This window comes from Sporosarcina saromensis, assembly GCF_033253735.1.
In the GTDB taxonomy this organism is placed as follows: domain Bacteria; phylum Bacillota; class Bacilli; order Bacillales_A; family Planococcaceae; genus Sporosarcina; species Sporosarcina saromensis.
Genome location: NZ_JAUBDI010000001.1, coordinates 173,014 through 403,699 on the forward strand (window position 1 = coordinate 173,014; position 230,686 = coordinate 403,699).

The window sequence follows — 230,686 nt, forward strand, 5'->3', positions numbered from 1 at the left end:
TTTCTCCGTTTTAAATGTCACTTGTCGACCGACCATTAACGTTGCCAGTTCTTCTGGATTTGTTTCAGCAGTAATGACGGTTCCGATGCCTTGGCCTTTTCGAATGACAGTCACACGATCCGTTACATCCATAATTTCTTGTAACTTATGTGTGATTAGAATAATGGATTTACCTTCTGTAATCAGTTTTTTCATAATCGCGATCAATTCCTGGATTTCCTGAGGTGTCAATGATGCTGTCGGTTCATCAAAAATGAGGATGTCTGCCCCACGGTAAAGCGTTTTTAAAATCTCTACTCGTTGTTGCATACCAACAGAAATATCTTCGATTTTGGCATATGGATCGACATTTAACCCATATAGCTTTGAAATCTCTTCAATATCTTTAGCAGCTTTTTTAATGTTGACAACACCCATTTTTTTCGGTTCATTGCCTAAGATAATATTTTCAGTTACAGTCAAATTCTCGACAAGCATAAAATGCTGGTGCACCATACCGATTCCCAGGTCATTTGCAACATTTGGATTCGTCACGTTTACCTTTTTTCCATTGACACGTATTTCACCTTCTTCAGGCTGATATAGCCCAAACAGGACATTCATCAATGTTGACTTACCTGCGCCATTCTCACCTAATAACGCATGTATTTCCCCTTTTTCTAATTGAAGGGTAATATTGTCATTCGCACGAAAATTCCCGAATTTCTTCGTAATGTTCAACATCTCAATGACATATTCCAATGGATTCACTTCCTTGCCCAATAATATTATTTAGGTTGCATAGCATTAAAATTAACACAATAAAAGGTTTGTCTTTAATAAACCTTTTACTCTATTAATTTGTCGTGGATTTCAACTCGTAAACAACAAAAGCCGGCATCAACCGGCCTTCGTTGTTCAGTTCATTATTTCGTTGTTTCAGGGACTTCAATTTCCCCGTCAGCAATTTTCTTTTTATACTCTTCGATTTGATCCAATACATCTTGTGGGATCGCACCACGAGAGTCTGCTAGCGCAACACCATCATCATGTAGCCCATAAACTTTTGTCTCTCCACCTGGGAATTTTCCTTCTTGAGCAAGTTTAGAGATATCTTGTACAGCAACGTCTACACGCTTCAACATTGAAGTCAATGTAATATTTTCATCGCCCACTTGACCTTCATCGTATTGGTCGGAGTCAACACCGATTACCCAAACGTTTGCATTCTTATCAGCTTCTTTACGTTCTTTCGCCTCTGCGAATACACCATTACCTGTTCCACCAGCTGCATGGAAAATGATATCGATGCCTGAAGAGTACATACGACCAGCAGCCGCTTTACCTAATTCCGCTTTGTCGAATGAACCTGTATACTTCACGTCTACCTTAATATCAGGTTTAACTGCTGCTACACCAGCAACAAATCCTGCTTCGAAACGCTCAATTACCGGAATCTCCATTCCGCCGATAAAACCGATTTTGTCTTCTTTTGTCATCAATGCTGCTGCTACTCCAGCAAGGAATGCTCCTTCTTGCTCTTTGAACAAAATGCTAGCAACGTTATCTTGTTCAACGACACCGTCAATGATTGCATAATGAGTGTCTGGTTGTTGACTTGCAATTGTCCCGATTGCATCTTCCATCAAGAAACCTACACCGAAAATCAGATTGAAGTCACGACGCGTAAGCGCATTCAAATTTGGTGTGTAATCAGAATCGTCTTTAGATTGAAGGTATGCGTAACCGCCATCTCCTTCAGCTAAACCGTTATCTTCACCAAACTTCTTAATACCTTCCCATGCTGATTGGTTAAACGATTTGTCGTCAATACCACCGACGTCCGTTACCATGGCGATTGAGAAATCAGATTCGTTACCGCCAGTTGAAGATGAAGTATTTTTGTCTTTGTCTTTGTCCGTACCGCATGCACCAAGTAACGTACCTGCCGCTAAAACCAATGATAATGCAAGACCGTATTTACGTTTGCTCACTGATTGGACCCTCCCTGTTTTTTATATTTTGGTATATAAATATGACGTTTGCACGTCGTTAAAGAACAGACTGGAAGCAGGAAATGCCTGGCTCCTTCTTGACGGAACTCACCACTTAGGAAGACTCCCATTAAGTTGGATGACGTTTCCTAGCATTCCATTCTGTTTCTTATACCCTTTTCCGGACTACATGGAAGCTGAATTTATCAGCTCTAAAGTAATTTTTTGAGTACAGGACCATTTCGCCTTCCTCACTGTAATGATACTGGATGAGCGCTAGAAGTGGAATATCTACACCACATCTTAAAATGTTCGATGCCTCATCATCATACCCAATTGGTTCGATATTGGCGATGGCTTGGACAATTCGTATGCGTCCTGATTTTTCTATTGAATCGAATATGGATTCGTTCTGTAACACTTCTGTACCTAATTCAAGATTTTTTGACAGTACGTGATCCACACAATACACAACAGGATCATCGTCAGCTGTTCGTACTCTTCTAATTGTAACAAGCTTATCCTCTTTTTCGCAATCAAATTTCCGAATCAATTCCTCTGCCGGAATGCTTTCTTGAACTTCCAACAAAATCGTACCTGGTTTCATTCCAGCGTCCCGTATCATAGAGGATATACTGGATAATTGTTCGATACCTGAAGAAAAAATTGGACGAGGGTTTACAAATGTACCGACCCCATGTTTACGAATAATAATTTTCTCTTCTTCCAAGACGCGCAATGCCTCTCGAAGCGTCGCCCTACTAACACCAAGATTACGTGCAAGTTCAAATTCGGAGGGGAATTTTTCATTTTCTCGAAAAACGCCAGAAGCAATGTCTTCTTTCAACCGTTCAATTACTTGTACATATAAATGTCTTTGATCTGTCTTCACCAGCATGTAAATCCCCCCTGAAGAGGTCAGACCTCTGATGTATAACGACTATACCAATCTTTCATACTATATCATTTCCATGCTACAAAATAAACAGCTGATTTCATATATTTTCATCTTCAGCTAAAATTTCTTGAAAAAGTACTTCTTTTGTCATGATTTCCATACCTTCTTTTTACTGAAGAATGCAACGCAATAATCCTTCTATAGCCTGACGTATGCAAGACGTTCATAGAGGGGTCCCTACCTGAAGGCAATAAATTCAATTTCGTGTATCCGACATGGGAATGTATGAAGATTTTATACATGACTGTCTGTTTCATTTCTTGTCGCAAGAACTTGTCTCGGTTTACTCCCCTCAGGTGGACCGACAATTCCTCTCATCTCCATTTGATCGACAATTCTTGCAGCGCGTGAATAACCGATTCTGAATCGTCTCTGCAACATGGAAACGGAAGCAGTTTGCATTTCGATAACAAGTTGCACAGCGTCATCGTACAATTCGTCAGTTTCCTCAAATGCTTGAACCTCTTCCACTTCCCCTGGAATCATTTCTTCTTGATATTGTGCTTTTTGCTGTTCAATGACAAAGTCGACAACCGCTTCGACTTCCTGATCGGACACAAAAGCACCTTGCACCCTCACAGGTTTCGAAGCACCAGCAGGTAAAAAGAGCATATCTCCTCTTCCTAGGAGTTTTTCTGCACCGGCTCCATCTAATATCGTTCTCGAATCGACTGCTGATGATACCGCAAAAGCGATTCGTGAAGGAATATTCGCTTTAATGATTCCCGTAATGACGTCCACACTAGGTCGCTGTGTCGCAATAATCAAATGGATTCCTGCGGCACGTGCCATTTGAGCCAATCTTGTAATGGAATCTTCCACATCACTCGATGCCACCATCATGAGATCCGCCAATTCATCGACGATAACAACAATATAGGGCATGCGTGGATGTTTTTCTTCGTTTTCAAGATTCCATTGTTCAATATGTTCATTATACCCCTCAATGTTCCGTGTTCCCGTATGTGAAAACAACTCGTACCTTCGTTCCATTTCGGACACGACTTTCTTTAACGCAACGGACGCTTTTCGAGGGTCTGTCACAACCGGTGCTAACAAATGCGGAACACCGTTGTAGACATTCAATTCCACCATCTTCGGATCAATCATCATCAATTTTACTTCATGTGGTTTAGCCCTAAGCAAAATACTAATGATAATACCGTTTATGCAAACACTTTTTCCGCTTCCCGTGGAGCCTGCTACGAGCACGTGAGGCATTTTATTCAACTCTGTCATCATTGCTTGACCAGTGACATCACGACCGAGAGCAATCATCAATTTAGCATCCGGTCGGTTGTTTTCTTTTGCTTCAATAACTTCACGTAAGCTGACGATGGCTACTGCATGATTGGGCACTTCAATTCCAACTGCAGACTTCCCAGGGATTGGCGCCTCAATACGAATGTCGCTTGCAGCTAATGCTAATGCAATATCATCAGCCAAACTTACAATTCTACTCACTTTTACACCTGTATCAGGCAGCACTTCATATTTTGTGACTGCTGGCCCTAAATGAACCTGTGTAACAGTAGCTTTAACACCAAAACTTAAAAACGTTCTTTCAAGTTTTTGTGCATTTGCATGAATGGAATCGTATTCAGCAGATTGATCATTCGATGGTGTTTGTCGCAACAATGAAGGTGGTGGTAAGATGTACGATTCATTTTCTTCCTCCCCTTCAACACCTGAATAAGTTGAAATGTCAGCAGGTTCTTTTTGTTCAACTTTCGTGTCTTTCGAATCGCTGCTGTTATGACGAGTAGTTTGAGCTTGCTCGACTGACGGCTCCGCGTGAACTCTCTCGTTAAATGCTGAAATAATGGGCTTTGAGACCACTTCTACCGTCTCAACGCTTGCAGAAACTTGTTCTACGTGTTCGTCATCATCTTGTTGCTTCTTCTTTTTATGTTGAATTCTACTCATTTGATCTGCATTCGTTTTGTTTGCTGTTTTAGTCGGTGTAGGCTTTCTCTTCATTTTCTTTTGAACGACTTCTTTTACCTTCGGATAGTTTTCAGCAATATAAGGAACCAATGCTTTACCTGTCAGTAAAATCAGGCCGATAATGAGTAAGAGCACACCTGCTACCGTCGCACCTGCGGAATCAAATAGCGCATGAAAAAGCGCAAACAACATCGCTCCGGCAAGTCCTCCACCTAATGCACCACTACGAGAACTGATTCCATCATTGGTAATGAGCACTTTCCATGTTTCTTTAATCGCAGAATTCGACATCAACACTTTGCTTTCATATAACTCTTTAAATAAATGGATGTGACTGAAAAGCAACAGACTAGCAAGCACAAAAAGACTGCCACCTACAATTCGATTCTTCCACCCAACTGACTTCCTTTTCACCATGAACAATAATGCTTGAACAATTAATAAGAATGGAACTGCGCTATGCCAATTCCCAAATAGCAGTCTAGAAAAAGACGATAGACCCCTACCTACAATTCCGAATTCAAATATGATAATAATAGCGAGTCCAATCATCGTCAGTCCCGCCACTTCAAATACTAATGGATGTGGTCCATCTTTTTTCTTTTTAGCAGCGGCGGCCTTTTTTTTCTTCTTCGATTTTTTAGACATGTTCCTCCTCCTTTCAGAAAAAGGATTTCCCGCCGTACGGTCGGCTTGGAAATCCTTTTGTTGTATATCATGTGGTTAGGTTATCATTTGCTCATGCAAGTTAATTAATACTCCATAATAATTGGTATGATCATCGGTCTTCTCTTCGTCTGTTGGAACAAATAAGAACTTAATGTATCACGGATTTCTTGTTTTATGTTTGTCCATTCGAACGTATCTTTATTCACATATTTCTCAACTATTTTGCGAACTAAGTTTCTAGACTCTTCAAGAAGCTCCTCAGATTCACGCACATAAACAAAACCTCTCGAAACAATTTCCGGTCCTGCAGCAATTTTTTTCTGTCTACGGCTTAACGTAACGACAACCGTGAAGATACCGTCTTGCGATAGAAGTTTGCGATCCCTTAATACGATATTGCCAACATCTCCGACTCCAATGCCATCAATAAGGATGTTTCCAGCTTGAACTCGTCCGCTCATTCGCATCTTTTCATTTTTATACTCAACAATATCCCCTTTATCAGCTATGAAGATTTGTGATTTTTGCAATCCAAGTTGTTGTGCCAGCTTTGAGTGGGCTATGAGCATTTTATATTCCCCTTGAATCGGGATGAAATATTTAGGCTTCATAAGGTTCAACATTAACTTTAAGTCTTCTTGACTGCCATGACCCGACACATGAACTTTTTTCGACGCTGTTAACACGTTCGCGCCAGCCTTAGACAACTCGTTCGCCATTTGGTACATGGCAACTTCCATACCTGGGGATGGAGTGAACGTAATAAGGATTGTATCTGTATCTTTGATTTTTATGTCTTTGTGATGTTTCCGAACAATCTTCTCCAACGCATCGAGTGGTTCACCTTTGTTCCCTGTTACAATGATGACGACTTCGTTATCTGGATATTTACCAATGTCCTTAACTGAAATAACCATCTCTTCATCGATTTGTAAGTACCCAAGTCGCATACCCACTTCAAAATAGCTTTCTAAGCTCTTTCCGACAACAGCTACTTTTTTCCCTGTTTCCAAAGCTTTGTCAAACACTTGTTGAATGCGAATGAAATTGGATGCATACAAAGCAACAAGCAAACGTCCTTCTGCTCCATAAAATGTTGTCGATAATTGCTCTTCAATGACCGATTCTGAAGTCGTATAACCTGGTCTTTCAGCTTCATTTGAATCGGACATTAGGATGAATACACCTTCATCGCCTAGAGCAGCCATTTTTGAAATATCCGGTCTATATTTTCCTTTCGCAGACTGGTCAAATTTGAATTCACCAGTATGGACAATAGCTCCTTCACTCGTATGGAAGACAATACCTAGTGAATCAGGAATGCTATGTGTCGTATGGAAAAATGTTACATGCGTCTTTTTGAAATTCATGCGGCTTTTATTGGAAACCTCAAAAAATTTCACGCCTGCTGGTGCTGGCATTGATTTTAAATGCTCTTTTGCCAGCGCTAGTGTTAGTTTTGATCCGTAAACAGGAGCTTGCACTTTTTGGAGAAGATAAGCGATGGATCCGATCGCATCCTCGTGTCCGTGTGTTAAAAAGATTCCTTTAACCCGCTCTTTATTCTCCTCGATATACGTTAAATCGGGAATGACGATATCGATGCCAAGCATTTCTCCCTCTGGGAACATGAGACCAGCATCTACAATGAAAAGCTCGTCATCAATTTCTACTACATACATCGCTTTGCCAATTTCCCCTACTCCTCCAAGGGGTATTACTTTAATAACTTCATTTTTCGTTTTTGTCACATTGTTTCCTCCTATACATTGTTTAAAAAGACTGGTGATGGATAATAAACCGTCTATGTATGCTATCAATTGAACAACTTGCATAATTGTACAAGCTGTCAACCTGCGAACATGTATCGCGTGTGCAAATATGTTGAATACCCGTCCAGAACGACTAATTTCCATTATACGTGACAATACCCTCAGTACACAAACAAAAAAAGCCGGACACTGCTTCCGGCTTCACTTTATGGTAATAACATATCGTGTTTTTTAAATGCATTCCAAACCGCATCAAATGTTTCGGATTCCTTCCCGAAATCCGTTAAAGGCATGCGTACACCACCCGTTTCAATACCTAGTTTGTTCAAAGCATACTTGACTGGAACAGGATTTGGAGCCGAAAAAATTGCATTAAATACCGGTAAGAGAATTCTGTGCATTTTTGCAGCTTCCGTAATATCACCGGCTTGGAACGCTTTGATCATTTGTTGCATTTCCAAACCGACCACATGGGAAGCAACAGAAATCACTCCATCTCCCCCTACGGCCATTAACGGCAATGTGAGTGCATCATCCCCACTGTAAACTTTAAATCCTGCATCTGTTCCGTTAATGATAGCAGCCATTTGATCCAGACTGCCACTCGCTTCTTTGACAGCACGGATGTTATGAATCTTTGAAAGTTCAATGACTGTTTCGGCCTGCATATTTACTGCCGATCTACCAGGTATATTGTAAAGAAGGATTGGTAGCTTTGTTTCACTCGCAATATGTGCAAAGTGAGCGACCATCCCTCTTTGGTCTGGCTTGTTATAGTATGGCGTGACGAGCATGACACCGTCTGCCCCTAACTGTTCAGCTTGTTTCGTTAATTTCACTGACTCAGCTGTGTTGAACGTGCCTGTACCCGCTATAACCGGGATTCTTTTGCGGACAATTTCAACTGCATATTTTACAATCGCCGACTTTTCAACATGATTCAAAGTCGGCGATTCCCCCGTTGTCCCACAAACAATTAACGAGTCTGTACCGGTAGCAATTAAATGTTCAATGAGCTTTTCTGTCAAATCAAAATCAATGGCACCGTTCTTCGCAAATGGCGTTACCATCGCTGTGCCTATTTGTCCTAGTTCCATACTTACCCTTCCTTTACGTCGCTTTTTCTGGATGCATCCGCTAAGGAATCACTTGAAAGCTCTAGTGTGAAATGTGGTCGAGTATAAAAGTATGGAGGTTGTGTCAAATTATGATTTTATTAATTCCTCGGCAATTTGGACTGAATTTAACGCAGCACCTTTTAACAGATTATCTGCTACAATCCATAAATGGAACCCTCTTGGATGTGAAGGGTCTTTACGAATCCGGCCTACAAACACTGCATCTTTCCCTTCAGCATATAACGGCATCGGATATGTCTGTGAAGCCGGATCATCTTGTAATACAACACCAGGTGCCTCATTAATAACTGATCGGAGCACATCAACCGTCACATCATCTTGATCAATTTCAATATATACTGATTCAGAATGGCCTGTAACAACAGGTAGTCTTACACATGTTGCAGAAACAGCAATTGTCGAATCGCCAAAGATTTTCTTCGTTTCGTTCATCATCTTCCATTCTTCAAGTGTGTATCCTGCATCACCAAACAAATCGATCTGCGGAATTACGTTAAAAGCAATGGGATAATGTTTTTCTGCAGAAGCCGATGGGAGAAGTTGCGCTTCGATTTCCACACGGTCTTCAAATTGCTTGCTCTGCTCGTTTAACTCATCAATTGCTTCTGCACCAGCTCCTGAAACTGCTTGATACGTCGAAACGATAATTTTACTAATCCCGAATTTCTCTTTGACGGGTTGTAAAGCCGCTACCATTTGAATGGTGGAACAGTTCGGATTCGCAATTATTCCTGCATGTTGATTGAGTGCATGTGCATTTACTTCCGGAACGACTAAAGGTATCCCTTCATCCATTCTGAAAGCACTTGTATTATCAATCACAACCGCCCCACGCTTAACAGCTTCAGGGGCAAACTTTTGGGAAATCGATCCACCTGCACTAAAAAAGGCAATATCAATTCCATCAAAGGATTCAGGAACTGTTTCTTCCACGATATACGAACGACCACCTGCGACGATTTCCTGACCTGCAGAGCGTTTGGAAGCTAGCATTTTTATAGAGGAGGCAGGGAAATCCCGCTCCAATAATTTTTCTAAAATTTTTGTTCCTACTGCACCTGTTGCTCCTACAACCGCTACATTCAACTTATCTTTTTTCATCATCGTCTTCCTTTCCCCATCTGTTAATGCTGTGGATATACATGCAATTGAAAGAGTAATAATACATTCAAATAATTTAATGTAACGATCTCTTTCCTTATAACCACAAAGTTCATTGGAGGAATTATATCATACTCCTACTGAATGCGCTTCGTATTTTTTTAATATTGATGAATAATTAATAACGGTTGAAGTTGTCTATTTTCAAGGGCAGCAGCTGCAGCTGGTACCATTAACGTAAAATCAGCAATGAGTGAGTTCGGTTTCTTGTGCGGATCATCTTGACCAAACGGAATAAAATAGACATTTTTCATGTTCAGTAGTTTCATGATGTTTGGACCGTTTAGACCTAATGCATCGTTTGTTGAAATTCCGAGCAATACTGGACTTCCATTTCTTAACGTTGCTTTTGCAGCCATCAGAACAGGTGAGTCTGTCGCTGCATTCGCAAATTTACTAATGGAATTACCGGTCATTGGAGCAATAATCATACAATCCACAGGTGAACTCGGCCCAAACGGTTCAGCGCCTACAATGGTTGAGATTACTTTCTCTCCTGTTGCGGCTTCAATCTTTTGAATCCACTCTTCACCTGTTCCGAATCGTGTTGCGGCCGTTAAAACGGAATGTGTGATTACAGGCACAACAGTAGCACCATGATCTTGTAACTCTTGAATGACAGGCAAGATCTGATCATATGTGCAATGTGAGGCTGTAATACCCAGACCGATTCTCTTTCCTTGTAGCATCTTTTTCCCCTTTCAGCGACTATTCATCCTTAGTAGCGCCGCTGCCAACGCTTTTGCAGCATCGACTGGAAAATGTTTCCCCGGCAAACCAAGGTGTATTGTATAGTATTCATCAGGGGAATTGGCCTTTAGGCAACCTGGTGCCGAAGCGAGATCGAATATACGAAACTGATCGTTTTCTTTCACACGCAACCATTGAGCCGGTATGGTGTTTATAAGGGTTCCGTCCATTGTAAGTGTGTCAGTTTCTAATCGTTCTGTTTGATAGCCTAATGCCGAAGCTTCACCGATTTGGTCAGCAGACCTCGCCAATATTGTGACAGATGCCCCAAGTTTCGATAGTACATCCGCCGTCGCCTTCGCTACTTTACCAAAACCGGCGATTGTAAACTCTTCACCAAAGACCAACCGTTTGGTCGATGCATAATATTCTAGTAAGAAGCCTTCAGCTGTCAGCCGTGCATTCTCCCACACATACTCCACTTCATGAAGATACGAATGTACAGGATTGCCCGCAACTTCATACGGAAGCAACCAATCTTTTGAGGCAACGCCTGTAAATAACTTCGTGTGAGGTTTTAATTTCTCAACAGGTATTGAATGAGACATTTGTAGAATGGGAAAAACAACATGCGTGGGTGAATAGTGATCGACAATTGACGCCAACTCTTCCGAATACTCGTTTCCATCGTAATGGAAAGTGTTGTTGCCCCACTCCTCCATAAGACGACTACATGCTAGCATTCTTTGATCCGTTCCAATGAATAACCATTTTTCATCAGTCTTCTTCAATGTCAAAGTCCCCCATACTATGTGTTTTTCCAAAAAGAATCCGATGTTCCCCAACTAATACAATTTCACTCCATGGAATGAATTCCACCGTATCATGCTCTTTATTACGGAAAGGAAAACGGCTAAATTTCTTTCGAATTTCAAATCCGATAATTGCACCTGTTTTCCGATTGAAAATTAAATCCGTATCAGCTAAAAAACCATACCGAACGCCATCCTCCACTTGTATCAACTCTTTTTGAGCCATTTCGGATAAAAGCATTCCTACTTCCCCCTTTCATATCCCCTTATCAGCATATGTCGAAGGAGCAGTAAAACTGACTATTTTTTATGGAACACTATCTATTAGGACTGATAACGGAAGTGGCACGGTCCTGTACGAAAATTTCGCGGGCTAGGCGATTTACATGCGTCACTTGTACTTGTTCAATCAATGCAACGACCTCATCTATCGATCGATGCTCACCCAAAATGAGCTCGTTGTTAGCATTCCGGTGCATTCTTGCTTCCGCACTATCCAGTCCTATAAGAAAACTGCCTTTTAATTGTTCTTTAGCATTATGCAATTCTTCATCAGTTACGCCGTTTTGCGCAACGTCCAGAATGATTTCATCCATACATCTCACCATCGTGTCCACTTGTTCCGGAGCTGTTCCCCCATAAATGACAAAGGCACCCGTGGAGGTAAATGATGAATAGTAGGAAAAGACGGAATAGGCAATCCCCAGTTCTTCACGAATTTGCTGAAATAAACGTGAAGACATTGTTCCTCCGATAATACTATCTAGTAAAATTAGATCGTGTAATCGCTCATCTTTTAACGGTAAGCCTGGATAACCTAAACAGACATGAGCCTGTTCAATCGCTTTTTCCTTCATTGTTTGTCCACTTGAAAAGCGTGGTGGCTGTATGACTGGATGATCAATCGTATCCTTCCTTGCTTTGAATGCAGAAAAATGCTGTTCAATCGCATGAATAAGCGCTTCATCATAATTGCCAGCTACCGATATAACGGTATTTTCAGGTGTATAATACGTCGCCATATACTGTTCAATCATTTCTAGGTTAAAGGATTGAATCGTTTCCTTACTGCCGCCAATCGATCGGCCAATCGCATCATTCGGGTACATGACTCCCCAAAGCCTTTCATCCACATCATCATCTGGTGTGTCTTCGACAGAAGCGATTTCATCCAAAATGACGGCTTTCTCCTTCTCCATTTCTTTCGGATCGAACGTGGAGTTGAAAAACATGTCAGCAAGAATATCGATCGCTTGGTGTGCATAACGGTCTAAAACGATTGCCGAATAACAAGTCACTTCTTTTGATGTATACGCATTTACATCTCCACCAATCCGATCGAATTGTTCCGCAATCTGTTTCGCACTTCGAGTAGGTGTCCCTTTAAACAACATATGTTCTATGAAGTGTGACAGTCCCCATTGGGAAGCCGTTTCATTCGAAGATCCCACTTTCACACAAATTCCAATAACAACTGAGCGAACATGTGGCATTTTTTCATGGACGATTGTTACACCATTAAGACATCTTCTTTTTTGCAGCATTGCGAATCCCCTCTTCCTGTTTGAAAGAATAAAAAGCCACCAACTTCACACGATGCAAAGTGGGGCTTTTTCTTTTATTTTATTCAGCTCATATTATGCGTTATTCTCTTTTTCAGCAGCTTCTTTTTGTTCTTTCAACACAATTTTACGAGACAAGTTCACGCGTCCTTGGTTGTCGATTTCAATGACTTTGACGAGCAGTTCATCACCCATCTTCAATACATCTTCCACTGCTTTTGTACGTTCTTCTTGAATTTCAGAAATGTGAAGGAGGCCGTCTTTGCCTGAGAAGATTTCAAGGAATGCACCGAATTTTTCAATTCGTTTCACTTTCCCTAAATAATATTCGCCTACTTTTGCTTCACGGACAATGTTTTCAATCATCGTCTTCGCTTTTTCGTTCATCTCTGAGTTCGGTGAAGAAATATAAATTGTTCCATCTTGTTCTGTGTCAATCTTCACGTTTGTCTCTTCAATAATTTTGTTGATCACTTTTCCGCCAGGTCCAATGACATCACGGATTTTATCCGGATTGATTTTTATCATAATAATTTTTGGAGCGTACGCAGACAGCTGCTCTCTCGGTGCGGAAATACTTGTTAACATATGGTCAAGGATTTTCATGCGACCGATTTTCGCTTGTGCTAATGACTCTTCAAGAATTTGACGCGACAATCCTTCAATTTTAATATCCATTTGTAATGCAGTTATGCCTTTAGCTGTCCCTGCCACTTTAAAGTCCATATCACCCAAGTGATCTTCCATCCCTTGGATATCGGAAAGTACGGAATAGTTGTCCCCTTTTTTCACGAGACCCATTGCAATACCAGCTACAGGTGCTTTAATTGGAATACCTGCATCCATCATCGCCATTGTGGACGCACAGATCGATGCTTGTGATGAAGAACCATTCGACTCTAGAACTTCAGCAACAAGACGGATTGTGTACGGGAAGTCTTTTTCATCAGGGATGATTGCTTCAAGTGCACGTTCACCTAGCGCACCGTGTCCAATTTCACGACGGCCTGGTCCACGGATTGGACCTGTTTCCCCAACACTAAAGTTCGGGAAGTTATAATGATGCATGAAACGCTTGGACTCTTCAAGTCCTAAGCCATCTATAATTTGTACTTCTCCAAGTGCCCCTAATGTACAAACACTCAATGCTTGTGTCTGTCCACGTGTGAACAAACCGGAACCATGCGTACGTTGTAAAATGCCCACTTCGGAAGATAATGGACGGATTTCATCTAATCCTCGACCATCCGGACGAACTTTCTCATCGGTAATTAATCGACGGACTTCTTCTTTCACGAGGTGGTCTAAAATGTTTTTCACTTGTTTTAATGTCTCTTCATCAACTTCTGCTTCCGTATAACTTTCCATTACGGCATTTTTCACAGCAGAGATTGCTTCCTCACGTGCATGCTTCTCTTCTGTTTGAATGGCACTGATCAATTCAGCTTCACATTTTTCTTTCACTTCAGCCAGCAATGTTTCGTCCAACTCGAATAGCGTAATTTCCATCTTTTCTTTTCCGACTTCAGCAACGATCATTTCTTGGAATTCAATCAGTTTAATGATTTGCTCATGGCCAAACATAATCGCTTCCAAAATGACATCTTCCGCCACTTCTTTCGCGCCAGCTTCAACCATGTTGATAGCATCTTTTGTTCCTGCTACCACTAAGTCCAGTTCACTTTTCTCCAATTGCTCTGGTGTAGGGTTAATGATGAATTCGCCATCGATACGGCCAATTTGCACACCCGCAATCGGTCCTTCAAACGGAATGTCCGAAATGGATAGAGCGAGTGAAGAACCAAGCATTGCAGCCATTTCAGATGTGCAATTTTGGTCGACTGACATGACAAGTGAAATTACTTGGACGTCATTACGAAATCCATCCGCAAATAACGGTCGAATCGGGCGGTCAATTAACCGGCTCGTCAATACCGCTTTTTCGGAAGGACGACCCTCACGTTTAATGAAGCCTCCTGGAATTTTCCCTGCAGCATAAAGGCGCTCTTCATAGTTCACAGTCAAAGGGAAGAAATCGAGAGCTTTTGGATTTTTTGAAGCAGTCGCTGTTGACAATACGGATGTATCGCCATAACGGACAAGTACTGCACCGTTTGCCTGTTTCGCGAGTTGACCTGTCTCAATCGTCAATGGTCTCCCGGCCCACTCATATGTGTACACTTTTTTCTGTTCTGTCATTATGGTACTCCTCTCTTTTTTCAAACGTAAGCAACCATACGTAGTATGTATTTAGTCATAGTGTATCAAAAATGATTCGCTTATGCGAAATATAACATAAATATTTGTTATTGACAGTTCGTTCGCATCAATTCAATAAAAAAAAGCGGGCAAGGCCCGCTTTCCATATCCATCTTATTAACGGCGAAGGCCGAGTTTTGCAATAAGATCACGGTAACGTTGAACATCAGTTTCACGCAAGTACTTAAGAAGTCTTTTACGTGTACCAACCATCTTAAGAAGACCTCTACGTGAGTGGTGGTCTTTGTTGTGTACTTGAAGATGCGTGTTCAAGTTGTTGATCTCTTCTGTAAGGATAGCGATCTGTACTTCTGCAGATCCAGTATCGTTTTCATGAATTTTGAATTCAGTGATCAATTCATTTTTACGCTCTTGTGTAATTGCCATCCTTTTCACCTCCTAATCGATAAAATATCCCCGAATCCCGAGCAATCGTTGGTGATTCGACTTGCCAAGGAAAGGTTCATGCGATTGCACTGATTTATCATATCATGCATGGCTGTTGTATGCAATAAAGATGCACAAAGAATTCAGTTCCTACGCAATTACCTATGTAATAATTGTTTGGCAGTATGCTTGTCTTTTCCTATTTGTTCGATTAACTCTTCGATTGACTGAAACTTTTTCTCAGAACGGATATGGGCGATCCACTCGAGAGAGAGTTCTTGATCATACAAACTTCCTTCAAAATCCATAATGTGCACTTCAACCGTCGGAGTTTTTCTGTTCGGATTATGGAAAGTCGGTTTAACGCCAACATTACATACGCCATCATACCAAGTAGTTCCTACTAAAACACGGACAGCATATACACCGTTTGAAGGAATAAGGGATTCAGGTTCAGATGCGATATTAGCAGTCGGAAACCCGAGTTGACGCCCTCTTTTATCACCATGAATCACTGTTCCTACAGTTCTAAACGGTCTACCAAGCAATCTTGCTGTATGTTCAACATCACCTTGAGCAAGCAATTCACGGATTCTAGTCGAGGAGATTTTATGTGCATCTGCTTCCACTTTTGGAATGATCGTCGTCTCATAAACTCCGTCCGCTAATGCAGCCATCTGTTCCATCGTGCCTGAACCTTTGGAACCAAATGTAAAGTCGAAACCAGCTGTGACATGTTTGACGCCTAATCCTTTCATGAACAATTCAACAAACGCTTCTGGTGATAAAGATGCGAGCTCCCAATTGAATGTGACGATGAATAATGTATCAATTCCCATGTCTTGAAGAAGTCTAATCTTCTCTCGATAAGGGGTTATATACCCTACTTTATCCGTTCCACTTTTGAATAGATGGGACGGGTGAGGATCGAACGTCATGACCGCTGATTGGATCCCCAATTCTTCCGCTTTCCTTTTCGCCGCCTCAATGACTGTCTGATGACCTCTATGCAAACCGTCAAAAAAACCGATTGCTAAGGAGAACGGTCCAGCGGTAGGTGTTTGAAAATTGTCTGGATAGTGTAAACGATGAATTTCCATGAATTTCTCCCTTACCGATTGACCGGAAACATTTTTTCCGGTTTCATCAATCCTTCTTTAGTCGGATGGTTGCGATAAATCGCAACCGCTTTGTCCTTGTGAGTAAATACAATCACATCATTTTGCAAAAGCAACTTATGTTGAGGCAATACTTGCCCATTCATTATTTTATCATACAAATCTTCTTCGAGTGGCACAAAAGTAAAGTCGATGAGCGCATCTTCCAATGGTCGAATGAAATTGTTCAATTGGCCATTTTCTTTTCGTTCCACCACTTCCGCTAACGTCATACAATCCTGTTGAACAAAGTTGCCAGATGCGGTCCGCACTAAGTTCTTCATGTGAGCAGGATAACCGAGTTGTTCGCCAATTTGGACCGATAACGTTCGAATATATGTCCCTTTACCACACGCAATGCGAATGGAAAATTGCAACTCTTCGCCTTCAAAAAAATCAGCATCATCTAAAAGCTCAATTTCATAAATGTGCACTTTTCTTGAGGGTCGCTCCACTTCAATTCCTTTTCTCGCATACTCATATAATCTTTTACCATTCACTTTTACTGCAGAGTACATAGGAGGAATTTGTGTGATTTCTCCAGTTAAACGCTGTAGAACTGTAAGCAACTCTTCGCGTGTGACTCGTTTAAACGTTTCGTCCGACTCGACGACTGCTCCATCCGCGTCTTCCGTCTCTGTAGACGCGCCTATTGAAACAGTAGCAATATACTCTTTACCTGCGTCTGTAACGTATTCAGCGACCTTTGTCGCTTGTCCTAGACAGATGGGGAGTACACCTTCTACACTCGGATCTAACGTGCCCGTATGCCCAATCCTTTTCATGCCGAGTATTTTTCGTAATTTGAAGACACAATCATGTGATGTCATTCCTTTTTCTTTCCACAACGGCAGAATCCCTTCCATTCCATCCCTCCTATCTTCTTAAGGCAAAAGGAGGAAATCGGATAAGTCCTTTTGGACACCGACTCCCTCCAATTTTCATTCTTCAGTGTTTACTTGACGAAGTAATGATTCGATGCGATTACCGTATTCAACGGAATCATCAAATGCGAACTCGATTTCAGGTGTTTTACGAAGTCTGATTCGTTGTCCAATTTCAGAACGAATGAATCCTTTTGCTTTCATTAGACCTGCCAAAGTAGCTTCTTTTTGCGCATCATTTCCAAGTACAGAAATAAAAATCGTCGCTTGTTGTAAATCTCCAGTCACTTCAACATCAGTGACTGTGACAAAGCCAATCCGAGGATCTTTTAACTTTTGGCCAATGATGCCTCCAAGTTCTTTCTTCATCTGTTCAGCGACCCGATTTGCACGCATAGACATGAATGGTCACCCCTATTTCTTATCAATAATAATCTAGCACTAAATCAGTCATTTCCCACTCAGGATTCGATTCCAGGAAGCGGATAGCCCTTCTCGTCTCTCCTTCCGCTGCCTCTTTTGAAGAAGCGACGGATACGAGAGCGATTGTTGTACGCTGCCACAAATCCTGGTAATCGATTTCCGCAACGGAAACATTAAAATCATTTTTTACGCGATCGGTCATCTTTTTTAGGACCGACCGTTTTTCTTTCAGCGAATGGACATCTGGAATGAAGAATATGCATTCGGCATACACAATCATGACCGTTTGACTTCCTCCATGACAAAGGCTTCAAAGATGTCGCCTTCCTTGATGTCATTGAAGTTCTTCACAGTAATACCACATTCGTAGCCTTTAGATACTTCTTTTACATCATCTTTAAAGCGTTTCAACGTATCAAGCTCACCTTCAAAAATGACGATGTTATCACGAAGTACTCTGACGCCGGCATCTCTCGTCAATTTACCTTCAGTGACGTAACTTCCAGCAATTGTACCGATTTTAGAAACCTTGAATGTCTCACGAACTTCAGCTTGCCCGATTACTTTCTCCTCAAATTCAGGATCCAGTAACCCTTTCATCGCAAATTCGATTTCCTCGATTACTTTATAAATGACGCGGTGTAAACGAATGTCGACACCTTCTTCTTCAGCAGCACGTTTCGCATTGACATCAGGTCGAACGTTGAAACCAATTACAATTGCATTAGATGCAGCCGCAAGGGAAATATCAGATTCATTGATAGCACCTGCACCGGTATGAATGATTTTGACGTTAACACCTTCCACTTCAATTTTCATAAGGGAAGCCGCCATAGCCTCAACTGTACCTTGAACGTCAGCTTTAACTATCAAATTCAGTTCTTTCATTTCACCTTGTTTCATTTGATCGAACAAGTTATCAAGCGTAACACGTGTTTTCTCTACACGTTGTTCTTGCAATGCATCGCCTGCTCTTGACTCACCGATTTGACGAGCGGTCTTTTCATCTTCAAACACAACAAAGCGATCGCCAGCTTGAGGTACTTCATTCAATCCTGTTATTTCAACAGGTGTCGATGGACCCGCTTCTTTCACACGACGGCCTAAGTCATTGATCATCGCACGCACTTTACCAAATGTCGTACCAACAACAATCGGGTCACCTACACGTAATGTTCCATCTTGCACGAGTAACGTTGCGACAGATCCACGTCCGCGATCGAGCTGTGCTTCGATCACAGTTCCTTTCGCACGGATGTTTTTGCTTGCTTTCAATTCTGCAACTTCTGAAACGAGTAACACCATTTCAAGAAGATGGTCAATTCCTTCACCTTTCAATGCAGAAATTGGTACAAAAATCGTATCTCCGCCCCATGCTTCAGAAAGAAGTCCATGCTCTGTCAGCTCTTGCATGACACGGTCAGGATTTGCGGAAGGTTTATCCATTTTGTTCACCGCAACAATAATTGGTACTTCAGCCGCTTTTGCATGGTTAATCGCTTCGATTGTTTGCGGCATGACGCCATCATCGGCAGCTACTACTAAAATTGTAATGTCAGTAACTTTGGCACCTCGTGCACGCATTGTCGTAAAGGCAGCATGCCCAGGCGTATCAAGGAAAGTAATTTTCTTTCCTTCCACTTCGATTTGATAGGCACCAATATGTTGAGTGATTCCGCCAGCTTCACCTTGTGTCACTTTTGTATCACGAATAGAGTCAAGTAGTGTCGTTTTACCATGGTCAACATGCCCCATAATTGTTACGACTGGAGGACGTTCAGTTAGTTCCGCTTCAACTTCTTCTGAATCTTCAAAGTAAATTTCAAGATCGGTGACATCAATGCGGATTTCCTCTTCCACTTCCACTTCATAATCTGCGCAAATTAGTTCAATTGCATCCTTATCCAGTTCTTGGTTAATTGTTGCCATAACACCAAGCATAAAGAGCTTTTTGATGATTTCAGACGGTTCGCGTCCTAATTTGTTTGCAAGCTCTCCGACAGATAAGGACTCATAAAATGTAATTTTTTCCGGCAATGGTTTTTCCACTTTCGGCATTGGTGCTGGACGATGTCTTCTGCGCCCTTGGTTAATGCCGCGAGCAGGAGGTCTGCCTCCGCGCCCAGCAGGACGATTACCACCTTGTGCTCCTTGTCCTTGACGTGGTTGGCCTTGTGCAGAACGGTTGCCTTGCGTGCCGCCTTGCCCTTGGCGCTGTTGGCCTTGCGTAGAACGGTTGCCTTGCGCGCCGCCTTGCCCTTGACGTTGTTGACCTTGTGTAGAACGGTTGCCTTGCGCGCCGCCTTGCCCTTGACGTGGTTGGCCTTGTGCAGAACGGTTGCCTTGCGATCCTTGCCCTTGACGTGGTTGGCCTTGTGCAGAACGGTTGCCTTGCGATCCTTGCCCTTGACGTTGTTGACCTTGTGCAGAACGGTTACCTTGCGCGCCGCCTTGCCCTTGGCGCTGTTGGCCTTGTCTTGGTCGATCGTCTTGCTTATTTCTCTCTTGTGATGGACGTGCGCCATTTGAAGATGGCTTTTGCCCTTGCTTTGCTGTATTCGGAGGAGTTGAACCACCTTTGCTGAAATGCTTATCCAATTTATCTTTCGCATCCTTATCTAGCATTGACATATGATTCGACACCTTTACATTCATCTTTCCAAGCTCATCTATGACTTCCTTACTCGTCCGATTCACTTGTTTCGCGTATTCGTGTACACGTATCTTCGTCATTAGCCCACCCCCGGTTATATTCGTTGAGGAGCCCGGATATTTTACCGGCAAAACCGGCATCCGTTAACGCGAGTACGACCCGCGACTCTTTTCCGATTGCATGGCCAAGAGCTTCCCGGCTCCCAAACACATGCTTCTCAACGTTGTAAAAACTGCATTTATCATGAACTTTTTTGTGTGTATTTTTTGAAGCATCTTTAGAAATGATGACAAGTCGAGCATTTCCAGCACGAATGTCTTTTACGACCAATTCTTCACCGGTAATCAATTTCCGAGCTCTGGCTGCCATTCCTAGCAACTGAAAAATTTTCTGTGGATGATTCATTTCAATGCCTCTCGACGGATTGCATGAAGAAGGTCCTCGTACACTTCCTCGGGCACAGAAGTTCCCAATTGACTTTCAATGGCCCGATTGCGTTTTGCAGTTTCGACAGCTGCTTCAGTTTTTGATACATATGTACCTCGTCCTGACTTCTTCCCAGTCAAGTCGACTGAAACTTCGCCTTCTTTCGTGCGCACAATCCGGATCATTTCTTTTTTAGGGTACATGTCACCTGTAGCAGCGCATTTCCGCAAAGGGACTTTTTTCTTACTAGTCATGGGCACTCATCCTTTCATTTCATTTGTCATCAGTTTCCGAATAAAGATCAATCGTTTCTAAGTCAGTTTCATCATCCGATTCCACATCAAAATACGGATCATCTTTAAACGTATCGTCTCCATTATTCGCACCTGTATATACATCATTTTCATGCTCATCTACAGTATTGTATGGAGTATTCGCAGAAGGATAAATTCCTAATTCACGAGCATCCGTTTCGCTTTTTATATCAATTTTCCATCCTGTCAACTTCGCTGCAAGTCTTGCGTTCTGTCCTCGTTTCCCAATTGCCAAGGAAAGTTGGTAATCAGGTACAACGACTGTTGTCGACCGTTCTTCTTCGTTCACTTGTACGTCAAGCACTTTTGAAGGGCTTAAAGCATTTGCTACAAAGACGATTGGATCTTCTGACCATTCGACAATGTCGACTTTCTCCCCGTTCAACTCATTTGAGATGGACTGGACACGCGCTCCACGTGCTCCAACACAAGAACCGACTGGATCGACTTCTTCATTGTTTGTATGCACAGAAATCTTTGAGCGATCGCCGGCTTCACGGGCAATGGACTTGATTTCAACAATACCATCGTAAATCTCAGGCACTTCCATTTCAAACAACCTGCGCAAAAGTCCAGGATGCGTACGGGACACAAAAACTTGAGGTCCACGGGAAGTTCTTTCGACTTTAGTAATGTACACTTTAATGCGATCGTGTGGTTTATATGATTCAGTCGGGATTTGTTCTCCAGCAGGCAAAACAGCTTCAACTTTTCCAAGACCGACATACAAATTACGTGCATCGAGACGTTCTACGATTCCATTGACAATATCATCTTCGCGGTCAACGTATTCGTCATAAATTAACCCACGCTCCGCTTCACGCACCCGTTGTGTAACGACTTGTTTAGCTGTTTGAGCTGCGATACGGCCAAAATCTCGTGGTGTGACTTCCTCTTCCACGACATCTCCTATTTCGTAAGCGGGATTGACAAGCAGTGCATCTTCCAACGCCATTTGTAACCGCTCATCATCAACTTCATCGACAACGTCTTTTCGCGAATAGACTTTCATCGTACCTTTTTCAAGGTTTAAATCAACGCGGACATTTTGCGCCTGATTGAAATTTCGTTTGTAGGCGGTCACGAGTGCCGCTTCAATCGCTTCAACAATAACATCCCTAGAAATTCCTTTTTGTTTTTCAAGGGCTGTCAATGCATCGAGTAGATCACTACTCATAATTAATCACTCCTCTATTCAATTATGCCGAAAAGTCAATCGCCAACCGTGCAAAAGCAATTTTCGCCTTTTCAATTTCTACTTGCAATTTGCGTGTCTTAATTCGAATCTCAACTTCTGCAATTTCAGGACCGTATGAAAGCAAATAGCCTTCAAATTCTTTCATGCCATTGATCGGTTCATATGTTTTAATGAATACATATTGACCGATTGCTTTTAAGAAGTCTTCTTCTTTTTTCAATGGCCGCTCTGCACCTGGTGAAGAGACTTCGAGGAAGTAATTTTGCGAAATCGGATCAACTCGATCCAATTCCTCACTCAGCCTTTCACTAACTTGTGCACATTGCTCAATATCGATATTGCCTTCTGGCGTATCAACATATATGCGCAAAAACCAGTCTTTACCTTCTTTTAGAAATTCGATGTCAACCAATTCCAACTCGAGGTCTTTCACAATCGGACTGACGAGTTTTTCAACTTGTTCTGTAATTTTACTCATCATAACCCTCCCGAAAATTCATTTAACTTATCCAATCCGCAAAGAACAACAGAAAAGAGCGGGAAACCCCACTCTTTTCGCGTAAGACTTATAGCAAAAGTTGCTACAATTATACCATCTACTGGGCATCTATGCAAACAATGTGCCAATGCTTTCCGAAGTTGACAGCATTTTTATCAAAACAACGAGAGCTGGTTCGAGTCTGGCATACCTTCCAAACACCCTAATGTATCCATGAATTCAATGACTGTCTTCGATACTCGACCGCGTTGTTGCAAGTCTTCTTTAGAGAGGAAGATCCCATCTTTACGCGCTTCAACAATCGTTTTGGCAACGTTCGTTCCGAGCGAAGGAATCGAGTCGAATGGCGGAATGAGTTTGTTTCCATCTATTAAGAAGACCGATGCATCCGATTTATACAGGTCAGGTTTCGCAAACGTGAATCCGCGTTCTCCCATTTCTAAAGCAATTTCAAGTACAGTTAACAAGTTCTTTTCCTTCGGGGAAGCTTCCAAACCTTTATCGTTTATTTCTTTGATTTTGGCACGCATTGAAGCAGTCCCTTTTGTCATCGTAAGCAAATCATAATCGGTCGCCCGCACTGTAAAGTACGCTGCATAGTACATAATCGGATGATGTACTTTAAAATATGCAATTCGCAGTGCCATCATAACGTATGCAGCAGCATGGGCTTTAGGGAACATGTATTTTATTTTCTTACAAGAATCGATATACCATGCAGGTACATTATTTGCTTTCATTTCCGCTTCGAATTCTGGAGTCAGCCCTTTCCCTTTCCGAACAGATTCCATAATCTTAAATGCCATGGATGGTTCTAGACCTTGATAAATCAAGTACACCATAATATCATCACGACATCCAATCACGTCGGATAATTGACAAATTTTATTTTGAATCAATTCTTGCGCATTCCCTAACCACACGTCAGTCCCATGAGAAAGTCCGGAAATTTGAATGAGTTCGGAGAAGGTAGACGGCTTCGTTTCTTCCAACATCTGCCGTACGAAGCGTGTACCGAATTCCGGCACCCCTAACGTTCCTGTCTTGCAATCAATTTGCTCCTCAGTTACCCCCAATGAAGTCGTCCCGCTGAACAATGCCATGACCCCTTCATCGTCGGGTGGTATCGTTTTCGGATCTATACCCGATAAATCTTCCAACATTTTAATCATTGTCGGATCATCGTGGCCAAGAATATCCAATTTCAGCAAGTTATTATCAATGGAATGGAAGTCAAAATGCGTCGTCCGCCAACTTGAACCTGTATCATCTGCAGGATATTGGATTGGCGTAAAGTCAAATATATCCATGGTATCAGGTACAACAATGATGCCGCCTGGATGTTGTCCGGTATTCCGTTTAACACCCGTACAGCCTTGTACGAGCCTGTCGATTTCCGCTCCACGCAAATTAATATTATTGTCGTTCATATACCCTCGGACATAACCGTATGCTGTCTTTTCAGCAACCGTTCCAATTGTTCCAGCACGGTACACATAATCTTCCCCAAAAAGGACTTTCGTATAATTGTGTGCATGCGCTTGGTATTCACCGCTGAAATTCAAATCGATATCCGGAACTTTATCCCCATTAAAACCTAGGAATGTTTCGAACGGAATGTCGTGTCCATCTTTTTTAAACATCGTTCCACAAGAAGGACAAGCCTTATCGGGCAAATCGAACCCAGAACCAACGGAACCGTCGTTAAAGAACTCGGACAGTTTACATGAAGGGCAGACGTAATGTGGCGGCATCGGGTTTACTTCCGTAATCTCCATCATCGTCGCAACAAGTGAGGAACCAACAGAACCACGGGACCCGACCAAATAGCCATCATCCAATGATTTTTTAACCAGCTTATGGGAAATTAAATAAATGACGGCAAATCCGTTATCAATAATGGATTTTAACTCTTTCTCGATACGCGCTTCCAAGATGTCAGGTAAGTTCTCTCCATAAATGCTATGAGCCATCGTATAGGTCAAATTCCGAACTTCCTCATCGGCACCTTCGATTGTCGGCGTATACAAATCGTCTTTAATGACTTTAACATTGCCAATCCTTTCGGCAATTGCATTTGGATTATCAATGACAATTTGTTCTGCTGTCTCTTTGCCTAGAAACGAAAAGTGTTCCAACATTTCGTCAGTCGTTCGGAAATGCACTTCAGGGAGCGCGTGTCTATTCATTGGATTTGCCCCACCTTGCGAACGGACAAGTACTTGGCGATACATCGCATCTGTTTCATGAATGTAGTGGACATTCCCAGTGGCACAAACAGGCAATCCCGTCTTCTTTCCAAGTTTGATCATTTTACGCATAATATCTTCAAGATTCCATTCGTCCCGTATCAATTCTAATTCCAATAAATGCGAGTAGACCGGCTTAGGATGCAGTTCCAAATAGTCGTAAAACCTTGCAATCTCTTCAACTTCCTCCATAGACTTTTGCATGAGACCTTCAAAAACTTCACCTTTATCACAACCTGAACCAACCAATAGTCCTTTTCGGTATTTCGTTAGTAACGACCTTGGAATACGAGGTACGCGATAAAAATAGTTCATATGGGAAATTGAAACGAGTTGGAACAGATTTTTCAGTCCTTCATCATCTACCGCTAACAGTGTACAATGCGATGGACGCGAGCGTTTATAAGCATCTCCTTCACCGATGTTCTTATTAAAATCATCTAAGAATGCAATGCCCTTCTCTGCAGCATCTTTCATCAATCGGATGAACAAATACGCTGTCGCTTCTGTATCGTAAATTGCACGGTGATGTTGCGTCAGTTCAATATCAAACTTTTTTGCTAATGTATTTAAGCGGTGATTCCTTAGTTCAGGATATAAAAACCTCGCGAGCTCGAGTGTGTCGATAACCGGATAGGATTTGTCATGCAATTCGGCTCGTTTGCTCGCTTCATAAAAGAATCCCATATCAAATGATGCATTGTGTGCAACAAGAATAGAGTCGCCTATAAATTCTTTGAAATCTCTAATGACTTCAGATACTTCTGGAGCATCCTTCACCATGTCATCTGTAATGCCTGTCAATTCCGTCGTCGTTGAAGACAATGGATGATGCGGGTTCGCAAATCGTTCAAAACGTTCTTTTATTTCTCCATTTACGACTTTCACTGCCGCTAACTCAATAATTGTATCGTAAACAGCAGAGAGTCCCGTTGTTTCGACGTCAAAGACAACATATGTATCATCTTCCAGCTTACGGTGTTGCTCATCATAAACAATCGGAACGCCGTCGTCGACTAAGTTTGCTTCAAGTCCGAACAATACTTTGATGCCGTGTTTTTTTCCAGCAGAAAATGCTTCGGGAAATGATTGGACATTCGCATGATCCGTTATTGCTACAGCAGGATGACCCCATTTAGCAGCTTGCTCAACAAGTGCAGATGCAGTCGTAACAGCATCCATCTGACTCATTGTCGTGTGTGCATGTAATTCCACTCGCTTACGGTCGTCAGGTGCTAAATCTTTGCGAATGACAGGAGCAACTTCCATAATATCTTGTGCCATCATAATTAGATCACGGACAAATGTATCGTTTTGAATACTACCACGCGCACGTACCCAGGAACCTTTCTTTAACGTTTTCATCAATTCCGCATCTTCATTGTCCCGCGAAAACATTTTCACTAATATCGAGTCCGTATAGTCAGTCACTTTCATCGTTAATAAAGATCGACCACTACGCAGTTCTCGTACTTCCGTATCAAAAACGAAGCCTTCAATCGTCACTCTACGTTCTTCGTCTTGAATCGATTGAATGCTCATTAACGGTTCGTCAGGCTTAATCGGTGTCCCTAATATGAACGGTCGATTGCCCTGATCACCGTTTTCCTTCTTCAACGCTTCTACTTTTTGAAGATTTGCTAACGCGGTTTTTGCATACGCTTCTTCTTCAGCTTCTTTTTGTGCAATGAAGGCAAGCCTCTCCGCTTCTAGTTGAGCTTCATCCTCCACGACGGTGAATTCGATTGCCATGGAAGAAAAACCGAATGAAGCATAAACATCAGCTAGTAGTGGTCCGTATTTCGTTTTCAACGTTTGTTGTTCAAACTCGCTTGTACAAACTAACGTCATCTTCTCACCTACTAGAACAGGCGTCTGTCCTAACAACCTTTCTCTAATGGGTGGAGACATATCTCTTAATTCTTCAATAACGATTGGCCAATAACCAACCACTTGCTCAGCGTTCTTTTCGGTTGTACGACAATTCACCTGTAAACGTACTGTTGCAATTGAATTGAATGCATCGAGCAAACGCTGTTGAAACAATTGAAATACGTGTACTGGCAATGTCCGCTCCAATTGCACGTTGAATTGCCACACTCTTGACTTCCGATGAATATCGACACGTTCCAATGTTCCACCTTCAAAACACGCAATTACTTGGTCATCTGTCATACCAATTTGCTGAAGCAATGTCAGTAGTTTCATTCTCGCATCCATGCTGCTAACCCCTCCACTTCAAACGTCAAAAGAAGGGAAGAACCGATTGAACGCACGGCCTTCCCCCTTTTTTAACGAGTTGTTAAGAGAAAAACGACTGAAGTTTTTCCGTCACTTCTTCTCTCTGCCACTCGACTGTTTCACCAGTCTCTCTAAATTTGACCTCTACAATTCCTTCTTGTGCCCTTTTTCCGATTGTTATACGGATAGGCAAACCAATCAAGTCGGCATCAGCAAACTTCACACCTGCCCGTTCATGGCGATCATCATGCAAAATTTCATACCGATAAGATTTCAATAAATGATACAGTTCCTCGGATAATTGCCTCTGCACTTCGTCCTCCATATTAATCGTCACAAGATGGACATCATAAGGAGCAAGGTGTTTTGGCCATTTCAACCCACTTGCGTCATTGTATTGATCCGCAATGGCTGCAAGAATCCTAGAGACACCGATTCCATAGCAACCCATAATATATGGATTGTTTTTTCCATTCTCATCTACATACGTTGCGCGCATCGGTTCACTATAAGCAGTGCCTAACTTGAAGACATGCCCTAATTCAATTCCTTTTGCAAATCGGATTGTTCCTGAGCCGTCAGGAGAAGGATCTCCTTCTTGGATAAAGCGCAAGTCAATAAATTGATCGATCGCGAAATCCCTTTCAGGGTTGACGTTGATTAAATGATAACCTTCTTCATTTGCACCACAGACAACATTCACTAAATTCGCTACCGAATAGTCAGCGTACACTTTCATATCTATCGGTAGTTTGACAGGACCAATAAACCCTACTTTGCACCCAATTAAAGACTCTATTTCCTGTTCCGTAGCAAATGAAAGATCCCCTGCATGTAATACTTTCTTTAACTTCAGTTCATTGACATCGTGATCACCACGTGCAACGACCGCAAGGAATTTACCATCCGCCTTATAAATGAGTGTTTTAAGAACTTTATCGACTCCAACTTGTAAATACTTCGCAACATCGCTGACTGTCTTTTGAGTAGGCGTTTCAACCTTTTCAATCGCTTTTTGCGTCTGATTCGGCTTTTCTTTATTTACACTCACTTCAGCCGTCTCAATGTTTGCCGCGTATGCAGATGCATCGCTATAAGCAATTGTATCTTCACCAATATCGGATAATGCCATGAATTCATGTGTATCCGTTCCACCTATCGAACCGCCATCAGCAAGTACTGCGCGAAAGTTTAAACCAATCTTTGTAAAGATGTTTGAATAAGCTTGCATCATAGCTGTATACGTTTCATCCAAACTATCTGCTGTCGCATGGAATGAATAGGCGTCTTTCATAATAAACTCACGTGCACGAAGTAAACCAAACCGAGGGCGCTTTTCATCACGGAACTTCGTTTGGATTTGATAGAACGTTAACGGCAATTTTTTGTAAGATTTCACTTCATCGCGTACAAGCGAAGTAATGACTTCTTCATGTGTAGGTCCTAATGCCATTTCTCGGTCGTGACGATCACTAATCCGGAATAATTCAGATCCATAAGCATCCCATCGCCCTGTTTCCTGCCATAGTTCAGCTTGTTGCAACGTCGGCATAAATAGTTCGGCTGCATTCAGTGCATCCATTTCTTCACGGATAATTTTTTCGATTTTCGACAACACTTTTTTAGCAAGCGGCATATATGTATAAACGCCGCTCATATGTTGTCGGACGAATCCTGCTCTTACTAATAACTGATGGGATACTGTGTCAGCATCTGTAGGGACTTCACGCATCGTTGGGATGAATGTACGTGATTGTTTCATTTGCTTTCACCTCGAATTCCAGTAGTTAGATTGTCATGCTCCCTTAGAAGAAGAAGCGTTGAATGTCATTCCAGGTGACAACAACCATGAGAACCATGAGTAACATGATCCCAACAAAGTGAACCATGCCTTCTTTTTGTTTGTCTACAGGTTTGCCTCTTACAGCTTCGTATAGGAAAAAGAGTAACCTTCCTCCGTCTAGTGCTGGCAATGGCAATAAGTTCATGATTCCTAAATTGATACTCAGTATAGCCGCCCAATTCATTAATGTAAAGATGCCGAACCGAGCCATTTCTTCTGTCGCCTTATAAATACCGACTGGTCCGCTCAGCGCATCAATTGAAAATTTACCTGTAACGAGCATCCCTAACAATTCAAAGATCCGTGTAATCCAGTTCACTGTTTCAGTAGCACCATATTGCAATGCTTTTAGCGGACTCTTCTCGTACTCAGGTGCATACTTAACACCAATTTGTCCGAATTCTTGGCCGGAATCCACGATAGTCGATGGCGTCATCGTCATCGTTAACAGTTCTCCTGCTCTTTCCACTTTCACCTGAATCTTTTCACCAGGTTTTTCTTGAATGATTCCAGTAAATTGAGACCATTTGTCCACTACGGTCCCGTCCACTTCTTTAATACGGTCACCAGCTTCCATCCCAGCAGCATATGCAGGCGTATCCTTTACGACTTCCGCGATGATCGGTTCGTCTTTAGGTATACCATTTAATAACCCGATGGCTAAGAAAATAAAGAACGAAAGAATGAAGTTAAAGAGTGGCCCTGCAAAAATTGCCATTGCTCGACTACCTAATGGCTTTGAATCAAATTGACGATCATAGGGTGCAATCAGTGTTTCTTGCCCTTTTTCATAGATGATCGCTTCTCTCGAAACATTGTATCGGACGAGTTGGCCATCTTCATCATATCCTTCGATATATAATTCTTTACTAAGATCGGCAGACTCGGTCTCTAAAAAAAGTACATTCGGATTTGCAATTTCACGATTCAAATAGATTTTTTCTACTTCGTCCGAATCATTGAGCACAACTCCAACTCGATAGCCAGGTAATAGTTCGACAGAGTCAAAGTCCTCTCCCGCCATTCGCACATAGCCACCAAACGGTAGGATTCGGATTGTGTACAACGTTTCTTTCTTCCGGATTGCAAGAATCTTCGGACCAAAACCGATTGCAAATTCCCGCACCATGATCCCTGCTTTTTTCGCAAATAAGAAATGCCCTAATTCATGAAAAAAAACAAGTGAACCAAATATGATAATAAACGCAATAACGGTTTCCATTTAAAACCACCTTAACTGGCCAAACCGGCCTTTTTTCAATTCAGTCATCATACCAATGCATGGACCAATTTACGCGTATTGGAGTCAATTTCTAAAATCTCATCCAAACTAGGATGTGAAATGGTTACATGCTCGTTCATCATCTGCTCCACAATTTCTTCAATCTGTAGAAATGGGATTTTATTCATCATGAACAACTGAACTGCAATTTCGTTAGCTGCATTCATTACGGTCGGCATGGAACCGCCAGTACGACCTGCTTCGTAAGCGAGTGCTAATGCTTTGAATCGCTCAAAATCCATTCTCTCAAAGTGTAGCGCTCCAATTTCCTCCAGCCGCAATGGCTTCGCATTCTGCATCGGCATACGGTCTGGGTAAGTCATGGCATATTGGATTGGCACGCGCATATCTGGTGAACCAAGTTGAGCGATGACGCTCGTATCTTCAAATTCGACCATAGAATGGATAATACTCTCTTTATGAAGCAAACAATCAATCTGGTCGTACGGTAAATTGAATAAATGATGGGCTTCAATAACTTCTAATCCTTTATTCATCATTGTTGCAGAGTCAATTGTCAGCTTATTCCCCATCGACCAGTTCGGATGAGCTAACGCTTGTTCAACTGTAACCTGTTTTAACTGATCACGTGACAAGTCCCGGAAACTTCCGCCTGAAGCCGTTAAAATAAGACGGGTGACTCTCTTTGGATTTTCACCATTGAGTGCTTGAAACAGTGCGGAATGCTCGCTATCGACGGGGAGAAGTGCTACGTTTCGCTTTTGAGCTTCAGCAATGACAATATCCCCTGCAGCAACTAATGTTTCCTTATTGGAAATCGCAATCGTTATCCCTTCTCTTATCGCATGCAATGTCGGTTCAAGTCCGACACTCCCGATGACAGCGTTGACGAGCATATCTGCCCCTGAATGTGCAGCGACGAGGATGAGTCCTTCTTTCCCATATACAAAACGAGTCGAAGGAAAATCAGTAGCTAGCGTTTCGGCATCTTCCTTACGCATAACGGATACAAGAGATGGCTGGAACTTTAAAGTGATTTCTCTTACTTTTTCAATATTCTTGCCTGCTGAAAAAGATACAAGTTGAAAATGTTCAGGGTTCGACTGCACAATATCAAGTGTTTGTGTACCAATCGATCCAGTAGCACCTAAAAGACTGATCTTTTTTTTCATTGATTGAACAACTTCCTTTCCATTAACCGACGAATTGTAAAAAGTGAATAAGCGGTAGCACGAAAAGGAGACTATCAAAACGATCAAGAATACCTCCGTGACCAGGTAACAAATTTCCAGAGTCTTTCACATTAAAATGCCTTTTCAATGCTGATTCGACCAAGTCCCCTAATTGTCCAACAATAGAAGCGACGATTGTCACAATGATTAAAATTCCGAATGTCGATGCAATTGGGTAGAAGTACTGGATAATACATGCAAACAATACAGCAAAAATAATTCCTCCGACAAAACCTTCCACTGTCTTGTTTGGTGAAATATCTGGCCACAACTTTCGTTTACCCAGCTTCCTTCCGATAAAATAAGCACCAGAATCTGTCATCCATATAATTAAGAGCGCATAAAACACATATTCAAATCCAAAAAATCTCGTTTCAATTAAATAATAAAATCCAATACCGACATAAAGTGCACTAAAAGCTGAAAAGGCGGCATTTTCAAATGTAAAGCGATTTTTAGAAGTCACTGTATAAATGAGCATAATAAGTATAATTGCTGAGAGGATTTCCAATTTGCTCGTGTGGATGGCTTCTTGTACGTTGGCTGTCCATTCAGAAGGCATGAGCAACGTTGCAAGCAAAAGCCATGTGAGTAAGCCATGAATTGAAAAAATAGACATCTGATTCATTCGTAGTAATTCAAAAAGTCCGATTGAAGCGATTAGATAAATTGCAATTGTAAATGGCAATCCACCAATTAGTACGAGTGGAAAAAATATCGCTAGCGCAATCAATGCTGTAAGTATTCTCTGTTTCAACTGCCTTTGTCCCCTTCCACATTGCCAAAACGACGATTACGCATTTGGTATTCTTCAATTGCATTAAGCATACAAGCTTCATCAAAATCAGGCCATAGAACTTCTGTAAACGAAAATTCGGAGTAAGCGAGTTGCCAAAGCATAAAATTCGATAGTCGTACTTCTCCGCTTGTACGGATCAGTAGATCGGGTTCTGGTAAATGTGCCGTCATTAAGTGTGCATCAATGAGGGCATCGTCAATATCCTCAATTGCTATCTCATTTGCAATTGCAAGCCGAGCAATTTCTTTTACCGTCTCGACAATTTCAAGTCGACTCCCATAATTCATGGCGAAGTTTAAGATAAGTCCATCGTTTTGCGCTGTTTCATGCATAGCTCTACTAATGGCTTCCTTTGTGTGAACAGGCAATCCATCTGTATTGCCAATCATTTCGACTTTGACATTTTGTTCAATTAACTCGGGTAAATATGTAGTTAAGAATTCTCCAGGTAATTTCATCAAAAAGTCAATTTCCATTTTAGGGCGCTTCCAATTTTCAGTTGAAAATGCATAAAGTGTCAAGACGCTAATACCGATATCGTTTGCAATTCTCGTGATTTTACGGACAGTCTTCATCCCTTCATGATGACCTGCAAAACGAGGTAAGCTCCGCTGCTTCGCCCAGCGGCCATTTCCATCCATGATGATGGCGACGTGTGAAGGGATATCTCCATTTTTGACTTTAGTAAGCCGATCAGAAATCGAGCTATCCATTTCCAATGTTTTTTTTCTCAACAGTTTTTCTAACATTTAATTTCCTCCACTCGCCTGCTATTTGAGCAAGTATCTAGTCTATCGTATCAAATAAGCAAACAAATTTCATTTAAAAAATCCATCTATCGCATGGAAATTATTTAAGGCGTCCCTTCAACGTATGCCGCGTAGAAGCTGTTCATCAATAAAACTCTTCATAATCGTCAATTCATTCAAAAAAGACGCCCTTCTAGTAGGACGTCTTTGTGTATGGAAAGTTCACAATCAGATTTCTAAGATTTCTTTTTCTTTATCTTTAGCGACCTCATCAATTTTAACAATGTACGAATCCGTAAGTTTCTGAATATCCTCACCGCTACGACGTAATTCGTCCTCAGTGATTTCGCCGTTCTTCTCTAATTTTTTCAACTCGTCATTTGCATCCCGACGGATGTTACGAACTGCAATTTTGGAATCTTCGGCTTCTTTTTTCACTTCTTTTACAAGCTCTTTACGTCTTTCTTCTGTTAGTGCAGGGACTGCCAAACGGATGACTGAGCCGTCATTAGATGGAGTAATACCGATATCCGACTTCAGGATTGCCTTTTCAATATCACCTAATGTCGTTTTATCGTATGGTTGAATGACCATCAACCGCGCTTCAGGCACTGAGATACCAGCCATTTGGTTTAATGGTGTTGGTGCTCCATAATACAAAACTGAAATTCGATCTAGCAAAGATGCATTCGCACGACCTGCACGGATGGAAGCAAGTTGTCTCGTCAATGCAGATATCGCTTTTTCCATTTTTTCTTTTGTTTGATCTAATACTACTTTTGACATTTACCCATTCCTCCTCACAACCGTACCGATTGGTTCACCCAGTACAGCTTTTTTAATGTTACCGTTCTCCATAACCGAGAATACTACGAGCGGGATATCGTTGTCCATACATAGGGTCGATGCAGTAGAGTCCATCACTTCAAGCCCTTGACTAATGACTTCCAAATACGTAAGGTCTGTATACTTCACGGCATTCGTATCTTTTAATGGGTCCGCAGAATAGACACCATCTACATTGTTCTTAGCCATCAGGATGACGTCTGCTTCAATTTCTGCCGCTCGTAAAGCAGCTGTCGTATCTGTTGAGAAATACGGATTACCCGTTCCTGCTGCAAAAATGACGACGCGTTTTTTCTCTAAATGACGGATTGCTTTGCGGCGAATATATGGTTCTGCGACTTGTCGCATGTCGATTGATGACGATACACGTGTTTCAACGCCTAATTTTTCAAGAGCATCTTGAAGTGCCAGTGAATTCATTACGGTAGCGAGCATACCCATATAATCAGCAGTTGTGCGGTCCATGCCCATTTCACTTCCGATTTTCCCTCGCCAAATATTTCCTCCACCAACTACGACTGCCACTTCAACATCAAGATCCACCACATCTTTTACTTGTGCTGCGACCGACTTGATGATTGCAGGTGATAATCCAAAGCCTTTGTCACCCGCTAGTGCTTCACCGCTAAGTTTCAAGACAATTCTTTTATATTTTGGGACGCTCATATGTACCCTCCGTCTACTAAGTTTTCTCGAAAAATAGGGAACACAGTGGTGTGTCCCCTAATTTTTTCATACTATCTACAACTGCAATCAGTTGCCCTTTACTTGACTCATTACTTCATCAGCAAAGTTATCTTCACGTTTTTCGATTCCTTCACCAACTGCATAACGAACGAAGCCTTTTAACGTTCCGCCTGTTGATTTTACGAAGTCACGCACTTTTTGATCAGAATTCTTAACGAAAGCTTGGTCTAATAAGCAGATTTCTTCGAAGTATTTACCAAGGCGACCTTCAACCATTTTCGCAACGATATTTTCAGGCTTGCCTTCATTCAAAGCTTGCTCTGTAAGAATTTTGCGCTCATGCTCGACTTCTTCTTGAGAAACTTCGTCACGAGAGATGTATTTTGGATTCAAAGCAGCGATGTGCATCGCAACATCTTTCGCAGCCTCAGCATCTGTAGAACCTTCTAGAATTGTTAGCACCGCAATACGTCCACCCATGTGTAAGTATGGTCCAAATGCGTCATTATCAGTCTTTGTTTTCACTTCGAAACGACGAAGTGTGATTTTTTCACCGATTTTAGCAACTGCATTTGAGATGTGGTCAGCAACTGAAAGACCGTTGGACATTTTTGTCTCCATCGCTTCTTCTACGGAAGCCGGTTTTGTTGCAAGTAAATGCTCACCAAGTTCTTTAACAAGGATTTGGAATGCTTCGTTTTTCGCTACGAAATCTGTTTCAGCATTCACTTCAAGAATGATTGCTTCGTTTCCGCTTACTAGGATATCAGTTGTCCCTTCTGCAGCAATACGATCAGCTTTTTTCGCCGCACTTGACAAGCCTTTTTCACGAAGGAAGTCGATTGCCGCTTCCATATCACCATTCACTTCAGTAAGTGCTTTTTTGCAGTCCATCATACCCGCACCTGTTTTTTCACGCAATTCTTTAACCATTTGTGCTGTAATAGCCATTCGTAGTTCCTCCCATATTGTGTAATCAACTTTCATACTCTTTAAAAAAGACGATAAGGGGGTTGGCCACTTATCGTCTTTTCATTTATACTCGCTACTTACTCTGCAGTTACTGTTTCTGCTTGCTCTTCAGCAACTTCTTCGTCAGCACCTTGTCTTGATTCGATCAAAGCGTCAGCCATTTTGCTCGTCAAAAGACGTACTGCACGGATTGCATCGTCATTCGCAGGAATGACATAATCGATTTCATCCGGATCACAGTTTGTATCAACAATACCAACAAGTGGAATGTTCAATTTAATCGCTTCAGCAACCGCGATGCGCTCTTTACGTGGGTCTACCACGAAAATAACATCTGGTAGTGATTTCATATCACGGATACCGCCAAGGAATTTCACAAGACGTTCGTGTTCTTTTCTAAGTTCAGATACTTCTTTTTTAGGTAGTACAGCAAATGTACCGTCCTCTTCCATCGTTTCGATCTTCTTCATGCGTGCAACACGCTTTTGGATCGTTCCGAAGTTTGTAAGTGTACCACCAAGCCAACGTTGGTTGATGTAATACATGCCAGCACGTTCAGCTTCTTCTTTAATAGCATCTTGTGCTTGCTTTTTAGTACCTACGAATAGCACTTTACCACCATCAGCACCCACTTGGCGCATGAAGTCGTAAGCTTCTTCTAATTTTTTCACCGTCTTTTGAAGATCGATGATGTAGATTCCGTTACGCTCTACAAAAATATACTTTTTCATTTTCGGGTTCCAACGACGTGTTTGGTGACCGAAATGTACACCTGCTTCAAGCAGTTGTTTCATTGAGATTACTGACATTTACTATTCCTCCTGTTTGGTTAAATTCCTCCGCATCCTTCATTCATCGAAATGACCTTTCGGCACCCTTTCCGACATCCACATGCGTGTGTAGTAACACCATTTGATAATATACCACATGGATAATCCTATTGCAACAATCTTTATCTGAATTTCAGTAGTAGCTCCACTTCAGTTTTACCTTTACCGAGCGTCTTAGCGATTTCTTCAATACTTTTCCCCTCATCATGCAGTGCAATTGCTTTCGTCCGCTCGTCCATTTCGCCAGGCTTTTTTTGAGTGGCCGCCTGTTCCTCTTGTATGTTTTTAGAATATGATTGATAAGATTGAACTGCAAGTTTCAATGGAATTTTCGGTTGAGGAAAATGTAAATCTGCGTTTTCATTTTTATTCACTTCTTTTTTACTTGACGTCATCGAATTTGATGGCTCTGGACCGCTTGCGTGCTGTCGTTTTTCAATAATTGCTATCAAGCGTTCGTTCTCTTCCTTCAATTCAGCTAAATAAGCTGCGATTGAGTCATCCATCTCCGCCATAAGCTTTTGCTGTTTCTTTTCCAAATCATTGAACCTGGAAACTTTTGTATACAACAGTAATATTACATAAAAGCCAACCATCTGCATGATAAATAATAGTATTAGGAATATCGTTTGCATGTCCATTAACCTATAAAGTCTACGAATGATCCTTTATAAGGATGCTTCGTTTTCTTTTCCTCTTCTTTATGTCCTTGCTCTTGTTCATTTTGACCATTAGGATGCTGCTCTTTGTTCGCATCTTTGTTTACTTTGGCGTAGTTAGTTGCTTCAACGACCGTCTCACGCTGTTTGGCCAATTCCTTTTCGTTCGCCGCTTGTGCATGGGTTTGACTTACATAGGTTTGATTTTGTTTTTGCTCCTGAAGCTTCCCTGCTTCTACGGTTTTAGGAATGGCAATTTGAAGTTCGATACCTTTTAAACTCACAGTATCCCTCCATCTACAATTTCCGGTAGAAGTAGTTTCCGTAATTTAAATAAAGCTTTTGAGTGAATTTGAGAAATTCTAGACGTTGACAAACCGAGAATTTCCCCGATTTCGGTTAACGTCATTTCATCTGTATAGAAAAGATTTAAAACGAGTTGCTCGTTGTCATTCAATTCCTGGATCTTCCCGGATAATTCTTCAATTAATTCGCCCATCATGACATGATGTTCAGGTGAACGCTCCGATTCATTTTTTAAGATGAAAGATTTTTGACCTTCTTCGTCGTCATCACTCATCCGCTCATCCATTGACAAGATATTGGAAAAGTATTGTTCATGGACAGTCTGATAAACGTCTTCTACAGAAATACCGAGGTGACGGGCAATTTCTTCAGGTGTAGCATGCCGTAACAAGCTTTGTTCTAATTTATGGATTTCTTCTTCAAGTTTTTTCGTTCTCTCCCTTGAAGATCGTGGTAACCAGTCCTCTTTACGAAGTCCATCGATTATCGATCCTCTTATCCTAAAAGAGGCGTATGTATCAAATTTCAAGTCCCTGCTCGGTTCAAATTTTGTTAAAGCATCGAATAGACCTTGTAAACCTAAACTCATAATATCATCTCTCGCTACATTGCGAGGAAGTCCTGAACTAATTCGTTGTACGTGATAGTTGACGAGCGGCATATATGTACGGACGAGCCAGTCACCCGCATCTGTATCCCGATTTTCCATCCAAAGTTTCCAACATGCTTCTTCTGTCAAATCCTGTTTGGACATTGATGCTTTCACCTCCATACCGTTTCAGTTTAACAAACTTACTGTCGTTCATCTATTTATGATTATAGCAAATGGTTATTTAAAAAAGCGACTGAATCGATCAGCCGCTTTTCTAACAGTATCAAAGTCTTATAGACTTTTTCAGAGCGTGCAGACGGCAATTATTCGCATTACACTTCGCTCATTCGTTATCAACTTCATGATAAATTCTATAACTTTTTCAATATGTGTACGAGGATGATTAAATGTCCTTGGTCCCTGCATTGACGGTTCGAATACTTAATGTACTTGTAGATGGATCAAATTCAATCGTTCTCCCACTCGATCCCCCGGTATCTTCTGCTACAATCGGGATGGACAGACGATTGAGCTCACTTTTTACAGCTTCAATATTTCTTGGACCTATCCGAATTGTATCACTTGTCCCAAATTGAAACATTTGCGCTCCACCAGCAATTTTAGCCTTTAAAGATAACGGCCTAACTCCTTCAGCTTTTAAACGCTCCATTAGCGCATAAATTCCTGTATCTGCAAATTTCGCCACATTCAGATTTTCTGCTTTTCCGAGAGTAGAGTCCGGTAGCATGACGTGTAATAAACCAGCAATTTTTTTTGTTTCGTCGTAAAGGACAACACCGACGCAAGAGCCTAAACCGGATGTTCTAATCGTATGTGGTGTTTTGGCTATATTCATGTCGGCAATGCCTACTCTTATAACGTTTTTTAACATGTTCATGTTATAGCACACCTAACGAGCGGAAAATGGTTACATACGATTCAGGATCAGGCAATAGGAAGAAATGACCATCTACTGTTGAAGTTTTTTCATCTGCGTCATCATTTATGCGTGTATCGATAACGATAACATCATCACTGTAATGCGATACTTCTATGAGCCCAAAACTGACAATTGCGCCGACCATATCAACACTTAAGGACGGTACCGTCGGGTGTATATGTAAACCCGTAAAATCTGATAGAGCAGATAAATAGGAACCTGACAAAATATTTCCCAATTCCTGCATAGCTGAAATCCCCATAGCCGCTATCGGATTCGCATGAAAATCAAACGTATCATCATGAATTAATTTGCGAATGAAATGATTAGCGGAGTCCACTGGCAAGACGAAAAACATGCTACCTGATAGATCCCCTTGTATACGGAGAAAAATGCCCGCAACAATCTTTTCTGCACCACCCGCCAATTCAAACATCTCGTCAAAAGACACAAGTTTGACATCCGGGACGAGCATGTCAATTTTTCTACCTAACAATTGAGATAGAGCAGTTGCTGCATGCGCTGCACCAATGTTGCCAATTTCTTTTAGTACATCTAAATGCATATCCGAAATATGCTGATCAGAACTCATCTGTCGTCACTCGTTTCAACGGCTCTAACACTTTTTCAAGATTCAACATGACTAACAATCGTTTTTCTAGTTTCGCGACGCCTGCAATGAATTCTGATTCAATCGCACCTACAACTTCTGGTTGAGGCTCGATTGCTGTAATCGGAATGTCAATCACATCATTTGCGTTGTCCACGATAATTCCCACTTCATAATCGTCCAACGAAACGATGATAATACTGCTCGTCTCATCAAAAGGTTTTAGTGCTAAACCGAAACGCTCACGAAGATCCACAATCGGCGTCACGACTCCTCGCAAATTTATAACACCGTACACATATGAAGGAGTTCTTGGTACTTTTGTAATTGACAATACTTTTTCAATCGATTCAACACAGTTAATATCGATTGCATATTCTTTGTCCATCAGTTGAAAGGCAATCACTTTCGTTGCTTCTTCGGAATTTAAACTATTTACACTAGCCATCTGTATTCCTCCTCAATTACTTAATCAATGAATTGCAGTCGACAATTAACGCAACTTGTCCATTACCAAGTATAGTAGCTCCCGAAATGGCAAATACGCTCTGTAAATAGTTCCCTAATGATTTCAAGACAATTTCTTGTTGACCAATGAAAGAATCAACTAGAAGTCCCGCCAGTTTGTCACCTTTTCTAACAATGACGACTGATTGAAATTCGTCGATCGTCTGTGCATTTTCCATTTCAAAAATAGTTTTCAAATTGACAATTGGGACAATGTTCCCTCTAAAATCAATCACTTGCTGATTATGAGCTTGCAATATGTCGGATTTCTTAATAATCGCTGTTTCAATAATCGATGAAAGTGGGATTGCATAAATATCTTTTTCAAGATTCACAAGCATAACCGAAATAATGGACAACGTAAGTGGCAATTGTACTTGGAATAAAGAACCTTTGCCTTCTTTTGAATCAATTGAAATGTAACCACCAAGAGATTCAATCGTACTCTTTACGACATCCAATCCGACTCCTCGGCCGGATACATCCGTAATCTTCTCAGCGGTCGAGAAGCCTGAAGCCAAAATAAGTTCTGCGACTTGCTTATCAGTCATCGTCGGAACCATGTCTTCAGTAATGATGCCCCTATCCAACGCTTTTTTGAGCACGCGCTCTTTATTAACCCCTGCTCCATCATCTTCAAGTTCAATGAATACATGGTTTCCTGAATGATACGCTCTTAACGTAACCGTACCTGTTTCTGGCTTTCCTTTTGCAACCCGTTCAGCTGGAGTTTCAATTCCGTGATCCAAGGCATTTCGGATTAGATGAACAAGTGGATCTCCGATTTCATCAATAACCGTTCGATCCAATTCAGTTTCTGCACCAATGATTTCAAGGTTAATTATCTTGTCCAAATCTCTTGCAAGTTGGCGAACCATCTTAGGGAAACGATTAAACACTGTTTCAACAGGGATCATTCGCATATTTAGAATAATGTTCTGTAAGTCGCCGGATACCCGCGTCATCCGTTCAACCGTTTCGTTCAAATCTGGATTATGTAATTCTGTCGCAATCGATTGTAAACGTCCACGATCGATAACAAGTTCTTCAAACAGATTCATCAAAACGTCTAATCGATCAATATTGACACGAATCGTCTTATTGGCATGTTGTCCATTACCCGTCCGTTTGTTCTTATCAGCGGCTTTGTCGTTTTTATCATTTACTGCTTTTTCGGATGGAGAAGCTACTTTCGTTTCAACAACTTCTTCAGCGCGTTTATTTGCTAAGAGCGACTCATCTGTTAGCGATGATACTTGAACTCTGTCCACTTCAGATACTTTTAGCACTTTCGCTTCAATCGTCTTCGCTTCTTCATTCGTTAAAAGAACGACCGTAAATTGTGAATCAAATTCTTCATTTTCAAGTAATTCGACACTTGGTTTTGTCTTAATGATTTCGCCTGACTTCTCTAGGATTTCAAAGACCATAAAGACACGAGCCGCTTTTAACAGACAATCTTCTCTCAAGCTTACCGACACTTCAAACGCATTAAATCCTTGCTCTTTCGATTGGCTAATAACTGTCATCTCATAATCATCATACGTCAGCATTACTTCAGAATGAGTAGGAGCAAGGGAAGCATGTTCTACAGTTGCAGCGGATTCCACTGATTGTAATGGAACGATTCCGTGTCCTGCTTCAATTTGATTTAATAATGAAACCAGTTGTTGGACGTCTTTTTTCCCTGATCCACCTGCTTCAATATCCATCACCATTTCTTCCAGTTCATCCACTGCTTTGAATACTACATCTAAAAGTTCAGTCGTAACCCGGATCTTAGCATTTCGAATTGCATCAAGCACGTTCTCCATCTTATGTGTCAAGTCGGCAATATCTTCATATCCCATCGTCGCAGACATGCCTTTTAACGTATGAGCGGAACGAAAAACTTCATTCACAATTGCCAAGTCTTCCGGATTCTTTTCGAGTTTCAGTAAAAACTCGTTACAAGATTGGAGGTGCTCTTTACTTTCGTCTAAAAACATTTCAAGGTATTGATTTGTATCCATACTTATGACGCCTCCTTAGGAATGTAAACTATTCATGATTACGGTTGGAATTTCTTCCAAATCAACGACTTGGTCAGCGAGACCAGCATCTCGGATCGCTTTCGGCATACCATATACAATTGAAGTGCGTTCTGATTCCGCGATGGCAATTGTGTTGCATGAGGCTTTTAATGTTTGTAAGCCTTCTTTACCATCGTGCCCCATTCCTGTCATGATGACCGAAAGAAATTGTATAGCTGGGAAATTTGAAGCTGACTCCAACAATACGTCTACAGCTGGACGATGACCTTTGCGAGGGGGTTCTATTTCATCTAGCCGCACATTATACCCATTCGAACTAGCATCGATTGTCAAATGTTTTCCCCCAGGTGCGATATAGGCAGTACCATTAACAAATGGTTCCCCGTCTTCTGCTTCCTTTACATGAATCTCACTTAGGCCATCTAGTCTTTGTGCAAGAGATTTAGTAAAGCCTGGAGGCATATGTTGGACGACGAGAATAGGCGCAGGGATCGATTTAGGTAGTTCTGTTAGCACAGCTTGTAGCGCTCGTGGTCCCCCTGTCGATGTACCTATTATAACAAATGAAGTGAGTTGTTTGGACATTTTTTTTCCGCTATCGTAAAAGGGTTGAAAGTCTTGTTTCATCGATTGCTTTCGTTGCTGACGCACATTCATATTGAATTGAGGTGAAGAATTTTTTTGGACCTCTCGTTTCTTTGTTAACGTGGCAACTTTAATGGTTGAAGCTTGTACAACCTTTTTGACGATTTCCGCTTCTACATCAGAAAGATTCAACGAAATTGGACCACCTGGTTTTGCAACAAAATCGACGGCACCATACTCCATCGCAAGCATCGTGTTTTTGGCTCCGATTTCGGTCGTACTTGATAACATGACAATCGGTGTAGGGGTTGTTTTCATGATTTGTTGCAATGCTTCTAATCCATCCATTACTGGCATTTCTATATCCATCGTAATAACGTCTGGACAGAGCTGTTCAACTTTTGCAAGGGCATCTTGACCATTTCGAGCAGTCGCAACGACAGTAAGAGATGGATGGTTGGAAAGCATATCCGAAATAAGCTTTCGCATAAATGCAGAATCATCGACGACTAGCACTTTTTTACGTTGTATGTCTGGCGACAAGTCAATCACGCCCTTTCAAAAATATCCCCTTAAGTTTTTGTATGAATTTCGTCTTTTCGATTGGTTCCAATTGATTATCCGTAACATACATATCTGCGATTGCCAACAGTCGTTTGGATATTAACGCATTTGGATATTCGAGTATGAACGGCTTTTGGGCAATGACCGATTTATGAACAACAGCGTCTTCAGGTAGAAAACCTAGCAGTGTTGTTTCTTTTGCTAGAAACTTTTTCATGGCATACTGTAATCTTGTAGCGGATTCATTGCCATCCTGACCTTTTGAAACACGATTTGTCACAATGCTAAATTTCTTGTCAGCGTCTTGTAAACAGATGAATTTCATCATCGAATAAGCATCTGTAATAGATGTAGGTTCCGTCGTGGAGATGACAATGACCTCATCGACCGCAACAATCAAATCGATAGAGCGCTGTGTGGCGCCTGCACCCATATCAAACAAAATCACATCATAATCTTGTTGAAGACGTTCAAACGCTAAAAGCAAGCGCTCAAACATTGGCTCAGTCCAATCAAGAATTGTATCAAGTCCAGACCCACCAGATATGAATGCCAATCCATGCGTGTCACGATTCAATACGGCATCCAACGATTGCTCCCCTAACAAATAATCTTTTAAACTATATCGAGGCGTCACTCCTAATAAAATATGGATATTGCCCATCCCTAAATCCATATCCACTACAATGACTTTCTTCCCTCTCAATTGTAAGGAATAGGCGAAGTTTGTGGAGAAGTTGGACTTACCGACTCCTCCTTTTCCACTGACGATAGCAATGGACTTTGCAAGTCGACCTTGACCTCTCAACATTTTCAGCCTAAGTTCTTCTGCTTGGTCACGCATCGTCAACACCTGCCAGTAGTCGGTCAATTAACACTTTTACAGTTGCTTCTGTTAGATCTTCCGGTACTTCTTGTCCATCTGTGAAATAGGCGGCTCCAATTTGGAATTGTTTCATCAAGTTAAACATGGGCCCGATGGAACTTGTTTCATCCACTTTTGTAAAGATGAATTTTTCAATTGGGAAGGAAGTAAATTTCTCAACGACGGCTTTCATATCATCTTCTTTCGCAGTCACAGATAATACAAGAAACGTTTCCATATCGAGCGAGAAGTCAATTAACTGTTTAACATCATCTACATACTTTGTTTCTTTATAGTTCCTGCCCGCTGTATCGATGAAAACAAGATCTACGTCTTTCAACTTATCAATTGCCGCCTTGAAATCTTCACGATTATACGCGATTTCGACTGGGGCTTGAAGTAGATTTGCATAGGTACGTAGTTGTTCGATTGCCGCAATTCTGTATGTATCTGTTGTAATGAATCCGACCTTCTTTTTGTTTTCCAACAATGCTCTTGCTGCAATTTTTGCGATTGTTGTCGTTTTGCCGACACCGGTTGGACCTAATACGTTAATATATTTTTTGGTCGTATCAATTCCACCAAACGGTAAGTCGGCAAACAACTCTGCTAGCACTGCTGCTGCTTGTTGTTTTTGTTCAACCGTCGTTAAATCCTTTTTGTCTTCTTTCATCGTTGTAAATAGTAGATTTCCAATGTGATAGATTGTTTCTTTTGATAATCCTTGGGCCTCCAATGTCGTTAACAATGGGGAAAGACTATCCGGAAAGTTCGCAAAAGAAGTAGCCTGTTTCATTTCTTGCAACAATACTTTCATGTCATGCATTTCTTTTTTAAGATCGGATTCGATAGGACTAATTTGTGCTGCTTCCTTTTCAAACAAAGTCGGTTTTTGAATTTTCGCTTGTGGAGGTTCATCAAAACCTGCTACAACTTCGACCATTTTTCGCTTGAACAATCCAAGGAAACCCGTAGTTTTCACTACATTTGAACTTAGAATGACAGCATCATCTCCGAAGTCAGAGCGAACTTTCTTCATCGCTTCTACCATCGTATCAGCTGTATATTTTTTCATCTTCATCAACTATCCACCACCCCGACACTTTGTACTTCAATTGAAGCTTCAAGTTCATTGTAAGATAACACAGGGATTTGAGGGAAATACCGTTCTGTTATTTGCCGTAAGTACATACGTATTGCTGGAGAACATAAGAGTATTGGAGATTGATCCAACAAAGCGACTCTCTCGACTTCTTTTGCAATCGATTCTAAAATTGCTTGTGAATCATTAGGATCAATGGATAAATAGCTCCCTTGTTCCGTTTGTTGGATATGATCAGCAATCAGTTTTTCCACTCTTCCTGAAACCGTTAGTACTTTTAAAGAATCTACACTTGAAGAATACTGTGCCGTGATTTGTCTTGCTAGCGATTGACGTACATATTCCGTGAGCAAATCGATATCAGACGAGTATTTTGAGTAGTCTGCGAGTGTTTCAAAAATGACAGGCAAGTTTCTGATCGATACATTTTCACTAAGCAACTTCGCAAGAACTTTCTGAATCTCACCAATCGATAATGGTGTCGGAGTTAATTCGTCGACTAATATTGGATACGTTTCTCGAACATGATCGACGAGTTGTTTTGTTTCCTGACGACCAATTAAGTCAGATGCATTGGCACGAATTACTTCTGTTAAATGAGTAGAGACGACACTCGGCGGGTCTACAACTGTGTACCCCATAATTTCCGCATCTTGTTTCACGTCTTCTGTAATCCATTTTGCCGGAAGACCAAATGACGGTTCTACCGTATCAATGCCTATAATTGAATCTTCTCCTCCAGGACTCATGGCAAGGTAATGATCAAGCAACAGCTCACCACGTGCGAGTTCACTTCCTTTAATTTTGATTCGGTACTCGTTTGGCTGAAGTTGGATATTATCGCGTATACGAACGACTGGAATGACAAGACCTAATTCTAACGCCAGTTGTCTACGAATCATGACGACTCGATCGAGCAGATCCCCTCCTTGCTGTGCATCTACAAGTGGAATAAGGCCATAGCCAAATTCAAATTCAATAGGGTCTACATTGAGCAAGTTCACGACATTTTCGGGACTCTTCATCCCTTCTGTTTCAACCTCTTCCTCCATTTCCATTAGTTCATGAGGATCTTCTTCCGATTTACGACTCATGACGTATGCACCTGTAGCAAGAGCAATCGCTACAGGTACTGTTAGGATGTCATTAATCGGTGTGAATAAGCCTAATAGAAATACAGTAGCTGCAGCGACATATAACAGTTTCGGTTGACCTAATAGTTGCTTTGTAATATCTGTCCCAAGATTTCCTTCAGATGCTGCACGTGTGACAACGATTCCAGTGGCTGTCGAAATGAGCAGTGCAGGGATTTGAGAAACAATTCCATCACCGACTGTCAACATTGAGAACTTTGTTGCAGCTTCAGCAAAAGGTAAATCCATTTGAACAACACCGATGATCATTCCTACAAGTAGATTAATCATTACAATGATTATACCGGCAATTGCATCCCCTTTGACAAATTTTGTCGCCCCATCCATTGCACCATAAAAATCCGCTTCATTACTCACTTTTTCTCGTCGAACTCGTGCTTCCGTTTCAGAAATCATACCAGCGTTCAAATCTGCGTCAATACTCATTTGCTTTCCGGGCATTGCGTCAAGTGTAAAGCGGGCTGCTACTTCGGAAACACGTTCAGACCCTTTTGTGATGACGATGAACTGGATAATGATAAGGATGACGAATACAACAAGACCGACGACAATGTTCCCACCTGTTACAAACGTACCAAACGTCTCAACAACTCCCCCAGCATCCCCTTTGGAAAGAATTGCACGCGTCGTGGAAACATTCAATCCAAGTCTGAACAACGTCAGAAGCAGTAGCAATGATGGAAAAATCGAAAATTGCAGTGCTTCTTGCATATTCATGGACGTTAACAATACCATCAAAGCCAGTGTAATGTTAATAATGATCAAAAAGCTTAACAACCATGGCGGTAATGGGATGACGAGCATCGCGACAATCATGATGACAGATGCTAGTACACCTATATCCCTAAATTGCATGTCATCCCTTCTTTCTCATTTATTCTTAAATCTTTTTTTGAATTCGATAAACATACGCTAAAATTTCAGCGACGGTTTTAAAGAATTGGTCAGGAATCCTGTCCCCGATTTCAACATCATCATATAACGCACGAGCTAGTGGTCTATTCTCCACCATGACAATGTCGTGTTCTTTGGCAATCAACTTAATCTTTTGAGCAACAAAGTCTGCACCTTTTGCCAGAACAATCGGCGCATCCATTTTTTCATCGTCATATTTCAAGGCGATCGCAAAATGGGTTGGATTTGTAATGACTACATCCGCTTGGGGCACTTCTTGCATCATCCGCCTCATTGCCATTTCCCGTTGACGTTGTTTAATACGGGATTTAATGATTGGATCCCCTTCAGTGTTTTTATATTCATCCTTAATATCCTGTTTGGACATCCGCAGGTTTTTTTCATAATCATATTTCTGATAAAAATAATCCAAAATTGATATACATAAAAGTACAAGAGATGCGATGATCCCCATGATAGCGACCAATTGTCCAACGATTACGAGCGTATCATGTGGTGTTTTAAAAGCTAACCCGAGTACTTTTTCGATATTCATAACAAGAATAATGGTTGTCACGGAACCGATGAAAGAGATTTTTAATAAAGATTTCATCAATTCCACTAAAGCACGAACTGAAAAGATTCTTTTTAATCCTTTAATCGGATCGATTTTCTTCAAGTCAAATTTCAATGGTTCAGTCGTAAAGAGCAGACCGAATTGAAATAGATTGCCGGCTATTCCGGCAATAACCGCTATCACCATGATTGGAAGCAAGATGAAAGCCATTTCAGCTACCATCGTTCGATACATCTCCATTGTTGAATGTATATCCAATACATCTTTTGAGAAGTATTCGGTGAACGAGTGGGTAAAGAAAACAAAAAAGCGATCTTTCATAAAGCCAGAAGCAAAATAAAGAAATAGAAACACCGCAAGCATGACAATGGCACTTGTAACATCTTGACTTTTTAACACTTGTCCTTTTTTCCGTGAATCAAGTCTTTTTTTCGGGGTGGCTTTTTCAGTTTTTTCGCCTGCGAAAAACTGTAAGTCCAACGTTAACCTCATATTTAGCCACCCCCTAAGATGATCATCAAATCTCTCATTGCTGCTAGCATGATCTCAAAAAGTTTCTGCATCATCGCAATCATGACTGTAAACGTCGTCACGAGGACGAGGAAGCTAACGCCGATTTTTATCGGAAAACCAACAACAAATATATTTAATTGTGGTACAGTCCTAGCTGTAATACCGAGTGCTAAATCGACAAGAAATAATGTCGCAACAATTGGAATCGACATTTGAAAAGCGATTGCAAAAGTTGTCATAAATGTTTTTGCTATGAATTCGACCAATCGCTCTTCTCCAAAAGATGGCCATAGTACATCGATTGGTACAAAACGATAGCTATAGAAAATACCATCTAACAACATGTGATGAGCATTTAAGGTTAATAACAACAATAAAGCGAGAACATTAAAAAATTGACCTAATAGTGGTGATTGTGCACCTGTTTGTGGATCAATCACATTGGCAATGGCAAAACCCATTTGAAAATCGATAAAGCCACCTGCAATCTGAATTGCTGACATGACAATATAAGCAATAAGACCAATAAACAAACCGACAGTTGCTTCTTTTAACACCAAAAGTATGTATGTACCATCTATCTCAAGGGTTGGTGCTTCAATCGTGTAGACCATCACCCATGCTAGTAATGCAGCAAAAATGACTCTTTGAGTAGTCGGGATTGTGCGATATGAAAAGAACGGAACAGTGACAATAAATGCCGTCACTCTCGTCAACACAAGTAAATAGACGGCCATTGATGGGATTAATGCTTCCATTCATTCACCCTATATACCGGACAAGATTATCAAAAATATCGGATGCATAGGCAGTGACTTTTGAAAGCATCCAAGGTCCAAAGAATACAATCGCAACTAGTACTGCAACAATCTTTGGTACGAATGCTAAAGTCTGTTCTTGGATTTGTGTTGTTGCTTGAAAAATACTAACAAGCAAACCTGACACTAATGCGACAATCAACAACGGTCCGGATGCTAATAAAATGACCCATACTGCCCGTTCAGCAATCGAGATGACTACTTCACCTGTCATGTTTTACCACTCCTAAATTGGAAAATACCACTTTGCTCATAAAGAATACCTATATACTTTCGCTAAAAACTTTGTAACAATGATTTCATGATGAGGTACCAACCATCCACCAAAACGAATAGTAGGATTTTAAATGGCAATGAAATCATGACCGGCGGCAACATCATCATCCCCATTGACATCAATACACTTGCGACAATCATATCAATGACGAGAAATGGGATGAAAATCATAAAACCCATTTGAAAAGCTGTTTTAATCTCACTTAACGCGAACGCAGGTACAAGCATCGTCAAAGGAATATCCTCTAACGATTCTGGTCGTTCTGCTTCGTTGTACCGAAGAAACAACTCCAAGTCCTTTTGTCTCGTATGTTTGCTCATGAACTCCTTAAAGGGCATACTTGCTTCCTCATATGCTTGTTCAAGTGAAATTTCTTCAGCGAACAACGGTGTCAGCGCTTTTTCATTTACCTCTTGAAAAGTTGGGGCCATAATGAAAAATGTTAAAAACAGAGCAAGACCGACAATTACTTGATTCGGAGGCATTTGTTGTGTTGCGAGCGCTGTTCGAACAAACGACAGCACAATGACAATACGAGCAAACGAAGTCATCAGAATTAGAATTGCAGGAGCAAGTGATAAAACTGTTAGGAGCAGCAGTAATTTGATAGATGTTGAGACATTCGTTGCGTCGCTGTCCGAAAAAAACTGGACGAAATCATTCATCTTGTCTGCGCTCCTTTTCTTCCAATCTTCTTAAATGTTTCTTTCGTTCCTCTTTAAGCTCGTTAATTTTGTCTTTAAAGAGATGGCCGAATTCTACCTGCTCTTCTGTTTTCTCAAGTGAGCGATTCGGATTGACATATTTCGAAACCACTTTAGCGACAAGGCCAGCCGGTGGTTGAATGTCACCTTCTCGAATATAGTCTTCTAGTTTCGCAATTTCATTTGCATCGGTTATTTCTTTTAATAGTTGTACTTCATTGCCAACACCAACCAAGTAATAGGAGTTTCCTATATGGACGAGTTGAATGGACTTTTGTTGACCGAGTGATAGTCCGCCGATATTTTTCATCAATCGATGCTGGTCAAACATTCGGTTTCTGCGGTTCAAGAATTTTAATAGCGCAAGCAGAAGACCGATGACAAACAAAAAAGAAAAAATCATACGAATATAATCACCAAATGAAGAACTAGCAGCTGTTGAGTCCGTTGCAGGGCCAACAGCCGGTTCTTTCTGTTCTTCTTTAGGTGGTTCCTCTTTTAAATTTTTATCAGATTTCATCCATTCGTCGACATACTTGTTTGAATCGGTTTCAGCTAAAGCCACATGCTCAAATACTGTAAAGCCTAGCAAAATAACAACTATAAGTAGCATCCATTTTTTCAAACTTGTAAATACGATCATCCGCTTACCCTAGTGCTTTTTGAATTGCTTCAACAACTCGATCTGCTTGGAACGGCTTTACGATGAAATCTTTTGCACCTGCTTGAATGGCATCGATCACCATTGCCTGTTGGCCCATTGCCGAGCACATAATAATCGTCGCAGATGGATCTTTTGCTTTAATTGACTTCAGTGCTGCAATACCATCCATTTCCGGCATTGTAATGTCCATTGTTACTAAATCCGGTTTCAGCTCGAAATACTTTTCGACTGCTTGTGCACCATCCGCAGCTTCTCCTACTACTTCAAAATTGTTTTTAGTTAAAATGTCCTTGATCATCATGCGCATAAATGCTGCGTCGTCTACAATTAAAATTCTTTTTCCCATTTCCTTTTTACCTCCTGGATACTAGCGTAAATTGTTTAGTCGTTCTTTTTGACTTAAAATGTCTGTAATTCGCACACCGAAATTCTCATCGATGACGACAACTTCTCCTCTGGCAATATGTCGATTATTTACTAGAATATCGACAGGTTCACCTGCCAGCTTATCCAATTCTATAATTGAACCACTCGACATTTCAAGAATTTCTTTTACGGAACGTTTTGTCCGACCGAGTTCCACCGTCACTTGCAAAGGGATGTCCAGCAACATATTCAAATTGTTGGACTCTGCTTTGTTCAAAGATGGACTATCAAAACTCGCAAACTTCGCTTCTTGAACGTGCACAGTTGGTCGCTGTTGTCTAGGTGGCAATTGCTGTGTTATAGGTTGGTCCCAAGCCGTTTGTTGTTGGTCGTTCATGGATGCATATGGATCTTGATGAACGGACTCATTATGGCTCTGATCATAAGCAAATGTTGAAGTAGATTCACTCTTTGTTGGAGCTTCCATCGTGACAGCCGCTTCCTCTTCTGCCCCCATGCCCATTAATGAAGTGACGAGATTCTTTCCGAACTGCAACGGAAACAATTGCATAATATTCGAGTCGATGAGTTCGCCGACTTTCAGTTCAAATGATACTTTAATCATTAATTCGTCGTTAGGTATCTGTTCTGTATGGCCTTCGTTTTGTAAATCCATTAGATCGATAGAAGGTGGAGAGATATCCACTTTCTTATTGAAGACGGTTGACATGGACGTCGCTGCAGACCCCATCATTTGGTTCATTGCTTCTTGGACAGCACTTAAATGGATTTCATTCAATGCTTCACTTGGCGCAAGGCCATCCCCGCCTAGCATTAAATCCGCAATAATCGCTGCATCACTTTGTTTAATGACAAGTAAGTTCGTACCATTCAGCCCTTCTGTATACTCCACTTGGACCGCTACATAAGGATGTATGAATTCCGTTTCCAACAAGCTACGGTCAACAACAGTTATTGCAGGAGTAGTGATTTCAACCTTCTGTCCAAGCAAGGACGAAAGAGCTGTCGCAGAACTTCCAAATGAAATATTTCCTACTTCACCAAGTGCGTCTTTTTCCATTTCACTTAAGTGATTATCTAAATCTTCTTTCTCAGAAGAGGATGTAGCGGGTTCATCAACAGACAGCGGTTCCCCACGCAATAAAGCTTCAATTTCTTCCTGAGACAACACATTATCACTCATCATCTTCATCCTCTCCGTTCATGATATCGAGTATTTGAACAGCCATTCGATTTCTAAGATGCCCTGGCTGAGCTGTGAATTTTGGGACATCCCCTACTTTAACTATGAGTGGATCTTCAATTTTCCGGTCAATAGGGATCACATCTCCAACTTGCAAATATAAGAAGTCTTCCACGGACATGAAACCTTGTCCTAATTCGGCCGTGATTGGCAAAGTTGCTTTCTTCAAGCGTTTCTCTAACACGACACTCTGTTCAGGAGAAGGCTCTTTTTTATTCGTTTGCATCCAATAACGAACAGATAAGTTCGGCACAATCGGTTCAAGAACGACATGCGGAATACAAATATTGATCATTCCGCTCGACTCACCGATAACAATATTAAATGAGATAACGACTACTGTTTCATTCGGTGAAATCATTTGCAAAAACTGCGGATTCACTTCCATTTCAGATAAAAATGGATCGATCTCGATAATGCCTGACCATGCTTCCCGTAAATTATCAAATGATCGTTCAAAAAGATTTGTCAATATTTTCGTTTCAATCTCAGTCATATTGTCCACTTTTCCGGGGCCATCTCCACCGCCACCCATTAGACGATCAAGCATGGAATAGGCGACATTTGGATTTACTTCCATAATTATGTTACCTTCGAGTGGTGGAACTTCAAAAATATTAAGCAATGTCATATTCGGAATCGAACGTAAAAACTCCTCAAACGGAATCTGGTCGACCGATGCGACGTTAATTTGTACATAAGTCCGTAACTGAGCAGAGAAATAAGTCGTTAACAATCTAGCAAAGTTTTCATGAATTCGTGTCAAACTTCGAATCTGGTCTTTTGAAAAACGGAGAGCCCGTTTGAAATCATATACTTTTACTTTCCGGGTCTCTTCTTCTTTTTTCATATCATCTGCAGACATCTCACCTGTTGACAAGGCGGATAACAATGCATCTATTTCATTTTGGGATAAAATATCTCCCGACATAAGGTCACCTCCCGAACGGTTTAGTACTTCGCGCCGTCATTATTGAATGATATAAGAAACGATATACACTTTCTCAATTTCACCCTCTTGCATGAGCGGATTCAATTGTGCTTTAATCGATTCTTCAAATGCCTGCTTACCGGCTTTTCCTTCAAAATCTTCTGCAGTCATTTCAGATAGCTCCTGAATGACGATGTTATTAATTTGAAAATCTCTTTTTGCTAATTCTTCTGCTGCTTTTTTATCATCTGTTTGGATTTTTAAAGACAGTTTAATATATTGGCGGCCCGATAAGTTTGTCATAATTTCAGGAACATCTACCGACGCTTCAAGAATTTCGTCAATTGTTGGTTCGGTATCTCCTACATTCCCTTTGAACTGCAAAGATAGAATGAGTACGACAATTCCTACTAACGTTAATGAAACAACTGTTATTAATGCAATCGTCAAAGCTTTATTCTTCATTTTCTTCACCTCGAATATGCGGATTCGATAATAATTGGATGGAGCGATAAAAATCGATCATTTGTTTTTGTACGTCTTCAACATCCTCTAAAACGACGTATTTTGTCCCAGTTGTCAACGTAATCGTCGTATCAGGGAACGATTCAACTTTCTCTATGTAAAGTGCATTCAGTATGAATACCGTACCATTGAGACGTTTAACTTTAATCATATGTAAGGGGCCGGGCACAGAGCCGGCCCGACCCTCCTTTGCGATTACAATTCTTACTATAAGATGTTTACCAAGTTAGCGATCTGGGTAACTATGATTGTGTGCGTGAAAAAGTATGCGAGTAACCTTATCGTTTTAAGTTAACAAGTTCCTGCAAGATTTCATCTGATGTCGTAATAATACGCGTGTTCGCTTGGAATCCACGTTGTGCAACGATCATATCCGTAAACTCTTCGGATAAATCGACGTTGGACATTTCAAGGAAGCCTGATTCGACGGAAGCTAATCCCTCTTTTGTTGCAACTTGGATCAATGGATCACCGGAGTTCGCAGTTGATTGGAAGTAGTTCCCTCCAACTTTCCCTAAACCACCCGGATTCGAGAATTTCGCTAACACCAGTTGACCTGCCCACTTCAATGTTCCTTCACCATCAACAAACGTAACGGTACCGTCTTGTCCGATACTCATAGATTGTGCGTTTTTAGGGATTCGGATTGGTGTATAACTTGCTTGTTCTCCACCCTCAATTATGACTGGTTCTGCATCTGCGACCCCATTATTATCAGTATCTAAATTTCCTTCTACAGTTGAATCACCCTTAACCGTATTCGCATTTGGGTATGCATCCTTGACGCTACTTGGATCGCCATCCCATCCATCTACCGCGTATCCAACAAGAAACTTCCCATCTGAATTTACTAAGTAGCCATTGTTATCCATATAGAAATTACCAGCTCTTGTGTAAAGTGTATTCGTAAATGTTTTTGCTCCTGTCGCTGGATCTGCCACACCGTCCGCAACTTGGAAAAAGCCGTCACCAGACAATGCAAGGTCCAACGTATTACCTGTAAACTGGGATGCTCCACCACTTTGAATGACGTCGATTGCTGCTAATTGAGAGCCTAAACCGACTTGCTTCGGGTTCACACCGCCTCGCGCATCGCTTGAACCGGATGCACCCGCAACGGTCTGGGATACTAAGTCTTTAAAAATCGTTCGGCTCTTTTTGAAACCGTACGTATTCACATTTGAAATATTATTCCCAATGACATCTAACTTTGTTTGGAAGTTTTTCAACCCTGAAATTCCTGCGTACATAGAACGTAACATATTTATTTTCCCCTCTCGGATAATGAGTGTATCTGCCTCTGTCGGTCAGCAGTACGTTGGCATCCTCTTTTAGAGGTCCTGCCTATTCAACTTAAAATGATTGTTCCGTCGATATTTGTAAATAACTGATCTTTCATTTCTTTGCGATCCATCGCTGTAATGACTGTCGAGTTCTTAACGCTGACAATCAAGGCAGCTTGATCCAAAAGTACAAGCGACTCTTTGATCCCTTTCACTTTAGCCTCATTCACCTTATCAAATATACGCGTCCATTCAAGTTCGGTAATTTGAATATTTCGCTCTCTCAACCGATCGGATGCATGTTTACTGATTTTCAATTGCGTCGGCATCATTGCCTGATTCAGTTGCTCCGAAAATGATTGCGGAATACTTGGCGACGTTTTAGGCTGTTGTCCGTGACGTATGAATGGTTGCGATGGAACGCGATGTATGTTCAATTGCTCCATACACTTCGCCCCTTTTCTTCGTTACTGACTAATCGATGTAAATGATTTGCCGTCGATTCTTGTGCCATCCTCTAACACATATTCCAGCTTCCCATCTTTATTTGAAACAGAAACAACTTTACCGCTTTTCTCTTCCTCTCCGTCCATATAGCCAACAGTTTTACCGATGAGCATACTTGCTTCTAGCAAACTGTTCGTGTTGCCTGTGCCAGCTAATACTTCAGAAATGTTGCCTGGTGTCAGTTCTTTGCCGTCTTCCATAATAAAAATTACAGATCCATCGACAAACTTCGCAGCTTTAATGACGCCTGTTCCTTCATGAATGACCGGTTTGCCGTCTTCACCTTTTTCATCCGTCACTTCATGCCAACGGACATTTTTTCCAACAAATTGATTATATTGGATTAACTGCGTCTGGTTTTGAGCGATAGCGAATTTTTCAAATGCGTTCGCTAGATTCATTGTCTGTTCCAAAGAAGAAAACTGCGCCATTTGTGCAATGAATTCGTTGTCTTTCATCGGATTTGTCGGATCTTGGTTTTGCAGTTGTGCAATGAGAATTTTCATGAAAGCGTCTTTTCCCATCGTATCGGGCCCAGTTTTACGTTGTTCCCGTTGCTTATTAAGCAAAAACATCGATTCCGTTATCGGTTTTTGGCCTTCTACCAATTGCCTACACCTCTAATTCAATTAAATATTCTTCAAAAGAAGTTTCATCTTCTGGAGTATTGTTCTGTTGTTGTTCACTAGGCTGTTGCCTTTGTCTAAATTGCTCATTGAACGATTGTTCCCGATCACTACGTGAAGGATCTTGAATGGACTGTGAAATATCAATACGGTCCACTTGCAAATTCTGTTGGGCGAACGCGTGTCTGAGCTGATGCAATTGGCTATCTAACATCCCTTTTGCAAGTGAAGTGGAGGCCAGTATTCTTGCGGACAATACGCCATTTGCTTCATGTAACTCAATACGTATTTGCCCTAAATGTTCAGGGTACAACTTGATCAGCATCCTCGTTGACCCACCTACTTGTCCGAAGTTCGAGCGTTTCAACAGTAGCTGCATTTCTCGCATTAACGTTTCACTTCTATTTGAAGTGTTTGGTTCTTGAGACAACGAAAATTCCGTTTTTATTGATGCATGCGTCGTCGACGAAACATTTCCTTGAGATGTCGTATCCGGTTGTTTACTAGATGACCCATTGTCAGTAGATGAAGACTCATTCGACCGAACGATTTGTACATTTACTTTATCTTGCAACAACTGCATGTACCCCTGTTTACTTATAGGCGTAGTTTGCAATCTTGTCTGCAACTGTTCCAATGTCAGCTGATACATGGTTGTGAAACTAGACAATTTCTGATCCATTGTGACGGTCATATCCGAATGAGCAGCGAGAAACTCTACCATTTTAAGGAAAGATACAACAGATACCTTTTCGTTAGGAGTTAGGTTCTTATCCATCGTCTCGCCTAGTTTTTCATAAAATGCAACTCCAACCTCTTCTAGAAAACCGATCATTGTCCAAACATCAACCGTCTCTAACTGATGATTGAATTCTTCTTCAGGAAGTCCAGCTTCTACGAACAATTTTTTTAAGTCGTCAAGAAACTGTTCTGGTTCCACCATAAGTGTAGCGAGGATTTCTTCGACACTCGATGCACTTGTTAACGAATTGATTGTTTCTGTCAATTCCGTTGAATCAAAACCTGGTATTGCGCTTAGTGCTTCTTTCAAATCTTCCAACGTATTCGCCTGTAGTACATCTTTCAAATAGTGCACGTCAATATTTCCACTTGATTGGCTACCAGACGAGTCTTTAGGTGTAGCCATCATCTGGCCAAATACTGATCCAAAGGATTTTGTAGAAGAACTTGATTGTTCATTCCCCAACTTTACGGTCGTTGGATTTCCAATAACGAGTGACTGTAGTGCGCTGATGTTCAATTTTTCACCCCCTTTCAATGTGTAAACTACTCAACTATTTCGTCATAAGGCTCGTATACTTTGCAGCATCTTCAGCAGACATCTTCTCTAAAATAGGCGCTAGCACTTCAGGTTTTAATGCAGTAAGGATTTGTATCGCTTCAGCATCATTCATATTCGTAATGACGGGTGCTGCAGATTTAGCAGACATTTTCTCGAACGTCGAAATAATTTCTTTTACATCCCTTTTGTTATCTTCTTTCGCACGTTGCAAAGCTTCAATTTGACGTTGAAGATTTTCTTGTTCAGTTAACCATGCGTTCTTTTCGTCTTTGAACTGCTCCAGTTCTTCTTGTAACTTGTACACTTGTGACTCTTTTTCTTTGATTTCGGCTTGTAAAGATACAACGCGTTCTTCTATATCTACAGCTAGTTCTTCATCTTCCACAGACTTCTTCTCCGTAGAGAATGGAAGAGAGGACGACATTTTTTTCATTTCGTCCAACACATTAATGTCTGCTACAAATGCAATGATTAATAGAACCATTGTTGTGAATAATAAAGGAATGAGTGTCCACATTAAGAGTGTTTGAAAAAGATTCGCTTTTTTAGCACCTTTTTCTACTTCATTCTTTGCTGCTAATTGTTTCGGTTTATTTACCACATTACCACCCTGTTTCTTTTCTATGGAACTTCATAGTCGACAATTCATCCAACAAGCTAGCTTCCACTTGTTCCAGTTCAGCTTGATAATGTTCTTGATCTTTTTCTTTCATTTTTTCAAATTTCTTTACTTCTATCGATCGCTCAAGCAGTTTCTCTTCAAACCATTTCATTTTTGAACGAGCTTTCATAACGGTCATTTGAAGACTGGCTATGCGTTTTTCAAGCGTATCGATGAATCGCACATAATGATGCACCTCGTTTATCATAAAACCTTGCTTCATTTTTTCTTGGTGCGCTTCGGAAACATCTTCTTTCTTCTTAAGCAGTTCATAAAGTTCAGTCGCAACTTTCTCAAACGATTCAACTGCTTTTTTATATTCGATTTCCGTTTCCGTTTTCTCCTGCTCCCGAAAACTGAGCACTTTGTCAAATCGATAGACATAAGGTTTCATCGTGTACCTCCTCCTGTTGCAAGTGAGATCAATTCCCCGATACTGTCTTCCATTCGAATATTATCTTTGTAACTCTGTTTCAAATAGGTCGTTATACGAGGTTCAAAGTCAATCGCATCATCGATTTCTTTTGACGTACCCCGTTTATAAGCACCAATATTAATGAGGTCTTCGGATTTATTGAATGTATAGTATAATTCCCTCAATTTTTCAGCGGCTCTCACATGTTCTGGTGAAGCAATATGGTTCATAAGTCGGCTGACACTTTTTAACACGTTGATTGCTGGGTATTGTCCTTTATTTGCTAACGTACGATCTAATACGATATGACCATCGAGAATACCACGAACAGCGTCTGCAATCGGTTCATTCATATCATCGCCGTCGACAAGAACGGTGTAAAAAGCTGTAATGGCTCCCACTTCATTTGTCCCAGTACGCTCAAGAAGCTTTGGCAATATTGAAAAGACGGAGGGTGTATATCCTCTTGTCGCAGGTGGCTCACCAACTGCTAAACCAATTTCCCTCTGAGCCATTGCTACACGTGTAACAGAATCCATCATCAGCATGACATTCATGCCTTTGTCACGAAAATATTCCGCGATAGCTGTCGCAGTCAGCGCGCCTTTTATGCGCATTAACGCGGGTTGGTCGGATGTTGCTGCTACAACAATTGTGCGACTGAGTCCTTCAGGTCCCAAGTCCCTCTCAATGAATTCGCGAACTTCCCTTCCACGTTCACCAATGAGTGCAATCACATTTAAATCTGCTGTCGTATTGCGTGCAATCATGCCAAGCAACGTACTTTTCCCAACACCAGAGCCTGCAAATATCCCTACCCTTTGTCCATTCCCTACCGTTAACATGCCATCAATTGCCTTCACACCAACTGCAAGCTGTTCTTGAATCGGCAATCGGGACAAGACACTCGGCGGATCCTGTTCCGTTCTTACAGAAGATAAACCTTTAGGCAGTGGATACTGATCGATTGGATTGCCCATCGAATCAACGACCCTACCAATCAGCTCCATTCCAACCTTCACTTCAAGCGGTTTCCCTGTGCATTCAACTAAACAACCACTTGAAATATCACTAATTTTCGTGTAGGGCATTAAAATGACAATTTCTTCACGAAAACCGACGACTTCCGCCAAAATCGTGTCGTTTTTCCGCTCATTGTTTAAGTGGATGCGACAAACATCACCTATGGCACTTACCGGTCCTTGTGATTCGATCATGAGACCAACAACACGGACAACTCGTCCGAACTTCTTGAAAGTATGTAATTGCGGTATGACTTCAAGCAATTCTTCGGCTTTTTTCATCATCAGTCACCACTTTCCAACAGTTCGACAAGCTTTTCTTTCAGTTCGGATAATTGGTCTTTCACACTCGCAACAATTCGCCCTTGATTCGTTTCAATCATGCAATCATTACGTTGCAAATCTTCATCAGCAAAGATGAAAAACGGTATATCAGGTGGAAAAATTGCCATTAGTTCTGTACGATTTGACGATACAAGTTCAAAATCTTCGAGCGAAACGAATAGCTTAATTTCTTTTGACTCTCTCGCTTCTTTTAATCCTTTTTTTACAATTGATAAAAATGATTCGTGATCTTCTTCTAGTACTCTTCCAAGTATTCGGCTTGCTGAGCGGATTGCTAGTTCCAGTATGACTCTTTCTTGGGAGGCTAAATATTTCTGTGCATTTTCCTTGGAAGTCATCGTCACTTCATTCGCAATTTCCACAGCCGCATGCATATCCGAAAGGGCTTTGTTGCGCCCTTCTTCAAACCCTAATTGGAAAGCTTCCTCATAAGCTTGTTGCTGTAGTGCATTCTTTTCATGTTCCCACGCTTCTTTAAGTGTGTCGATTTCCTGTTGTACAATACGTTTTTGCTCAAACCATTCATTTTGCTCGATTTCGATTGTCTGTCGAGCTTCTTTCAACAATCGATCGCGTTCAACGAAAAGGACTTCCTTCGTTAAGGGCTCTTCTTCTATTTCTGACAGTGGATTGTGCAAGTTTCTTATTGTAATTTCTCTAGGGTTGCTATTCGTTGCAACCGTTTGAGAAGGACGAAAGATCTTAGACAATTACATCATCTCCCCCACCACGGGCTATAATGATTTCTCCAGAGTCTTCTAGTCTTCGAATGATGGAAACAATTCTTGCTTGCGCCTCTTCTACATCGCGCAATCGAACAGGACCCATGACTTCCATTTCCTCTTGGAATGATTCCGCCATACGTTGGGACATGTTTTTGAAGAGAATATTCCGTACTTCTTCACTTGATACTTTCATTGACAGAATAAGATCTTCGTTTTCACATTCACGTGCAATACGCTGAATGGATCGATTGTCGAGTGTAACGATATCTTCAAATACAAACATTCTTTTTCGAATTTCTTCTGCAAGCTCTGGGTCTTGAATTTCAAGTGCATCGAGAATGGTTTTTTCCGTCGCACGATCAACACCATTCAATACTTGAACAACTGCGTCAACGCCGCCTGTTTCAGTAAAGTCTTGTGTAACCGTCGATGACAGTTTTCGTTCAAGTACCGCTTCAATTTCACTAATGACTTCCGGTGAAGTCGATTCCATCGTGGCAATTCTTTTTGCAATGTCTGCCTGCACTTCTTGTGGAAGCGACGATAAAATCATTCCGGCTTGTTCTGCTTCTAAATAGGACAAGATTAATGCAATTGTTTGCGGGTGTTCATTCTGGATGAAATTTAATATTTGACCAGGATCTGCTCTTCGTGCAAAGTCAAACGGGCGCACTTGCAATGAAGATGTAAGTCGATTAATAATAGCTTGCGCATGGTCTTTTCCGAGCGCTTTTTCAAGAACCGTCTTGGCGTAGCCAATCCCTCCTTGAGAGATATAATCCTGCGCAAGTGCAATATTATGAAATTCCTCAATGATTTCATCTTTAATCGTTGCATCCACTTTTTTCACACTGGAAATTTCCAGTGTTAACCGCTCGATCTCCTCTTCCGTCAAATGTTTGTAAACTGCCGCTGAAACTTCAGGACCTAAAGAAATAAGGAGGAGTGCAGCTTTTTGTTTGCCATTCATACCTTTGTCTTTTTTCACCACTGTATTTCCTCCTTAATCCTCTGCAATCCAAGTACGCAATAATTTTGCAAATTCCTCAGGTTTGTCTTTCGCCATCTTCTCAAGCTGTTTTTTGCGTAAAGAAGATTCCGTTTCTTGTTCTTTATTAATATCTTCCACTTGTAGCGCTTCTCGTTGTTCTTCCATAATCAACTCATCTTCCATTGCACGTTCCTGCTTTTTGTTACGGAAGTAAGCGATTAACAGGAAGACGATTACGATTATTAGGACTGCACCAATTGCATAAACCCACCAAGGAATAGCTGGCGAAGTCGATTGTGGAACATTTGCCATTTTCCCATTAAACACTTGTGTTGAGATGGCGATTTTACTGTCCCAATACTCATCTGTCACATCTTGAGGTACGTAACTTTTGTCGATGGACGTACGGACGATTGTTTCTAGAATTGATGTGATGTCATCTTCCACTTCTGGTGTTAACGAAGAAAGATCATTAACGTTTGGTGGTTCAACCATGACTTGGATGCCAATGTCCCTTATCTTGTAAGGACTTTCCACAATATCTTTATGAATTCTGTTTACTTCGTTGTTAATGGTTTCTTCTAATCGTTCATAATCTCCATTTGCTGTATCCCCTTCTACATAAGAAGTTCGGTTATCTGATGGGTCTTCGCCCTCAGGCACACCGCCAGCAATCACTCCGTTCCCGGTAAACGATTCGGTAATTCTTTGGACACTAATCGCTAAACTGTCTAAATCTTCATCGACACGTTCTACTAAATCTTCTTGTCGTTTTTCTTGTTTAAAGTCGATATCTGTCGTTACAGAAACGACGACTTTATCTTGACCGACCATTGTACCAAGCATCGTCTGAACTTTTCTTTGCAAATCCCGTTCAAGTGTTTTCTTTAATTCCATTTGATCCACAACTACTGTTCCTGTCGATTCAGGTTGCAAATCAAAATACTCAGAGTACTGATTCATAATTGAAATATCTTCAGTCGATAAGTTTGGTATACTTTTTGACACCAAGTTATACAACGCTTTTATTTGTGCTTCTGTAAATTGGTGACCAGGTTCGGTATTCAACATAATGGCGGCACTAGCGTTTTGAACTGATTCATTGAGGAATACACTTTGTGTAGGCAGTGTAAGCATGACATTTGCATCCTTAACGCCTTCTACGCCTTTGATCAAATTGGCGAGTTCCGTTTGCATTGAAGCGAGCTTGATCATATTAAACTCGTTATCTGTCGTCCCGAATCCAGCGTTTTGAGAGAAAAAGGAATAGTCGATTTTCCCTGTATTCGGATAGCCTTCAGCAGCAAGTGTAACGAGCAAATCGTCTACACGATTTTTCGGGACAAGTATTGACGTCCCTCCAGGAGCAATTTGACTTGGCACCCCTAATACGTCCAACTCCTCTTTGATTCTGCCAATTTCAGCTCTGGAAACATCAGAATAGAGCGCGGCATATTCAGTCCTTGATAAGAAATAGGTTAGAACTGCGGCTAATGCGATGATTACAACTGCAGAGCCGATATAAGTCGTTTTTTGTCTTTTTGTGCGACTTGACCAGAACTGTTTGAGATCAGTTCCAATTTTCGTCATTCGTTCTTTCATTCTAATCCTCCGGTCTGCTTACTTAGTCAATAAATCCTTCATGAGTAAACGGGTTGTATTATACAGGCATCCGGATGATTTCCTGATAGGCTTCTACAACTTTGTTCCGCACTTCCATTGTTGCATTTAATGCAATTGAAGCTTTCTGAGCAGTGATCATCACATTGTGTAAATCGACATTTTCACCACGAATCAGTTTTTGTGTCATCCCGTCCGACTCGATTTGTTTTGTATTCACATCTTGTATTGCATTCTTTAAATATGTACCAAAGCTTTGTTGCGCTTCGAATGGTGTCTGTTGAACAGGTTGAAACGATTTAACTTGGCTTGCAAGGTTCCCCGTACTAAGTATTGATTGGATGGACATATACACCGCTTCCTTTCTACTTCGTTATTTTCCAATTTCAAGAGCTTTCATTAACATCGATTTATTCGCATTGAGCACAGTGACGTTCGCTTCATAAGATCTCGTCGCAGACATGAGGTCAATCATTTCCCTTAAAGGATCTACATTCGGCATTTGGACATACCCTTCTTCGTTAGCATCAGGATGCGTTGGATCGAAAACAAGTTTAAAAGGCGTTTCACGGTCCTCCTTAATACTTGTGATCGTAACGCCGTTCCCAATTGACCTGCTCCTGTGATCGCGGCTTCCCATTGCTACATTCAACATGGAAGAGAACGCATTCTCTTGCGGCTTAAAACTAACCATTTTTCTACGGTAAGGCTCCCATTCGCCATCTACCATTTTCCCTCGTGTTGTTTCGACGTTCGCCATATTGGAAGATATGACATCCATACGAAGGCGCTGTGCCGTCAAAGCTGAAGCAGATGTATTCAGACTATGAAAAATTGACACTTTTAACGGCCTCCTTTAATGACATTTTGCAATGAATTAAATTTACTATTAATGCGGTCGACCAAAGCATTGTAGTAAATTTGATTCGCCGCTAAATCCGCCTGTTCCTTATCCATATCCACACCATTGCCGTCTTGTCGATACTTTAGGGTAGATAATTTTGAAACACCAGGTTGATATACTTTTGTTGAAAAATTAATATGACGTTCATTAGTCCGATAGGCATGAATCGGTTCGCTTTGTGCATTCTTTAGAACTTCATTGAAGCTTACTGTTTTCGCCCTGTAATTCGGCGTGTCGATATTTGCGATATTTTGCGCGATCATTTTCCCTTTGGTGGAGGAGTAATCTAATCCCTTCTCAAGCATCGAAATGGTTGAGCCGTATATATTCATCTGTTTTCACCTCATAGTTTCATAGAATGAACCTACTATTAATCTCGCAATTCTTTTCTTCATTCATTAAATCATATATCCTATTGTAGCGGATTTTGCCGAACTTTGTCTATCTTATATAGTAAGTTTCATTAGTTCAAAACAACCTTTTTATATCCATAAAAAATCCTTGTAACTAGTATTTAGGACTAAATACATAATCTCGAGTTATGAATTATTTAATTATCATGATATTCAAGATTCCTTCCCAAAAAAATAACACTCCAACCAAAATAATGGTTGAAGTGTTATTTTGTCGAGCATTATCAGTTCTTTTGGTTTTCTAATTCCTCTAAGAACTTGCTGTTTAGTACCTTAATGTACGTTCCTTTCATACCAAGGGAACGTGACTCAATTACGCCTGCGCTTTCAAGTTTGCGTAGCGCGTTGACAATTACCGAACGGGTAATTCCAACACGATCTGCAATTTTCGAAGCCACTAATAGACCTTCGTTGCCATCAAGTTCTTTGAAGATGTGTTCAATTGCTTCATGCTCACTGTATGATAACGAATTAATCGCCATTTGAACGACCGCTTTGCTACGTGCTTCGATTTCGATTTCTTCAGCACGCTCACGAAGGATTTCCATGCCAACTACAGTCGCTCCGTACTCAGCGAGGATTAAATCGTCTTCTGTGAATTTTTGTTGCAAACGTGCTAGCACAAGTGTTCCAAGACGTTCTCCACCGCCGATGATCGGAACGATTGTCGTTAAGCCTTCTTTGAAGATTTCGCGCTCTTCTTCTGGGAATACTGTGTAATCGCTATATACATCGATATTCGAAGAAGTTTCATTCACTTCCGCTAATTTGCGTGTATAGTCTTCAGGGAATTTGCGGTCTTCAAACATTTTTTTCATACGCTCGTTTTCGATTTGCTGGTGGATTTCTAGACCAAGCAACTTACCTTTTCGACTAACGATAAATGCGTTACACTCGATAACCGAACTTAATTTTTCAGCCATTTCTTTGAAATTAACCGGTTTCCCTGCTGTTTCTTGTAACATTGCATTGATTTTTCTTGTTTTTGCTAATAGTGCCATGACTATTTCCTCCTCTAAATTTCAAATGTGTTTAAGAATATTCTAAAGCTTTTCAATCATTAAATAAACTAAAATGTCTCATTTACAAGATAAAATGTGACAAATTTTTGTTCTTTGCGATTGTTTTCAACTTCTCATCAACATATGTTAACGTGATGGTAATCGACGTTGGACCAATTTCAGCCGCCTCATAAGAAAGTTCTTCTAACAATTTTTCTAAAATAGTATGCAACCGTCGAGCACCAATATTTTCTGTATTGTCATTTACATCAAAAGCAATTTCAGCAATTCTTTCAATTGCTTCATCTGTAAACTCTATACGTACATCTTCTGTAGCTAACAACTTTTTATACTGTGTTAGCAACGAAAAATCAGGTTCTTTCAAGATTCGAACAAAATCCTCTTTCGTGAGCTTATCCAATTCTACCCGTATCGGGAAACGCCCTTGCAACTCAGGTATGATATCAGATGGCTTTGACATATGAAAAGCCCCAGCCGCAATGAAAAGAATATAATCGGTTTTGACCGTACCGTATTTCGTTGTCACTGAAGAGCCTTCCACTATTGGTAAGATATCTCTTTGCACACCTTCTCGGGAAACATCTGCAGAAGAAGAACCACCATTCGAGCGACTTGCAATCTTATCCATCTCGTCAATGAAGATAATACCTGATTGCTCCGTAAGTTCAACTGCTCTTCTCGCAATTTCCTCTTGGTCAATCAATTTGTCCGCCTCTTCTGCTTGCAAATGCTTTCTTGCGTCTTTAACACACATTTTCCGCTTCACCGTTTTCTTCGGCATAAAGGATGAAAACGCGTCTTGCATACTTGCGCCCATCTGTTCCATACCCGAACCTTGCAAAGCATCAAACATGGAAGGCTGCTGGGAAGTGACTTCAATCGTAATCATTTCCTCTTCCAATTCACCTGCAGCGAGTCTACGAGCAATTTCCGATCGTTTACGGCTCAACTCTTGCTTGTCAGAATCATTGCTAACATCCTCATCCGCCTTTTGACCAAACAGCATCTCAAACGGATTTTGCATGTTCCCTTTTCGTTTCTTCTCTGGAACTAAATAGTCGACTAATCGTTCTTCTGCAAGGCCCTCCGCCTGTCCTTTTACGGATTCACGCATTTCCTCGCGAACGATACGGACTCCCGCTTCAGTCAAATCCCTAATCATCGATTCGACATCTCTACCGACGTATCCGACTTCAGTAAATTTTGTCGCTTCCACTTTAACAAAAGGGGCATTCACCAACTTTGCAATCCTTCTTGCAATTTCAGTCTTCCCAACACCGGTAGGTCCAATCATTAAAATGTTTTTAGGAATAATTTCACTTTTCTCTTCATGTGTCAAAAGACTCCTGCGGTACCGGTTACGCATCGCTACCGCAACAGCTCTTTTTGCTGCATGTTGGCCAACAATGTACCGATCGAGAAACATCGTCAGTTCTCGAGGTGACATTTCCTGTTTCTTGTTCATGAAAGCACCTCCACAATAATTCTGTCATTTGTGTACACACACAATTCAGAAGCAGTTTCAAGTGCCGCTTTTGCAATTTGCTCAGCCGTGAGAGCATTACCACTGTACTTCTTTAACGCACGGCCAGCAGCTAAGGCATAATTGCCACCGGAACCAATTGCTAATATGCCATCATCCGGTTCAATCACTTCCCCAGTTCCTGAAACAAGTAATAGGCGCTCTTTATCCATGACAAGTAGCATCGCTTCCAACTTTCTTAAAATACGGTCTCCACGCCATTCCTTCGCAAGTTCCACGGAAGCACGCTCCAAATTCCCATTGAACTCCGCTAATTTCCCCTCGAACAGTTCAAACAGCGTAAAAGCGTCAGCTACCGAACCAGCGAATCCAGCAAGTATCTTATCATTGTAAAGTCTTCTTACTTTTTTAGCAGAATGTTTCATGACAACCGCTTCACCCATTGTCACTTGTCCATCACCTGACATTGCACATTCACCATTATGTCGAATGGCAAATATCGTCGTTGCGTGAAATTTCATATATCCATCCTCCTACGCTCGCGGATGAGTGTTCATATACGTTTTCCGCAAGTGTTCTTTTGTGATATGTGTATAAACTTGTGTCGAAGATAACTGACTATGTCCAAGAAGCTCCTGTACCGTTCTCATATCAGCGCCATTTGCCAATAAATGCGTGGCAAATGAATGGCGTATCATATGCGGGTATACCTTACCTTGTATAGCGGCATCCTTCATCATACTATCCAATACATGGCGAATTCCCCGAGCTGTAATTGGATCGCCTCGCAAATTGACAAACAAAGAGTAGTGCTTTTTTTGTTTCATCAATAAAGGACGACTGATTTCCAAATAGGATTCAAGAGCTTGTTGTGCAAAACTGCCAAATGGGATATAACGTTCTTTTCGACCTTTCCCCATAACTTTGACAATTCCTAATCCATTATCAATATCACCAAGTTTAATGGAAACTAATTCACTAACACGGGCACCTGTCGCATAAAGCATTTCAAGAATCGCTTTATTTCTAACAGATTTCGGATGATCGCCTTCGCAAGCTGCAAAAAGTGCATCAAGTTCTTTCTCATAAAAAAAAGCCGGAAGCCGCTGTTCCTTCTTTGGATGGTGCAATAGCTGGAAAGCATGATCTTTCATACCATACCGAGCGTTGCAAAACTTGTATAAAGACCGGATTGACGAAATTTTTCTTGATATCGTAACCCTCGATAATCCTCTATCATACAATCTCGTTACATACAGTCGAGCTTCAGGATAGTCGACATTTGCTAAATCAACAATTCCTTCTTCACTTAAAAAAGCATAAAACTCTTCGATATCATGTTTGTACTCAGAGACTGTTAAAGATGAATAATTCTTTTCAAGGCGAATATAGGATATGTATTCATCAAGAAATGCCGTCAATTCATTTTGTTGTTGCAAGTGTTTCACCCCCAACATGAATCACTTCATCCATCATACAGAATTTGAACACATTTGAAAAGTGGTTATTTTTTCTTTTATCAAAAAACAACTCCCCAACTTCCTTATCTTAAGAATAGGAAATCTACTAAGGAAGTTCCAAAATCGTCCACGCTTCACTATACCGAATGTATTTCCGTTCAGCAACCGATTTGTATCAAGAAGTAAGACGTCAAACAATATTTTGGACAAACCAGACACATTTTGTTCATTTTTTGCATAAATCTCAAAAGAGTCACTTAGTTAAGTATTAGTACCTTAATCCAAGTGACTCATTTTCATGTTAATTTTTCATATTGAAATACTGTTAACGAAGCAAATGCTTTATTAGCGTGTTTTTCAGCTCTTTTTACTTTAGACCTTATCTTTTCTCCAAAACCAGGAACAAACCAAAATTGACGTTCATTGGCTGAAAATTTTTCGGATTTGTTTCAGTAATAAACCTCGCAAGCTCCCTAACGCTGTGGTAGTGCCCACACTTCTATCTCCACTTATTCTTGAGCATCCTCTTTATAATCACATTCCGTACATTGAATCTGTACACCTTTCTTAAGTCGCTTTTCAACGAGGGTGTGTTGGCATTTAGGACAAGGTCTTGCAATCGGCTTATCCCATGATACGTATTCACACTCCGGATATCGGTCACAACCATAGAAAATCCTTTTCGTCTTGCTCTTCCTCTCAATTACTTGACCTTCTTTACAAGATGGACATGTAACACCGATCGGTTTCACAATTGCTTTCGTATTTCTGCAATCAGGAAAGTTTGAACAAGCCATGAATTTTCCGTAACGCCCCATCTTGAACACCATTGGATTGCCACATTGTTCACAATCTTCTCCGGCCGGCTCATCTTTGATTTCAATTTTTTCCATCTCTTCGTCTGCAACTTTAACATGTTTCTCGAATTCTTTATAGAAATTATCAATGACTTGTACCCAACGAACTTTCCCATCTTCTACATCGTCCAAGTTCTTTTCCATTTCTGCCGTAAATTCAATGTCGATAATATCCGGAAAATATTGATGAACGGCTTGGTGTACAATTTCACCGAGCTCCGTCGGCACAAATCGCTTTGCATCCAACGTGACATAGCCACGCTTTTGAATTGTATCCAAAGTAGGTGCATATGTCGATGGCCGGCCAATCCCGAGCTCTTCAAGCGTTTTAACTAGTCTCGCTTCTGTGTAACGCGGCGGTGGCTGAGTAAAATGCTGTTTCGGTTCAATCGCAGTGCCTTTGATCCGTTCTCCTTTTTCCAGAGGTGGTAAAATACCATCTTTTTTCTCTTCATGATCATCTTCACCTTCAATGTAGACTTTCATGAAACCTGGAAATTTCACCTCGGAACCTGTTGCTCTGAATTTCACATCGCCATTCATTAGATCAGCAGTTACTGTGTCCAATACAGCAGGAGCCATTTGGCTTGCAACAAAGCGTTCCCAAATCAATTTGTATAGTCTAAGCTGATCTCTCGATAAAAACGCTTTCATCGCATCAGGTGGCCTTAAAACTGATGTCGGTCTTACTGCTTCATGCGCATCTTGTGTATTTGCTGATTCCTTGGCTTTCACTTTAGATGTCGCAACGAATTCATTCCCATACATCTTTTCGATATACTCCACCGCTTCACCTTTTGCACTATCAGAAATTCTCGTCGAATCCGTTCTCATATACGTAATTAGACCGACAATGCCTTCTTTACCGGTATTGATTCCTTCGTACAATTGCTGGGCGAGCATCATCGTTTTCCGCGCTCTAAAATTCAGCTTCCGTGCCGCTTCTTGTTGCAAGGAAGATGTGGTAAACGGTGGCGCAGGATTCCTTCTTCTTTCCTTTTTGACGAGATTGACAATTGTAAATTCATCTTCTGTCATCCTGGAGAGTATCTCATCAACTTGTTGTCTATTTTCAAGCTTTATTTTTTTGTTTTCATCACCGTAAAATGTCGCTTCAAACACCTTGCTGTTTTTCGTAAACTGTCCCGTAATGCTCCAGTATTCTTCAGGTGTAAATCCTTTAATTTCGTTTTCACGGTCAATAATCATCCGTAAAGCGACGGATTGGACGCGACCAGCTGACAGTCCTTTTTTTACTTTCTTCCAAAGGATTGGGCTAATGTTGTAACCTACAAGTCTATCCAACACCCTTCTCGCTTGCTGAGCATCCACACGATGCATATCAATCGGGCGAGGATTTTTAAATGAACCTTTAATTGCATCTTTTGTGATTTCATTAAACACAACTCGACAATCAGATTCGATATCTACGCCTAACTGATGTGCCAAATGCCACGCAATCGCTTCTCCTTCTCTATCGGGGTCGGCTGCAAGAAAGATTTTCTTTGCTTTTTTTGCGTCCTTTTTCAACTCTTGTAAAATCGGACCTTTCCCACGAATCGTAATGTATTTCGGTTCATAGTTATTTTCTGTATCTACACCCATTTGGCTACGCGGTAAGTCTCTAAGGTGTCCGATCGAAGCTCTAACTTTATACTTCTTTCCTAAATAACGTTCAATAGTTTTCGCCTTTGCCGGCGATTCAACGATAACTAAGTAATCTGCCATTTTTCATGCTCCTCCTCATAGAGGTTCCTATTTATCCACCCGGTGGACAGTTTCATTCAATTTTGCCAATCTGTTAACCGAGAGTGCGGATGTAAAAGAATATCTGTTGCAAAATGTATAACAGATTTGAATTAAAATCAACCTTTTCAATATGAGGAACATTTTTCAACTCATTTAAACAGGCATGATTCCAGCGCTTGATAGCCGTTCCATATAGGTTTTGCTCCTTCTTCAATTAATTTATTCGGTCCGATAGACAAAGGCGAATGAATAGGGCCAGGAACCGCAAATACCGTTTTCCCATGATCTAGTGCATGGTCCACTGTACTCATCGTACCACTTTTCTCTTCCGATTCTGTAATGATGACAGCATTCGACAAGCCACTAATGATTCGGTTTCTCATCGGAAATGTCCATTTTGCTGGTCGCATGTATGGTGGATACTCTGTAACCAACAAATGATTTGAGGCAAGTTCATCTGCCAAGGTACGGTTTTCATAAGGATAAAGGTGAAACAAACCGTGGCCAAGTACTGCTATTGTTTTACCGTTGTAGAACATTGTCGATTTGTGCGCCATTGTGTCTGCACCTTTTGCAAGACCAGAAACAATGACTGTTTCATTTTCCACAAGAGGCGGAATAATTTGAGACAACGCTTTTCTTGAATACTCTGTTGCTTTCCGAGAACCGATAATAGCGATTTTTTTAGGCACATCAAGAATGCGTTTGTCACCTTTTACATATAAAACTGAAGGAGGGTCGACTAACCATTTCAGCGAACTCGGGTAAGTTGTATTCGTTATTGGAATCGGGATGATTTGCTCTTGTTGATAAAGTAGGGGGAAGGGGGTGTTTTCGTGTTGTAGTAATTGTTGATTCAACCGAGCTGCCTTTGAATGGGGGATTTGTAGCAGCCTTTGAAGTTCTGTTGTTCGATAGCAGAATAGTTTTTCAAGCAAAGGATCTTGGTCCATTATCGACTCGATTTTGTTGTAAGGTACAGGATATACATAATGGAGTACAAGCATCCTACGATCAGTCTCTGAAAGCATTATCATTTTCTCCTCCATGTAAAATAGCAGCATGCAGATTCCTGCATGCCGCTCGTTTTACTTAATGTGTTTTACACTTTTCGTAAAGACCTTTTTCTTTAATCACTTTAATAAGCGTTTCACCAATTACAGATGGCGTATCAGCCACTTCGATACCTGCAGCATTCATCGCTTTGATTTTTTCCGCAGCAGTTCCTTTACCACCGGAGATAATCGCTCCTGCATGGCCCATACGCTTCCCTGGAGGTGCAGTTTGACCACCGATGAAGCCGACAACAGGTTTTGTCATGTTTGCTTTCACCCATTCAGCAGCCTCTTCTTCAGCCGTACCACCAATTTCACCAATCATGACGACCGCATAAGTTTCAGGGTCTTCATTGAAAGCTTTTAATACATCAATGAAATTCGTTCCGTTTACAGGATCCCCACCAATACCGACAGCAGTCGTTTGACCGATACCCGCTTGGCTTAATTGGTGTGTCGCTTCGTATGTCAATGTACCAGAACGAGATACGACGCCAACATGACCTTTTGTATGGATGTAGCCTGGCATAATACCGATTTTACATTCATCAGCCGTAATGACACCTGGGCAGTTTGGTCCGACAAGACGCGTTTTCTTACCTTCCATGTAGCGCTTGACATTGATCATGTCGATTACCGGAATATGTTCTGTAATACAGATTGTCATATCCAATTCTGCGTCAACAGCTTCTAAAATCGCATCAGCAGCGAAAGGAGCTGGAACATAGATGACTGATACGTTAGCACCTGTTGCTTTTACCGCTTCTTCAACAGTATTAAAAACAGGCACTCCTTCAACTTCAGTTCCGCCTTTGCCCGGAGTGACTCCGCCGACGATTTTTGTACCATATTCAAGCATTTGTTTCGTATGGAAAAGTGCTGTAGACCCGGTAATACCTTGTACAATCACTTTTGTATCTTTATTAATATAAATTGCCATCGTTTGTCCCTGCCTTTCTTAGCCTACGAGTTCAACAATCTTTTGTGCACCGTCTGCCATCGTGTCAGCAGCGATGATGTTCAAACCTGATTCATTCAACAAAGCTTTACCTTTTTCGACATTTGTACCTTCCAAACGTACGACAAGTGGCACTTCAAGACCTACTTCTTTTGCAGCTGCAATAACACCTTCAGCAATGACGTCACATTTCATGATGCCACCGAAAATGTTAACGAAAATTCCTTTAACAGCTTCGTCAGAAAGAATGATTTTGAAAGCTTCAGTTACTTTTTCAGCAGTTGCACCGCCCCCAACATCAAGGAAGTTCGCCGGTGTTCCGCCATAGTAATTGATTGTATCCATTGTAGCCATCGCAAGACCCGCACCGTTAACCATGCAACCGATGTTTCCATCAAGTGAAATGTAGCTCAAGTCATACTTGGATGCTTCGATTTCCTTAGGATCTTCTTCATCAAAATCACGAAGTTCAACGATGTCTTTATGGCGATAAAGTGCATTATCGTCAAAGTTGAATTTTGCATCCAACGCTAATACGTTGTCATCACCTGTAACAACAAGTGGATTGATTTCAACGATTGAAGCGTCTTTTTCGACGAATACTTTATAAAGACCTAACATGAATTTAGCAGCCTTATTGACAAGGTGTGAAGGGATATTCATGTTGAATGCCATACGACGTGCTTGGAAACCTGTTAAGCCAACTACTGGATCAACAACTTCTTTAAAGATTTTTTCAGGCGTGTTTTCTGCAACTTCTTCGATGTCCATTCCGCCTTCTTCAGAACCCATTAATGTAATGCGATCTGTTGCACGGTCAACTACTAGACCAATATAGTATTCTTTTTTAATATCTGATCCTTCTTCAATAAGAAGACGTTTCACTTCTTTACCTTCGGGACCTGTTTGATGAGTGACAAGCGTTTTACCTAATAGCTCTTTTGCATACGCACGTACTTCGTCAAGATTTTTAGCGATTTTTACACCGCCAGCTTTACCGCGTCCACCAGCGTGGATTTGTGCTTTCACGACGATTACATCCGTAGTGAGCTCCTTTGCCGCTTTTACAGCTTCATCGGGAGAAAATGCTACCCGACCGTTTGAAACAGCTACACCATAATCGCGAAGCAACTGCTTTCCTTGATATTCATGGATATTCATCTTACATCCTCCAATCGAACTTGTAGCTAATAATTTACTGCCGTATCTATTGTAGACACAATGTCAAAGAATGTCCACAATTGTCTGCTACTCTTTTAGGTTTTTTTTGACACCATTCGTCATCCGCTTACTTATTTCGCCTTCACCATGCGCTCGATCTATATGGTAGATGTACGCAAACACTTCTGCAACAGCTTGGTACAGTTCTTCGGGTATCGATTCATTGACATTCAACTGACCGAGTAATTCGACCAATGTCGGGTCCTCTTGAATCGGAATGTTATGCTCTTGTGCCTTTGATAGGATATTTTCCGCAATTCTGCCTTTACCTTTCGCAATCAACTTTGGGGCTTCACCTGCTGCCGGATCATACGTGAGGGCAATGGCTTCCTTCCTAGTATGCTTCTTTTCAGTCATATCCGAAAGTCAACTCCTTGGTGCTCTTGAATGATTTCTTGCTGTCGTATAGCAGTTTCAGTCGACTCCTCGAACTTCTTGAACGATACTCCGGAAAGGATATACTTACTAGACGCCAGTCCTTCTTTCAGTCGTTCTCGGAAAAGGTCCCCAATCATTTTCAATCGTTCTTCCTCGTTGTAAATTGTGAGTGTAACAATTCGGTTTTGCACTTGCATATCAACTACTGTTTTGTCTAATGATGACAACTCAAGGTAAAACATGATTCTAGCAAATTCCGGATCAATTTTTCCATCATCCTTCATTCTCCCATTCCACTGCAATGTTGCATCGATCCGTTGTCCCAGTATTGACATAGGTAGTTGCATTACAATTTGCTGGTTTAGTCCCACTTCACCCGAATGCAACAAATGTCCATTCATTCTCGTTACAATCATCTCAGCTACATCACGTGTTTTGGTTGAGATAGAGGGATCTTGCAATAAAGCAACCAGTTGCGGTTTTAGCCACTCCGAGTTCTTTTGGAAATCACCTTGTTGATGACCAATCGTAACTTCATAATTCACTCCAAGTGAAGCGGTAATTGACTGCATCACCATTTGCATTGTTTTGCCGTCTATCGCGTTACTCACACTCGTTTGAGCTTCTTGAAGCAGTTGGTTCGTAATTGGTACATTCAGTTGTGCAATCCGTTGACTAATTAATGAGGCGTTTCCTAGCGCATTCTCACCAAACAATTTATGAAGAGCATTGGGAATGTTCACATCGAATGGCTGTTTTTGGCCTTGCTCGGCCATATGCTTTACAAGAATCTTTGTCAATTGTGTAGTGATTGGAGATGATGGCAATTCCGTAACAGAAAGTTTCTCAAGCGCTACTAGCAACTTCATCATTTGTTGTTTTTGCGGCTGTTCTAGAACAGTGTCTTGTTGGACTTCCGTCGCGAATTGTCGAATACTTTGAAAAAGCTCTGTTGAATGGTGCATCTTAGCATTTTTAATGATCGTTTCCAAGCGATCAATGATTGTTTGATTTGTTGAGAGGACATCTTTGTTTATTACTTTTTCTTGTCTGTTTAATTGACCATTCGGACTATGAATTTGGCTTTCTACTTGTCCTATAAGTTGATTCGTAAGTGTCGTTTGCAAATTTGCCATCGATGCTTGTTTCGGTAACAGTCCTACTGATTTCAGTAATTGCAGGATTTGAAAACGCTCTTGCTGTGGTACATTGTCATCCAATAACTTCACAACTGCGTGATGCAATAATGCATTGTCCATCGCCATCTTTGTAACTCCACTCAACGACTCTAAAGTAGAGAGGATCGAATGCTTCGCAGCGGGTTGCAACCCTAGTTCGTCATCAAGCGCAACTTGCAAAGCTTGCAGCAGCTGGTGGAAACCTTCTTTCATTTCTACAGACATCAGTGAAGAGAAATGTTTTGGCGTAAGTGGCAGGCGAAGCTGCATCAATTTTTGTATCATCTGTAATGCTTCTCCACGAACTGCAACTGGTACTGACTTGAGAAGTTTCGTCGCGTCAATCAAGTTTTCACGGGTGAATGGAATTTTGTTTTTAATGAAATGAGCGAGTACGCTTTGCATCTCTTTTGACTGTTGAAGTTGCATCCGATCCACAAGATTAGCCAATTGCTTTGACTGGTTATCTTGCGCTTGAATAGGCCCTGAAATGATTTTCAGTTGCAATTCAGGTTCGACAGCTTTCACTTGAAAATAATAGGCGTCTCCCGCTTTCATAGGCACTTCCAGTTTGGCCATCAACTTATGCTGTCCAATTTGAACTTCGGCAAGGTTACCAGGAAAGAATTGTTTAATATGCCCTTTAAACATCTGCCCTTCTCTCAACGTTAATGGGGTTTGTAACCGAATAGGCGGCTGAGGAGCTGTGTGTGTGATTAAAGGATGCGTCAATCTACTAGACCTCCTTCCAACATCGTCTTAACAGGCTCAAACGTCTTTCTATGGTGTTTACAAGGCCCATACATCTGCAGTGCCTCTAAGTGGTCAGCTGTTCCATATCCAGCGTTTTTAGCAAAGTTATACATCGGAAACTCTACATTCAGATCATCAAGTAATGCATCACGAGTCGTCTTCGCCAAGATGGATGCAGCTGCAATTGCCAAGCTTTTTGCATCTCCTTTAATAATGGATTCGGTTTGACAAGGAACTTGCAACGCCATCGCATCTGCCAGAACGATTGTCGGAGATGTGTCGAGTTGCAAAACTGCACGTTCCATTGATTCTTTCGTCGCTTGGTAAATGTTCACTTCATCAATACGTTCTGCGGATTGTATGTGAACAGCATAACTGAGCGCAATCTCTTTTATGACTACCGCTAGTCTTTCTCTCTCTCGTTTCGCAATCTTCTTAGAGTCGTCCAATCCGATCAATTCTATAGGGTTCTCAGGTAATATGACAGCTGCACAAACGACAGGTCCAGCTAAAGGACCTCTTCCCGCTTCGTCCACTCCAGCTACAAGAGCGCCTTGAAACAATTTGTAGTTGTCATCAAACGCGATCTTTTCTTGTAAAGCTTGCTGTTTCAGCAGCTTTTTCTTATAATTCACGTTCCAACGATCTAGCGCTTTCTTCACGCCAGCCCGTTCATCCATTTCAAGTTTTTTCATCCATGCCGACGGTTCTTCTTGGTCCATTAATAATTGTGTTATTTCTTTCACAGTCTTCACTCGATCACCCTGCCTGTTTATTTCAACGCACTTTATCTTTATATCGGCTCTATTATGTAAATGTAACACCCCAGTAATAAGAAAAGGCCGAACGTCACGGATCAATCCGTGATAGTATCGACCTTTTCTGTACTGTTTTCTTCAGATACCAAGTCAAATGTCAACTTCCCTAAAAGCTCACTTCTAATATCTTGCACGATTAACTCCGACACTTTGTCGTAATCAATCTCTCCGCCTTGTGAGTACGTTTTTCGCGCTTCACCAATTTTCGTGAAAATTGCTTGGATGTCCTCATCGACTGTTGTGATACCGTATCTCGCTTCAAGTCGATCTGGGTAATGACTTTCCAAAAAGCGTAGCCCAAAGACTGCTAAATTCTCCATGTTCACGATCGTGTCTTTTATCGCACCGGTTAACGCTAGTTTGTACCCTACAGCGGGATCTTCAAATTTCGGCCAAAGAATTCCCGGTGTATCTAATAGTTCCAATTCTTTTTCAAACTTTATCCATTGCTGTGCTTTCGTAACACCTGGCTTATTACCTGTTTTCGCAATGTTTTTCTTTGCTAAGCGATTAATTAATGTAGACTTTCCGACGTTCGGTATTCCAACGATCATAGCGCGAATTGCACCTGGCCGAATCCCTCTTTTTTTCATCCGTTCAATTTTAGGCGCAAGAATTTCCTTTGAAGCTTTTGTAACCGTTTGAAGTCCTTTTCCTTCAAACGAATTGATGGCAACGGCTCGAATCCCTTTGGCGTCAAAATAACGTATCCACCGTTCCGTTTCTTTATCATCTGCCAAATCCATTTTGTTTAAAATGAGCAATCTTGGTTTTTGTTGAATGACTTCATCGATCATCGGATTTCGTGAGGATAAAGGTAATCGTGCATCAATTAATTCAAATACGATGTCTACTAGCTTCAATTGTTCTGTAACTTCACGTCGTGCTTTGGCCATGTGCCCTGGAAACCATTGAATGGTCATCGGAACTCTCTCCTTTCATCAGTCAACGATTCCGAAATCTTTTATTGGCCAAAATACAAATTTTGTACTACCAATAATTTCATCGATTGATACTGCTCCAATATGTCTAGAGTCTTTACTTTTTCGACGGTTATCCCCCATTACAAATACATAGCCTTCAGGGACGGTTTGTCGATTAATTTTTTCTTCAAGTGTAAAATCCTCTGTCAGCGGTCCATCGTTCACTTCCGCTTTGTATTTATCCAAATAAGGCTCTTCTATCGCTTTTCCGTTAATGTATAACGTATCGTCCCGATATTCCACTTCATCGCCCGGAAGACCGATGACGCGTTTAATATAGTCCTTTTTCTCGGGTGCATGGAAAACGACGATATCAAATCGATCAGGCTTACCGATTGTGTACCCGATTTTGTTCACAATCATTTTATCTCCATGTTCCAACGTCGGCATCATCGATACACCATCAACGACAATAGGTGTAAATAAAAATATACGAATAATCGCCGCCAAGCCAAATGCGATTAATAACGCCTTAATCCATTCCCATGTTTCATTTTTCTTTTTCTCTTCGTTCATCACCAAAGCCTCCCGCCAACCTACTATATCTATTGTACATTCTAATGTTCATGGACGCAAAAAGAAACAGCGGAGATCGGCTCTCCGCTGTTTGCATTTTATCGAATTTCTTTAATACGTGCAGCTTTTCCGCGTAGGTTGCGAAGGTAGTACAATTTCGCACGGCGTACTTTACCACGACGAGTTACTTCAAGTTTAGCGATTTTCGGTGTGTGTACAGGGAATGTACGCTCAACACCTACACCGTTAGAGATTTTACGGACAGTGAAAGTTTCGCTGATTCCGCCTCCACGACGTTTAATGACAACACCTTCGAAGATTTGGATACGCTCACGCGTGCCCTCAACGATTTTAACGTGCAAGCGGACTGTGTCCCCAGGACGGAAATCTGGATGATCTGTACGAAGTTGTTCTTTTGTTACTTCTGCAATAATGTTTTGCATATTATTCTCTCCTTATTCACAGATGCTCTTGCACTTCAATCCTTTGCAGCGGAACACCAGTTAGTATGTACTCCCCATAGAAGTACATAGTCGATAATAGCACAAAGGACTGCGAATTACAAGTTGCATCAGTTGTTTTTTTCTTCTATTAACCGTTTTAACACTTGTTGTTGGTGTGGCGTCAACGGCGCGTGTTCCAATAAGTCTTTCCGTCGTTCAAAGGTACGGATAACAGCTTGTTCCTCTCTCCACTTGTCAATCGCCGCATGGTTACCGGACAACAAGACTTCTGGAACTTTCATCCCTCTGAATTCAGACGGTCTTGTATATTGGGGATGCTCTAACAAACCAGTGGAGAACGAGTCGAGCACCGGTGAGTCAGTATTGCCCAGTACATTCGGCAATAGCCTGACGACACTATCAATCATCGCCATTGCAGCGATTTCTCCCCCTGTCAAAACAAAGTCACCTAACGATAGCTCATCTGTCACAAGGTGTTCCCGTATACGTTCATCGTACCCTTCATAATGGCCGCAAAGGAAAACAAGATGCTCTTCTTGCGCAAGTTCTTCTGCCTTTTTTTGGTTGAAACGCTCGCCTTGTGGACACATGAGGATGACACGCGGTTTCTTCGATGCATCGAGCGAGAGAGCATCTACGGCCGCAAAGAGCGGTTCTGCTTTAAGCACCATTCCCGCACCACCACCATAGGGATAGTCATCCACTTTGTGGTGTTTATTACCGGAGAACGATCTGAAATCAGTAACTGCAAAAGAAACAGCCTCGTTTTCTTGTGCCTTTTTCATAATCGACGTATGAAGTACCCCTTCAAACATTTCAGGGAACAACGATAAAACATCAATCTTCATCATGAAAGGAGACCATCCATCGGTTCGATCACAATCCGTTTTTCGTCTACATCGACTTCTTTGACAATATCATCGATAAATGGAATGTACTGTGGTTTTCCCTCTTCAGGTGTTACAGTCCACACGTCATTCGCGCCAGTCTCTAATATATCCGTAACTTTCCCAATTACATCGCCTGTGTTTGTCATTACTGTACAGCCGATGATTTCGTGGTAGTAAAACTCACCTTCATCCAAATCACCTAGCTGCTTTTCCGATACTTTTAGAATACCGTCTCGATATTTCTCCACATCGCCTATTGAATAATGATGTTCGAATGTAAGGAGATCGAAATTTTTGTGGCGACGGTGACTGGCGACAGTCAATTGGATCGGCTTTTTTTCATTCGGCATGAACAAAGATAACTCACTGCCTATCGCATATCTTTCTTCTGGAAAGTGCGTACGGGAGATGACGCGTACTTCCCCATTTATGCCGTGCGTATTTACGATCTTACCAACATTAAACCATTGCATCCATTGCACCTTCCTTTACACTACGTTTAGTATTGCACAAATCTCGATGAATAGACAAAAAAGGAAGGAACATGAGCTCCCTCCTTCTTTACAGGTTGTGATGATACGGCAACTCTTGCTACCGATCAATCAATGATATCAAGGTAAACTTTCTTACCATGGTGACTGCCTGCTGCTGAATAAACAATAGTTCGTATCGCTTTGGCAACACGACCCTGCTTTCCGATCACTTTCCCCATATCCTCAGGGTTGACGGAAAGTTTGTAAGTGACGCGATGAGGTTGTTCATCTTTGTCGACCTGTACATCTCCGGGATGATCGACTAACGGTTTGACAATCGTTTCAATCAGCTGCTTCATGTCCACCCCTCCTGTTTAACCTGCATTCGCAGGCATTTAAACGTGATTATTTTCCAAGTTTAGCGTTGTGGAATTTCTCCATAATGCCTTGTTCAGAAAACAGGTTACGTACTGTATCAGATGGTTTAGCACCAGTTTGTAGCCATTTTAGAGCCAACTCTTCGTTGATTTTAACTTCAGCTGGTTTTGTTAACGGGTTGTACGTACCAACTGTTTCGATTTGACGACCATCACGTGGTGAACGTGAATCTGCTACTACAATACGATAGAAAGGAGTTTTCTTTGCTCCCATACGTTTAAGACGAATTTTTACTGACATTTTTTCTTGCACCTCCGAATAGTTTCACACAAGATAGTATATTATCAAGGTTTCTCATGTTTGTAAAGTGTTTTTTCTTAACACCTAAAAATAATGTTGGAAAATCGTTCGATTATCTAAAGAACGAGTCGAATCCAGGCATTTTCATTTTCTTTTTACCTTTTTGTTGCATGTTGGTCATTTGTTTGACCATTTTCTTCATTTCATCAAATTGCTTTAACAACCGATTCACTTCTTGGATCGTCGTACCGGAACCTTTAGCAATTCGCTTTCTCCTACTTGCATTAATGATTTCTGGTGTTGTACGTTCAGCCGTCGTCATCGATTTTATGACCGCTTCGACTCTACCCATCTGACTTTCATCCACTTTAGCATTTTCGAGGCCTTTAATCTTTCCGGCACCAGGCATCATTTTAAGGATTTCATCAAGCGGACCCATCTTCTTCACTTGTTGTAGCTGGTCAAGGAAGTCGTCAAGCGTGAACGTTTGTGTTCTGAATTTCTGTTCCAACTCTTTCGCTTTTTCTTCATCGACGGACTCTTGCGCTTTTTCAATAAGCGACATGACGTCGCCCATCCCTAAAATCCTTGAAGCCATGCGTTCAGGATGGAAAGGTTCCAATGCGTCCATCTTTTCGCCCATCCCGACAAATTTAATCGGTTTTTCGGTAACAGAACGGATGGACAATGCTGCTCCACCACGTGTATCACCGTCCAACTTGGTCAATACGACTCCCGTAATACCGATCGCTTCATCGAATGATTTTGCAACATTGACTGCATCTTGACCTGTCATTGCGTCGACAACGAGGAATACTTCGTCCGGTTTGCTCAATGCACGAATGTCTTTCAATTCCTGCATAAGCGCTTCATCGACATGCAAACGACCCGCTGTATCGATGATCACCACGTCATGGTGTTCCTTCTCCGCTTCCGCAAGCGCTTGGCGTGCAATTTCCACAGGTGAAACTTCAGTCCCTAACGAAAAGACTGGTAACGTCAATTGTTTGCCTAGGGTCTCCAGCTGTTGAATCGCCGCCGGACGATAGACGTCAGCTGCGACAAGTAGCGGCTTTTTGTTGTGCCGTTTCCGAAGTACAGTGGCCAATTTCCCTGTCGTCGTTGTCTTACCCGCACCTTGCAAACCGACCATCATGATGACTGTAGGAGACTTACGCGCAAATTGGATCGGATTTTGTTCTCCGCCCATCAGTGCAGTTAACTCATCCTTTACGATCTTCACGACTTGTTGGCCTGGTGTCAAACTTTTCATGACATCTTGCCCAACTGCCCGTTCACTGACAGTTTTAATGAATTCTTTTACGACTTTTAAATTGACGTCTGCTTCGATGAGCGCAAAACGTACTTCTCGCATCATCTCTTTAACGTCTGCTTCAGTTATTTTTCCCTTGCCCTTTATCTTTTGAAGCGTCCCTTGCAGGCGCTGGGCTAATCCTTCAAATGCCATGCACAGAGCCCCCTACTCATGATCTTTTAGCGTTTTCAACAGAGCACGCATTTTTTTCGCTTTCTCATCATCTCCGCGGACGAGCTGCTCCAGTTGTTCCACAATTTCCATCCTATCTTGGAATTTAGAGAAAAGATTCAATTTGTTTTCATAGTCTTCCAACATCGCTTCTGTTCTTCGGACATTATCGTATACAGCTTGCCTAGATACATTATATTCCTCGGCAATCTCACCAAGTGAAAGATCATCCAAGTAATACAATTGCATGTAGACTCGTTGTTTTTCAGTTAATAGTGTCTGATAGAAATCATAGAGGAAGTTGACGCGTGTCGTTTTTTCAAGCATCTCTTCGCCTCCTCTTGTCATCTTAGTATGAGTTGTATGAACTGTCAAGTATTTTTACTTTAAAGCACAAACTGATCTGTTCATGGACTCATAAGAATTATTCGTCCGCCTCTTTTTCCAATCCTTCAGCAAAAAGTCCGTACACATATTTTTCTGGATCGAACGGTTGTAAATCGTCCATTCCTTCACCTAGTCCAACAAATTTCACAGGAATGTTCAATTTGTTGCGTATCGCCAAAACAATCCCGCCTTTTGCTGTTCCGTCCAATTTCGTCAACACGATACCTGTTACATTTGTTGCTTCTTTGAAAGTTTGTGCTTGGATAAGCGCATTTTGACCTGTTGTCGCATCTAAAGCTAGAAGGACTTCATGCGGCGCCCCTTCGATCTCTTTACCAATGACGCGGTGTACTTTTTCCAACTCATTCATCAAGTTCACTTTATTTTGCAATCGGCCAGCTGTATCGCATATCAGCACGTCCACCTTCCGATTTTTAGCCGCACGGATTGCATCATACATGACAGCAGCAGGATCGGAACCTTCCGACTGTCTAATCACTTCTACGCCTACACGTTCACCCCATACGACAAGTTGGTCGATCGCGCCAGCTCGAAACGTATCACCAGCAGCAAGCATAACCGTTTTCCCTTCTGCCTTCAGACGAGCAGCCAACTTACCAATTGTCGTTGTCTTCCCGACACCATTGACACCTACCATCAAAATGACAGACAACTCGTTATCAAGGTTCAACTCGGTATCCAACTCTTCACCGTCTTTATAGATGTCAACAAGCTTTTCAGATATGACGGACTGGATACCTTCCGTGTTCTTAATGTTCTTTCGTTGTACTTCCCATCTTAGTTGATCGACGAGTTCCATTACCGTCTCAACACCGACATCCGCTTGTAACAGAAGTTCTTCAAGCTCTTCAAAGAAATCCTCATCCACTTCGCGGAAACGCGCTACAAGATCATTCACTTTGGAAGTAAATGATTGACGTGTTTTGGATAAACCATCTTTAAACTTTTCAGTTACGGTAACTGTTTCATTCGAACCTGTAATTTTCTCTTTCAATTTCTTGAAAAATGACATCTCAATTCTCTCCTATTCAATCGTTCGTTCTTTCATTCACCTTAACTGAGCATCTCAGCTGGCACTTCTGATAGCTTAACCGATATTAATTTCGATACACCTGATTCCTGCATGGTGATGCCGTAAAGCACATCCGCACCTTCCATCGTCCCTTTCCGATGTGTGATGACGATGAATTGAGTGTTATCGGAGAAACGCTTTAAGTATTTACTATAGCGGATGACATTCGCTTCATCCAATGCCGCTTCCACTTCGTCCAAAATACAAAATGGCACGGGTCTTACTTCAATAATTGAAAACAATAGTGTGATAGCAGTCAACGCACGCTCCCCACCAGATAAAAGACTTAAGTTCTGAAGTTTTTTTCCTGGCGGTCGTGCAATGATGTCGACACCTGTCTCAAGTAGATTGTCTGGTTGTGTAAGAATTAGATCCGCTTCGCCACCACCGAACATTTCTTTGAACACATGGTGGAAACGACTTTTCACCGCGTTAAACGTCGCACCAAAGCGTACTTCCATTTCCCTGTCCATCTCAGACATCGCTTCATTCAGTGTATTTTTCGCTTCCACAAGGTCATTCCGTTGTTCAGTGAGGAATGCGTGCCGTTGAGCAACTTCTTCATATTCCTCAATTGCACTCGGATTAATTGGACCTAAAGTATAAAGCTCTTCTTTCAGTTCGTCGACACGGATCCTTGCCTGCTCAACATTGAATTGAACCTCTTCATCGAAATCAGGGTATAAACCGTATTCATCCAATAATCGGTTTGTAATCGTTTCGTACTTTACTTCAAGCCTAGATAATGCAATATGGAGCGCATTGAGGGAAGAAACGAGCTCAGCTTCTTCGTACCGTAAATCTTTTAAATGTTCTTCTTGTTGCAAGAGTAATCCGGAAATGCGAGCTTTGTTTTCCCTTTCTTGCGTTAAAGATGCTTCTACTGTTGATTTTTTCGTCGTCGCAATGTGAAGCTGTTCATTTATTTCTTCAGGGGTACTGTCAATTCCTTTTTCATGCTCCGTATAGAGAGCTAAATCTTTCTCTAAGGAATGAATTTTAGTTTCAAGCTGTTGTTGCGTAACTTCCATGTCGTTAAGCAATGATTGCTGGTGTGTTTTTTGTTCACGTAACACCGCCAACTGTTCGCGCAGATCATTGTTTCGATTCATCAATGTCTCTTCTTCGTTGCGTCTATCTGTCGCTAAACGCTCCAATGTCGATACTTCTTGTTGGATTGACTGTAATTTCCCTTGAACAGATTGATGACGGTTGAGTAGTTCCTCTTTTTCATTTGCCAATTGAGCACCGATATTCGCTGAACCGAGTTGGCCTTTTTGCACGATAGAGAGTTCAGACTCCACGCTTCTGATTTCCACGTCAAACTCACGAATAATTGAATCGGTTCTAAAGATTACTTGTTGAAGTTGTTCGAGCTCGCGACGAAGCTTTTCGACATCATGCATGTACTGAGCGACAAGCATTTTCGAATCTCCAATTTTTGTTTGAGCAGAATCGATGGAACGAGCCATCTTGCTCACTTGTGTGCGTAACATCTCTAGTTCAGCCTTCCGGGAAAAGACTGTTGACTGCCCTTTTGCTCCACCACCTGTTAGAGAACCACCTGCATTTACTACATCGCCGTCCAACGTAACAATCCGATATTTATAACCAATCGATTTTGCGATCAAAGATGCACCTGCTAATGATTTAGCAACAATCGTCATGCCGAGAAGATTTTCTAAGATTGCTGTAAATTCAGGAGCCGTTTTTACGAGCGTATTCGCTGTACCGATGAACTCCTCGTTTTGAGCTGCAATGCGTAATTGTGCGGGTTGAAGCATGCGTGATTTAATGACATCACGTGGCAAAAAAGTCGCTCGCCCAGCATTTGTCTTTTTTAGGTAACCGATCGCTTGACGTGCCTGAGCTTCTGAAGCTGTCACGATATGTTGCATTGCACCACCTAATGCGGTTTCAATTGCCTTTATGTAGGTGTCTTCAACAGTTATCAATTCTGCAACTGCACCGTCAATCCCTTGCAAGTTACCTTCTTTGTTTGCAATCAATACTGCTTTAACACCTGAAAAGAAACCTGAAAAATCAGCTTCCAAACTTTCAATTGCACGTAACCGACCTTGCATTTCTGATTGCTTGTTTAATGCTGTTTGCATGAACTGCTGTTGTGTACGTAAGTCTTCTTCTGCTGTTCGGTATGCATTTTCTACTGTTTGCAAACTTGCTTCGACTTGTTTTTTCTTTTCATTCACGGTTTGAAGTTCTTTTAAATGACTCGCTTTCTTTTCCGTAAGTTCAGATCGTTTTTCGCTCAATAAAATTGTTTGCTTAGAATTTCGATCTGTTGATAATTTTTCACCTTGCAACCGTTCGTCAATATGCTTTAAATCATTTCGGATTGTTGCCTCTTCATTTAATAAATCAATATACGTAGACTTTAACTCATCAATTTCCATCTCTGTCTCTTTTACTGACCGCTTCAGAATTTGAGTGATTTCATTCATCTCTGTTTGTAATGTCAACATTTGAGAGGAGGTAACGGCTAATTTCTCTTTCGTTGCCGCTACTTTTTCGCTAATGAGTTCCTTCTCTTGCAGTTCAATGCTTAGGTCATGCTGAATTCGTTTGATTTGTTGTTCGGAATTTTTTTGTTTCTCAAGTGTTAGTAGGCGTCGCCCTTCCCACTTTTCAGCTTGTGCGCTTATTTCAACGAGTTGTTTTTGGAGATTTTCAATCCTCATTTCAGAATTGGATAGCTCCATTTTATAACTTTTCGACAGTTCTTCCACTGAAGTGAGTGTATTGACCAATTGGGTTCTTTGTTCTTTCATACTTTCCAATTGATGCGTTTTTTCGGTTATGTCTTTACGTAATTTAGATCCATCATAGTTCAGTAAACGAACATCCACTTCACGGATTTCCTCTGATAGTACATGGTGCCTCTTTGCCGCCCCTGCATTTTTCTCGAGCGGACCAATTCTAGTGTCTAATTCATTCAGAATGTCTAGCACACGGTGTAAATTATCTTCGGTTTCAAAAAGCTTATGCTCCGCCTTTTTCTTTCGCGTTTTATACTTTAAAACCCCTGCTGCTTCATCAAAAATACTTCTACGATCTTCAGGTCGACTATTTAATATTTCATCAACACGACCTTGAGAAATAATAGAAAATGCTTCTTTCCCAAGACCGGAATCCATGAATACGTCATTGATATCTTTTAATCTACATTGTTGACCATTCAATAAATAGTTACTTTCGCCCGAACGGAACACGCGGCGTGTTACGCTGATTTCAGTATAATCTAACGGAAAGAGACCATTCGTATTATCTAAGATGAGTGTTACTTCCGCAAAGTTCAGTGGTTTACGGGAATCACTTCCTGCAAAAATGACATCTTCCATTTTTGCACCACGCAATGATTTAGCGGATTGTTCACCAAGCACCCAGCGAATGGCATCTGTCACATTACTCTTTCCACTTCCGTTCGGACCAACAATTGCAGTTACACCGGGAACGAAGTCGATACCGATTCGTTCCGCAAACGATTTAAATCCAATGATTTCAACTCTTTTTAGAAACACAATTAGCTCTCCCCTTCGGCCACTTTTCCTGTTAACACATCGATGGCTTGACGGGCCGCTTCCTGCTCGGCTTCTTTTTTTGATCTTCCCGTACCAGTACCAAGTTCACGATTTTCAAGTTTTACAACGGTTACAAACTTTTTCGCATGCGCAGGACCGTTCTCACTAATTATCTCATATTGTAGGCTACCACTATTCGTTTGTTGAACAATTTCCTGCAGCCGACTTTTATAATCCATCACATGCGAAAAAGCACCGTTTCCGATTTTAGGGAAAACCACATTCTCCAAAAACTTTGTTACTTGTTCCATGCCTTGATCTAAAAATAACGCACCTATGTAAGCTTCAAAAACATCTGCGAGCAGCGCGGGACGTAATCTTCCTCCCGTTTGCTCTTCGCCTTTCCCTAACAAAATGTATTCACCAAACCGGAGTTCATTTGATAGTTTTACAAGGGATGGTTCACAAACGATCGCAGCACGTAATTTTGTCAGCTCACCTTCACTCATAGTTGGTTCCGTTGCGTAAAGGTAACGCGAGACACCTAATTCCAGCACCGCATCCCCGAGAAATTCCAAGCGTTCATTGTCTGTAAAATTTTTACGGCGATGCTCATTTACATAAGACGAATGCGTAAATGCATGGTATAGGAGGTTCTCATCGTTGAAAACGACACCTAACTGCTTTTGGAGCTCTTCAAATTTTCTTTTCACTTCCACAGAAATGGTAGAAGCGTATTTACCTTTTGTATGTCGTTTGTTGTTATGCATGCAGACTCTACCTTTCAATTCATAGTGCTTCTAATTTTACATGGTTATGCGCCGACTTGCAAAACCGAAAAGAGATACTTTCATTCCTTTTCTTAACAAAAGAAAGGATGAAAGCATCTCATCGGGTTTCATTCAATAAGACATGAGTAATGAATAGCATTTACAGCAATTCACTAGCCTATGCTTTATTAGTTCACTTTTTCTTCGATATACTTCACAGCATCACCGACAGTGCCGATCTTTTCAGCATCGTCATCTGAAATTTCCATATCGAACTCATCTTCCAATTCCATTACTAACTCAACAACATCCAAAGAATCTGCGCCGAGATCGTCTTTGAAAGATGCTTCTGGTTTCACTTCACTCTCATCGACACCTAAACGGTCGACAACAACTTTCGTTACTCGTTCTAGTACTGACAACATAGTCACCTCCTCTCAAAGAAATGCGGAGTGTGGCGGTTAGACCCGACAAGCGCTGGAGGGCTTGAACGAAAGGCGCTCTTTGCCTTTTGCTTCAAGACCGAAGCGACTCGAGGGTCTGCCACACGCAGCTTGACAACAAGAAATGCGGAGGGCGGCGTTTAGCTGCGACAGGCGCTGGCCGACTAAAATCGCCACGTCCTGTGGCAACGTCGGCACTTGTACTTCCTGTACGGCGAAGGGCAGAAGTTAAAGGCGCTCTTTGCCTTTACCTTCTGACCGAAGCGACCCGAGCAGCTGCCGCCCGTAGCTGGACAAAAAGAAATGCGGAGGGCGCTTGCACAGCCCCGACAAGCGCTGGCCGACTAAAAGTGCCACGTCCTGTGGCAACGTCGGCACTTGTACTTCCTGTACGGCGGAGGGCTTGAAATAAAGGCGCTCTTTGCCTTTATCTTCAAGACCGAAGCGACTCGAGGGGCTAGCGCCCGAAGCTGGACACTTAAGGAACGCAACCTAAGTTCGCCGCGTCCTGCGGCAACGGTTGCATGACCCACTTCCTGTGGGCCCATGCGGAGGGTGGCGGTTAGAACCGACTTCCCGCACCAATAACCCCTAGAGTACAAATCTTTAGTAGACCTATACAGGTTATTACATCACCATACCACCGTCAACATGTATTGTTTGACCTGTTATATAATCTGCATCGCTCGACAACAAGAATGCAACAGCGCCAGCAACATCTTCTGAAGAACCAAGTTTGCCTAATGGAATTGCAGACAACATTTGTTCTTTCACATCTTCCGGCAGGGCGTCTGTCATGTCTGTCGTAATGAAACCTGGTGCAACCGCATTGACTGTAATATTACGTGTCGCCAGTTCCTTAGCAGTCGTCTTCGTTAACCCGATGACTCCCGCTTTAGCAGCTACGTAGTTCGCTTGTCCGGGATTTCCGGTAACCCCGACGATCGATGCAAGGTTCACAATCTTCCCAGAGCGTTGCTTCATCATTTGACGTGTAACAGCTTTCGTACATAAGAAAACACCTTTTAGATTGATGTTGATGACATCATCCCATTCGTCTTCTTTCATACGCATTAACAGATTGTCACGCGTGATGCCTGCATTGTTTACGAGCATATCAATCGAGCCGAATGCTTCCATTGTCGCGTCAATCATCGCTTTCACTTGATCAATTTCGGAAATATTTGCTTGAAACGCAATCGCCTCTCCACCAGCTTTTGTTATGGTTTCCACAACTTCAGCCGCTTTCGCTTCACTGCCGCTATAATTGACAACGACTTTTGCTCCTTCTTCACCAAGCAACAATGCAATTGCACGTCCAATGCCACGCGATGCACCTGTAACGATTGCTGTTTTCCCTGTAAATCTTCCCATACTTACCACCCTTTCGCTGCCTCAATAGCCGTTTGTAACGTTTCTTCGTCGTAAACAGGCAATACAGTTACAGAACGATCAATCTTTTTCACGAGACCACTCAACACTTTGCCTGGACCACATTCAATAAAATGTGTGACGCCAAGATCTAGTAACGTCCGAACCGAATCTTCCCATCGTACTGGTGAATACAATTGTTCAACGAGTAATTCCTTAATCGTCTCTTTGTCAGAAACCGCTTGTGCATTCACATTCGCAATGACAGGAATGGATGCATCCTTCATCTCCAACTGATCTAAAGCTTCACGTAAATGTTCAGCTGCTGGTTGCATGAGCGACGAATGGAATGGACCACTAACGTCTAATGGAATTGCTCTTTTTGCGCCAGCCTCTTTAAGTGCTACACACGCTTTGTCCACGCCTTCTTTTGTTCCAGAAATAACGATTTGTCCAGGACAGTTCAAGTTGGCAGGTTGTACTGGAAATCCATCTGCAGTAATTGCATCCGTTACTTCAGCCAACTTCTCACCATCTAATCCAAGGATGGCTGCCATCGCGCCTTCTCCAGCAGGAACCGCCTCATTCATGAATAAACCGCGTTTCCGCACAACTGCTACACCATTTTCAAATGAAAGTGCACCTGACGCTACAAGTGCTGTGTATTCACCCAAACTATGTCCAGCCGTATAAGCAGGGACAATTCCCGCATCATTTAATCTAGCAGCGATCATTGCGCCAACCGTCAGCAATGCCGGCTGGGCGTTATACGTCACAGTAAGCTCTTCTTGCGGTCCTTCTTTCATTAAACGGCTCAAGTCTCCCCCAAGCACTTTATCCGCACCATCAAAGTACTGGCGACTCTCTTCCTTTGCTGCCAATTCAACGCCCATTCCAACTGATTGGGAGCCTTGCCCTGGAAAAATAAATGCAATTTTACTCATCCCATATCCACCTTTCCAACAGTCTGCCGTATCGTTTCACAAACATCGTATTCCACCATGGTTCTTGCTTGTCTAACCGCATTATAGATTGCATTCGCATTGGACGAGCCATGCGCTTTAATAACTGGCGAGTTTAAACCGAAAAGGCCTGCTCCCCCATACTCCGTATAATCCATTTTCTTCTTTAATCCACGAAGATCGTCTTTTACTAATGCAGCAGACAATTTGGATTTTAATGATGCACCGTAAACTTCTTTTAACATCGTAAAGAAGCTAGATGCCGTTCCTTCAATCGTTTTTAACGCCATATTGCCTGTAAATCCGTCCGTTACGACGACATCTGCAACACCATTCAACAGTTCTCTAGACTCCACATTTCCAACAAAATGTATCGGAGCTTCAGCAAGCAATTGATAAGCAGCTTTTGTCAATTCGTTCCCTTTTCCTTCTTCGGTACCAATATTTAATAGGCCAACACGTGGTTTACTAATACCACGGACTTTTTCCGCGTAAATACTGCCCATAATCGCATATTGCTGTAAGTGCAAAGGCTTAGCATCTGCATTCGCCCCAACGTCCAAAAAAACGAACCCTTGTCCGTCGACAGTCGGTAATGTTGGAGATAATGCCGGTCGATCAATGCCATCTATGCGTCCTACGATGAACAGTCCGGCAGCCATAAGCGCACCTGTATTACCTGCTGATACACACGCATGTGCAGAACCCTCTTTTACAGCTTGCGCCATCTTCACCATCGAAGCATCTTTTTTACGTCGTATCGCACGTACCGGTTCATCTTCCGATTCGATTTTCTCCGTGCAATGAATGACGGTTATGCGTTCATGCTCCTTCAAAAAGGGACCCATCTTCGCTTCGTCTCCATAAATATGTATATGTATATCGTCAAATTCCATTACGCTTTTATAGGCACCCTCAATAATTTCACGAGGCGCATTGTCTCCACCCATACCATCTAAAGCAATAATCATTTTGTGTCCCTCCTGCCAAGTTCGGTTGTGTGGTACATTTGGAATTCACCCGTAAAGACCGTTTCATCTCCAACTGTAGACATAACCTCTACAAACATCCGCTTCCCACTTGACCGTCCTTTGTCAACAATAGCACGTGCAATGACACGGTCTCCGGCTTTCACCGGCTTTAGAAAATTGATAGTAGAAGTAACGGTCAATGCAAGTTCATCATCGAGTACAGCGACAGCTAATGAATTGGCTTGTGCAAAAAGATGATGCCCTCTCGCAATTCCATTACGTTGGAACACATGGTCTTCCGTCACATCAAAAATAGAAATCGCACGCTTGTCCAATTCAATATCGACAATTTCACCGATCACTTCGTCTGATTGCAACGATTTGACTTCAGCTTCAATTGTTCTAGAGGCAACCGTCTTTAACCGTTCACGTAATTCTGGTATTCCACACTCCAAGCGATCTAACCGGATCGTCTGTACACTTACGTTAAATTGTTTCGACAATTCTTCATCTGTCATAAAAGGATTCTGTTCAAGACTTACAGCAAGTTGACGTTGCCTTTCCCTCTTTGGAACTCTCACAAAATTCACCCTTCCGGATTAGCACTTGGTACTAATACCAGTATATTATCATAGTTCATCATAGATTTCTACAAAACATTAATGAAGGGTTCTCTCTTTTTCAATGAAGGAGTTCTCGTATACATGCCCCAAACTGAAATTGCAATACTCAGACCGTAAAAATCAGAATAAAAACACAGCATTCCCGGAGGAAAGACTATTAGATTGTAGACATACTCTAGAAATCAAGGGGTTGCCTACATTTCTTTACTTTACAATCGTATTAACTAGGAAAAGTTGATTTCCGCTGGGAGTGGAATTTAACGGCTCTTGACCGATTGCAGTTTTATACGCTCAAAGACAAAAGGGTTGGAAATCTTTTCGATTTCCAGCCCTTTTGTCTACAGTCTGTGGCGAGCCTCCTTGATGGATGCTCGCCTATAGTATTCTAAACTCAGTCTTCGAGAATGAATGTTCATTTAATCCATCCGCTCTTGCGAAAGCGCGCCGGATTGTTCCAAGTCTTCCCTAAGGAATTTGTATTCTGGAGAGGTCCAAAAGCTGTCCGATGATAGCATTTTCTCAGCATCTTGACGGGCCGTTTCGAGTGCACGGTAGTCATGGACAAGATCTGCCATTTTAAATTCAGGCATCCCACTTTGCTTTTTGCCGAAGAAATCGCCAGCCCCTCTTAGCTCGAGGTCCTTTTCGGCAAGGAGGAAACCATCATTCGTTTCCGTCATCGATTGCATTCGTTCTTTGCCTTCTTCGTTCTTCGGATCAGCAAGAAGGACACAGTATGATTGATCAGCACCCCGCCCTACCCTTCCCCGTAATTGGTGGAGTTGTGCTAATCCGAAACGGGTTGCATCGTAAATGAGCATAAATGTCGCATTCGGAACGTTTACACCGACTTCGACAACTGTTGTTGAAACGAGGCAATCGATTTTCCCATCACTAAAATCTCGCATGATCTCGTCCTTTTCATCCGGATGCAGACGCCCATGCATCAGCCCGACTGTATATCTGCCTGAAAAATGATGGGTGAGCTGCGCATGGACATCGACTGCATTTTGCACATCAAGCTTGTCCGATTCCTCTATCAGTGGACAAATTACATAAGCTTGGCGTCCCGCATGCAATTCTTTCTCCATCTTCCTTAAAACCGGCAATAATGATTCTTCTTTCAACCAATACGTTTCAATTTGCTTACGTCCTGCTGGCATTTCATCCAATATCGAAACATCCATTTCACCGAATGCCGTGATTGCCAAAGTTCTTGGGATTGGGGTGGCCGTCATAAAGAGTACATCTGGATTCAATCCTTTTTCCCTAAGAACGCGACGTTGTTCTACACCGAACCGATGTTGCTCATCTGTTATGACGAGACCCAATTTGGTAAAACTGACATCTGGTTGAATAAGGGCATGGGTACCAATTAAAAGATCGATTTCTCCGTTCGCTAAATTCTCCAATATATGTCTTCTCGCCTTTCCTTTTGTTGAACCTGAAAGAAAAGCGACTCGAACTCCAAATGGCTCTAGCCAGGCAGAAAGTGAATCAGTATGCTGTTCAGCAAGAATTTCGGTTGGAGCCATCAGGGCCCCTTGGAAGCCTGCGGTGATGGCCGCATAAAGAGCAATTGCAGCAACGACAGTCTTGCCCGAACCAACATCCCCTTGTAGAAGACGATTCATCCGACTTGAACTTTTTAATTCCGCACAAAGTTCGTTGACAACTCTTTTTTGTGCGCCTGTTAACTCAAACGGCAAGGAAGAAATAAATGCTTTCAACCGCTCCAAATCATATTGGATAGTTGTTCCTTTTTCCGCATCCTTACGAATTTTCTTCATCCCTATCATCTTCAATTGAAATTTAAGCAATTCTTCATAGACAAACCTTCTTCTCGCCTGTTTGACATCTGTTGGTGTCTTTGGGAAATGAACCATTTCCAATGCTTCATGAAGAGAAGGTAACATATACATCTCAAGCAGCTCACTAGGCAGAATGTCTTTCATTTCTGCTCCATACAAATCCAAAGCTTGTCGCATATATTTTCTAAATGTCTTTTGATGCATAACATTTTTCAAACTGTAGACCGGTTCAAAGTCTGCTTGATCGGTTTTCGGTCCCTCTGAAAAATTACTGACATTGATCACTTGTCGACCGCGATCCCATTTTCCTGTAACTGTAACAGTCATGCCGATACTTAGGCGATCTTTTAAGTAATGTTGATTGAAAAAAACAGCTTTTACAAGGTGGGGGCCGACGAGTAGATGAATTTGTAAGCGAGATTTATTCTTACCTAAAAAAAGAACGGAAGGCTCACTTTGGACCCTTCCTTCAATCGTTACGCGTTCATTATGTGGAGTTTCAGCTAAGTCCTTCAATCGAAAATCTTCGTGTCGATACGGAAATGTATGGAGTAACTGTTCTACTGTTTCAATGCCGAGCTTTTGAAACTGTCCAGTAGCCGCTTTTCCAACACCTTTCAATACTTGGACAGAATCATGAATGGACGGTGTCATGGACCGCTTTGTCCTTCCCGAAAATTTCCGCTTCCAACCTTTTACCCGTCGGTGTAGCTGCCAAGCCACCTTTTGCTGTTTCTCGCAGTGCAGAAGGCATTGTTTGTCCGATCCGATACATGGCATCGATTACTTCATCCGTAGGAATTTTACTGACTACACCTGCTAACGCCATGTCCGCGCCAACTAATGCTTTTGCTGCACCCATCGCATTCCGTTTTACACACGGGACTTCAACCAGTCCAGCAACCGGATCACAAACAAGTCCAAGCATATTTTTCATGACGATCGAAAATGCTTCTGCGCTTTGTTGTGGCGTCCCTCCTGCCATTTCAACAATTGCAGCCGCAGCCATCGAAGCAGCTGAACCCGTTTCCGCCTGGCATCCGCCTGCAGCTCCGGAAATAGAAGCATTGTTCGCAACGACAAATCCAAAAGCACCTGATGTGAATAAATAATTCACCATCTGTTCACGAGTTGGATTCAACTTATCTTTCACGGCAAATAACGTACCTGGAACGATACCGGCCGCACCAGCAGTTGGCGTTGCACAAATCATCCCCATTGCGGCATTTACTTCATTCGTCGCGACCGCTTTACTGACTGCATCCAATAACAAGTCACCTGATAGGGATTTACCCGTTTTAATGTATTGTTGCAGCAATACTGCGTCTCCACCAGTCAAGCCAGAAGTCGATTTCACGCCTTGAAGTCCTTGTTCTACAGCACTTTCCATCACGGTTAAATTGTTATCCATTTGCGCAACAATCTCTTCACGCGAACGTCTAGTAATGAGCATTTCTTGTTCAATCATAATTTCTGAAATTGGTTTGTTTTGCCTTTCAGCGATGTCCACCAATTCTTTCACCGTTCCAAATAGAACTTCCATGTATTTGAACCTCCTTAATTTGCCAATGTGGATACTTGTGTTACGTTCGGTAAGGCTTGTAACTCATTTGTTAAAGATTCATCGAACATTTGGTCAACCTCAATAACCATGAGCGCCATCTTGCCCTTTTCTTTTCGTCCAACTTCCATATGGGCGATATTCATCCCTTGTGAAGCAATGACATTAGACACACTTGCAATGACGCCTGAACGGTCATCATGTACTACGAGCAATGCTGGAAAATGGCCTGATAAGCGCAATGGAAAGCCATTTAACTCGGTCACTTCCATCGTTCCACCGCCAATTGAAATTCCGACGAGTTCCATTTGCCCTTTGCTATCGCCAATAATAATCTTCGCTGTATTCGGATGATCAGCTTCTTCTTCCTCTGGTATGAACTCAAACGTCATGCCTAGAGCAGCTGCATCTTCAAATGAAGTCTTTATTCGTTCATCAAATGTATCGTAATCTAATAAACCACCAATGATCGCTACATCCGTTCCATGCCCTTTATACGTTTCTGCAAATGATCCATAGAGATGGATTTTTGCCCATTCTGGCTGTCTACCGAATAGATCCCTGGCAACACGGCCAATTCTAGCGGCACCTGCAGTATGGGATGACGATGGTCCAATCATAACTGGTCCAATAATTTCAAACACCGATCTATACTTCAATCAAACTACCCCCTTCTTACAAGCAAAGCGCTTTCATCCATTCTACAATAAAGTATTCATAAAGACAAAAAGAGAAAACAGGGCTGTTCGGCAATCATTAAACTTGATTACCAGTAACAGCCCTGTGATGCATGTAAAATCACTCAACAGAAAGAATATATGGATAAAGTGGTTGTTTCCCGTTATACAATTCGACTTCCGTATGACTATAAGTCGACTCGACATAAGTCGCCATCGCAGTCGCTTCGTCTTCAGATACACCTTCTCCATAGATGATCGTCACAATCTCATCGTCTTCATCAATCAACGATGCAAGCAATGTTTTCATGACACTTTCTAACGAAGGTTCAGAAATGATGATTTTATTGCCCGCAAGGCCCATGAAGTCATCTTTCTTAATGTCGATCCCATCAATGGATGTGTCCCGGATTGAATGGGTCACTTGACCAGTTTTCACACCGGAAGCTGCCGCTGTCATCGACTTCTCATTGTCTTGCACAGTCGCTTCAGGGTTAAAAGCAAGAATCGCCGCGAGACCTTCAGGAACCGATTTTGTTTCAACAACAGCTGCTTCAATGCCACACACTTCTGCAGCTTGTTTTGCAGCCATGATAATGTTTTTATTATTCGGTAAAATAATGACGCGTTCAGCTTGTACATCTTTTATCGCTTTAACGATATCTTCAGTAGAAGGATTCATCGTTTGTCCACCTTCTATAACTGCGGACGCACCGATGCTCTTTAACAATTGTGCAATCCCTGAACCCATCGCAACCGTAACGAGGGCATACGGGTGTGCAACTGTTTCGTTTTTAGCAGAATGATCTGCCCCGACGATATCAATATGCTGTTGGCGCATATTCTCGATTTTAATGTTAATGAGTGAACCGTATTGTTGGGCATAATTCATTGCATCACCAGGTTGTTCTGTATGGATATGTACTTTCGCAATTTCATCATCTGAAATGACGAGCAATGAATCACCAAACTGACTGAGGTCTTGTCGGAAATCAGTTTCTACAAATGGCTTATTCACAGTCTTTTCCTCTTCGAATTTCACCATGAATTCCGTACAATATCCGAACTCAATATCTTCGGTATTCATGAAGCCTTGCACACCACGATGATGCTCAGCATTCACTAATTCATCCATTGAATCGACCACAATACGTTCTGGTAGCGCTTCCCCTTTTAAACATGCGAGGAATCCTTCATACACGTACACGAGTCCTTGGCCACCACTATCTACGACACCTACCTCTTTTAAAACAGGCAATAAATCAGGCGTCCGTTTTAATGAAGCCTTAGACTCCTCTACGACCGCTTCCATTACGACAATCAAATCATCTGTCGTTTTAGCCACTTCCACACCTTTGTTGGCAGCATCCTTCGCAACAGTCAAAATCGTCCCTTCAACCGGCTTCATGACAGCTTTGTATGCCGTTTGAACACCAAATTCCAAGGACTCAGCAAATTTTACACTTGTCAGCTTGTCTTCAGATTCAACAGCTTTCCCGAAACCACGGAATAACTGAGAAAGGATGACACCTGAGTTTCCACGTGCACCCATTAACAATCCTTTAGATAATGCTTGTGCAGTCTTACCAATATGTTCAGAAACATTCGCTGCAGTCTCTTTCGCACCGGATGTCATCGACAAGTTCATATTTGTTCCTGTATCACCATCGGGTACTGGAAACACGTTTAGTGAATCGACATAGTCTGCGTTTTGATGAAGATGATGTGCACCCATCTTTACCATATCCGCAAATGTAACACCATCAATAAATTTCATTGATCTGTTTTCCTCCTTCTATCAGTTCGTCACCCGAACTCCTTGAACAAATACATTCACTGAAGCCACTGTTAACGATAAGATCTTTTTCAATGTATACATGACTTTGGATTGCACTTGGTATGCAACCTCTGAGATTTTTGTGCCATATCCTACGATGACATACATATCAATATGTGTCTCATCCCCAATATTTCGCACAATGACCCCTTTTGCATAATTCTCTTTTCCAAGGATATCAGTAAGACCATCCCGAATCTGATGCCGTGAAGCCATGCCGACAATTCCGTAACATTCGATTGTCGCCTCTCCTACCACTTGGGCTATGACGTCATTCGTAATATCTATCGTACCGTAATCGTTTTTTAACTCAATGGACATGAAACTTCCCCTCCTGCAACCGTAATCATACCAACATTGTACTATACACAAGGGCCGATGAAAAGCGGAAGTCGCCGGGAAGCTCCGACAAGCGCTGGAGGGATTGAAACAAAAGGCGCTTTTCCCTTTTGTCTTCAAGACCGAAGCGACTCGAGGAGCTTGCGACTGGAGCTGGATCAATGAAAAGTGGAAGATGGCGTTTAGCTGCGACTGGCATAAGACAGAACTGCGAAACGGCGCTCTTTGCCGTGCAGCAGGAATGGCTTATGACCCGAGCAGCTGCCATCTGGAGTCTGGATCAATGAAAAGCGGAAGAAGCCGTTTAGCTCCGACAAGCGCTGGAGGGATTGAAACAAAAGGCGCTTTTCCCTTTTGTCTTCAAGACCGAAGCGACTCGACGAGCTGGCGACTGGAGCTGGATCAATGAAAAGCGGAAGATGGCGTTTAGCTGCGACTGGCATAAGACAAAACTGCGAAACGGCGCTCTTTGCCGTGCAGCAGGAATGGCTTATGACCCGAGCAGCTGCCATCTGGAGTCTAGCCCGATGAAAAGCGGAAGTCGCCGGGAAGCTCCGACAAGCGCTGGAGGGATTGAATTTAATCGGTGTTATTACGTGAACAACGACAAATTCTTCAAATCTAACGCACATTCAATCATGTAAAGGCAATTCACTTGAAAGCAGCACGAAAAAAGGTTGCAAGCCCTTATTTCCTGTGATAAAGTATTATGGTATGCGAATTAGATAGTGAATCGCTTAATCAATATTAGCGAGGAGGTCATAAAAATGGCTAAAGAATGTGCAATTACTGGTCGCAAAGCACGTGCGGGTAACGCTCGTTCACACGCAATGAATGCTAACAGACGTACTTGGGGAGCAAACCTTCAAAAAGTCCGTATTCTTGTTAATGGTAAACCTAAACGTGTTTGGGTTTCTACAAGAGCACTCAAATCAGGTAAAGTACAACGCGTTTAATGAACATGAAAAAAATGACCACTACAGAATTCGTTGGACTGCTTGAAATGACAGTAGATGTCTCTTTTCAAAAAAATCCAATGACGTAATGTGTGGGTCATTCATGTAATGCGATAGTTATGTACGAACCGACTATACTTCAAAAGAAATGAAACGCCAGGCCGAATTCTTCAGCCTGACGTTTTTTCTTTTTTCTTTTTTCTGTTCCGTTGACTCGCTGTTGCAGACGCCTGGCTTTTCGACTTATCATCTTTCTGAAACACAACCATGCACTTACGGACAAAGCTACTGAGAAACTTCGGCATTGTAAACGTATAAACTCGCAATTCCCTGGCTCCTTTCAGGAATCTGAACTCCTTACCATTAAACATATGCCTTGGCGGAATGAGATAGTACAAACTTCTGCAATTGGTTCATTGCTTGTGAATCTTGTCATTCCCATTTCCAATGTCGCATTGACAGTCTCATACTTAAAGCCTGTTAACGTCAATCCCTCAACAGTCCGACCATACGAGAAAAATGACATATAAGGAAGTTCATCTTTTCTCTTCACCCTATGCACGCCAGGACGATAAAATGACAGTTCGTTTACACGATTACGAACAGAAAACCTAATTCCTTCATTTTGCTGTTGCATTCGATACATGAGGTGCATGGCCGATTCAAAATGATCCAATCTTCCACCTGTCACCCCAATTAAAACAATTTCTTCAGGAGCATAGGCAATCGCTCTTTCCACTGCCAACTCTGTATCCGTTTCGTCTTTTTCAGCTTGAAACGTACCAACCTGTTCAACAACTGTTGCAATCTCCTGAAATTCCTCTGCATTTACAGAATCAAAATCTCCAACTGCTTCGATAGGGATAATACCGTTCCGTACAAGTTGAAGCGCACCTCGATCGACTCCGATAAAAATCGTTTCTGCACGCGCAAATTGCTGAAAATCAGGTAATTCTTCCCGAGGCCCCCCTGCACAAACGACGACCCTCTTCATCAGCCGATTACACTTTCCCCAGCAGTTTTGATGCGCTGTAAGGCTTCCGCACGATCTTCTGCATTATAAATTGCCGAGCCTGCAACAAAGATGGTTGCACCTGCTTCAACACAAGGAACGATTGTCTCCTCATTAATACCACCATCAATTTCTATTTCGATAGATAGTTCTCTTTCCTTAATAATCGCAGCAAGTTGACGGACTTTTGGGAGCACCGAGTGAATGAATTGCTGACCACCAAATCCGGGATTGACAGTCATAAATAAAACCATATCAATGTCTTCCAAGATATGCAGTATATGTTCCACAGGCGTATGTGGATTCAAAACTACGCCAGGTTTAACACCGAAAGAACGGATTAGCTGAATAGTACGGTGTAGATGTCTGCACGCTTCCACGTGAACTGTAATATAATCAGCACCCGCTTTTGCAAACTGCTCAATGTATGCATCCGGATTTTCAATCATTAGATGGACGTCAAGTGGTAATGTAGTAACTGGTCTTAATGCCTCTACAACAATCGGCCCCATCGTAATATTGGGAACGAAATGACCATCCATTACATCGATATGGATCAATTCTGCTCCTGCTTTTTCTACTTCTACGACTTCCTGAGCAAGCTTCGAAAAATTAGCTGCTAAAATGGACGGTGCAATTTTAATCATATTATGAATACCTCGGCTTTCGGTCAGTGATTTCTTGTAAAAATTGAACATAGTTGTCATATCGGGAACGAAGGATTTCTCCACTTTCCACTTTCGCTTTCACAGCACATCCCGGCTCTTTCATATGCATGCATCCTCTGAATTTACAAGCATGTGCACTGCTGGCCATCTCAATGAAATAGTCCTTCAGTTCTTCTTTTTCGATATGATCAAAATCAAGTGAACTGAAGCCAGGTGTATCTGCAATAAGACCTCCTGCCACTTCGATTAGCTCCACATGTCGCGTCGTATGTTTACCTCGCCCTAACGCTTCTGAAATGGCACCAGTTTTGAGCGCAAGTTCAGGAATCAGCGTATTTAATAAAGTAGACTTACCAACCCCTGATTGCCCAGCCAACACACTTGTTTTTTCAGTTACGAAGGGTTGCAACACGTCAAACAATGTAGCATCTTCAATAAAGGTCTGTATGATGTCATAGCCAATCGATTGATAGTAGTTGAGTGCTTCATTCGTTTGTAGCAGGCTTTCGTTATCCGCAATGTCCTTTTTTGTAGTGCATATAATCGGTTGAATGCCATAGGATTCAATGACAACAAGGAATCTGTCCAGCAAATGGAGACTGAAATCAGGTTCAACGATGGAAAAGACGAGCAACGCTTGGTCGATGTTTGAAACCGGTGGACGAACTAATTCATTCTTTCTTTCATGCACTTCAGTAATTGTAGCATCATTTGCTCCATCCGTGACAATCGTCACAAAATCCCCGACGAGCGGCGAGATACCACGATTCCGAAAGACACCTCGTCCTTTACACTGAATGAGTTCCCCATCTATTTCTACATAGTAGAAACCACTAATTGCTTTTCTAATTTGACCTTTTGGCATCCAATCCCTCTTCCTTAATCGATATCTTCGTAATTGATTGTTTCCTCTGCGATTTTAATATCATCCCTAAAGATCATATAACCGCCACGTTGACCTTCTTCCAATTCAATTGTTATTTTCTTCTTTGTATCTTCAATGATTTTAAATTCGTCTGCTGGATCTGTCATGGAATTGTTCAGGTCTTGTATATAGATTTTTATCACTTGAGGCACTGGCTCAGAGTCGCTATCCTCTTCTTCTGAACCTTCTTTTTGTTCATATGGAATTTCAATCGTACGGACTGCATATTTCACCAGTTTCTTTTCAGGTCCTTTCGACAATGCAACTTCAATTGTTGCGCCGATTTCCAAATTGGTATTTACGGATGGTTTTTGCCAAATGACATGCCCTTCTTCCACTGTATCATGGTGTTCCGCTTTCACAATTTTAATGGTGAATCCTGATTCTCTTTCATACGCTTTCAGTTCATCCTCTGTGTAATTCCTCAGATCAGCTACTGAACGTTTCTCTTTGCCCATGCTCACTTTAAAAACAATAGCTGTCTCTTCAGGAACAATATTCGTTCCGGCTACGGGGCTTTGTTCCACAATCCGTCCAACCGGTTCTTCGGAGTAGACAGGCTGAGGATCAATCGATTTAAAGTTGAAGCCTTGAAGGATACTTTCAATATCGTCATAATCCCTATTTACATAGTCATCCAATTCAATCGTTTCTTTCCCTTTACTCACATAGAGCGTAACAGAGGAGCCGACTTCCCTCATTTTCTCAGCTTCCGGAATTGTTCTAAATACCTGACCTGCTACAAATTCATCTGAATAATCTTCAATCTTTTCATTTACAACGAAGCCTTTGTCTTCTAATGCAGAAGCTGCTTCCACTTCATCCATGCCGACAACGTTCGGAACCACTTCTTTTTTCGGACCTAACAAACCTGGCAAAAAGACAATAAGCAGGGCGATTACCAATAAGGCAGAAAGGACCCCAACGATGATCGGCCATTTCTTCCTCTTCTTTTTAGGCACTTCAACAGGTGTCGGATTGACAGGTTCAATCACTTTCGTTTTTTCGTATTCCTCTGTAGGTTTAAGATCTGTTATGACTGGGATTGCTTTTGTTTTATCATCATCAAAAGGTACAGTGAATTTTTCTTCATGTTGCCTTTCTGGCAATAAGACGGTTAACAGATCATCGTACATTTCATCCGCTGACTGATAGCGATATGTAGCATCTTTCGCAGTAGCTTTTAATATGACATTCTCCACACTTTGGGGAATGTTTGGAAACGTTAAACGAACCGACGGTGTCTCTTCTTGAAGATGCTTCAGTGCAATGGCAACAGCTGTTTCAGCAGAAAATGGCAGCTTGCCAGTCAGTAATTCATAAAAAACAATCCCTAACGAATAAATATCCGATTTTTTTGTCGCCATACCGCCGCGCGCTTGTTCTGGAGATAAATAATGGACTGTTCCAATGACAGAGTTCGTCTTTGTATGGGATGTTGCACTTAACGCCATCGCAATGCCAAAGTCCGTAATTTTCACATCTCCGTCTGTATCCATTAAAATATTTTGCGGTTTTATGTCGCGGTGGATAATTCCATTGTGATGGGCATTTGCAATTGCCGAAACTAATTGCCTCATAATGCTGACTGCCTGTTCAGGATTCAACGGACCATTTGTATGAATGAATTTCTTTAATGTCTGGCCCTCGATATATTCCATCACAAAGTAATGAAGCTCCTCATCCTCACCGACATCGAAAATATTGACGATATGTGGATGTGTCAAACTCGTTGCTGATAACGCTTCACGTTGAAATCTTTTTTTCATATCTTGCTCATTGACAAAATCATAGTTTAATACTTTAATGGCTACATCCCGACCCAAAATGATATCATGCGCCAAATAGACTTTGGACATGCCACCTTCGCCGATTCCTCTAATAACTTCGTACCGGCCACCAATTCTCTTACCAATCATTGTGTACTCACCTCCACCTTTGAAGGTCCGGCCAATATGACGGAAATATTATCTTCGCCACCCATTTCGTTGGCAAGCTCAATCATTTTGACCGCTTTACTATGGAGGTCTCCATCACTTCTAACAATTGCATGAAGTTGTTCATTTGTCACTTTGTTACTCAATCCATCTGTGCAGATTAACAAGTAGGTATTGTCTTGTAAATCTAATTGATAAAAATCCGGTGATATCGTTCTTTCTGAACCAATTGCTCGCATAATCCAATTGCGCTGAGGATGATTCGCTGCTTCTTGTTCGGTGATTTCACCAGAATCCAACAAAACATTTACAAATGAATGATCTTTCGTCACTTGGACAATTGCAGACTCTGTAATTGTATAGACCCGACTATCCCCAATATGTGTCACAAGCCCTTTGTTACCATGCATGAGAACTGCATCCAAAGTGGTTCCCATTCCTTTGAAGTCTACATCGTTTTCTGCCGTTTCAAAAATCGTTCGATTAATGTCTAACACCGCTTCTTGAAGCCATTCGTTCCAATCTTCATGTGTCATGTCGATTGGATTTTCCACTTTCAAGAATAGCTCGCCAAGCATACGGACAGCGGTGGAACTGGCATAATCCCCACCACGATGCCCACCCATTCCATCCGCAATGACCGCTAATATGGGGCCTTCTTCTATCGTAAAAACTGCTGCACTATCTTCATTGACCGTACGTTTCTTCCCTATGTCCGACAGCACTTCGAATTGCACCACTCATTCCCCCCTTTTTAAGGTGCTGCACATTACTTTTTCTCGAATGCAGCTACAAAAAAACCGTCTCCACCAAAATGTTGTGGCAATACTTGCAACAAATGATTGTTCACTTTTACAGCTTCAATTTCCTTAAATGTCTCCAATGGTAGTAACGATACATCATCATGTTTCGCGAGGAACTTTTGCACCATGCCCTCATTTTCATCATAGTCGACCGTACAAGTACTATAGACGACTACGCCCCCTCTTTTCACTAAACGATAAGCCGTTTCAAGAAGCTCTTCTTGAATAGTGGTAAGCGCATGGATGTCCTTTTCAGTCTTGTTATATTTTATTTCCGGCTTTCGTCGGATGACTCCTAAACCACTGCAAGGTGCGTCAACAAGAATTCGATCGAACGATTCTGGTTCATATACTTCATCCAACTTACGGCTATCTCCACTTTTTGTATGAATGGATTGGATGCCTAGCCGTTTTGCATTTGATTCGATAAGCGTCAGTTTATGATCATGTAAATCATGTGCGTAGATTTCCCCACGATCACCCATTTTTTCTGCGATGAACGTCGTTTTACCACCAGGGGCTGCGCACATATCGAGCACTTTCATATCAGGTCGCACATCAAGTGCAAGCACGGGTAACATGGAGCTTTCATCTTGAATGGATAGGAGTCCGTTTGTGTACGCTTCCGTGTTCGCCAAGCTACCTGAAGGTGATTGAATACTTTCTGGAATAATTTCACCTTTCTTCACTTCAACACCTTCACGAGCTAATGCTGCAATCGCATCAGGTACATTCCCTTTAAGTGTATTCACTCTTGCTGTCATACGGGCGGGATGATTGTTTTCATGGGCCATTGCCAACGCTTCGTCTCTCCCGTACTGCTCTATCCAGCGACGGATCAGCCACGTCGGATGACTTGTCTCAATTGACATTCTTTCCACTTCATCCGTTATTTCCTCGATTGGTCGGACACCTTCTCGCAACACTGACCGTAATATACCGTTCACTGTAGGTGCGATTCTTTTATGTCCCCGTCTTTTTGCAATTTCCACAGCTTCATGAACAACGGCATGAGGCGGGATCTTTGTCAAATAAACAATTTGATAGATGGACAGCCGCAACAATTCACGAACCCAATGATCCAATTTCCCTCTCACAAACGGTTCCAAATAGTAATCCAACGTTATCCGGTGTTGCAATGTACCATATGTCAATTCAGTGAGTAAGCCACGATCTTTCGAATCAATATTGTATTTCTTGATCGTGCGGTTGAGCAGTAAATTACTGTATGCCTGATTTTCGTGGATTTCCAGTAAAATTGATAACGCGGCATCCCGTACATTACCGTTCCAGATTTTCTTTTTGTTCATCATTCGAATGTATTCCCTTCAACCCACTTGGCGCCTACACCATTCATGAATTCTTCAGCAGTTAGTCGCTTTTTACCTGCAGGCTGTAACTCTGTAATAGCAATCGCTACGTCATCACCCGTTTTGATTATCAGTTTGTCCTTTAACCGTTTAACAATCTCACCTGGAGCTTTCCCTTCGACATCCGTTTGCATGTCCATTTTTTCAGCAGACCAAATTTTCACATTGTCCCCTTGGAAAACAGAGTATGCACCTGGCCACGGATATAATCCTCTAATCTGATTGTAAATCTCTACGCCGCTTCGGTTCCAATCAATTCGTTCTTGTTCCCTTGAAATATTGCTTGCAAATGTGACACGTTGCTCATCTTGAGGAATCCGGTCATTCGTACCGTTAATAATTGAAGGCAATGTATCTTTCAATAACTTCGTGCCTGCCACTGATAACTTTTCAAATAAGAGTCCTGTGTGGTCTTTTTCTTCGATTGGTACGGTCACTTGGGAAATAATGTCCCCCGCATCCAATTTTTCTACCATATACATGATTGTCACACCAGTTTCGATTTCACCATCCATCACTGCTTGATGGATTGGCGCACCACCTCGATATTTTGGCAATAATGAAGCATGTACATTGACACAACCTAAGCGTGGAGCATCTAGCAATTCTTTCGGTAGAATTTGTCCATAAGCAGCGGTAACGATCAAATCTGGCTGCATTCGAATGATTGAATCCAGCTCAGCTGATTTTCGCAGTTTTTCAGGTTGCAGTACGGGTAACCCTAACCGAAGTGCTTCTTGTTTGACAGGCGGTGGAGTAAGTACCCGTTTCCTTCCGACAGGTCGATCAGGTTGGGTGACGACCGCAATGACGTCATATCCATCATTATGGAGCATCGTCAAGACAGGTACCGAAAAATCCGGTGTCCCCATAAATACGATTTTAGTCATTCAACTCATCCTCTCCATCAACCGATTCGAACTCAGAAGGATCGACAATACGTTTAATTTTCGAATCAAAAAGGATACCATCCAAATGATCGATTTCATGTAAAATCGCTCGCGCTTCGTAATCTTCTGCTTCTAACTCATAAAGTGAGCCATCACGCTCTTGTGCTTCGATGCGTACAAAAAACGGCCGTTCCACTTCCCCATATAATCCTGGAAAGCTTAAGCAGCCTTCTACTTCAATCTCAGATCCTCCGACCGCTGTCACGACTGGGTTAACCATTTCGATGACCGGATCTCCTTCGCCCATATCCACAATTGCGACGCGGACCAATTCACCGATTTGTGGAGCAGCTAAACCGATCCCATCAGCAGCGATCATCGTTTCGTGCATATCGTCAAGTAGCTCTCCAAGTTTTTCATCGAACGTATCGACTTCCTTACATCTTTGCATCAATAACGGAGATGGTGTTTCTACAATTTTTCGTATTGCCATGTAAATTCCTCATTTCTATGCTGTTTAATAAATCGTAGAAGGGTCGACGTCGACAGACATGAGTAACCCTTCTTTTATCCAGTCTGTTCTGTACATTTTTATCAGTTGCTGAAGTGTATCGATCAGTTTCGGTTCTTTTTTGTATTTTATCAAACATTGGTAACGATATCTATTGTTCACGCGACTGATTGCCGCAGCTGCAGGACCGATGACAATTGTTTCTGGTGAAAGGGAACCTTTTAAAAAAGTTGTCCCTTTATCTGCAAACGCAACGACTTTCATTAAATCTTCATGAGAAAATTGGATTAATGTAATGTAAAAGAAAGGCGGGTAGCCGTATTGCTTCCTTGCTGTCATCTCCAATTGATAGAACGGTTCATAGTGCTGTGATTTTGACAATTCAATAGCGTAATGTTCAGGAGAATACGTTTGGATGAACACTTCTCCTGCTAGTTCATGCCGTCCAGCACGTCCGCTTACTTGCGTCATTAACTGGAACGTTTTTTCAGCTGCACGGAAATCAGCGAGATGCAAAGTTGTATCCGCTGCGAGTACACCGACTAAAGTGATATTTGGAAAGTCCAACCCTTTTGCAATCATTTGAGTGCCGAGTAAAATATCCGCTTTCCCTTCACTAAATTGGCGTAAAATCCTTTCATGTGCGCCCTTTTGCCGCGTTGTATCCACGTCCATCCGTAAGACGCGGGCGGTAGGAAAAAGCTTTGCAATCTCTTCTTCTGCTTTTTGAGTACCTGTACCAAAGAAACGGATATGTTCGCTTTCGCATTGGGGACAAACGAGCGGAACTTTCTCTTCATGCCCACAATAGTGACATTTTAATGACTCGTTCGCACGATGGTAGGTCAATGAAATATCACAGTTCGGACACTCGACCACCGTGCCGCAATCCCTGCATAATACGAAAGAAGAGAAGCCGCGTTTATTAAGAAACAGGACGATCTGCTCGTTCTTCTCCAAACGGATATGCATGGCATCCGCTAATTGTCTAGAAAACATTGAACGGTTTCCCTCTTTCAGTTCTTCTCGCATATCAACAACTGAAACGGCAGGCAATTGTTGGTTCTTTGCTCTCTTAGACAATTGCAATAATGTATAAACTCCTTTTGAGGCCCTAGCGTACGACTCCAAAGAAGGTGTTGCACTTCCTAGGACAACGGGACAATGAAAGGATTCCGACCTCCAGATCGCAACATCTCTCGCATGGTAACGAGGAGTGTCTTCTTGCTTATAAGTGGATTCGTGTTCTTCATCTAATATGATGATGCCGACATTTTCAAACGGAGCAAAAATAGCAGATCGTGCGCCAACTACTACCTTTACTTCTTTCCGATGAATTTTTCGCCATTCATCGTATTTTTCTCCAGCTGACAATCCGCTATGCATAACGGCTACAAGACCTCCAAAACGAGCTTGGAACCGCGCTGTCATTTGTGGTGTTAATGAAATCTCAGGTACAAGCACGATCGCTTCTTTCCCTTGTTTCAACACATGGCTGATTGCTTGTAAGTATACTTCCGTTTTACCACTTCCCGTAATACCATGGAGTAAAAATGTCTCTGCCTTGTTAGTAGTGGACGCAGCATTCACTTTATCCAGTGCTAGCTGTTGTTCCTCTGTCAGTTCATAGGGAATCTGTGCTTCTTGTAATTGGGATACACCCGGATCACGGTATGTTTCTTCATGACTTTCCGTTGCAGCCCCTTTTTCAATAACTGTCTTCAGTACTGCTTGTTGCACACCTGAAGCCTCGATGACTTTACTGGCTTCCATTGATTTACCTGCATGGTCTTTCATCCACTGAATGAGTTGTATTTGTTTTTTTGCATTCGAAGGAATTGTATCGAGTAAAGATGCTAAAGTGGATGAATCCTCAATATGAATCATTCGCACTTTTTTTACTTTTGTCTGTTGGCTGACAGAATTGTCAACAGTGATTATTCCTTGTGCAACATAATTCTTAATCATTTTCAACAATGAGGAACTGGTTACTTGCTTCAGGGGAATTCGTGTACGACCTTGCATCAAGTTTCGAAGATCTTCATCAATGATCGCATCCGGCTCTACAATGGTTATGAATTTCTCATACTTTGCACGCATTGCTGCAGGCAGCATGACTTGTAATGCGTCAATTTCATAGGAAAGTGTTTCACGCGCAACTATCTTCGCAATTGCGAGGAGCTCAGTCGAAAGGACCGGTTCTAAGTCAAGCAATTCATCGATTGCCTTCATTTTACTATTGGCGAGGTCTGTTTCCTGCTTCAAACGTGTGACATAGCCTACGACTTTCCGGGGTCCGAATGGAACTTTCACTCTTGCTCCACACTCAATGACGGAACGCATTTCTTCCGGGACGACATAATCAAAAGGACGATCGATTGGATAAGCAGATACATCCACTATCACTTCAGCGATCATTGGTATGAAGTCCTTCTTCCTTTATGATCGTTTGAAGGAGAATCTTTGCTAATTCTCTTTTTTGCATCGCTTCAAATGCAATCGATTGTCCTGTATGTGTCAACAATGTTACTACGTTCGTATCATTTCCAAATCCACCGGCCGGATCGGTTACATCGTTAACAATTATGTAATCCAAATTCTTTTTGTTCAATTTTGATTGACCATATGCCAATGCATCATTCGTTTCCGCAGCGAAACCAACGAGCAATTGATTTTTTTTTCGCTCCCCAAGTGTTTTCAAAATATCTGTCGTACGGACGAGCTCAATTTGTGTCTCCCCGTCATTCTTCTTCATCTTTTGAGGATGCTGATCTTTCGGCTTATAGTCTGCCACAGCTGCTGACTTTATAACGATGGATGCATCCTCGTAATGCGTCAAGACAGCATCCAACATGTCAGCCGCACTTTCAACCGGAATTCTTTGTACGCCTGCTGGTACTGGCAAATCGACCGGCCCACTGATTAATACAGTTGTTGCCCCCATTGCAGCTGCAGCTTCCGCCATTGCGTAGCCCATTTTCCCACTTGAGAAATTGGATATGTATCGGACAGGGTCTATCCTTTCACGTGTCGGCCCGGCAGTTACGACAACTTTCTTCCCCTTTAACGGAAGATCAACTTTCTTTGCAAAGTGTTGTTTGAGTAATTCAACGATTTTTTCAGGTTCTTCCAGTCTGCCTTTGCCAACATATCCACACGCTAAAAAACCTTCTGCAGGCTCAATGAATTGATAACCGTCATCGTGCAATTGCTGAATGTTGCGCATGACTGATTTCTTCTCATACATGTGTACATTCATTGCCGGTGCAATCCATACCTCTGCAGTCGTAGCAAGCAATGTGGACGTCACCATATCATCTGCAATGCCATTTGCAATTTTCCCGATGGCATTGGCAGTTGCTGGAGCGACAATGACAAGATCCGCCCAATCCGCAAGATCAATATGTGCGATGACACGTGAATCCTTTTCATCAAACGTATCAAAATACACATCGTTACGAGAGAGGACTTGAAAAGAAAGTGGGGTAACAAATTCCATCGCTGATTTCGTCATGATTACTCTCACTTCCGCACCAGCTTGAGACAATTTACTTACGAGTGCAACGGCCTTATACACAGCAATTCCACCTGTCACACAGACAAGAATTTTTTTAGCTAACAACATACTCATCCTTTCTAGAAAATGCTTTGAGGACTTGTCCCCACACAAACTGCCATTTTGCCATCTTACATCAACTATACGATAAAAAACGAGAAACTCCCTGTGAAATTCTGTTTCAGAGGGAGTTTCACACAATTATGGCGAGATGCTTAGATTTCATCCTCGTAAACAATTGAAGCATCTTGTTGTTGTTTTGATAACGTACCCGCAGCGACTTCTTCCAATGCTTTACCGACATTTTTGTGCGATTTGTACGTGTGGAGCAATTCGTTTTTGCTTTCTTGCATCTCCCGTGCACGTTTCGCAGCAAGCGTTACGAGCGTGTATTTTGAATCAATTTTACTTTTTAATGAATCGACTGATGGATATAACATCTTTTATTCCCCTTCCAACATAAGTAAGTAGCGTTTTTCTACGCGTTCACGGCGACAATGTTCTGCAGTGACGATGGCATTGATGCGATCGCATGCTTTTGTCACTTCGTCATTTTCAACAACATAGTCATATAAGTTCATCATTTCAAGCTCATCGCGCGCCTTCAGGACACGGCTTGCGATGACATCTGCTTCCTCCGTCCCTCTGCCGACTAAACGGTCTTCAAGTTCAGACAAGCTAGGTGGAGCGAGGAAAATGAATAAGCCATCAGGTACCTTTTGGCGTACTTGCGCAGCGCCGACGACTTCTATTTCAAGAAAGACGTCCCTACCCGCATCAAGTGTCGCATTGACATAGTCGAGGGGCGTACCGTAGTAGTTCCCGACATACTCGGCATATTCTAATAGTTTCCCTTGTTCAATCAACCCTTCGAATTCGTCGCGCGACTTAAAAAAATAATCGACGCCATCCTGTTCACCTTCTCGCGGACTTCTCGTCGTCATCGATATCGAATATTCGTAGTTTGTATCCGGTTGTTGAAAGAGCTCTTTTCTGACTGTCCCTTTCCCTACACCGGAAGGACCGGACAGGACAATCAGGAGTCCACGTTGTTTGTACATGCAATCCCTCTTCTATATGTAGTTTTTCGCTAGTAATGGTTCCTTCATCATAGCAAACATTCTTATCATATTATAACATATCTACTCGTGAGAGTGCTAAAATGGAACAAAACGTTTGAAAGAGGAATATACAATGGCATTTGACGGATTATTCACGGCAGCAATCGTAGAAGAGCTGCAAAAATTAAAAAACGGACGCATTTCTAAAATACATCAACCCAATACACAAGAAGTCATTATGCTCGTTAGGGCTGGAAAAAACAACTGTAAACTTCTCTTTTCCACACACCCTTCGTATTCACGTGTACAGTTGACGGATGAAACAATTACGAATCCACCTGAACCTCCGATGTTTTGTATGGTGTTACGTAAACATCTCGAAGGAGGCCTGATCCAGTCTATCGAACAAGCGGGTAATGACCGAATTATCACCTTTAACATTCGGGCAAAGAATGAAATTGGCGACGATATTAATCGGCAGCTAGTCATTGAAATCATGGGGAGACATAGCAATATGATTCTCGTAGACCCTGACCGAAGCATGATCATCGATAGTATTAAACATTTACCGCCTTCAGTCAACAGCTACAGAACGATTATGCCTGGGCAGCCATTTATCCCTGCCCCGCATCAAGACAAAATGAATCCGTTTAATGTGGATGAAGCGACTTTTCTGCAACTGCATCCTACATTGAACAGTGCAAAAGATTTTGTGACGAAATTCTCAGGATTTTCACCTACTCATGGAGAAGAACTCGCTTATCGACTACATGACCGTGAACCACATGAGGCATTCTTGCGTTTCAAAGAATTTCTTGCTTCATTCAAAGATGGCGAACAGACTCCTTCAATCGCACAAGTTGGTACGAAGACAGTTTTCTCGGCTACTCAATTGACATATGCAGACCAAACCATTGCCACTTTTTCAACAGTGGGCGAACTGCTAGACAAAGTCTATTTTGCACGCGCTGAACGGGAGCGCGTAAAATCGCAAGCAGCAGACTTGGAACGTTGGTTGGACAATGAAGTGGCGAAATTGAAACTAAAAATGGAAAAACTATCAAAAGAGCAAAAAGCTGCCGAAAAGCTGGATACTTTCCAACTATACGGAGAGTTGTTGACAGCGAATAGCTACGCAATTCAAAAAGGCGATGTTGAAGCAATCGTTGACAATTACTACGAGGAAGGAACAACCGTTACGATTCCTCTTGATCCTCGGAAAACACCGATTGAGAATGCTCAACGGTATTACGCCCGCTATACAAAAGCGAAAAATGCGCTTATTATGATTGCCGAACAACTTCAAAAAGCACAAGAGGACATTGCGTATTTTGAAATGATCAAACAGCAAGTGTTACAAGCATCGCCAAATGATATCGACGAAATACGTGAAGAGTTAGCAGAATTAGGCTTCATGCGCGCAAGACGTGGAAAGAAAAAATTGAAACCGAAAAAACCATCACCTGAATCGTATGTTTCTTCATCGGGAATAGCGATTTCAGTCGGCAAAAATAATAAACAAAATGATTATTTGACATTCAAAATTGCATCTAGGGATCATGTATGGCTCCATACAAAGGATATTCCCGGATCACATGTTGTCATCCATGCAGCGAGTCCAGACGAACAGACAATTGAAGAAGCTGCTGTTCTTTCTGCCTACTTTAGTAAAGCAAGAGGGTCTTCTTCCGTTCCTGTTGATTTTACAGAAATCAGGCATGTGAAGAAGCCGAATGGCTCTAAACCCGGCTTTGTCATTTATTTTGAACAAAAGACATTGTTTGTTACCCCTGATGAAGATATCGTGCGGAAACTAAAGAAATAACAACACTTTCAAAAAAGGAGCTGCTCGAATCATAGTGATTCAAGCGCTCCTTTTTAGTATGAACTTATTTCAGCAATCCTGCTTTTAACTTCCCGTGCCAATCAAGCAGTTCAGCAATTGAACCTTCTGCTATGGCACCACTTTCTTTCGCGGCATCTGTCAACGCCGCAAAATTTGTTAGACTTTCATAACGTAAATCTGCTTCAGCAAATGCCTGATCTGCACTTTCGAGTTCATATGTAAAGATGGAAACGACACCTGTCACAGCAACTTCCTCTGAACGAAGTGCTTCAACTGCATTCAGGCTGCTCCCACCTGTAGAAATTAAATCTTCGATAATGATTGCTTTGTCTGTCGGATGTACTTTCCCTTCAATTTGACGGCTACGGCCATGTCCTTTCGCTTTTGAACGAATATACACCATAGGCAAACCAAGAATATCCGCAACCCATGCCGCATGTGGAATTCCAGCTGTTGCCGTACCAGCAATCAATGTTGTTTCAGGAAAATGTTCTTTTATAAGCTCGGCTAACCCTTCAGCAATCTTTTTACGCCCAATCGGGTCAGACATCGTCAATCGGTTATCACAATAGATAGGCGATTGAATACCTGACGCCCAAGTAAATGGATCCGCAGGGCTTAACTCAACCGCCCCAACTTCTAATAAAATTTTCGCAATCTCTTTTTTATTCATCTTTACTCCATTCCTTTCCATCGAGCGTTAATCAGTTCATATGCTTCTCGAGGATTATCTGCGCCAGTAATTGCTCTTCCGACAACAATGTGTGTGGATCCTTCTTTTCTCGCCTCTTCAGGTGTCGCAATCCGTTTTTGGTCGTGCGCACCACTTTCCGGCAAACGAATACCAGGTGTTACTTTTAAAAATTCAGGTCCACAAATTTCTGAGATGACCGCTGCCTCGTGCACCGAACAAACGACTCCATCTAGCCCAGCTTGCTTCGTAAGTTTCGCATAGTGCAGAACAGAATCTTGCAAAGTCGCTTGAATTAATTGCTCTTCTTGAACTTGTCTCTCATCAGTGGACGTCAATTGCGTCACACCGATGATGGACGGCCGTTTCATGCCTGCAGGCGTCCCTTTATCAAGTCCTTCAAGTGCGGCTTCCATCATTGTTTTCCCGCCAGCCGCATGCACATTGACCAAATCGACGCCTAAACCAGCCAAAACTTCCATAGCCGATTTCACCGTGTTTGGTATGTCATGGAGCTTCAAATCTAAGAAGATATCAAAACCGCGTTCCTTTAATTTTGCAATCATTGCGGGACCTTCTTTGTAGTAAAGCTGCATGCCAACTTTCACGTTGACATTGCCTTCAAATGCACGAAGGAAATCCATCGTTTTTTGTGCGGATTCAAAATCTAATGCAATAATAGGGGATGTTTTCATAAACGATGACTCCTTCCAATTAAATCTGTAATGTGTTCAATGCCTAGCGCATCCATTTTAGCAGGCAGTTCTTCTATAATCGTCGGACAAACAAATGGATCGACAAAATTGGCAGTTCCAACTGCAACGGCACTTGCACCAACAGAAAGAAAATCGATGACATCTTCCGCATTTGAAACGCCTCCCATACCGATAATCGGTATGTTGACGACTTGACTTACTTCATACACCATGCGAATTGCAACTGGTTTCACTGCAGGACCCGACAAACCGCCTGTAACATTCGCAATGATTGGCCGCCCTGTTTTCTGATCTAAGCGCATACCGACTAATGTGTTAATCATCGTAATGCCGTCCGCTCCGCCTTCTTCAACCGCTTTAGCGATTGCTTTAATGTCTGTTACATTCGGGGAAAGTTTCACATACACCGGCACTTCAGAAACAGCCTTTACTGCAGCAGTCAAATCATGGGCTTGTTGAGGATCCGTTCCGAATGTAATCCCACCACATTTAACGTTCGGACAGGAAATGTTAAGTTCCAATGCTTTGACGTTTGGTGCAGTTGATATTGTTTTCGCCACTTCAACATAATCTGCTGTCTCTGTTCCTGCAACGTTCGCAATAATTGGTACATCAAATTGTTCGAGCCACGGCAGTTCAGCTTCCATGACACCTTGCAAGCCGGGGTTTTGAAGACCGATTGCGTTTAACATGCCGGCAGCCGTTTCAGCAACACGAGGTGTAGGATTGCCAAACCGTGTTTCCAATGTTGTCGCCTTTATCATAATAGCCCCTAATTGCGATAAATCATACAAGTTTCCGTATTCTTTACCGAATCCGAAGCAGCCAGATGCCGGCATGATTGGATTTTTCAACTGTAAGCCTGGCAATTCAATTGACAATCGATTCATATTGACACCACCCCTGCAGGAAATACTGGTCCATCTGAGCAAACCTTAATGTATGCTTTGTCCGTTTGATCGGTCGTTTGACATACACATGCAAAGCAAGCACCAATGCCACAACCCATCCGTTGTTCGAATGACAAGAACCCTTTTTTACCCGTATAAGCCGTTTGAACCGCGTTCAGCATCGGCATGGGACCACAACTATAGTAGGTTGCAAATTCTTCATCCAAGTTCTCCATAACGCTCGTGACAAAACCTCCAGTCCCTAAAGAACCGTCGACAGTCGCAATATACGTATCACCGAGTTGCTTGAATTCTTCCTCATAAAAAGCGACATCTGCCGATTGGAACCCTAGCACATGTACACATTTTACGCCTTTAGCTGTCAACTGTTTGGACAGCTCATATAAAGGCGGAACACCAATTCCTCCACCAATTAAAATAGCCGTTTCACCTGGAGCAGTTTCGTCTACTGGAAAGCCGTTTCCTAACGGGCCGAGCACGTCAACTTCATCGCCTTCTCGTTTCTTCGCGAGCATTGTAGTACCACGGCCTTCTGCACGGTAAATTATTGTCATTTCATTCGACTCATTACAAATTGAAGCAATGGAAATCGGCCGCCTTAACAATGGTTCGAACGAATCCGCTACACGGACATGGACAAACTGGCCAGGGGAAGTGATTTCCCCGACCAGCTTTCCAGTTAGTCTCATTTCAAAAATACCTTGAGCAATTTGACGTTGCGCCTTCACGATCATCTTATCTTGAAGGATCATACCGTCACCTGCTGTTTCGGCATTTCATCCGTTTGGAATGTCATCGACTCGATTACACGTAACATCGCTTCTGCTGTATCAATCGATGTCAAACAAGGGATGCCGTTTTCGACGGATTCACGACGAATTCGGAAACCATCACGTTCAGGTTGTTTACCCTTCGTCAACGTGTTAATGACTAGTTGCGCATCGCCTTTTTGAATCACGTCAATCAACGTCGGCCCATTCGAACCGATTTTACCGACTGTTTTCACTTGAATTTGTGCTTCCTCTAACGTTCTTGCTGTACCTTCTGTTGCAAGGATTCGATAGCCGATGTTGATAAAACGCTTAGCCAAATCGACAATTTCTTCTTTGTCTTTATCAGAAACTGTCATAAGCACAGAACCGTATTCTTTAATTTCCATTCCTGCTGCTACGAGTCCCTTATACAACGCTTTTTCTAAAGTGACATCTTTCCCCATGACTTCTCCTGTAGATTTCATTTCAGGTCCGAGCGTTATGTCTACACGACGAAGTTTTGCGAAAGAGAATACAGGTACTTTTACATAAACGCCAGCAGGTGCTTGCGCAAGCCCTGTCTCATATCCTTGATCGACGATTGATTGGCCAAGAATCGCTTTTGTTGCAATGTTAGCCATCGGGATATTTGTAATTTTGCTCATAAAAGGAACTGTACGACTTGAACGAGGGTTCACTTCAATGACGTATACTTGTCCTTCAGAGATGACGAATTGGATATTCAGTAATCCTTTGATGTTTAATCCGATTGCTAACCGTTTTGTATAATCCACGATCGTTTCTACCATCGCAGCTGAAAGGTTTTGCGGTGGATAGACAGCAATTGAGTCTCCAGAGTGGACGCCAGCGCGTTCAATATGCTCCATGATACCAGGAATCACGACATTTTCTCCATCGCATATGCCATCCACTTCAATTTCGGTGCCCGTCAAATAACGGTCGATGAGTACGGGATGTTCTGGACTTGCTTCCACTGCGTGTTCCATATAGTGCAACAACTCGTTTTCATGATAAACGATTTCCATTGCACGGCCACCAAGAACATACGATGGTCTTACAAGAACTGGATAACCAATTTCGTTTGCAATTGCTACGGCTTCAGACACAGACACTGCTGTTTTGCCAAGTGGCTGTGGAATACCAATTTCGTGTAATGCGCGTTCGAATTTATCTCTGTTTTCCGCGCGGTCGATATCTTCTAGGGACGTCCCCAAGATTTTCACACCACGTTCTTCAAGACCTGCTGCTAAGTTAATTGCTGTTTGACCTCCGAATTGCACGATGACGCCTTCTGGCTGCTCCAAATCAATGATATGCATGACGTCTTCAATCGTCAAAGGTTCAAAATACAGTTTATCGGAGATTGAGAAGTCTGTAGAAACCGTTTCTGGGTTGTTATTGATAATGATTGCTTCATAGCCCGCCTGTTGGATCGCCCAAACAGAGTGAACAGTAGCATAATCGAATTCCACTCCTTGCCCGATTCGAATTGGACCTGAACCAAGTACGACTACACTCTTTTTACCAGACTTGATCGACTCATTCTCCTCTTCGTACGTTCCATAGAAATACGGCGTATCGGATTCATACTCACCTGCACAAGTATCGACTTTCTTATAAACTGGTACAATCCCATGTTCTTTTCGTAATGCATAGATCGAACGCTCTGATGTATTCCAAAGTTGCGCAATCGTGACATCTGCAAAGCCCATTCGCTTTGCTTTGTAAAGAACTTCAATAGCATGTGGATTTGCTTTTAATTGCTCTTCGAACTGAACAATCTTCTCGAATTTGCGAAGGAAGAATACATCAATCATACTCCATTCATGCAACGTTTCGACGGATACTCCTCTGCGTAAAGCCTCTCCGATGAAGAAGAGACGTTCATCACCAGCTCGACGAATCCGTTTTTCAATCCATTCATCCGTCATATCTTCAGCATGTTTCAACGTCAGACCAAATTGCCCAGTCTCGAGTGAGCGAACCGCTTTTAAAATCGATTCTTCAAACGAACGACCCATCGCCATTACTTCGCCTGTCGCTTTCATTTGTGTTCCAAGGTTCCGTTTAGCCGATTCAAATTTATCAAATGGCCAGCGAGGAATTTTTGTTACAACGTAATCGATCGTCGGTTCGAAGCATGCATATGTGGAACCTGTGACCGGGTTCATCATTTCATCCAGTGTCAAGCCGACCGCAATTTTTGCAGCAAGTTTAGCAATCGGATATCCCGTCGCTTTTGAAGCAAGTGCTGACGAACGACTAACCCTCGGGTTCACTTCGATAATGTAGTACTTAAAGCTATGTGGATCTAGTGCAAGCTGAACGTTACAACCGCCTTCAATTTTTAAAGCACGGATAATTTTCAACGATACATTTCGTAGCATCTGATTTTCACGGTCTGTCATTGTCTGGCAAGGTGCTGTAACAATTGAGTCCCCTGTATGGATTCCAACCGCATCAACATTTTCCATATTGCATACGACGATTGCGTTATCTGCTGAATCGCGCATCACTTCATATTCAATTTCTTTGTATCCTGCGATTGATTTTTCTAATAGACATTGTGTGACCGGGCTATATTTCAGTCCGCTTGCAACAATCTCCGTCAAATCTTTATCGTTATAGCAAATTCCGCCTCCTGTTCCACCTAACGTGAAGGCAGGTCGGACAATCACTGGATAGCCGATTTTTTCAACAAATGCGTATGCTTCGTCAAGGTTATGAATAATGTCACTTTCAGGAACAGGTTCTCCTAATTCATTCATAAGGGATCGGAATAGATCACGATCTTCGGCTTGGTGAATTGCATCGAGTTTTGTCCCTAGGATTTCGACATTTAACTCATCTAAAATACCGGATTCTTGTAGCTCAATCGCCATGTTCAGTCCTGTTTGCCCGCCAAGAGTTGGAAGGAGTGCATCCGGACGTTCTTTACGGATGATACGGCTGACAAAGTCAAGCGTGATTGGTTCAATATAAACTTTATCTGCAATTTCTGTATCGGTCATGATCGTTGCAGGGTTTGAGTTGATGAGGATAACACGGTATCCTTCTTCTTTTAGCGATAGGCAAGCTTGCGTACCCGCATAATCGAATTCTGCTGCTTGTCCGATAACAATTGGTCCTGATCCAATTACGAGAATCGTTTGTATGTCTTGTCTTTTAGGCATTGGTATTCTCCTCTCCATTACGTGCATTCATTAATTCAGCGAATCGATCAAACAAATGATTTGCATCTTCCGGTCCAGGCGAAGCTTCCGGATGGAACTGGACGGAGAATGCTGCATCTGTTTTACTTTGGATTCCCTCAATCGAACGGTCATTTAGTGCTCGATGCGTGATTTCAAGGGCCGTCCCTTCTATAGATGTTTCATCAATGCAGTAACCGTGACTTTGTGATGTCAATTCGGTTCTTCCTGTAAGTAAATCTTTCACAGGATAATTCCCACCACTATGGCCAATCTTCATTTTCATTGTTTTTGCACCATAGGATAGAGCTAATAACTGGTGGCCTAACCCAATGCCAAAAATAGGAGTCTTGCCGAGCAATTGCTTAATTGTTTCAACTGCCCCTACAACGTCTTCCGGATTTCCAGGTCCGTTTGACAATAGAATGCCATCTGGCACTAATGCCATAATATCTTCTTTAGAAGTGTTATACGGAACAACGATGACATCATAATCACGTTTGTTCAACTCGCGGAGAATGCCGTGTTTTAATCCATAATCGATGACAACTACTCGTTTCCCTCGTCCCGGACTAGGATATGGTTTTTTCGTAGAAATCATTTCGACTACATTAGTAGGCGTCGTGAAATCAGCCACCTCTTTCACAACTGCCTCCATGTCTAACTCTTCACCTGCGGCAGTCAGCTTACCTTTTAGGGAACCTTTTTGGCGTAAAATACGCGTCAACTTTCTCGTATCAATTCCTTCGATTCCCGGAATTCCTTTGAGCACAAGTAAATCACCAAGTGTCATCGAGCTGCGGAAGTTAGACGGTTCTTCACTTAGTTCCCGAACGACCAGACCGTTGATAGCGGGTTCAATAGATTCATAGTCGTCGCGGTTGATGCCATAGTTTCCGATGAGAGGATATGTCATGACGACGATTTGACCAAAACCTGATGGATTCGAAATGGTTTCTTGGTAACCCGTCATACCCGTTGAAAATACGGTTTCACCAATTGAAGCATTGTCTGATCCGAAAGCTGCACCTTCAAAAATTGTTCCGTCTTCTAAAACCAAATATCTTTTCTTCATCATTGACCATCCTTCCAGACGATTGATCCGCCATAAATTGTTGTAACCGGCCATCCAAAACATGTCCAGCCATCAAATGGTGTATTTTTCCCTTTAGACAAAAATGTTGTCCGATCAATTTGTTGCGCTTTATTCAAATCAATTAACACAAGATCTGCAGTTGCCCCGATATCAATTTTCCCATAAGGCATGCCAAACACATTTGCTGGCTTTGCAGTCATCCAATCTATCAACTGTTTTAAAGACAATTTCCCTTCCTTCACGAAATGCGTGTATAGAAGTGGGAAGGCTGTTTCAAATCCAGTGATGCCAAATGGGGCTTTTGCAATTCCCGCACTTTTCTCCTCAGCCGTATGTGGCGCATGATCTGTTGCAATAAAGTCTAACGTACCGTCCATCAGACCCTCGCGCAATGCTTGTAAATCTTCTGTCCCCCGTAACGGTGGATTCATCTTCCAATCTGCGTCATCTCCAGGAATATCATGTTCTGTTAGAAGCAAATGGTGAGGACTCACTTCGGCAGTGACATGAATACCGGCTTTTTTCGCATCACGGATCACTCGCACCGACTCTTTCGTACTAACATGGCATACATGATAATGCGCCCCTGCTGCCTCGGCCAATAACACATCTCTTGCAATATGGACCGATTCCGCAATGGAAGGAATTCCAGGAAGTCCAAGTTCTTTATTGCGTGTACCTTCATGCATTGCACCGCCATATATGAGTGTATTATCCTCACAATGAGCTACGATCGGCATATTAAGCTTAGCAGCATCTTGCATTGCTTCGTACATCATGCCAGCTTCTTGAACCCCTACTCCATCATCTGTAAAGGCAAAAGCGCCATGCTCTTTTAACTCTGTTAAGTTCGTCCGTTCTTTACCCGCTTCACGAATTGTGATCGATGCGTAAGGCAATACTCGGATTAACGCTTTTTCTTCAATCAATTGATTAACATGTGCTAGATTCTCTTTTGTATCTGGAACTGGACGCGTGTTAGGCATCGCACAAATTGTCGTATAACCGCCTTTTGCAGCAGCTAACGTACCTGTTTCGATCGTTTCTTTATGCTCACCGCCCGGTTCACGTAAATGGACATGGACATCTATGAAACCTGGTGCAAGAAACAAACCTTGCCCATCTATTACTTGTGCATCTTCAATCGACAAATCCTTGCCAATTTCAGCAATTTTATCACCGCTAATTCTTACGTCAGAAACGTATAATTCACCTGCATCGTTCAATAACTGCGCACCTTGTATGATTTTGTCCATGTCAATTCCTCCCTTTCAATACAGCTTCTAAAATTGCTGCCCGTATGTATACGCCATTTTCTACTTGCTTAAAAATCCTTGAACGCGCACATTCAATTAAACAATCTGCAATTTCCACATCGCGATTTACCGGCGCAGGATGCATAATGATTGCACGCTCTTTCATCATTCTTTCCCGTTCTACTGTGAGCCCGAATTGACGATGATATTCTTCTTTTGAAAAACTCGTTCCTTCTTCATGACGTTCGTGTTGCACCCTCAACAACATGACAACATCACTTTGCTCAAGCACTACATCCCATTGATCCGTAGCGTCAACGTCGCCTGCCCATTCTTTCGGACAGAGGAATGTCACATTCGCACCGAGCCTTGTTAATGCATCTGCGTTAGACTTTGCGACTCGACTATGAGAAATGTCCCCTGCGATTAACACGTTCAACCCTTTAAAGCTTCCAAATTCCTCTTGGATCGTAAACAGATCCAGTAACGATTGTGTTGGATGTTGGCCTGATCCATCCCCTGCATTGACGATGGCAACTATTGTCTTCCCTTTAAGTTGATCATAGTATTTTTCTTCTGAATGTCGAATGACCACTGCGTCGAGTCCAATTTCTTCTAACGTTCGTACCGTATCGTATAGCGTTTCGCCTTTTAAAGCACTTGAAAATCCTGCTTCAAAAGGAATCACCTCAAGTCCAAGTTTTCGTTCTGCAACTTCAAAACTTGTTTTTGTACGTGTACTTGGTTCAAAAAACAAGTTGCTTACCATATAGTTACCCGGCAATTCACGCACCCCTAGGTGTTTGAATGTCTTTGCCCGTTCCAATAGACTATAGATTTCTTCAACTGATAAATCGCTCATCGCTACCAAATGGTTCATTCCGATGTCCCCTTCCTTGTAAAAAAAGAGCCTTTCCATGTACCGGAAAGGCTCGATGTGCATGACTGAACAATCGTCATCCATTGGAATGACAGTTCATCAACCGAACCTTTCCTTGTCTCACAGGACAATATTAAAAGGTCTATCTATTCTGTTGCTTCGTCTGCTAATGTTTCGTTTTTTCTACCTGGTAATAGGAGATTAAGCAAGACACCTACGATTGCCGCGAGTGCCATTCCACCTACTTGGAATGTTTCACTTACGTGAATGGAAGCTCCACCGATTCCAATCACGAGGATGACCGAGCAGATGACTAAATTTCGTTGTTCCCCAAAGTCCACTTTGTGATCGACGAGCATCCGTAGTCCTGAAGAAGCGATGATTCCAAAAAGCAGGATTGAGATGCCACCAAGTACTGCTTGAGGAATCGTTGATATAAGTGCCATCAACTTACCAACAAAAGAGAACCCGATTGCAAACACTGCTGCACCGATGATGACATAGACACTATACACACGTGTTATCGCCATGACACCAATGTTTTCTCCGTAAGTCGTTTTCGGCGGTCCGCCAAGGAAACCACTTAGCAATGTTCCAAGCCCGTCACCGAGGAGGGAACGATTTAAACCAGGATCTTTAATCAAGTCCTTTTCCACTACCCGTCCTAATACTAGCTGGTGACCGATATGCTCTGAAATCGTGACGATAGATATCGGTACCATAATTGCCAGGAGTGTTGGTGTAATGACAAAGTCATAGTGGATTCCTGGTACTAAAAACGCGGGAATTTCAATCCAACCCGCTTTTACAACTGCTGTAAAGTCTACAATCCCTACTGCAGCTGAGTAGATGTAGCCTACAATGATACCGATGAGGACCGGCATCAAACTGACAACTCCTCTAAAAAACATGAGGCAGATGATTGCTGCAGCTAATGTGACAATTGCAGCCGAGAAGTGAAGGAGGTTATACACAGGTTCAGGGTTCCCTTCCACTTTAATCGTACTTGCCATCTGTACAGCAATCGGTGCCACTGCGAGACCGATTACCATGATGACAGGTCCAACTACGACTGGTGGTAATACTTTCATAATCCAATCTGAGCCCGTTGTCCAAATGAGCAGGGAGACGAGGGCGTAGACTAAGGCAACGAACATGCTGCCAATCATTGCACTTCCTATGCCTCCGGTGTCTGTCGCTGCTAGTATTGGTGCAATGAACGCGAAAGATGATCCTAAATAGGCTGGAACTTTAAATCGTGTTACAACAACAAAGATGAGCGTTGCGAGTCCACTAGTCAGTAATGCGATTGCTGGGCTTAACCCGACTAACTGCGGAACTAAAATTGTCGCGCCGAACATGGCAAACATATGCTGGAGGCTTAAGGCCAGCCATTTCCCTACTGGCGGCTTATCTTGAATATCTAATACTTTGTTGTCATTCATATGGTTGCCTCCGAAAAATTGATATTATTTAGTATGAATCGTTACGCCGTCTTTTCCATCTTCTTCACTGACACTAACAACTACACGTTCTTCACTTGAAGTAGGGATATTCTTTCCAACAAAGTCAGGTCTGATCGGCAGTTCACGGTGACCACGGTCGACTAACACAGCGAGTTGAATTGCCGCCGGTCTGCCTAAATCAATCACCGCATCCATTGCCGCACGCACCGTACGTCCTGTGTAGAGTACATCATCGACAAGGATGACTTTCTTTTCCGTTACATCATGTTGGATGTCAACTTGTTGGACAAGAGGCTCCTGATTGTGATGTTTCATCTGTAAATCATCGCGATATAAAGTGATATCTAATTCCCCGGTAAGAATTGCTTTTCCTTCAATTTGCGCGATTTTGTCTGCTAGGCGTTTTGCTAGGATGGCGCCTCTTGTCTTAATGCCTACTAAAATACATTGATCGATCCCCTTATTCTTCTCAATGATTTCATGGGCTATTCTCGTCACTGCACGAGTAATCGCTTGTTCGTCAAGGATTATCGCTTTTTCCGTCATGTCTTCCCCTCCATTATTTTCTGGTATCAGGTATACAGGATTTCTGCTTTTGCATCTGAGGTCTGCAGGATGCAGATCATGCAGTCGTTGCCACACGAGGTGGCGAACTTAGACTGCGTTCCTCTACTGAGCAAGCGCCCTCCGCTTTTGCATCGGCTAGCTCCGGGCGCTAGATGCTCGGGTCATAAGCCAGCCCTGCTGCACGGCAAAGTGCGCCGTTTCGCATGTCCGTCTTATGCTTTCACATCTGGACAAGCGCCCTTCGCTTTTGCATAAAAAAACCTCCTGCCGGAATGGCGGGAGGTTTATGTGCAGAAAAAAGCATACAATGGATAGACGTATAGCCAGGTATCCAATCGTACTTCCGTGCAACCTTCCCAGCCTCTCTGGACTGTCTTTAAAGGTATCGCTATTCAATTTCTGTTATTAGTATAGTGGGCAGTTTGAACTTTGTCAACGCTTTTCATTTTGCAATTGCTTAAGGAGTGTTTGAAAATCCTCAGGCAATGGTTGTGTGAATTCATAGTACTGCCCATTACGCGGATGCTCAAATCCGATTGTTCCTGCATGTAACGCTTGTCCATTAAATTCTATCGTCTTCTTAGGACCGTATTTGGGATCACCCGCTAATGGATAACCAATATATTTCATATGCACACGAATTTGGTGTGTTCTACCTGTTTCCAACTTACATTCTACAAGTGTAAAATTACCAAATCGCTCAAGCACTTTGAAGTGGGTTACGGCATGTTTCCCATTATCGACGATTGTCATACTTTGTCGGTCTTTTACATCCCGACCAATCGGCGCATCTATCGTTCCTTGATCATGTGGAATATGACCGTGGACAAGCGCTGTATAGACACGCGTCACTGTTTTGTTAACCAATTGGTTGACGAGTGACACATGTGCAAGATCATTTTTCGCTACCATTAACAAACCTGACGTATCTTTATCAATACGATGAACGATTCCTGGACGCATGACACCATTTATGCCCGAAAGGTCTTTCACTTGATACATGAGTCCATTTACTAGTGTCCCGGTAACATGCCCTGGCGCAGGATGGACAACCATTCCACGTGGTTTATTCACGACGAGAACATCCTCATCCTCATAGACAATATCCAAGGAGAGGTCTTCTGCAACGATGTCTAGCTCTTCCGGTTCAGGTTCGATAATTACGATATGATCGCCTATTTTTACTTTGTAATTTTGTTTTACTGTATGTTCATTTACTAACACAGCACCATCTTTTACCCATTGCTGTATTTGGGTGCGTGACCACTCGGGATTAACTGTCGATAATACTTTGTCAATCCGTCCATTTCCGTTTTCCTCTGTAATTACAACTTCAATTGGTTCCATTATGCCACCTTTTTCTTCTTTTTTTCATCTACAAACACATGAATAATCATTAAAACGACACCAATTGTTAACGCGGCATCCGCTACATTGAAAATCGGGAAATCGTAGTTGATGACGGGAATGAGTACATCCACGAAATCGACGACTTCCTTCCTCCATAACCGATCGATGAAGTTACCAACTGCCCCACCTAACAGAAGCATGAGACTACTGCTGAGTAAAGGAGAGCCTTTCGCTTCTTTGTGAAAGAAATATATGATACCGGCAACTACTACAACCGTTACAATGTAAAATAACCACATTTGACCTTCCAACATCCCCCATGCCGCTCCTTTATTGCGATGAGAAAGGAGCCCAACATACGGTTCAACAATCGATATTTTTTCACCTAAGTTCATATTTTGTACGACCAGCCATTTTGTCCATTGATCAATTAGAATAATGACAATCGCGATTCCATAATAGATTAACACTCCAAAAACCCCCGTCCGCCAGTTTCTGTTCCATTTTACCACAAATAGAGTCACATGATGAAATTGCGACTACCTGGTCAGCTCGCTATCAAGGTAACAACAAAAAAGGCTGTTGTACCAATGGCATTAAGCCATGGTTACATACAGCCTTACCTTAATTGATTAGGAATAATATTCTTTTACAACGTTTGCACAGCGAGTACAAAGTGTTGGATGATCTGCATCAGCATTCACAGTTTCTGAAATTGTCCAGCAACGTTCACATTTCTCTCCATCTGCTTTCTCAACAAGAATGGTCGCCGCATCCAGTTTTAACGCATCAGCAGCAATATCACTTGCTTCTACTTCAACAAACTTTGAAACGATGAAGAACTGTGCATAGTCGATATCTGTTGCCTTCAAGACGTCTGCGTATTTCTCTGGCAATGCAAGTGTCACTTTCGCTTCAAGCGATTTTCCGATTACTTTTGCATTCCGTGCTTCCTCTAGCGCTTTCAACACATCGTCACGGACTACCATTAAGACGTTGAAACGTTCACGGAGCAAACTCGCCACTTCCCCGAATTCAATCGCTTCAGGCATATCTGTCAATTGAACACTTTCTTCTTCCACATCGGCTAAATAAGACCATAATTCATCTGTCGTATGTGGGATGATTGGTGTTAACAACTTCAGGAGTGCAAGTAACGCATCATACATAACCGTTTGCATTGCACGACGGTGAGGATGGTCTGCCCCTTCAATATACACAACATCTTTTGCGATATCTAAGTAGAATGAGCTGAGCTCTCCCGTACAGAAATTGTTCACGGCATGATAAACACCTGCAAACTCATAGTTTTCATAAGCTGCTAGGACATCTTTAATCATATCCTGAAGCTTCACATACACATATTGGTCAATCGGACGCATTTGTTCAAATGCCACGCGGTCCTTCGATGGTGAGAAATCAGCGACGTTTCCGTGTAGGAAGCGCAGTGTATTTCTAATTTTACGGTATACTTCTGAAACTTGTTTAAAGTTCGAGTCTGACACTCGTACATCTGCCGTATAATCGACGGATGATACCCATAGACGAAGAATGTCTGCACCGAGTTGGTTCATCACTTTCGCTGGAACAATTGTATTTCCAAGTGATTTACTCATTTTACGACCTTCTCCATCTAACGTGAAGCCATGGCTTAACAAGCCTTTGTATGGCGCAATTCCATTAATGGCAACGCTCGTTGTCAAGGAAGAGTTAAACCAACCACGGTATTGGTCAGATCCTTCTAGATAGAGATCAGCAGGATAGACAAGATCTTCTCTTTCTTCTAACACGCCTTGGTGGGTAGATCCAGAATCGAACCACACGTCCATGATGTCCGTCTCTTTCGTGAAGAGACCATTCGGACTACCACTATGTGTGAAGCCTTCTGGTAACAAATCTTTTGCATCTCTTTCAAACCAGATGTTCGATCCTTGTTCACGGAACAGTTTAGAGACATGGGCAATCGTTTCATCTGTAATAATTTCTTCGCCGTTTTCAGCGTAGAATACAGGAATCGGAACACCCCAAACACGTTGACGGGAAATACACCAATCACCACGATCACGTACCATGTTATAGAGCCGCGTTTCACCCCAAGCTGGCGTGAACTTCGTATTGCGAATCGCCTCAAGCAATTCATCACGGAATGATTGAATGGAAGCAAACCATTGCGCTGTTGCCCGGTAAATGACCGGTTTTTTTGTGCGCCAATCATGCGGATAGGAGTGAGTAATGAAAGATAGCTTCAATAACGCTCCGACTTCTTCCAACTTTTTCGTCACTTCTTTGTTTGCATCTTCATAGAACAATCCTTCAAAACCAGGTGCTTCGTCTGTCATGACACCACGGTCGTTCACAGGAGATAAAGCGTCAATCCCATATTGTTTTGACACATAGAAGTCGTCTTCACCATGACCCGGTGCTGTATGGACACATCCTGTACCCGCTTCAGCTGTCACGTGTTCACCTAACATAACAAGCGAATCGCGGTCATACAATGGATGTTTCGCAACGACGCGATCTAGCTCAGAACCTTTTAATTCACTGACAACTTCATATGATTCCCAACCGATTTCTTTTGCAACAAATTCGACGAGGTCTTTTGCTAATAAAAACTTGTTTCCTTCCACTTCAACAATTACATATTGGAAATCAGGGTGGACAGAAATACCGAGGTTCGCAGGAATCGTCCATGGTGTTGTCGTCCAAATGATAATCCGCACATCTTCCGCAACGACGCCGCGACCATCCTGAACTGGAAATGCTACATAAATGGAAGGTGATTTCTTATCCTTGTATTCAATTTCCGCTTCTGCAAGAGCAGATTCACTGGAAGGAGACCAATAAACCGGCTTCAATCCTTTATAGATGTATCCTTTTTTCGCCATTTCACCAAACACTTCAATTTGTCGTGCTTCAAATGCTGGTTTTAATGTGATATATGGATTTTCCCAATCTCCACGCACACCAATCCGTTTGAATTGTGTACGTTGGTTATCGATCTGACTGTAAGCATATTCCTCACACATTTTCCGGAACTCTGCAACTGATAGTTCTTTACGGTTTACCCCTTTGTTTACTAACGCTTGCTCAATCGGTAAACCGTGAGTGTCCCAACCTGGAACGTATGGCGCATGGTAGCCTGACATCGACTTATGACGGACAATCATATCCTTCAATACTTTGTTTAAAGCGTGCCCCATGTGAAGATCACCGTTTGCATACGGAGGACCATCGTGAAGCACGAAAAATGGACGACCTTTCGTTCGCTCCTGGACTTTTGTATAAATGTCCATTTCTTCCCACTTCGCTTGCATATCCGGTTCTTTGTTCGGTAGGTTTCCACGCATCGGGAAATCCGTTTTAGGCATTAATAATGTGTCTTTGTAATCCATCCATGTTTCCTCCTTCATGTCTTGGCAAAAATACGAATCGTTGTTTCACGTGCATCGAAGAAAACAAAAAATCCCCATCCCAATAAAGGGACGAGGACTTCTGCTCGCGTTACCACCCTAGTTGCAGCACAGTTGTGCTACCTCTCAGAACACCATAACGGGGTGTTTCCGGGATTGCTTTTCTTCAATCCGGCTCTAGAGTGATTTTCGTCTTCGATGCATCGACCAGGCTTTCACCATCCCCGGCTCGCTTTAACAAGTTATCGAAAAGTACTCTCTCTATCATTGCCTGTCTTTACATATATGGTACTCATTATATGCGTGCTTGAAAAGAAATGTCAAGCACGCATACGAACAACAATTTGTTCATTGCAACAGTTGCCTTAATAGACAATTACCGATTGCAATTTAGTCTTTTATCACTCTTCATCTGCTGCAGTTTCCAACAGCTCAGATTCAGGTTCATATTCCATCAATTTGTCCCAGTCGTCCATTTTAATCATGTCCAGTTGCGCTTCAACTAACATTCTGAAACGGTTGCGGAAAACTTTGGATTGTTTTTTCAAATCTTCAATATCGATCGCAATTTTCCGCGCACGAGACAATGCTTCATTGACAATACGATCAGCGTTCTTTTCAGCTTCTTTAATAATTAACTTTGACTCTTGAAGTGAATTCCGGCGAACGTCTTCTGCAGCTTCTTGTGCAATCAATATGGATTTCTGTAGTGTCCCCTCAATTGTATTGAAATGGGAAATCTGTTCTTTCGTTTCTTTCAGGTTGTTTTTCAGCACTTTATTTTCTTCTAAGACATTTTCGTAGTCTTTCATAATTTGTTCTAAAAACTCGTTTACTTCGTCTTCATCATAACCGCGAAAGCCACGGCTAAATTCTTTGTTATGTATATCGAGTGGTGACAAAGCCATTCGTACGTTCTCCCCTTTCAATTGCTATAGTTCCATTATACATCTCCTGTTTAGATAAAACAGCAGTTTTTAACCACTTTCAGAAAAATCATTCTAACTTACCAATAAGCAGACGAATTTTATCTTTTTTCGTACGGCCTTCAATAGACAACACTTTAAATCGCCCAAAGCCCCTTACTGAAAGGCTGTCCAATTCGTTCAACTCAAAGGCTTGCGTACTTCGGATGACATGATTCACTTTCACTTTATCGCCTTGAATAAGTGCTACCGCTTTTTGTCGCGGACTCTTAATAAGTGACGCGACAACTGTATCTAAACGCAATGAACTGATGATATGGAGTTCTTCCTTCCACTCTTCATTCATTTCAAGTAATGGTACAGCATCTTCCAGTAGTTCAAGTCGAATTTTTGATTTTCCGATAGCTGTAAAGTTTGCCTTCATATAGTCTTTCATTTCAGATGCAACTGCCATTTGGACTTGGTCTTCGTGCAATCGAATATCCCCAAATTTAGATCGATCAATGCCAAGTGACATGAGTGATCCTAAAATATCCCGATGTTCTAATTGCATAAACTTAGCAGGGTACTTCACTTGAAAAACGACAATTTGAAAATCATCTTCCGTTGGGACAAAATAATCCGGATAGATTAATACCCGTTTACGTTCCGCACTTGCGAAAGTTCCAAAGCCTTCAACTGACAATCCGGCACCTTTTACAACCGATTCCACGATAAACTGCTGTCTCGGATCAAGAAAGCCCGTAAGTTTAGGCGAATATGTATCTTCCACTTCACGTGTCCATCCGATTACGGTTTCAATGAAAGGCTGCTCGTCTTTTCTGAAATGTTGTATAATTGCATCCATCGTTTACGACTCCTTGTTCCGTATAGAAAAAACCTCACACTAGTGAGGCAATGATTACGTATACTTGACGGACTCCCGCACGAATCAAATAGTTGAGTACGAAAATCGCAACGATCGGTGAAATATCAATCATACCAATCGGTGGAATAAATTTACGGAAAAACCCTAAGTATGGTTCTGTTATTTTCCCAAGAAACCTTCCAAAAGTCGTTTCCCGCGTTGAAGGTACCCATGACATCAAAATATAAATGATGAGGAGTATGGAGTAGATATCAATTACATTCATAATCACATTAAAGAACATTGCTAAAAAAAGTTGCATATTTATTATTACACCTCATCCGATTCTATCGTTCAAAAAAATCCGAAATGGACCCTGCCACTTCTACGTTCTCCGGTACGCATAAGAAAATATCCGTACCGACGCGTTGAATATCGCCGCCGAGCGCATAAACAGTTCCACTTAAGAAATCTACTATGCGAATTCCTTGGTCACGCTCTATTCTTTGCAAGTTGACGACTACTGCACGCTTGTTTTTCAGGTGTTCTGAAATATCTTGTGCTTCAGCGTATACACGCGGTTCAAACAACACAACTTTTGAAGATTTTTGCAGACTTTGCAAACTTACAACCGTTCCAGGTTGTTGCGTTTCCGTCGACTGTTGCTTTCTTGTAGGTGTCCTCTTCGGCTGTTGAGGGACAGGCTGCTGCAATTGCTGTTGTTGCTCTCGCACCGGTTGTTCTTGTTCATACGCTTCTTCTTCATCTAAATAAAACCACTTTTCGAATCTTCTTTTAATGCTCATTGTTCTCCCTCACTCTCCGTTCCGACTAATGCGGTACCGATTCTAACATGAGTTGCACCTTCTTCAATCGCTATGGCAAAATCATTGGACATACCCATTGACAACTGTGTACACGGAGCATGTTCCATATTGGCAGCTGCCATTTCATCTCGCAATTGACGAAGCGAACTAAATACAGATTTTAGAACATCCTGATCTTCTGTAAAAGGAGCCATTGTCATTAACCCGATCACTCGGATTTTATCAAAAGTAGCAAGTTGTTGTAAAAAAGCCCGCAGTTCATCTGGAGAGACACCTGACTTTGACTGTTCACCCGAAACATTTACTTGAACAAAACAGTCGATCGGTGCACTTGCTCGTTTCTGAATTTCTTTTGCTAAACTGATTCTGTCCAATGAGTGAAGGCAATGAATATCATGAATGACTTCTTTCACTTTTCTACTTTGGACATTGCCGATATAGTGCCAACAAACAGCTGAGGATTGGATATCCTGACGTTTTGCCAGCAAGCCTTCTGGGCGATTTTCTCCAACATGTAAAATCCCTAAATCAATCACTTCTTTTGTTCTCTCAGTAGAAACTTGCTTTGTAACAGCAATGACAGTAATATCTTCCCGGTTTCTTCCCGAGCGTTCACATGCTGCTTGAATCTCTCTTTCAATATGTTGGATGCGCTCTTGAAGTTTTCCCATTTGCAATCACTACTTTTCTGCTTACTTTGCTTTATTGTACCAAGTGAGTGCATACTTATCAATGATAAGCCACTAATTATCAAGCTTTTTGCCTACTAAAATGATATCTTTTCCAATCGTTACAACATCGTTATACTTAATTTGTTTATAATCTTTCATTTTGGGCTCAAACAACAAACTACGCTCTGCTCCACCTACTTGGAGCATATCCAACTTCCCGTTCTTCATATCAATTGTGGCATCTTGCACAAATCCAAGAAAAGCGCCTCTTTTGACTTCAATAACTTCTTTTTTTTGCAACTCTGAAAAACGCATATTGTTCCCCTCCCTTTCTAACAAGATATGCTCAACGACAGAAAAAAACGCAATGCACAAGAAGCTGTGCGTTACGTTTTTCTCAACAGTCATTCGTTTTCCATACCTTCTTTAATAATTTGAATTGCATTTTTCTCCAACCTCGATATTTGAGCTTGAGAAATACCGAGTTCTTTTGCGATTTCAGTTTGTGTCTGCCCTAAATAAAATCTTTTTGACAGAATCATTTGTTGTCGTTCTGTCATGCCAGATACCGTTTCTTTTACCGAAACATACGTTAACCAACGATCTTCCGAAACTTTTTTATCCTGTAATTGATCCATAATATAGACGGGGTCACCGCCATCCCCATTCATTGGTTCGTGCAAGGACATTGGATCTTGAATTGCGTCTAGTGAAAATAAAATATCGTCTTCAGGAATTCCCGTAATTTCTGCCAAATCGGATATTTTAGGCTCCTTTTGGTGATCATTGATAAATTGTTCTTTTGCTCTAATCGCTTTATAAGCTATATCTCTTAGAGATCTGGACACCCTAATGGCATGGTGATCCCTTAAATGTCTTTTGATTTCACCAATGATCATTGGAACAGCGTACGTCGAAAAACGAACGTTATGTTTCAAATCAAAATTGTCGATGGACTTTAGCAAGCCGATGCAACCGACTTGAAAAAGATCGTCTGCCTGCTCTCCTCTGTAAGCAAATCGTTGAACAAGGCTAAGGACTAGGCGCAGATTCCCGATGACTAACTCTTCCCTAGCTGATTCGTCACCACTTTGTAATCGGATAAACGTTTCCTTCATCACTTCGTTTGTCAGTAATGGCAAATTGGACGTATCGATTCCGCAAATCTCAACTCTTGTACGCATCATTCGCTTTTCCTCCACATTCTGTAGATGACTGTACGAAATAGTTTGTCCTCAGACATGTGGAATATGCGAAACTCGAATCGCCAATTTCAACCATCAGGCAATTGGATGATTTAATCGATCACGAAGTTCTGAGATGATTTTCTTTTCTAAGCGCGAAATATAGGACTGTGAAATTCCAAGTAATTCTGCAACTTCTTTCTGTGTCATTTCCAATTCCCCCGTTAAGCCAAAGCGACATTCCATAATATATTTTTCTCGCTCATCAAGCGTACTTATTGCCTCAATCATATGTTGTCTTTCCAATTTCTTCTCAACATCATCCAAAATAATGTGCTCATCAGTACCTAATATGTCGGAAAGTAATAATTCATTGCCATCTGCATCTGAATTCAGCGGTTCATCAAAAGAGATTTCCGATTTGGTTCGATTGGTTTTTCTCAAATGCATAAGAATTTCATTTTCAATACATCTTGATGCATATGTCGCCAGTTTAATATTGCGATCACTTTTAAATGTTTCAATCGCTTTTATAAGGCCAATTGTTCCGATACTAATTAAATCTTCAATATGTGTATTCGTATTATCAAAACGACGTGCAATATAAACGACGAGTCGGAGATTTTTTTCGATTAACGTATCGCGGGCATCCATATCCCCTTCCATAAATGCTCGGATTGTTTTCGCTTCATCTTCACGTGATAATGGTTTCGGTAGCGATTCATGGCCGCCTATATAATAGGTACCACCTTTTCTTCTAAAGAGACTTTTAATGACCGACAACCATTTTTTCATTTCATGCCACATAACTAGTTCCCCTTTCGTTTGTGATAAACTCCAGTGCAGATACATGCAAAATGGCTTGAGCACCTTCCGGATAACGACGATCTTGTTTCGTCAGCACAAGATAACCAGCTGGCAATTCACATCCTTCCGTAATCGTCCAACGATCGAATTTAAACCCTACTGCCCATGAATTTCCCTGAACGGTTTGAAGTCGTATTAACCGGGCCATCTGCTGATAATGCTTCGGAAAAACGGATAATTGCGGTACGCCTTTAGGGTCCCATGCTTGTAGAGGTTCAAGCAATTCGCTTGGGATTATCGTTTTCACAGCTTGAAAGGAAACAAAATGAACGGCTTCGCCTGTGAGGGGCTCCGTACAACGATTCCCAGTATCAACAAAAACGGATACCGGCACATCTTTGTCCCATATCGTGAGCATCGATTCTGCTGCATACGTAGATAATTTACGAGCTAGTCGAACATCCAACCACTTCGTCTTAAAGACAGCTAACGCTGCATAAGCTAAGATTGCGCTGACAAAAATCATAGAAGGACCGGTCACAAAAATAAATCGTTCCGTAAAAACGGTCAGCAATCCGCCCGCAAACAGCGCTCCAATCAATACGATGAAAGCTTTGTTTCCCCAAGCAGTAAACGACACCCCAAAAGCACAGAACACCATGAAAGCAAATGCGATAAAAAGAGCAATCCAGGAGTCGGGGAATAGCGTGACGGGTACAGCACCAACGAGAGACGCCAATAAGAGACGTTTCCAGGAAGCTTGTGCCGTGCCCATCCGATCTGCAAAAGATAAGATCGCGAAATTAAATAGCATGTTGATCGCTATGATGATTTCCCCATACATCCAATCGCCCTCCTTGAACGTAAGGATAACATTGTAGTCGTGCAATGTTTGTCGGAACGAGGATAAAAATTACGTAAAAATTCGACAACATCTTAAAGTTCTTTATGGAAACCACAGCCGGAAGGAAGTTTTGCATTTGCGATTTGTAACCTGAAGCCCTCGTAGCGTTGTGATACGCTCGGAACATTGAGATGCGATGCGGTTACGTTGTCATGCATGGCTCTTTTTCTTTACAAACGAAAAAACTCCCCAGTCTCCATAGTAGGAAACTGAAGAGTTCAATCAATTTAATTATCGACGACGGTTGCGAAGGAATGTTGGAATATCGAGTGCGTCGTCCTGTTGGTTCGTTTGTTGCTGTCTTGCCGGTTCGGATTGTTGGAACTGTTGGGTTTCTTCTCTACGCGAATGCGTTGGTTGCGCTGGTTGTTGCGTTTCGCGTTGGCGAGTTGCTCCAAATCCTGGATTTCTTGTTGTTTTTGATGGATTCAACTGCTCTTCGTTAAAACCTGTTGCAATAACCGTTACAACGATTTCATCTTTTAAGGAATCATTGATAACCGATCCAAAAATCATATTTACATCTTCATCAGAAGCAGATGCGACGATGTCAGCAGCTTCTTGGACTTCGAACAAGCTTAAGTTAGAACCGCCTGTAATGTTCATCAGTACACCTTTCGCGCCATCGATTGACGTTTCAAGCAACGGGCTCGATATCGCCTTCTTGGCAGCTTCTGCAGCACGATTTTCCCCTGTAGACATACCGATTCCCATGAGGGCAGAGCCTTTATTCGACATAATTGTTTTCACGTCAGCAAAGTCTAAGTTAATTAAACCTGGTACGGCGATTAAATCTGAAATACCTTGTACACCTTGACGCAACACGTTGTCCGCTTCTCTGAAAGCTTCCAACATTGGCGTATTCTTGTCCACAATTTCAAGAAGTTTATCATTCGGAATGACAATCAATGTGTCAACAGATTCTTTCATCGCTGCAATTCCACCGATTGCTTGCGTTGAACGCTTACGGCCTTCAAATGTGAATGGACGAGTAACAACGCCTACAGTCAATGCACCTAAGTCTTTTGCAACTTGAGCGATAACAGGAGCTGCACCAGTACCCGTACCGCCTCCCATACCAGCTGTTACGAAGACCATGTCTGCTCCGCGTAACGCTTCTTCAATTTGCTCACGGCTTTCTTCAGCCGCTTTCTTACCGACGTCTGGATTTGCACCTGCTCCTAATCCTCTCGTCAACTTACCACCAATTTGCAATTTCACTTCAGCTTCCGATAAGTTAAGTGCTTGTGCATCTGTATTCACAGCAATGAATTCGACACCTTGCACACCATGTTCTATCATTCTATTAACAGCGTTATTCCCGCCGCCACCGACACCAATCACCTTAATTACGGCAAGTGCATCGATATTCGTATCAAAATCCAGCATTGTCTCTCCTCCTAATCCCTACTGAAAATACTCTCTTTTCACTCAAAGAATCCATCAAAAAATCTTTTTGTTTTACTCATTAAACTCGGTTTTTTCTCTTTGTCTGGCACTGCCACCTTCTTTTTAGGAGCAGAAGGATAATCCATCTCGCGATTAGCCGGAACAGTTGTAGATTCCGTTGAAATACCAAAATACGTATCTTCCATATTAGCATAACGGATAAGGCCTACAGCAGTCGAATACATTGGTTCGCGTACACCGATATATTCTGGTGTATGTATCCGAACCCTCGTTTTCAACACGTGTCTAGCCAATTGAAGAATACCTTCGAGTTTTGTCGTACCACCTGTCAATACGATACCACCCGGTAAATCTTGAATACCCATCCGATAGAGTTCTTCCAACACCAGTTCAAACAATTCTTCTAATCGGACACCAATGATTTCCGATATGTATCTTTGACTATATTGATCTTTTGAATCCGCACCGATAACAGGTACCTCAAACAATTCGTCGTCCGAAGCATCGTCATAGAAGGCATGTCCATACTGGTGCTTAATCTTTCTTGCTTGCTCTGTCGGGGTCTTTAATATGATTGACAAGTCTTTCGTGATATGGTCACCCCCTACAGGAATGACAGCAGTGGATACAAACCGATTATCGCCGAAAACAGCAATTGTCGTGGACCCGCCACCAATGTCAATGAAAGCTGTTCCGTGATTCACTTCATCATCCGTCAATGCAAACGTTCCAGAAGCTAAAGGTTGCAAATAGATTTCACGTATCACAAGACCTGCTCTTTCCACACAGCGCAAAATATTATGCACTAACGTTTTAGAGGTTGTAATGAGTGTTCCATCCATTTCAAGACGGACCCCAATCATCCCTCGAGGGTCTTTAATTTCATCGTAATCATCCACAATGAATTGTTTTGGAATGATATTGACGATTTCCCGTTCAGGTGGCACGGACATGACTTGTGCAGATTTCATGACACGGTCTAAATCGTCATCCGTAATTTCCCTGTTCTCAGAGTTAACAGCTACAACACCTTTTACGTCTTGTAGCAATACGCCGTTTGCAGGAATTCCGAGGACGACATCTCTAATTTGCATCCCTGTCATCCGTTCCGCCTGCTCTACTGCTTTTTTAATAGACTGGACAGTCGCATCGATATCAATAATTGTTCCTTTTCGAATACCCGCAGATTGTACATTACCAACCCCGATTACGTGGAGGGAACCACCATCCACTTCTCCAATCAGCACTTTGACTGAAGAAGATCCTATATCCAATGATACGTATGTTGTAGATTGACTCAATTCCCGGCACCCCCTATTTCGATACTTACCTTACATTCTATTGTATAATCGTCATATTGTCTAAATATTTTCTCCATCCTATTCTCAATCCTTTCATTCCTGCTCCTGAACTTCAGGAGACTTGTTGCGCGCAGACCATTTCGTCAATAAAAGTCTTCGTATGACGGCAATGTTTTGGAACAACCTTACACCAAATGCGAAGATGGCTGCCAAGTAGAGATCTACTCCTAAATGGACACCTAAAAATGCGAGACAAGCGGCCAATAGGATATTGAAAAAGAAGCCCGATATGAACACCTTGTCATCGTAGATTTGCTGTAAATGTGCTCGTATGCCTCCGAATAATGTGTCTAGCGCAGCGAGTACAGCAATGGATAAATAATTACTATACACTTGGGGAATTTGAATATCGGATAATAATCCTAGCGAAACTCCTAATAGTAAGCCTAAAAGTGGCAACCACATCGTCAATCCCCCTTCGATAACTCATTCAAATAGAGATTTTCAAACTGTTCTGGCCAACCTCTAATCATGATATCTTCTTCAGGAGGATGGATATCCAGCACTAAGTTATCAAGGTAAAAATCATCATGAATAGAAGAAGCCAATAAATAATTGTACAGTTTTTCACTATCCGTTATTGTTTGTGAAATGATTTTAATTGTAAACGGTGGCGTCGATACATTCAAACCATTTACAGACGTGTACCCATTGATAACTCGAATTGAACTTAGAATATTGTAGCGTTTGCCGTCAATTTCCATATCAATTCCTTTGAAGCGATTTACATCATTGACAAAACGAGTGAGTAAATCAGATGAAATACTCGTGATTGGTATTCCATACGCTACACTTTCCGCAGAAGGTCGTACTTCAATTACAATACCAGGGCCGACTATGTCCGTCGTACCTGCTTTTTCACGTAATTTATCAACGGTTTCTTTTAAAGCTTGTCCAGCACTCGTTTCCTCTAATGAACGGTAAGAAGATATTGTCCGGTCCAGTTCACGCACTTCGGACAACAATTCTACATGCATTTTTTTCTCTTCTGCCAATTCTTGCCTGATCGCCCAAATATCCCTCGTATCACGTTTCTCAGGATTTTCTAAAGAATTATATTGTACAGCAATCATAAAACCGATGAGCAGGAGGACAAGTGTAAATTTCATATTGATCCTCTTCTTCATCTTACACGCTCCTTCGACACTGACATTTCCTTTACGATTCGTTCCGTAACGCAGGCAACTTCAATTCTTTCAACTGTTCGACCGAGACTACGATGTTATCGTGAACTAAGCCGTCAATTACTCCACCCCTTAATTGCAAAGAAGTTGTGAGCACTTCTGAATCCCCAACCGCCTCTATGACAAACGGTGCAGGATACGTTCTCCCGTCAATTTTAATGACAGGGCCTGTACATTTAATATTGGAGTTGGCAGAGATTCGTTGTCCATTTATAGCAATTCCTTGTGCGCCAGATATTTTCAATTCATTCACTACTTGTAGGACATGACTTTCGTGGACGATATACTCATTCGGATTTTGCTCGACAGGATCGTAATCACCGTCTTTCAAGGTAATCCGGACACCTGGCCCGATTGCAGGAATAACCCCTAGCAATAGCCGTAGATTTTTCGCTTCTTCTACCAATCCAGCATGATTATTTTCATTTTCAGAAATGGATTGTTCAAATTCACGTATTTCGTTTTGCTTCATAAAGATTTCATCGGTAAGTTCTTTATTGCGCTCTTTTTGAGCAATCAGTTCTTCACGATACTGTTCCTCTTTCTGCAAACTGGGAGTTTGGGCAACATCCACTTTATCTTTCCCAAGTGTTCGATAAGAAAAAGCGAATATAAAACCGAGTACTAGAAAGACGATGGCATATAATACATACCTTCCTCGATCCTTTCTTCCCTTACTCACTTTCTTCATCAACAACTTCACCTTCCTCTTCTTCCACTACCTCACTTCCATATACTTCGCTATAAGGCGAGAAGAACGTACCAACTTCCATATCAATTATACCCTTTTCATAGCCGTCTAATTGAGTAACAATCTCTGGATAGTATTCCATATTCTCTGCGAAAGCAGGAATGAGTGCATGTACCTCATACCCATCATCCATATAAACCGTAATTGTATCAGCATCATCGTCTTCGCCCGTATAAATGATTTCAGAAATCAGTTGCAACACATTCTTGTCCATTTTCACTAATTGACTTGTTAATTTTTTCAATACTTTTTTGTTAACAACATTGTTCAGAATGGGTACATTCGGTGTAATACTCTTAGCGGAAAATACTTCGCCATTGGCAAGAAGGAGCGAAAACTCCCCTTCTTTCTCAACATAAGCAACAGTGTCCCATTCTGTAATTTCTATTTCAATATCTCTTAACCACTTTCTAGAAACCGTTACTTCCTTGACGCCCTCAACGCTAGAAAGTTCTTTTTCTAGTTGATTTGTCGTAAATTTCCAGTATGCATCCCCAGAAGCAATGCCACTTCTTTCAACGTAATACGATTGATCGTGAAGAGCTGCACCTTTCACATGAATTGAGTCCACCTTACTGAAAGGAGATTGAAAATACAATAGCAAAAGGAGAGCAATGCAAAAAACAGCTAGTATAAACAAGAACTTTTTATTTGTTTTCTTACGCCGTTTTTCTCGCATGGATGGTATCCGCTCTTCAATATCAATAACTTTATCCATCTGCTCTCCTCCCCTCAATTTCTTTTTTGATAAAAAGCAAAATGTAAAATGACGCCTGCAGCCATCCAAGTTGTAAGCAAAGACGATCCTCCATAACTAATGAACGGTAACGTAACACCAGTAACGGGTAATAATCCTGATACAACGCCGACATTTAAGAAGGTCTGAAAAGTGATCATAGAAGCCATTCCTGAAGTCATAAGAAATGAGCGATAGTCTTTTGTCCGAATCGCAATACCAAAAGCTGTAACAAGTAGCATAACGAATAGAAGCAATACGAATGTTGCACCGATAAAACCCGTTTCTTCTGCAATAATCGAGAATATGAAATCATTTTGCGGTTCCGGTAAGTAGAGGAACTTCTGTCGACTATTGCCGTAGCCATGGCCAAACAAACCACCAGGTGCAATTGCAAATAACGATTGGATACCTTGAAAACCTGTGCCTAGCGGATCATTCCACGGATCAATATAGGATTTGATCCGATCGAGTCGGTAAGGCGCCGCCGCGATTAGCGCAATAATCCCACCAATACCTGATAGTCCTAGAAAAGCAAAGAAAGACAACGGATATCCAGCGATGAACAAAATGACAAATGCAGAAACAATCATAATGACTGCAGAACCTAAATCAGGTTGTAACATGATCAATACAGCAGGCAATAAAATCAACACAAAATGTTGCACGTTAAAAGGTCGTCTTCCTGATGACTGTTTCATACTACATGCAAGTTTTCCAATTAAAGCGACTTTCACAAATTCAGCAGGTTGCAAGCTAAACGGTCCAAGTGCAATCCAACTTTGCGAGCCATTTCGAACAACCCCGATGCCCGGAATCATGACAGCTACTAACATGATGATTGCTATGTAATAAAAAGCAGTCCAAAATGTTTGGTTGGAAGTCCATGGCCCTTTCATCAAAAATAATGCAGCTGCGATCGATACTGCCATATAAATTGCTTGCTTTACAATGAATGGTGAAGAGTCTGCGTAGTGAACTTGCCCCCAATAGGAGCCAGCAGAATGGACAAACGCCAAACCGATCAATGATAATAATGCCGCTGCTACAATAAATCCGGCTTTTAACTTCTGATCCAGAGAACGCATCCTTCCCTCTTAATAGTTCCTCCATTACTACCCTAACGTAAGACCTGACGACGAACAAAGTCAAAGTCCAATTTAACTTTTTGCATTTTTTACGATTTATTCATCCAACAATCGTTACGATAACTTCATGATGGCCTCAATGAATGCATCGCCACGTTTTTCAAAACTTTCGTATTGATCCCAACTAGCGCAAGCCGGAGATAATAAAATTTGATCCCCAATCGTTGATTTTGTATACGCCTTTTCGACAGCTTCAACCATCGAATCGGCAGCATACACATCCGTTACTCCACACGAAACAGCAAATTCCATGAACCGTTCACGCGTCTCTCCAATCGCGATAACTGCTTTCACTTTACCCATATGTGGACGTAGCTCTTCAAAGGAATGGCCGCGATCCAATCCTCCAGCTAGAAGAATAACTGGCGGTTCAAACGATGACAATGCACTTTTCGTCGCAAGCGTATTCGTCGCTTTTGAGTCATTATAAAATGCACGACCATTCAGTTCCTTCACAAACTGCATCCGATGACGAACTCCAGTAAATGAACTTAATACATCTTCGATTGTCGATTTATCACAATCCAGTAAAATAGCTGTTGCAGTCGCTGCTACTATATTTTCCAAATTATGCTGACCGAGTAATTTGATAATTGACCTTTTCACATAAGGTTCACCTTGCCAATAGATCATTTCACTATCAGCTGAGATTCCTTCTTCCGTTCTACCTTGCAAAGAGAAAGGAATTTTGATTGCCTTCGTATTTATATAAGGTTGCATCTCAACTTGGTCCGCATTGTATATGAAGTAATCTTCAGCCTCTTGGTTCATAGTAATCCTCGATTTAGCTGAAGCGTATTCTTCAAAAGTACCATGATAGTCAATGTGGGCATCGTACAAATTTGTCCAGACTGCTATTTTTGGTCGATACTTCTCAATACCTGCTAATTGAAAAGACGAGACTTCCATAAGGATGACTTCATCCGCAGTCGCTTTTTCTGCAACAGAACAAGCGACCGTTCCTATATTCCCGGCAATCAAAGGTTTCTTGCCACCAATATTTAGCATGTGATACAAAAGCGTCGTCGTCGTTGTTTTACCGTTTGAACCAGTAATAGCAACAATAGGCGCTTCACTGATCAAGTAAGCCAACTCAATCTCCGTCCAAATGGGGATCCCTTTTTCAACTGCCTGTTGGAGCACTTGGTTTTGGTAAGGAATACCTGGGTTTTTTACGATACTATCAAAACCCGCGTCTAAGATATCAGACGGGTGTCCTCCGCAAATTACTGTTATTCCTTTTGAGCGAAGAAGCGCAACGTCAGAATTCCCATCTTCCGGTGATGCATCATTCACAACAACATTCGCTCCGAGAGAATGGAGCAAGTCGGCTGCCGCAAAACCGCTTTTCGCCAGTCCAAGCACTAAAACGTTCTTGTCTTTAAATCCGTCCCACGTAATCAATTACAACACCTCCAACAGTAACGGAACAATTGCCGCAAGAAATGCGACTCCCCAAAACACAATAACGATCTTTCGTTCAGACCATCCGGATAGTTCAAAATGATGATGAATAGGGCTCATTTTAAATACCCGTTTTCCGGTCAATTTAAAGCTTGTCACTTGAATCATGACAGATAATGTTTCAACGACATACACAATCCCGATAATGAGGAGCAGAAGTTCCTGCTTAACCAAAATTGACAACATGGCCAGCACACCACCAAGTGCTAACGAACCTGTGTCTCCCATAAATACTTTAGCGGGTTTCATATTAAATAATAAAAACCCTAGCATAGCGCCTGCCACAACGAAGGAAAAGATTGCAATGTCCACTTGCTCGTAAACTAAACCGTATACACCAAACACAGCAAAAGCGATTGTGGATGTACCCGCAACAAGTCCATCGAGTCCATCTGTCAAATTCACTGCATTGGAAAAACCAACGAGCCAGAACACGAGGAATGCCACATAGAAAATTCCTAAATCAATGGAGAGATCAGTGAATGAAATACCGACCGTTGTGTCAAAAGGTCCCATCTTTAAAAGGAAATACGCAATAATAGCTATAATGATTTGTCCAATGAGTTTTTGTATGGATGTAAGGCCCAAATTTCTTTTCATGACAACGATAATAAAATCATCCAGAAAACCGATGACACCGAATCCTGCAAGAACGATCATAAGGACAATCGTTTGTGTCGTTAATACATCTTCAACTATGTATGATAGGGCAAGCATCGTAATGATGATGGAGCTCAGGAAAATAAGGCCGCCCATTGTAGGCGTGCCTGCTTTTTTCTTATGAGCGTCCGGCCCTTCCTCCCGAATGCTCTGACCGAATTTCAGTCTTCTGAGCAACGGAATGATTGCCATTCCTATCAATGCTGTGAGTATAAATGCAACGGCAATAACCGTTATTGTTGTGACGAGTGTCATAAACTATTCTCCTTACCTCATTCAATCTTTAAGAATTATTCTTCTGTATATACATGGATGATATCGTCCACATTCATTAATGAATCGGGAGCAGGCATTTGATATTTAATCACGTCACCTTCCCCGTGCCACTGAATTCGATACGTATGCAGCTGACGAGCAACCATTCCTTTTGTCATTCCCGTTAAATCCGGTACACGATGCGTAATTGGATCGCCCCAACGATATTCTTTCTCAAGTTGGTCCACACGTTTTTCAACACCAGCTAAAGGAGCAATTTCTTCAATGATGCGGCCAACAATTGGAGCGGCAATGACACCTCCGAATTGTACGGAATTCTTCGGACTATCCACCGCCACGTATACAAGCAATTCAGGGTCGTCCGCTGGAGCAAAGCCGATGAAAGAAACAATATAATCTCCATCACTATAGCCACCGTCAACGACTTTTTGAGCAGTTCCTGTTTTCCCACCTACGCGCAGGCCGTCGTTAAATGCATTCCGCCCAGAACCATTTGCGACAACTGATTCCAACGCTTCTCTTACTTGCGCGGATGTTTCTTCACTGATGACCCTTCGTTTCATCTCAGGTTCAAAAGATTGAAGTGTTTCACCCTTATCATTCTTTATTTCCTTCACAATATACGGACGATATAAAAATCCACCATTGATTGCCGCAGCGACTGCTTGCACTTGTTGAATCGGCGTCACAGAAATACCTTGGCCAAAAGCCGTAGTCGCTTGTTCAACGGGACCAAACGCTTCTTTTGAAAAAAGAATCCCTTTTGCTTCGCCCGCAATGCCCGATCCAGTTGATTCACCGAAACCGAAATCACGAATGTATTGATCCAACTTTTCGCTTCCTAACCGTTGACCAATTTCGATAAAGCCTGGGTTACAGGAATTTTCAACAACTTCAAGAAACGATTGATGGCCATGACCTGACCTTTTCCAACAACGTAATCGGGCATTTGCAACCATTGCATATCCGGGATCGTGAAAATGTTCATCATGCAAATCAATCAATTTTTCTTCAAGCCCCGCCGCCAATGTGACAATTTTAAATGTTGAACCTGGTTCAAACGTCATCCATACCGGCAAATTCCGATTATAAATGGACGGATCGACATCTTGATAGTCTGCCGGATGGAAAGACGGCATCGATGCAAGTGCAAGGATTTCACCGGTCTTTGGATTCATAATGATTCCAACCGCTTGTGTAGAATCGTACTTTTCCATTGCTTGAAGTAATTCTCGTTCCATAATTTTTTGCATTTCCACATCGATTGTCAATTCGACTGTTGCGCCGTTGTCACCTGTTTGAAACCCGTCGTCCACATGTGGGAGCGGAATGGCGCGAGCATCTGTGTATAAACGGATTTTGTCACCGGTCCCTTGTAGGATTTCATCGTAAGCATATTCTATCCCTGCTAGACCTTGACCGTCATAACCAGTAAAACCGATTAGCCGGGATAACAATTCGCCGTTTGGGTAATTCCGGATGAAATCGACGCCTGTATACAATCCTTCAATTTGAAGCTTTGCAATTTCATCAGCTTGCTCTTTCGAAATGTTTTTTCCTTCGGGTGCAATTTTTACCATATAAGCTTTTTCAGAGAGCTTTTTTAGTAACTTATCAGCGTCTGTTTGCAGAATTCCCGCTAATGTCGCAGCTACTTTTTCAGGTTCATTGTTTTGAGAGGGCATATAGTAAAGTGTAGGTGCAAGTTGATTCCCTACAATTAATTCACCATTTCGATCATTAATTTCTCCTCGTATAGCCCCAAAAGGAATTTCACGGTCCCAATTTTCTTCAGCACGCACCTTTAACCATTCGTGTTTAACAATTTGTACGTGAAATAGTTTTCCAGCTACCATGACCATTGCAATGATAAAGAGAACGAATACTGCGCGCAATCTTTTTTTAGATTGCAAGTCGGTATATTTACGCAGTGTTCCACACCTTTCTTTTTTTCTATCAACTTATGAATTGATGTGGATGGCTATACATCATCCTCCAATTATCTCTGTTTCATCCTCTTTCTCACTGGGCTTCATTTTACTTTGTGGTGACTGAAATTGGAGAACTACTGGTTCATCTGCGTTAATGACTGTTCCTTCAGTAAGACTCTGCTCTGTCACATAACCATCACCGACAAGACGGATATCGAGCCCTGATAACATTTTAAAGGATAAAACCATTTTTTTCGACCATCCAGAAAAATTTGGCAGTGTTGTTTTTCCTCTTGTTTCAAGTAGTACAATAGATCCTTTGGATAATTTCGTTCCCGCTGTAGGGTATTGACTACTTACTTCGCCGCCTTCACCAATTAAAACAGGTTTAAATCCTTGTTGTTCCAATTCTTCCATTCCATCTGACGCCTCTTTACCTACATAATCTGTAATAGAGATCGCCGAGGAAGTTTCTGTGTTTTCCGGAACAATATTCATATACTTTAAGCTACTTTCCATAATGGAAGTAAAAAGCTGTGCAACAGGGTCCGCACCATATTGACCAATTTCTAATTTCGGTTGTTGAACAAGCACATACGTTAAGAGCTGTGGGTCATCAATTGGCGCCATTCCTAAGAAAGAATACAAGTAATTCCCATCACCACTCATGTAGCCGTGGCCATTCGTATTTGGAATTTCGGCTGTCCCAGTTTTCCCACCAACAGAATAACCGGTTAACGCAAATTTCCGTCCAGTTCCCACTTCAGACGTCACCGTAGATGCCAATATCTCTCGTACTTGTTTGGCAGTTTCCTTTGAAATAGGCGACTTCCGCTCTTCTGGTTCGTGATTCTCAACCGTTTCCTCCGTATTAGGGTCTATGATTCTATCAATGACATATGGTTTCATCATCTTACCATCATTTGCAATTGCAGTCGCTGCTTGAATCATTTGTAAAGGCGTAACGGTCGATCCCTGTCCGTAAGATGTCGTTAGACGTTCACTCGGATTGATATCTAATAGAATCCCAGGCGCTTCATGCGGCAAATCTATCCCCACTCTTTCACCAAAACCAAAGCCTTTCAAATACTCAATGAACGTTCGATCGCCCATTCTTTCCAATAAATACGCCATAGAGACGTTAGATGAGCGTTGAAAGCCTTCCAAGAAGGAGATTCTCCCCCATCCTCCTCTTTTAACATCCCGAATAGTTTTATCATAGATCGTATACTGACCTGATTGGTATTCTGCAAATGGATCCCACTTGCCTTCTTCAATTGCAGCTGCGAGGGTAAACATTTTCATAGTAGAGCCTGGCTCAATCGTATTCTCCACTGCATCATTCAACCAGTTTTCAGTTAACCCTTCACGGGTACCCGGATGAAATGACGGTCGCTGACTCATTGCATAAATTTCACCTGTTTTTGGATTTGCAACGACGACAAGCATCTTTGCGGGTGAATACTTTTCGTCTACTTGATTCATTGCATCTTCAACAAAGTTTTGAATCGTCTTGTCTAGTGTCAATTGAATCGTCATGCCATCTTTGGCAGGGACAATCTGTTTTTCCGTTTTCGGTAGTATATACCCCCAAATGTCGGTTTGAAAATCCATTTTGCCATTTGTACCTGTCAGCTGTTCGTTAAATGTTTTTTCCAAACCCATTTTTCCGACGGTGGACACTTTCTTCTCTTTGTTTTCTTCCCGCATTGCAAAACCAATCAGATAGGAAGCAAAATTACCGTTCGGATAAAATCTTTTTTTATCTTCAATGAATTGCAGGCCAGTTACGCCTTCTTTATCGGCTGCTTCTTTAATCGCTAACATCGTTTCATGATTAATGTCACGACCCGCTTTTCCAAACTCAGTTTGATAGACTTTAGAGTTATTTTCTTTCGCCTTATACATAATACTTGCTATTTTTTCTTTTTCTATCGGTATGTATCGACTTAACAACTCCGCCGTTTTATCATAATCGACGACGTGTCTCGGCTTTTTCGCTCCTTTTTCGGTCGCTTTTTCCGATAACACTGCGATAAGGCGATAACTTAAAGTGTCTGAAGCAATGACTTCCCCATTACGGTCGACAATTTTCCCTCGCTCCGCTTGCAAAACTGCTTCTCTTGCATATTGCGCTTGTGCCATCATTGCGAGTTGTTTCCCCTCTGCCTCACCAGTAATTTGAATACTGAGCATACGACCGAATAATAGTAAAAAGAGCCCTCCGAAAAATATGAACATCAGAAAGGCTCCCCATTGAAATCGAAACTTTTTTTTCATCGTCCAGGCACGACCTTTACGTTCTTCTCATTTAGATTCAAGCCGAGCTCCTTCGCTTTATTCCAAATCACTTCGTACGTAGATTTCTCGCTCACTTGGATGGACAATTCTGTATTTTGTTTTGTGATTTCCACAATCTCCTTATTTACATCTTGCACTTCTTTATTCATGTCATTAATTTGCGTTTGCTTATGTAAAATCATTGTAGCAAAAACAACGGCAATTGCCGTTAATAGCACGAATAAGAGCTTTTCTCCTTTTGAGAAAAGTTTTCCTGAACGTTGATTGGTTTGTTTTGGAAAATCTTTTTTTGGTTGTTGCGGCGTTTGAATTTCATGTACCGTATTCATTTGGAATGATCTCTGCTCCAATGCCATTTCACAATTGCCTCCTTTATTTTTTCTCAATGATTCGTAATTTTGATGAACGGGATCGCTTATTTCCTGCTATTTCTTGATCAGTTGGTACAATCGGTTTTCGGGTCACTAATTTATATTCCGGCTCCATGCCAGCAGGAATTACTGGTAGATTTGGTGGTAATTCAGGCATAGAAGATGCTTCTTTAAAAATCGTCTTGCAAAGCCTGTCTTCCAACGAATGGAAAGTAATAACAGCAACTCGTCCACCTTTGTTGAGTAAGGTTAAAGCATCACTCAACGATTCTTCAGCAGCTCCAAGTTCGTCATTGACCGCAATACGTATCGCTTGGAAAACTCGTTTTGCAGGGTGTCCGCCAGTTCTTCTCGCTGCCGCAGGAATTCCTTCTTTAATCAGTTCCGCCAACTCACCTGTTGTGCGGATCGGTGCAATCTTTCTCGCATCCTCAATTTTACGAGCAATTCCTTTTGAAAATTTTTCTTCCCCATATCTGAAGAAAATACGCACAAGGTCTTCATATGCCCAATCATTGACCACGTCAAATGCCGATAGCGCCGCATCCGTGTTCATGCGCATGTCTAGTGGCGCATCATGGTTGTAGCTAAACCCTCTTTCCGGTGTATCCAATTGAGGAGAGGAAACCCCAAGGTCATATAAAATTCCGTCAACAGATTGAATGCCAATCGCATACAGTTCACTCTTTACGTTTCGGAAATTCGAATGAATGAATGTCACTTTTTCGATATGATCCTTTAGTTTGTCTTTCGCTGCGTTAATTGCCGTCATGTCCTGGTCAAAGCAAATCAATCGACCTTCAGCTGACAGTTTTTTTGCTATTTCTAAGCTGTGCCCTGCGCCACCGAGTGTACAGTCCACATATATACCATTTTCCTTTATAGCTAGCCCGTCGACGGCTTCATGAAGTAACACCGTAATATGATCGAACAAGGAAACCGCCCTCTTTCTCATAAAATTAATCGCTTATCGTTAAAAATCAAAGTCAATAATGTTTTCTGCAATTTCATTGAAGGATTGCTCAGATTCATCATAGTAAGCATCCCAAGCACTTTTCGCCCAAATCTCAATTCGACTTGATACTCCGATGACGACACAATCTTTTTCAACTTTCGCATAATCAAGTAAGGATGATGGAATATTAACACGGCCTTGTTTGTCTATTTCAACTTCAGTTGCACCAGAGAAGAAGAATCGTGCAAAGGCTCGAGCATCTTTTTTCGTGACCGGAAGAGCTTTTAACTTTTCCTCAAGACGCTTCCATTCCTCCATAGGGTAACCGAATAGGCAATTATCCAATCCACGAGTCAACACAAAACCATCCGTCAAATATTCCCTGAATTTTGATGGGACAATTAAACGGCCTTTCGTATCAACAGTGTGCTGGTATTCGCCCATGAACATACTCTTCACCCCACTATATGAATTTAATGTACCACATCCCTCCACATTCCTCCACTTATATTCCATGTTACTTGTAAAATGTGTCATTAGTACTTGTTTCATTGAGATAGGTTCACATTTTTCATCAAAAACTAGGACTATAAAGTCATTAACTGTAAATTTTCTTTAAAAAAGCAAATAACAAAACACCTTACATATCTATGGGGAATGTAAGGTGTTCAAGTGCAACTCTATTTAATCGAACAATGTACAGGTAATAGCTTGGTTTGATTTTTATAAATAGACAATTTTATGGTTACCGTCCGGCTCGAGCGGCAATTGAAGTAGTTTTTGTACTAAATCTGGACCGAATTCATTCATGAACAGGTAAGGTGTATAGAGACGTTCCTGTAAAGAACCGTTTGGAAGGATTTCATTTTCTATTTTTCTGTATTTCCGAAGTGTCGCTTCATGTTGAATGAACACTTCTTCTTCCGCCTTTTTTCGAAGAAAACCGAATTGTTGTTTATGGTACCTTACGTTTTTCGATAGTAATTGTTGCATTCCCGCGCTGGCATGTCGGGAGAGCTCTTGATAACTCTCGTCCAAATGGTGTTCTATTTGGCATAACGCTAGTTCGAATGCTTCATCCTTTTGAGTGGTGATAAACTGCTCGCGCGTTTCATGTACAGCGCCCGCTAATACATCTTCAATAGAAAATGAACATTCTTTCAGTAGTTGTTGGGTAGTTTGTGAGACAAGTGTAATCGAAATTCGAGGTACAAGTATCGGCATTTTTACATTGAGATGATGAAATGCTTCTTTCAATTGTGCCCAGTACGCAATTTCGCCAGGACCACCAACAAATGCAAGTACAGGGAACACTAAATCTTGCATAATTGGCCTTGTGGCAACATTATTACTAAGCAACCACGGCTGTTCCCTTGCGATTTCCAGCAATTGTTCTTCAGTGTACCGGATCCCAGCGCTTTCATTGATAAAGATTCCATCCACTTTCGACAACAAAAATCGACCTGTTTCGTGGACGAAAAATAAATTAGCCGCATCTTCTTCCAATTGAATAGGTCTATCAAACCCTAGCGATTCAAACTGCTTTTCCTTTTGGATAATGGATGCGGTTAAAGTGCTTGCTTCACGAATAAATGCTTGAAAGGACTTGCTTTCCAATTGACGAAGAGGTTTAAACGCAGAATCGATGAACAATAAACCTTGTTCCTTGAACAGTCCATTCATCAATCTAACAAAAAACCCTGTAAAAGTCCGCTCCATTTTCACCGCTTCAATAACGTCATGCAGCAAGGGTTTCGTATGGTTCGTTTCGCCAAATTGGCGGAAGATTTCTTCCACAAAACCGATCATTTCTTGTTCTGTATAAGTTGTATCGGATGCCATCAGTTTAAGAACGAACTTTTCCTGATACTGCTGTTTTGTTGGTTTTCCACCCTTTTCAACAAACACATGGTTAATTTCGTTCAGGTCATGGTCTTCTCCAGCGACCCAAAAAACCGGAACAACGGACAAATCAAGTTCTCTTCTTTTGGAGGCAGCAAGCAAGATGACGGTAAGTGCCTTATGAATTGAATAGAGCGGGCCAGTCAATAAACCCGCTTGTTGACCACCAATGACAACAACTGCATCGTTCGCAAGCTCATCAATATGTTTCGCCGCACGATCAGAAATCCCGAACGATTCCATATACGAACGAATGACCGAAGCAATTTCCTTCCGATCAAACGTACGACCTGTTAACTCCTCGACTCTCTTTGGAAAAGACGCATGCTCATTTTTATAATCAAAGAAGGTATGTATAAATTCTTCCTCATTCATGTAAGCTTGAAGGACTTTATTTTGATTGTGTAACTCCAACGTTTCAAATTCCATTACAAATGCCCCTTTTTAACTTGTTTGACACGAGTATATCATCCAAATTCGTCAGATTGGAATATTTACGCTTACATAAGAAAGAACAGATTTCTCATTTTACATATTGTACGATTTTTAAAACAATGCCGATGATCATTAATACGACGTACGCAACCCCTAATACAAGGAAATACGTTCTCCATGTTTTATGGAAAAATCTCGTCACCTGAAACTCTTTCTCTTTCAATCTTTCATTTGTAGAAAAAAGCAAGGCAATGATAATGCTAATGACAATGATAATAAATGCAGTATTCACATGAAAGATTGCTTCAGAGGTAAAATAAACGGACAAGAATAAAAATGGAGTTGTCCAATCCGCAGCACGGCCTACTTCGGAAGCTGGCGCTCTTCCCCTTTTTCTCATCACGACAAGGAACACGACTGTGACTAAAAATGGAAAAAGTACAATGACACCCGTTAAAATTGCAAGCAAACCATTTATCAATAGGGCTCACCTCCGTCCATTACACGTAACATCTTCTCCATCGTTTGTAAAAAAGGTAACGGCTTGTCTCGTTGTGCAGCTAGCGCAATGACCGCTGAAACAATCGTCTCAATTTCCATCGGACGTCCACTATTGCGATCCTTCAACATGGAAGACTCATTTCTAGCCGTCCGTTTACAAACGTCTTCAATCGCGGATTTCGGCAATTCCTTTTGCATCTCAGGGAATGCCGAAATCAATTCGTCATATAATTGCGACAGTAATGCATGCGCAAAATCATTTTCTATTAAATGACCGTTGTTCACTTGAAGTATGGCTGTCAATGGATTAATAGCACAGTTGATGAGCACTTTTCGCAACAGGATGTCTTGCGCACCTTCCGAAAATTCTATCGGAAATGTATGTGTCTGTAGCTGTTTTAAAAAGTCAAATGTTGTTGGAACACCTCTAAAACATGCGACTTTTGTCAATCCTACACCATTGTGCGATACAGTGTAATCATTCAGACGAGCTGCCCCATGTTCGACCGTTGCCACAAACACATTTGACAGCTCTGTATTTGCTATCATCTCCAAATGCCCAATTCCATTTTGCACGAACAATAATGGCGGATCGAGTTTTTCACTTTTCAGCCTTTCAAGCACCGAAGCTACACCGTTAAATTTTACCGCTACAATCCAATGCGCTTCCACTGGCACATTTTCAATTTGCGTACAAGCATTTGCACGAATTGTCTCACGTATTCCATTCTCACCTATGTATTGAATGCCTTTCTCACGAATCGATTCAGCCTGTTCTTCACGTCGTACAAGAAAGGTGATGTTACAATCAAACCGACCTAAATACGAGCCGATTAGTAGCCCAATAGATCCTGCACCGACAATGACTACCTCCACCTTCATTCCCCCTTTTAAAAAGAGCACCCTAGAAAGGCGCTCTTTTGAACCTGCACTCATTATACAGGATATACAGAATGTTTTTTAGGTGGTAATGGTAAATCTTTTGTCGAATAAAAGCGGAAACGTTCCGCAAGAACGGTTCTTAAATCAGATGGCGCAACAATTTCATCAATGATCAGCTCTGATGCCATCTTATACACATCGATTTCCTCTTTATATTCTTTATGTTTCGCTTGCACAAATGCAATTTTTTCTTTCGGATCCTCAATTGCTTCAATCTTATTGGAATAAACAGCATTCACAGCCGCTTCTGGCCCCATTACAGCAATTTGGGCAGTCGGTAATGCAATACACACATCGGGTTCAAAAGCAGGACCAGCCATTGCATACAATCCAGCCCCATAAGCTTTTCGGACAACGACAGAAATCTTTGGTACAGTTGCTGAACTCATCGCCATAATTAGTTTTGCACCATGACGAATAATCCCATCACGTTCAACTTTCGTCCCAATCATGAACCCCGGTACATCAGCGAGGAAAAGTAATGGAATGGAAAATGCATCGCAAAGTGCAATGAACTTGGTCGCCTTATCTGCTGAATCAACGAATAAGACGCCACCTTTCACTTTTGGTTGATTTGCAATAATGCCTACTGGTTGCCCTTCAATTCTAGCTAGCACTGTAATTAGTTCAGGCGCAAACAATTTTTTAATATCAAACACACTACCTTCATCAACTAACGCATCAATCGCTTCATACATATCAAAAGGTGCGTTTTGATTTTCAGGAATAATCTCTTCCATCATTCGGCCGGCTTTGGTTGAAATTGCCTCTTTCACTTTTGGCTTTTCTGTAAAATTCGCAGGGAAAAAGTCCAAATAACGGCGTGCTTCCTGAATTGCTTCTTCCTCACTGCCAACGAGGACATCTCCACAACCACTAACTGAGCAGTGCATCCTCGCGCCACCCATCTCTTCAAGCGACACTTTTTCTCCAATTACTTTTTCAGCCATCCGAGGTGATCCTAAATACATGGATGCATTTCCCTCGACCATGATGACTATGTCACAAAAGGCTGGAATGTAAGCACCGCCTGCCGCAGAAGGACCGAACAACAGGCATATTTGAGGTATGAAACCAGACAACCTTACTTGGTTATGGAAAATACGTCCAGCTCCCCGACGGTTTGGAAACATCTCCAACTGATCAGTGATCCTTGCACCAGCAGAGTCGACCAAATACAACATGGGCACCCGATTCTTTTCAGCAATTTCTTGTATACGAATGATCTTTTCTACTGTCCTGGAACCCCAAGAACCCGCCTTGACCGTTGAATCATTCGCCATGACACATACCGTTTGGCCATTCACCTTCCCCATTGCCGTGACAACGCCATCGGCAGGTAAATCCCCAGCTTCACAGTTTGCAAAGCGCCCATCTTCCATGTATTCGCCCTTGTCAAACAGAAGTCGTAATCGATCACGCACAAAAAGTTTATTTTGCTCTTTCAATTTTTCGTGGTATTTCGGCTGACCACCTGCAAAAACATCTTTAATTCTCTCTGCTAGTTTTTCATTATACCCCGTCTGTTCATTCACCTTTGTCAAAAATTTCCCCTCCCGTACGCTTAGCAAACTTCTACTGATTGTCGCTTACGATTCAATTACTACCAGCACATCTTCCTCGTTTACAAAATCTCCAACTTGTACATTGACCGCTGCTACTTTCCCAGCAACTTCTGATTCAACAGGTATTTCCATTTTCATGGACTCAAGGACGACAACCACTTGCCCTTGTTCCACCGATTCCCCAACAGATACATTTACCGTAAAGACTGTTCCTGCCATAGCCGCTTTAACTTCATTCATGATTTTGACTCCTCCTTCTGACTACGTAACCATTCATTTAATACGTTTGTATGATAGGTACCCTTCGTAAATGCCTCAGCATGTAAAAATTGTTTAAATAACGCACTGTTCGACTTCACACCTTCTAGCGTAAACGTCTCAAAAAATTCGATCGCCTTTTCAATTACTTCTTCCCGCGTGGCAGCATGAACGATCACTTTCGCAATCAAAGGATCATAAAACGGAGTAATCGTTCCTCCTTCGACATATCCACTATCTATACGGATTTGATCATTTGAAGGTCCCCAGTCCAACTTTTCAATTTTTCCAGGGGACGGCATGAACGTTTTTGGATCTTCCGCATATAAACGAAATTCCATTGCATGACCGGATATCTGAATGTCTTTTTGGTTTGTGCAAGGTAAATCATGTCCTTTTGCCACTTCAATTTGCCATTCGACCAGATCGTAACCTGTAACGAGTTCCGTTACTGGGTGCTCCACCTGTAAACGTGTATTCATTTCCAAGAAATAAAAAATATCGTCTTCAGCTACAATAAACTCAACTGTCCCAGCGTTTCGATAGTCTACTGCTTTCGCCGCAAGGACGGCAGCTTCCGCCAATCGTCCCCTTACCTCATCCGTCAAATTTGGAGAAGGGGATTCTTCAATGACTTTTTGATTTCGTCTTTGAACGGAGCAGTTCCGTTCAAAAAGATGAACGATATTTCCCTTGTTATCCCCAAACACTTGTACTTCAATATGCCGAGCATTTTCAATAAACTTTTCAAGGAAAACAACTTCATTACCAAAATAGGCTTTCGCTCGAGTTTTAATGGACTGAAAGTGTTGACTGAGCGCTTGCTCATTTTCACAACGCACCATTCCAATCCCACCGCCGCCAGCACTTGCTTTTAACATGATTGGATAGCCAATATGTTGTGCAGCAATTATTGCGTCCTCAAGAGTTGCAACACCTTCATCCGTCCCTGGCACAACCGGTACACCCGCCTGTTTCATCTTCGTACGCGATGCAATTTTGTCACCCATTAAACGAATGGTTTCAGCATCCGGACCGATAAAGACAAGACCAGCTTCCTCTACCTTTCTTGCAAAGTCCGCATTTTCCGACAGTAAACCATAGCCCGGATGGATCGCATCAGCATTTGTCTTTAATGCGATTTCAATTATGGTATCTGCTTGTAGGTAGGACTGTTGGACAGGACCAGGTCCAATCGAAAAGGACTCATCAGCCAGTTTGACAAAAGGCATGTGCGCATCCGCTTCCGAATGGACCGCGACTGTCTGGATCGACAGTTTGCGACATGTCTCTATAATTCTACTCGCGATTTCCCCACGATTCGCTATTAGAATCTTCTTCATATGATAACCCCCAAACTGCTAAAATGAATTTCTCCCAACTCTAGTGTATACGATAAATGTAACCGTTTTCAACTATTAGTCTGAATTCGTACCCTATTCTGAGCCGAAAAAGTTCATTAACCGTAATGCAATCACGATTTACTACTAATCATAATTTGTTTATAAATCGATTTACAGCTTCATGATGCGCATCACTTTCCCATAGTCGAGCACACTCTTGAGCTTCATGCAACATTCGGTTTTCCACGTCAGCTCTTTCCCAATTTGCAATGGCCAGCTTTTTGTACGTCTTATGGACATTTGGATGAATGGTCATCATATGCTCCAGGAATTTTGCAAGTCCCTTTTTTGAATCCCCTTCATATACAGCAGATGCCCAACCAATTTGTAGAAGTTCATTAGCAGTATGTATTTTTGCTTCAGACAATAACTGCATGACTTTGTCTGGTCGCTGCAATTTTTCAAATAGCTGTGTTGCGCCTCCCCAGCCGGTCGTAATAGCAAGTGTCCCTTGGATGAAACCAGCTTTCGCTTTAGCGGAAACGATACGATAATCACATGCTGACGCAATCTCACACCCGCCACCAACTGCCGTACCATTGACAAGAGCAATAACAGGTACAGGCAAAGAAGCTAAACGATAGAGCAAACCAGCCATTCTGCTTAGCATCGGGTACGCTTCTTTTGCAGTTTGGATTTGATGAAATGCAGCCAAATCACCACCTGCACAAAATGCACGATCACCACTTCCCGTAATGACCACATAGTTTATTTGTTCATTTGCTTCGATCGTATTTAAAAATGCATCCAGCTCGTTCATGACAGCAAAATTAATAGCATTCATTTTTTCGGGTCGATTAATTTGAAACATCGCAATTCCGTTTTCAACGGTTTGAATGGATACCAATTCAATCCCTCCTTTTTCTACTATTCTACCAAGTAGGAAGAAGGTGTACATCTTTTTCGAATAAAATCTAGTTTGATTAATGGATATAAATTGAATTAAAAGGAGAGTTTGCAGCGTACAAGTGATGATAGCGAACTCCAGTAAGAAGTTTAACGCAAAAAAAATCACCGGAGCCATGGCCTCTCGGTGATTTTATGTAGGGGAATCTAACTTATTCGCCTACGACTTCTTTTCCTTTGTAATGACCGCAAGATTTGCAGATGCGGTGTGCCAATTTAATTTCGCCACAATTATCGCAAGTTGTCATGCCTGGAACTTGTAATTTGTAATGTGTACGACGAAGTCTTTTTGCTGTTTTAGAAGTTCTTCTTTTTGGTACTGCCATTTGGGCACCTCCTTATGATCGCCTATTTCTTTTCAGAATCAAAAAATCCAGCCAATCCTGCTAATCGAGGATCCACTTTATTTTCTTTTCCTTCGCGTTGCTGTGCATCATATTCTTCATCAGTTGTATAGGACCAACCTTTCCCCTCTGCACTTTTCATCTCATTAGCTTTTTCGCTAAAAATCTGTAAAGGCACTTCAAGAAGAATCAATTCTTCAAAAACAGGGGTTGGATCGACAACTTCCCCGATTACAGGATGAATCGAATCATCCGCAGCCAAAGTCGCTTCATCCCAACTGAATTGCTCGTCCGTTTCAATTGAAAATGGGAGTTTGACGTCTTCCCAAGTACGGGAACACGGCAACGTCATCTCACCTTCAAGATGGAAATGGCAAGTCAATTTCTTAGAACCAATTACACAGCTACCCGTTACGTGGACAGGCTGAATATCCCGGATTTCCGGATTCCGTTTTTTCACGGAGTCAAGGTTGATGGCTTCGTCAAGCGGCATCGCACCTTGCCTGTATTTCTGTAATTGATGAATGGACCATTTCACGTCTATATCACCTCAAGACAACACTGTTGATTATATAATGGATAAAAAGGGATGTCAAGATATTTTCTTGTCACCTAAAACGCATCGACGTATAATGCAAATAGATTATATCGAAAGGGTGGGAACAATGAAAGCGACAGGCATCGTAGTTGAATACAATCCGCTCCATAATGGACATGTCTATCATGCACAACAAGCTAGGGAGACAAGTAAAGCAGACGTCGTCATCGCCGTGATGAGTGGTAATTTCCTTCAAAGAGGCGAACCTGCTTTTGTTGATAAATGGGCCCGAACAAAGATGGCTTTGCAATCCGGCGTAGACCTCGTCTTTGAGTTGCCCTATCGTTTTGCCACTGCTCATGCACCCATTTTTGCAAGAGGAGCGATTACGCTATTGGATGCTGTTGGATGCTCTTCCTTTTGTTTTGGAAGTGAAGACGGGGATATCACTCCATTCACCAATAGCCTATCACTTATCAACCAGACAGAAACCGTGTATGAAACAGTTATCAAAAAAGCGATTCAAGATGGCAGAAGTTACCCAAATGCATTAAAAGAAGCATACACAAGCATTCAAGACAACACGTCTCAAACGCAACTCGCAGATTTGACAAAACCGAATAATATATTAGGCTTTCACTACATGGAGGCAGCACAATGTATAGGTTCTATGATGAAGCCGACAACCATTCAAAGACGTGGGGCAGATTACCATGAAGCAGATTTACACGCACATAAAGTTGCGAGCGCAACAGGTATTCGTAAATCGTATTTCTCCACCGGTTCAATGGATGAAATGGAACCATTCGTTCCTCAAGCCACAAAAGACATTTTGTTTGATTGGCAAGCCGAACGGGGGCACTTCGGGAATTGGGAGACCTTTTATCCATACTTACGGTATACGATATTACGTGAAGGACCCATACGCTTAGCATCCATTGCAGACATTACTGAAGGCATTGAAAATGCTATTTACCGCGCTGCCCTGAAGCATGATGCCTTTCAACCTTTCATGGCACAAGTGAAATCTAAACGTTACACTTGGACAAGAATCCAGCGTATGTTAACGCACATTTTGACTGGGTTCACTGTTGAGCAACGAGAAACAATGCCAGCCCCCTCCTACTTACGTCTACTCGGTATGACGGGGGATGGACAGACCTATTTGCGTTCGGTGAAGAAGCATTTAACATTGCCTCTAATCAGCAAAGTTGCCACGTTGTCCAATGATTCCTTAACAATGGATATTCGCGCAGCAGATCTTTATGCAATGGCACTTGGCAATTGTCAACACGTCCCTAAAATCGGGCTTGATTACTTAACACCACCAATTAGAACGCATCATTTCGGTTCCAACGATTCCAAATAAGCTAATGCATCATCAATCGTTTTGACAGGTACGATTTTCATCTTCGTACCTATTTTTTTTGCGGTTTTTACAGCTTCCTCATAGTTTGTCATAATTCCTGGATTTAATTCACGTACATTTTGAGGGAGATCATCATCTGGTGCAAAAAAGATTTCTACGTCTTCACGATCCGCAGCAATAACTTTGAAATCAGCTCCACCGATACGTCCAACCGTACCATCCGCAAGCATTTCTCCTGTACCAGCGATATTGTACCCTTTCGTCAAGTCTTCCTCCATTAATTGGTTCATGATCTCAAGCGTAAACATTAGACCTGCAGAAGGGCCACCGATGTCTGCTGTATGGATAGTGACTGCTGGTTCTGTCTTCAATTCCCGATCTTCTTGGAATTGGACACCTAAACCGATCCTGCCCTCTGAATTAGGTATCTCACCTACAGTCAGTTCCACCTCGTTCAGTTCATCGTCCCTTTCAACTAAAACTGTAAGATGGTCCCCTTTTTCTTTTGAAGAAATAAGATTTGCGAATTGACCGACCTCATGCAAATGAACACCATCGACTTCTCGTATCTTATCACCCGATTTCAGCTTTCCTTCTGCAGCACCGCCAGGAAGAACAGACATGACAAAAACGCCGTCATATTTTATCTCTACGGGTATCCCTACTTTTTTGAATGCAGTCGTAATTGCATTAAAATGCGAATCAGACATAAGTTTCTTCTGTCTCACATTATATTCTTCGTCATTTTCGCCTTCCCTTCGGACTTTATGGACCGGCAAAATCTTCATTTTGTCAGAAAAGGTAGCTGCTACATAGGAGAAAGGAGTTGCTTTTCCAATCGCAATTGTCATAAGACTGAATGCCCCAACGTCATCCTCATCACCATTTTCCACTTCCACTATCGGTGACAATTCATATGCCCCACCTGGTTTCGATACATATGCATCCAATGGATAAATAAATAAAAAAGCAATAAAAAGCAAAACAACCCCATACAAACCGTACTTCCTCATCTTCATAAGACCAAACCTCCATTAATAGCCTGTACAGACACAACATAGTATAGAAATGCGAAGGGTGGCGGTTAGGTCCGACAAGCGCTGGAGTACTTGGAAAAAAGGCGCTCTTTGCCTTTTCTTCCAAGTGCGAAGCGACTCGAGGAACTGCCACCCGAAGCTAGACAATAAGGGAACGCAACCTAAGTTCGCCGCGTCCTGCGGCAACGGTTGCATGACCCACATCCTGTGGGCCCAAGCGAAGGGTGGCGTAGGCCAGACAAGCGCTATCACCCGTGTTTATCATCACAATCACTGTTAAACAGTGTACCATCGAAAAAAATCATAATAAAGCAATAACAACAATGATTGAGCATAGACAAACCAAAGGAGGCGCATAGATGACTTTAACGCTCACCAATAAGCATCTGTTTACAGTATGATTAGCATCGGCATTATATGGGCATTAATCCTATTATTTATATTACAGCCTGGTATAGCACATGATGGAGCAGAAGCAGGTGCACGATTGTTTACCCACGCATTGCTGCCTTATTTGCTTCCCTATATTATTTTAACCCAATGGCTCTTAAAAATGCCTGTGAAGCGAAAAGCAACAAATAATTGGCAGAGATACATGAAAGCCTATATATTAGGTTCCTTCGGTGGTTTCCCAGTTGGTGCTGTAACGGTAGCAGAAATGATGAAAAATGGAGAGTTATCAAGAAGAGAAAGTGGTTATCTTCTTGCTGCTTGCCATGCACCAGGCCCCATGTTCATAGTGGGATTTGTCGGAACAGAATTACTTGGAAATCCGGTAGCAGGATGGAAGTTACTAACTGCCATTCACATTGCTAATCTCCTATTCTTCTTATTGGCGATGACACTTTTAAAAAAGGATCAGCCCGAAAACTTGTCCATGCAATCTATACAATTACCTAAAACTTCTACTTCGCCATTTTTGGCATCCATCAAAGAAAGTTCGAATGTCATTATTCTTGTAGCAACAACTGTAATTTTCTTTTCATCATTAGGCACTGTTCTCACAACCGCAATAGCTACTGCAATACCAGTGGATCTTGGCATTACGAAAACAGCTTTACTTGCTATTTTTGAGATGACGTCAGGCGTTCAATCCGCTACTGATCATTTCTACTCCTATGCCAGTTTTCCCTTTTTAATCGCTGCAATCATTTCTTTCAATGGTCTAAGCATTCATATGCAAGTCTTTGTCATTGCAAAAGCAGTAAATATACCCTTAATTCCTTATATCGTGTCAAGATTATGGTGTGTCTTCGCTGTTCCACTACTCTTGTATTTCTTAATGTAAAAAATGGTTATGACTCGAAACGTCATAACCATTGGACTCTTTTTACTACCACTGTACCCTCATGTGCACGGTTGTTCAATTATACCTTAAAATCCGTATCAATCACTGGAATTTCTTATGTAATGCTTCTTCCACTACTGTTGGAACGAGCGCAGAAATGTTTCCGCCATATTTAGACACTTCTTTCACAATACTCGAGCTCAAGAATGAATATTGATTTTTGGTCATGACGAAAAATGTTTCAATGCTTTCATCAAGCATCCGATTCATCGAAGTAATTTGCATTTCATACTCAAAATCGGAAATTGCGCGTAATCCTCTTACAATCACTGAAGCTCCAGCTTTATGTGCGTAATCGATGAGTAAACCAGATGAGGATTCAACAAGGACATTTGGAAATTTAGCGGTTACTTGACGAATCAAATCGATACGCTCCTCTACTGTAAAAAGAGGATTTTTTGACGAGTTGTGCATCACAGCAACTCTCACTTCAGGAAATACTTTAGCGGCCCGTTCAATAATATCTAAATGTCCGTTTGTAATGGGATCAAAACTACCTGGAACAACTGCTATTTTTGTCATAAATGGTACCTCATTTCATGTAGATGGATATTGCGCTATTTCCGTAAATCGGATTTTTCGTTCTACAATAGTCACCATAATTTTCTGGGAGTGCAAGTTTTTTATCATGCTCACATACGATGATTGCCTGTTCCGTCAGAAGTCCAGCTTGGACAAACGTTTCTGCAAGCTCGTAAAAACTCGTTTCTGCATAAGGCGGGTCGATAAACAACAAATCCACTTGAACAGATGAGGCTTGCAACGTTTTTACAGCATTTCGCGCATCCCCACGAATCATTTTCACCTGTTCGGTATAACGGCACTTTTCAACGTTCTCTTTAATGACCGAGCATGCTCTTGGATTTTTCTCAAATATGTAAGCTGAATCGATTCCTCTAGACAATGATTCGATGGACAATGAACCACTGCCTCCGAATAGCTCAACAGCAACTCCCCCGTCAAAATAAGGACCAATCATATTAAAAATGGATTCCTTTACCTTATCGGAAGTCGGTCTCGTTTGATTGCTTGCAATTGATTTCAGTGGTGTTCCTTTTCTTGAACCAGCAACTACCCTCATTCAGATTCCCCTCCATTCAACGATGTCATTAGTATCTGCTCATCGTTTTTCTGTATCGATAAATGGAAAATCCGGCGAAGTGCATCTTCGTCAAAATAATACGCATTCCCGATTCGTACATAAGGTGCTTCCCTCAGCGTATGCTTTTTCTCATTGTGGACATAAAACGGGTCTCTTAATGAGAAGCGATAATCCTCTTGAGTACCCTGCACATAAATTGAGCGTTCATTCGAAGATACCTCATAACCCATAGCGGTAAGTAATGCATTTAGCGCATACAACGTCTGCTTCCCTTTCATCACAACAGGAATCCCTTCCTGTTCCTTACCGTTGAGCACAATTTCTCTTGTTTCTTCAAAGACGAAAGGAAATGACTCATTGACATTTTTCTGCACAAAAGAAGTGGACATTCCTTTCAGCTCGCCAATCATCCCATCAAGACCGGCAGCATCAATTTGACCTCCACGCTTATTCATCAACACCAATTGCAACTGATCAAATTCTACTTTAGTCAACTCGTTTTTCAGCATCTCATAAGCTCTTTTTGATCGAGTTGCTCCCACGGGTTCATCAAGAAGAATGGAAGTTGTCAACTGTGCTGTAACGAGTTCCTCCCGTGGTAAAGCATATTGTGTGCGAATTGCCTTTTCATATAATTGATGGATGGAAGTTGTATTGAGTTCATCTACTACAACAATTCGGTCGCCTTGAACGTGTTTCTTCGACGTTCCGATGATCACATCCAAGTGATCCGTTTTTACTTCAGCTAACGAATTTGCGAGTTGCTCCCCTTGTTCCTTATCAAGTTTTTGACCATAAATGGTTAGCTCTTTAGCTTGATGCGTAACTGGCAAGGGGTCTTTTTGCCAATAAAGCTCTGTAATTGGTCCGTTACCTTTGTAGAAGGCATAGTTTATCAACTCGGTATGTTTCTTGCCAATCAGCTTCAAACCACTTAACCACATACCTCCAATACCTTGTTCGTCCGTTATGTGGAGTAATGATTTGTTAGTTGTTTCATTCCTAATTGTGACAAATGGGTCTTTGATGAATAAACTTGCTCCATACTTGCTATCCGTAGGGATTTCATAGGATATGGACTGCGCTGATTGCTCTCCTTCGATAAAAGCAGTAGAATTATCATTCAAACGAGAACAAGATGTATCTTTTTCCTTGTAACAAGCAATATTTTGCACATTTTTTGGAAACACGAGCTCATGTCTACCTGGATGTAAGTTTGTAAAATGTTGCTTGACGAGTATCGTGTCCGCACGATTAATTACTTCAATTTCTTGGTTATAAGTTTGTGGATATTCAGTACTCTCGTTCGCATCAGCCATCAGGCTATAATGCATATATACGAGAGCAATGTTCACTAGTAGTAATAAACCAACAATCCTGCTACTATTTTTCACTTGCGCACCTCACTGTATGCTAAGATGAATGCGTATTGGTAAAGCAAATGGTATTATGAATTTATCCCTTAATACGAAAGGTAGTGTCATAATTGTATCAACAGCGTTTTATTGAATTAGGTGAAGGTTTTGGTGATGTCTACGAGTTATTCGAGCTAATGAAAACGAATAAAGACCGTCTTCACCGTGCTTTCATCTTCTCATCAACCATTCAAGACAAACAGATGATTTCCCTTGCCGCTGCATTCACTCCTGCAAGTGACAGCAAATTCATGCCCATTTACATTTGCAGGGAAGGCATTCAACAAACCGAAATGAAAAAGTCTAAAAGAACAATTCTATTTGAAGAGTTAGGAGAACAACTCGGTCATCCACCGATTTTCATTGACATGAAACATTCTTCTGAGTTTGCAGATACACAACTTTTCTTCCAATACATAACGGGCATCCTTCGATTGAATCATCTTTTACCTCCACTAGGCTGATGTGCTTCCTAGTCAAGATAAAGGAGTAAAGAATACTCGTCATATGGAACTGGAGGCAGATTCCTCAGGTTGGTCCTACTCATCACAGACCTATTTTGTAATCGTATTCCTTAGCTTTATCCGGTTTTGCATTTTCATATTCAGTTTTTACAAAAGGTCTATAAGATGGAAGTACTTTTTTAACAGAAGGCAATCGTTCAATTTTACGGATGGTGTCTTCTGTATCTGTTTGGTCGCAGTAGATGACGACGTATTTCATTTTCCTAGAAATATAATGGACATGGCCGTACTTTCGTAGGGACTTTGCTTGCTTTAAATGATGGAGATAGATAATTATCCCTTGTCGATCAATCATGTTTTTCCCCTCTTTCCTTCCCCATACAATACCATATGTCTGAAATAAGCTGCAACCGAACATTGCTGACAGGTTCCATTTTTTCGCCTATAATGTAGGAAGGACAGGTTGTTACAAGGATAGGAGGAAACGATGATGGGAAGAAAAACCAAAGTAGCCCTTACTGTAGGTGCCGCGGGAGTCGCTGCATGGGCTGCTTCTAAAGTAGTCGTTAAACCAAAACCACGCCCTTCTAAAGAAGCTCTTGCTTACAAGGATCCAGTTGTTTTGTGTACGTGTGCAAATATGAGCTCTGTACCTGATTATACAATGGCTGCGTTCTCAAAAGCGGCTGAAATCGGTGTCCATGGTTTCGCTGTTGACATCCGACTGACGAAAGATGAGGAGATTGTTATTTTCCGTGACGAAACCGTTGAACAAACGACGGATTTTTCCGGTAAAGTGTCAGAGTATACATGTCAGGAGCTTAAACAAGCAGACGCAGGGTATATGTTTGCAGACGAAACCGGACAATACATCTACCGGAATACTGGACAGTCGATTGTCACTTTGCGAGAACTCATTGAAGAGTTTCCACAGTTACTAATTGCGGTCAATCTGAAAGATTCTCCCGACACATATGAAGGCAGTCTGATGCCGTCTAAGTTGTGGCGACTCATCGAAGAGACAGGTGCTGAAGATCGAATCATCGTAATGAGCGTTTACGATGAACAAACAGACCGTTTTAATTTATATGCTCAACAAAAGGTGGCAACAGGTGCAGGGAATGATGAAGTTAAGAAAGCTTATGCAGCCTATTCCAGTAAATTAGGCCACTTATACAACCCAAGAGCTGATGTATTCAATATCTCTGAGAAGATGGGTGTATTTCCTTTGAACTCTGAAGGTTTCATTACTTTTCTCTCTAAACTGAATGTAGCTGTTTTTTATCAAGATGTAGTAAACTCGAGCGCCATTGAAAAGCTATTGAAATCCGGCGCAAAAGGTATATTGACAAACGAACCTGAAATCGCATTAAACATCATCCAAAAACATACGTCTTACTAATACAAAAAACGTTTACCTTCTGTTCAGATGGCAAACGTTTTTTGTCTACTTTAATTTACGTCTATGCAGAACAGGAACAACTTCCTCCCGAACCACACCCTCCTCCACATGAGGAATTCGTGAAAAATCCATCGCCTGCTGGTATTTTCACCGATTCAGATACAGAACGGCCAATGATGGCACTTATTTCATTCAACAAGTCTTGCACATCATTCTCTGCAAGCCGTAATGCAGCGATGTCTTCATTCATATCTAATTCTCTCTTTTGAACTCTTATATGTTTCATGACTACTTGGTAGTCAGGATGATACCTTCCAAAACGTTGAACTTCTTCATAACGCTCCTTCATGTTCGTAAAATCATTAATCGTTCGAGCCAACTCTTTGTTGGAGTAAACAGCATGATTCGCTCTTCTATACGTTTCAATTACTTCTGAAGAGAGTAACATGGCAGAGAGTTCTTCAGATTGCTCAATGATTGACAGCCATTCGTCTGTCATCATCATATAGCATCCCTCCATTCCACTTCATCATACCAAATTACTACCGTCTCGTGCACAAATCCGCATAGAAAATTATTTTTTTCCGAGAATCGCTTCTTTAGCGATTTCATAATCCGAGAAATGAAATGATTCCCCCCCAATTAGTTGAGTCTTTTCATGCCCTTTTCCAGCGATTAACACGATATCCCCTTCTTTTGCTGCTGCAATGACAGTTTCAATTGCTTTCCTACGATTTGGCTCAATAAAAACGTTACTAGATTCACCTTCTATTCCGGAATAGACGTCGCGAATGATAGCATTTGGGTCTTCATACCGCGGATTATCAGATGTGATCATTACTTTAGTAGATAAGGATACTGCCACTTTCGCCATCTCCGGGCGTTTTCCACGATCTCTGTTTCCCCCGCATCCAAAAACAGTAATGATGGGACAATCCGTAAACTCTTCTATTAAAGATTGTAAGACTGTTTGAAGTGCATCGGGTGTATGTGCGTAGTCAATGTAAACTTTTATTCCAGCATGCTCTATCTGCTGCAAGCGTCCTTCAGGCAAAATGAGTTTATGACAATGAGCCAAGACTTCCTTTTGGTCATAGCCTAATCGCATTAACACACTAACTGCAGCCATCGCATTACTTTTGTTATGTCTTCCTAATAAGGCGGTTGGATAAAGCTCTTTTGGAACAGCTACATCAGCTGTCATATTGACATTGTACCTGTAGGTAGGTTTACTTGCATTCTTAACAAGTTCGATACATATCTCGTCGTCTTGATTAACAATAATTTCCTTCGATAAATTTGCAAGTAATTGCTTTGCTGCTAAATAAGCCTGTTTACTGCCGTGCTCCTCGTAATGATCTACACCAATATTCAGAAAAACGCCAATATCAATATCACAATGATCTAATCTAGAAGTCGATAATCCTAGCGAAGAAGCTTCCATAATGACGTGAGTAATGCCGCCTTCAACGCATTTCTTTAAGAGTGGATGGAGGTATTCCGCTGGTAATGTTGTCATATCCGGCAAATCCATCACACATTTTTCACCATTCATATAGATACCTGTCGTTCCAATAACTGCAGCTTTCGCGCCCATTTCATGCAGTAACTGACCGACAAAATGGGTCACTGTTGTTTTGCCATTCGTTCCAGTAACCGCAATGATTGTCAATAATTCCGATGGATTTCCTGAAAGTTTTGCACTTACATGTGATAAGAATTTCCTCCCATCTGGAACAGTAATAATCGGAACAGTAGGGTATCTGCTCAGCTCTGCTTTGCAATTACGATCCATGACAATGGCAATTGCACCTCTTCGGATCGCTTCTTCAACGTGAAAAATCCCGTCGTCAGCCTTTCCCTTTCTCGCAACAAAAAGATCACCTTGTTTCACTGCTCCCGATCGTTCAGTAACACCTAAAACATCTACACCAATACTCCCTTTCACAGTGCAGGGCCAATCTTTTACAAGCTCTGAAAGTAACAAAAGCCCTCTCCCCTTCCCGAACAAAATCGGCTACTAACGAATATATTGAAAGCGAACCATACTTTATCGTATGAAGAAGTTGAAACGAACGACACGAAGAAAGTTGGGAGTTTGCATGATAGTTCAAAAATTTGGCGGCGTCGCAATGAAAGATGAACAGTCTAGAAAGATTTGTATCGGTCACATTAAAGCTGGATTAGAAGAGTATACGAACGTTGTCGTAGTCGTTTCAGCTATCGGTAGAGGGAAGGACCCTTATTCAACAGATAGCTTGTTAAGGCTTACTGACGCATTTCGTGTATCTAAAGCGGCAAGCGATCTTGCTGCATCTTGCGGTGAACTTATCGCCTCTGCTATTCTGTCAGCGGAATTGGAACAAGCAGGTATTGCAAACAAAGTACTTCATGGCATTCAAGCGGGTATTTGGACATCCGGTGAGTTTGGTGATGGAACGATAAGTGACATAGATCCAACGATGATATCAGATAGTTTACAACAGACCGGATGCGTCATCATACCAGGGTTTCAGGGAATGAATGAGTTCGGGCAAGTGATGACAATCGGCCGAGGTGGAAGTGACTTAACAGCAATCGCACTTGGAGCGGCGTTAAGGGCTTCACATGTCGAATTCTTCAAAGATGTTCCTGGCATTATGTCCTCTGATCCTAAAACGGGTCACAACGTAACAAAGCTTGATCACATTTCTTTTCGCCAATTACTTCCCTTATTGAATACAGAACGGCCGGTCATTCAAAAGCGAGCCGCTTTGTACGCAATGAAAAAAGCGATACCTCTATATGTAAGAGGTATCACTTCAAATGAAACAGGCACTTGGATAAAGCCGTAATTAATTCCGTATGAAATTGGAGTCCGATTTCTCTTTTTTCTCAGTCTTGATGAGCACTTGTGTATAATATTTCCCATATGCACCTGTTCCAATGTCCGTTACATCAGGATCCAATAATACACTCCGATGAGCGGGAGAATTTAACCAACCGTGGACAGCCTCAATTGCATCCACATAATTGGTTGCAATATTCTCCCCTGCTTTTTTATGTTCAATTTCAGCGCTTTTCAGCCTCTCGGATAAGTTCCCTGATGAAGGAGATTCATGTGAAAAATATTTTTCTATAGCCATATCCTTACTATGTTCCTGCGCTAATACAGTAAGCCAGTAATCATACTCTACAACGGGAACCCCGCTTTGATCTCTAAAATAATTCGTCAGTTCGACAATTTGACGTTCATTTGCTCGATCCACTTCAATTTGTATCGTAGAGGATGGTGGTTGGCTGGCGACGAGTTCCCCCATATACTCCATATCGTAAGGCTGATGGATGATTAACGTCGTCGGGTCAATAAAACGTATACCGACAATTTTCTGTTGTTCAGCATCTACATACACTTGAGCGAATAAATCCTCATATTTTATAAGCATCCGATCCATAATGTCCTGATTGCTTAAAGAGAATGTGTACAAATTATTCTCAATTTGTACATTAACTTCTGATTCTATAATTGAAAATCGGAATATATCCTGAACATTTTGCCCTACCTCAAAAGGAGATAAATTTGCACTTACATCCGCACTGAACACTTGGTTTACCTTTTCTTTTTCTATACCGACCATCATATTAACAGTCGTGTTATAGATCCACCAATCATATGCGTAAGTAGAAGGTTCAATTCGATCAGGTTCTCCAAATTGTTGTAAAAGTATTGCTGTCGACTGCCCTACGAGTGTGGATAAGCCAGTTTTCGGTCGTTCAGGTCCTACTACTTGCCCTTCAAGTTCTTTATCTATGACAGGTATGGCAGTACCGTGGTTGACAGGAGATTCCAGAGGTTCATTCTCCTTTACTCGACTGTCCAAAAAATAAAAAACGGTAAGAAGGACGATAAGTGATAAACCAATTTTCCAAAACACTTTCATAACTCCTCGCCCTCTTTCCTAGTTTGTTTAATCGTATAAGACAATCTTACCGAATAGAGGGTATAAAGTCACCCATTATTCTGATTGTATGACGTTCTTTTTCTAACTTGTAAGCTACTAGATGACACAATCTTGTCATTGCAACTCGCACCAATTTGGTCTATGATAAATAAGTATAGGCTATATCGACGGAATATATTTAAAGGAGGATACGACACAATGTATATTGAAAATACAGGCATTGAAGAAATTGTTGCTGATCTATCTTTACTTGACGAAATTATGCTGAAGCATGATCTTGTGCGTGCTGGACAATGGGATTATGAAAGAGTGACATATGATAAGAAGTACGTCATTAAAGAAGGTACGTACTACTTACGTGTATTCGGCTACACAACTGATGGTGATGTTGATACAAGAGACGCCATCATGAATTTGAAAAAACCGGTTATTGGTAAACACTACTATCCACATGGGGTAGAATATGGTGAAGATGAAATTTTCCCTGAAGGTTTAATAAAAGATTGCAAAGCTACGTTAAAAGCAGTATTTGAAGAACTTCAACCTTATGTTCTAGTTAAATAATCGTTTATTGAAAGAATGCCGGAGAAGTTCTACTTCTTCGGCATTTTGGCTATTCATTCCTGCCTCTTTTGGTTATAATAAGACCAATGAATATTTTGGAGGAATGACCGTTGTCGCGTTGGCTTACAAAAAGAAATTTTATGGTAGTTCTATTTTTGCTAATTCTTGTATTGATCGCTATTTTTATACTTCCCGTCTCAATACCGATTATTTTAGCCCTTCTTACTGCTTTGCTATTTGAACCCCTCGTTAAACTGACAGAGTTAAAATTCAAATGCAAAAGGAAAGTTTCTGTCATCTCCGTCTACATCTTCATCGTAGCAATGTTGGCAATCATCATCTATTATACCGTGACATCGTTAATCGGAAGGATCATTCAGTTTACAAAAGACGCACCTGAATACTTGAATAAGCTTTCAGGCGTATGGATTGACTTCCAAAACAAAATATTCCTGTATACGTCCGGACTTCCTGAAGATGTTGTAAAGTCTATGCAAAACGGCTTTAATGATATTCTAAACTCATTTAGAGATTCATTGCTCTCATTTTTCAATTCCGAGAAAATTGTCTCACTCGCATCAGAAATACCAAATTTTTTAGTAAGCCTAATCGTATTCATGATTGCTCTATTCCTATTTATGCTTGAATTGCCTGAGCTTAAAGCAATGGTCTTCAGACACTTAACAATGGATACAGCAAAAAAAGTGCGGTACATGACTGTGAAACTGAACTCCGTCATATTCGGTTTCATGAAAGCCCAATTACTTGTTAGCTTCATCATTCTTGCAGTTGCATTTGTTGGACTTTTATTCATTGCACCAAAGTATGCGTTAATCATGTCGATCGTTATTTGGATCATTGACGTGATTCCAATCTTAGGTTCCATAATCGTTTTAGCTCCATGGGCACTCTATCAATTTGTGAGTGGTGACATCGCAATGGGAACAAAATTAACGATTTTAGCAATTGTTCTTCTTGTCATTCGTAGAACGATTGAACCGAAAGTCATGGGGAATCAGATTGGGTTATCACCTTTACCTACATTGATAGGCATGTTCATCGGCTTAAAACTTTTCGGGGTTCTCGGCTTTTTCATCGGCCCGATGATCGTCATCTTATTCAATACAGCCCGAGAAGCTGGGATTATCAAGTTAAACTTTAAGATATGACCTACCACTGGAACTATATTTAAACTGTTCCTCTGCTCATGACTCAGTTATATGACTTGGTTAAAGAAGTAAAAAACGGCTGGGACAAAACATAAAAAAATGCATGAGGCAAATTCGCCGGCATGCATTTTTTTATGCTTTTACAATGTTTCTTTTTCATATTCATGAGTGGATCGGAGCGGAAAAAGGCCGACTCCTGCGGGATTGTAGCGCGAATGTTGAGACCCCACAGGAAGCAAAGCGAAGCGACGCGGACGAGGAGGCTCAAGCGCGCCCCGCGGAAAGCGTGCCTTTTGGAGCGCAGAGGAACGGTCTATGTAGAGCTTTGTCCCAGGCTCATTTTCATCACACTTATTTAATTAAAATCCAAGTATTGCTTTAAAGACCGATGTCGTTTCGCCGCCTTTGTAAAATACATATAGCAACAAATAGACTGCAATTCCTGTAATCGCTGTAAATAGCCAGATGACAGCAGTAATCGGGCCGATTTTACGATGTCGATCTAATCGATTCTTCAAGCCTGAACGAATTGTAATTACTCCTAATACAGCTCCAGTTGTCGCAAGAACGATATGAAAAATAAGAAAAACGGTATAGTAGATTTTCAATTCGTCTGGACCACCGAATGCTGTATTTCCGATGAAAACCGTCCGTGAAATATAAATGATTAGAAATAACAAAGCTGAAACAGCCGCAGCCATCATCATTTTCTTATGCGCTTCAACTTTTTTCTCTTTAATGAACTTCCAACCGATTGCAACAAACACGGCGGAAAGCACAATTAGTAGTGTACTGACTGTAGGTAAAAAAGGAACACCCATTTCGAAATACCCCTTCACTAATTATATATGCATTAACTGTGCATTTCTAAATTCTGTCTCTCTAATAGATCTCTCTTCGTAATTTCATCAGCATTCAATTGCTCTTCACGGTACCATTTAATGAAAATCTTACCGATGACAACAACATAGATCAATTCTTGAATCACTTTCATGATGATTCCGCCTAATTGTTGGTCATAAAGCGTTGGCATATTCGTAAAGAGTTCTGGACCGGAAATTGAAAGGCCCGATAAAGACGTCAACGTTCCAGCAGGTACACATAACGCCATTGCTTGTAGCCACGCTTCCCCACTGCTGTATGTTTCATAAACCGGTACGTCCACAAAGATAATTAGTGAACAAGCAGGAGTAATCAGTATAGCACTTAAAATCACATAACCAATTTTCTTTAAGCCATGCAGTTTTGGATGACTATCCATTGTATTCACAATCGGCCACCATAAGAACAAGGCGGATAAAAATACCGCAATCGTGAAGACTGAATGGACAACAATATTAAGTTTAATGAAATCCAGCACCATTGGATAATGATTCAGTGAAAACATCACTGTAAAGACGAGAAGACTAATCACTGGTTTTGTAAACAACCGAACGGTCTTATCAATCCACTTTACACTGAAAACTTTCTTCCAAATGAAGTTCGGAATTCCAATAATCAAAAACGGTGCAATGACTAATAACAATAGCGCCATTTGAGCCATATGGACTGAGAATAAAATATGTCCAAGTAAATCAGCGGGCGATCCCTTGACGATGTATAACAAAACCATAGCGCCTAAAAAGAACTTGATTTCACGTTTTGTTACAGGCTCTGTTCCTTCGAAACGATGCCTCCACTTTTTCGTCAATAAAAAATATAAAACGGTAAGCAGTACGATGAAAAGGAAAAAATAAGGACTCCACATTGCCCGAAATCCAAATATGCTTAAAGGCATCATTGCCATCACTCCTTCAAGTAGGTCTTTCTCTATTATAGGTTGTACAACGCTTGAACACAATGAACGAACTTTGACAAAGCGGTAGTTAAGAGAAATATTTTATGTAGAAAACAAAAGCCTGTGGATTTTTATCCACAGGCTCTTGAAAATACACTTACCACCATACAATCGTGACGAATGTCAAAGGAATTAGGAAACCAAATAAAGCTCCTGTATACATGAACATTTGAGGAATGCCATGTCCTTTTTCATTCATATGCATGAAATAATACAATTGTAGACCTACTTGCACAGCTGCAAATAGTAAAATCATCGGAATGATGAAGTACTGGGAGAAACCAGGTACATCTTTCTCAAATGCGACAACCATGGAAAATGAAACGAGAGTCAAGAAAATCATTAGCGAGAACATCATTACCTGATTACGCATTGCTAACTTTGCACGTCGTTTAGCTAGTGACTGCTCAGCTGGTGTACGTTTGTAAACTTGGATGTCAGCCATCTTAACCTATCACTCCCATCAAATAGACTACTGTGAAAATGAACACCCATACAACGTCAATGAAGTGCCAATACAATGAGAATGTATAGTACTTCGTAGCGTTGTAAAGGTTTAGACCACGCTTAGCATTTCGGAAAATCAACAATGTGATCCAAACTAAACCTACTGCAACGTGGAAGCCGTGTGTTCCTACAAGTGTATAGAAGGATGAACTGAATGCACTGTTACTAAATGTAAATCCAATCTTTACATAGTGAGAGAACTCGTAAACTTCAAGCATTAGGAAGCCAAGTCCTAAAAATGCTGTAATGGCTAGCCACAATTGCATTTTCTTGAAATTGTAATTCTTCAAATGATACATTGCAAACACACTCGTTAACGAGGATGTTAACAGCAACATCGTCATGACAAATACAAGTGGTAATTCATAAAGTTCTTGTGTAGAGAAGCCAAAACCGCTTGGTCCTGAGTTTTTCAACGCAATGTACGTCGCAAACAACGTCGCAAACAAAATCGTCTCTCCACCTAGGAACAACCAAAAGCCGACAAACTTATTCTTTGCTTCGAGCGTCGCCCGCTCCGGATGTTCTGGCCATGTTTCAGGGGTGAATTTTTTATTCAAATCCATTATTTTTGCCCCCCTTTGTTCAATGCTTTCATATCACGGAGGATTTCCTCTTTTTTAATGTAGTAGCCCAAGTCATCTTGCAACGAACGAACTGCCATTGAAACAAATGTCCATAACAGACCAAAAATTAAGACTGGAAGACCCCAGTTTGTTTCAGAATGGAACATTGCACCGAATCCAGCAATGAATAGACCAAGTGTCATTAACAATGGAATGATGGAACCGTGAGGCATATGAATGTCCTTAATCGGCTCAGCAGGTGTCAAACCTGTTTCATTTCCTTCCATTTTCTCGATCCACACAGAATCAAGTCCACGTACAAGTGGAGTTGCCGTAAAGTTGTAATACAACGGTGGAGATTCGATTGCCCACTCAAGTGTACGTCCATCTCCCCAAGGATCATTCGCAACTCTAACATTTTTCACAGATGTAATAATTACGTTGATCACGAGAACAATTACACCAATTGCCATGAAGAAAGCACCAATTGTACTGATTAAGTTGGCAAGATCCCAACCTTGGTCGCCCATGTACGTCCAAACACGACGTGGCATTCCCCAGAATCCAAGCCAGTGTTGGATAAGGAATGTCATATGGAATCCAATAAAGAAGAACCAGAATGTCACTTTACCAAGTGTTTCATTCAACATCGTACCGAACATTTTCGGCCAGTATAAATGCGTTGCAGCTAGAATCGCAAGCACAACCCCACCAACGATAACGTAGTGGAAGTGAGCAACGATGAAGTAAGAATCATGCAATTGATAGTCCAAAGGAGCAGCCCCTTGCATGACACCCGTTACACCACCCATTACGAAGGATGGGATGAAACCGAGCGCATAAAGCATCGGAGTTGTAACTGTAATACTTCCGCCCCACATCGTTAAGAGCCAGTTAAAGATTTTGACACCTGTAGGAACAGCAATTGCCATCGTTGCAACAGCAAAGATTGCGTTAGCTGTTGGTCCTAGACCAACTGTAAACATGTGGTGAGCCCATACCATGAATCCTAAGAAACCGATTAGAACGGTTGCAAAGACCATCGATGGGTAACCGAATAGACGCTTACGGGAGAAGATTGAGAAGATTTCAGAGAAAATCCCGAAAGCAGGCAATATTAAAATGTATACTTCAGGGTGTCCAAAGATCCAGAAAATATGCTCCCAGATAATTGTGTTTCCACCCATTTGGTGATCAAAGAAGTTCCCGCCGAACATACGGTCAAACGTCAAGAAGAACAAACCGATTGTTAATGGAGGGAAAGCGAACAAAATCATTGCAGACGCAACGAAAGTCGTCCATGTAAATAACGGCATACGCATATACGTCATACCTGGTGCACGCATGTTAATAATTGTAACAAGGAAGTTAATCCCCGCCATTAGCGTACCACCACCGGCTATTTGAAGTCCGATTGCATAGAAGTCAATTCCGTGACCTTCGGATGCAAGTGATAAAGATGCGTAAGACGTCCAACCTGCATCAGGCACTTCACCGTATATCCATGAAATATTCAGGAACAATCCTCCAAAGAAGAACATCCAGAAACCTAATGAGTTAATGAAAGGGAACGCAACATCACGTGCCCCGATTTGTAATGGTACAATAGCGTTCATAAATCCAAATAATATTGGCATCGCTGCTAAGAAAATCATGGTCGTTCCGTGCATCGTAATCAAATCATTGTATAATCCTGCACTCACGAAATCGTTGTTTGGCTTGTAAAGCTGCCAACGGATCATCATTGCTTCAATACCGCCGACTACGAAGAAGAATCCGCCACCAAGGAAGTAAAGGATCCCAATTTTCTTATGGTCGACTGTTGTCAGCCAATCCCACAGCGTTGCACCAAAACTCTTTTTTTGAGCAACTGAACTCACTTTGTTTACCTCCTCTTCAAATCACGTCAAAATTATTTTTCAACTGATAATCCCATCAAGTATTCAGCTAACGCATCCATTTCTTGGTCAGAAAGCTGTCCACCAAATGATGGCATTTTATTACCAGGCTTATGTTCTTGTGTATCTGTAAGCCATTCAATAAGACCTTCTTTTGAATGATCCATGAAGCCTGCAACACGGTTACGGTCTCCGAACGACGCAAGGTTTGGACCTTGCTTTTCGTTACTCTCCCCTACACCGGATACTGCGTGGCAACCGATACAGCTTTGATTGAAGATTTCTTCACCTTGTTCATTTGCTACATTTTGTTTTTCAGCAGTCGCTTGCATCGCAGTTACCCACTTATCAAACTCTGGTCGTGGCATCGTTTTCACTTTGAAATCCATTAAGGCATGTGACGGCCCACAAAGCTCCGCACATTTTCCATAAAACACGCCATCTTTTAGATCTTTAGATTCCTTCTCGAAAACGAGATAGAATTTGTTCACGTTTTCAACGTTTGTATCCAGTTTTCCACCAACAGCTGGAATCCAGAAGGAGTGCTTAACGTCAGAAGCAATCAGATTGAAATACACTTTTTCATCTGTAGGCACTACTAATTCTTGCGCAGTAACAATTCCTAACTCTGGGTATTCAAATTCCCACCAATAAAGCTTTGCTGTAACGTCTACAACTAGGTGTTCTGCATTGCCATCTTCATCAACAGCACCCATCGCCGACACATCACCTAATTTGTATGTGTAGTAGACAGTTGGAACAGCAAGAAGCAAAATCAACAGAATTGGAATGATTGTCCAGACCAACTCAAGTTTATGACTGCCTTCAACTTGTTCAGGAATAAAATCTTCACCTAATTTCGAACGTCTGTAACGTAGTAACGCAATTAGATAAATCGCAACAACAACAATAATAACAAGTAACATAATTCCTGACGCTAGAAGTAACAAGTTAAACTGGTCTCTTCCTACTTGACCGGCAGGAAGAAGCGTTGAAAGTTGTTCTTGGCCACATCCCGCAAGGAAAACTGTTAGTACTGCCAATAGAGAAAAGAGACGCCACTTTTTGAGTCCTTTCATCATCACTAACTAATACCTCTCTTTCTAAAAAAATGTTTTTTTCAAATGAGGACTGTTGACCTCTCTATGATGAATTCCTGTCAAAAGAAAGAATTCCACTTACTAGATGAATATTGAAAAAATAATCATTGCAACAAAAAGAATCGTCATATAGTTCAAGGAATAGATGAACATAGTCGTTGCCCACTTCAGATCATCCTTCGTCTTGAATCCTTTTAATGATAAATAAAGCCATCCAATATTCAATGCCGTTCCAAGTACTAGAAAACCGATTCCTAATCCAGATAGAAGAAATGGTAAAGGGAACAACAACAGTACCCATCCTAAAATGGACTTCTTTGTCCTGGCAAATCCTTTGACAACTGGGAGCATTGGAATACCCGCTGCACCATACTCTTTCGTTCTTCGCATTGCGAGCGCATAGAAATGTGGTGGCTGCCAAGCAAACATTATGAAGAATAACGCCCATGCACTAATACTAAGAGATGGTTCGACAGCTGCCCATCCAATTAGTGGAGGGATTGCGCCTGATAGGCTACCAACAATCGTATTGCTTACATGCTTGCGTTTAGACCACATTGAATAGAGTACAACATAGCTGAACACGCCGGCAAGTCCCCACATGGCAGCGGCTGGTGACGCTGCTAAGAGTAAAAGTTCGCCTATTACTATGAAAGTGAGCGCCAGAGACAAGACAGCCGGTGCTTTAAATCTTCCAGTTACCGTTGGGCGTGACTTTGTCCTTGCCATAATTGGATCAATATCTCGATCAATCAAGTTATTCAAGGCTGCAGAACCCGCTATGATTAAACCTGTCCCAACTAACCCATACAATAACAAATCAAGATTCTGGATAAAACTTGTTCCAGTAAATTGAAACGCGAGGAATAGTCCGGTAAAAGTAGTAATCAAATTCGAATTAACAATTCCAATTTTTATAAGTGCCAGGAAATCCTTAACAAGAGAAGTCGAAGCCATATCCGATGGACCGGATGAAGTTATCGCTCGACCGTTTGACATATGTACCCTCCTTTCAGAGTTGTCGGCAAAGGCCGCTATACTTTACTATATCGAAATTCGTCACTAATTTCTATACATATCACGAATTTTGCCCGAAACAGAAAGTATACAAACTATTTGTATAGCTATGCCCTATCTATAGTAAATCATTTCCCTAGGTCTTTTGTGAAGTTAAAGGGTCTTTTTTATGAACAATTTGTGAAATAACCGTACAAAAAATCATTTTATACCTAAATCCGTTGTTTTTTTGTCATTTCTTCGCTATCATCAACAAGGCAGAGATCTTTTACCGATCGTTTATCACTATGCATTAATATTGACGAATCAACTATTAATAGGAAATATTTTTTCTACACTGTTACACGTTTATTTTCAACCAACTACCAAAGAAGGGATGTCTTTGATTGTTCATGGCCACCAACCTTCTTTAACACATCATTCATAAAAGTAGGTGTCATTCTTGCGCTATAATAAATACCTTAAATGGTTCGGTGTTGCGTCGACAATTGGTATGCTTCTAATTTTACTAGGCGGAGCACTCGTTACGAAAACCGATAGTGGAATGGGGTGTGGTCGCCACTGGCCAGGCTGTAACGGGCAGTTGATACCGGACGAAATAACACCAGAAGTGCTCATCGAGTTTTCCCATCGACTCGTTACTGGTTCAGTTGGCATCTTAATTGTCGTCCTTGCTGTATGGTCTTGGAAAGCAATTGGCCATATTCGAGAAACAAAATTACTGGCTTTTCTAGCGTTGTTCTTTCTTATTCTACAAGCACTTATTGGAGCAGCCCAAGTTTTATGGGGACAAGGAGACTTCATCCTAGCACTGCACTTCGGGATTTCCCTTATTTCATTCGCTTCAGTGTTGTTGTTGACATTGCTCATCTTTGAAGTCGACCAAAAGTATGATGCCGATAAACTTAAAATCGGCAAGACAATGAAGTTCCATACTATCGGTGTAACAATTTATTCGTATGTTGTTGTTTACTCTGGGGCCCTCGTTCGTCATACCGAATCTGAACTAAGTTGCACAGATTGGCCGATGTGCAGAAATGGCGACTTTTCTTTACCAGCGAACTTCTGGGAATGGGTGCAGATGAGTCACAGAACTGCAGCTGCAATTATTTTCATTTGGCTTGGAATCATTGCCTATCATGCTATCAAACATTACAAGAATCAACGTGTCATTTATTGGGGTTGGATTATCGCCTTCATCTTGGTCTGCTTGCAAGTACTAGCTGGTGGCGCTGTGATCATAACTCGTTTAAATCTTTACTTAGCTCTTTTACATTCGTTATTTGTTACGCTCTTATTCGGTTTGTTGACGTATATGGTATTACTCGTTTCAAGAAGTAACAAAAAATAAGGAAGAAGCATTCGACAACCAATATGTCGAATGCTTCTTTTGTTCTTAATGTTCAATCTCGATGAGTAAATCTCCTGTTGAAATCCCTTCACCCGCTTGCACGTATATTTCTTTTACAACTCCATCAAACGGGGCTTGTATCGTCGTTTCCATTTTCATTGCTTCTGTAATGAGTAAGTGTTCTCCCCTCTTTACTTTAGCACCTTTAGAGACAACAACCTTGAGCACAGTTCCTGGCATTGTTGCTGCAATATGTGAATCATTTGCCGGGTCAGCTTTTTGCTTTCGAACAACATCGGTTTCAACGCTCATGTCTTGAATTAGTACTTCTCGAGGTTGTCCATTCAATTCAAAGTAAATGATACGCGTTCCGTCCGATTGTGGTTCTCCAATCGACACGAGTTTTACGATAAGTGTTTTACCTTTTTCGATTTCAACTTCAATCTCTTGGCCTAAGCGCATACCGAATAGGAACTCAGGTGTATTAATGACAGAAATGTTGCCGAATGCCTTTTTCATTGTTGCATATTCTTCAAAGACTTTCGGATACAGCGCATACGCTAATGCATCTTTCATCGTCGAAGGTTCACCAAGTAATTGCTCGGTCTTCTGAAGGAGCACTGTAAAGTCAACATCCTCCAGTAATTCACCAGGACGAACAGTAATCGGTTGACGTCCTTTCAGAATCACTTGTTGTATTTCCTTTGGAAAACCACCGTATGGTTGACCAATATACCCTTCAAAAAACTCAATGACCGATTCAGGAAAATCAATTGTCTCGCCGCGTGTGATCACGGATTGCTCATCCAATTCGTTTTGAACCATAAACAACGCCATATCACCAACGACTTTGGAGGAAGGCGTCACTTTCACAACGTCACCAAAGAGCATGTTAACTCTGGAATACATCGATTTGACTTCTTCCCATCGCTCTCCGAGACCTACTGCTTTTGCTTGCTGTTGCAAATTCGAATATTGGCCACCTGGCATTTCATGAACATAGATTTCCGAATGCGGGCTATTCATGCCACTTTCAAAATGCTGATAGTACTTTCTGACATCCTCCCAATAATGAGACAGTGTTTCCAACGATGAAACATCGGAACGGACTTGGCGTTTGCCATTTTCCAAAGCGTAATACAAAGAACTAGCGGAAGGTTGCGAAGTCAATCCCGCCATCGCTCCAAGTGCAGTATCGACAATGTCGACTCCTGCTTCGATAGCTTTTGCATACATGTATATGCCATTTCCACTCGTATCATGGGTATGAAGGTGAATCGGAATGTCGACCGTTGCTTTCAGTTCTGAAATGAGTCGATACGCAGCTTCTGGCTTTAACAGACCAGCCATGTCTTTGATCGCCAATATATGGGCACCAGTTGCTTCCAGCTCTTTCGCCATCTTTTTGTAGTACTCTACTGTATATTTATCCCTAGAAGGATCTAAAATGTCTCCCGTATAACAGAGGGCCGCTTCAGCAACTTTACCTGCTTGACGGGTTGCATCGATTGCCACTTCCATTCCTTTGATCCAGTTCAAACTATCAAAGATCCGGAATACATCTATACCATTTTCTGCTGATGTTTTGACAAACTCCCGAATGACATTGTCAGGATAGTTTGAATACCCAACTGCATTCGCCCCTCTGAACAGCATTTGGAACAATACATTTGGTATTTGTTCACGTAATTTCAACAATCTTTCCCAAGGATCTTCCTTTAAAAAACGGTAAGCTACGTCAAATGTTGCCCCTCCCCACATTTCATATGAAAAGAGGTTCGGCATAAGTCTTGCCGATTCCGAAGCAATATTTGATAGATCTGATGTACGAACCCTCGTTGCTAGTAGTGATTGGTGAGCATCCCTGAATGTTGTGTCTGTCAAAAGGACATCATCCTGTGCTTTTATCCATTGGATTAATCCGTCGGCACCTTTTTCATCAAGAATTTGTTTCGTTCCAGCTGGAGGCGGTGTTAGCAAGTCTACTTCAGGCTTTCTCGCAGGATGGAAAACAGGCTTAGCTTGTTTCCCGATACCCGGAAAACCATTTACCGTGACATTACCTAGATAGTTCAGTATTTTCGTTCCTCTGTCTTTTTTAACTGGAAACTCAAAAAGTTCTGGTGTCGTGTCTATGAAACCGGTATCATAATTACCTGTTAAAAAACTTTCATGGCGAACGACATTTTCTAGGAACGGAATGTTTGTTTTAATACCACGAATACGAAATTCCTGCAAATTTCGATCCATTTTTGCAGCTGCATCTCTAAATGAAGTGCCCCACGTCGATACTTTAACAAGCAACGAATCGTAATAAGGCGTAATGACAGCTCCTTGGAAGCCATTTCCGGCATCTAGACGGACACCGAAACCTCCTCCAGAGCGATAGACCATTAGTTTACCTGTATCCGGCATGAAATCATTCAACGGGTCTTCAGTTGTCACCCTCGACTGGATTGCATACCCAAATAACGGAATTTCTTTTTGCGACGGAATTGCAGCTTCCCCTTCATGCAGATTACCACCATTTGCAATATGGATCTGCGCATGTACGATGTCAACCCCTGTTACCATCTCGGTGATTGTATGTTCAACTTGAATACGAGGATTCACCTCGATGAAATAAAACTTTCCGTCAGCAACTAGGAATTCAACCGTTCCTGCATTTGTGTATGAAATATTCCTTGCTAACGCAACCGCAGCTTCGCATATCTCATTTCGTAAATGTTCATTTAGTGAAATGGATGGCGCGATTTCCACCACTTTTTGGTGACGTCTTTGAATGGAACAGTCCCGTTCATACAAATGAATGACATTCCCGTATGTATCACCTAGGATTTGCACTTCAATATGCTTCGGTTTGTTAATGTATTTTTCAACATATACTTCATCCGAACCGAAAGCTGATTTCGCTTCAGATCTTGCTCGTTCATACGCCTCTAGCACTTCGTCAGAGGAGTGGACAATACGCATCCCTCTTCCTCCGCCTCCTAAAGAAGCTTTAATGATAATTGGATAACCATATGTCTCACCAAACGCAGACACATCCTCAACGGACTTTACTGGTCCGTCAGAGCCAGGAATGACAGGTAGCCCTGCGTCGATCGCTTGCTGCCTCGCCTTGACTTTATCACCAAACATGTCAAGGTGTTTGGATGTAGGACCGATGAATATAATTCCTTCCTCTTCCAACCTACGAGCAAATTGCTCATTTTCCGCTAAAAATCCATAACCTGGATGAACCGCATTTGCACCACTCGCCTTGGCGATTGAAATGATTCCCTCAATATCCAAATAGGCATCTATCGGTTTTTTCCCTTCACCGACGAGATAGGACTCATCTGCTTTATAACGGTGGAAAGAACCTCTATCTTCTGCTGAATAAATACCGACCGTAGGAATCTTAAGTTCAGTACATGCACGAAAAATACGTATTGCAATTTCACCGCGGTTTGCTACGAGAATTTTCTTAATACGACCCATTTCCACCATTAATGCACTCCTTATCTACTTATTCTTTTGGTATTTTGTGAACATTGACACATTCATCAATATTCCTAAAGATAAAGATAACAGAATAAGAGAGGTTCCGCCATAGCTAATAAACGGCAAAGGCACACCTGTGAGCGGGAGAAGACCCGTTAATCCCCCAAGATTGACAAAAGTTTGAATTCCAATAACACTTCCAATCCCAGCTGCCAACATACGAGCTTGCGGGTCTTTTGTTCGCATTGCAATGGATAGTGCACGTAAGACGATGAAGCCTAAACCACCTATAACAATAATTGTTCCAAAAATGCCTAACTCCTCAGAAATAATCGCCATGATTACATCCGTTTGCGGTTCAGGCAGATACCCCATTTTTTGAATTGAGTTCCCTAGTCCTAACCCTTGTACACCACCTGCTCCAATTGCGATATAACCGTTAGCAATCTGGTAGCCGGATCCTTGTAAATAATCAAAAGGATTTAAAAATGCTAAAAAACGGCCTTGTCTACTCTCATTCATAATCGAATCCCAACCAAAATAGAGAATTAGCGCAATCGGGACCATTGCAGCTGCCAAGATTCCACTCAACTTCATGAATGTCCTTACTTTTATTCCACTTGCAGCAATTACCGCAATTGCTGTTGCAATAATGATGAGTGATGTCCCAATATCTGTTTCATTCATAATGGACAATACCGCAAACATAAGAATCAGCACGGGTGGTCCAATTGATTTGTTTATTGAGTCGAGCGTTCCGGCTTCATATTTCTTAGCAAAGACACTAGAAAAGTAAATAATGATTACAATCTTCGCTACTTCCGAAGGCTGAATACTCCCTAATTTCGGTAATCTGATCCAGCTTTGCGAGCCAACGTCGCCACCAAATCCGATGAAATGAACGAGAACCAATAAAGTAAACATAACAACAATAGATAATACCATTAAATTTTTCCGTTTATAATTTTGGAAAGGAAAAAAAGCCGCGGCTAGGAAAACCGGAAAGGATATGACCAAGTTGGTCAATTGTCGCTTATAAAAATAGTCGGGTGGATAGTCATAACGATTGACCGCCACGACCATACTGGCACTATAAATCATGACCAATCCAAAAAGACACAGTCCTACATAAACAAGGAATAACGGATAATCAAAATTCCTTATCATTTTTCTAAAGTAGTTTGCCATTGTCATTACCTCTTCTTAGTAAATAAAAAACTCAAACCGTTAATGAGTTTGAGTTCTTCGTTTATTTTTCTGTATATAGCTCATGCAAGACATTCATCTCTTTTTCAAGCAAGGAAAGAATTTCTTTTCCTTTTGCTCGATCAATCAAGCCAAGCTTCACAGCAAAATCGATTTCCCTCGATAATCCATACATTTGTGTATCCAACACTTCCTCGTATAACGGACATTGAGGCATCGTTAAATGATCCATTTGTACTTTTATGAGTTGTGCAATTTTGTCTGCATCGGCTTGTAATTGCAAGAGTGCTTTTTCTTGATACGTTTCTTGTAGTTCAATATCCATATGAGGACGCCCCCATTCACCTTTTATTCCACTATGGTGATTATGAATAAATTGTATCTTTTGAGCAGCTAAATTGCAAGTGTTTCCCTTCATTTGCAAGTGTCAATTCAATACCTTTTCACTTTTCCTTCAAAGAGGTATACTAGATAACAATGAAGAAGATACATATTTGTTTGTAGGAGGCTATTAAATTGGAACGAATTATTCCGATCAAAGGGAACGTACAACATTCTATAACATTAGATCCAACTGTTTGGATTTTTGATGATCGAAAAATCGACTTACAATCTTTTTTCATTGAAGGTCTGACCTTAAAAGATGAAGATGAAGAATATAAGCAAGAAATGGGCAAACATTGGTCCAGAGAAATCATGGAAGGCGCAACATTCCCTCCAACATTGAAGACAGAAAAAAAATTTGATAGAAAGAAAATGGTGACCGGCACATTCGGCATACAACTTGAACATTTCATAAAGAATGCAGTACCGAATGAAGATGCAACCACAATCACTTTTTCAACAGGAGAAGATGAAGAGTATAGTTTCCCTGTTTCCGAAGCGAAAAATTTATTGTTTAAATTTAGTCAAGATGGAAAACCTTTGACCGATGATGGCCCCGTACATGTGCTTTTCATGGATGGCTCAAATCAGGAAAAGCCTATTCGCAATGTTAAAGAGATTACGATCCACTGAGCATTTTTTGACAAATAGAAGGAGTTGGTCATTTGCGTGTAAAGTGTGTACTTTGTGACGAAATCGGGAAACTCCCCGATGATCATCCACTCGCGAAAAAGTTAAGGAATCACCCGATTAATACGTATATGTGCGACAACTGCAATGAACGCATTTCGGAACAAACCCATTCTCGTCTGTCGACCGGAAAATTTTCATTTCACCGCAGTTCGCATCCTGCAGAAAACGAATTTTAAAGCATAAATCACAAAGAAAAAACTCCGCCATTATACAGCGGAGTTTTCTTTGTGTTCATTCATCCTTCGAACTCTGTAAATAATCAATATGAGCGCTGCAACTAGAAGTCCTTCCACAATCGGAAGGAAAATCGCAAAAAACGTCAACATGATGCATCCAGCAAAAAGGAAACTATAGACGACAACATTCTGCCATAACTTTATCTTCCTAGCGAATCCTAACTTATATACAATGGCCGAAAGGATGAAAATGACCGCGAACAGCAAGATTCCTGTAACGGATGAAGAAGTCAATTCATAAATCATCCGAACTACAGGAGACATCGCTTCGATTGTTTCTGCATCCCCGATAGTACCATTCATATAGCACATTCCCTTCTGAATAAAGCGATCTTACGCATTTGTATTTTACAGCATTAATGAGTTACATCATTCACCAAGTTTTTTCTTCTTTTGTACACGTTCACGTTCGTTCTTATCAAGAATCTTTTTACGTAAGCGGATGGAAGTAGGTGTCACTTCACAGTATTCATCGTCACCCAAGTATTGCAACGCTTCTTCTAACGAAAGAATTCTAGGTTTCTTCGTCGACACCGTTTGGTCTTTTGTCGCTGACCGTACGTTTGTAGCGTGTTTCACTTTTGTCAAATTGATTGTCAAGTCATTGTCACGTGTATTCTCACCAACGACCATACCTGCATAAATATCAGTTCCTGCTTCCACAAACATGACGCCTCTGTCTTCTAATTGCATGACACTGTATGCAGTAACAGTACCCGTTTCCATTGAGACAAGCACACCGTGGCGACGTCCACCGACTTTACCTGGCGCGACCGGTTTGTAAGAATCGAACGTATGATTAATGATACCATATCCGCGCGTCAACGTTAAGAAATCTGTCGAATACCCGATAAGTCCACGTGCAGGTACAAGGAATATTAATCGAACTTGACCGTTACCATTGTTGATCATGTCGAGCATTTCACCTTTACGCTCACCGATTGACTCAATGATTGCACCTGTATATTCTTCAGGAATATCAATCTGCACACGTTCAACCGGCTCAGATCTTACTCCATCAATTGTACGGATAATTACTTCAGGTTTGGAAACTTGAAGTTCGTAACCTTCACGACGCATATTTTCGATTAAGATCGATAAATGAAGCTCACCACGACCAGATACGACCCATGCATCCGGAGAATCTGTCGGATCGACACGTAATGAAACGTCCGTTTGCAATTGCTGTTCAAGACGCTCCTCAATTTTCCGTGCCGTTACCCATTTACCTTCCTTACCAGCAAAAGGACTGTTATTGACGAGGAACGTCATTTGTAATGTCGGCTCATCAATATGCAATTCCGGTAGCGCTTCAAGGTGATCAACAGGACAAACCGTTTCACCGACGTCGATGTTTTCCATACCGGATACGGCAATCAAATCTCCTGCATAAGCTTCTTGAATTTCAATTCGTTTCAACCCTAAAAATCCATACATTTTTGTTACACGATAGTTCTTTGTCGAACCATCCCGTTTGAGCACTGTAACTTGCTGACCTACCTTCATCGTACCGCGGAATACCCGACCAATTCCAATACGTCCTACGTAGTCATTGTAATCCAACAACGATACTTGGAATTGAAGAGGTTCTTCACGATTGTCGATAGGAGCAGGAATATTTTCAATAATGGAATCAAACAATACTTCCAATGTCTCTTCCTGATCAGCAGGGTTTGGTGAAAGACTCGCAGTACCATTAAAGCCCGATGCGTATACGACTGGGAATTCCAATTGTTCGTCATTCGCATCCAACTCGATGAACAACTCGAGTACTTCGTCAACTACTTCTTCGGGGCGGCCAAATTCACGGTCAATTTTATTTACAACAACAATCGGTTTCAAATTCGTTTCCAATGCTTTTTTCAGCACGAAACGTGTTTGCGGCATACATCCCTCAAAGGAGTCGACGACAAGGATAACACCATCGACCATTCGTAAGATCCGTTCCACTTCTCCACCGAAATCAGCGTGTCCTGGTGTATCAAGGATGTTGATTTTTGTACCTTTATACTCGATACCCGTGTTCTTTGCTAAAATTGTAATACCTCGTTCACGTTCAAGATCATTAGAATCCATTGCACGTTCTTCCACATGTTCATTAGAACGGAAAATACCTGATTGTTTCAATAGTTGATCGACTAATGTTGTTTTTCCGTGGTCAACGTGGGCAATAATTGCTATATTTCGTAAATCGCTACGTGTGTTTGTCATTTTTTCACTCCGTTATCTTTTATCAGATGATTAACTGTGTTATTATAGCACATGGGAACAGTATAAAAAAACATTTATTTCGAAAGAGGTTACATTTTGAAGAATATCAAATGGGTTTTTGTCATCTATTCTATTGCGGCAGTTTTAGCGATGTGTGGTATTGGAATTGCTGTTGCCATGCGTAGTATTCCCGTTGCCCTCATTGCTATGCTAGCACTTATTTTCGTAATGGGGAACGGCTTTAAAACGAAAAAGAAGATGCGCGAAAAAGGCTTACTATAATTTGCAAAAGGAGACTGCATGCGTTTAGCAGTCCCCTTTTTTTATTTCAAACGAATGTAGTTGCTTAAAATCGTTTCATGTAAGCCTGGTTTCGCAACAAGAAACGTATCTTGTCCAAGTAATTCAGGCTTATCCCCCAGCATATTTGTTGCAATTGCTCCAACTTCTTGAGCAATCACCATCCCTCCTGCTATATCCCATGGGGACAGGCGCAGTGACATGTATGCATCAATTCTACCGGATGAAACATAAGCTAATTCAATCGCAGCCGAACCGTATGACCGTGTCCCTCTGCATGTATGTACCATTTTCGCTATCGGTTCGTTTTCAATCCGACGATTGGGAGCGACCCAACTTGCGTTAACGCCAATTATCGCATTTTCGAGCGGTGTGTTCTCAAGAATCGGCAGTTTTTCATCATTATAATACGCACCTTCGCCTAAAGCCGCGTGATAAAAATCGTCATTCATCACATCATAAATATAACCTAACATACCGATTCCATCTGCATAGATACCAAGTGAAATTGCAAAATTTCTTTTCTGATGAATAAAATTCATCGTACCGTCAATCGGATCAAGCATCCAAACGACACCATCTAGGGCGGTGATTTCGTCGCCAAAACCTTCTTCCCCTAAAATCCGGTGCCCAGGAAAGTCTCGCTGAATCCGTTGAATGAAAAACTGTTCAATTTGTCGGTCAATGTTCGTCACCAAATCGTTCGCATCCGCTTTCGAATCAATATCAATCGAAGAAAAGAAGGACATACGGATTTTGTGACCTGCTTCCTTAATCAATGATTTTGCATATTTATCGATTGTTCCCCAATTCATTCCATCACCCCAACTACTTGCGTATTATCTAAGTATAACACAAATACTTTACGACAAACAAAATGCCCCTCACACTGTCCCCCCTGTATTGCGAGAGGTCAGTAGAGGAGCAAATAATGGAACAGTAGTGCTTGTTTATGCAAAAGCATTGAATGTCTCCAGCTCACTATGGATTTCCGTGAGTCTTACTTTACTTTTATCAATTTGTTTTTCATCATCCTGTTGCATGGCATCATATAACGTTGCTAACTCATAATCCAATTCAAGTTGAAGCAACTTCACATACTCTTTTTCAATTTCCGCTTTTCGGATAATATGGACGACCTGTTTCATACGTAACACCCCTTTATTAGAATATCGTTCAACGATGCATTTACTTACTTCTAACGTATGCGGCTAGTTCCGCTTTGGTTAGTTATAAGCCTTCTTGTATTAAATTGTTCCCCATTTTCTGTTACGATAAACGTATAGAATGAAATGAGGGATTGAATTGAAAGAACGATTTTGGGATTCAAAAGATTTTGATGTATTCACGATTGATGGATTAGAAAATAGGATGGACGCTTTGCAACAGACTATACAGCCAAAGTTTGCCGTTATTGGCGAACGTCTTGCCAGCTACTTGTCTGCTCACGGCAAGGGTGAGTTTTTCCCCCACATTGCAAAACACGCACGAAGGACGGTTAATCCTCCAAAAGACAGTTGGGTTGCTTTTGCTCCTGCGAAACGTGGATATAAGGCGTTACCACATTTTCAAGTAGGCCTATGGGAAACACACCTATTTATCATCTTAGCAGTCATTTATGAAAATCCAGACAAAAAAGGAATTTCAGAACGCCTCACCACTAACCTGGACATGCTCACGTCTTTGCCTGACCAGTACGTAATTTCCGGTGATCATATGAAGCCTGATGCAACAATACTCGCTAACATGGATCGTGAGGAACTTGAAGGGATGTTGGAGCGTTTAAAAACTGTCAAGAAAGCCGAGCTTGTCCTTGGAAGGCATTTCTCAAGAGAAATAGCGACGGGCTTTACAGAAGAGGAATTCTTTCGTATGGCTGAGAAGACCATTCATGATCTTCTACCTCTATACGATATTATGACTGCAAAACTAAAATAAGAATGCACAATAGAAAATGGAAGGTGGATCACGTTACGTCCACCTTCCACCTATTTACTCACTACCTCGCTTGAATCATGTCACCGTCCGATGCATCCTTTGCATTTTTCACGATTCGATAGCAAACAAATCCACTTGCCTCTTCAAATTCCTTACATAATGTCTTTTCCTCGGCCATTGAAGGAACTACATTCTTGAATGCGCGGTACGCTTCCATAAACTGCTTTCGTTCAATTTTTGTTTCATACGCCTTCTCTACCGCTTGAAAGAATGCGACGACATCTATAATCTCTTCAGTCGACCAATCATGACGAATCGGATAATTATACTCCATCTTTCACCTACACCTCTCTTACAACCATTTTCGACGAATGCTTTCTGCTTCATTCACCATCCGCTTAAATAAATCTTCGACTGACGGGACATCCGTAATCATTCCAGCTACTTGACCTGACCACCCAAATCCTTCTTTTGAACTTCCTTCATGTATGAATCGTCTATTTGCCTCTCCACTAATAAAGTTCTTAAGTTGGGCATAATCCGCATGCTCTAATTCCATAGAGAGAATCTTTTCAGTCCAAACACCTGCTAATGCTCGTGCAGGTGCTCCAAGCGATCGCTTAATAACCACTGTACTTGTCTCGTCTGCTTTGAGTAAAGCATCTTGGTACGCTTTTGAAGCATGAACACACTCCTTTGTAGCGATGAATCTTGTACCCATCTCAATTCCTTCAGCTCCAAGTGCATGAGCAGCCATCCAACCACGTCCATCCCCAATCCCACCTGAAGCAATGACTGGAATGTTAACAGCATCAACGACTTGCGGCACAAGAACTATCGTGCCAACATCGTCCCTACCTAAATGCCCTCCACCTTCTTGGCCAACAACCATGACTGCGTCCGCTCCAAGTGATTCAGCTTTTACCGCTTGCCTCTTTGAAGCCACAAGTACTAGCTTTTTGACGGATGCATTTTTCACATAGTCAAAGAATGGCGCAGGATTTCCCCCTGTCACAGACAACACTTCAACCTTCTCCTCTAACGCCACGTCCAATAGATGTTCATATGGTCTACCATGTTGTCCAATTGCAAAATTCACACCAAAAGGCTTTGTTGTCAGCGCCTTTACTTTGCGAATTTCCATACGCAAAGCATCCGGAGACGGTAAGCTCATTGCAGTGATTTGCCCTAATCCTCCTGCTTCAGAAACCGCTGCAGCCAACTCTGCATATGCAAGATACGCCAAACCACCCTGAATGATCGGATACTTAATCCCAAGCAGTTCAGTTATTTTTGTGTTCCATTCCATAACCCCATTCCCCCATTCAATCATTTAATGAATTAATCAGCATATCCTTGGATAGACTTCGGATCGACAAATTCATATCCTTTTTCTCGCAAACCATTCACAATTTCTTCTAATGCATCAGCCGTCCATTCCCTATCATGCATTAATAAGTTCGAACCATTGCTCAACAGTTCCGTGTTCACTATAATATCTGCAATTTTCTCTTTCGTCATGTACTCTTTTACAAAATCGTAGCCATACGACCAATTCATCAATTGCATTCCTTCTTGTTCAGCAAGTGACCTGCTGAAATCTGTATTCACTCCAAATGGCGCACGGAAAAACTTCGGTCGTTCCCCAGTTACTGCCTCTACAGTATTACTAACTGATAGTATTTCCTCACGTTGCTCCTCTTCCGTAAGCGACTTCAAGTTCGCATGGGTTTTCGTATGGTTGCCAATTACAAAGCCCATCTCATAGATTTCTTTAAGGATTGCTCTTTTTTCATCAGTCTCAATGAAATGCCCGTTTACAAAGAAGATGGCAGGTGCATCCAACCTCTTCAATGTCTTCGCCATGTCTAGCGCACGCTTGTCCGGTGCATCATCAATTGTCAATAACACAACTTTCGGATCTGCCTCACCGATTGGTTGAATTGAATAGTTTGTCGGATTAATTTTATATAGAGGTTCCTCCGGAAGTTCTAATTCTGCGCCTTCTTTCACTTCGTCATCTGTCTCACTCGCCTGGTCCTCATCCACTTTGCTAGCTTCATCTCCAGCTTGTTCCTCATCAACGGAATTGTCTTGCTGTACTTCTTGTCCATTGTCTGCTTGCTCATCCGTTTCACTTTGAGCGCTGCAAGCAGCGAGTACAAACAATAGCACGAACATTATGTATACTACTTTCAATTTCATAAATCCCATCTCCTCTTTCTCTAGCTGAGTAAATTCATACTAACATGTACCCAATAGACGTATCAAACAAACGAAAGCATATTACTTGGAAAGAAATTGCACGACAAGAGTTCGTTACATTGCAAAACGATTTTTAGTAATACACATAAAGTCTTCACAAATCTACGAGCTACATAAAAGACGTCCGGGATAATCATCTCCGGACGCCTCTTTTTCAAACCTATTATTTTGTAATCATATGAACGGGTTTACCTAGCGCAACTTCAGCAGCTTCCATTGAAATTTCGCCTAATGTTGGATGCGCATGGATTGTCATAGCGATATCCTCAAGTGTCATACCTGCCTCGATTGCCAAACCTAGTTCAGCAATCATGTCAGACGCGTTTTCACCGACAATTTGTGCACCTAACAGCAAGCCGTCTTCTTTACGAGAGACGAGTTTTACAAAGCCATCTGTCGCATTTAATGCAAGCGCACGGCCGTTTGCTGCAAACGGGAATTTGCCTGCTACGACATCAAAACCTTCATCTTTTGCCTGCTGTTCGTTTAAACCAACAGTTGCAAGTTCTGGATCCGTGAAACATACAGCTGGGATTGCCAAATAATCCACTTCTGATTTTTCTCCAGAAATCGCTTCTGCAGCCACTTTCGCTTCATAAGATGCTTTATGCGCAAGTTGTGGACCAGATACGATATCACCGATCGCAAAGATGTTTGATACACTTGTACGGCATTGTTTATCCACATCAATCAACCCACGATCAAGGAACTTAACGCCTAGACCTTCTAGACCAATTTCATCCGTATTCGGACGGCGACCAACTGTAACAAGTACATAATCCGCTTCAACTTTTTGCTCTTCACCTTTTGCTTCGTAAGTGACAACAACACCGTTATCGGATTCTTCAACGCCTTTTGCAGAAGCTTTCACTACTACATCGACACCTTTTTTCTTCAATCCTTTTTTAACGATTTGCGTCATTTGCTTTTCAAAGCCAGCAAGAATATCATCTGCTCCTTCGATAATCGTTACTTTGGAACCTAGATTTGCATACGCAGAACCTAGCTCAGTTCCGATGTAACCACCACCGATGACAACTAAATGTCCAGGAACTTCTTCTAAATTCAGAGCACCTGTAGAATTGATAACACGTTTAGAGTACTTGAAAGATGGAATTTCTACCGGACGTGAACCTGTTGCAATAATCGCATTGTTAAACTTGTATGTTTGAGAAGACTTTTCATCCATAACTTTCACCGTATTCGCATCGACGAAATACGCTTCACCTTTAACAATATCAACTTTATTGCCTTTTAATAAGCCTTCTACGCCACCAGTCAATTTCTTGACCACACCATCTTTAAAAGCTTGAGCTTTCGAAAAATCCAATTTCACATCGGTTGCTGTAATTCCCATATCGTCAGAATCCTTCGCGGATGCGTAACGGTGTCCTACTGAAATCAATGCTTTGGAAGGGATACAACCTACGTTCAGACATACGCCACCTAGTGTGTCTTTTTCAACGATTGTTACTTTCTGACCCAACTGTGCAGCCCGAATTGCTGCTACATAACCTCCAGGGCCTGAACCTACAACGAGTGTGTCCACTTCAATCGGAAAGTCTCCTACTACCATTTGCTTACGCCTCCATTAATAAAAGTTCTGGATTACCGAGCAATTTCTTAAGATGGTTCAATGCTTGTTGACCTGTAGCACCATCAATTACTCGATGATCGAATACCAATGATAATGCTAACATAGGTGCAGCTACAATTTCACCATTTTTTACGACCGGTTTTTCAGAGATACGGCCGATTCCTAAAATCGCAACTTCTGGGTGGTTAATAATCGGCGTGAACCATTGTCCACCTGCTGAGCCAATATTCGTGATGGAACATGATGCACCCTTCATTTCTGCAGGGCTTAATTTACCATCGCGCGCTTTCACTGCTAATGTATTAATCTCTTCAGAAATCGCAAATACAGATTTTCGATCCGCATGTTTAATGACAGGTACGAGTAGACCACGGTCCGTATCAGCTGCAATACCGATGTTGTAATAATGCTTCTGGATGATTTCCTCTTTTTCATCGTCAAGTGATGTATTTAATTGTGGGAACTCACGCAATGTGGAAACAAGCGCTTTGACAACGTACGGAAGATACGTCAGCTTGATATCCTTTTCTGCAGCAATTTCTTTGAACTTTTTACGATGCGCGACAAGATCCGTTACATCGATTTCATCTAACAATGTCACGTGTGGTGCAGTATGTTTGGAATTCACCATTGCTTTTGCAATCGCTTTTCGAATACCAGACATCTTCTCACGTGTTTCAGGGAAATCGCCTTCAAGTTGTACAGGAGGAGCCGACTCTGTTTTAGGTGCTGCTTCTTCTGCACTCGCAACTTGTTCAGTTGAAGAAGTTGACGTTGCCGGCTTTTGATCACCATTCATGAACGCTTCAACATCTTCTTTTAATACACGGCCGTTCTTGCCTGTTCCTTCCACCACATGAATGTCAACATCGTTTTCACGTGCAAACTTACGGACAGATGGCATCGCAATTACACGAGTTGTTTTTGATACAACCGACTCTTTCGTGTTAGTAGAGGATTGCTTTGTCTCAGATTGTTCTTTCTCCTGTTGTTTCTTATCGAGTTCTTGGCCAGCCTCAGCTGAAGATTGCACTTGTTCTTCAGTTTTCTCTGCACCTTCCTCAGAGTCAGAATGGCTTTCGTATCCTGGTGCATCGAAACGGATGAGGACATCGCCTACTACCGCCACTTTCCCTTCTCCCACAAGGATTTCTTCTACTGTGCCTGTAACAGGGGATGGGATTTCCACCACTGCTTTATCGTTTTGAATTTCAAGAAGCGTGTCGTCTTCATTGATTTTATCGCCTTTGGCAACAAACCACTTTACAACTTCACCTTCGTGAATCCCTTCTCCGATATCTGGCAAACGGAATTCATATGCCACAAGATTCACCCTTTCTTTTTGTCAGAGCAAGACTCTGTATTAGAATGTCAGTACTTTTTTAGCCGTTTCAATAATATCATTTGCATTTGGTAACCAAGCGTTTTCTCCTTGCGCGAACGGATATACTGTATCAGGTGCCGCTACACGTAAAACAGGCGCTTCCAAACTTAAAATTGCACGCTCTGTAATTTCAGAAACGACGTTTGCTGCAATACCCGCTTGTTTTTGTGCTTCTTGTACAACGATTGCGCGATTTGTTTTTTCAACAGAACCGATAATCGTCTCAATATCCAATGGTTGAATAGTACGTAAATCGACAACTTCAACAGAATAGCCGTCTTTTTCAAGTGCTTCAGCAGCTTTCAAACTTTCGTGTACCATCGCACCGTATGTGATAATTGATAGGTCTGTACCTTCACGCTTCACATCCGCCTTACCAAGTGGAATCGTATATTCCTCTTCAGGCACTTCTTGTCTGAATGAACGATACAATTTCATATGCTCCAAGAAAACTACTGGATTCTCATCTTTAATTGCCGAAATTAGCAATCCTTTTGCATCGTAAGGTGTTGAAGGAATGACCACTTTCAACCCAGGTTGAGAAGCAACAAGCCCTTCGAAACTATCAGCATGCATTTCAGGCGTCGCAACACCCCCACCAAATGGAGAACGGATTGTTACAGGAGCATTATAATGTCCGCCGCTACGGAAAGATTGACGAGCCAACTGACCACTAATGGAGTCAATCACTTCATAGAGGAAGCCAAAGAACTGAATTTCCATCACAGGTCGGAATCCAGTCAATGATAGACCGATCGCTAACCCACCAATACCTGATTCAGCTAATGGTGTATCGAATACTCGATCTACACCAAATTCTTTTTGTAGACCTTCAGTAGCGCGGAACACACCACCGTTTGCGCCAACGTCTTCACCGAAGACGAGGACGTTTTCATCATTTTTAAGCTCCGTGCGCATTGCATCGGTAATCGCTTGAATCATCGTCATTTGTGCCATCGGTTACTTCGACTCCTTCTCTTTATAAATGTCATATTGTTCTTGTAAGTTGTATGGAAGGTCGCCCTTATACATAATGTTAATGAAATCTGTCACTTTCTGTTTAGGAGCGGCATCCGCCTTTTTGATCGCTTCCTTGATTTCTTCTTTGGCGCGTTCAATCACAGCGTTTTCTTTCTCTTCCGACCAAATGCCTTTAGCCTCAAGGTATTTACGGAAACGAATTAACGGATCGCGTTTTTCCCACTCGTTATCCGTTTCAGATGTACGATAACGTGTCGGGTCATCTCCAGCCATTGTATGTGGACCATATCGGTAAGTCATCGCTTCGATCAGCGTCGGACCTTCTCCGTTAATGGCACGTTTTCTAGCGTCGCGTGTAGCAGCATATACTGCTAATGCATCCATTCCATCTACGAGAATACTCGGAATACCAGCTGCAATCCCTTTTTGTGCAAGCGTTTTCGCAGCTGTTTGTAGCTCTCTAGGTGTGGAAATTGCATATTGGTTGTTTTGAATGACAAAGATTGCTGGAGAACGGTAAGCTCCTGCAAAGTTGATCCCCTCATAGAAATCACCTTGTGAAGTACCGCCATCACCTGTATACGTCATTGCAACTGCTTTAATGCCACGTTTTTGGAATCCGAGTGCAACTCCAGCAGCTTGGATGTATTGTGCTCCAATGATGATTTGAGGCATGAAAATGTTCAAACCTTCCGGAATAATGCTTCCTTGATAATGTCCTCGTGACCATAGGAATGCCATATGTAATGGTAAACCATGAAAAACGATTTGCGGTACATCACGGTATCCTGGAAGAATAAAATCTTCTTTCTCAAGCGCAAAGTGAGAGGCAAGCTGTGACGCTTCTTGCCCTGCAGTTGGCGCATAGAAACCTAGACGTCCTTGTCTGTTTAAGGAAATTGAACGTTGGTCTAAGATTCTCGTATACACCATACGCGTCATTAATTCTGTTAGCTCTTCATCTGATAAATTCGGATCGGCTTCCTTGTTTACAATTTCGCCTTCTTCATTCAAGATCTGGAACATTTCAAACTGATCTTCAATAGAATGAAGCGTTTCCACCGGATCAAACTGCTTGTCTTTTTTCGCAGCCATATCGGCAACTCTCCTTTATATCTGTATTATGTTCTATCACTTTCAATAATGATACAATCTCTTCCTTACTCAGTATACTGAAGACAGACAAATTGGTCAATCATTGTATTTAGTAGGATTGGCCAGCATAATCATAAGTGAGATTCATTCATTCCGACTAAACTGTACTACTACAATATCAAAACTGTATTATAATAGATTCTAAAAAAATGCCATTAAAAAAAGTGAAGATGCTCGGTCTCCACTTTTCATAATTCCTTTATTCTTCTTTTTCTAAACTCGAAAAAACGTCTTGTTTAAGATCATTAACAATCTTTGTTGCTTCATTGAACTTTGCTATCGCGTCTTTGACAACTTCGTTTTGCTCATTCACTTCTTTAACTTTTTCTTTTAAATCCGCTAACTCTACATTTTCTTTCACGAGCAATGCATAAAATTCTTTTTGTTGGGAGGAGAGTGCTCTGTATGCTTCAATGAATTGATCATGTAAATCGTAGCGGTCTTGTACAGCGCGATTAAGTTCCTCAATTTTTTTCTTTTCAGCTTCAGATGCTTTTTCTGCAATGGACTCCAGTTCTGTAACGAAACCCTTTGCTTCATGCATTGCAGCTTCTTCTTCCTTTAGCTGTGCTAATCTATCTTCAATAGACTTCTCAAGCTCAGCTACTTTATTACGTAACTGATCTACATCTTCTTTTGTTAGTTCCATCGTTTCGGTGAACGTTTTTTGTTCTGTTTGCTCTAACTCCGTTAAAGTACTTTGGGAACTGCGATATTGCGCTTCAGAATCATTCATTTTTGTTAGAGTTTCAGAGAGTTGGGACTCCGTGGAAGAACCAATGCTACAAGCGGATAAGGCCATTACGCTAACCGCAATTATACTATAGATTTTTTTATTCATAGTCTTTCCTCCAATCTGTTTTTCACTATATCGTTAGTAAGTGTTTATTTCAAGCATGTACAAAACTCTTTATACCCTTTTCTTCTTGGATTATAATACGATAACAGAAATACGAGTAAGAAGGAGAATAAAAATGATCGAAATGAAAGATATCGTCCGTGAAGGGCATCCAGCGTTAAGGACAGTAGCTACGGAAGTCACCTTCCCGTTAAGTGATGAAGATAAAAAATTATGTCATGATTTGCTAGAATATATCATTAACAGTCAAGATGAAGAATTAAGCATTCAATACGGATTGCGCCCAGGCATCGGGCTAGCAGCTCCTCAAGTAAATGTTTCTAAACGCGTATTTGCCTTACACATTGTTGAAGAGGGAAAAAAACCATTAAGCATCGTTGCAATTAATCCTAAAATCATCAGCCATTCGGTGGAAATGACTTACTTGACATCTGGAGAAGGTTGCCTATCCGTAGATCGCGATGTAGAAGGATATGTCCCACGATACGCAAGAATTACCATTAAAGCGTTCAATCCAGATGGCCAAGAATATACAATGCGATTGAAAGGCTTACACGCAATTGCTTTCCAACACGAACTGGATCATTTGAATGGTGTCATGTTTTATGACCATATCGACCAGGCAGCACCTTTCAGGGACATTCCTAACGCTATTCCTTTTGAGAGGAATTGAACTGAACAACAAACCCGTTCTCCTACAAAAAAAACAACTTGACAGAGAATTCAATTAACGTTATACTGGTTGTAAGGAGTGATATGCCCATGTACAAGCGCCTAAAACGCAAATTGTTAAAGCGGCTCAACGGCATACTCGGTAGAAAGACAATTGCATAAATTCACGCCTACCAAGTCATTTGGTGGGCTTTTCTTTATTTTACGCATCCGACATGCTAATATGAAGAGAATGATTCCAAACGAACGTAAAAAGGAGAGTTTACCATGATTTACAAAGTATATTTCCAAGAAAACGCTACTCAAGTTCCGATTCGCGAAAATACGAAGCACGTTTATGTAGAAGCTGATTCAGAAAAATCCGTCCGCGAAAAACTAAAAGACCGCAATTATAACATTGAACTTATCCAGCTCCTTGAAGGTCCACATCTCGAATACGAGCAAGCATCTTCACATTTTGAGCTTGAACAGGTCTGAGCACTATGAAATTGATCAAGAACAATGAAACAGCTGTTTTCGCTTTAGGCGGACTTGGTGAAATCGGCAAAAATACGTATTGTGTGCAATTCCAAGACGAAATTATTCTCATTGATGCCGGTATCAAATTTCCAGAAGACGATCTTCTCGGAATCGACTATGTTATTCCTGACTATACGTACTTAGAACGGAATATGGATAAAATCAAAGGTTTATTCATCACACATGGACACGAAGATCATATTGGCGGGATTCCGTACTTGTTACGGAAAATCAACGTCCCCGTTTATGGGGGGAAATTAGCGTTAGGCCTTCTGCGTAACAAACTCGAGGAGCACGGCTTACTCCGCACGACAAAAATGATTGAAATTAAAGAAGAAGATATTATTAAGTTCCGAAAAACTTCGATTTCATTTTTCCGTACTACACATAGTATCCCGGATGCATTTGGAATCGTCGTCAAAACACCATCAGGAAACATCGTTCACACAGGTGACTTCAAATTCGATTTCACTCCTGTAGGCGAACCTGCAAACTTAGCAAAAATGGCAAAAGTCGGAAGTGAAGGCGTCTTATGCTTGTTATCAGATAGTACAAATGCGGAAGTCCCAAATTTTACAATGTCTGAAAGAAAAGTCGGCGACAGTTTGAATGAAATCTTCCGAAAAGTAGATGGCAGAATAATCTTCGCTACCTTTGCTTCCAACATCCATCGACTTCAACAAGTGATTGAAGCTGCTGAAAAATACGGAAGAAAAATCGCTGTATTTGGGCGTAGTATGGACAATGCCATCACAATTGGTCGAGAACTTGGTTACATTAACGCACCGAAAGACTTATTCGTCGATACACAATCGCTCAATCGCTTACCTGCGAACGAGGTGATGATTCTTTGTACAGGTAGCCAAGGTGAACCGATGGCTGCGTTATCCCGAATTGCTAACGGCACTCACCGCCAAGTACAAATCCAACCTGGTGATACGGTCATCTTCTCGTCTTCACCGATTCCTGGAAACACATTAAGTGTCAACAAAACAATCAACGCCCTATTCCGTGCAGGCGCAGAAGTCATTCACGGCGCACTAAATAACATCCATACTTCCGGACACGGTTCTCAAGAAGAACAGAAGTTAATGCTCCGCTTGATTAAACCGAAATACTTTATGCCAATTCACGGAGAATACCGGATGTTGACGATGCATAAAGAACTTGCGATCAGCTGTGATGTTGAACCTGAAAATAACTTCATCATGAGTAACGGGGACGTTCTCGCATTAACCGAAAACTCCGCTCGCATTGCAGGCAAAGTGCCGTCGGGTGATATTTATATTGACGGAAGCGGTATTGGCGATATCGGGAGCGTAGTGTTACGTGACCGTAAAATCCTCTCAGAGGACGGACTTGTCATCGTCGTGGCTACTGTTGATAAAAAACGCAACAAAGTTGTCTCAGGACCAGATATCATCTCTCGCGGTTTTGTGTACATGCGAGAATCCGGCATGATGATCAATGAAGCCCAAAATTTACTTGCGAAAGAGTTACAGAAACAATTATCAAACACTCCATTTGATGCTGGGTCTATGAAAAGTGACATTATCGATATATTGTCCCCTTTCTTATACGACCAAACAAAACGTAAACCAATGATAATGCCTGTTGTCATGGAAGTATAATGCAATAAGGCACAGGCTACACAATAAGAAAAGCCATCTGCAACCGAGTTCTGTAAACACGGTTGCAGATGGCTTTTCGATTACGAATGATCATTTGAGCTTAAGCAACTGTCAATGCAGTGCTTTCTTTTCAAAACGATGGATATCCACATCAGAACCGATGACAATCAGAATATCATTCAGCTCAATTTCTTCAATCGCCTGTGGAGAAACTAGTATTTGGGTGTGCCGCTTAATTGCTACAATATTGACACCATATTTTGCTCGTATATCCAAGTCAATTAACGTGGAACCTGCTAGTTTTTCATTAGCTCTTATTTCCACGATCGAATATTCATCTGACAATTCAAGATAATCGAGGATATTATTGGACACCATATTATTCGCAATTCTCTTCCCCATGTCCCGTTCAGGATGGACTACTTGATCGGCACCGATTTTACGTAATACCTTTTCATGATAATCATTTTGGGCTTTTACAGTAATATGTTTGACACCGATCTCTTTTAATATTAACGTCGTCAAAATACTCGCTTGAATGTTTTCTCCAATTGCAACGACAACATGCTCAAAATTCCGAATCCCTAACGAACGTAACGCGGACTCGTCCGTCGTGTCAGCGGACACTGCCGTTGTTGCAATTTGTGCATATTCCTCTACGCGATCCGGAGAAATATCGATGGCCATTACCTCCGCATCTAATTCTACGAGTTCGTTAACAATGCTGCCTCCGAACCTTCCTAATCCAATGACGACAAATTCTTTTTTCATTTTGCTCGCTCCAATCCGATTGATGGATGAAATTAGTGTATCATACCTAGGAGAAGCCCACAATTACAGTCTACTATTAGCATGTCATCCTCCTATTTCGTACACAAAAACGACGACCGTAAAATGGCCGTCGTTTTTGTATTGTACTTATTTTCGCATTTCATCCAATACACGGTTCACACGTTTTTCAAGCATTTTCATGCCACTTCCACCAGCTTGGAAATGACGTAACTGCCCATCTTTATCAAAAACATAGTAAGCCGGGACATACTGGTTGTCAAAAGCGTCCGTCAATTTTAAATCGCTATCAACAAAAATCGGTTGTGTAATATCATGCTCCGCTGCAACTTCTTTAATTTGGTCCAAGTCCACATCGTCTTCTGAACGTGGCATATGAACAGCGATGACGTTCAACTCATCTTTATACTCATCCCGGAAATTATTCACATCCGGCATCGCTTCTTTGCACAAGTGGCAACTGATTGACCAAAAATGAATGAGGGTAGGCTTTTCCCCTACTAAATCCGCTTTTTCAACTTGCCCATTGAGCCAAGTTGTCGCACCTGTTAATTCAGGCATTTGTTCACGTAATTTCATCGTCAAATCTCCTCCGGTTTAAAAGATCCCCACTGCCTATAGTATGCGTGGGGATCAAATTTGGATGTAAGCAATTGTTTACAACATTATAGAGTTTTTTGACCCGGTCTCCAGTTCGCAGGGCAAAGTCCACCTGTTTGAAGCGCTTGAAGTACACGTAATGTTTCATCCACATCTCTACCGATGTTGTTGTGGAACACAGTTTGGTATTGCAATTCACCTTCAGGGTTGATGATGAAAAGACCACGCAATGCAATCCCTTCGTCTTCGATCAAAACGCCATAGTTACGTGATACTTCGTGGTTTGTATCTGCAGCTAATGGATATTTCAATTGCTCAAGACCATTGTCTTTACGGTCCGTGTTAATCCAAGCAAGGTGCGTGTGGATTGTATCTGTAGATACACCAATTACTTCTGCATCTAAATCTTCGAACTCGTCATAGCGATCAGACATCGCTGTAATTTCAGTTGGACATACAAAAGTGAAATCCATTGGATAGAAGAAAAGAACTGTCCACTTGTCATTCTTCATGTTTTCTTGCAAGCTAACTTTTCCAAATGACTTGTCCGCTAATACTGCTTCCATTGTAAAATCAGGAGCTTGTTTACCTACCATACGTTCTACCATGAATAAATCCCTCCAATAGTTCTTCGTTCAGTTTTTCGTAGTGCTGAACAATCCTTATTCAGAATACCAAATCTACAATATGATTTCAATTATAATAGCTCGAAGATAATAATCATTATTGTTTATACAGTAGAAAACGTCATTTCATTCCTCGATAAACGTGTTCATACTGTGCAATTTCCTCAACTTCTATACGTTTGGTTGCAATTTCCTCTCTCAATCATGGTTTTGTTGTTCTCATTATTAACGGAGTGATCATTATAATGAAAGTATGTGGTATCCCCCAATATGGATCGCAACCTACCCCTTCGCACCATACCCTTCATGCCCCTCCCCAACACAAACCCATTCAAAGAAAACCCTAAAAATGTTTAAACCTACATATTTAACGGGAAGTATTTTTGTAATGCCCACTCTATCCGAATACCTCTACAAGGAGGGATTTTATTGTCGCAACTTGATATCAAGCGGAAATTACCTATTTTACAAACACATGTAACTTTTATGTTACCTTTTAGTTACGAATCGGGAAAGAAAAAAGAAGTAGCAAAGTTGCTGGAACAAAATCAGTATGCATATTTTTGCTTGCGAGATGAGAAAAAGCGAGGGAATCCTTCTTATTACGGAGAATCGATTGTTGTGGAAGAAACAGAACTGGAACAATATTTTTATCCATATATCGAGCATAAACTTTTCCCTACTTCCATTCAGTCCAAAGGGTTTCATCGCTTCAGCAAATGCCAACAAAAGGAGTACCAATTTCAAATTCGCTCTGACCTTTATTCGTTCATCATTCATAGTACTGATATTGTATTAGCACCATTTGGTATTGGTTTTTTATCGATACGACTTGAATTGACCGATACCTACGAATACTCTGATGTACTCGATTTTCTTCAACATTTCCGAGCAGTCGAGTCAAATTTGGATGAAAATAAAGGTTCACATATCATTACTACTGAAAATACGAAGCAATCCATGCACGATTTCATTTTTACGTGTTTAAGCCCTTACCTAAAAGACATTGTTATACAAAATGATAGACTAAGAGGATACTTTGGTTCATTGCCTTACATTGAAGATGAGAGGATGTTCGTCACAACGTTCATGATTACTGAAGAAGGCCGTGAGCTGACTGATACAGATTTGTTTCGACTTGGCAGTTTAAATGGCAAAACTCCAGCCGGTGAACCTTTTATTGCAACAACAAATCCAAATTACATGCAGCGCTCTCTCTCAACTTCATTACATGACCGTTGGGGACCCAACTTGTTTATCGTTGCAACTGATCATGCATTTGCAACGATTTCTAACCGGCCCATTCAGCAACTGTCTACTGAATTGTCCCATTATATGGGTACACATTATTACAACATGCTCCTTCATTACTATTACAAAATCATGCTCCTTCGTGTGTCGTTCGAATATAGTGAAATCGAGTGGAAAAAAGATGAGCAGTACGTCCGTTCATTGATAAAACTTATTACATTATTTTCTTCTTGGTACTACTTTAAAGTAGTGAGTACACGAAGCGAAGGCAAGGAGTTGTCACGTCTATTCAGAGAAGCATTCTCGATTGAACGCTTGTACAACGAAGTGAGCAGTACTTTACAAGAATTATATAAAAGCCAAGAGAATAGCCAAGCAAATCGTGTTAATACATTGTTATTCATTTTGACAATTTTCACGGTGGTATCTGGCATTTACGGCATGAATCTAGTTATTGCAGATTGGGAGTCACCTTCAGGCTGGAAAAAATTCACTACCTATACGGTGTTTGAATGGATTTCTCTTATCACTGCTCTTGCTGGAATTGCCCTGTCTGGCTATTTGATTTTTTATACTTTCGGAAGAATTCTTCGCCAAAAATGGCGTAGTATGCGACATTCCTTAGATGATGAATAACACTTCGCTGAAGTCCTGAAAATGGATTTCAGCTTTTTTCATTGGAACCCTTGATTTCCAATCGTTTTTTTGTATAATAAGAAAGGTTTATAGTAAACTAAAAGTACAGTATTACTAAACTCCGTTTTTGGAGGAAGGAATGTTATCCATGCAAATAGGGAGTAAAATCAAGAGACTTCGTCTTAAAAAAGGATTAACGCAAGAAGAGTTAGGTGAACGGACGGACTTGACGAAAGGTTACATCTCACAATTGGAAAGGGAAGTTACCTCTCCTTCCATTGAAACATTGTTCTCCTTATTGGAAGTCCTCGGAACAACTCCGAAAGAATTCTTTGAAGATCCGAAGAAAAACCTGAAAGTGGTCTACTCACCTCACGATCAAACAACCTATGTCAATGATGAACTCCGCTATAAAATACGTTGGCTAGTGCCCCGCTCGAACGAAAACGAAATGGAGCCAGTCCATATCACTTTTTCATCGAACGGAGAATTTAAGCAATTTGAACCCTCTTCAGCAGAAACATTCATTTATGTATTGACAGGGAAAGTGGAAATTGAATTGGGGAAACGTACATATACAGCCAACAGAGGCGACTCTGTCTATTATGATGCGTCGGATCATCATCGGATTTTCAATGCACATGACGGGCCAAGTGAACTGTTACTCGTCGCTACAGAATCTTATTTATGAAAGAAGGAGGATAACAATTATGACAACTGAACCAATTATTCGTTTTGAAAACGTAAGCAAACAATATGGTGAAGATACAACGGTTTTGGATGGTGTCTCGTTTGAAATGGAACGGGGGAAATTTTATACATTGTTAGGACCTTCAGGTTGCGGAAAAACAACAATCCTTCGGCTAATTGCCGGTTTTATTGAACCAACTGAAGGCACGATTTACTTTAACGGGAAAAATATTAATACGGTCCCAGCAAATGAACGTCAAGTAAATACCGTATTTCAAGACTATGCTCTCTTTCCTCATTTAAACGTGTATGAAAATGTCGCGTTTGGCTTACGCATCAAGAAAGTAAAAAAAGCTGAAATCGATACACGTGTAAAAGAAGCGCTAAAATTCGTAAACTTGGCTGGTTATGAAAGTCGGGAAATTACAGAGATGTCTGGCGGTCAACGTCAACGTGTAGCGATTGCAAGAGCAATCGTCAACGATCCGGAAGTCATTTTATTAGATGAACCCCTTTCGGCCTTAGACTTGAAACTGCGCTCTGAGATGCAATATGAGTTACGGGAATTACAGCAACGTTTAGGAAAAACATTCGTGTTTGTTACACACGACCAAGAAGAAGCACTCGCGATGTCCGATGAAATTTTCGTCATGAATGCAGGTTCCATCCAACAATCAGGCACACCAATCGATATTTACGATGAGCCGATTAACCGTTTTGTTGCTGATTTCATCGGTGAATCCAATATTGTTTCCGGAAGAATGATTGAGGATTATGTAGTCGAATTTACAGGTAAACGGTTTGATTGTGCAGATGCAGGATTACAGCCAAATGAGAAAGTAGATATCGTTTTGCGGCCAGAAGACTTGGAAATGACGACGGTCGATAAAGGAAAATTGAATGTGACTGTCGATACACAGTTGTTCCGTGGTGTTCATTATGAATTGTCAACATACGACAGTGACGGTAATGAGTGGCTCGTTCACTCGACAAAGAAAGCTGAAGTTGGAGCTGTCATTGGACTAGATTTTAATCCTGAAGATATTCACGTCATGCGATTGAATGAATCTGAAGAAGACTACGATGCAAGACTTGAAGCCTACGGAGCGATTGCTCATGAAGAATAATCGACTCCGTCCCGTTTATACGATCCCTTATGCTGCATGGATCATCTTGTTCGTTCTTGCACCGATTGCACTCATTGTGTACTATTCATTTTTCGACTTGACCGGCAATTTTACACTTGAGAACTATCAAAACTTCTTTTCGTCCGTTTATTTGACGTTGACGCTCAGTTCTTTTTGGTATGCATTTCTCATTACATTTTTTTCGTTGCTGATTGCTTACCCAACTGCATACTTATTGACAAAAACGAAGCACAAGCAACTTTGGCTATTACTGATCATCATTCCATCATGGATTAATTTGTTACTGAAAACGTATGCTTTTATCGGTTTGATGGGATTGTATGGACCTGTAAATGCATTTTTAGATGTAATCGGCATTGGCAAACAACAAATTCTGTTTACGGATTTCAGTTTCGTCTTTGTTTCGGTTTACATTTTCATTCCGTTTATGATTCTTCCGATCTTTAATGCACTTGATAAGTTAAATCCAGCTTTAATTGACGCCTCACGTGATTTAGGTGCTAACTCATGGACAACGTTCAGGCGGGTCATTTGGCCGCTTACCATTAATGGTGTGAAATCGGGCGTTCAAGTCGTATTTATTCCTGCATTATCACTCTTCATGATTACAAGACTTATTGCGGGGAATAAAGTCATCACACTTGGTACAGCAATTGAACAACAATTTTTAGTCACGCAAAATTGGGGCATGGGGTCCACCATTGCCGTATTCCTTATTTTGTTCATGTTCATTATCATGCTCGTAACAACAGCTAAAGAAAAGGAGGCGACTAACAATGGAAAGAATCGGTAAGCTTCCTAAACTTTTTTTGGCGGTCGTTTTCATTATTTTATATGCACCCATCTTTTATCTCATGTTCTACTCATTTAATTCGGGTGGTGGCATGTCAAACTTCGAGTCTTTCACGCTTGAACATTACGCAGCAGTTTTCGAAGACAAACGACTCATTATTATCGTCATCAATACAGTTATTGTCGCCTTGCTTTCTGCCTTATTATCGACAACCATTGGGGTAATGGGCGCACTTGCCATCTATTTCATGCGAAATAAAAAAATGCGGAATGCAGTATTGTCGTTGAACAATATCCTAATTGTCAGCCCAGATGTTATCATTGGTGCTTCATTTCTCATTTTGTTTACAATTCTTGGCGTGAAGCTAGGTTTTGCATCTGTTTTGATTTCACATATTGCCTTCAGTATTCCAATCGTAGTGATCATGGTATTGCCTAAACTTGCTGAGATGAATCCAACGCTAATTGACGCTGCACTAGATCTAGGAGCAACGCGAAAGGATATTATGAGGAGAGTCATCCTACCTTTCATTCAACCCGGAATATTTGCTGGCTTCTTCTTAGCTTTGACCTATTCATTAGACGATTTTGCAGTTACATTTTTCGTTACCGGAAATGGCTTCTCCACGTTATCGGTTGAGATCTATTCCATGGCAAGGACAGGGATCAGCTTGACGATTAACGCCTTATCCGGTCTAATATTCATCGTCACCGTCCTATTAGTCGTCGGCTACTACGCCATTAATCAAAAGTTAAAGACTCCTTTTGCGGGGGTGAAGAAATGAAATCTTTATTACAAGTAGCAATACTTATTTTAGCTGTATCTGGAGTTCTCTTCTTCATTAAGGGAGAATTGAGCGAAGGAAGCAAGTCAGGAAAAAATACAATTACCGTCTATAATTGGGGGGAATATATTGACCCTGAATTACTAAAACAATTTGAGCAAGAGACAGGCTATAAAGTCATTTATGAAACATTTGACTCCAACGAGGGAATGATGGCAAAAATCGAGCAAGGCGGAACAGCATACGACATATCCGTCCCATCCGAATACATGGTTGAAATGATGGTCGAAAAAGATCTTCTTTTACCGATTGATTATAGTAAAATTCCAAATATCCAACATATCGATTCTTATTTTCTCAACTTGCCATTCGATCCTGGCAATACGTACTCAATCCCGTACTTCTGGGGCACTGTAGGAATAGCTTTCAATCCAACGCTTCTTGAAGGGCAAACGTTCGAAAGTTGGGATAATCTATGGGATCCTTCGTTAAAGCAACGTGTCATCCTCGTAGATGGTGCACGCGAAACAGTTGGTATGGGCTTAAACTCATTAGGGTACTCGCTAAACTCAACAAACCCTGCTGAACTTCGGCAAGCTGTCGACAAGCTGAAAACACTCAAGTCAAATGTTAAAGCAGTGATTGGCGATGAAGTAACCCAACTAATGATTAACAATGAAGCCGCAATCTCCTTAACATGGTCTGGGCAAGCTGCAGATATGATGTATGAAAACGAGGATATAGACTACATCGTTCCAGAAGAAGGCTCAAATTTATGGTTTGATAATATTGTTATTCCAAGAACGAGTAAAAATATTGAAGGTGCCCATGCGTTCATTAACTTTATGTTAGACCCTGAAGTAGCGGCTCAAAACGCAGATTATGTTGGGTATTCCACACCTAATCAAACTGCTTTGGACCTTATGGATCCTGAAGTTGTATCAGATGAACGGTTTTATCCCGACGAAGAAACAAGAAGTGAATTAGAAGTATATAAAAATCTCGGGCTTGAATTACTAGGAATCTATAATGAACTGTTCCTTGAATTCAAAATGGATTTGAACTAAAGACAAATTAATCGTATTATGATGACTGGAGTTTTGCATTCCGGTTCAGACTTGAAAGTTCACTTTATACGAATTCTTAAAATGCATGGAGGCATATCGCCCTCATGCATTTTTATGTACTGTTCCTGATTTGTTTTACGCTTCGCATGCCTTTAAATCTCCTATTAACTAACCAAATCGTTTCCTTTTCTCAATCGTGTGTATTTGGCTATTTACTATGGTAAACTATTTCAATAACGTAATTACTATATTGAAAGGCGGTGCGCATTTGACAGGTTCAAAATCCACCAATATCGCACTTATCGTTTTGATGTTCAATATGTTCATCGCGATGGCGGGCATCGGTCTAATTATTCCGATCATGCCTGAATTCCTAAAAACTTTCGGCGCCGCTGGTATGGTACTCGGATTCCTCATCGCAATCTTCTCTTTTGCTCAATTCATCTTTTCTCCTCTGTCAGGAGATCTTTCAGACCGACATGGCAGAAAGAAAATCATTATTATTGGCTTGTTCATATACGGTGCTGCGCAACTCGCTTTTAGCTTATCTACAGAATTATGGATGCTTTTTGCCGCAAGATTCTTTTCAGGATTTGGTGCAGCTTTTCTTGTACCGCCAATGATGGCATTCGTTGCGGATATAACAACACTCGAAGGAAGAGGAAGAGGAATGGGCCTATTAGGAGCTTCCATGTCGTTAGGTTTTATGATTGGACCAGGCATCGGGGGATTCCTTTCAACAATTAGTTTACATTTTCCATTTTATTTTGCTGCAGGTGCTTCCTTTTTTGCAGCACTCTTATCGATCATCATTTTACCGAATCCTACACCAACAATTTCAATGGAAAAACAGCAAAAACGACAAGATCATCTTTTTAAGCAACTAGTGAAATCTACAAAAACACCTTATTTTGTCTTACTAATCGTCATGTTTGTATTTTCATTTGGATTGGCTAATTTTCAATCGACGATTTCTTTGTATGTCGATCAAAAATATGGCTATACGCCTACCCAGATTGCAGTTCTCATCACAGTCGGTGGGTTTGTAGGCGTTATCGTCCAAACATTTGTCATCAATCCATTGTTTAAGCGATTTGGGGAAATGCGTATTGTTCTTGTCAATCTTCTCATTGCAGCCGGTGCGATGCTCGCAATTCTTTTTGTAGATCTTTTTTGGACGATTCTATTGGTCGCTACTGTGTTTTCCACCGCTACTTCCCTCTTGCGTCCAGCAGTCAATACGCTCGTCTCTAAACTTGCAGGAGAAGAACAAGGTTTTGCAGCAGGTATGATGAATGCATATATGAGTTTAGGAAACATGTTTGGACCAGCACTTGCAGGCTTTATATTTGATATAAATTATACATTTCCTTACATACTCGGAACTGCGATCTTACTCATTTGCTTTGCCATTGCTAATGTCTGGTCTGTCAAAAAGAAAAGTATCATTGCAACTACACGGACTTAATAAGTTCCACTTACAGTCCTTACTATCTACAAACAAAAAGCCCCTTACTCTCTCGCATGTATGCTAAAGGGTAAAGGGCTCAAATTTTATTATCTTCTCTTTTTCGCTTTTAATAAAGCACCTACATGGTCTTCGGTCGATGAAGGCGTGGAGACAGACTCCGTATCATCTTTCTTTCTTCGTACAAGTCCTCCTAACATACCAAAACGACGCAATGTAATATCTACGAAAAACAGAATCATTCCTAGCATCACAAGCCACTGAGCAATCGGTAGCTGATCGGCACTTTTATAAGGATGAGGACGAAAAGCTTCTGTTGGATCTTCCAGTACTTTCCCCCCTGTACGTTCTGAAATTTTTTCTAATAGCTGAACATTCGGCTCAGCGTATTTGAATTCATCACTATAAGGAACAGAAACACCCGCTTCAAAGAGTCCTCCTTTATCGTCTGAAACTCCAAAGAATACAAGTCCAGGATCAGTATCCAGCGTAACTCTCACTTTCCCCGGTGCGAGTGGTTCAGAGACAAAATTCACATCATTTCCTTTTTCATTTACAATGGCAATATCCAGGAACGCTGAATTTTTCGAAGTATCCGTCACTGTATATGTGCCTCCACGTTCATGCGTAATTAGATACGGGACACTTTCATACGACGGTAGCAATCTAGAAACAGCCGCGTTCCAGAAATCACCATATCCTCCCCACCTCGCAAGATCTCCAGCCCATTTACCTGTAGAATCAGATGTAAATGCAACGGTACGTCCTAATCCATACATCCATTCAGCAAGAATAGGGTCTTCTTTCGGACTCTCAGCGACAATCGTTGACGTGCCTTTTGGAGTTGTTGCGATATATGCATTCATTTGTGGAACTCCTTCTGTAAAGAGTGAAGTCCATTCAGGCACATTATTCAAATTCATATAAAATGGATTGTCCTCAATATATGTTCTCGTCAGCATAGAAGTCTCACGGGTTAGAATAGCAGGGACTGTCGACTCATCGATTGCATTATAAAATCGGCCTCCCCCCAATTCAGCGAGTTCTTCCAATAGACCAACATCTGCATCTGTGCCAATTGATACGGTAGATAAAGTAACGTTATTTGTCTTACCTTCCGTAATGATGTCTTCATAATCCGAAGGCATCGATGATTGGCCGTCCGTCAGTAAAATAATATGCTTCCTCTGAAGCTTCAAATCTGCCAAGTCTTCATATCCTTTTGCAACGGATGGGAAAATATCAGTTCCGCCTGCTACCGGTATAGAAAGAATTTGATCGATAACATCTTGTTTATCTCCCAGTGTCCCTACAGGAATGACTTCCCAAATTTCATGATCAAACGCTGTAAAACCAAACGTATCATCATTTCGGAGAAGATCGACTGCTCGGGCAGCAGCTTCCCTTGCAATGACAATTTTAGATCCCGACATACTGCCAGATCGGTCCATTGCAATGACAAGTCCAAGAGATGGTAATTGCTCTTTCCCTTTCACTTCCATCTCAACAGGTAACACCCTCTCAATTGGTGATTTAAAATAACCACCAAGTCCAAAGCTATCTTCACCACCGACCATCATGAAACCTGTACCGAAATTTTTAACAGCTTGTTCAATCACGGTCATTTTATGCTCACCTACAAGATGACCAGGTACATTGTCAAAAATAATGGCACCATACCCTAAATAACCCGACAACGTTTCAGGCAGTTGTTCAGCTTGCAAAACATCGACATCCATTGCATTCTGATCCAACAAAGAAGGTATGACAGATGGATTACGTTCAGTTTGAACAACGAGCACTTTCGGTGATTGCTCCACCATTGTTACGGAAAGCATTCGATTGTTTTCGAGTAGACCATCATTTGGAACAATGAGCTTCGCTTCATATTTCAACAAACCGGACCCTTTTGCCTCCATGGAATAGGTGAAGACATTCCCACCTTCGTCCAATACAACTTCTTCCCGATTAATCTCTTCATCGTTTCGGTAAATAAGCAATTGCCCCGCTGTCTTAGACGATGACTCAACTTCAACACGAAGTAGCTGCTTTTCTCCTTCAAACGCAGTTCGCGGCGTGTCGAATAATGAAATGGACGCATCTGCCACATTCGTTTTCTTCAATACAACGGTATCAATCTGGACATGGCTATTTTCATACTTCGGGAGCAATTCCTCGATCGACCCATCCGTCTCCAATCCATCCGTTAACAGAACAAGTCGAGTTGCTACATTCCTTTTTGCTAATGCAACAGACAAATCGACCGCGTTCGCAATATTAGTCTTATTCGCTGTAGGTAACGGTTCAGGAGATGCTATAGTTACTGCTTGGTCTGTCAACTGATGATCTGTTCGAAAGCCACCTCCGAATGAATAAATGCCGGAAGCTTGATACTCTTTACGTTCTTTTAAACTATCCGCAATCCATTGATCAGCTAGCTGACCGGCATCTTCAATCGATACAGACCTATCCACGACAAACAAGATTTGTTCTTCTTTATGCGGTAGATTAATATAGGGAACGGTTAGTGCAAATACAAGGGAAAGGATGACTGCACTTCTTAATACAAATAAAATTGCACCTTTACTAATGACTTTTAATTTTGATGCTTTCCACGTATAACCCATATACAGTCCAATCGGAACAAGCAAAAGCAGCCACAACGGTTCAACTATTCGGATATCCACGACGTCTTTGCACCTCCCACTCTAGTACTAACAGAAGGAGAACTGGCAATAAAAACAGCCAACCTATCAACCTTTTACCTTCTTCTTGGTTTTTCTGTTGGGTAGAACCGAGTTGATAGCCTTTTCCATCTGCAACTGTTTTTTCTGCAGCATCAAGTTGTACAGACAGAAAGCTCTCATTACCTTCATCGAGTAACTTATAGATGCCTGGTTTTGAAGGGGCAACAAAACTATTGCCATCCGTGAATGTCGTTACATATTGATCATCAAGGGTGAATAGTTCTAGGGATTCGGCTCCGCCTGTCACAATTGCTTTACGTTCATTTGGTGTAAAAGAGCCGATAAGTTCACGATCCGTTCGCAACAACTCTGAAGCACTCCAAAAAAACAACGGAAACGACGGATGTAATGGCCAATCTGTTAAGTCGATATCTGTTAATACTACAATATCCCCTCGAGAAGACTGCTGAATGAAAGGCCTATCATTGATTGAAGCAAGTGTTGTGAAACCCTCAAATGGAGGATAGAGTTCACTTACATACACTTCTTCAATCGAAGCAACTGTAAATAATGGGTTTGGTACCGTCTCAATGTCCCCCGCTACTTCTTCTGCCGAAACGTCATTTCGCCCAATTAACAAAATTGGTTCCGTCCCTTCATCTAAAAAAGAGGTCTGATTTGTGACAAGTATCGCTTGATCTCTTGATAGGTTCAATTCATTTGTAGAACCAGTTGTTACAGTCAAGCCAATTGCCTCAAATGCTTTTTTCACAAGTTCATGGAGCTGAACGTCAACAATAACTTCCGTTGACTCTTTTCCTAACAACACGATTGCTTCATTATCCAAAAGATAGTCATCTTCCGCTTCTATCTTCACACTAACAACAGTCATTACTGGTAACTCCTTAAAGCTTAATAGCTCTTCCGATTGCCCTTCTACAACTACATTTTCTGACGCAAGCTGTTCACCCGTCAATTCATTCTTCAGCAGGACTGTCCCTTCCAGCTTCATCGCTGACTCATTTTTCAATTTGACAATTGCTTCTGTATGATTCTGAGAGGAAACAGCTCCAAACTTTTCAATCGCAATATTCGTGAGTGGTTTGTCGTTGTTGTGAACGTTCCACGATATACCATTTTCGTTTTCCATAAAAAATGAACGATCCAAGTAATCTGTAAAAATATGAACATCTGCGCCGCCTGTTTTTGCAATAGATTGGACGATTTCAATTGCCCGATCCATATGTTCATGTTCGTAGTTCAGTTCCAATTGATCAATCGTCCCTAAAATCAAGCGTAAATCTTTTTCTTCCCGCAAAAGGAAAGAAGGCTCTTTACCAGTTGTGATAACGGAAATCGCTTCCCCTTCTTTTTCTTCTGCTAGAGCAAGTAATTTTTTCTTGTTCCGCTCAAACAACGATACTCCGTCAACCATAGCCCCCATTGAGGCTGATGTATCAATGACAAAAATTGAATGTTCTCCCACCACGTTCTCTTCAGCAACATAAGGCTTTAGTAACACAAAGAGAAACAATAATAACGCAGCCATTTGTAAATAAAACAAAGCATTTTGTTGTAGATTTTTTAAATAGGGCGATACTTTCGTTTCACGCATCGACCTTTCCCAAAATAAAGTGGATGAAATTGTCGTCGTCACGTATTTCTTCCGAAAAAAATAATAAAGAAGGACGGCGAGCGGGAAAATTGCCGTCCACAAATTATTCAATTGATCCAAACCCACTTAGCCGTCCCCCTTCAACGTAGCCAACCAATATGGCGCATCTTCTTAGTAAACACTTCCATGACGCCATCTGTAACTTCTGTACGCACCAGCTGGATACCGTATTTATTCGCCAGTGCTCGTATTTCCGCTTCATGCCTACTTTTCTTTTCTTGATACTGTTGTACGATACGGTGATTTAGTGATACTTCCACGATTGCTTCATCCTCAACATCAATAAATCTTACATCCCCTTCATAAGTCGGCACTTCTTCTGTACGAGAATGTATTGTCATAACACGGACGTCTCTGCAAATACCCGGAAGTCTTTTAAAAAGCAACTCCCACTTTGACAGTTCTTCCAGCCCGTCTGTAATGATGAACAATACCGTAACGGCCTTTGGAACATGACGAAGCGCATGATCAGCAAAACCATTAGGGGACGACGGTGCTGGTAGTTGCGAAACGAATTTTTTAAAGGAAGCCCGATGGAGTGCCCCCTTCTTTCTGAAGAAATAGTTCTGCTCTGCTGTCCAAGTTGAAAAGGAAACGGTATCACCGCTTTTTAATGCAATCTGTCCAAATCCAATTGCAAGCTGGCGAGCAAAGTCCCACTTGCCATCCGTTCCCATCGATTTTGTGGAATCGAGCAGTATATGTATCCGCATCTCCTGTTCGTCCAAAAATTGTTTAATGAACGGCTTATCTGTACGGGCAAACACATTCCAATCGATGTGGCGCAAGTCATCACCGGGATGATACTCTCTAAAATCAGAGAAATCCAATGAAGTACCTGTTTTCGTTGAACGATGTGTCCCTTTATGGTGGCCAAGACGCCGTGATTTTGTCGCAATGGTTAGTGCACCTAACCTTTTTGTCAAACCATCCGGAAAGAGTTGTTCACCCATTAGACAGATGCTCCTTGGCGAATCTCTTCCAATAATTTATCGATCAACTGATCTACGTCGACACCTTCCGCTTCACCTTCATAATTGATGAGGACCCGATGGCGTAATGCAGGTTTAGCGACTGTCTTAATATCAGCAATTGACACATGGAAGCGTCCAGAAACAAGCGCTCTTGCTTTTGCTAAACGAATAATGGACTGCAAGCCCCGCGGACCACTTCCGTATTGCACGTACTGGCTCCATTCGTTACCTGTTTCAACTTTTTGATGGGTTGCAGCAATCAAATCGACTGCATAATCGACCATTTCATCTGCAATTACGACAGTTCTAACCATTTCTTGTGCTTCAATGATTTTAGTAGCTGTCATCACTTTTTCTACACCGATTGTACGAGGTCCTGTCGTTCGCTTCATAATTTCTTTCAATTCTTCTTTTGTTGGATACGGAAGTAAAATCTTGCACAAAAATCGGTCCATTTGCGCTTCAGGTAAAGGATATGTCCCTTCCATTTCAATCGGATTTTGAGTTGCCAATACAAAAAATGGATTGGCCATTTTTCTCGTTTCACCGAGAACCGTTACGGTCTTTTCTCCCATCGCCTCTAACAGAGCACTTTGGGTTTTAGGTGTCGCTCGGTTGATTTCGTCTGCAAGGACCATTTGGCCAAATATCGGACCTTCTTTGAAGATAAATCGTTGAATTCCATCCTTATCACGTTCTAAAATACTTGTGCCTGTAATGTCTGCTGGCATTAAATCAGGCGTAAATTGGATACGCGCAAAGGATAGGTCCAACACTTCAGAAATTGTTCGAATAAGCATTGTTTTTCCGAGACCTGGTAAACCTTCAAGTAATGCGTGACCGTCAGCTAATATGGAATACAGACAAAAGTCAACTGCTTCTTGCTGGCCAACGATGAATTTCCCGATCTCACTCCGCACTTCAGCAAGTTTGCTACTCATTTCTTCAAATTGTTCAGGTGAAAAAGACATGTATACATCCCCTATCATTTATCATTCAATTGATGAAAAGTAATCAGAAAGGACACGTTGTAAATCTGCTGGAAGTTTCAATTTATCAGACCCTTTTAGATACGCATCTTTGTAATTTCCGATTACTTCTTTATACGGACGTATCGTCCCTTTCTCTGTTAACCCTTCCCGCTCGTTCTCTTCGATGAAATCCCCTTCACCAAGTTTTCCACTGTCGATAGATGAATTGGTTTGTTTTCCTATTCTGTTTGCAGGAATGGATAAAAGGTCACGACCACCTTTTCCAGTACCTGCTCCCATTCCACTTCCCGGCCCTTGACCTTGACCTTGGCCCTGGCCTTGACCTTGGCCCTGGCCCTGGCCTTGGCCCTGGCCTTGACCTTGGCCTTGGCCTTGACCTTGGCCCTGACCTTGGCCCTGACCTTGACCTTGACCTTGACCTTGACCTTGACCTTGACCTTGACCTTCGCCTTGACCTTCGCCTTGACCTTCGCCTTGACCCTCGCCTTGGCCTTCGCCTTGACCCTCGCCTTGGCCCTCGCCTTGACCTTCGCCCTCGCCTTGGCCTTCGCCTTGACCTTGACCAGGTTTACCGTTTCCGCTTGAATTACTTGAACCAGATTGTGTAGATTTTCCGGCATTAGCCAATGCAGGCAATGATGGTGCTTTGCCGATTTTATTTAAAGCACTTTGAGTCTTCCCGGCTTGTTGTGCTAATTGGTCAACGAGAGGTTGAAGTTGATCCAACTCCTCTTGTTCGGAATCATTCAGCCCTTCAACAGATTGTTTCTCAGTTAACTTTTGTTCTTTCAATTTTAGCTCTTTCTGTTTTTTCACTAGCTCCTTCAGCAACTGCTCAGATGTTGGACTTTCTTTTAATTGATTAGCTAGTTCTTCGAGTTCTTTTTTTAACTCCGGTATTTTTTCTTTCTTCGCTAAATCTTTTATTTCCTTTTTCAACTCTTCAACAATCTCTTTTTCTTTTACAACTGCCTCTGCTTCTTCTTGTGCAGCTGACGGGAACAAAAAGAGCAACGTTGAACAGATTGAAAAAACAAAAATACCCACTATCATTTTTGCATGGATAAAATGCTTATCCCGTTTCTTGAATTTTTCGTACGCAGTCGGTACTTGCGCTTTTGCATTACCGACTAGTACATCGGCTAAATTTGTTTGTTGGTCGTTCACATCCAAAGCCGTAACAAGAAGATTGTGCGGTAAATAATGATCCAGTCTCCACACAGCTTCTTGACGATGAATTCGTTTCAAAAGGATAACAATGACGGCGATGAGAAGTGTGCCAAAAGATGCCCAAAAAGCAATCTGCTCATAGTAAGGCAGGATAAACAATCTGGAAGCGGCAAGTATTACCGTATAAACCAGGATGGAGATGAACAAACCTGTTTGCAATTGATAAATCGATCGCTCAAAGCGAAGAGCTCGTAACGCACGATCTACATATCGTTGTAATGCTCTTTTCCCTTCCAAAAAGTTCACCTCATTTTAATTTTTTCATATTAACACGCAATCTCTTTACTGCAATGAAAAGAGAAAACATGGTAAGAATACCGTAGAAAATTAAATAACCTGCCCAAATAGGAAAATCGATATTCGTCATCTCATGAATGGTTCGATTCATATCAGGTGATAAAAAAGTAGCAAATAAAACCGCCGGATTAATGGACGCCAAAAACTGGCCTAAATAGGACGGTGACATAGATGGTGAACCCATTTGTGTATACATTTTCATTTGCATCGTTATGATGAAAAGGAAGCCAGTTACGACCGAAAGGAACAACATTGAGCCATACGTGACAATCATCGACACAATTGTTCTACGGAGTAATGTCGAAAACATTACGCCTAAGCTTCCGATTGCAAGCAATGTCACAAATAAAAATAGAAGCATTTTTAAAAAATGCATTGGCGAAATACCACCAAACAAAAACACCAAACTGTAAACAGGAAGACCTGCAACAATGAGTAATAAAAGAAATGCTACCGAAGACAACATCTTTCCAGAAATGATTTGGAAAGAGCTTTGAGCTGTCGTCAATAGGATCGGTAATGTCTGCTTTTCCCGTTCAGAACTTATAGCTCCCGCAGTCAAGCCAGGTGCCGTAAACAGCACAAGACCTAATTGTATATAGGATAGAAACGCAAAGAGAACGAAACTTTGACTTGGTCTGAAATAAGAGCTACCACCAATATTAACGGTGAGAAAAATGTATCCAAAGACAAACACACACATTGCAAGTAAGAAAAACAAGATGCCGTTGAAGCCTTTAAAGGATCGGAAACGCAATTTCAGCTCTTTCGCAAGAACAGGATTGTTGAAACGCATAATCAGTCCGCCCCTTTCGTTATTTCCATAAAGACATCTTCTAAATTCGTAATATGCTCCATGAACGATAGTATTTGTATATTTGCAAGCATTGCTTTTCGTAACATATTTGCTTGCTCAATATCCGTTCCTCTATAAGTGAAAGAGAATCCATCGTTTTCCTCAAGCAATTCAACAGTACTAACATAAGGTTGTTCTTCAAAAAATGTAATCGCTTCTGCTCGATCACCGACTGTGCGCACTGTAATTTGCTTTTCACCTTGCAATTTTTTTTGAATTTCCGTTACAGATCCATGTGCAATTAACTTCCCATTATCAATTACACCAATTTCATCACACATCTCTGCGAGTTCCGGCAAAATATGTGATGAAATCAAGATGGTTTTACCCATCCCTTTCAGTGTTCTTAAAATGTCACGCATTTCAATTCTTGCACGAGGATCAAGTCCTGATGCTGGTTCGTCTAGAATCAGAACTTTTGGATCATGTATAAGACTTCTTGCCAAACATAGTCTTTGTTTCATCCCACGGGATAATAAGTCAACATACGAATATCTTTTATGGGATAGATTAACAAGTTCTAGTAATTGTGGTATGAGTTTTTTTCTTTCATCTTCTGGAATTCCATAACTAGCTCCATAGAAATCCAAATATTCATCCGCTTTTAACTGATCGTATACCCCAAAGAAATCCGGCATGTAGCCGATCAACTTTCGTATTTCATCCGGTTTCTTTCTCACGCTAATTCCGTTAATGAAAACATCCCCTGAAGTAGGTTGCAACAAAGTCGATAAAATGAGAAATGTCGTTGATTTGCCTGCTCCATTTGCACCAACAAATCCAAAAACCGTCCCTTCATCTAACGAAAGGTTTAAATTATCTAACGCAGTAAATTGGCCATATTTTTTTGTTAGTCCCTGTATGTCAATCATTTCTTCACCTCGCCATGCAACTTGATCATTGGGGGTTGTGCCTCATTGCCATGCTGTTTATTGATAAAGTCCAATTTCAATTTAACGACCCCATCTGTTGTTAGGTAACGATCTAACGTATCAATTGTCAAACTCGTTTCCGATTCAAGTGGTTCGTATTCGTTTGTTTGGATATTTAATATACTCACATCATACAAGTTCTTCTTAATCTTTGAGATATCCATGGACTTCCACGTAAACGCTTTTTCTAGCAAATCTTTCGGTAGATGCCATGATTGGATGTATACATCTTCGTCAAAATAATACATGTTCCCTGCGTACCCACTTGAATGTGCAGGCATATTATTCACTTCAGACAAAAGCTCCATCGTCATCATTTCGGCATCAACAGAAAAAGCTCCGCTAAATTCGATATTCGGTGTAAAAGCTTGTGACACCATCGTGAATGCATCTGTTGATGCTTTTGTGCCTTCCAATTCAACTGGAATAATCTTTGTATCTGTGTAGCCGATTACGACTGGCTTTGGTTGGTTATTCATGAAATCACCAGAAAAAGAAAGGACACTATCTTTACGCATTTTCATTAGATCATCCGTCGTCGCAGCAGGTTGATAACCCATATACATGGAATTTGAGGACTGCTTTCTGATGAGCGTAGATGTTTTTAACGTTTCATTCACTTTCACTGTTTCTCCAGGACCTAAATCACCAACTGTAATTTGTTTTGTTCCAGACCAAATCGCCACATCACTTAATGGAAAAGGAAAATTGTTTGTAATTTCACCCGTTAACTGTTTATCTTTTACGGTCAGATCAATTGCAAACGTACCGACTTCGTTTAATGTCGTTTGACCAAAAACGGTCGCAACGTCCCAGTATCCGACGTCTCGTACATACAAGTTCAAACTACTCGCATCTTTTTCCAGTATCGCCCTTTTATGCGCACTCGTCCCCATTTGAGAAGGACCGAAGAACCCTGAAGAATACGGTGTAAATGTTGATAAAATCGTCTCACGAGGTGCTGTGAACACGAAGTCTCCACCTTTATGTGTTAAAATCGATTCAACAAAATACCCTGTCATCGTTCCGTCCTGATTGACATCGAAAACAGATGTCTGTTGAATTTGTGCTTTCCCAATACGATCGTGCGCACCATATGCAAAAATGAATACGGAAACGACAATTGATATGGCTGGGATGATCCACCAAGCATGTTCCCGTTTGTCTTTCCGTTTTAAAACAAAATATAATACAGGGATAATAATAATGATATATAGAATGATGATTCCGAAAATTAACGGAGCGGAAACTTTAAAAGAAGGAAACAATTCATTTGCATTACCGATTGTCCAGCGCAAAGAGTCCATCGGTTGGTCATAATAGTTCATACTTCCGCCTACCATTAATGATTGTTGCACATTATTCAGAATCTGATTCCACACGATAGTTGCATCAGATACTTTTGAAAATGGTTCATCCCCAACCGAGAAGGCAGTCTGTACGACCATTCCTTTTCCGAGTTGGTTGGAAGCGGCTAATATGTCTGAACCAGATGCATGGATAACAGTTGCTCCCTTGTTCAATGTCGCCTTTGCTATTTGAATATCTTCTGTGAATCCTTTTCTTTTTGTCCAGTCATTAAAAACCTGTGGGCTGATTGTTTTGTTTTCAGCAACTTTAAGAGGCAAAAATTCAGCAAAAGTACCTGCCTCGGCATCTACATGATCCGATCCACCAAACACGATGATGCCTCCACCTCGAACCCAATTCACAAGAGATTCCTGCTCTGATGGAGATAAATCCGCAACTGGATATTCGTCTATGATAATTATATCAGCCGGTCCCCATCCAGCAGCTTCATCAGGCAGTTTAATGGATGCCACTTTTGTGCTATCAATCACTTGAGTAGAAGAAGTATTATTCAATCTGATGCCTTTTACTGCAGAAAGTCGATCAACGTTATCTGTAAACGTTGTGATGATTTTCGTATCTTCGTGATACATGGCAACCGTTATTTGTTGAGAACCTTTATGCTGAATTTCTTTACCTTTTTTCCATCCACCTTCATAAAAGTAAATAGATTTCGTATTTAATCCATACATATTAAAATCAAACATTTTCGAAATAACAAAAGATACGGTTTTTGTTTCACCTGCTTCTATCGACAAAGGAAAGACTTCTCCAACACCCGATTCATACGTTTGTTGCGTATCGATGACCATGTCACCGTTAAATGTTGAAGTTCCATTATTCTCGACTTCAATTAGAATCGGTGCTCCTTTTCCGTATTTTGCCTTGCCGTCAAAACCCGCAGACACCTTCACTTTTAATTCTGGTGCTGCAGCCGCATGGACAGTTGGCAGGAACAAGCATACAGTTAGCAGCATTGCTATGATTGCCCACTGTTTTTTCCACATGTAGACTCCCCCTAATCGGCAATTGCCATTTATCTATTTAGCTTTCTTAATTAGTACGTAGGAAAGGAAAGAAAGTTCCCCTTTATTCTGATTCTTTTCTTAATTTTTCAGCATGCGCCATAACCACTTCTGTAAAAGCACTTACTTGCTTTAACGCAAATGTGGAATCATACCCAATCAGCCATGTATCCCTTGTCAATTCGAATTCTTCTTCACTATTCAAAAGAGGAATTTTGTTTACTTTTTCATCGCCCGTTAACGTAATGTTTGGCAAAATCGCATAACCAATTCCATTCAGTGCAAGTTGTTTGCACGTCTCAATTTGGTCGACTGTAATTTGACGGCCGGGATATTGAGAAAAATGTCGTTGCCACCATCTCTGAATTTCCATGTAATAATTCGAATCACTTTTGAATTGAATGAACGGTCGATCTGTATTTTTCAATTCATCAATGGATTGTATTTCTTGATCGACTAAATACAATTTATCCCTAAATAAATACGTTTTCTTGCTCTTCCAATCCACTTGTCCACGTACAATTCCAACATGGGCCTCCCCATCATAGAGAGCTTTCATAATTTCAGAACTCCAACCTGTCATGAGAGAAACTTTTGCATCGGGGTACATTCTGACAAATTCTTTTAATACTTGCGGCAACCAAGTTTGCCCAATAATGGATGCACACGCAATACGCAACGTACCATGTACTTTATCGGCAAGTGAAGCGATCATTTCCAATGTTTCTGCTTTCTTTAAAATCGTTTCTCTTGCATACGCGATAACAAGTTCGCCTGCAGGTGTCGGTTCCAAGCCTTTTTGTGAGCGGATAAACAGCATTGCACCCCACTCTTTTTCAATCGTCTGTAGACGTTGTGACAATGCCGGCTGCGAGAGAAATAATCGCTCAGATGCTTTGCGCATGTTTCCTTCTTCAGCAAGTGCTTTAATAATTTCCAATTCAGTTGTCGTCACGTTCATTCATCCTCCCTCTTGGAATGCGTAAAATGAGTAATACACTTATGACGGCAAAGAGAAGCACGACAATATAGACCCATTGCAATGAACTGTCCAATGCTTCTTGGAGAGATTGCAACTTCAACGTTGGCAATAACAATCGCTCATCTAAGGTTAATAGTGCGTTTATATCATTTACTTCATAAAAAAGGTGCTCTCGCTTAAAAATAGATAAAAGTGATCCATTTAGGACTGCACCAAAAATAGCTGCTCCAATTGTATTGCCGAAATTTCGCATAAACATATTTGCAGCTGTAGCCGTACCTCTTTTTTCCCGACCAACAGATCCTTGGATTGTGACAGTGAACGAAGTGCTTGTTAGCCCCATGCCGACACCAATGAAAAAGCTGGCAACTGCTGCCCATACCGGTCCTGATTCGCTTGACATGAAGACGAACAGAACAGCACCAACAATGAGAGAAAGTCCACCAACAAAAGAAACTGGAAAAGGTCCAAATCTCACTAATAAATGCCCAGCAACAGATGATGCAATAGGCCAGCCAATGGACATCGTCGTTAAAGTAAATCCAGCAATAATTGCAGGTTGTTCCATTACGCCAGTTACAAAAGTCGGCAAATAAGTCGAAACGCCAATGAGAATGACACCAGTCGTCAATGAAACTAGATTGGCATAGAGGATAACCGGATTTTTCCAAATAGAAAATGGCATCATCGGATCTTCTGCAACACGCTCGACAAAAATGAACAAAGTAAATAGTGCAAGACCCAAAACGAGAAGGACAAAGCTAATAGCAGAAAGTCGGGGAAACCCTTGTCCTCCTTCAACCAACCAAAAAAGAAGGAACGATAACGACAGCGTCAGTAATAACGCTCCTTTCTTATCAATTGCCACTTTACGTTCAACTGCTGGTTCATGCAAAAACAAATAGACACCGGCCATCGCCAATAGTCCAAGCGGAACATTTACCCAAAAGATATATTTCCAATCTACGTATTGAACAATGAGACCACCGATAACTGGTCCTGAGACGGCAGATATCCCCCACACACTCGACAAATAACCTTGTATTTTTGCTCGCTCTTCCGTCGTGTAAATATCTCCTACGATCGTTGTAGCAATCGGCATCACTGCACCAGCGCCTAACCCTTGAATGAATCTGAAAACAATTAACATTTCCATGGATGTCGCCAAACCACAAAGAATAGAGCCGATTAGAAAAATCGAAAGTCCTAAAAAAAATATTGGCTTTCGGCCAAATAGATCAGCAAGTTTCCCATAGACTAAAACTGTCACCGTACTCATTAATAAATAAGATGAAAAAATCCAACTATATCTTGAAAAGCCCCCCAACTCTGCTGCAATTGCGGGCATAGCTGTGGAAACAATTGTCGCTTCAACAGCCCCAACGAACATTGCAAGCATAACTGAAACAAGCACGAGCGGCCGTTTTGTCGTTATACCTTTCGTCATATTCTTCCCTCCATGACCCAACCATAATTTATGTATACAATTAGGAAAAGGCCCCAATTTGGAGCCTTACTTGTTACGCATACTGACGAATCAGACTATCGAATCGATTATTTTGTGTAAATGTATTTTTTAAACTCTTTTAACATGACTCTTCTTGTCAATATCCCTGCAAATGTCCCGTCTTCTTCCGTAACACATAAAAACGTATGGTTAATTAACAAATCTAGTCCTTTTTGGAATTTATCGGTTGTTTTAATTGTAGGTAAGTCTGTTTGCATAATGTCATCGACTTTTAAGTCTGAAAGCCGTTCGTATTCAATTCGTTCCAATCCTAAAATGGAATCCGTAATCATCCCGATACCAAGTAAACCTCTTAAGTGATTTTTCGAATCAATGACAGGAATGGCAGAATAACCAGTCTTGGTCAGGACGAGAAGGGCGTGTTCAGCATTATTCCCAACTTGCACATGTGCAACTTTCTCAGACGGAATAATATAGTCTGTAATCGGCACATGCAAAAAATCCCTGTTATTTACAGAAATCATAAATGAATCGCTCCTTCGGTTCTTAAGCTGTCTAACAAATCTTCAACACTATCATACCATAAGTGTCTCCCAACAGCGTATCATATTGCGAAAGAGCATTAGAATAAGGGCAAGAGAAATAAAATCAATGCAGGTTTGTTGATTAACTCACTTATTTACAGTTAAACTCCTTCGAACCCGTTGGCTTGCGTTCCGGCGCACGCTTTCCGCGGGGCACTTCCAACGCGTCTGCCTGGAAATAAAGAAAGTAATTTGGACAACCTATACAAAGTGAAAAACCTCTTCTTATGAAGAAGAGGCCCAATAATAAAAAATCACGAACAGAATGAACACAGATGCGACAGCGATCACCCAAATAATCGGATTCACAGTAAAAGGGTTTTCTTCCACAACCTCTGGGATTTGCTGGTCTTTATTGTTCAGTCGAACTACAGGTTCATTCCAATTTCGCACAGATTTCCACCCAATATAAGCGATAATAAGAATGACAATCACAACTGGAACTGTCCAAATATCCATCATACTAGTAAACCTCCCTACTTCATTATGACGTAGGGTGTGCGATTTAATGGAAACAATACTAAAGCAATCCCTATTAGAAAGGATATTGGTTCAACCACTGCCCACCATCTAATGTGACGATTTCCCCATTCATATAAGCTGCTTTATCAGACATAATGAAAGCTGCTAATTCAGCGATCTCTTCAGGTTTTCCTACACGCCCAAGAGGAACGGAATTGATTGTACGTTGAACCGCTTTTTCAGATTGGAACAATTTTTCAGCTCCACCTGTGCGCTCAATAGGTCCTGGTGCAATTCCATTTACCCTAAAGCCGTACTTACGTCCCCACTCGACTGCTAATGTTCGAGTCAACGACATGACACCAGCTTTCGCAGCTGCCGAATGAACAACCCCTGGGCCTGCATCCCATGCATATGTGGCTAACATGTTTAAGATGTTCCCTTTTTGTCCCTTTTCTATCCAATACTTGCCAACAGCACTTGAACAGTAAAAAGTTCCATTCAATACAATGTCAATTACCGCATTCCAGCCATTTGGTGATAAATCTTCAGCTTGGACAATAAAATTTCCAGCTGCATTATTTACAAGTCCATCAATCTTACCGAATTTCTCATCTGCAAACTCAACTAGCCCCTGCACTTGCTCAGTTGACCGGACATCCATCTGATAACAATATGCAGATTCCCCAATTTCTGATTTTGCTTGTTCTAGTTTCGC

At 41.5% G+C, this 230,686-nt stretch carries 228 protein-coding genes and 1 other annotated feature (2 of these 229 running past the window's edge); of the genes, 26 read left to right on the forward strand and 202 right to left on the reverse strand.

Translation table 11 applies throughout. The features are described from left to right. The 99 genes from QT711_RS00915 to QT711_RS01405 all read right to left on the reverse strand — a co-directional run. Positions 1 to 741, reverse strand: the 5' end (the start) of a protein-coding gene (locus QT711_RS00915; RefSeq protein WP_317941605.1) for an ABC transporter ATP-binding protein. The gene continues 825 nt to the left of window position 1, outside the view; 741 of the gene's 1,566 nt are visible here — the first part of the coding sequence; the start codon lies at positions 739 to 741; the stop codon falls past the left edge of the window. Between the two features lie 164 nt (positions 742 to 905). After that, the gene (locus tag QT711_RS00920) at positions 906 to 1,973 is read right to left on the reverse strand and encodes a BMP family lipoprotein (RefSeq protein ID WP_317941606.1); all 1,068 of its coding nucleotides are present in this window, start codon (positions 1,971 to 1,973) and stop codon (positions 906 to 908) included. A gap of 169 nt (positions 1,974 to 2,142) precedes the next feature. Next, complete coding sequence (locus QT711_RS00925; protein ID WP_317941607.1) at positions 2,143 to 2,871, reverse strand: GntR family transcriptional regulator; 729 nt, start codon at positions 2,869 to 2,871, stop codon at positions 2,143 to 2,145. 294 nt (positions 2,872 to 3,165) lie between these two features. Then, complete coding sequence (locus tag QT711_RS00930; protein ID WP_317941608.1) at positions 3,166 to 5,526, reverse strand: DNA translocase FtsK; 2,361 nt, start codon at positions 5,524 to 5,526, stop codon at positions 3,166 to 3,168. 104 nt (positions 5,527 to 5,630) lie between these two features. After that, on the reverse strand, positions 5,631 to 7,298 hold the full coding sequence (locus tag QT711_RS00935; protein ID WP_317941609.1) for a ribonuclease J: 1,668 nt from the start codon (positions 7,296 to 7,298) through the stop codon (positions 5,631 to 5,633). Between the two features lie 227 nt (positions 7,299 to 7,525). Then, positions 7,526 to 8,416, reverse strand: coding sequence for a 4-hydroxy-tetrahydrodipicolinate synthase (gene dapA / locus QT711_RS00940; RefSeq protein ID WP_317941610.1), 891 nt, complete (start codon positions 8,414 to 8,416; stop codon positions 7,526 to 7,528). A gap of 108 nt (positions 8,417 to 8,524) precedes the next feature. Next, positions 8,525 to 9,562, reverse strand: coding sequence for an aspartate-semialdehyde dehydrogenase (locus QT711_RS00945; protein WP_317941611.1), 1,038 nt, complete (start codon positions 9,560 to 9,562; stop codon positions 8,525 to 8,527). Positions 9,563 to 9,720: 158 nt separating this feature from the next. Beyond that, positions 9,721 to 10,308 (reverse strand): dipicolinate synthase subunit B, encoded by a 588-nt coding sequence (locus tag QT711_RS00950; RefSeq protein ID WP_317941612.1) that lies wholly within the window; start codon positions 10,306 to 10,308, stop codon positions 9,721 to 9,723. A 12-nt stretch (positions 10,309 to 10,320) separates the two neighbouring features. Continuing rightward, positions 10,321 to 11,100, reverse strand: coding sequence for a hypothetical protein (locus QT711_RS00955; protein WP_317941613.1), 780 nt, complete (start codon positions 11,098 to 11,100; stop codon positions 10,321 to 10,323). Continuing rightward, a complete protein-coding gene (locus tag QT711_RS00960) occupies positions 11,087 to 11,362 on the reverse strand; it encodes a YlmC/YmxH family sporulation protein (protein ID WP_317941614.1) in 276 nt (91 codons plus the stop codon). The genes QT711_RS00955 and QT711_RS00960 overlap by 14 nt, the downstream gene beginning before the upstream one ends. A gap of 76 nt (positions 11,363 to 11,438) precedes the next feature. Beyond that, positions 11,439 to 12,665 carry a M16 family metallopeptidase gene (locus tag QT711_RS00965; protein WP_317941615.1) on the reverse strand — a complete coding sequence of 409 codons (1,227 nt, stop codon included), beginning with the start codon at positions 12,663 to 12,665 and terminating at the stop codon, positions 11,439 to 11,441. 93 nt (positions 12,666 to 12,758) lie between these two features. After that, a complete protein-coding gene (gene pnp, locus QT711_RS00970) occupies positions 12,759 to 14,882 on the reverse strand; it encodes a polyribonucleotide nucleotidyltransferase (protein ID WP_317941616.1) in 2,124 nt (707 codons plus the stop codon). Positions 14,883 to 15,059: 177 nt separating this feature from the next. After that, positions 15,060 to 15,329 carry a 30S ribosomal protein S15 gene (gene rpsO, locus QT711_RS00975; RefSeq protein WP_317941617.1) on the reverse strand — a complete coding sequence of 90 codons (270 nt, stop codon included), beginning with the start codon at positions 15,327 to 15,329 and terminating at the stop codon, positions 15,060 to 15,062. Between the two features lie 158 nt (positions 15,330 to 15,487). Next, on the reverse strand, positions 15,488 to 16,429 hold the full coding sequence (locus tag QT711_RS00980) for a bifunctional riboflavin kinase/FAD synthetase (RefSeq protein ID WP_317941618.1): 942 nt from the start codon (positions 16,427 to 16,429) through the stop codon (positions 15,488 to 15,490). A gap of 11 nt (positions 16,430 to 16,440) precedes the next feature. Next, positions 16,441 to 17,352, reverse strand: coding sequence for a tRNA pseudouridine(55) synthase TruB (gene truB, locus QT711_RS00985; RefSeq protein ID WP_317941619.1), 912 nt, complete (start codon positions 17,350 to 17,352; stop codon positions 16,441 to 16,443). 75 nt (positions 17,353 to 17,427) lie between these two features. Beyond that, positions 17,428 to 17,772, reverse strand: coding sequence for a 30S ribosome-binding factor RbfA (rbfA, locus tag QT711_RS00990; RefSeq protein ID WP_317941620.1), 345 nt, complete (start codon positions 17,770 to 17,772; stop codon positions 17,428 to 17,430). Between the two features lie 22 nt (positions 17,773 to 17,794). Further along, positions 17,795 to 18,073: a DUF503 domain-containing protein gene (locus QT711_RS00995; RefSeq protein ID WP_317941621.1), complete on the reverse strand. Its 279-nt coding sequence runs from the start codon at positions 18,071 to 18,073 to the stop codon at positions 17,795 to 17,797. Next, a complete protein-coding gene (gene infB, locus QT711_RS01000; protein ID WP_317941622.1) occupies positions 18,070 to 20,526 on the reverse strand; it encodes a translation initiation factor IF-2 in 2,457 nt (818 codons plus the stop codon). The genes QT711_RS00995 and infB overlap by 4 nt, the downstream gene beginning before the upstream one ends. Beyond that, on the reverse strand, positions 20,474 to 20,851 hold the full coding sequence (locus QT711_RS01005; RefSeq protein WP_317941623.1) for a YlxQ family RNA-binding protein: 378 nt from the start codon (positions 20,849 to 20,851) through the stop codon (positions 20,474 to 20,476). Before QT711_RS01005 ends, infB begins: the two co-directional genes overlap by 53 nt. Continuing rightward, entirely contained in the window at positions 20,848 to 21,126 is a 279-nt protein-coding gene (gene rnpM, locus QT711_RS01010; protein WP_317941624.1) for an RNase P modulator RnpM, read from the reverse strand. The genes QT711_RS01005 and rnpM overlap by 4 nt, the downstream gene beginning before the upstream one ends. A 19-nt stretch (positions 21,127 to 21,145) precedes the next feature. Beyond that, positions 21,146 to 22,363 carry a transcription termination factor NusA gene (nusA, locus tag QT711_RS01015; protein WP_317941625.1) on the reverse strand — a complete coding sequence of 406 codons (1,218 nt, stop codon included), beginning with the start codon at positions 22,361 to 22,363 and terminating at the stop codon, positions 21,146 to 21,148. 22 nt (positions 22,364 to 22,385) lie between these two features. After that, complete coding sequence (rimP, locus tag QT711_RS01020; protein ID WP_317941626.1) at positions 22,386 to 22,862, reverse strand: ribosome maturation factor RimP; 477 nt, start codon at positions 22,860 to 22,862, stop codon at positions 22,386 to 22,388. Positions 22,863 to 23,038: 176 nt separating this feature from the next. Beyond that, positions 23,039 to 27,352, reverse strand: coding sequence for a PolC-type DNA polymerase III (locus QT711_RS01025; RefSeq protein ID WP_317941627.1), 4,314 nt, complete (start codon positions 27,350 to 27,352; stop codon positions 23,039 to 23,041). Positions 27,353 to 27,434: 82 nt separating this feature from the next. Then, positions 27,435 to 29,135, reverse strand: coding sequence for a proline--tRNA ligase (locus tag QT711_RS01030; RefSeq protein ID WP_317941628.1), 1,701 nt, complete (start codon positions 29,133 to 29,135; stop codon positions 27,435 to 27,437). A gap of 43 nt (positions 29,136 to 29,178) precedes the next feature. Continuing rightward, positions 29,179 to 30,438 carry an RIP metalloprotease RseP gene (rseP, locus tag QT711_RS01035; protein WP_317941629.1) on the reverse strand — a complete coding sequence of 420 codons (1,260 nt, stop codon included), beginning with the start codon at positions 30,436 to 30,438 and terminating at the stop codon, positions 29,179 to 29,181. A 47-nt stretch (positions 30,439 to 30,485) separates the two neighbouring features. Next, complete coding sequence (locus QT711_RS01040) at positions 30,486 to 31,631, reverse strand: 1-deoxy-D-xylulose-5-phosphate reductoisomerase (protein ID WP_317941630.1); 1,146 nt, start codon at positions 31,629 to 31,631, stop codon at positions 30,486 to 30,488. Positions 31,632 to 31,653: 22 nt separating this feature from the next. Then, positions 31,654 to 32,448 (reverse strand): phosphatidate cytidylyltransferase, encoded by a 795-nt coding sequence (locus QT711_RS01045; protein ID WP_317941631.1) that lies wholly within the window; start codon positions 32,446 to 32,448, stop codon positions 31,654 to 31,656. Continuing rightward, positions 32,445 to 33,239, reverse strand: coding sequence for an isoprenyl transferase (locus tag QT711_RS01050; protein ID WP_317941632.1), 795 nt, complete (start codon positions 33,237 to 33,239; stop codon positions 32,445 to 32,447). The genes QT711_RS01045 and QT711_RS01050 overlap by 4 nt, the downstream gene beginning before the upstream one ends. A 228-nt stretch (positions 33,240 to 33,467) precedes the next feature. After that, a complete protein-coding gene (gene frr, locus QT711_RS01055) occupies positions 33,468 to 34,025 on the reverse strand; it encodes a ribosome recycling factor (protein ID WP_317941633.1) in 558 nt (185 codons plus the stop codon). Then, positions 34,026 to 34,751, reverse strand: a complete 726-nt coding sequence (gene pyrH / locus QT711_RS01060) for a UMP kinase (RefSeq protein WP_317941634.1) — start codon at positions 34,749 to 34,751, stop codon at positions 34,026 to 34,028. Between the two features lie 87 nt (positions 34,752 to 34,838). Beyond that, positions 34,839 to 35,723, reverse strand: a complete 885-nt coding sequence (tsf, locus tag QT711_RS01065) for a translation elongation factor Ts (RefSeq protein WP_317941635.1) — start codon at positions 35,721 to 35,723, stop codon at positions 34,839 to 34,841. A 98-nt stretch (positions 35,724 to 35,821) separates the two neighbouring features. Further along, complete coding sequence (gene rpsB, locus QT711_RS01070; RefSeq protein WP_317941636.1) at positions 35,822 to 36,553, reverse strand: 30S ribosomal protein S2; 732 nt, start codon at positions 36,551 to 36,553, stop codon at positions 35,822 to 35,824. Positions 36,554 to 36,696: 143 nt separating this feature from the next. Further along, the gene (locus tag QT711_RS01075; RefSeq protein ID WP_317941637.1) at positions 36,697 to 37,113 is read right to left on the reverse strand and encodes a DUF6115 domain-containing protein; all 417 of its coding nucleotides are present in this window, start codon (positions 37,111 to 37,113) and stop codon (positions 36,697 to 36,699) included. A 101-nt stretch (positions 37,114 to 37,214) separates the two neighbouring features. Next, on the reverse strand, positions 37,215 to 37,517 hold the full coding sequence (locus tag QT711_RS01080; protein ID WP_317941638.1) for an RNA polymerase subunit sigma: 303 nt from the start codon (positions 37,515 to 37,517) through the stop codon (positions 37,215 to 37,217). Continuing rightward, positions 37,514 to 38,293, reverse strand: coding sequence for a FliA/WhiG family RNA polymerase sigma factor (locus QT711_RS01085; RefSeq protein WP_317941639.1), 780 nt, complete (start codon positions 38,291 to 38,293; stop codon positions 37,514 to 37,516). The genes QT711_RS01080 and QT711_RS01085 overlap by 4 nt, the downstream gene beginning before the upstream one ends. A 241-nt stretch (positions 38,294 to 38,534) precedes the next feature. Continuing rightward, the gene (locus QT711_RS01090; RefSeq protein WP_371389914.1) at positions 38,535 to 39,029 is read right to left on the reverse strand and encodes a chemotaxis protein CheD; all 495 of its coding nucleotides are present in this window, start codon (positions 39,027 to 39,029) and stop codon (positions 38,535 to 38,537) included. A 1-nt stretch (position 39,030) separates the two neighbouring features. Then, positions 39,031 to 39,663, reverse strand: coding sequence for a chemotaxis protein CheC (locus tag QT711_RS01095; RefSeq protein WP_317941640.1), 633 nt, complete (start codon positions 39,661 to 39,663; stop codon positions 39,031 to 39,033). Continuing rightward, entirely contained in the window at positions 39,653 to 40,129 is a 477-nt protein-coding gene (locus QT711_RS01100; protein WP_317941641.1) for a chemotaxis protein CheW, read from the reverse strand. Before QT711_RS01100 ends, QT711_RS01095 begins: the two co-directional genes overlap by 11 nt. 16 nt (positions 40,130 to 40,145) lie before the next feature. Continuing rightward, positions 40,146 to 42,200 carry a chemotaxis protein CheA gene (locus tag QT711_RS01105; RefSeq protein ID WP_317941642.1) on the reverse strand — a complete coding sequence of 685 codons (2,055 nt, stop codon included), beginning with the start codon at positions 42,198 to 42,200 and terminating at the stop codon, positions 40,146 to 40,148. Positions 42,201 to 42,215: 15 nt separating this feature from the next. Then, complete coding sequence (locus QT711_RS01110; RefSeq protein WP_398295305.1) at positions 42,216 to 43,349, reverse strand: chemotaxis response regulator protein-glutamate methylesterase; 1,134 nt, start codon at positions 43,347 to 43,349, stop codon at positions 42,216 to 42,218. A gap of 1 nt (position 43,350) precedes the next feature. Continuing rightward, on the reverse strand, positions 43,351 to 44,214 hold the full coding sequence (locus QT711_RS01115; RefSeq protein ID WP_317941643.1) for a MinD/ParA family protein: 864 nt from the start codon (positions 44,212 to 44,214) through the stop codon (positions 43,351 to 43,353). Further along, positions 44,207 to 45,316: a flagellar biosynthesis protein FlhF gene (flhF, locus tag QT711_RS01120; RefSeq protein ID WP_317941644.1), complete on the reverse strand. Its 1,110-nt coding sequence runs from the start codon at positions 45,314 to 45,316 to the stop codon at positions 44,207 to 44,209. The genes QT711_RS01115 and flhF overlap by 8 nt, the downstream gene beginning before the upstream one ends. Then, positions 45,316 to 47,346: a flagellar biosynthesis protein FlhA gene (gene flhA, locus QT711_RS01125; RefSeq protein ID WP_317941645.1), complete on the reverse strand. Its 2,031-nt coding sequence runs from the start codon at positions 47,344 to 47,346 to the stop codon at positions 45,316 to 45,318. The genes flhF and flhA overlap by 1 nt, the downstream gene beginning before the upstream one ends. A gap of 25 nt (positions 47,347 to 47,371) precedes the next feature. Continuing rightward, positions 47,372 to 48,454, reverse strand: a complete 1,083-nt coding sequence (gene flhB, locus QT711_RS01130; RefSeq protein WP_317941646.1) for a flagellar biosynthesis protein FlhB — start codon at positions 48,452 to 48,454, stop codon at positions 47,372 to 47,374. A gap of 2 nt (positions 48,455 to 48,456) precedes the next feature. Continuing rightward, positions 48,457 to 49,233 carry a flagellar biosynthetic protein FliR gene (gene fliR, locus QT711_RS01135; protein WP_317941647.1) on the reverse strand — a complete coding sequence of 259 codons (777 nt, stop codon included), beginning with the start codon at positions 49,231 to 49,233 and terminating at the stop codon, positions 48,457 to 48,459. 4 nt (positions 49,234 to 49,237) lie between these two features. Continuing rightward, positions 49,238 to 49,507 carry a flagellar biosynthesis protein FliQ gene (gene fliQ, locus QT711_RS01140; RefSeq protein WP_317941648.1) on the reverse strand — a complete coding sequence of 90 codons (270 nt, stop codon included), beginning with the start codon at positions 49,505 to 49,507 and terminating at the stop codon, positions 49,238 to 49,240. 62 nt (positions 49,508 to 49,569) lie between these two features. Continuing rightward, on the reverse strand, positions 49,570 to 50,235 hold the full coding sequence (fliP, locus tag QT711_RS01145; RefSeq protein WP_317941649.1) for a flagellar type III secretion system pore protein FliP: 666 nt from the start codon (positions 50,233 to 50,235) through the stop codon (positions 49,570 to 49,572). Next, complete coding sequence (locus QT711_RS01150) at positions 50,228 to 50,899, reverse strand: flagellar biosynthetic protein FliO (RefSeq protein ID WP_317941650.1); 672 nt, start codon at positions 50,897 to 50,899, stop codon at positions 50,228 to 50,230. The genes fliP and QT711_RS01150 overlap by 8 nt, the downstream gene beginning before the upstream one ends. A gap of 22 nt (positions 50,900 to 50,921) precedes the next feature. Continuing rightward, the gene (locus QT711_RS01155) at positions 50,922 to 51,284 is read right to left on the reverse strand and encodes a response regulator (protein WP_317941651.1); all 363 of its coding nucleotides are present in this window, start codon (positions 51,282 to 51,284) and stop codon (positions 50,922 to 50,924) included. Between the two features lie 21 nt (positions 51,285 to 51,305). Beyond that, positions 51,306 to 52,508 carry a flagellar motor switch phosphatase FliY gene (gene fliY / locus QT711_RS01160; protein ID WP_317941652.1) on the reverse strand — a complete coding sequence of 401 codons (1,203 nt, stop codon included), beginning with the start codon at positions 52,506 to 52,508 and terminating at the stop codon, positions 51,306 to 51,308. After that, positions 52,501 to 53,499, reverse strand: a complete 999-nt coding sequence (fliM, locus tag QT711_RS01165; protein ID WP_317941653.1) for a flagellar motor switch protein FliM — start codon at positions 53,497 to 53,499, stop codon at positions 52,501 to 52,503. Before fliM ends, fliY begins: the two co-directional genes overlap by 8 nt. 39 nt (positions 53,500 to 53,538) lie before the next feature. Continuing rightward, the gene (gene fliL, locus QT711_RS01170) at positions 53,539 to 53,964 is read right to left on the reverse strand and encodes a flagellar basal body-associated protein FliL (protein WP_317941654.1); all 426 of its coding nucleotides are present in this window, start codon (positions 53,962 to 53,964) and stop codon (positions 53,539 to 53,541) included. After that, positions 53,954 to 54,175 carry a flagellar FlbD family protein gene (locus QT711_RS01175; protein WP_317941655.1) on the reverse strand — a complete coding sequence of 74 codons (222 nt, stop codon included), beginning with the start codon at positions 54,173 to 54,175 and terminating at the stop codon, positions 53,954 to 53,956. Before QT711_RS01175 ends, fliL begins: the two co-directional genes overlap by 11 nt. Before the next feature lie 127 nt (positions 54,176 to 54,302). Continuing rightward, on the reverse strand, positions 54,303 to 55,286 hold the full coding sequence (locus QT711_RS01180; RefSeq protein WP_317941656.1) for a flagellar hook-basal body complex protein: 984 nt from the start codon (positions 55,284 to 55,286) through the stop codon (positions 54,303 to 54,305). Positions 55,287 to 55,372: 86 nt separating this feature from the next. After that, the gene (locus tag QT711_RS01185; protein WP_317941657.1) at positions 55,373 to 55,753 is read right to left on the reverse strand and encodes a TIGR02530 family flagellar biosynthesis protein; all 381 of its coding nucleotides are present in this window, start codon (positions 55,751 to 55,753) and stop codon (positions 55,373 to 55,375) included. 21 nt (positions 55,754 to 55,774) lie between these two features. Then, positions 55,775 to 56,422, reverse strand: a complete 648-nt coding sequence (gene flgD, locus QT711_RS01190; RefSeq protein WP_317941658.1) for a flagellar hook assembly protein FlgD — start codon at positions 56,420 to 56,422, stop codon at positions 55,775 to 55,777. Positions 56,423 to 56,426: 4 nt separating this feature from the next. Next, positions 56,427 to 57,701 (reverse strand): flagellar hook-length control protein FliK, encoded by a 1,275-nt coding sequence (locus tag QT711_RS01195; RefSeq protein ID WP_317941659.1) that lies wholly within the window; start codon positions 57,699 to 57,701, stop codon positions 56,427 to 56,429. A 34-nt stretch (positions 57,702 to 57,735) separates the two neighbouring features. After that, the gene (locus tag QT711_RS01200; protein WP_317941660.1) at positions 57,736 to 58,344 is read right to left on the reverse strand and encodes a MotE family protein; all 609 of its coding nucleotides are present in this window, start codon (positions 58,342 to 58,344) and stop codon (positions 57,736 to 57,738) included. Position 58,345: 1 nt separating this feature from the next. Next, complete coding sequence (gene fliJ / locus QT711_RS01205) at positions 58,346 to 58,798, reverse strand: flagellar export protein FliJ (RefSeq protein ID WP_317941661.1); 453 nt, start codon at positions 58,796 to 58,798, stop codon at positions 58,346 to 58,348. Beyond that, positions 58,795 to 60,123 carry a flagellar protein export ATPase FliI gene (gene fliI, locus QT711_RS01210; protein ID WP_317941943.1) on the reverse strand — a complete coding sequence of 443 codons (1,329 nt, stop codon included), beginning with the start codon at positions 60,121 to 60,123 and terminating at the stop codon, positions 58,795 to 58,797. Before fliI ends, fliJ begins: the two co-directional genes overlap by 4 nt. 2 nt (positions 60,124 to 60,125) lie before the next feature. Further along, positions 60,126 to 60,896 (reverse strand): flagellar assembly protein FliH, encoded by a 771-nt coding sequence (fliH, locus tag QT711_RS01215; RefSeq protein ID WP_317941662.1) that lies wholly within the window; start codon positions 60,894 to 60,896, stop codon positions 60,126 to 60,128. Further along, on the reverse strand, positions 60,889 to 61,902 hold the full coding sequence (gene fliG / locus QT711_RS01220; RefSeq protein WP_317941663.1) for a flagellar motor switch protein FliG: 1,014 nt from the start codon (positions 61,900 to 61,902) through the stop codon (positions 60,889 to 60,891). Before fliG ends, fliH begins: the two co-directional genes overlap by 8 nt. 12 nt (positions 61,903 to 61,914) lie before the next feature. After that, positions 61,915 to 63,504 (reverse strand): flagellar basal-body MS-ring/collar protein FliF, encoded by a 1,590-nt coding sequence (gene fliF / locus QT711_RS01225; protein ID WP_317941664.1) that lies wholly within the window; start codon positions 63,502 to 63,504, stop codon positions 61,915 to 61,917. Between the two features lie 58 nt (positions 63,505 to 63,562). Next, complete coding sequence (gene fliE / locus QT711_RS01230) at positions 63,563 to 63,871, reverse strand: flagellar hook-basal body complex protein FliE (RefSeq protein WP_317941665.1); 309 nt, start codon at positions 63,869 to 63,871, stop codon at positions 63,563 to 63,565. Positions 63,872 to 63,895: 24 nt separating this feature from the next. Then, positions 63,896 to 64,363: a flagellar basal body rod protein FlgC gene (gene flgC, locus QT711_RS01235; protein WP_317941666.1), complete on the reverse strand. Its 468-nt coding sequence runs from the start codon at positions 64,361 to 64,363 to the stop codon at positions 63,896 to 63,898. Positions 64,364 to 64,365: 2 nt separating this feature from the next. Next, complete coding sequence (gene flgB / locus QT711_RS01240; RefSeq protein ID WP_317941667.1) at positions 64,366 to 64,758, reverse strand: flagellar basal body rod protein FlgB; 393 nt, start codon at positions 64,756 to 64,758, stop codon at positions 64,366 to 64,368. A 305-nt stretch (positions 64,759 to 65,063) separates the two neighbouring features. Then, positions 65,064 to 65,840: a GTP-sensing pleiotropic transcriptional regulator CodY gene (gene codY / locus QT711_RS01245; protein ID WP_317941668.1), complete on the reverse strand. Its 777-nt coding sequence runs from the start codon at positions 65,838 to 65,840 to the stop codon at positions 65,064 to 65,066. Positions 65,841 to 65,922: 82 nt separating this feature from the next. Further along, the gene (gene hslU / locus QT711_RS01250) at positions 65,923 to 67,326 is read right to left on the reverse strand and encodes an ATP-dependent protease ATPase subunit HslU (protein ID WP_317941669.1); all 1,404 of its coding nucleotides are present in this window, start codon (positions 67,324 to 67,326) and stop codon (positions 65,923 to 65,925) included. After that, positions 67,323 to 67,865 (reverse strand): ATP-dependent protease subunit HslV, encoded by a 543-nt coding sequence (gene hslV, locus QT711_RS01255; protein ID WP_317941670.1) that lies wholly within the window; start codon positions 67,863 to 67,865, stop codon positions 67,323 to 67,325. Before hslV ends, hslU begins: the two co-directional genes overlap by 4 nt. Before the next feature lie 12 nt (positions 67,866 to 67,877). After that, positions 67,878 to 68,783: a tyrosine recombinase XerC gene (xerC, locus tag QT711_RS01260; protein WP_317941671.1), complete on the reverse strand. Its 906-nt coding sequence runs from the start codon at positions 68,781 to 68,783 to the stop codon at positions 67,878 to 67,880. 530 nt (positions 68,784 to 69,313) lie between these two features. Beyond that, complete coding sequence (gene topA / locus QT711_RS01265; protein WP_317941672.1) at positions 69,314 to 71,389, reverse strand: type I DNA topoisomerase; 2,076 nt, start codon at positions 71,387 to 71,389, stop codon at positions 69,314 to 69,316. A gap of 170 nt (positions 71,390 to 71,559) precedes the next feature. Continuing rightward, a complete protein-coding gene (gene dprA, locus QT711_RS01270; protein ID WP_317941673.1) occupies positions 71,560 to 72,441 on the reverse strand; it encodes a DNA-processing protein DprA in 882 nt (293 codons plus the stop codon). Positions 72,442 to 72,502: 61 nt separating this feature from the next. Beyond that, positions 72,503 to 73,405 (reverse strand): succinate--CoA ligase subunit alpha, encoded by a 903-nt coding sequence (gene sucD, locus QT711_RS01275; RefSeq protein WP_317941674.1) that lies wholly within the window; start codon positions 73,403 to 73,405, stop codon positions 72,503 to 72,505. Positions 73,406 to 73,423: 18 nt separating this feature from the next. Next, the gene (gene sucC / locus QT711_RS01280) at positions 73,424 to 74,584 is read right to left on the reverse strand and encodes an ADP-forming succinate--CoA ligase subunit beta (RefSeq protein WP_317941675.1); all 1,161 of its coding nucleotides are present in this window, start codon (positions 74,582 to 74,584) and stop codon (positions 73,424 to 73,426) included. 87 nt (positions 74,585 to 74,671) lie between these two features. Further along, positions 74,672 to 75,001 (reverse strand): EscU/YscU/HrcU family type III secretion system export apparatus switch protein, encoded by a 330-nt coding sequence (locus QT711_RS01285; protein WP_317941676.1) that lies wholly within the window; start codon positions 74,999 to 75,001, stop codon positions 74,672 to 74,674. Next, complete coding sequence (locus QT711_RS01290; protein ID WP_317941677.1) at positions 74,998 to 76,932, reverse strand: hypothetical protein; 1,935 nt, start codon at positions 76,930 to 76,932, stop codon at positions 74,998 to 75,000. Before QT711_RS01290 ends, QT711_RS01285 begins: the two co-directional genes overlap by 4 nt. Beyond that, positions 76,929 to 77,708, reverse strand: coding sequence for a ribonuclease HII (locus QT711_RS01295; RefSeq protein ID WP_317941678.1), 780 nt, complete (start codon positions 77,706 to 77,708; stop codon positions 76,929 to 76,931). Before QT711_RS01295 ends, QT711_RS01290 begins: the two co-directional genes overlap by 4 nt. Positions 77,709 to 77,809: 101 nt before the next feature. After that, positions 77,810 to 78,694: a ribosome biogenesis GTPase YlqF gene (gene ylqF, locus QT711_RS01300; RefSeq protein ID WP_317941679.1), complete on the reverse strand. Its 885-nt coding sequence runs from the start codon at positions 78,692 to 78,694 to the stop codon at positions 77,810 to 77,812. A gap of 18 nt (positions 78,695 to 78,712) precedes the next feature. Further along, the gene (gene lepB, locus QT711_RS01305; protein WP_317941680.1) at positions 78,713 to 79,270 is read right to left on the reverse strand and encodes a signal peptidase I; all 558 of its coding nucleotides are present in this window, start codon (positions 79,268 to 79,270) and stop codon (positions 78,713 to 78,715) included. Between the two features lie 98 nt (positions 79,271 to 79,368). Continuing rightward, positions 79,369 to 79,713 (reverse strand): 50S ribosomal protein L19, encoded by a 345-nt coding sequence (rplS, locus tag QT711_RS01310; RefSeq protein ID WP_317941681.1) that lies wholly within the window; start codon positions 79,711 to 79,713, stop codon positions 79,369 to 79,371. Between the two features lie 128 nt (positions 79,714 to 79,841). Beyond that, the gene (gene trmD, locus QT711_RS01315; protein WP_317941944.1) at positions 79,842 to 80,582 is read right to left on the reverse strand and encodes a tRNA (guanosine(37)-N1)-methyltransferase TrmD; all 741 of its coding nucleotides are present in this window, start codon (positions 80,580 to 80,582) and stop codon (positions 79,842 to 79,844) included. After that, entirely contained in the window at positions 80,582 to 81,097 is a 516-nt protein-coding gene (gene rimM / locus QT711_RS01320) for a ribosome maturation factor RimM (protein ID WP_317941682.1), read from the reverse strand. Before rimM ends, trmD begins: the two co-directional genes overlap by 1 nt. A 125-nt stretch (positions 81,098 to 81,222) precedes the next feature. Next, the gene (locus tag QT711_RS01325) at positions 81,223 to 81,456 is read right to left on the reverse strand and encodes a KH domain-containing protein (RefSeq protein WP_317941683.1); all 234 of its coding nucleotides are present in this window, start codon (positions 81,454 to 81,456) and stop codon (positions 81,223 to 81,225) included. Between the two features lie 46 nt (positions 81,457 to 81,502). Beyond that, on the reverse strand, positions 81,503 to 81,775 hold the full coding sequence (gene rpsP / locus QT711_RS01330; protein ID WP_317941684.1) for a 30S ribosomal protein S16: 273 nt from the start codon (positions 81,773 to 81,775) through the stop codon (positions 81,503 to 81,505). Positions 81,776 to 81,887: 112 nt separating this feature from the next. Continuing rightward, positions 81,888 to 83,243, reverse strand: a complete 1,356-nt coding sequence (ffh, locus tag QT711_RS01335; RefSeq protein WP_317941685.1) for a signal recognition particle protein — start codon at positions 83,241 to 83,243, stop codon at positions 81,888 to 81,890. Between the two features lie 12 nt (positions 83,244 to 83,255). Further along, complete coding sequence (locus QT711_RS01340) at positions 83,256 to 83,588, reverse strand: putative DNA-binding protein (RefSeq protein WP_317941686.1); 333 nt, start codon at positions 83,586 to 83,588, stop codon at positions 83,256 to 83,258. Between the two features lie 97 nt (positions 83,589 to 83,685). Next, positions 83,686 to 84,681, reverse strand: coding sequence for a signal recognition particle-docking protein FtsY (ftsY, locus tag QT711_RS01345; RefSeq protein WP_317941687.1), 996 nt, complete (start codon positions 84,679 to 84,681; stop codon positions 83,686 to 83,688). Between the two features lie 41 nt (positions 84,682 to 84,722). Further along, the gene (gene smc / locus QT711_RS01350; RefSeq protein ID WP_317941688.1) at positions 84,723 to 88,280 is read right to left on the reverse strand and encodes a chromosome segregation protein SMC; all 3,558 of its coding nucleotides are present in this window, start codon (positions 88,278 to 88,280) and stop codon (positions 84,723 to 84,725) included. A gap of 2 nt (positions 88,281 to 88,282) precedes the next feature. Then, positions 88,283 to 89,050: a ribonuclease III gene (gene rnc, locus QT711_RS01355; RefSeq protein WP_317941689.1), complete on the reverse strand. Its 768-nt coding sequence runs from the start codon at positions 89,048 to 89,050 to the stop codon at positions 88,283 to 88,285. Between the two features lie 188 nt (positions 89,051 to 89,238). Then, a complete protein-coding gene (locus QT711_RS01360) occupies positions 89,239 to 89,475 on the reverse strand; it encodes an acyl carrier protein (RefSeq protein ID WP_060209057.1) in 237 nt (78 codons plus the stop codon). A gap of 645 nt (positions 89,476 to 90,120) precedes the next feature. After that, complete coding sequence (gene fabG / locus QT711_RS01365; RefSeq protein WP_317941690.1) at positions 90,121 to 90,867, reverse strand: 3-oxoacyl-[acyl-carrier-protein] reductase; 747 nt, start codon at positions 90,865 to 90,867, stop codon at positions 90,121 to 90,123. A gap of 2 nt (positions 90,868 to 90,869) precedes the next feature. Further along, entirely contained in the window at positions 90,870 to 91,808 is a 939-nt protein-coding gene (fabD, locus tag QT711_RS01370; RefSeq protein ID WP_317941691.1) for an ACP S-malonyltransferase, read from the reverse strand. Next, positions 91,805 to 92,797: a phosphate acyltransferase PlsX gene (gene plsX / locus QT711_RS01375; protein WP_317941692.1), complete on the reverse strand. Its 993-nt coding sequence runs from the start codon at positions 92,795 to 92,797 to the stop codon at positions 91,805 to 91,807. The genes fabD and plsX overlap by 4 nt, the downstream gene beginning before the upstream one ends. After that, positions 92,794 to 93,378, reverse strand: coding sequence for a transcription factor FapR (gene fapR / locus QT711_RS01380; protein ID WP_317941693.1), 585 nt, complete (start codon positions 93,376 to 93,378; stop codon positions 92,794 to 92,796). The genes plsX and fapR overlap by 4 nt, the downstream gene beginning before the upstream one ends. Positions 93,379 to 93,836: 458 nt before the next feature. Beyond that, entirely contained in the window at positions 93,837 to 95,885 is a 2,049-nt protein-coding gene (gene recG, locus QT711_RS01385; protein ID WP_317941694.1) for an ATP-dependent DNA helicase RecG, read from the reverse strand. Then, positions 95,866 to 96,774: an L-serine ammonia-lyase, iron-sulfur-dependent, subunit alpha gene (gene sdaAA / locus QT711_RS01390; protein WP_317941695.1), complete on the reverse strand. Its 909-nt coding sequence runs from the start codon at positions 96,772 to 96,774 to the stop codon at positions 95,866 to 95,868. Before sdaAA ends, recG begins: the two co-directional genes overlap by 20 nt. 14 nt (positions 96,775 to 96,788) lie before the next feature. Further along, positions 96,789 to 97,451 carry an L-serine ammonia-lyase, iron-sulfur-dependent subunit beta gene (gene sdaAB / locus QT711_RS01395; RefSeq protein ID WP_317941696.1) on the reverse strand — a complete coding sequence of 221 codons (663 nt, stop codon included), beginning with the start codon at positions 97,449 to 97,451 and terminating at the stop codon, positions 96,789 to 96,791. Positions 97,452 to 97,590: 139 nt separating this feature from the next. Then, complete coding sequence (locus tag QT711_RS01400) at positions 97,591 to 99,246, reverse strand: DAK2 domain-containing protein (protein ID WP_317941697.1); 1,656 nt, start codon at positions 99,244 to 99,246, stop codon at positions 97,591 to 97,593. Positions 99,247 to 99,267: 21 nt separating this feature from the next. Further along, positions 99,268 to 99,627, reverse strand: coding sequence for an Asp23/Gls24 family envelope stress response protein (locus QT711_RS01405; RefSeq protein WP_317941698.1), 360 nt, complete (start codon positions 99,625 to 99,627; stop codon positions 99,268 to 99,270). A gap of 128 nt (positions 99,628 to 99,755) precedes the next feature. Between QT711_RS01405 and QT711_RS01410 the strand changes: the two genes are divergently transcribed. The 3 genes from QT711_RS01410 to rpmB all read left to right on the forward strand — a co-directional run bounded on the left by QT711_RS01410 (position 99,756) and on the right by rpmB (position 100,601). Next, positions 99,756 to 99,932 carry a hypothetical protein gene (locus QT711_RS01410; RefSeq protein ID WP_317941699.1) on the forward strand — a complete coding sequence of 59 codons (177 nt, stop codon included), beginning with the start codon at positions 99,756 to 99,758 and terminating at the stop codon, positions 99,930 to 99,932. Between the two features lie 67 nt (positions 99,933 to 99,999). Continuing rightward, positions 100,000 to 100,176 carry a hypothetical protein gene (locus tag QT711_RS01415; protein ID WP_317941700.1) on the forward strand — a complete coding sequence of 59 codons (177 nt, stop codon included), beginning with the start codon at positions 100,000 to 100,002 and terminating at the stop codon, positions 100,174 to 100,176. A 236-nt stretch (positions 100,177 to 100,412) separates the two neighbouring features. Beyond that, positions 100,413 to 100,601, forward strand: a complete 189-nt coding sequence (rpmB, locus tag QT711_RS01420; RefSeq protein ID WP_317941701.1) for a 50S ribosomal protein L28 — start codon at positions 100,413 to 100,415, stop codon at positions 100,599 to 100,601. 340 nt (positions 100,602 to 100,941) lie between these two features. Here rpmB and QT711_RS01425 read toward each other — a convergent pair whose 3' ends face one another. The 12 genes from QT711_RS01425 to gmk form a co-directional block, all read right to left on the reverse strand. Next, positions 100,942 to 101,595, reverse strand: coding sequence for a thiamine diphosphokinase (locus QT711_RS01425; protein WP_317941702.1), 654 nt, complete (start codon positions 101,593 to 101,595; stop codon positions 100,942 to 100,944). After that, positions 101,595 to 102,260 (reverse strand): ribulose-phosphate 3-epimerase, encoded by a 666-nt coding sequence (gene rpe / locus QT711_RS01430; protein ID WP_317941703.1) that lies wholly within the window; start codon positions 102,258 to 102,260, stop codon positions 101,595 to 101,597. The genes QT711_RS01425 and rpe overlap by 1 nt, the downstream gene beginning before the upstream one ends. Before the next feature lies 1 nt (position 102,261). Beyond that, a complete protein-coding gene (gene rsgA / locus QT711_RS01435) occupies positions 102,262 to 103,146 on the reverse strand; it encodes a ribosome small subunit-dependent GTPase A (protein ID WP_317941704.1) in 885 nt (294 codons plus the stop codon). A 14-nt stretch (positions 103,147 to 103,160) separates the two neighbouring features. Then, entirely contained in the window at positions 103,161 to 105,125 is a 1,965-nt protein-coding gene (gene pknB, locus QT711_RS01440; protein ID WP_317941705.1) for a Stk1 family PASTA domain-containing Ser/Thr kinase, read from the reverse strand. After that, positions 105,122 to 105,883: a Stp1/IreP family PP2C-type Ser/Thr phosphatase gene (locus QT711_RS01445; protein ID WP_317941706.1), complete on the reverse strand. Its 762-nt coding sequence runs from the start codon at positions 105,881 to 105,883 to the stop codon at positions 105,122 to 105,124. The genes pknB and QT711_RS01445 overlap by 4 nt, the downstream gene beginning before the upstream one ends. Positions 105,884 to 105,912: 29 nt before the next feature. Next, a complete protein-coding gene (gene rsmB / locus QT711_RS01450; RefSeq protein ID WP_317941945.1) occupies positions 105,913 to 107,256 on the reverse strand; it encodes a 16S rRNA (cytosine(967)-C(5))-methyltransferase RsmB in 1,344 nt (447 codons plus the stop codon). Further along, on the reverse strand, positions 107,256 to 108,206 hold the full coding sequence (gene fmt / locus QT711_RS01455; RefSeq protein WP_317941707.1) for a methionyl-tRNA formyltransferase: 951 nt from the start codon (positions 108,204 to 108,206) through the stop codon (positions 107,256 to 107,258). The genes rsmB and fmt overlap by 1 nt, the downstream gene beginning before the upstream one ends. Then, positions 108,199 to 108,699: a peptide deformylase gene (gene def, locus QT711_RS01460; protein WP_317941708.1), complete on the reverse strand. Its 501-nt coding sequence runs from the start codon at positions 108,697 to 108,699 to the stop codon at positions 108,199 to 108,201. Before def (QT711_RS01460) ends, fmt begins: the two co-directional genes overlap by 8 nt. Before the next feature lie 24 nt (positions 108,700 to 108,723). After that, positions 108,724 to 111,135 (reverse strand): primosomal protein N', encoded by a 2,412-nt coding sequence (gene priA, locus QT711_RS01465; protein WP_317941709.1) that lies wholly within the window; start codon positions 111,133 to 111,135, stop codon positions 108,724 to 108,726. After that, entirely contained in the window at positions 111,125 to 112,342 is a 1,218-nt protein-coding gene (gene coaBC, locus QT711_RS01470; RefSeq protein ID WP_317941946.1) for a bifunctional phosphopantothenoylcysteine decarboxylase/phosphopantothenate--cysteine ligase CoaBC, read from the reverse strand. Before coaBC ends, priA begins: the two co-directional genes overlap by 11 nt. A 146-nt stretch (positions 112,343 to 112,488) precedes the next feature. Beyond that, positions 112,489 to 112,713 (reverse strand): DNA-directed RNA polymerase subunit omega, encoded by a 225-nt coding sequence (gene rpoZ, locus QT711_RS01475; RefSeq protein ID WP_317941710.1) that lies wholly within the window; start codon positions 112,711 to 112,713, stop codon positions 112,489 to 112,491. A 3-nt stretch (positions 112,714 to 112,716) separates the two neighbouring features. Beyond that, on the reverse strand, positions 112,717 to 113,334 hold the full coding sequence (gene gmk, locus QT711_RS01480; protein WP_317941711.1) for a guanylate kinase: 618 nt from the start codon (positions 113,332 to 113,334) through the stop codon (positions 112,717 to 112,719). A 133-nt stretch (positions 113,335 to 113,467) separates the two neighbouring features. Between gmk and QT711_RS01485 the strand changes: the two genes are divergently transcribed. Further along, positions 113,468 to 115,159 (forward strand): Rqc2 family fibronectin-binding protein, encoded by a 1,692-nt coding sequence (locus QT711_RS01485; RefSeq protein WP_317941712.1) that lies wholly within the window; start codon positions 113,468 to 113,470, stop codon positions 115,157 to 115,159. A gap of 64 nt (positions 115,160 to 115,223) precedes the next feature. On the opposite strand, the gene pyrE is transcribed toward QT711_RS01485, so the two are convergent. From pyrE to QT711_RS01710, 45 genes are all read right to left on the reverse strand, one after another. Beyond that, complete coding sequence (pyrE, locus tag QT711_RS01490) at positions 115,224 to 115,853, reverse strand: orotate phosphoribosyltransferase (RefSeq protein ID WP_317941713.1); 630 nt, start codon at positions 115,851 to 115,853, stop codon at positions 115,224 to 115,226. 2 nt (positions 115,854 to 115,855) lie between these two features. Further along, on the reverse strand, positions 115,856 to 116,566 hold the full coding sequence (pyrF, locus tag QT711_RS01495; protein ID WP_317941714.1) for an orotidine-5'-phosphate decarboxylase: 711 nt from the start codon (positions 116,564 to 116,566) through the stop codon (positions 115,856 to 115,858). Then, positions 116,563 to 117,477: a dihydroorotate dehydrogenase gene (locus QT711_RS01500; RefSeq protein WP_317941715.1), complete on the reverse strand. Its 915-nt coding sequence runs from the start codon at positions 117,475 to 117,477 to the stop codon at positions 116,563 to 116,565. The genes pyrF and QT711_RS01500 overlap by 4 nt, the downstream gene beginning before the upstream one ends. Continuing rightward, positions 117,474 to 118,250 carry a dihydroorotate dehydrogenase electron transfer subunit gene (locus tag QT711_RS01505; protein WP_317941716.1) on the reverse strand — a complete coding sequence of 259 codons (777 nt, stop codon included), beginning with the start codon at positions 118,248 to 118,250 and terminating at the stop codon, positions 117,474 to 117,476. The genes QT711_RS01500 and QT711_RS01505 overlap by 4 nt, the downstream gene beginning before the upstream one ends. Next, positions 118,247 to 121,444, reverse strand: coding sequence for a carbamoyl-phosphate synthase large subunit (gene carB, locus QT711_RS01510; RefSeq protein WP_317941717.1), 3,198 nt, complete (start codon positions 121,442 to 121,444; stop codon positions 118,247 to 118,249). Before carB ends, QT711_RS01505 begins: the two co-directional genes overlap by 4 nt. Continuing rightward, positions 121,437 to 122,537 carry a carbamoyl phosphate synthase small subunit gene (locus QT711_RS01515; RefSeq protein WP_317941718.1) on the reverse strand — a complete coding sequence of 367 codons (1,101 nt, stop codon included), beginning with the start codon at positions 122,535 to 122,537 and terminating at the stop codon, positions 121,437 to 121,439. Before QT711_RS01515 ends, carB begins: the two co-directional genes overlap by 8 nt. Continuing rightward, the gene (locus QT711_RS01520; protein WP_317941719.1) at positions 122,537 to 123,814 is read right to left on the reverse strand and encodes a dihydroorotase; all 1,278 of its coding nucleotides are present in this window, start codon (positions 123,812 to 123,814) and stop codon (positions 122,537 to 122,539) included. The genes QT711_RS01515 and QT711_RS01520 overlap by 1 nt, the downstream gene beginning before the upstream one ends. A gap of 1 nt (position 123,815) precedes the next feature. After that, positions 123,816 to 124,694: an aspartate carbamoyltransferase catalytic subunit gene (locus QT711_RS01525; RefSeq protein WP_317941720.1), complete on the reverse strand. Its 879-nt coding sequence runs from the start codon at positions 124,692 to 124,694 to the stop codon at positions 123,816 to 123,818. A gap of 146 nt (positions 124,695 to 124,840) precedes the next feature. After that, entirely contained in the window at positions 124,841 to 126,139 is a 1,299-nt protein-coding gene (locus tag QT711_RS01530) for a solute carrier family 23 protein (RefSeq protein ID WP_317941721.1), read from the reverse strand. Positions 126,140 to 126,163: 24 nt separating this feature from the next. Then, positions 126,164 to 126,706, reverse strand: a complete 543-nt coding sequence (gene pyrR / locus QT711_RS01535; protein ID WP_317941722.1) for a bifunctional pyr operon transcriptional regulator/uracil phosphoribosyltransferase PyrR — start codon at positions 126,704 to 126,706, stop codon at positions 126,164 to 126,166. Between the two features lie 453 nt (positions 126,707 to 127,159). After that, positions 127,160 to 128,074 carry an RluA family pseudouridine synthase gene (locus tag QT711_RS01540; RefSeq protein ID WP_317941723.1) on the reverse strand — a complete coding sequence of 305 codons (915 nt, stop codon included), beginning with the start codon at positions 128,072 to 128,074 and terminating at the stop codon, positions 127,160 to 127,162. Then, positions 128,074 to 128,547 carry a signal peptidase II gene (gene lspA, locus QT711_RS01545; protein ID WP_317941724.1) on the reverse strand — a complete coding sequence of 158 codons (474 nt, stop codon included), beginning with the start codon at positions 128,545 to 128,547 and terminating at the stop codon, positions 128,074 to 128,076. Before lspA ends, QT711_RS01540 begins: the two co-directional genes overlap by 1 nt. A gap of 162 nt (positions 128,548 to 128,709) precedes the next feature. Then, positions 128,710 to 131,472 carry an isoleucine--tRNA ligase gene (ileS, locus tag QT711_RS01550; protein ID WP_317941725.1) on the reverse strand — a complete coding sequence of 921 codons (2,763 nt, stop codon included), beginning with the start codon at positions 131,470 to 131,472 and terminating at the stop codon, positions 128,710 to 128,712. Between the two features lie 83 nt (positions 131,473 to 131,555). Then, positions 131,556 to 131,767: a binding site (T-box leader), on the reverse strand. A 124-nt stretch (positions 131,768 to 131,891) separates the two neighbouring features. Beyond that, the gene (locus QT711_RS01555; protein WP_317941726.1) at positions 131,892 to 132,398 is read right to left on the reverse strand and encodes a DivIVA domain-containing protein; all 507 of its coding nucleotides are present in this window, start codon (positions 132,396 to 132,398) and stop codon (positions 131,892 to 131,894) included. Positions 132,399 to 132,486: 88 nt separating this feature from the next. Further along, positions 132,487 to 133,263, reverse strand: a complete 777-nt coding sequence (locus tag QT711_RS01560) for a YlmH family RNA-binding protein (protein WP_317941727.1) — start codon at positions 133,261 to 133,263, stop codon at positions 132,487 to 132,489. Positions 133,264 to 133,297: 34 nt separating this feature from the next. Continuing rightward, complete coding sequence (locus QT711_RS01565; RefSeq protein ID WP_317941728.1) at positions 133,298 to 133,549, reverse strand: YggT family protein; 252 nt, start codon at positions 133,547 to 133,549, stop codon at positions 133,298 to 133,300. A gap of 61 nt (positions 133,550 to 133,610) precedes the next feature. Next, a complete protein-coding gene (locus tag QT711_RS01570; RefSeq protein ID WP_317941729.1) occupies positions 133,611 to 134,069 on the reverse strand; it encodes a cell division protein SepF in 459 nt (152 codons plus the stop codon). Further along, positions 134,066 to 134,761 carry a YggS family pyridoxal phosphate-dependent enzyme gene (locus QT711_RS01575; protein ID WP_317941730.1) on the reverse strand — a complete coding sequence of 232 codons (696 nt, stop codon included), beginning with the start codon at positions 134,759 to 134,761 and terminating at the stop codon, positions 134,066 to 134,068. The genes QT711_RS01570 and QT711_RS01575 overlap by 4 nt, the downstream gene beginning before the upstream one ends. A gap of 72 nt (positions 134,762 to 134,833) precedes the next feature. Beyond that, complete coding sequence (locus QT711_RS01580) at positions 134,834 to 135,076, reverse strand: PRC-barrel domain-containing protein (RefSeq protein WP_317941731.1); 243 nt, start codon at positions 135,074 to 135,076, stop codon at positions 134,834 to 134,836. Positions 135,077 to 135,165: 89 nt separating this feature from the next. Beyond that, a complete protein-coding gene (gene sigG / locus QT711_RS01585; protein WP_317941947.1) occupies positions 135,166 to 135,945 on the reverse strand; it encodes an RNA polymerase sporulation sigma factor SigG in 780 nt (259 codons plus the stop codon). Between the two features lie 96 nt (positions 135,946 to 136,041). Continuing rightward, positions 136,042 to 136,740 (reverse strand): RNA polymerase sporulation sigma factor SigE, encoded by a 699-nt coding sequence (sigE, locus tag QT711_RS01590; protein WP_317941732.1) that lies wholly within the window; start codon positions 136,738 to 136,740, stop codon positions 136,042 to 136,044. A gap of 1 nt (position 136,741) precedes the next feature. Continuing rightward, positions 136,742 to 137,596, reverse strand: coding sequence for a sigma-E processing peptidase SpoIIGA (locus QT711_RS01595; RefSeq protein ID WP_317941733.1), 855 nt, complete (start codon positions 137,594 to 137,596; stop codon positions 136,742 to 136,744). A 291-nt stretch (positions 137,597 to 137,887) separates the two neighbouring features. Beyond that, on the reverse strand, positions 137,888 to 139,045 hold the full coding sequence (gene ftsZ, locus QT711_RS01600) for a cell division protein FtsZ (RefSeq protein ID WP_317941734.1): 1,158 nt from the start codon (positions 139,043 to 139,045) through the stop codon (positions 137,888 to 137,890). Positions 139,046 to 139,083: 38 nt separating this feature from the next. Beyond that, the gene (gene ftsA, locus QT711_RS01605; protein ID WP_317941735.1) at positions 139,084 to 140,367 is read right to left on the reverse strand and encodes a cell division protein FtsA; all 1,284 of its coding nucleotides are present in this window, start codon (positions 140,365 to 140,367) and stop codon (positions 139,084 to 139,086) included. Between the two features lie 93 nt (positions 140,368 to 140,460). Beyond that, on the reverse strand, positions 140,461 to 140,832 hold the full coding sequence (locus tag QT711_RS01610; RefSeq protein ID WP_317941736.1) for a small basic family protein: 372 nt from the start codon (positions 140,830 to 140,832) through the stop codon (positions 140,461 to 140,463). Positions 140,833 to 140,834: 2 nt separating this feature from the next. After that, on the reverse strand, positions 140,835 to 141,554 hold the full coding sequence (locus QT711_RS01615; RefSeq protein WP_317941737.1) for a DUF881 domain-containing protein: 720 nt from the start codon (positions 141,552 to 141,554) through the stop codon (positions 140,835 to 140,837). Positions 141,555 to 141,585: 31 nt separating this feature from the next. Continuing rightward, entirely contained in the window at positions 141,586 to 142,302 is a 717-nt protein-coding gene (locus tag QT711_RS01620; protein ID WP_317941738.1) for a DUF881 domain-containing protein, read from the reverse strand. Continuing rightward, positions 142,286 to 143,080: a cell division protein FtsQ/DivIB gene (locus QT711_RS01625; protein ID WP_317941739.1), complete on the reverse strand. Its 795-nt coding sequence runs from the start codon at positions 143,078 to 143,080 to the stop codon at positions 142,286 to 142,288. Before QT711_RS01625 ends, QT711_RS01620 begins: the two co-directional genes overlap by 17 nt. Before the next feature lie 14 nt (positions 143,081 to 143,094). Then, positions 143,095 to 144,186 (reverse strand): putative lipid II flippase FtsW, encoded by a 1,092-nt coding sequence (ftsW, locus tag QT711_RS01630; protein WP_317941740.1) that lies wholly within the window; start codon positions 144,184 to 144,186, stop codon positions 143,095 to 143,097. Between the two features lie 114 nt (positions 144,187 to 144,300). After that, the gene (gene murD, locus QT711_RS01635) at positions 144,301 to 145,650 is read right to left on the reverse strand and encodes a UDP-N-acetylmuramoyl-L-alanine--D-glutamate ligase (protein ID WP_317941741.1); all 1,350 of its coding nucleotides are present in this window, start codon (positions 145,648 to 145,650) and stop codon (positions 144,301 to 144,303) included. Next, positions 145,651 to 146,625 (reverse strand): phospho-N-acetylmuramoyl-pentapeptide-transferase, encoded by a 975-nt coding sequence (mraY, locus tag QT711_RS01640; RefSeq protein WP_317941742.1) that lies wholly within the window; start codon positions 146,623 to 146,625, stop codon positions 145,651 to 145,653. A 35-nt stretch (positions 146,626 to 146,660) separates the two neighbouring features. Next, positions 146,661 to 148,559, reverse strand: a complete 1,899-nt coding sequence (locus QT711_RS01645; RefSeq protein ID WP_371389841.1) for a penicillin-binding transpeptidase domain-containing protein — start codon at positions 148,557 to 148,559, stop codon at positions 146,661 to 146,663. Between the two features lie 75 nt (positions 148,560 to 148,634). Then, on the reverse strand, positions 148,635 to 150,818 hold the full coding sequence (locus tag QT711_RS01650; protein ID WP_317941743.1) for a penicillin-binding protein: 2,184 nt from the start codon (positions 150,816 to 150,818) through the stop codon (positions 148,635 to 148,637). A gap of 35 nt (positions 150,819 to 150,853) precedes the next feature. Further along, positions 150,854 to 151,234: a cell division protein FtsL gene (ftsL, locus tag QT711_RS01655; RefSeq protein ID WP_317941744.1), complete on the reverse strand. Its 381-nt coding sequence runs from the start codon at positions 151,232 to 151,234 to the stop codon at positions 150,854 to 150,856. 16 nt (positions 151,235 to 151,250) lie between these two features. Further along, positions 151,251 to 152,183: a 16S rRNA (cytosine(1402)-N(4))-methyltransferase RsmH gene (gene rsmH / locus QT711_RS01660; RefSeq protein WP_317941949.1), complete on the reverse strand. Its 933-nt coding sequence runs from the start codon at positions 152,181 to 152,183 to the stop codon at positions 151,251 to 151,253. 39 nt (positions 152,184 to 152,222) lie between these two features. Next, a complete protein-coding gene (gene mraZ, locus QT711_RS01665) occupies positions 152,223 to 152,654 on the reverse strand; it encodes a division/cell wall cluster transcriptional repressor MraZ (protein ID WP_317941950.1) in 432 nt (143 codons plus the stop codon). Positions 152,655 to 152,927: 273 nt separating this feature from the next. Continuing rightward, the gene (gene bshC, locus QT711_RS01670) at positions 152,928 to 154,535 is read right to left on the reverse strand and encodes a bacillithiol biosynthesis cysteine-adding enzyme BshC (RefSeq protein ID WP_317941745.1); all 1,608 of its coding nucleotides are present in this window, start codon (positions 154,533 to 154,535) and stop codon (positions 152,928 to 152,930) included. Between the two features lie 94 nt (positions 154,536 to 154,629). Next, entirely contained in the window at positions 154,630 to 155,022 is a 393-nt protein-coding gene (locus tag QT711_RS01675; protein ID WP_317941746.1) for a DUF3397 domain-containing protein, read from the reverse strand. Continuing rightward, complete coding sequence (locus tag QT711_RS01680; protein WP_317941747.1) at positions 155,019 to 155,918, reverse strand: ketopantoate reductase family protein; 900 nt, start codon at positions 155,916 to 155,918, stop codon at positions 155,019 to 155,021. The genes QT711_RS01675 and QT711_RS01680 overlap by 4 nt, the downstream gene beginning before the upstream one ends. 59 nt (positions 155,919 to 155,977) lie before the next feature. Continuing rightward, a complete protein-coding gene (locus QT711_RS01685) occupies positions 155,978 to 157,519 on the reverse strand; it encodes an acyl-CoA carboxylase subunit beta (protein WP_371390058.1) in 1,542 nt (513 codons plus the stop codon). A gap of 54 nt (positions 157,520 to 157,573) precedes the next feature. Continuing rightward, positions 157,574 to 157,789 (reverse strand): biotin/lipoyl-containing protein, encoded by a 216-nt coding sequence (locus QT711_RS01690; RefSeq protein ID WP_317941749.1) that lies wholly within the window; start codon positions 157,787 to 157,789, stop codon positions 157,574 to 157,576. Next, the gene (locus QT711_RS01695) at positions 157,786 to 159,150 is read right to left on the reverse strand and encodes an acetyl-CoA carboxylase biotin carboxylase subunit (protein ID WP_317941750.1); all 1,365 of its coding nucleotides are present in this window, start codon (positions 159,148 to 159,150) and stop codon (positions 157,786 to 157,788) included. Before QT711_RS01695 ends, QT711_RS01690 begins: the two co-directional genes overlap by 4 nt. Before the next feature lie 148 nt (positions 159,151 to 159,298). After that, on the reverse strand, positions 159,299 to 160,057 hold the full coding sequence (locus QT711_RS01700; RefSeq protein WP_317941751.1) for an enoyl-CoA hydratase/isomerase family protein: 759 nt from the start codon (positions 160,055 to 160,057) through the stop codon (positions 159,299 to 159,301). A 211-nt stretch (positions 160,058 to 160,268) separates the two neighbouring features. Next, on the reverse strand, positions 160,269 to 160,442 hold the full coding sequence (gene rpmF / locus QT711_RS01705) for a 50S ribosomal protein L32 (protein ID WP_317941752.1): 174 nt from the start codon (positions 160,440 to 160,442) through the stop codon (positions 160,269 to 160,271). A 22-nt stretch (positions 160,443 to 160,464) separates the two neighbouring features. Next, positions 160,465 to 160,998, reverse strand: a complete 534-nt coding sequence (locus QT711_RS01710; protein WP_317941753.1) for a YceD family protein — start codon at positions 160,996 to 160,998, stop codon at positions 160,465 to 160,467. Positions 160,999 to 161,125: 127 nt separating this feature from the next. On the opposite strand from QT711_RS01710, the gene QT711_RS01715 reads away from it, so the two are divergent. After that, positions 161,126 to 162,367: a nucleotidyltransferase gene (locus QT711_RS01715; RefSeq protein ID WP_317941754.1), complete on the forward strand. Its 1,242-nt coding sequence runs from the start codon at positions 161,126 to 161,128 to the stop codon at positions 162,365 to 162,367. Here the strand turns inward: QT711_RS01715 and QT711_RS01720 are convergent. Further along, on the reverse strand, positions 162,340 to 163,386 hold the full coding sequence (locus QT711_RS01720) for a SepM family pheromone-processing serine protease (protein ID WP_317941755.1): 1,047 nt from the start codon (positions 163,384 to 163,386) through the stop codon (positions 162,340 to 162,342). The two genes, QT711_RS01715 and QT711_RS01720, sit on opposite strands and share 28 nt — an antisense overlap. A 415-nt stretch (positions 163,387 to 163,801) precedes the next feature. On the opposite strand from QT711_RS01720, the gene QT711_RS01725 reads away from it, so the two are divergent. Further along, positions 163,802 to 164,692, forward strand: coding sequence for a hypothetical protein (locus tag QT711_RS01725; protein ID WP_317941756.1), 891 nt, complete (start codon positions 163,802 to 163,804; stop codon positions 164,690 to 164,692). 102 nt (positions 164,693 to 164,794) lie between these two features. Here QT711_RS01725 and coaD read toward each other — a convergent pair whose 3' ends face one another. The 3 genes from coaD to QT711_RS01740 are packed head-to-tail and all read right to left on the reverse strand — an operon-like array spanning position 164,795 to position 167,248. Beyond that, a complete protein-coding gene (gene coaD, locus QT711_RS01730; protein ID WP_317941757.1) occupies positions 164,795 to 165,274 on the reverse strand; it encodes a pantetheine-phosphate adenylyltransferase in 480 nt (159 codons plus the stop codon). A gap of 10 nt (positions 165,275 to 165,284) precedes the next feature. Then, on the reverse strand, positions 165,285 to 165,833 hold the full coding sequence (gene rsmD, locus QT711_RS01735) for a 16S rRNA (guanine(966)-N(2))-methyltransferase RsmD (RefSeq protein WP_317941758.1): 549 nt from the start codon (positions 165,831 to 165,833) through the stop codon (positions 165,285 to 165,287). Further along, a complete protein-coding gene (locus tag QT711_RS01740; protein ID WP_317941759.1) occupies positions 165,830 to 167,248 on the reverse strand; it encodes a hypothetical protein in 1,419 nt (472 codons plus the stop codon). The genes rsmD and QT711_RS01740 overlap by 4 nt, the downstream gene beginning before the upstream one ends. Positions 167,249 to 167,340: 92 nt before the next feature. Here QT711_RS01740 and QT711_RS01745 point away from each other — a divergent pair, with 92 nt between their 5' ends. Continuing rightward, positions 167,341 to 167,733 carry a DUF7147 family protein gene (locus QT711_RS01745; protein ID WP_317941760.1) on the forward strand — a complete coding sequence of 131 codons (393 nt, stop codon included), beginning with the start codon at positions 167,341 to 167,343 and terminating at the stop codon, positions 167,731 to 167,733. Positions 167,734 to 167,815: 82 nt separating this feature from the next. Here the strand turns inward: QT711_RS01745 and QT711_RS01750 are convergent, their stop codons facing one another. After that, positions 167,816 to 168,088: a YlbG family protein gene (locus QT711_RS01750; RefSeq protein WP_317941761.1), complete on the reverse strand. Its 273-nt coding sequence runs from the start codon at positions 168,086 to 168,088 to the stop codon at positions 167,816 to 167,818. Between the two features lie 135 nt (positions 168,089 to 168,223). On the opposite strand from QT711_RS01750, the gene QT711_RS01755 reads away from it, so the two are divergent. Continuing rightward, complete coding sequence (locus tag QT711_RS01755) at positions 168,224 to 169,135, forward strand: glycerophosphodiester phosphodiesterase family protein (RefSeq protein ID WP_317941762.1); 912 nt, start codon at positions 168,224 to 168,226, stop codon at positions 169,133 to 169,135. Between the two features lie 61 nt (positions 169,136 to 169,196). On the opposite strand, the gene QT711_RS01760 is transcribed toward QT711_RS01755, so the two are convergent. Together QT711_RS01760 and QT711_RS01765 are read right to left on the reverse strand one after the other, a co-directional pair. After that, positions 169,197 to 169,640: a YlbF family regulator gene (locus QT711_RS01760; RefSeq protein WP_317941763.1), complete on the reverse strand. Its 444-nt coding sequence runs from the start codon at positions 169,638 to 169,640 to the stop codon at positions 169,197 to 169,199. Positions 169,641 to 169,709: 69 nt separating this feature from the next. Then, the gene (locus QT711_RS01765; protein ID WP_317941764.1) at positions 169,710 to 171,146 is read right to left on the reverse strand and encodes a UDP-N-acetylmuramoyl-L-alanyl-D-glutamate--2,6-diaminopimelate ligase; all 1,437 of its coding nucleotides are present in this window, start codon (positions 171,144 to 171,146) and stop codon (positions 169,710 to 169,712) included. 91 nt (positions 171,147 to 171,237) lie between these two features. Between QT711_RS01765 and QT711_RS01770 the strand changes: the two genes are divergently transcribed. Next, on the forward strand, positions 171,238 to 171,969 hold the full coding sequence (locus QT711_RS01770; RefSeq protein ID WP_317941765.1) for an amino acid kinase family protein: 732 nt from the start codon (positions 171,238 to 171,240) through the stop codon (positions 171,967 to 171,969). Here the strand turns inward: QT711_RS01770 and QT711_RS01775 are convergent, their stop codons facing one another. After that, the gene (locus QT711_RS01775; RefSeq protein ID WP_317941766.1) at positions 171,970 to 173,055 is read right to left on the reverse strand and encodes a CAP domain-containing protein; all 1,086 of its coding nucleotides are present in this window, start codon (positions 173,053 to 173,055) and stop codon (positions 171,970 to 171,972) included. It abuts the gene before it with no gap. Between the two features lie 219 nt (positions 173,056 to 173,274). On the opposite strand from QT711_RS01775, the gene QT711_RS01780 reads away from it, so the two are divergent. Further along, a complete protein-coding gene (locus QT711_RS01780) occupies positions 173,275 to 173,640 on the forward strand; it encodes a YugN family protein (RefSeq protein WP_317941767.1) in 366 nt (121 codons plus the stop codon). Between the two features lie 140 nt (positions 173,641 to 173,780). Next, positions 173,781 to 174,809: a sporulation integral membrane protein YtvI gene (gene ytvI / locus QT711_RS01785; protein ID WP_317941768.1), complete on the forward strand. Its 1,029-nt coding sequence runs from the start codon at positions 173,781 to 173,783 to the stop codon at positions 174,807 to 174,809. 359 nt (positions 174,810 to 175,168) lie between these two features. Here the strand turns inward: ytvI and QT711_RS01790 are convergent, their stop codons facing one another. From QT711_RS01790 to cyoE, 7 genes are all read right to left on the reverse strand, one after another. Next, positions 175,169 to 175,630, reverse strand: a complete 462-nt coding sequence (locus tag QT711_RS01790) for a DUF420 domain-containing protein (protein WP_317941769.1) — start codon at positions 175,628 to 175,630, stop codon at positions 175,169 to 175,171. 32 nt (positions 175,631 to 175,662) lie between these two features. After that, a complete protein-coding gene (gene ctaG, locus QT711_RS01795; protein WP_317941770.1) occupies positions 175,663 to 176,589 on the reverse strand; it encodes a cytochrome c oxidase assembly factor CtaG in 927 nt (308 codons plus the stop codon). A 154-nt stretch (positions 176,590 to 176,743) separates the two neighbouring features. Beyond that, positions 176,744 to 177,091, reverse strand: a complete 348-nt coding sequence (locus QT711_RS01800) for a cytochrome C oxidase subunit IV family protein (RefSeq protein ID WP_317941771.1) — start codon at positions 177,089 to 177,091, stop codon at positions 176,744 to 176,746. Position 177,092: 1 nt separating this feature from the next. Next, positions 177,093 to 177,719 (reverse strand): cytochrome c oxidase subunit 3, encoded by a 627-nt coding sequence (locus tag QT711_RS01805; protein ID WP_317941772.1) that lies wholly within the window; start codon positions 177,717 to 177,719, stop codon positions 177,093 to 177,095. After that, the gene (locus tag QT711_RS01810; protein WP_317941773.1) at positions 177,719 to 179,599 is read right to left on the reverse strand and encodes a cbb3-type cytochrome c oxidase subunit I; all 1,881 of its coding nucleotides are present in this window, start codon (positions 179,597 to 179,599) and stop codon (positions 177,719 to 177,721) included. The genes QT711_RS01805 and QT711_RS01810 overlap by 1 nt, the downstream gene beginning before the upstream one ends. A 32-nt stretch (positions 179,600 to 179,631) precedes the next feature. Beyond that, positions 179,632 to 180,699 (reverse strand): cytochrome c oxidase subunit II, encoded by a 1,068-nt coding sequence (gene coxB, locus QT711_RS01815; protein WP_317941951.1) that lies wholly within the window; start codon positions 180,697 to 180,699, stop codon positions 179,632 to 179,634. A gap of 99 nt (positions 180,700 to 180,798) precedes the next feature. Then, positions 180,799 to 181,716: a heme o synthase gene (cyoE, locus tag QT711_RS01820; RefSeq protein ID WP_317941774.1), complete on the reverse strand. Its 918-nt coding sequence runs from the start codon at positions 181,714 to 181,716 to the stop codon at positions 180,799 to 180,801. 460 nt (positions 181,717 to 182,176) lie between these two features. Here cyoE and QT711_RS01825 point away from each other — a divergent pair, with 460 nt between their 5' ends. Then, the gene (locus tag QT711_RS01825) at positions 182,177 to 183,085 is read left to right on the forward strand and encodes a COX15/CtaA family protein (RefSeq protein WP_317941775.1); all 909 of its coding nucleotides are present in this window, start codon (positions 182,177 to 182,179) and stop codon (positions 183,083 to 183,085) included. Between the two features lie 45 nt (positions 183,086 to 183,130). Here QT711_RS01825 and pyc read toward each other — a convergent pair whose 3' ends face one another. The 3 genes from pyc to QT711_RS01840 all read right to left on the reverse strand — a co-directional run bounded on the left by pyc (position 183,131) and on the right by QT711_RS01840 (position 188,102). Continuing rightward, a complete protein-coding gene (gene pyc / locus QT711_RS01830; RefSeq protein WP_317941952.1) occupies positions 183,131 to 186,568 on the reverse strand; it encodes a pyruvate carboxylase in 3,438 nt (1,145 codons plus the stop codon). 24 nt (positions 186,569 to 186,592) lie between these two features. After that, positions 186,593 to 187,759: an FtsW/RodA/SpoVE family cell cycle protein gene (locus QT711_RS01835; RefSeq protein WP_317941776.1), complete on the reverse strand. Its 1,167-nt coding sequence runs from the start codon at positions 187,757 to 187,759 to the stop codon at positions 186,593 to 186,595. Between the two features lie 61 nt (positions 187,760 to 187,820). Beyond that, a complete protein-coding gene (locus QT711_RS01840) occupies positions 187,821 to 188,102 on the reverse strand; it encodes a YlaN family protein (RefSeq protein WP_317941777.1) in 282 nt (93 codons plus the stop codon). A gap of 191 nt (positions 188,103 to 188,293) precedes the next feature. Here QT711_RS01840 and QT711_RS01845 point away from each other — a divergent pair, with 191 nt between their 5' ends. Together QT711_RS01845 and QT711_RS01850 are read left to right on the forward strand one after the other, a co-directional pair. Then, positions 188,294 to 188,794 carry a peptidyl-prolyl cis-trans isomerase gene (locus tag QT711_RS01845; RefSeq protein WP_317941778.1) on the forward strand — a complete coding sequence of 167 codons (501 nt, stop codon included), beginning with the start codon at positions 188,294 to 188,296 and terminating at the stop codon, positions 188,792 to 188,794. Between the two features lie 32 nt (positions 188,795 to 188,826). Next, entirely contained in the window at positions 188,827 to 189,030 is a 204-nt protein-coding gene (locus QT711_RS01850) for a YlaI family protein (RefSeq protein ID WP_317941779.1), read from the forward strand. 30 nt (positions 189,031 to 189,060) lie between these two features. Here the strand turns inward: QT711_RS01850 and QT711_RS01855 are convergent, their stop codons facing one another. Both QT711_RS01855 and typA read right to left on the reverse strand, forming a co-directional pair. After that, positions 189,061 to 189,393: a YlaH-like family protein gene (locus tag QT711_RS01855; protein WP_317941780.1), complete on the reverse strand. Its 333-nt coding sequence runs from the start codon at positions 189,391 to 189,393 to the stop codon at positions 189,061 to 189,063. Between the two features lie 66 nt (positions 189,394 to 189,459). After that, positions 189,460 to 191,301 (reverse strand): translational GTPase TypA, encoded by a 1,842-nt coding sequence (gene typA, locus QT711_RS01860; RefSeq protein ID WP_317941781.1) that lies wholly within the window; start codon positions 191,299 to 191,301, stop codon positions 189,460 to 189,462. 96 nt (positions 191,302 to 191,397) lie between these two features. Between typA and QT711_RS01865 the strand changes: the two genes are divergently transcribed. Continuing rightward, complete coding sequence (locus QT711_RS01865; RefSeq protein ID WP_317941782.1) at positions 191,398 to 191,583, forward strand: YlaF family protein; 186 nt, start codon at positions 191,398 to 191,400, stop codon at positions 191,581 to 191,583. Between the two features lie 41 nt (positions 191,584 to 191,624). Here QT711_RS01865 and QT711_RS01870 read toward each other — a convergent pair whose 3' ends face one another. Both QT711_RS01870 and QT711_RS01875 read right to left on the reverse strand, forming a co-directional pair. Beyond that, on the reverse strand, positions 191,625 to 192,416 hold the full coding sequence (locus tag QT711_RS01870) for an inositol monophosphatase family protein (RefSeq protein ID WP_317941783.1): 792 nt from the start codon (positions 192,414 to 192,416) through the stop codon (positions 191,625 to 191,627). Positions 192,417 to 192,551: 135 nt separating this feature from the next. Then, positions 192,552 to 192,749: a hypothetical protein gene (locus QT711_RS01875; protein WP_317941784.1), complete on the reverse strand. Its 198-nt coding sequence runs from the start codon at positions 192,747 to 192,749 to the stop codon at positions 192,552 to 192,554. A gap of 157 nt (positions 192,750 to 192,906) precedes the next feature. Here QT711_RS01875 and QT711_RS01880 point away from each other — a divergent pair, with 157 nt between their 5' ends. After that, positions 192,907 to 193,539: a YktB family protein gene (locus tag QT711_RS01880; protein ID WP_317941785.1), complete on the forward strand. Its 633-nt coding sequence runs from the start codon at positions 192,907 to 192,909 to the stop codon at positions 193,537 to 193,539. A gap of 61 nt (positions 193,540 to 193,600) precedes the next feature. On the opposite strand, the gene QT711_RS01885 is transcribed toward QT711_RS01880, so the two are convergent. The 8 genes from QT711_RS01885 to QT711_RS01920 all read right to left on the reverse strand — a co-directional run bounded on the left by QT711_RS01885 (position 193,601) and on the right by QT711_RS01920 (position 201,762). After that, the gene (locus QT711_RS01885; RefSeq protein ID WP_317941786.1) at positions 193,601 to 193,873 is read right to left on the reverse strand and encodes a UPF0223 family protein; all 273 of its coding nucleotides are present in this window, start codon (positions 193,871 to 193,873) and stop codon (positions 193,601 to 193,603) included. Positions 193,874 to 193,891: 18 nt separating this feature from the next. Then, positions 193,892 to 194,848 carry an NAD(P)H-dependent flavin oxidoreductase gene (locus QT711_RS01890; RefSeq protein WP_317941787.1) on the reverse strand — a complete coding sequence of 319 codons (957 nt, stop codon included), beginning with the start codon at positions 194,846 to 194,848 and terminating at the stop codon, positions 193,892 to 193,894. A gap of 32 nt (positions 194,849 to 194,880) precedes the next feature. Further along, entirely contained in the window at positions 194,881 to 195,744 is an 864-nt protein-coding gene (locus QT711_RS01895) for a polysaccharide deacetylase family protein (protein WP_317941788.1), read from the reverse strand. 223 nt (positions 195,745 to 195,967) lie between these two features. After that, positions 195,968 to 197,380, reverse strand: coding sequence for a dihydrolipoyl dehydrogenase (gene lpdA / locus QT711_RS01900; protein WP_317941789.1), 1,413 nt, complete (start codon positions 197,378 to 197,380; stop codon positions 195,968 to 195,970). 4 nt (positions 197,381 to 197,384) lie between these two features. Further along, positions 197,385 to 198,725, reverse strand: coding sequence for a dihydrolipoamide acetyltransferase family protein (locus tag QT711_RS01905; RefSeq protein ID WP_317941790.1), 1,341 nt, complete (start codon positions 198,723 to 198,725; stop codon positions 197,385 to 197,387). A gap of 39 nt (positions 198,726 to 198,764) precedes the next feature. After that, on the reverse strand, positions 198,765 to 199,742 hold the full coding sequence (locus QT711_RS01910; protein ID WP_317941791.1) for an alpha-ketoacid dehydrogenase subunit beta: 978 nt from the start codon (positions 199,740 to 199,742) through the stop codon (positions 198,765 to 198,767). Positions 199,743 to 199,745: 3 nt separating this feature from the next. Then, positions 199,746 to 200,861: a pyruvate dehydrogenase (acetyl-transferring) E1 component subunit alpha gene (pdhA, locus tag QT711_RS01915; RefSeq protein WP_317941792.1), complete on the reverse strand. Its 1,116-nt coding sequence runs from the start codon at positions 200,859 to 200,861 to the stop codon at positions 199,746 to 199,748. A gap of 259 nt (positions 200,862 to 201,120) precedes the next feature. Continuing rightward, a complete protein-coding gene (locus tag QT711_RS01920; RefSeq protein ID WP_317941793.1) occupies positions 201,121 to 201,762 on the reverse strand; it encodes a YkyA family protein in 642 nt (213 codons plus the stop codon). Positions 201,763 to 201,895: 133 nt separating this feature from the next. Here QT711_RS01920 and def (QT711_RS01925) point away from each other — a divergent pair, with 133 nt between their 5' ends. The 3 genes from def (QT711_RS01925) to rnjA all read left to right on the forward strand — a co-directional run bounded on the left by def (QT711_RS01925) (position 201,896) and on the right by rnjA (position 204,602). Further along, positions 201,896 to 202,453, forward strand: coding sequence for a peptide deformylase (gene def / locus QT711_RS01925; RefSeq protein ID WP_317941794.1), 558 nt, complete (start codon positions 201,896 to 201,898; stop codon positions 202,451 to 202,453). 266 nt (positions 202,454 to 202,719) lie between these two features. Beyond that, on the forward strand, positions 202,720 to 202,929 hold the full coding sequence (locus tag QT711_RS01930) for a DNA-dependent RNA polymerase subunit epsilon (protein WP_317941795.1): 210 nt from the start codon (positions 202,720 to 202,722) through the stop codon (positions 202,927 to 202,929). Between the two features lie 5 nt (positions 202,930 to 202,934). Further along, entirely contained in the window at positions 202,935 to 204,602 is a 1,668-nt protein-coding gene (gene rnjA, locus QT711_RS01935; RefSeq protein WP_317941796.1) for a ribonuclease J1, read from the forward strand. Positions 204,603 to 204,713: 111 nt separating this feature from the next. On the opposite strand, the gene QT711_RS01940 is transcribed toward rnjA, so the two are convergent. From QT711_RS01940 to QT711_RS01950, 3 genes are all read right to left on the reverse strand, one after another. Further along, positions 204,714 to 205,373 (reverse strand): potassium channel family protein, encoded by a 660-nt coding sequence (locus QT711_RS01940; protein WP_317941797.1) that lies wholly within the window; start codon positions 205,371 to 205,373, stop codon positions 204,714 to 204,716. A 147-nt stretch (positions 205,374 to 205,520) separates the two neighbouring features. Further along, on the reverse strand, positions 205,521 to 205,970 hold the full coding sequence (locus QT711_RS01945; RefSeq protein WP_317941798.1) for a TlpA family protein disulfide reductase: 450 nt from the start codon (positions 205,968 to 205,970) through the stop codon (positions 205,521 to 205,523). An 86-nt stretch (positions 205,971 to 206,056) separates the two neighbouring features. After that, positions 206,057 to 206,599: a peroxiredoxin gene (locus QT711_RS01950; protein WP_317941799.1), complete on the reverse strand. Its 543-nt coding sequence runs from the start codon at positions 206,597 to 206,599 to the stop codon at positions 206,057 to 206,059. 447 nt (positions 206,600 to 207,046) lie between these two features. Here QT711_RS01950 and QT711_RS01955 point away from each other — a divergent pair, with 447 nt between their 5' ends. The 7 genes from QT711_RS01955 to QT711_RS01985 all read left to right on the forward strand — a co-directional run bounded on the left by QT711_RS01955 (position 207,047) and on the right by QT711_RS01985 (position 214,454). After that, positions 207,047 to 208,504: a hypothetical protein gene (locus QT711_RS01955; RefSeq protein ID WP_317941800.1), complete on the forward strand. Its 1,458-nt coding sequence runs from the start codon at positions 207,047 to 207,049 to the stop codon at positions 208,502 to 208,504. A 148-nt stretch (positions 208,505 to 208,652) separates the two neighbouring features. Then, positions 208,653 to 209,195, forward strand: coding sequence for a helix-turn-helix domain-containing protein (locus QT711_RS01960; protein WP_317941953.1), 543 nt, complete (start codon positions 208,653 to 208,655; stop codon positions 209,193 to 209,195). A gap of 19 nt (positions 209,196 to 209,214) precedes the next feature. Next, entirely contained in the window at positions 209,215 to 210,321 is a 1,107-nt protein-coding gene (locus QT711_RS01965) for an ABC transporter ATP-binding protein (RefSeq protein WP_317941801.1), read from the forward strand. Next, a complete protein-coding gene (locus QT711_RS01970) occupies positions 210,311 to 211,135 on the forward strand; it encodes an ABC transporter permease (RefSeq protein ID WP_317941803.1) in 825 nt (274 codons plus the stop codon). Before QT711_RS01965 ends, QT711_RS01970 begins: the two co-directional genes overlap by 11 nt. Further along, positions 211,119 to 211,919, forward strand: coding sequence for an ABC transporter permease (locus tag QT711_RS01975; RefSeq protein WP_317941804.1), 801 nt, complete (start codon positions 211,119 to 211,121; stop codon positions 211,917 to 211,919). The genes QT711_RS01970 and QT711_RS01975 overlap by 17 nt, the downstream gene beginning before the upstream one ends. Further along, the gene (locus QT711_RS01980) at positions 211,916 to 212,986 is read left to right on the forward strand and encodes an ABC transporter substrate-binding protein (protein ID WP_317941805.1); all 1,071 of its coding nucleotides are present in this window, start codon (positions 211,916 to 211,918) and stop codon (positions 212,984 to 212,986) included. The genes QT711_RS01975 and QT711_RS01980 overlap by 4 nt, the downstream gene beginning before the upstream one ends. 217 nt (positions 212,987 to 213,203) lie before the next feature. Next, on the forward strand, positions 213,204 to 214,454 hold the full coding sequence (locus QT711_RS01985) for an MFS transporter (protein ID WP_317941806.1): 1,251 nt from the start codon (positions 213,204 to 213,206) through the stop codon (positions 214,452 to 214,454). Between the two features lie 89 nt (positions 214,455 to 214,543). On the opposite strand, the gene QT711_RS01990 is transcribed toward QT711_RS01985, so the two are convergent. From QT711_RS01990 to fadH, 13 genes are all read right to left on the reverse strand, one after another. After that, positions 214,544 to 217,141 carry a VWA domain-containing protein gene (locus QT711_RS01990; RefSeq protein WP_317941807.1) on the reverse strand — a complete coding sequence of 866 codons (2,598 nt, stop codon included), beginning with the start codon at positions 217,139 to 217,141 and terminating at the stop codon, positions 214,544 to 214,546. Next, positions 217,122 to 218,882 (reverse strand): vWA domain-containing protein, encoded by a 1,761-nt coding sequence (locus QT711_RS01995; protein ID WP_317941808.1) that lies wholly within the window; start codon positions 218,880 to 218,882, stop codon positions 217,122 to 217,124. The genes QT711_RS01990 and QT711_RS01995 overlap by 20 nt, the downstream gene beginning before the upstream one ends. 14 nt (positions 218,883 to 218,896) lie before the next feature. After that, complete coding sequence (locus QT711_RS02000) at positions 218,897 to 219,769, reverse strand: DUF58 domain-containing protein (RefSeq protein WP_317941809.1); 873 nt, start codon at positions 219,767 to 219,769, stop codon at positions 218,897 to 218,899. Continuing rightward, positions 219,769 to 220,761: an AAA family ATPase gene (locus QT711_RS02005; RefSeq protein WP_317941810.1), complete on the reverse strand. Its 993-nt coding sequence runs from the start codon at positions 220,759 to 220,761 to the stop codon at positions 219,769 to 219,771. Before QT711_RS02005 ends, QT711_RS02000 begins: the two co-directional genes overlap by 1 nt. Before the next feature lie 21 nt (positions 220,762 to 220,782). Then, complete coding sequence (locus tag QT711_RS02010; RefSeq protein WP_317941811.1) at positions 220,783 to 222,258, reverse strand: hypothetical protein; 1,476 nt, start codon at positions 222,256 to 222,258, stop codon at positions 220,783 to 220,785. Between the two features lies 1 nt (position 222,259). Beyond that, entirely contained in the window at positions 222,260 to 223,111 is an 852-nt protein-coding gene (locus QT711_RS02015; protein ID WP_317941954.1) for an ABC transporter permease, read from the reverse strand. Then, positions 223,108 to 224,037, reverse strand: a complete 930-nt coding sequence (locus QT711_RS02020; protein WP_317941812.1) for an ABC transporter ATP-binding protein — start codon at positions 224,035 to 224,037, stop codon at positions 223,108 to 223,110. Before QT711_RS02020 ends, QT711_RS02015 begins: the two co-directional genes overlap by 4 nt. Beyond that, positions 224,034 to 226,454, reverse strand: a complete 2,421-nt coding sequence (locus tag QT711_RS02025; protein WP_317941814.1) for a DUF7408 domain-containing protein — start codon at positions 226,452 to 226,454, stop codon at positions 224,034 to 224,036. Before QT711_RS02025 ends, QT711_RS02020 begins: the two co-directional genes overlap by 4 nt. Positions 226,455 to 226,536: 82 nt before the next feature. Then, on the reverse strand, positions 226,537 to 227,433 hold the full coding sequence (locus QT711_RS02030) for a LysR family transcriptional regulator (RefSeq protein ID WP_317941815.1): 897 nt from the start codon (positions 227,431 to 227,433) through the stop codon (positions 226,537 to 226,539). After that, positions 227,414 to 228,901: an MDR family MFS transporter gene (locus QT711_RS02035; protein ID WP_317941816.1), complete on the reverse strand. Its 1,488-nt coding sequence runs from the start codon at positions 228,899 to 228,901 to the stop codon at positions 227,414 to 227,416. The genes QT711_RS02030 and QT711_RS02035 overlap by 20 nt, the downstream gene beginning before the upstream one ends. 107 nt (positions 228,902 to 229,008) lie before the next feature. Further along, positions 229,009 to 229,446: a cyclic-di-AMP-binding protein CbpB gene (gene cbpB, locus QT711_RS02040; RefSeq protein ID WP_317941817.1), complete on the reverse strand. Its 438-nt coding sequence runs from the start codon at positions 229,444 to 229,446 to the stop codon at positions 229,009 to 229,011. Between the two features lie 285 nt (positions 229,447 to 229,731). Further along, positions 229,732 to 229,968: a hypothetical protein gene (locus tag QT711_RS02045; RefSeq protein WP_317941818.1), complete on the reverse strand. Its 237-nt coding sequence runs from the start codon at positions 229,966 to 229,968 to the stop codon at positions 229,732 to 229,734. 73 nt (positions 229,969 to 230,041) lie between these two features. Continuing rightward, positions 230,042 to 230,686, reverse strand: partial view of a 2,4-dienoyl-CoA reductase gene (gene fadH / locus QT711_RS02050; protein ID WP_317941819.1) — the 3' portion only. 114 nt of this gene lie beyond the right edge of the window; only the last 645 of its 759 coding nucleotides appear in the window; its start codon lies off the right edge, out of view — the gene reads right to left on this strand; it ends in the stop codon at positions 230,042 to 230,044.

What these genes read in the sequence shown, in the direction of transcription:
- QT711_RS00925 (WP_317941607.1), bottom strand. Translation starts at nt 2,871, where the DNA reads ATGCTGGTGAAGACAGATCAAAGACATTTATATGTACAAGTAATTGAA.
- QT711_RS00930 (WP_317941608.1), bottom strand. Translation starts at nt 5,526, where the DNA reads ATGTCTAAAAAATCGAAGAAGAAAAAAAAGGCCGCCGCTGCTAAAAAG.
- dapA (WP_317941610.1), bottom strand. Translation starts at nt 8,416, where the DNA reads ATGGAACTAGGACAAATAGGCACAGCGATGGTAACGCCATTTGCGAAG.
- QT711_RS00945 (WP_317941611.1), bottom strand. Translation starts at nt 9,562, where the DNA reads ATGATGAAAAAAGATAAGTTGAATGTAGCGGTTGTAGGAGCAACAGGT.
- QT711_RS00950 (WP_317941612.1), bottom strand. Translation starts at nt 10,308, where the DNA reads ATGCTACAAGGAAAGAGAATCGGTCTGGGTATTACAGCCTCACATTGC.
- QT711_RS00960 (WP_317941614.1), bottom strand. Translation starts at nt 11,362, where the DNA reads ATGCTTTTATCCGAAATGGCTCAAAAAGAGTTGATACAAGTGGAGGAT.
- QT711_RS00965 (WP_317941615.1), bottom strand. Translation starts at nt 12,665, where the DNA reads ATGCTGCAAAAAAGAAGATGTCTTAATGGTGTAACAATCGTCCATGAA.
- pnp (WP_317941616.1), bottom strand. Translation starts at nt 14,882, where the DNA reads ATGACAGAACAGAAAAAAGTGTACACATATGAGTGGGCCGGGAGACCA.
- rpsO (WP_317941617.1), bottom strand. Translation starts at nt 15,329, where the DNA reads ATGGCAATTACACAAGAGCGTAAAAATGAATTGATCACTGAATTCAAA.
- QT711_RS00980 (WP_317941618.1), bottom strand. Translation starts at nt 16,429, where the DNA reads ATGGAAATTCATCGTTTACACTATCCAGACAATTTTCAAACACCTACC.
- truB (WP_317941619.1), bottom strand. Translation starts at nt 17,352, where the DNA reads ATGGAAGGGATTCTGCCGTTGTGGAAAGAAAAAGGAATGACATCACAT.
- rbfA (WP_317941620.1), bottom strand. Translation starts at nt 17,772, where the DNA reads ATGTCTATGCGTGCAAATCGGGTCGCTGAACAGATGAAGAAAGAACTT.
- QT711_RS00995 (WP_317941621.1), bottom strand. Translation starts at nt 18,073, where the DNA reads ATGATTGTGTATGCCGAATGCATATTCTTCATTCCAGATGTCCATTCG.
- infB (WP_317941622.1), bottom strand. Translation starts at nt 20,526, where the DNA reads ATGACGAAGATACGTGTACACGAATACGCGAAACAAGTGAATCGGACG.
- QT711_RS01005 (WP_317941623.1), bottom strand. Translation starts at nt 20,851, where the DNA reads ATGAATCATCCACAGAAAATTTTTCAGTTGCTAGGAATGGCAGCCAGA.
- rnpM (WP_317941624.1), bottom strand. Translation starts at nt 21,126, where the DNA reads ATGACTAGTAAGAAAAAAGTCCCTTTGCGGAAATGCGCTGCTACAGGT.
- nusA (WP_317941625.1), bottom strand. Translation starts at nt 22,363, where the DNA reads ATGAGTAGTGATCTACTCGATGCATTGACAGCCCTTGAAAAACAAAAA.
- rimP (WP_317941626.1), bottom strand. Translation starts at nt 22,862, where the DNA reads ATGAGTAAAATTACAGAACAAGTTGAAAAACTCGTCAGTCCGATTGTG.
- QT711_RS01025 (WP_317941627.1), bottom strand. Translation starts at nt 27,352, where the DNA reads ATGGATGCGAGAATGAAACTACTGACATTGCTTCAGCAAATTGGTATG.
- QT711_RS01030 (WP_317941628.1), bottom strand. Translation starts at nt 29,135, where the DNA reads ATGAAACAATCACGTACATTCATCCCAACGATGCGTGAAGTCCCTACA.
- rseP (WP_317941629.1), bottom strand. Translation starts at nt 30,438, where the DNA reads ATGGAAACCGTTATTGCGTTTATTATCATATTTGGTTCACTTGTTTTT.
- QT711_RS01040 (WP_317941630.1), bottom strand. Translation starts at nt 31,631, where the DNA reads ATGAAAAAAAAGATCAGTCTTTTAGGTGCTACTGGATCGATTGGTACA.
- QT711_RS01050 (WP_317941632.1), bottom strand. Translation starts at nt 33,239, where the DNA reads ATGTTAGAAAAACTGTTGAGAAAAAAAACATTGGAAATGGATAGCTCG.
- frr (WP_317941633.1), bottom strand. Translation starts at nt 34,025, where the DNA reads ATGTCAAAAGTAGTATTAGATCAAACAAAAGAAAAAATGGAAAAAGCG.
- pyrH (WP_317941634.1), bottom strand. Translation starts at nt 34,751, where the DNA reads ATGAGCGTCCCAAAATATAAAAGAATTGTCTTGAAACTTAGCGGTGAA.
- tsf (WP_317941635.1), bottom strand. Translation starts at nt 35,723, where the DNA reads ATGGCTATTACAGCACAAATGGTTAAAGAATTGCGTGAAAAAACAGGT.
- rpsB (WP_317941636.1), bottom strand. Translation starts at nt 36,553, where the DNA reads ATGTCAGTAATCTCAATGAAACAACTGCTTGAAGCAGGTGTACATTTC.
- QT711_RS01085 (WP_317941639.1), bottom strand. Translation starts at nt 38,293, where the DNA reads ATGTCCAAACAGGATTTGACAGAAGAAGCATGTTGGAAACTTTGGATG.
- QT711_RS01090 (WP_371389914.1), bottom strand. Translation starts at nt 39,029, where the DNA reads ATGAACATGTTAAAAAACGTTATAAGAGTAGGCATTGCCGACATGAAT.
- QT711_RS01095 (WP_317941640.1), bottom strand. Translation starts at nt 39,663, where the DNA reads ATGAGTTCTGATCAGCATATTTCGGATATGCATTTAGATGTACTAAAA.
- QT711_RS01100 (WP_317941641.1), bottom strand. Translation starts at nt 40,129, where the DNA reads ATGGCTAGTGTAAATAGTTTAAATTCCGAAGAAGCAACGAAAGTGATT.
- QT711_RS01105 (WP_317941642.1), bottom strand. Translation starts at nt 42,200, where the DNA reads ATGGATACAAATCAATACCTTGAAATGTTTTTAGACGAAAGTAAAGAG.
- QT711_RS01115 (WP_317941643.1), bottom strand. Translation starts at nt 44,214, where the DNA reads ATGCGTGACCAAGCAGAAGAACTTAGGCTGAAAATGTTGAGAGGTCAA.
- flhF (WP_317941644.1), bottom strand. Translation starts at nt 45,316, where the DNA reads ATGAAGATGAAAAAATATACAGCTGATACGATGGTAGAAGCGATGAAG.
- flhA (WP_317941645.1), bottom strand. Translation starts at nt 47,346, where the DNA reads ATGCAATTTAGGGATATAGGTGTACTAGCATCTGTCATCATGATTGTC.
- flhB (WP_317941646.1), bottom strand. Translation starts at nt 48,454, where the DNA reads ATGAGGTTAACGTTGGACTTACAGTTTTTCGCAGGCGAAAAAACTGAA.
- fliR (WP_317941647.1), bottom strand. Translation starts at nt 49,233, where the DNA reads ATGGAAGCATTAATCCCATCAATGGCCGTCTATTTACTTGTGTTGACG.
- fliQ (WP_317941648.1), bottom strand. Translation starts at nt 49,507, where the DNA reads ATGACAGGTGAAGTAGTCATCTCGATTGCTGAACGGGCAGTATGGGTC.
- fliP (WP_317941649.1), bottom strand. Translation starts at nt 50,235, where the DNA reads ATGAATGATTTCGTCCAGTTTTTTTCGGACAGCGACGCAACGAATGTC.
- QT711_RS01155 (WP_317941651.1), bottom strand. Translation starts at nt 51,284, where the DNA reads ATGGGAAAAAGAATTTTAATTGTAGACGACGCAGCATTTATGCGCATG.
- fliY (WP_317941652.1), bottom strand. Translation starts at nt 52,508, where the DNA reads ATGAGTGATAATGTGTTGTCTCAGGAAGAAATTGAAGCTTTATTGCGT.
- fliM (WP_317941653.1), bottom strand. Translation starts at nt 53,499, where the DNA reads ATGTCGGGAGATATTTTATCCCAAAATGAAATAGATGCATTGTTATCC.
- fliL (WP_317941654.1), bottom strand. Translation starts at nt 53,964, where the DNA reads ATGAAGAATAAAGCTTTGACGATTGCATTAATAACAGTTGTTTCATTA.
- QT711_RS01175 (WP_317941655.1), bottom strand. Translation starts at nt 54,175, where the DNA reads ATGATTAAAGTTAAACGTCTCAATGGTACGGTATTCATACTGAATGCA.
- QT711_RS01180 (WP_317941656.1), bottom strand. Translation starts at nt 55,286, where the DNA reads ATGTTACGTTCTATGTACGCAGGAATTTCAGGGTTGAAAAACTTCCAA.
- QT711_RS01185 (WP_317941657.1), bottom strand. Translation starts at nt 55,753, where the DNA reads ATGGAGCAATTGAACATACATCGCGTTCCATCGCAACCATTCATACGT.
- fliJ (WP_317941661.1), bottom strand. Translation starts at nt 58,798, where the DNA reads ATGAAACCTTATGTCTATCGATTTGACAAAGTGCTCAGTTTTCGGGAG.
- fliI (WP_317941943.1), bottom strand. Translation starts at nt 60,123, where the DNA reads ATGAAAAAAGCCGAAGAATTGCTTGAAGTCATACCGCAATTACATACT.
- fliF (WP_317941664.1), bottom strand. Translation starts at nt 63,504, where the DNA reads ATGAAAGAACGAATGACGAAAATTGGAACTGATCTCAAACAGTTCTGG.
- fliE (WP_317941665.1), bottom strand. Translation starts at nt 63,871, where the DNA reads ATGTCCATCCAATCAATACTTAGTACGGGGAACCTTGCAAGCCAAGTT.
- flgB (WP_317941667.1), bottom strand. Translation starts at nt 64,758, where the DNA reads ATGAATATATACGGCTCAACCATTTCGATGCTTGAGAAGGGATTAGAT.
- codY (WP_317941668.1), bottom strand. Translation starts at nt 65,840, where the DNA reads ATGGCACTATTAGCAAAAACAAGAAAAATCAATGCAATGTTACAAGAA.
- hslU (WP_317941669.1), bottom strand. Translation starts at nt 67,326, where the DNA reads ATGAACAAGAAACAGGAAATGTCACCTCGAGAACTGACGATGTTTCTC.
- hslV (WP_317941670.1), bottom strand. Translation starts at nt 67,865, where the DNA reads ATGAAATTTCACGCAACGACGATATTTGCCATTCGACATAATGGTGAA.
- topA (WP_317941672.1), bottom strand. Translation starts at nt 71,389, where the DNA reads ATGGCAGATTACTTAGTTATCGTTGAATCGCCGGCAAAGGCGAAAACT.
- dprA (WP_317941673.1), bottom strand. Translation starts at nt 72,441, where the DNA reads ATGCTTTCAGAGACTGATCGTAGGATGCTTGTACTCCATTATGTATAT.
- sucD (WP_317941674.1), bottom strand. Translation starts at nt 73,405, where the DNA reads ATGGCAATTTATATTAATAAAGATACAAAAGTGATTGTACAAGGTATT.
- sucC (WP_317941675.1), bottom strand. Translation starts at nt 74,584, where the DNA reads ATGAATATCCATGAATATCAAGGAAAGCAGTTGCTTCGCGATTATGGT.
- QT711_RS01285 (WP_317941676.1), bottom strand. Translation starts at nt 75,001, where the DNA reads ATGACTGAAAAGAAGCATACTAGGAAGGAAGCCATTGCCCTCACGTAT.
- ylqF (WP_317941679.1), bottom strand. Translation starts at nt 78,694, where the DNA reads ATGACCATTCAATGGTTTCCAGGGCACATGGCCAAAGCACGACGTGAA.
- lepB (WP_317941680.1), bottom strand. Translation starts at nt 79,270, where the DNA reads ATGAACGAAGAGAAAAAGAAAAATGAAACATGGGAATGGATTAAGGCG.
- rplS (WP_317941681.1), bottom strand. Translation starts at nt 79,713, where the DNA reads ATGCAAAACATTATTGCAGAAGTAACAAAAGAACAACTTCGTACAGAT.
- trmD (WP_317941944.1), bottom strand. Translation starts at nt 80,582, where the DNA reads ATGAAGATTGATGTTTTATCGTTGTTCCCTGAAATGTTTGAAGGGGTA.
- rimM (WP_317941682.1), bottom strand. Translation starts at nt 81,097, where the DNA reads ATGCAATGGTTTAATGTTGGTAAGATCGTAAATACGCACGGCATAAAT.
- QT711_RS01325 (WP_317941683.1), bottom strand. Translation starts at nt 81,456, where the DNA reads ATGAAGCAGCTGATTGAAACGATTGTCAAACCGTTAGTCGATCATCCC.
- rpsP (WP_317941684.1), bottom strand. Translation starts at nt 81,775, where the DNA reads ATGTCAGTAAAAATTCGTCTTAAACGTATGGGAGCAAAGAAAACTCCT.
- ffh (WP_317941685.1), bottom strand. Translation starts at nt 83,243, where the DNA reads ATGGCATTTGAAGGATTAGCCCAGCGCCTGCAAGGGACGCTTCAAAAG.
- QT711_RS01340 (WP_317941686.1), bottom strand. Translation starts at nt 83,588, where the DNA reads ATGCTTGAAAAAACGACACGCGTCAACTTCCTCTATGATTTCTATCAG.
- ftsY (WP_317941687.1), bottom strand. Translation starts at nt 84,681, where the DNA reads ATGTCATTTTTCAAGAAATTGAAAGAGAAAATTACAGGTTCGAATGAA.
- rnc (WP_317941689.1), bottom strand. Translation starts at nt 89,050, where the DNA reads ATGCATAACAACAAACGACATACAAAAGGTAAATACGCTTCTACCATT.
- QT711_RS01360 (WP_060209057.1), bottom strand. Translation starts at nt 89,475, where the DNA reads ATGTTGTCAGTACTAGAACGAGTAACGAAAGTTGTTGTCGACCGTTTA.
- fabG (WP_317941690.1), bottom strand. Translation starts at nt 90,867, where the DNA reads ATGGGAAGATTTACAGGGAAAACAGCAATCGTTACAGGTGCATCGCGT.
- fabD (WP_317941691.1), bottom strand. Translation starts at nt 91,808, where the DNA reads ATGAGTAAAATTGCATTTATTTTTCCAGGGCAAGGCTCCCAATCAGTT.
- plsX (WP_317941692.1), bottom strand. Translation starts at nt 92,797, where the DNA reads ATGATTATTGCTTTAGATGGTATGGGTGGAGACAATGCGCCTCGTGAA.
- recG (WP_317941694.1), bottom strand. Translation starts at nt 95,885, where the DNA reads ATGACACCGTCCATTCATGATTCTGTCCAAGTATTGAAAGGTGTTGGA.
- sdaAA (WP_317941695.1), bottom strand. Translation starts at nt 96,774, where the DNA reads ATGGAAGTTCTATTTGGAACGGTGAAAGAATTGGTGGACATCGCTGAA.
- QT711_RS01400 (WP_317941697.1), bottom strand. Translation starts at nt 99,246, where the DNA reads ATGAAATTTATTGATGGTGTTACATTTGCGGATATGGTAAAGATGGGT.
- QT711_RS01405 (WP_317941698.1), bottom strand. Translation starts at nt 99,627, where the DNA reads ATGTCCATTGAGTTAAAAAACGATTACGGTACGATAGATATTACGAAT.
- rpmB (WP_317941701.1), top strand. Translation starts at nt 100,413, where the DNA reads ATGGCTAAAGAATGTGCAATTACTGGTCGCAAAGCACGTGCGGGTAAC.
- QT711_RS01425 (WP_317941702.1), bottom strand. Translation starts at nt 101,595, where the DNA reads ATGAAGAGGGTCGTCGTTTGTGCAGGGGGGCCTCGGGAAGAATTACCT.
- rpe (WP_317941703.1), bottom strand. Translation starts at nt 102,260, where the DNA reads ATGATTAAAATTGCACCGTCCATTTTAGCAGCTAATTTTTCGAAGCTT.
- rsgA (WP_317941704.1), bottom strand. Translation starts at nt 103,146, where the DNA reads ATGCCAAAAGGTCAAATTAGAAAAGCAATTAGTGGTTTCTACTATGTA.
- pknB (WP_317941705.1), bottom strand. Translation starts at nt 105,125, where the DNA reads ATGATTGGTAAGAGAATTGGTGGCCGGTACGAAGTTATTAGAGGAATC.
- rsmB (WP_317941945.1), bottom strand. Translation starts at nt 107,256, where the DNA reads ATGAACAAAAAGAAAATCTGGAACGGTAATGTACGGGATGCCGCGTTA.
- fmt (WP_317941707.1), bottom strand. Translation starts at nt 108,206, where the DNA reads ATGACTAAAATCGTATTTATGGGGACACCGGATTTTTCGGTACCTGTC.
- def (WP_317941708.1), bottom strand. Translation starts at nt 108,699, where the DNA reads ATGGCAATACGAAAAATTGTAGAAACACCATCTCCGTTATTGATGCAA.
- priA (WP_317941709.1), bottom strand. Translation starts at nt 111,135, where the DNA reads ATGATCGCTGAAGTGATAGTGGATGTATCTGCTTATCCAATCGATCGT.
- coaBC (WP_317941946.1), bottom strand. Translation starts at nt 112,342, where the DNA reads ATGTTGTTAGCTAAAAAAATTCTTGTCTGTGTGACAGGTGGAATTGCT.
- rpoZ (WP_317941710.1), bottom strand. Translation starts at nt 112,713, where the DNA reads ATGTTATATCCATCAGTCGATTCATTAAAAAGTAAAATTGATTCAAAA.
- gmk (WP_317941711.1), bottom strand. Translation starts at nt 113,334, where the DNA reads ATGTACAAACAACGTGGACTCCTGATTGTCCTGTCCGGTCCTTCCGGT.
- QT711_RS01485 (WP_317941712.1), top strand. Translation starts at nt 113,468, where the DNA reads ATGGCATTTGACGGATTATTCACGGCAGCAATCGTAGAAGAGCTGCAA.
- pyrE (WP_317941713.1), bottom strand. Translation starts at nt 115,853, where the DNA reads ATGAATAAAAAAGAGATTGCGAAAATTTTATTAGAAGTTGGGGCGGTT.
- pyrF (WP_317941714.1), bottom strand. Translation starts at nt 116,566, where the DNA reads ATGAAAACATCCCCTATTATTGCATTAGATTTTGAATCCGCACAAAAA.
- QT711_RS01500 (WP_317941715.1), bottom strand. Translation starts at nt 117,477, where the DNA reads ATGAATCGATTGTCAATTGAATTGCCAGGCTTACAGTTGAAAAATCCA.
- QT711_RS01505 (WP_317941716.1), bottom strand. Translation starts at nt 118,250, where the DNA reads ATGATCCTTCAAGATAAGATGATCGTGAAGGCGCAACGTCAAATTGCT.
- carB (WP_317941717.1), bottom strand. Translation starts at nt 121,444, where the DNA reads ATGCCTAAAAGACAAGACATACAAACGATTCTCGTAATTGGATCAGGA.
- QT711_RS01515 (WP_317941718.1), bottom strand. Translation starts at nt 122,537, where the DNA reads ATGAAGAAAAGATATTTGGTTTTAGAAGACGGAACAATTTTTGAAGGT.
- QT711_RS01520 (WP_317941719.1), bottom strand. Translation starts at nt 123,814, where the DNA reads ATGGACAAAATCATACAAGGTGCGCAGTTATTGAACGATGCAGGTGAA.
- QT711_RS01525 (WP_317941720.1), bottom strand. Translation starts at nt 124,694, where the DNA reads ATGAACCATTTGGTAGCGATGAGCGATTTATCAGTTGAAGAAATCTAT.
- QT711_RS01530 (WP_317941721.1), bottom strand. Translation starts at nt 126,139, where the DNA reads ATGAATGACAACAAAGTATTAGATATTCAAGATAAGCCGCCAGTAGGG.
- pyrR (WP_317941722.1), bottom strand. Translation starts at nt 126,706, where the DNA reads ATGACGGAAAAAGCGATAATCCTTGACGAACAAGCGATTACTCGTGCA.
- QT711_RS01540 (WP_317941723.1), bottom strand. Translation starts at nt 128,074, where the DNA reads ATGGAACCAATTGAAGTTGTAATTACAGAGGAAAACGGAAATGGACGG.
- ileS (WP_317941725.1), bottom strand. Translation starts at nt 131,472, where the DNA reads ATGGATTACAAAGACACATTATTAATGCCTAAAACGGATTTCCCGATG.
- QT711_RS01555 (WP_317941726.1), bottom strand. Translation starts at nt 132,398, where the DNA reads ATGGCTTTGTCACCACTCGATATACATAACAAAGAATTTAGCCGTGGC.
- QT711_RS01560 (WP_317941727.1), bottom strand. Translation starts at nt 133,263, where the DNA reads ATGGATGCAATTATACAACATTTCAGAAAAGACGAGCAGCCTTTCATT.
- QT711_RS01565 (WP_317941728.1), bottom strand. Translation starts at nt 133,549, where the DNA reads ATGAATGTAATTGATATCTACTCCATACTCCTCATCATTTATATTTTG.
- QT711_RS01570 (WP_317941729.1), bottom strand. Translation starts at nt 134,069, where the DNA reads ATGAGCATTAAAAGAAGATTCGAAAAGTGGTTTTATTTAGATGAAGAA.
- QT711_RS01575 (WP_317941730.1), bottom strand. Translation starts at nt 134,761, where the DNA reads ATGGGAAAACTTCAAGAGCGCATCCAACATATTGAAAGAGAGATTCAA.
- QT711_RS01580 (WP_317941731.1), bottom strand. Translation starts at nt 135,076, where the DNA reads ATGCGTTTTTCAGAGTTGCAAAAAAAAGAAGTTATTGAAGTCAAAAGA.
- sigG (WP_317941947.1), bottom strand. Translation starts at nt 135,945, where the DNA reads ATGCGTACAAGAGTTGAGATTTGCGGAATCGATACGTCCAATTTGCCA.
- sigE (WP_317941732.1), bottom strand. Translation starts at nt 136,740, where the DNA reads ATGAAAAAATGGTTGTCGGTCATTAAAAGTCTCTTTAGAAGAAAAGGT.
- QT711_RS01595 (WP_317941733.1), bottom strand. Translation starts at nt 137,596, where the DNA reads ATGTATGGGGAAATCATCATAGCGATCAACATGCTATTTAATTTCGCG.
- ftsZ (WP_317941734.1), bottom strand. Translation starts at nt 139,045, where the DNA reads ATGCTGGATTTTGATACGAATATCGATGCACTTGCCGTAATTAAGGTG.
- QT711_RS01610 (WP_317941736.1), bottom strand. Translation starts at nt 140,832, where the DNA reads ATGTGGTTGCCACTTTTAGGCTTACTATTAGGAGTTTCGCTAGGATTA.
- QT711_RS01615 (WP_317941737.1), bottom strand. Translation starts at nt 141,554, where the DNA reads ATGAAGAAGAGGATCAATATGAAATTTACACTTGTCCTCCTGCTCATC.
- QT711_RS01620 (WP_317941738.1), bottom strand. Translation starts at nt 142,302, where the DNA reads ATGAAGAAAGTGAGTAAGGGAAGAAAGGATCGAGGAAGGTATGTATTA.
- QT711_RS01625 (WP_317941739.1), bottom strand. Translation starts at nt 143,080, where the DNA reads ATGGATAAAGTTATTGATATTGAAGAGCGGATACCATCCATGCGAGAA.
- ftsW (WP_317941740.1), bottom strand. Translation starts at nt 144,186, where the DNA reads ATGCGTTCTCTGGATCAGAAGTTAAAAGCCGGATTTATTGTAGCAGCG.
- mraY (WP_317941742.1), bottom strand. Translation starts at nt 146,625, where the DNA reads ATGACACTCGTCACAACAATAACGGTTATTGCCGTTGCATTTATACTC.
- QT711_RS01650 (WP_317941743.1), bottom strand. Translation starts at nt 150,818, where the DNA reads ATGTTCATATTTTTCGGAGGGCTCTTTTTACTATTATTCGGTCGTATG.
- ftsL (WP_317941744.1), bottom strand. Translation starts at nt 151,234, where the DNA reads ATGGCATTGGAGCAGAGATCATTCCAAATGAATACGGTACATGAAATT.
- mraZ (WP_317941950.1), bottom strand. Translation starts at nt 152,654, where the DNA reads ATGTTCATGGGCGAATACCAGCACACTGTTGATACGAAAGGCCGTTTA.
- bshC (WP_317941745.1), bottom strand. Translation starts at nt 154,535, where the DNA reads ATGGAATTTGAAACGTTGGAGTTACACAATCAAAATAAAGTCCTTCAA.
- QT711_RS01690 (WP_317941749.1), bottom strand. Translation starts at nt 157,789, where the DNA reads ATGAATGAAGTTAAAGCGGCTATGGCAGGAACAGTCTTTACGGTAAAT.
- QT711_RS01695 (WP_317941750.1), bottom strand. Translation starts at nt 159,150, where the DNA reads ATGAAGAAGATTCTAATAGCGAATCGTGGGGAAATCGCGAGTAGAATT.
- rpmF (WP_317941752.1), bottom strand. Translation starts at nt 160,442, where the DNA reads ATGGCAGTACCAAAAAGAAGAACTTCTAAAACAGCAAAAAGACTTCGT.
- QT711_RS01715 (WP_317941754.1), top strand. Translation starts at nt 161,126, where the DNA reads ATGAAAGCGACAGGCATCGTAGTTGAATACAATCCGCTCCATAATGGA.
- QT711_RS01720 (WP_317941755.1), bottom strand. Translation starts at nt 163,386, where the DNA reads ATGAAGATGAGGAAGTACGGTTTGTATGGGGTTGTTTTGCTTTTTATT.
- QT711_RS01725 (WP_317941756.1), top strand. Translation starts at nt 163,802, where the DNA reads ATGATTAGCATCGGCATTATATGGGCATTAATCCTATTATTTATATTA.
- coaD (WP_317941757.1), bottom strand. Translation starts at nt 165,274, where the DNA reads ATGACAAAAATAGCAGTTGTTCCAGGTAGTTTTGATCCCATTACAAAC.
- rsmD (WP_317941758.1), bottom strand. Translation starts at nt 165,833, where the DNA reads ATGAGGGTAGTTGCTGGTTCAAGAAAAGGAACACCACTGAAATCAATT.
- QT711_RS01750 (WP_317941761.1), bottom strand. Translation starts at nt 168,088, where the DNA reads ATGATTGATCGACAAGGGATAATTATCTATCTCCATCATTTAAAGCAA.
- QT711_RS01755 (WP_317941762.1), top strand. Translation starts at nt 168,224, where the DNA reads ATGGGAAGAAAAACCAAAGTAGCCCTTACTGTAGGTGCCGCGGGAGTC.
- QT711_RS01760 (WP_317941763.1), bottom strand. Translation starts at nt 169,640, where the DNA reads ATGATGATGACAGACGAATGGCTGTCAATCATTGAGCAATCTGAAGAA.
- QT711_RS01770 (WP_317941765.1), top strand. Translation starts at nt 171,238, where the DNA reads ATGATAGTTCAAAAATTTGGCGGCGTCGCAATGAAAGATGAACAGTCT.
- QT711_RS01775 (WP_317941766.1), bottom strand. Translation starts at nt 173,055, where the DNA reads ATGAAAGTGTTTTGGAAAATTGGTTTATCACTTATCGTCCTTCTTACC.
- QT711_RS01780 (WP_317941767.1), top strand. Translation starts at nt 173,275, where the DNA reads ATGTATATTGAAAATACAGGCATTGAAGAAATTGTTGCTGATCTATCT.
- ytvI (WP_317941768.1), top strand. Translation starts at nt 173,781, where the DNA reads ATGGTAGTTCTATTTTTGCTAATTCTTGTATTGATCGCTATTTTTATA.
- QT711_RS01790 (WP_317941769.1), bottom strand. Translation starts at nt 175,630, where the DNA reads ATGGGTGTTCCTTTTTTACCTACAGTCAGTACACTACTAATTGTGCTT.
- ctaG (WP_317941770.1), bottom strand. Translation starts at nt 176,589, where the DNA reads ATGATGCCTTTAAGCATATTTGGATTTCGGGCAATGTGGAGTCCTTAT.
- QT711_RS01800 (WP_317941771.1), bottom strand. Translation starts at nt 177,091, where the DNA reads ATGGCTGACATCCAAGTTTACAAACGTACACCAGCTGAGCAGTCACTA.
- QT711_RS01805 (WP_317941772.1), bottom strand. Translation starts at nt 177,719, where the DNA reads ATGGATTTGAATAAAAAATTCACCCCTGAAACATGGCCAGAACATCCG.
- coxB (WP_317941951.1), bottom strand. Translation starts at nt 180,699, where the DNA reads ATGATGAAAGGACTCAAAAAGTGGCGTCTCTTTTCTCTATTGGCAGTA.
- cyoE (WP_317941774.1), bottom strand. Translation starts at nt 181,716, where the DNA reads ATGTCAAACGGTCGAGCGATAACTTCATCCGGTCCATCGGATATGGCT.
- pyc (WP_317941952.1), bottom strand. Translation starts at nt 186,568, where the DNA reads ATGGGTCGTATTAAGAAAATTCTCGTAGCAAACCGCGGTGAAATTGCA.
- QT711_RS01835 (WP_317941776.1), bottom strand. Translation starts at nt 187,759, where the DNA reads ATGGCAAACTACTTTAGAAAAATGATAAGGAATTTTGATTATCCGTTA.
- QT711_RS01840 (WP_317941777.1), bottom strand. Translation starts at nt 188,102, where the DNA reads ATGGATATTGAACTACAAGAAACGTATCAAGAAAAAGCACTCTTGCAA.
- QT711_RS01855 (WP_317941780.1), bottom strand. Translation starts at nt 189,393, where the DNA reads ATGAATGGTACTATCGGGGATGCAGAAACAATCGAAGCGATGTCTCCT.
- typA (WP_317941781.1), bottom strand. Translation starts at nt 191,301, where the DNA reads ATGACAAACACACGTAGCGATTTACGAAATATAGCAATTATTGCCCAC.
- QT711_RS01870 (WP_317941783.1), bottom strand. Translation starts at nt 192,416, where the DNA reads ATGAATTGGGGAACAATCGATAAATATGCAAAATCATTGATTAAGGAA.
- QT711_RS01875 (WP_317941784.1), bottom strand. Translation starts at nt 192,749, where the DNA reads ATGAAACAGGTCGTCCATATTATCCGAAAAGCGGAAATTGAAAAAGAG.
- QT711_RS01885 (WP_317941786.1), bottom strand. Translation starts at nt 193,873, where the DNA reads ATGGAGTATAATTATCCGATTCGTCATGATTGGTCGACTGAAGAGATT.
- QT711_RS01890 (WP_317941787.1), bottom strand. Translation starts at nt 194,848, where the DNA reads ATGGAATGGAACACAAAAATAACTGAACTGCTTGGGATTAAGTATCCG.
- QT711_RS01895 (WP_317941788.1), bottom strand. Translation starts at nt 195,744, where the DNA reads ATGAAATTGAAAGTAGTATACATAATGTTCGTGCTATTGTTTGTACTC.
- lpdA (WP_317941789.1), bottom strand. Translation starts at nt 197,380, where the DNA reads ATGGTAGTAGGAGACTTTCCGATTGAAGTGGACACACTCGTTGTAGGT.
- QT711_RS01910 (WP_317941791.1), bottom strand. Translation starts at nt 199,742, where the DNA reads ATGGCACAAATGACGATGATTCAAGCGATTACCGATGCAATGCGCACG.
- pdhA (WP_317941792.1), bottom strand. Translation starts at nt 200,861, where the DNA reads ATGGCTGCGAAAAAAGACAAGCAGTTTGATCCGGTGGAAACGCTTCAT.
- QT711_RS01920 (WP_317941793.1), bottom strand. Translation starts at nt 201,762, where the DNA reads ATGAATAAAAAAATCTATAGTATAATTGCGGTTAGCGTAATGGCCTTA.
- def (WP_317941794.1), top strand. Translation starts at nt 201,896, where the DNA reads ATGATCGAAATGAAAGATATCGTCCGTGAAGGGCATCCAGCGTTAAGG.
- QT711_RS01930 (WP_317941795.1), top strand. Translation starts at nt 202,720, where the DNA reads ATGATTTACAAAGTATATTTCCAAGAAAACGCTACTCAAGTTCCGATT.
- rnjA (WP_317941796.1), top strand. Translation starts at nt 202,935, where the DNA reads ATGAAATTGATCAAGAACAATGAAACAGCTGTTTTCGCTTTAGGCGGA.
- QT711_RS01940 (WP_317941797.1), bottom strand. Translation starts at nt 205,373, where the DNA reads ATGAAAAAAGAATTTGTCGTCATTGGATTAGGAAGGTTCGGAGGCAGC.
- QT711_RS01945 (WP_317941798.1), bottom strand. Translation starts at nt 205,970, where the DNA reads ATGAAATTACGTGAACAAATGCCTGAATTAACAGGTGCGACAACTTGG.
- QT711_RS01950 (WP_317941799.1), bottom strand. Translation starts at nt 206,599, where the DNA reads ATGGTAGAACGTATGGTAGGTAAACAAGCTCCTGATTTTACAATGGAA.
- QT711_RS01960 (WP_317941953.1), top strand. Translation starts at nt 208,653, where the DNA reads ATGCAAATAGGGAGTAAAATCAAGAGACTTCGTCTTAAAAAAGGATTA.
- QT711_RS01965 (WP_317941801.1), top strand. Translation starts at nt 209,215, where the DNA reads ATGACAACTGAACCAATTATTCGTTTTGAAAACGTAAGCAAACAATAT.
- QT711_RS01970 (WP_317941803.1), top strand. Translation starts at nt 210,311, where the DNA reads ATGAAGAATAATCGACTCCGTCCCGTTTATACGATCCCTTATGCTGCA.
- QT711_RS01975 (WP_317941804.1), top strand. Translation starts at nt 211,119, where the DNA reads ATGGAAAGAATCGGTAAGCTTCCTAAACTTTTTTTGGCGGTCGTTTTC.
- QT711_RS01980 (WP_317941805.1), top strand. Translation starts at nt 211,916, where the DNA reads ATGAAATCTTTATTACAAGTAGCAATACTTATTTTAGCTGTATCTGGA.
- QT711_RS01985 (WP_317941806.1), top strand. Translation starts at nt 213,204, where the DNA reads ATGGTAAACTATTTCAATAACGTAATTACTATATTGAAAGGCGGTGCG.
- QT711_RS02000 (WP_317941809.1), bottom strand. Translation starts at nt 219,769, where the DNA reads ATGGGTGAACAACTCTTTCCGGATGGTTTGACAAAAAGGTTAGGTGCA.
- QT711_RS02005 (WP_317941810.1), bottom strand. Translation starts at nt 220,761, where the DNA reads ATGTCTTTTTCACCTGAACAATTTGAAGAAATGAGTAGCAAACTTGCT.
- QT711_RS02020 (WP_317941812.1), bottom strand. Translation starts at nt 224,037, where the DNA reads ATGATTGACATACAGGGACTAACAAAAAAATATGGCCAATTTACTGCG.
- QT711_RS02025 (WP_317941814.1), bottom strand. Translation starts at nt 226,454, where the DNA reads ATGTGGAAAAAACAGTGGGCAATCATAGCAATGCTGCTAACTGTATGC.
- QT711_RS02030 (WP_317941815.1), bottom strand. Translation starts at nt 227,433, where the DNA reads ATGAACGTGACGACAACTGAATTGGAAATTATTAAAGCACTTGCTGAA.
- QT711_RS02035 (WP_317941816.1), bottom strand. Translation starts at nt 228,901, where the DNA reads ATGACGAAAGGTATAACGACAAAACGGCCGCTCGTGCTTGTTTCAGTT.
- cbpB (WP_317941817.1), bottom strand. Translation starts at nt 229,446, where the DNA reads ATGATTTCTGTAAATAACAGGGATTTTTTGCATGTGCCGATTACAGAC.
- QT711_RS02045 (WP_317941818.1), bottom strand. Translation starts at nt 229,968, where the DNA reads ATGATGGATATTTGGACAGTTCCAGTTGTGATTGTCATTCTTATTATC.